The following is a 230,686-nucleotide window of genomic DNA, read 5'->3' on the forward strand; positions in this document are numbered from 1 at the left end:
CATCAACTTCTTTTAACACCCCAATAATCTGAGATTCTGTATATCGTGATTTTTTCATAGTCGTCTCCTGCATTAATCATTGCAGAAAACTCTAATTATGTCTGTCTCAGTTTAGGGGAAGTGGACATAATGCTTCAAAGATTTTCACTATAGTTCCCTCAGTAGATTAAATATGACACAGTCATTAATGCGATAAACGTTCCATAATGATGGATGGTTAAGCTTATGAAATTTAAACGCTTTTTTTGAGGGGGTTATTTGAATTAAGAAAAAAGCGTACAAGGTAAGCAGTTTTTACACTTTGTACGCCTAATCTTTCATAGCAAAGTTAGTTGGAAAAAGGTTAAACGCCCTGTGCTACCATCGCATCTGCTATTCGTCTAAACGCAGCAATGTTAGCGCCCTTCATGTAGTTAATATAATTATCTTTGCCTGCCGAGCGCTTAGCCTCTTCAAGGCAGCGCGCATGTATGCTCTTCATAATAGATTGAAGTTCATTGTCGAGTACGTCTGCTTCGTGTTGACTAAACTGTGCGTTCTGAGACATTTCTAGTCCTGACAGGGCAACGCCTCCGGCATTTGATGCTTTACCTGGCACATAAGTAATCCCTGAGTCGATAAAGACTTCCTGTGCGTTATTGCTGCAAGGCATGTTTGCACCTTCAAGTACCATGCTACATCCGTTTTCAAGTAATGCCTTTGCATCTTTTTCATGCAGTTCATTTTGTGTGGCGCAGGGCAGGGCAATATCGCACTTAACATGCCAAGGCGTTTTGTCACTAAACCAAACGCCAGATCCTTTGCTTTCTAAATCTGTAAGCACGTTAGATGAAGTGGTATGGGCATCTATAGCCCAAGCTATATCAGACTCACTAAATCCTTCATCACAAAACAAGAATCCGCGACTGTTTGATAAGGTGACTACCGTAGCCCCTTTTTGAATCGCTTTTTTGGCAGCGTGCAACGCTACGTTTCCTGCTCCTGATACAACAACTCGCTTTCCTTCTAAGGTTGTATCATTTGCATCGCAGACAGCTTCGGTAAAGTAAATCAGTCCAAAGCCCGTAGCCTCGGTTCTTACATAGCTACCTCCAAATTCAAGACCCTTACCCGTTAGTACACCTTCGAATTTATTGTTGAGCCTGCGGTATTCACCATAGAGATACCCAATTTCCCTAGCGCCAACATTAATATCACCGGCCGGAATATCTGTATTCGCGCCGATATGACGCTGAAGTTCTCGCATGAAGGCTTGGCAAAATAGCATAATGTCTCTATCGCTTCGACCTTTAGGGTTAAAGTCTGAGCCACCTTTACCGCCACCCATTGGCAAGCCTGTTAGGGCATTTTTGAAACACTGCTCAAATGCCAAAAATTTGAGAACAGATAGGTTAACCGTTGGGTGGAACCGCAATCCACCTTTATACGGACCCATTACACCATTGTGTTGAACACGCCATGCTTGGTTAACTTCTACTGTACCCTCTGAATTTACCCAAGATACTGTAAAGTAAATAACTCGCTCTGGGAGGCAAAGCCTGCGAACGATGTCTGCCTGTTTATAGGCCTCGTTGGCATTGTAAATAGGAACGATATCTTCGAGCACTTCCCGTACAGCTTGTAGATATTCTTTTTCACTTTCAAATTTAGTGCTTAAAAAGTCGTAAATTTCATCAAAATTACTTTCGTTTGGCATGGGGTACTTCATTCCTCGTTTTCTTTATTTGTTAGCACGGTAAGACTGCGTGGACACGTATTAATGGTCACAGTGTCTGCATGAAAAATTTCACCGTCTACCGCATAGGCAATTTCATCATCGAACCTAAGCGTAATTGTGCTTGCTTGCGCGTGACGTATGTTGTCAGAATGGCGCTTATGCTCGCTGGGGCTGAAAATTAATTCTGCTAGCGAGAGTAATTGTTTGTCGGGAGACGTCTGGGGAACTAGCCACGTTAGGTCTAGTTTGCCATCAGTGACATCGGGCGGTTCGTCGCCTTGCGCTAACGCTGTGGTCATAGGGGCAGCATTAGCAACAACAAAACTAGGCGTGGTGAGTGTTTCTTCATCGCTATCGTCTGTGCGAATTTTAAAGCTAATATTCTCGTTGTTAGAAATTGCACTCCACAAGCCTTTTAAATAAGCAAATTGGCCGCCTTCATTCTTTTCATCTCTATCGGCAGACGAAATCATTTGTTCTTCAAACCCAACGGCAGTTACCAGCAACATGATGTTGTCGTTACATGTGGCTGTATCGATAGCCAGCGTGTTCCCCTCAATAATGATGTCGCACGCAATATCAATGGGCATCACTTTACTTAAATAACCATGAAGTACCTGGCTCAGCGCATTTGCTGTGCCCAACGGAATAAAGCCCATGGTTGCTTGAGTATCTATTAAAGCAGATGCCACTTCAGTAAGCGTACCATCTCCCCCACAGGCAACAATGATGTCTACGTTATTACCTAAAGCCTCTTCGGCTATAGCCTTGCCATTTTTTTCAGGTGTTGTTTCAAAGACAGAAACAGAGAACTTTTCGTTAAGTCTTGCCAAAATCTGACTTTTGTTAAGTTCCCACTTGCCGCCGCCCGCCACGGGGTTTGCAATAAGCACCAAGTTTTTTTGTAGTGAAAGCAGTCCCCCATCTTTTACCTTTTCAAGCGCAGATAGCTGCTTTTTATTTAAGCGAGCGGTTTGTCTTACGCTATTTATCCGTCGCATTGCTTCTTCTACAGTTAGCGAATCATCTTTGGCAAGCAAATATGCTGCTACTACCAAAACTGAGCGCCCCCTGCCCAACGCGCAGTGCACAACAACGTTTCTTTTCGCTTTGATTTGTTGATCAAGCCAATTGATAGCATGTAACAGTTGTTCTGAAGTAGGGCTAGTATGGTCAAGCACTGGAATATTTAAGTAGCGATAGTCTTCTCTCAGTGCAGTGTAATCTAACCCATCAAACTCAGCGGTAACATCAAGAATAGCAGTAATGTTGTTTTCGTTAAGAAGGTCTACATGCTTACCTGACATTCGGCAGGCTAGAAATAAGTTTTCTTGAATTTTTTGTAAGGGCGGTACTTTGTCGGTACGTCGAGCATATTCATTGTATGCCCACGAGCCGAAAAGAAAGGGGACAAATATCCATCGAATATAGAAGGGAATAGAACCGTCTTCTCTTTTTCTGAATAATGACGGGTAGTTAAAAATGTACGCACTACTTACCGCAGCAAGCGAAAATGTCACCCAACCAAATAATATTTGCAAAATGAGTGACGGAGAAACCATAGCTAATACAAGTGCAACAAGCGCTCCAGCAATATAATATTTAACCATTTTCACGGCGAAACATATCCTTTGTTAATGCGGTTAGTAATCTATACAGCTTAAGATTAATTTTCGTTTACTTTGCTCTACGCTCGGTGACGTAAAATGTTTGAGGTCATCCAATTTAGTGCAATTCAGTGCAATTAAAAGGCTGAAATTAACAGATTTATGAACTTTGTAAGTTATCGTGCCGTATGCCTCGATATACGAACAACGAGCACAAACAATGAAAAAAGAAGTAGTAATAAAGGTTGCTAATTTTATTTGGTTCCAAGCCATATGGTGGCTAGTGATCTTGTTTCAAAGTGATGCCGAGCTGCTTGTGCTTGGCTTGCTTGCATTATGGGTGTTATTTTCTTCAGAGCGAACAAACGATATAAAGCTTATGATGTCGATGTTTGTTATTGGTACACTTATCGATACTATCCTCACCATTTCTGGAGTTTTTAACTTCAATAACTCGCAAACGTTACTTAGTTGGTGGCCAATTCCTTTGTGGCTTAGTTTTTTATGGGCAGGCTTTGCCGGTACGGTTTATCACAGCCTCACCGTGTTTGAGGGGAGACCGTGGCTGGCGGCTGCTGGCGGCGCAATTTTTGCACCATTAAGTTATATTGCCGGCGCAAATTTTGGCGCCGTCGAGCTGGGTTACTCACTGCCTGTAACGTTTGCCGTAATTGGGGCCGTATGGAGTATTACCTTTCCAGCGTGTTTCTATCTGTCTACTTTGTTTACGACTGAAAATGCAGAGTAGAATTCAAGAGCGTTAAAATTCAAGTAAGCTAAATTCAAGGAGTGTATTAAGTATGACTAAGAATGTTTTAGTAACTGGCGGCAACCGAGGCGTTGGCCTTGAGATCGTAAAGGGCATGCTGAGTGAAGGCTATAAGGTTTTAATGGCATGTCGCGACGAAGACGCCGGTGAAGAGGCAAAAAAGGATATTGTGGGCGGAGATTTGCACGTTATCGAAATGCCACTTGATAATGAGTCTGCCATTGTCGATGCGTTTACGCGGGCTGAAGCGGTTTTTGGGCCTATCGACATACTTATCAACAATGCAGGTGTTCTTGATGATACTAGCTGGGACGAAGTAACTTCAGAATCATTTAATGCCTCAATGCAGGTAAACGTATATGCGCCTCTTACCCTAATTCAGCAAACATTGCCTAAAATGATAGAGAGAGGGTTTGGGCGAATAATAAACGTGAGCTCCAGTTATGGTAGCTTTAACGAATCTCTCGCAGGCCCTTTCTCTTACGCTATATCAAAAGCCGCTGTGAACGCATTAACCGTGAAAATGGCGTCGGTTGTAGAAAAAGCGAAAGAAGAAAAAGAATTAGATGTTGCTGTAAACAGCATGACGCCGGGCTGGGTTCATACGCGAATGGGTGGGAAAAATGCGCCTAAAACTCCCGAAGAGGGAGCTGATACCGCTATATGGCTGGCCACAATGGAAAGCGATGTGCCTAACGGAAAGTTTTTCAAAGAACGCAAAGAAATAGCTTGGTAGCAAAGCGTTAAATATTTTCTAGGCCGAGAGAAGAGGGTAATGGCCAATATAGAGCTTGGCCCTTACCCTCAAGCTAGTCGTTAGCCACGCTATGCCCACGCTACGTTACAGGGAGAAGCGTTCTCTTAAGAAGCGCGCTACACCATCTTCATTGTGATGGCCTATTATAGATGTCGCTAACTCTTTGATAGGCTGTTTAGCATTGCTAGGCGCGTAAGCCTCATTAGCAATATTAAACATGCTCACATCGTTATCACTGTCTCCGAAACAAATAATATTTTTTGCGCCTAATTGTTCCTTGAGTATTTCAACCGCGCTTCCTTTACTTGCCAACTTGTGGTGAACATCCATCCAGCGATATTCATCGCCTTCAATAGCTGGGCCCGAATAGGCGATGAGACCTTCATTTTCGTTGAGTTCGTTCCACATATCGCGAACTACAGGAGCATCACCAATCATGCTAATGTTGGTAATATGAGCGTTGGAAGGCATTAACTCGATAGGCAGCAGAGTTGCTTTCGTTCGCGAAAAATACTTATCAATTAGGTTTTTTTCAATATCGTGCTGGGGTGCATGATGAAAAATAATATGGTCGTGATGCTGGCTATTCATATCAACGGTGTTGATAAAAGGCGTTATGCCATTTCGGGTAGCGCATTCGATAATAGCAGTCGCTTCACTGTCGTTGAGCAAGTTTTCTAAGGTTAGAGCATTACCTGCTGGGTCCCAGATGGCCACGCCGTTATTATAGATATGGGGGAGTACAAAGGGTTGTTCACCTATAACGTGCTGAGCAGAGTGCATGGTTCTGCCGGTGGCAACTGTGTATGCAATGTCCTTCTCGCCGAGTAACTTAAGTGTTTCACGCGTGAAGTCAGTAATCTCCGATGATTTATTCAGTAAGGTGCCGTCTAAATCGAAAAAAATAAGGTCCATGAATAGTATCCGGTAGATGTTTAAACGCTAAAGAGCAAGACACCATGATACGGCATCTATGCTCAATAGTTTAATAGAACGGACAAAATATTTACGTTAATTAACGAAATTAACATCGTTCACTTAATAGATTCGACTACCGAATTACTTTTTGCTTGAAGTATTTGCGACACGGCTTTTGCATTCTGCGAGCCTCGCAAATTGACTATCAGAGCGGATTTTCCTGACTTTACTGCATCGCTCACTTTACGGATGATTTCGCTTCTATCCGGGCGTAAACCTATTAAGCCAGCAATGAATAGCCCAATAAAGGTTCCTGGGCTGATAAGCGCGATATAAGTGAATATCGGGTTTTGTTGCGTAAGTGCCGGACCATATTGAGTTAACAGAAACGCCGTGATCATCCCTGCGGTAAACCCTATGGCCGCTAACGCTAGATGTGATGTCCAAAGCGACGACGCAATCTGAGACGATTTTTCTTCTAGCTTCGCGCTAAGGCGAGGGTCAGAAGGGGTAATTACCTCGCTCTGATGAGAATCAATTGATGCTTCTGACTCTAATTGCTGTAACGCTTGCTTTGCTTGCTCTGTAGAATCAAAAACCGCGGCTACCTGCAGCTTATCACTTGATAACATCGTTGCTCTTACATTAACTTTACTATTCTCTTCAACACTATTCATTAAACACTCCTATCGATGCTGCTACTTGTTTGTTGTTCTAAATCAGCATTTGGCCTAAATACGTTCTCTACAAGCTCATACAAGGAGCATTCCGTTTATAAACTTTTACTGATGTAACTAATCTTACTCTCGGTAAAATACGTTTGGTTTGTTTTTAACGTCATGAATTTTATGGGTTTATAGGGTTTGTTAAATTAATGAAAGGGTGTATTTGGCAAATAAAGAGAATGTGTTTTGCCTTTGCAATAAACCTCAGGCCTCGCTTTATCTTCAAAGGCTCTATGTCGGATTTTCACTGTCTGTGCAAAATTTTCATCCCAATCAATGTGAAAATCAGGCAAAAGGGGCGAGGTGATTGTTATGTTAGTTGTGTTTATATAAATTCTGTTTTTATAGCGGTGGAGAAGATAAAACCATTTTGGTTTGCAGTAATAACCCCCTTCGGTCTTGATTTTGCGGAGTCTAAGTATAATTTCACCCGAAGGTGTTCATAGAGCAAAACCGGTGAATAAAGCGGTTATTTTAGTTTATTCGAACCATTACTTTTAATAAGCGGCGCAAAAGATTTTGAAAGTAACAGTGGCTCTAGATGCAGAAATTAAAGCTTCTTTTGAATGTTATTTGTTCTAGTGCTTGCTTGTATTTAATTTATGTCATAATTGTTTCTATAACTATTTAAGTGCCCAGGTTTAGTTAAATACGCCCTAATTTGATGTTGTTTCATGAAAATTTATAAAAAGTTAACCTTTTGATATTTAAAGTTTAAGTGTTTAAACTTCTGGTGTTGTTGCTTGTGAAACATCATTGGTGTGAAAGTCATGACAAATTGCTCTGAAGTTAAGTTGTGCATAATTTGCGCTTGATATTTTCTCGCAAATCTATATATTGTTTGAACTCTAATGATTATTGCTCGATGCAATTGATGGGGTTTGGTCATAATTCCAAAAGCCTACAAGTCGATTGGCACAGTGCTCGCACCATTGACGAAGCGTTAACGAAGCCAAGGTAAACGAAGCCAAGGTTAACGAAGAATGTGCAGTTTAAGCTATCAAGTTGTTACATCGTCAAATTATTAGATTTTCGAGGCAGCAGAGGATTTTTCGCAATACATGGCATTTGAAAGTTACATATCGCTGGCAGTGTATTTTATTGCAATGCTAGGTATAGGCGTGTTTGCCTATCGCCAATCTACAAGCGACATTTCAGGTTACATCCTTGGTGGACGTCAAGTAAGTCCCCACGTAACAGCGCTTTCAGCCGGCGCTTCAGACATGTCCGGTTGGATGCTCATGGGTTTGCCTGGAGCTATGTACATATCAGGCTTCGATGCAGTTTATATAGCGATCGGTCTTTTGGCCGGGGCGCTTTTAAACTATATTTTCGTTGCACCTAAGTTACGCGTATACACCGAAGTGGCAGATGACTCGCTTACGGTTCCAGAGTTTTTTGCTAAGCGCTTTAATTCGCCAAAGTCGAGTTTGCGCATTGTTTCGGCAACAATCATCGTACTGTTTTTCACCCTGTATACATCCGCTGGTTTAGTAGCAGGCGGCAAGCTTTTTGAGAGCGCATTTTCTCTCGATTACCAAGTTGGTTTGTTTATAACTCTTGGCGTAGTGGTGTCATACACTTTGTTAGGCGGTTTTTTGGCAGTTAGCCTAACTGACTTCGTTCAAGGTTGTATTATGTTTCTAGCGTTAGTGCTAGTTCCTGTTGTGGCCTTCAGTCAATTTGATAGCGCGTCGCAAATGACGAGCGCAGCGTATGAATCTGTGCCGAATTTTTCAGACTCTTTGGAAGCGTTAACATTGGTCGGCTTGCTATCGAGTCTTGGATGGGGGCTTGGTTATTTTGGTCAACCTCACATCATTGTTAGATTTATGGCAATTAGATCGGTGAAAGCCATCTCCACGGCCCGAACAATTGGCATGTCGTGGATGACGGTAACTATCATAGGCTCCTTGGGTACAGGACTTGTAGGTGTTGCCTATGCAAACCAGTTTGGTCTTCGTGTAGATGATCCGGAAACTATTTTTATTATTTTCTCGCAAATTTTGTTTCACCCATACATTAGCGGGTTTTTGATGGCGGCTATACTCGCTGCGATCATGAGTACAATTTCGTCACAATTACTGGTTTCTGCGAGTTCGCTGACCGAAGATATCTATCGAGTCATTACAAAGAAAGAAGTGTCTGATAAACAAACAGTCACAATTGGACGTTATGGTGTAGCAGGGGTTGCTTTAGTGGCTCTGATTTTGGCCCTAGATTCATCAAACACTATTTTGTCATTAGTGAGTAACGCATGGGCAGGATTTGGTGCTGCTTTTGGTCCTTTAGTGCTGTTTTGTCTGTATAAAAAGGACCTAACTGCGAAGGCTGCGCTTGCCGGTATGATTTCGGGGGCAGTGACAGTACTGTTCTGGATATACGCGCCTATACTTGAAGATGGGCAGGCATTGAGCAGCGTCATTTACGAAATTATTCCAGGGTTTGCAATAAGTGCAATTACTCTGTGGTCGGTAACAAGATGGGGCGAAAATCCATCACCGAATGTAGAAGCTACATTTGAACAAGCCGGCCAAGAATTAGCGAATCAACAATCTTAAGGTTAGATATATATTATGAGTCATCCAAATTGGAATCGCGTCGTCATTAAAGTAGGTAGTGCACTTATTGCGCCGAATCAACAGGGGTGTAGTAGCCACTATTTGCTGAGTATCGCACAATTTATAGTTCGCTGTAGAGCGAACGGTACGCAAGTTGTTCTTGTGTCATCAGGGTCAGTTGCCGCAGGGTCACATATGTTCGCAGATCAGGAAAAGACCAACATTGCGGTGAAAAAAGCGATGGCGGCCGCGGGTCAAACCGAAATGATCGCAACGTGGGATCGGCTGTTTGATTTCCCATCGGCACAAATGTTGTTAACACATGCAGACCTTCGCGACAGAGAGCGTTACGTGAGTATTCGTGAAACAATTTTCAGCTTGCTGGACAACAATATTCTGCCGATTGTTAACGAGAACGACACCGTAACTACTGATAAACTCAAAGTAGGCGACAATGATAATTTGTCAGCGATGGTAGCGGCAGCGGCCGATGCCGATGCGCTTATCATTTGTTCTGACATCGATGGGTTGTATGACAAGAACCCGCATGAGCACGATGATGCAAAAATGCTGAAATCGGTGGATACTATCGACGAAAGTATTTATGCCATGGCCGGCGGCGCAGTGAAAGGCGGTGTTGGAACCGGCGGAATGCGCACCAAAATTGAAGCGGCCGAAAAAGCGGTATCTCACGGTATAGATACCTACATTATTAATGGCTTCACCGAGCTGTCTTTTAATATGCTGTTAGCAGGTGAAAATCCTGGAACGCATTTCAGACCGTTCAAGAAGCCAATGAAAGAAAACGAGCACTGGATGCGTCATACATCAAATGCGCAGGGCGAAGTGATTATTGAAGGTAATTTCGATGGCACTTTAGGTACCGACAGTGACCAGTTAACGAGTAGCGAAATAATCGGCGTAAAAGGCGAGTTTTCCGTAGGCGATACTATTTTAGTACGCAAGGAAGACGGCACAAAACTGGTGAAGGCCAAGTCGAATTATAGTAGCTGTTTATTGAATTTTATTGCGAATCAGGACAGTGATGAATTTGCCCACGAGTTCGAAGAGAAAACGGGGCCAATTATTTCTGATCAGCACGTAGCAAACCTGGAGAAAGAATGAGTATTATTACTGAGTTAGCACAACAAGCAAAACAAGCTGCACGTAAATTGGCTGTTTTAGACGAAAGCCAAAAAAACGCGGTGTTAACTGACATGGCTGCAGCTATTAGAGCCAACAAAGACAAGATAATTGCGGTTAACGAAAAAGAAGTAGCTCGCGCCAAAGAAAATAATCTTGATGAAGCTATGATCGATCGTCTCATCCTAGATGATGAGCGTATAGAAGCGATGGCAGAGGGAATCGAAGTTATTGTTGAGCTTGACGATCCCGTGGGTAAAGAACGTGTTTTCGGTACTCGACCTAACGGCATCGAAATTAAGAAAATGCGCATCCCACTAGGGGTAGTGTGCATGATTTATGAAGCACGTCCAAATGTAACTGCTGATGCAGGTGCTCTATGCTTCAAATCAGGTAATGCAGTTATTTTGCGTGGTGGTAAAGAGGCGCTAGATACGAGTCTTGCCATTGCAGAGTTAATGCAAGATACACTTGAAAAGCATAATTTGCCGAAGGCATTAGTCACGGTTGTACCTAACCCTGACCGCGCCCTTATGCAAGAGTTGATGGAACAAAGAGATTATATTGACGTGATCATACCTCGCGGCGGTGAAGGTTTAATCAATTACGTTACCGATAACTCTAAAGTTCCAGTAATTCAGCATTTTAAAGGCGTTTGTCACTTATACGTAGACAGTGATGCTGATTTGGACAATGCACTAGAGATTTTGCTTAATGGTAAAACCCAGAGAACAGGTGTGTGTAATGCACTTGAAGGTTTAGTTGTTCACCAAGCAATTGCTGGCGACTTTTTACCTCGTGTTGCGCAAGCATTTAAAGAGCATAATGTTAAGGTTCACGTTGACAGCAAAGGCAGTGAATACTTTGAGGGTGCTGACGTTATTGATGAATCTGGGTACGGTGAAGAGTACTTAGGTCTTGAAATAGCAATTCGTGTTGTTGATGACTTCGACGGTGCAATCGATCACATAGCGCAGTTTGGTAGTAACCACACCGAAGTTATTTGTACAAAAGACAAAGAAAAAGCGAAATTATTCCAACGCGCAGTTGATGCCAGTGTTGTTATGGTAAACGCTTCTTCACGTTTTTCTGACGGAAGTCAGCTAGGTTTAGGCGCAGAAATAGGTATAGCGACAACAAAGTTGCATGCCTATGGCCCAATGGGACTAGAGTCTTTAACCTCAGAAAAATATTTAGTGAATGGCGAAGGTCAAATTCGCCAATAAGCCAAATATAAGAGCTTTTTTGTTAAGGGTGTTTTTAATAAACAGTTTTCGGGAATAAAAGCTCGCAAAAAGCACATAGTGACTGGTCGGCATTGTGCCTGCTCGTTGAGTGCTTCATAATACAAAGCGCTGACATTCGTCAGCGTTTTTTTTTGCTTTCAATAAATTAGCGTGGAGTGACTTGATGGAGAATGTGATGGAACCAGCACAAATATGGCAAACATTCATCGCGTATGCGCATGAATACAAGCTATTGGCTTCTGTCTTACTGCTTATTTCTCTGCATTATACCAAAAAGGGCATGTTGCGCCTTATTAAACTCAGAAGTTCTCGCAAAGGTGAGGATAGACGAAATCAGATCAACATTTTAGAGCAGTTGGGTAATGCGTTAATCATCATATTGCTGATGGTGCTTTGGTCTGCTGAAATTCAAACCCTCGCTATATCAATTGCTGCCTTCATGGTGGCCATTGTGCTGGCCACCCGCGAATTTATTCAATGCTTCATGGGCTTTATTTACTATTTGGGTGCTCGGCCTTTTCGGGTGGGTGACTGGATACAGATGAATAACAATATAGGTGAAGTGGTAGAAATGGACTGGGCCAAAACCACCATGTTGGAAGTGGATAGGGAGAGTTTTAACTATACGGGTAAGCACGTATACGTACCTAATAGCCAACTGGTTACTCAAACGGTACGTAACCTCAACTTTATGCGTCGATATCGCTTGCATTCTTTCAGTATTGTTAACGAGCCTACCGTAAACGCCTATAGTCTTTTACCGGCATTTCACGCAAGAGCGCAGGCTCACTGTGAGTATTTTCGCGATGTCGCAGAACGATACAAGGGTTTAATCGAAAGACATCTCGAGCAAGAATTTATTCGAATCGATCCGGAAATTGAAATCAAAACCAACGAGCTTGCAAAGGTGGTGGTGCAGGTTAACCTTTTTTGTCCTACGGACGATGCACAAGAACTTGAGCACAAGATGTGTTCAGATTGGTTGAGTCTTTGGTTTAGAGCGTTGAAAGAAGAAAGTCAGATGCTGGCAACGCTTCAAGAGCAAAGTCAAACATCCATGCAGGCCCACAATGCAATAAGTACACAATCGTCTTCAGGTGGCGCACTCTAGCTGCATTTCCATTCCCTATATCGAGTAAAATGACTTTCCAAAAAAGCCATTTGGTCCGATAGAATTTTTCTGTTCATCAAATAAAAACGCTCATATACGTTTGGCCTGAACGGAACAGCAAGTAATGGCATATTTGCCTCTTCGGGGGTCTTTGCTCCTTTTGCGTGATTGCATCTCTGACAGGCAGAGGCCACGTTGGTCCAGCTGTCTTTTCCGCCCCTTGAACGAGGTATAATATGATCCCGCGTAAGCTGTTTTGGCGAAAACTGCGCACCGCAATAAAGGCACATATAACTATCGCGACGGAAAAGGTATTTATTGGTTAATGCAATTTTTCCACTCATATCAGTGACCTTGCCATCGCAAGCGATAATACTCGACAACGACAGCTCACTTTGAATACCTGCGTGATTCCATCCACCTTTAAGCGTTATGGCATCTGTGCCAAGCTCGAACAATACCTTGTCTTGGCAATATAGTTTGGCGGCGTGTTCTATGTCTATCCACTCTTGTGGCATTCCAGCCTTATTCAGTCTTAGCACAAGCATAAATTCCCCTTAACGCACATTTGTTTTATACGATTGTTTTATGTGGTTTTTAGTTTTGACCTTTGCTTTTTTCTATCGTACTCGATTTTGTGACATCAGTTTATTGCATTGTGATGAAAATATAGCCATGTAATCTTTTTTAATCGAGTGATGAAGCTACGATGGGAAATGCAGCAGATAAATACATAATAATTTCAATCTTCTCCTTCATTTGGCGATGGCAAAATTCTGTGTTCATCGCTATACTGAGCACCGCAATTAAAAGCGATAAATAAAGATTGGAATTAAAGGACAAATAGTGACTCCTATTACTAAATCATTTCAGTATGGTCAGCATACTGTAACTCTAGAGACGGGCGTAATTGCTCGTCAGGCAACAGCTGCGGTTTTGGCAAGTATGGACGACACGTCTGTATTGGTATCGGTAGTTGGTAAGAAAGAAGCGAATGCAGGTCAAGATTTCTTCCCACTAACGGTAAACTACCAAGAAAAAGCGTATGCTGCGGGTAAAATCCCTGGTGGATTCTTCAAGCGTGAAGGCCGTCCATCTGAAGGTGAAACGTTAATTGCACGTCTTATTGACCGTCCAATTCGTCCACTTTTCCCTGAAGGCTTCAAAAATGAAGTTCAGATTATCATCACTGTAATGTCTGCTAACCCAGATATTCCTACTGATATCATCTCACTTATTGGTACCTCTGCAGCACTAGCCATTTCTGGTATGCCGTTTAACGGTCCAGTCGGTGCAGCTCGTGTGGGTTACAGCAATGGTGAATATATTCTTAATACACGTGCTGAAGAGCAAGAATCAAGCGAACTTGACTTGGTTGTTGCTGGTACAGAAGGTGCGGTATTAATGGTTGAATCTGAAGCCAATGTGCTTTCAGAAGACACTATGCTTGGTGCCGTTATGTACGGTCACGAGCAAATGCAAACTGTTGTTAATGCGGTAAATGAATTCGCGGCTGAAGTTGGTACTGAAAAGTGGGACTGGAAACCAGAAGCGGAAAATACATCGCTAAAAGACAAAGTAAAAGCGTTAGCTGAAGCAGAAATGACGGCTGCTTACCAGATTTCTGACAAGCTAGAGCGTAAAGACGCAGTTGTTGCTGCGACAGAAAAAGCGCTTGCAGCCATTGTTGCAGAAGACGAAGAGCAAGACCAAAAAGAAGTACTTGACCTTCTTCACGAGCTTGAGTCTGACGTAGTACGTTCACGTATTCTTTCTGGCGAGCCACGCATCGACGGTCGCGACCCTAAAATGATTCGCGCCATTGATGTGGCTACAGGCATTTTACCGCGTACTCATGGTTCGTCATTGTTTACTCGTGGTGAAACGCAAGCCATCGTTGCTGCAACGCTTGGTACAGAGCGTGATGCACAGATGATTGACGAGCTTCAGGGCAAGCGCGATAGTCGCTTTATGCTTCACTACAACTTCCCTCCATACTGTGTGGGTGAAACCGGTTTTGTTGGTTCACCAAAGCGTCGCGAAATTGGCCACGGCCGTTTAGCAAAGCGCGGTATTCAAGCAGTTATGCCAAGTGAAGAAGAATTCCCGTACGTAGTACGTGTAGTATCTGAAATCACTGAGTCTAACGGTTCATCATCTATGGCGTCAGTATGTGGTACTTCACTTGCGCTTATGGATGCAGGTGTTCCTATTAAGGCATCTGTTGCTGGTATCGCAATGGGTCTTGTGAAAAGTGATGACAACTTTGTTGTACTTTCAGACATCCTTGGTGACGAAGATCACCTTGGCGATATGGACTTTAAAGTAGCGGGTACTACCGATGGTATTACTGCACTTCAAATGGACATAAAGATTGAAGGTATTACTAAAGAGATCATGCAGATCGCACTTAAGCAGGCTAAAGAAGCACGTTTGCATATCTTAAAAGTGATGGATGAAGCCATTGGCGGACATCGCGAAGAACTAAGTGAATTTGCACCTCGCATCTACACCATGAAGGTAGACCAGGATAAGATCCGTGATGTGATTGGTAAAGGCGGCGCAATGATCCGTCAAATCACTGAAGAGTCTGATACCAACATCGAAATTGAAGATGACGGCACTATCAAAATCTTCGCAACAGAGCGCGCGAAAGCCGAGATTGCTATTGCTAAGATTGAGCAGGTTACTGCTGAAATCGAAGTGGGTAAAACCTATAACGGTAAAATTACCCGCATCGTTGACTTCGGTGCTTTCGTGGAAGTACTACCTGGTAAAGAAGGGCTTGTACACATTTCACAAATCGCTCACGAGCGAGTGAATAAAGTAACTGACTACCTTAAAGAAGGTGAGATGGTTGACGTTAAGGTTATGGAAATTGATCGCCAAAACCGCGTACGTCTAAGCATTAAAGAACTTCTAGAAAAGCCTGCGCCTAAGTCTGACGACGCAGAGTAATAGTGTGGAAAAAGCGCAAAAACGCTTTTGTACATTCATTAAAGAATGTGCCCATTAAGAAGTAAGAAAGACTGAAAAAGGGAGCCTAGCTCCCTTTTTTGTTTTGGTTGACCCGTCCTAAATAGCGTTAAGGTAAAAAAGGATAAAAATGGATAAGCAAACTCAAACTGAAATAGAAGCTGCCGTATTTCGTCGTTTAGTAGAGCACCTAGACGAAAATAAAGACGTTCAGAATATCGATTTGATGATTTTGGCTGATTTTTGTCGTAACTGTTTAGCGAAATGGTATTCGTCAGCGGCTAGCGAGAAAGGCGTTGATGTAGATTACGAAGCTGCTAGAGAGGTTGTTTACAAAATGCCTTATTCAGAATGGAAAGAAAAACACCAGCTTCCTGCTACAGATGAACAACTAGAGAAGTTAGCCGCTAGACAGCAGAAGTAATGCAGAACGTTACTGCTATTTGCCTCCAATTATACAGGCAGCACCTCCAAGTTTAGGCGTGCTGCCTTTAAACCCTTTTATCGCCTGCTCAAAATTCAGCCTCAATTTCTGCTATGACGTCATAATATTGATATCTTATCTTTACTATATAACTAAACTTAAAACTCCCGCCTGCGTAAAAACGTCCATGAAAGAAATCGCGCTTTGATAAGTGCTTTTTATTACCGCATTTGCTCGTATAGACGGGCAGATGCGTCTTTATTATTGTTCGATTTTTGTTGTTTTTATGGAGAGTATTTTTTTTTGGGGCTTAAAAATCGGTATGTCACTAGCGTTATCCGACATAGCTGGAGTAGCTAAATGGAAGCAAAGAAGTCAGACCCATCTTTAACCGAAGGCTCAATTGTGGGCCACATGATTCGGTTATCTATACCTGCATCCACAGGCATGATTTTCAATACTCTCTACAACCTTACCGACATTTGGTTTGCGGGCTATCTTTCAGACAATGCGTTGGCCGGGCTGTCTATTGCCTCTAGCGTTTTCTTTTTGCTGCTGTCTATTGGTATAGGCATTCAAACTGGTGCTTCAGCTATGATAGCGCCTGGTGCTGGCCGTGGCGAAACACATGAGGTTAAAGGTTGGCTTGATAATGTCAGTGGTTTAGCGATTGCGTTTAGTGCATTGTCTTGTGTAATTGGCTTCTTTGCTGCTCGCCCTCTAGTGGTTTTACTTGGCGCCGAACCCAATATAGAACCTCTGGCTATGGACTATCTATGGGTAACTTTAGCTGGCTCACTTGGTTTTACTTTGTCTTTCGGTGCCGCAGGTGCACTCATGGCATTAGGTGATACAAAATCTAACCGCAACGCCTTAATGGTGGGCTTTGTCGCTAATTTCGGGCTCAATCCTCTATTCACGTTTGTATTAGATTTAGGCGTAAGTGGCATTGCCCTCGCAACTGTTGTGATCAAGTTTGCAACCGCATTTTATTTGTTTCGAGTGCTGATGAAACGGTTGAATATCTCTGTGAAACCCACCTTTGATAAAGCACGGTGGCGTGATTTATTACGGCAGATACTGCCAGCCAGTTTTAATATGCTCACCATCATTTTGGGCGGGTTTATTACGGTGGCTCTTATAGGGCAGTTCGGTAGTGAGCATGTTGCTGGCTACACTGTAGGACTTCGCCTCGAGCAAGTGTTGCTGTTACCGGCTTTGGGTTTAAACAGTGCAGTTATGGCTATTGCTGGGCAAAACATGGGGTTGAACTATTTCGACAGAGTATCGGAGACTTATCGCAAAGGGCTACTAATAGGTTTGTTTATGGCCTTTGTATCAATACCTGTAATGTATTTTCTTTCGCCCTTGGCCATGAGCTTATTTACTGATGATACAACCATACAAAGCACAGGTATTACTTATTTAAGGATAGACACATTAGCTTTCTATGCTTATGTAATCTTGTTCCAAAGCGTGGCGGTACTGCAGGCGATGCAAAAGCCCATGTTCCCCATGTATTTGGGTATAGCACGCCAACTTGTAGTGCCAGCAGCAATTAACTATACGCTCATTATTGTATTGGAGTACCCTATGGTATCGATGTTCTACACTATAGTGGGTGTTGTTATTCTCAGTGCCGTGATTGCCTTTTTCTATACCACAAGAGAAATAAGCCGACTAAGCAGCGCTTAAAAACTAGTTGAAATGTACAGTGGCTTCTTCCGTTATTTAACGTTTTGTAACGATTCTTATTGCGTGTGATCATTGCGTTAGTGTCATCACAACGCTAACTTAATTGTGGGGAGCTTCTGCTTTCTTAGCTTTGAAGAGGAAACGTCTCTAATTAATGGGCGTTAGGTTTCGGTGCTAACGAAAATAGATGACAAAATAGTACAAATATACATAGAACGTTCATAAAAATAAGGACAATATTTTATGCGGGTGTTTAAAGATTTAACGAGGCGATGTCTTAGCGTTGTAGCCATCACCTTAGTGGGAATGTCACCGGTCGTTGCTGATGACGATATTGATATTAGCTACGAAAAGTTCACCATGGACAACGGCCTTACCGTTATTGTTCATGAAGATCGAAAGGCGCCGGTTGTGGCCGTGGCGGTATGGTATAAGGTTGGTTCGAAAGATGAGCCTGAAGGTAAATCAGGGTTTGCTCATCTTTTCGAGCACCTTATGTTCAATGGCACTGAAAACTATGATGACGAGTGGTTTGGTGCGCTACAAGAAGCCGGTGCAACGGGCCTAAACGGCACCACCAGCTTCGACCGCACTAACTACTTTCAAACCGTTCCGACACCTGCTCTTGACCGTATATTATGGATGGAATCAGACCGCATGGGTCACCTCCTAGGCGCAGTGACCCAAGAGAAACTGGATGAGCAGCGTGGCGTTGTTCAAAATGAGAAACGTCAACGTGGAGACCAGCCCTATGGTGCGTTCTTAGATCATGCCGTTAAAGCACTGTTTCCCAACGAACATCCGTATTCACATAACGTTATCGGCTCTATGGAAGATTTGAACTCCGCTTCACTAGACGATGTGAAGTCGTGGTTCAATAAATACTATGGTCCGAACAACGCGATTTTGGTACTTAGTGGTGATATTAATGCCGACGAAGCCAAGCCTCTGGTCAATAAGTATTTTGGTGATATTGAACCTGGCCCATCTTTGTCTAAATGGCAATCTTGGATCCCAACGCGTACCGCGAACACCAGAGAAATTATTCAGGACAAAGTACCGCAAACTCGAATCTCACGCCTTTGGGTTTCGCCTGAAAACATGAGCCCAGAAGCCACAGATCTGCTTATTGCAGCAAGTGTGCTAGGTGATGGCAAAAACTCTCGCATGTACAAAGAGCTTGTTTACGACCAACAAATCGCAACAAATGCATCGGTGTTTAATTACGAGCTACAAATTGCGTCCATTTTCGGTCTTAGCGTAGATGTAGCACCAGGCGCAGATGTTAAGAAAGTAGAGCGTGAAATGGATAAAATTATCCAAGAGTTTTTGCGTAAAGGCCCTACCAAAGATGAAGTAAAGCTGGTATCAACAAAGCGCCGTGCTTCAATTATTCGTGGGCTTGAAGAAGTGGGAGGCTTCGGTGGTAAAGCTGATAGACTGGCATCAGGTGAATTCATTGCTGGCGACCCTACGTATTTTAAAACCGAGTTGAAAGAACTTGCTAGCGCCACACCTAAGAAGGTTAAAGCTGCGGCTAACGAATGGTTGGGCGATGGATGGCATCAAATTACCTTTGTGCCTTTTGCCGAGCATGCTGCGAGTACTGAAGGGGTAGACAGAAGCTCTGGGCTTCCTGCCATATCTGCGGAAACTCAATTGTCTTTTCCTGATGTGGAGAAAACCACCTTATCAAATGGTATTGAAGTGGTGTTTGCAAAGCGCTCTACTGTACCCATTGTGAATGTTGCCGTTCAGTTTGACGCAGGTTATTCAGCCGATGCGGGTGGAAAACTCGGACTGGCAAATTTTGCCACTGTCATGTTAGATGAAGGCGCTGGCCGTTATGATGCACTAGAGCTAGCGGCGGAGCTTGAAAAGCTAGGTACTAGGCTAAACAGTGGTTCTAACCTTGATACCACCACTGTCAGTATGTCTATGTTAAAAGAAAATATGGACGATTCTTTGTCGTTGTTTGGTGATATTTTGAAAAAGCCGACCTTTGATAAAGAAGAGATTGAACGTCAGCGCGCGCTAATTCTAAGCGAAATTGCGCAGCAGAAAACACGTCCAGTGAGCATTGCCCTTACCTTGCTACCACCGCTTATTTACGGCGATGATCACGCTTATGGGATCCCTTTTACCGGTTCTGGAACTGCTGAAGGTGTTCAGTCGGTCACTCGCAGCGACCTGGTCGACTTTAAAAACACCTGGTTACGTCCAGATAATGCCACGGTATTCGTAGTGGGCGACACCACGCTCGACGAAATTAAACCTATGCTTGAAAAAGAGTTTGGTAAATGGAAGGCATCGGGTGAAAAGGGCACTAAGCAAATTGCCCAGGCAAGCATGCCAGAAAAGGGAAGAGCGATTATTATTGACCGTCCTGGGTCTCAACAATCGCTTATTCTTGCTGCACATTTAGCACCGCCTACCGGAGTAGATAATAACATTGCCATTATGGCGATGAATGAGACCTTGGGTGGTGCCTTTACTGCGCGTGTGAATATGAATCTGCGTGAAGACAAAGGTTGGGCCTATGGCGCCTACACTTTCTTACAAGAAGCAAGAGGTCAAAGACCGTATATGGTTTATGCACCTGTACAAACTGATAAAACCGGTGCATCTCTACTGGAATTAAAGAAAGAGCTTAATGGCTATTTAGGCGACAAACCGCCCACAGAGTTAGAGTTAGAGCGCGCACGATTAGACCAAGTACGTTCGTTGCCAGGACAGTTTGAAACGGCTGGCTCTGTGCTTAGCAGTTTGCTATCGAGCAGTCGCTTTAATCGCGACTACGACTACCCTGAAAGTTTAGTGGAGAAGTATAATAGCTTGTCGCTAGACGACTTAAACGATGCTGCAAAGCAGGTGGTTCAGCCTGATAAATTAACATGGTTGATTATTGGCGATGCAGAGAAAATAAAAGCAGAAGTAGAAGCTGCTAATATTGGGCCTGTTTCTGTTCAGAGTATGAGTAGCCTTTAATAGCGTTATAACCCAAGACAAAGCCGAAGCCAAACAGCTTCGGCTTTTTTGTTTTATAGGTATAAATAAAAAGAAAATGGACAAGAATAGAGTGAAGAAAATAAAAGTATTTTTGGTCAATGCATTTACTAAGAATAACGGCGGCGGAAACCCCGCTGGAGTGGTGCTAAATGCAGACGGGTTAACTTATGATGAAAAGTTAGCAATAGCCAAAGCGGTAGGCTATTCCGAAACGGCATTTGTTTCTAAAATTGTAAATAGTAAAAGTTCTAGTGGGGCTACTCGTAGAAGTGCAGTCGAGAATGCCAATACCGATGTCGATATGGATGCCGAAGTGTCGTTTTTTACTGTTACCGAAGAGGTCGATTTTTGTGGTCACGCTGCACTAGCAGCATTTTCAACCCTATTTCATCAAGGGGTGTTTCAACCTGGAAGCTATGTGCAAAAAACAAAAGCGGGTCTGCTAGGTGTTTCCATAATGTCGAACGGGCATGTTGAAATGAAGCAAAAAGCACCAGAGTTTCTTGGAGAGCTACCCTGCGAAGCAATTTCTGGCCTTATCGGTATTGCGCCACAAGTGCTTGCCCAAACAGAACTTCCAATTGAGATAGTCTGTACGGGACTGCCTGATATTATCGTGCCTGTGCCAATGGGGTATTTAGACAAGATACAGCTTGATAGCACGAAAACTAGTGAATTTTGTAAGGCGCATAATGCTGTTGGCATTCACGCCTTTGAACTGCGTGAAAGTGATAATACGATAACGGCAAGCTGCAGAAACTTTGCCCCGTTACTTGGCATTACTGAAGAGTCGGCTACCGGAAGTGCCAGTGGTGCATTGGCGTGCTATCTCGCTAAGCATGATACTGGGCACAGCGCTGTAAGTCGCACCGGAAATAGCACTGGGCAGCGTAATACACACTCTCAGCACAGTGCATTGGGTAAAAAGGGGACTGACTCTGCTATAACGTTTAATTTTGAGTTTGAACAAGGCCGGGCAATGAACTGCCCCTCAGCAATTACTGCGACTGTGGTTACAGCGACAAACAATGGCTTATCGAGTAGCAGTCACGGCTGGACAGTTTCTGTTGGCGGTTATGCTAGCCAGTTCGGTGAAAAAACAGTAGCGCTTTAGTGTAGTTACTTAAAAGACGTGTGCCAGTAAGGAACTGTTACAAGCGCTCTAGTCTTGCGCCAGCTTAACTCTAATTTTGTTATTGGCTACAGTGGCGTGGTGTAAGCTTTTCAGGGCCTTTTGCGCATCATCAGTATTGTTCATTTCTACAAAGGCAAAGCCTTTAGATTGACCCGTTTTTTTATCTAGCACTAGGCTGCATTCGTCCACTTTACCGTGGGCAGAAAAAAGAGAAAGTATTTCGTCTTGTGTCGTTGTTCTCGCAAGATTGCGAACTAAAAGTTTCATAGAGATTTCGCTTATATAATTAAGACGACATTGTCTCAGGTATATTGTCGCAAACCAAGAAAAGAATATGTTTATTCATTGCACGGAAAATACTCTCATTTTTCTTGGTATTTTTCTTATTATTTCTCGGTAGCAAGTAATGTGGTGCCACAATACGAATGGATGATAGAGTTTTAAAATTGAACATCTAAAAAGAAAAAAGAGAATAGAAGAATGACAACACGCTCACGTTTTATGTTCCTTTCACAGATTGTTGTGGTTGGCGTCAGTGCCTTCAATGCGCAAGTTGCTCTGGCAAATGTCGACAGTGACTTATCACAGAGCAGCAGGCAACCGTTGACTGAACCACTTGAAACAACAGCAAACACTGAAAACCGAATTCCCGATTTAAAGACGATAAACGAGTATATCGCGTACTTTAATTCGCCATCACCATGGGGTGAAATTAGAAAAAAGCGAATTAAAACACTGCTACCTTTAGCAATGAAAAATGCTGACTTACGTTATTGGCTAATTGTGTGCCGTGAGAATAATAATGACCCCTTAGCGAACCACGTAGGTTGCGAGAATGCTGGGGACACTGCGGTCATTTTATTCAGTCTAGAAGAAGACGTTGCCGAGGAAGCCCCGCCCAAGAGTGCAAACGCTATTAGTTCGCGAATATTCTCACCTACAAGTGAGTCTACGGCACTAAAAGAGCTTGGCACGTTCGACTATGTGGTTGATGTTGCAAAAGGTGAAAGTGCGGTTAACGCAGCAGCCACTTGGATGGCTAAGCAACCAATAAAAGGGCGGGTTGGCATAAACAGTTTCACCGTTAATCCTCTTGCAGATGGCTTGAGCCACTCTCAATATCTCATGCTTGAGAAGGCATTTAAAAACCGTGATGTCTCATTGGTTTCTGCTGAAGACGTAATTTATTACTGGCTAGCTCGCAAACTTCCCGAAGAGGTAGATATTATGGAAAAAGCGGCTGCTATTACCTCACGGTGGGAATATGAAGCTTACCAAATGGTTAAACCCGGAATAACGACAGATAAAGACATTGCCGGTTTCTTAAAACAAAAAATGGCAGAGGCTGGTGTCACCGATGGATGGGCGGAAAGTCAGAATCCAGCAGTGAATTCTGGGCCCGATCGTGGTCATTCTCATCCTACAGAGCGAGTTATACAGGGCGGAGATGTTATCCAAATAGATTTTGGTATTCGCGTTTTTGAACAATGGGTGACAGATGTTCAACGCTTCGCTTACGTACTCAACACTGACGAGCAAGCGGCGCCTCAATTTATGCAGCATGCGTGGGAAAGCGCGATAGCAGGACGCAACGCAGCATTTAACACAATGAAACCGGGAGTGTCGGGTAACGAAGTTCACAAAGCGCAGCTTGCAGTCATGCAGAAAAATGGCTCATTACCCGTGATGTGGAGTACGGGACATCCAGTTGGCTACGTTGCTCATGATGTAGGCCCCAACTTAGGCGTTCGGCCTGCATCAGACAAACTTCTGGATACACATATGACTTTTGCCTTTGATGGCTTTTTCAGTTGGCCTTATAACCCAGATGAGGGAGATAAGGCTACAGAAGTTGAAACAGACAGCCATAGCGCGGGCAACGAAAAAACCAACGTTCAAAAGACTAAGACAATTTCAGTAGAAGATATGGTAGTCATCACTGAACAGGGCGCTAGGTTTCTCACCGCACCACAAACGTCTCTTGTGCTAATCAAATAAACCAGTGGCCGATTAACTAGTGAGTTGGCAAGCGGGTGGTTGTTAATACGTCGCCACCCCAGTTTGCTATGATTTCAGGCTATTATTCTGGCTATGATATAAAGCGAGGCTATAAGTAGGTATCAGGGTGAATCTTGTTCACCTTCCAATCACCATCTTCTTTGATAAGGTCGAGGCTGCGTAAGTCTTCTATTTTGTCTTCACCATACATTCCGCTTAAAAATACAGTGATGGTCGATTTTTCGGCAAATTCAGTTCTGCCTATTTTGCCTGCTGTTTGAGGTGTCACCGTAACGGTGTCGTACTTCAAGTTGAGTAAATGGCGCTGTACATTTTTGTTGGTATGGTAGCGTTTTAGTATTCGCGTCATCTTTTCGCTAGATAAAGAAATTGCTCTATCTAAATTATCGTCTTCGTAAACACTGTTTAGAAAAACAACAGTTGTGTATTCTGGTGTACTCTCGTCAAGCATGCCGTAACGACCAATACCTTTTTCTTTTTCTCCACATGCACTGAGCAATAGTAGGGAGATAAGACCAAACAAGGTATACAACTTATGGGCGTTCATTTTACAAGCCTCCTGAGGCGAAAAAGGTTAAAGGGCAAATATGTGTTTAATGACGAACTATGCCAGTTCTTTATTGACCTATATTTTTATTGTTCTGTCGTATTGTAACGATGATTAAGTACTAATAACTAAGGACTAATAACTAAGTACTACTAATTAAGTGCTAAGGGTAACAGGGTAGCAAATAATGTGCAGCTATCCGTAATGTAAACGTCAATTTTTAATACAAAAAAAAAGCGAGGGACTAAATATAGTCTTCCTCGCTTTTCAGTGCGCTATTACAGCATTTTACTGTACGCGTAACGTTTTTAGTCTAACGTTCAACTATTGAACTTCTTCCTGTTCGTCGAACGCACCAGCAAACATTGGGCTACTTAAGTAACGCTCTGTACCGCTAGCAAGAAGAACAACAACAATCTTATCTTTGTTTTCCGGACGTTCAGCAAAACGCTTCGCTGCTACAACCGCTGCACCAGAGGAAATACCTGCAAGAATACCTTCTTCTGTCATTAGCTTGCGTGCCATGTCCATGCAGTCTTCGTTAGAGACTTGCTCAACTTCGTCGATAAGGTCTAAGTCAAGGTTTCCAGGAATAAACCCAGCACCAATACCCTGAATTTTATGTGGACCAGGAGTTAATTCTTCACCCGCTAATGCTTGTGTGATTACCGGCGAATCAGTTGGCTCAACCGCTACAGACGTAATAGCTTTGCCCTTGGTGTTTTTAAGGTAACGGCTTACACCTGTAATGGTACCGCCTGTACCCACACCCGCTACGAATGCATCAACTTTACCGTCGGTGTCTTCCCAAATTTCAGGGCCTGTGGTCTTTTCGTGGATAGCCGGGTTAGCAGGGTTGTCAAACTGCTGAAGCAGTACATACTTTTCAGGATCAGAGTTGACGATTTCTTGTGCTGCGGCCACTGCGCCTTTCATTCCTTTAGGAGCCTCTGTTAGCACTAGATTTGCGCCTAATGCTTTAAGCAGTTTACGGCGTTCTAAGCTCATACTACTTGGCATAGTTAGCGTTATTTTGTAACCACGTGAAGCAGCAACGAACGCTAAGGCAATACCCGTATTACCACTTGTAGGCTCTACAATCTCTTTACCCTTTGTCAGAACACCGCGCTCTTCTGCATCCCAGACCATGTTTGCACCAATACGGCACTTAACGCTGAAACTTGGGTTGCGAGACTCTATTTTTGCGTACACATTACCAGAGGTAACGCGATTTAGTTTCACTAGTGGCGTACGGCCAATCGCTAGGGAATTGTCGTCAAATACGTTCATCTTTTATCCTTAACTCGTTCCTGATTCACAAGCAAACCCCAAAAGTCGTGATCTGTACGGCCAATATAATAGTTAATAATTCATAGCCTGAATTTGGGGATTTCTTTATACCCCTATATGATTGGTCCCAAAAGTAAAAATGCAAAGTGTTTTTTAGCTATATGTTATTGTTAAATTACATGAAGACGAAGAATTAAACGGAGTATAAGAAGAATGGCTTTTAGCGGCACGTCTAATTACATCGCAACCAAAGACCTACAGCTCGCTGTTAATGCGGCAATCACACTAGAGCGGCCTCTACTTATAAAGGGTGAGCCGGGCACGGGTAAAACCATGCTTGCCGAGGAGCTTGCCGACAGTTTAGGTACCGAACTAATTCAATGGCACATTAAATCAACCACGAAAGCGCAGCAAGGCTTATACGAATACGATGCGGTGTCTCGTCTTAGAGATTCGCAGCTAGGCGATGATAGAGTGCACGATATCGGTAACTACATTGTAAAGGGGAAACTGTGGGAAGCGTTTAGCGCAGAAAAACGCCCGGTGTTACTTATTGACGAGATAGACAAAGCCGATATCGAGTTTCCAAACGATTTATTGCTTGAACTCGATAAAATGGAATTTTTCGTTTATGAAACCCAAGAGCGAGTCGTTGCCGCTCAGCGTCCCATTGTGATTATTACGTCGAATAATGAAAAAGAGCTGCCAGATGCATTCTTGCGCCGTTGTTTCTTCCACTACATTCAGTTTCCTACGCCAGACGACATGCGAGAAATTGTTAATGTGCATTTTCCCGACCTTAAGAAAAACTTGTTAGACGAAGCACTGTCTGCATTCTTTAATCTACGTGACGTGCCGGGGCTTAAGAAAAAACCGTCGACGTCTGAGTTGATTGATTGGTTGAAACTGCTAGTCGCAGAAGACATTCCACCAGAGGCGCTTCACAACAAAGACGGTAAGGCTTCAATCCCACCACTATACGGGGCATTACTCAAAAACGAGCAAGATATTCATCTTTTTGAAAAACTGGTCTTTATGGCGAGACGCTAATGCTTATTGAGTTTTTTTTCACGCTGAGAAAGTATCAAGTAAAAACCACTCTTCGTGAGTTGCTTGATTTGTTGCGCGCATTAGAAAAGCATGTGGTTTATGCAGACATAGAGGGCTTTTATAGCCTGTCTCGCACCATAATGGTTAAAGATGAAACTCAATATGATAAGTTTGATCGCGCCTTTGCACATTATTTTGAAGGTGTTGAATCTATCGATCTGTTCGGAAAGGAAATCCCTGAAGAGTGGTTGCGCAAAGAACTTGAAAAGAACTTAAGCCCAGAGGAGCGCGAGGCGCTGCGCAAAGCCGGTGGGCTTGATGAGCTTATGGAAACTCTTAAAAAGCGGCTGGAAGAGCAAGAAAAACGTCACCAAGGCGGTAATAAATGGATAGGCACAGGGGGGACTTCGCCCTTTGGTGCTTATGGAGATAACCCTGAAGGGGTTCGCATTGGTCAAAAAGGAAATAGAAAGTTTTCTGCCGCCAAAGTGTGGGATAAGCGAGAGTTTAGAAATCTCTCTTCCGATGTGGAGTTAGGCACCCGCAACATAAAAGTTGCATTGCGGAAATTGAGAAAGTTTGCTCGAACTGGCGCCAGTGAAGAGCTTGACGTGAGAACTACCATAGGCGAGACCGCTAAAAAAGGTGGCATGCTAGATATTCACATGGCGCCAGAGCGTCACAACGCGGTAAAGGTGCTGATGTTTTTTGATGTGGGGGGCTCAATGGACCCACACGTTAAAACTACGCAGGAGCTTTTTTCCGCCGTACAGTCAGAGTTTAAGTATTTAGAGTATTTTTACTTTCACAATTGTGTATACGAGGAAGTATGGAAAGACAACCTTAGACGCAATAAGGAGCGCATTCCCATTTGGGATATCATTCATCGCTACGGCAAAGATTACAAAGTTATCTTTGTTGGCGACGCCACCATGGGGCCCTATGAAATTACCTATCCGGGTGGAAGCGTAGAGCACTGGAATGAAGAGGCGGGCAGTGTATGGATGCAGCGGCTGCTTAATCACTTTAGTAACGCGGTGTGGCTGAACCCACAGGCCGAAAACTATTGGCCATACTATTCTTCCATTAAAATAATGAGAGAGATTATGGAAGATAAAATGTATGCGCTAACGCTCGAAGGACTAACAGACGCTATAAAAGGATTAAGCCGTTCTCGCTAGCTAAGAAATAAACAAAACGCCCTCGATAAAAAGAGGGCTAGCTTGTAAGTACAATTACGCTTTTAACACGGCGGTTTTTCGTTGAATATAAAGTAGTCTTGCACCAAGTAGCACAGCTGCTGCACTTAGCCCCACAATAAATCCAATCCAAAAGCCGGCAGCTGCCATCGGCTCAGCGGTAAGCCACGATGTTCTTCCCAAAACAACGCCTGTGGGCAAGCCAATAAGCCAATATGATACAAACGTGATTAGGAACATGGCGGTAGTGTCTTTATAACCTCTAAGCGCATTGGCAGATATAACCTGCACTGCATCAGATAGCTGAAAAAGTGCTGCATAGATAAGTAGCGCATTGGCAAGGGCGTAAACCTCGCTGTCGTTTGTATACAGCCCGATAATAAACCCCTTAGCCACTAGGGTAAAAGTAGCAGTGCATGCAGAGGTAACAAAGCCAATTAAAATAGCACTTCGCGCAGCTATTTTTGCTTGGCGTATATTGTTTTGCCCGATGCGATAGCCAATACGAATAGCCACTGCCATACCAATGCTCATAGGAAACATAAACATTAGGGCTGAAAAGTTCAGTGCCACTTGATGAGCTGCAACCACATTTGCACCAAAGGGAGCGATAAGCAGCGCTACTGCAGAAAACAGTGTCACTTCAAACAATATGGTCATCGCGATGGGAAGTCCCATAGCGAAGGTTCTACCAATGACTTTTAAGTCTGGGCGATACCAATAAGTAAACAGAGCGTATTTTGCTAGCGCCGGTGCAAACTTTACGTAAATGATAGTGGCTACGAGCATGGTATAAATCACAAGGGCAGTAGCAACACCGCACCCTGCGCCCCCCATGGCGGGAAGGGGACCCACCCCATAAATAAACAGGTAGTTACCGACCACATTTGCCATCAAACCAATGACTGTAATGATCATCGTAGGTTTAGTTTTCCCCAACCCCTCGCAATAGTTTCTCAACCACTGATATATGGCAAAGCCTGGCATTGCGATAAATACATAGATAACGTAGTCGACGGTGATCGTGTGTAATTCAGGTGCCATCGGAAACAACGAGACTATGGCCTCAGTAAAGGGCACAAGTGCGGCAATAAGCAAACCAACGAACAGTACTAAGTAGCCTGCTTGCTGACTTGCATTGGCTATGCCTGAGATATTTTTGTTGCCATGAAGCCGAGAAATTATAGGGGGTAGAGCAAGGGCGATACCCTGTATAAAACACAGAAGAGGAATGGTAATACTAAAGCCTAGCGCTACCGCGGCCATGTCGGTTGCACTGTATCGCCCTGCCATAATTGTGTCGCTTACACCCATTAACATTTGGGTTATTTGCGCAATAAGCAGCGGCCACGCGAGTTTTAATACATCTCTGGCTTCAATAAAAAAGCGTTGTTTTATCACAGGTATAGTTTCTCTTATTTGTTTTATGAAAGCTCAACATGGCAAACGTATGGTCAACGAAATTATCATAACGCAGCGCTGTGGCGCTTGGTCTCTGGCCATCAGTGTCTGACTCAGCCATTTCAAAAATAGCGCCACATGCTCTATGTAAAAGGAATAACGGGAATAGCGTCACCTTTGTTCAGCTCAGCGAGTTCTTCATGCACTACCATAAAACAATTCGCTGAGGTGATAGAGGTCATCACTCCCGAGCTTTGGTTTTTTAACGGTGTAACAACAAGGTTGCCTTGTGTATCAGTGCTCATTAGCGCACGCTGGAAATCACGGCGGCCTGGACGACGCTTGATGTCTTTCGTCAATGTGGCTGTAACAGTGAATAGACCTAGGTCATCTTGTCGGCCCTGCATTTTGCGAATTATAGGCAATACCAGTAGTTTGGCGGTGACGAATGAAGAAACCGGATTGCCTGGAAGCCCGCAAAATACAGTGTCATCAAGTTTACCTAGCGCAAAAGGTTTACCGGGTTTAACTGCGATCTTCCAAAAATCGATGCTGCCCATTGAATCAATGACGTCTTTAACATAGTCGGCATCACCAACAGACACGCCACCACTACTTATCATGATATCAACGGTGTTAGACGCTTGATGAAATAAGTCTGACAGCGAGGCTTTATCGTCTTTCACTATGCCAAAATCGATAATCTCGACATTTTCGTCCTCGACAATGGCACTGATACCCGCACGGTTCGATTCAAAAATTTGCGTGTCGCTGCATGCTTCACCGGGTGCTGCTAATTCATTGCCCGTGGCCACAATGCCAGCGCGAAGCTTTCTGTAAACAGGTAGCGTGTTTAATCCTTGAGACGACAATAGCATTAGGTGCTCAGCCCTAAGTAACGTTCCTTTTCTGATAAGTACCTCTCCGCTGGCAATATCATTGGCTTTCACACGAATATTTTCACCAGCAGTAGGGAGGGTATGGACAGTCACTGTATTTGTATCGCTAGAGCTAGTATTTTCTAACATCACCACGGCGTTTGCACCCTGAGGAATAGGTGCACCTGTCATGATTTTATAAGCATGTTCTGAATGAAGAGGTGTCGTGGCTCTGTCACCCGCGGTAATAACACCCTGCACGGTGAAAGTTTTACCGGAAGAATCCGTTGCTTTGGTATTGTCATTAGCTAAGGAGCTGGATTCGGCAGTGACATGAATAGCATAGCCGTCCATAGACGAGTTATCCCATGGTGGCACGTTTGTCGAGGCAATAATATCTTCAACAACCACTCTGCGGTGAGCTTTTGCTAAGCTGACATATTCAACGTCGCTCACTGCGTGAGCTGTTGCTCGCGCTTTTATCAGTGCGTCTTCCAAAGAAAGCCAGCTTGTCGACATACCCGTAACTCCCTGAATTATTTAACAGGCGGATAGTACAGAAAAAAGTATATTTTACCAAAGGGTAATGTCTCTATTACCGCGTGTTGATCTTTGTTGTACGAATTATGTTCTAAGCGATGAAGTTTTAAATTCTGAGGCATTTTAATTGTGAAACGGTGTTGCAGGCTCAACTAATCTAATGCATTTAAGCCACAATGGATGCTATTTCTTTAAACTTGCTAAACACCCAGTCTGGTTGGTAAGTACTGATATCCTCTCCATAATTGTAGCCATAGGTTAGGCCTACACTGCGCATATTTGCAGCCTTTGAAGCTAAAATATCGTTTTTCGAATCTCCCACCATAACGCATTCGCTCGCGTCAGTGTTTAGTGTTTTACACACATGGTTGAGAGGCAAAGGGGAGGGCTTTTTTTCTTTTAGTGAATCGCCACCAATAAACAGCGTAAAAAAGCTGTCTATGCTGAGTGCCTCAACAATAGGTGCAATAAACCTTTTGGGTTTGTTGGTAACCAAAGCAAGAGTAAACCCCCGAGCGGCCAGGCTTTTTAACGTGTCGTAAACTCCTGGGTATAAACTAGACTCTTTACAAACGTTGCGGTCGTAGTGATATAAAAAGCGCTGAAAAGTGTGTTCTATTAGCTCTTCGCTATTTAGTTGGTCTGGGGTGTCAGCATTGTTTACCCCGTTTGCTAATCCTCGCTCTACAAGTACTTTTGCACCATTTCCTACCCAGTTTCTAATAACGCAATTGCTGTGCGTAGGCATACCTACATCGTCAAGCGCAGCATTAAGTGCAATGGCTAAATCGGGCACAGAATCGACTAAGGTACCGTCTAAATCAAAGATAAAAGTGGATATAGGTTGCATAGATTATAAAACCGAGAATGTTGAAAGGAGATGAAAAGGCGCGTGAATATACTCTTCTCACGCGCCTTCAAACATTATAAGCAGAACCTATTCAAAGTCTTGGTTACTTATCCATAAGGTCTGATAGGGTTTTAACTGAATAAAGCCGCTAGAAAGACAAATTTCATCCCGAGTGACTAAATCTATCCAATTGTCGGTGCCTATTAAATTAATGTCTGACAATAGTATCGTTCTTTCTTCATCGCAAATGTTGCTTACACAAAAGACGCTTTGCTTTCTATCGAGGCTTTGACGCCAGTAGCCAAATATCTCGTTACCGAGTTGTAGCGTGAATTGAGTAGCATTAGGATGAAAAGCAGGCTGCGCTTTTCTGATCCGTATCAGCTGCGACAAACGCGTGAGCACTTTATGATGCTGTGAGTGGGGTGAGTCTAGTAACACCTCTAACTCATCGATATCCCAGCGGCGTCGGTTTATACTTCGGTTTTGGCCGGTATTCGCGACTTTTTCATAGTCGTTAGATGTGCCAAGCAGACTGTGAATATAAAGCCCCGGAATACCTTCCATTCCCAACATAATTGCATGGGCGCAAATAAAGCGGTCTACCTGATATTTATCAGGCCCTTTGGTTGTGCCCTGTAAGGCATCGAACAAGGTGATATTTATCTCATAGGGCTTTTGCTTTCCGTGTTCGGATGCACGCCAAGAAATTTTACCGCCAAAGTTTTGCATGGTGTGCACTAGCTCAGATATTTCCTCATCGTCGAGCAGTCCTTCGGCTGGGCGTAAGCCAATACCATCATGAGAAGCAATGAAATTAAAATATGCCGTGCCGTTTTGCGCTGGTGGCATACTCATCATCCAGCTTTTCAAGTAGGTACAGTCTCCGGTAACTAAAGTATTTACAAGTAAAGGAGGCAGTGAGAAGTTGTAAATCGCATGGGCCTCGTTTGCATTACCGAAATAGGTTAAATTCTCTCTGTTTGGAATGTTGGTTTCAGTAATTATGATAATTGAGGGATCGACATGTTCAATCAGTGTACGTAATAAGCGCACAACCTCATGGGTTTGCGACAAATTAATACAATTAGAGCCAACAATCTTCCAGAGAAATGCCACGGCATCCAGGCGGAAAAGCTTAGTTCCTTTATCGATATAAAGTTTAATAATATCGACAAAAGCAAGCAGCACTTTGGGGTTCCTAAAGTCAAAGTCGACTTGGTCGTGACTAAAGGTACACCATACATGTTTTACACCGTCGGCGGTTTCTGTTTCTCTCAGTAGCGGCGACACACGAGGTCGCGTAACCATAGAGAGATCGTCGCTTGGATCAGCGGTAAAGAAAAAGTCGGACCCAGGACCTTCGCTCTTGATGAAGTTATCAAACCATATGCTTCTTGCGGAACAATGGTTAATCACCAAGTCTGTCATTAGCCCATAGTCTTTTGCTATTGCCTCTATATCATCCCACGATCCCAAAGACTCATTCACGGTGGAATAGTCGATTACCGAAAAACCGTCATCGGAACTGTAGGGAAAAAACGGCAGAATATGCACATTATTAACGGTATTTTTGCAGTATTGATGCAAAAAGTTGTTTAGCGTTACCAAGGGACGTTCATTCTCTCGAATAACGCTGTCTCCGTAGGTAATCATAATAATGTCCTGCTCATCCCAATAGTTGTAATGTGATTTTGGGGAAGCAATATCTTCACTCGACGCAATGCCAATTGCAGCTAATAGCTGTGTTGCTAGGGTGTCATAAGACACATCTAGCGACACATCGGCGTAAATCGTTTCTAAATGGTGCTTTACTTTGTCATGGAGAGGGTCCCATGCCATATTATTTCTCCATATATTCAGCAGTATCGGCTTCAACGGCTTCAAGCAAGCGCTCTAGAATATCAGGCACTGCACTGGTAACGCGGTTCCAGCTTGGTATAAAAGGGGTTTCCATTGGGTTTTCCAAGAAATTCTGACCCGCTTTCATAATGTTACTTGCAAACATCTCTACGGCTTTTTCTTCGTTATGAATATCGAGGTTTAATCCGTTCATAACTGCGTCGTTGTGATACGTTTCGATAAAGTCTAACGCGATCCTGAAGTAGGTGGCTTTTATCGAACGGAACATTTCATTACTAAACGTGTAGCCTTGAGTTGCTAGTTTTCTGAATATGGCTTTTGTAATGTCGATAGACATCTTAGAAAGACCACCTTCGTCGTTGTTGAGGGATAGGTCTTGGTGTTTGTGATCGTAAATATCGCAAATATCGGCCTGACACAGTCTGTTATGTGAATAATTTCGGTGCATCTCCGACAATACGCCTATCTCTAGTCCCCAGTCACTTGGGATACGGATATCGTTTAGCACATCACGTCTAAAAGAAAACTCTCCGGCCAGTGGATAACGGAAACTGTCCATAAATTCTAAGTATTCATTATCACCCATGATACGTTTAAGTGCTCTTAGCAACGGAGTAACTAATAGACGAGAAACGCGGCCATTTATTTTGCCGTTGGCCACACGAGCGTAATATCCCTTACAGAACTCGTAGTTGAAGTTTGGGTTAGCAACCGGATAGATGAGTTTAGCAAGTAGGTCTTTTTCATAGGTTACGATGTCACAATCGTGAAGCGCAACCGATTCTGCGCGGTTCGATGCAAGGATATACCCCATGCAATACCACACATTTCTGCCTTTACCCATTTCTTTAGGGGCAAGGCCCTGAGCTTGAAGTTCTTCGTCGATTGCGCGTAAACGAGGTCCATCATTCCATAGCACGCGGTGGTGTTGCGGTAACTTGCTAAAAAACGAAAGAGCATGCTTGTACTGATCTTCGTTAGCGCGGTCGAGTCCGATAACAATTTCAGAAAGATAGGGCACGTTTGTGAGTTCTTCAACAATATGGGGTAGGGCTTCACCTTCCAACTCAGAAAATAGTGACGGCAATATCAGCGCCATTGGACGTTTTTTCGAAAACTGCAGCAGTTCCGCTTCAATTTCCTCGGTGGGTCTACGAGCTAAGTTGTGTAATGTGGTTATAACACCGTTTTGATAAAAATCAGCCATGTGTCCTCCTGATCATAAAGATAATAATTGGGTAAGCATTTCAGTCCAGCCTTCTGGACCATTTAGGGTGCTGGTATATACCTCTTCTTTTTTTACATCTGGTGGAGGATTTACCGGTGAAAGTATTCTTATTGATATATCTGCAGCTTCTAACATAGCGATGTCGTTTTTGCCGTCACCTAAGGCTACGGTCTGAACGGCAACGCCATTTTGTCTTTGGTATTCTTTTGCCAGCCAAGAAAGGGCTTGGCCTTTGTCACAATTACCCGATACGTGTATAAAGCGTCCGCCTTCTAGAGGAAACGCGCCTCGTTGGGTAATGGCGTCTAAAAATAACTGTTTGTTGTCATCAGAACCTTCCCATAACACGGGCTCGCCAAACTGACGTTTCGCGGCGAGAGAAGCCGACTGCTCATCAAGACCCGTGCAAGCTTGAATGTCTTCTATAGACATTTTCGAAAATTGCTTATAGCTACCTTCAAAGTCTCCGCTTATTTTTTCCAGCAGTTTTATCCAATGGTTTTTACTAGATATAAAGGCCTTGCACCAATAACCGTCGACCCAAACAGTACCACTTGGTTTTTGTTTAAAAAATCCATGAGGGATAAATATAGCCGCGCCGTTCTCAATAATAAAAGGCCCGGTTAAATTTATGTCCTCTCGCAAGGGCTGTAATTCAGCGAAGGTTTTGCTGGTGGTTGGGATAACAGGTATGTTTTTTTTATCGAGTGCTGCCAAGGCTGGTTTCGCCGCCTCAAAAGAGTACGTATGATGGTCTAACAACGTGCCATCCATATCGGTGAAAACAAGCGTTTTTGTCATTACTTCAAGTCCTGTTGTGAAATCGTTCTTTGTTCATCGAGATAGAAAACGGTATTACACTTATCTGGCAATGTAGCGAGCGCATGCTCTGTTAAACGCTGATAGTGCTGAATAAAACGCGCGACTTCTTCGTCACTCATTATGCCGTCAGCCTGGTTTTTTGTGGCTCTAGCAAGCTTGTGCTCTTGTTCTAGACGCCACTGATAAACACAGTCAAAAGATGGTGCTGCTAACATCACACTATAATCTATCTTTTCGAAAAGTGTTTGATATTGACCCTGCAATTCACCATTGACAAATGTGCGCCAAGTGCACAACGAGTCTTCGTTTTCTTCTAACGCATTGACGGGAGTTCTAAGTGCTGATTTGGCTTGCGGTGGTACACCAACACACCAGCCCTCGAGAATTATCACATCGGGCGTTTCGCTAATAAGCGGCCAGTTGCCAACAGGAAACGGGTTGTCAGATGCTTTATCAAAGCGCGGCAGTCTTGTCGGTTCACCATTTGTTAACTTTGCAAAAGTTTCCAGAGCTAGAGGGATATCGTGAGTACCCGGCACGCCTCGAGTTCTCAATAGCGGGTGTACTTTTATAGCAAGCGCATTGCGGCTCGCTTTATCTAGATAAAAGTCATCTATAGAGAGAGATACCACGCGTAAATCATGTTCAGTTTCTAAAAAAGTCTCTATAAAATTAGTGAGAGTAGATTTTCCAGAGCCTTGGCAGCCATTAATGCCAAGGATAAATGGTTTTTGTGCACCTTTTTGGTGCTCAATGAGCCTTTCACAGAGTGGGGTGAACCACTTTTGTGCAGTATCTGCATAGCTACTTGGCAAATGATGGGCTGTTAAAAAGCCATGTATGTCCATGTTATTACCCTAATCGATACAGAATTCGCACTCCATAGCTGATTAGGGTTACAACATCTGTGCCAACAAAGCGGGTAACAAGAATAGGCAGTAAATTACTTTTTGTTGGCCACAATAACGGCTCTTTGTGGTGCAGGGTAGCCTTCAATGGTGCGAGTAATATCTGCCGGATCAAGAAAATCTTTCAAAGACTGTGTTTCCATCCATTCTGTTGACCGCTGCTCATCAAGAGTGGTGTGATTAACATCAACAACGCGAATATTTTCAAATCCTAGCCGACCCAGCCAAACCATGAGCGCCTCAGAACTTGGAAGAAACCAGACATTGCGCATTTGAGCGTAGCGCTCGCCGGCCATTAGCACTGTATTTTCGTCGCCATCAACCACTAGCGTTTCAAGTATGAGTTCCCCGCCTTTTCTAAGCTGGTTTTTTAGCTGAGTGAGAAACTGCATAGGATCTTTTCGGTGATAGAGTACTCCCATGGAAAAGACAGTATCGAAGGCTTTAAGCGGCTGCATGTCCTCTATGCCTAGCGGCAAGAAATGAATGTTCCGCTGCCCGACAAAGTGTTTAATTGCCTGAAACTGGATTAAAAACAACTGCGTAGGATCAATGCCATAAACGCCAGCAGCGTCATCACCTAGCATTCGCCACATGTGATAGCCACTGCCACACCCTACATCTAATACATACCTGTTTTTTAACGGCGCTATATGGGGTGCTACCCGATCCCATTTCCAGTCAGAGCGCCATTCAGTATCGATATGAATATCGTGTAGAAAAAAGGGACCTTTTCGCCAAGGCATAAATTGCTTCAACAACCCTGAGATTTGTTTCTTAGTGTAGTCGTTGATGTCAGATTCTTTGCCAATAGTAACGCTCTCACCTAATTCAACAACGCTTGGCGACGTGGTAGGAAGCTTATTAAGCAAGCGACACCACTTGTCGAACTCACCGTGTTTGTTATGTTGTTGCCAGGTATTAATTTGTGAAGGTAGGGTTTGAAGCCACGATGAAAGCGGGCTATCCAGCAAGGATTTATAACAGTCGTTAAACCATTCCTGCGCAATTTTGCTCATTATAAACTCATTTATTTAAGGTAAAATTCCCTATGCGAGTTGATAGGGAATCGATAGCATTGTTGATGCTATTTTTTGATAGCAACCATGGACGTGAAATTATAACACTTGAACCACATCACTACATCGTCGAATCCCGCGTCTAATAGTCGACGTTCATGCTCTTCAAACGTGTCGGTAAGCATGACTTTTTCAAGTGAGGCGCGTTTTTGGCTTACTTCCAACTCGCTGTAGCCGTTATTGCGTTTAAACTGGTGATGGAGGTCGATTAACAATTCATTACCGGCTACTGAGGGGTGACGTATCTTCTCTGACAGCACGAGTATTCCACCTGGATTAAGTCCGTCAAATATGCGCTCTAACAGTGCCGTTCTGTCTGCAGGAGGTATGAACTGAAGAGTAAAGTTCATAATCACCATTGAGGCATTTTCAATGCTTACGTCCTGTGCCATTCCTTTTTTTACTGAGACAGGGTTGGGCAAAGAAAAAGTCTGCACAATTCGCTGACATCTTTCTACCATGGCTTCAGAACTATCAACGCCGATAATCTCGCAGTTGATATTCTGAGTGGCTCGGGCCACTGAAAGACTCGCAGCACCTAAAGAACAACCCAAATCGTATACACGACTTCTTTCAGTAACTTTCATACTCGCAAGTTCGCCAATAGCATGAATTATTGATTCATAGCCTGGTACAGAGCGCTGAATCATGTCAGGAAACACATCAACCACCGACTCATCAAAGGTAAAGTCAGCGACTTTTGTTAGTGGAGTTGCAAAAAGGTTGTCGTGTTTCTTCACGTAATACTCATAGGTTTTGGTTTGGTGTCGTAATTTTACCGTTTGAATACCAAATGCCAAATCAAAACGTGATTTAAATGCTTAATTTATAGCTTTTTTGTTGTTTAGGGCTTTTCGTCACTAGCCTAAAGTATTAATCTATACACATATTATAAAAAGGACGTAGTACGTTAATGACTAGAATCTTAATAGCCGACGATCACCCGTTGTTTCGCGAAGCCTTGAGCGGTGCGCTTACTCCCTATTTTGAAAATGCTCAAATCATTGAAGCAGAAAGTCTAGACACTGCTTTGGCTAAGCTTGGTGAGTACGACGACATTAAATTAGTACTTCTTGATTTAAATATGCCAGGTGGTGAATATTTCAATGGACTTATAACTCTTAAAGAACAATATCCAAATGTTCCAATTGGTGTAATTTCAGGAAGCGATGGTGTTGAGGTTGTTGCTCAGGTAATGAGCTTAGGCGCACAAGGTTTTATCCCTAAAGTCTCGGCAACACGAGAAATAGCTCAGGCTATTGTCGATATCATAGCGGGCAAGAAATGGCTTCCAGAGGGTGTTGCTGAACAGCTTGATAAAGTGGATGACGAACTTAAAGTGCTATTACAGCGATTCCGCGAACTAACGCCTAAGCAAATTCAGGTTCTTTCATATTTAAGAGCAGGCTTGATGAATAAGCAAATCGCTCATGAGATGAACGTGACAGAAGCCACTATTAAAGCGCACATCAGCGCCATATTGCGTAAATTAGAGATTAACACGCGTACTCAGGCCGTGTTGCTTATGGATAAACTCCAACTAAGTTAAAACATTCGTATTTTGAACGCCAATATACGTATACAAATCCGGAAAGCTTGACCAAGCTATCCGGATTTTTGTTTTTATTGCCCTGCACATTAATAATACCAGCCCGCCTAGATACTTAGCCACTCACTTAGTCACTTACTTAGTCACTCAGCGTGACTTAAAATATTCGTACTCGCGGCGTGTTATCGCAGGTATAACTTATCTTCAGATATATTCTAGACATAAAAAAGGCCACTGAATGTGGCCTTTATACATTTGAATTATCTAGCAGTTAATGGCTATGCCGCCTTACCGCTTTTCTTCTTCGCTACAGTAGATGAATTGATTTTTGCTACCAACTCTTCGTGGTCGAAGTCGTCAACGTTAATTGTACGAAGTCTTCCTGCTTCTGTTTTGTGCATCAAGTCTGCTTCTGACTGGTCAATGATACCTTCAGCAAGTGCTTCATCAGCAAGAACATCTAAGCGTGTAAACGGAAGCTTAGCTTTCTTGTGTTTACAGATGCGGTCGAAGATAGGCTCGCACAGTAAAACATCATCGAGAGTTTGTTCAAGATCACCAAACAAGCTGCCGTCTTCACGACTAAGGTACTGACCATGACCAAGGCGGCTTCTTGATGTTGACGGTGTTTGAAGCATTTTTGCAATAGCATGCTCGGTTTTGTCTGAAGGTTTTCCAACGCGACGACCAACAGGAAGTACCATTATACGAAGTGCAACAGCAATGGCCTTGTTAGGGAAGTTTGCAAGGAAATCTTCAATAGCAGTTTCTATATCGTGAAGGGTAGTTTGCATTGCCCAATGTAGAAGCGGCAAATCTTCCTTCAAGCGACCTTCTTCGTCAAAGCGCTTCAACGTGGTGCTACCCATATAAATACCACTTAAGATATCGCCTAATCGGGCAGATAATCTCTCGCGACGTTTAAGGTCTCCACCAAGCACACCCATAGACACATCGGTAAGAAGCGCCAGGTTTGCACTGTAACCTTGCATTAGCTTGTAATAACGAGCCGTTTCGTCAGTAAATGGAGCACTACTAAAGGCACCATTTGTGAGCGAGAACCAAATACTACGTACTGTGTTAGCAACAGCGAAACCAATATGACCAAATACGGCCTTATCGAATGCGACTAGTGCTTCTTTTTTGTCTTCAATGGCTGCAGCTTGCAATTCTTTGAGAACAAAGGGATGACAGCGCATTGCGCCCTGACCAAAGATCATCATGTTACGAGTAAGAATGTTGGCGCCCTCTACAGTAATAGAGATAGGCACACCTTGGTAGCCGCGGCCTAAATAGTTATTGGGGCCAAGCATAACGCCCTTACCGCCATGAACGTCCATGGAATCATCCATTACTTGTCGCATTTTCTCAGTAAGATGATATTTACAAATTGCAGAGATAACAGATGGTTTCTCGCCCAAATCAACACCGACTGTTGAGAAGCGTGTTACGCCATCCATTAAATAAGCATTACCACCAATGCGGGCCAACATTTCTTCTACACCTTCCATATGACCTACTGGCATACGGAACTGACGACGAATTCGGGCATAAGCACCTGTGGCAAGAGAAACAGACTTCGCGCCACCAGCAGCTGAAGACGGTAGAGTGATACAGCGACCTACTGACAGACACTCCATCAGCATACGCCAGCCGCGTCCGGCCATTGCAGGCCCGCCGATGATATAGTCGATTGGTACAAAGATGTCGTCCCCTTTAATAGGACCGTTTTGAAACGGAGTATTAAGCGGGAAGTGACGACGTCCAATCTCTAAGCCCTTGGTGTCGCGAGGGATTAGCGCACAGGTAATACCTGGATCGGCATTGTCGCCTAGTAATCCATCAGGATCTTTTAGTTTAAACGCCAAACCGATAACAGTGGCAACCGGCGCAAGCGTGATATAACGCTTGCTAAAAGTTAGGCGCATGCCTAGTACTTCTTCACCGTTAAACTCGCCCTTGCATACAATACCTACATCTGGAATTGCCCCTGCGTCTGACCCTGCTTCTGGACCAGTAAGGGCAAAGCAAGGAATTTCTTCACCCGCCGCTAGGCGTGGAAGATAATGGTCTTGCTGTTCCTTCGTACCATAATGCTGAAGAAGCTCGCCCGGGCCTAAAGAGTTAGGAACGCCAACCGTGCTTGATAATACGGCACTAACACCGGCTAGCTTCTGCAAAACGCGAGATTGAGCGAATGCAGAAAACTCGAGACCGCCATATTCTTTTTTGATGATCATCGCAAAGAACTTGTGCTCTTTGAGGAATTGCCAAATCTCTGGAGGCAGGTCTGCGTCTTTGTGATTTATTTGCCACTCGTCAACCATTGAGCAGACTTCTTCACAAGGTCCGTCGAGAAACGCTTGCTCTTCTGCGGTTAAGCGACCTTTTGGAATGCGATGCAATTTATCCCAATCTGGCTTCCCACTAAATATATCGCCATCCCACCAGACAGTACCGGCGTCAATAGCTTCTTGTTCAGTGCTCGACATTTCAGGCATAACCTTGCGGTAAAATGCCAGTAGCTTTTTAGAGATGTGTTGTTGTCTAATATTCGACAGCGTAAACGGCAGTGTTAATGCAAGATACACTAACCAACCAAACAGGCCAATATCGCCAAAAAAGGTGCCTAAAACCATGACGCCTGCACCCATAGCGACTGCTGTCACCAGGCTGGTACGCTGATAACTAGCAATGGCTAGCGTCAGAACGACCAGTAAGAACCATATAAAATCTGCCATACATCACTCCTGAAAGGCGTTGAACATTACACTTGTCTGCTTTATTACGCGTTGGCTCGTTACAATCTTGAGAACGGCTTTTGAGGTCAGACCAGCATGCCCTAAACCTATTATTTATAAGCCCAAAGATCAAGATTTTTACATGAATAATCTATTAATCACGATGTTAATAATGGGCTTTCATACACTGTTTTTAACAGTATAGTGGTTGGTGGGAAAAGTAGTTAATAAGAATGGACAGCCAAAAAAGGAGAGGGCTGTAAAATAAAAATAGGCTCTTAAGACCTATTAAACACCGCCTGACAATAGGCGGCGCTAAAATAACAAGCAGCGTTTTTTGTAGAAGTACGCAGAGTATTTATAACAATGTGAAAGCGTTGAGCTTAATGTCACCTTGTTCGTCGCCTTCTTTAAATTGTTGTAACCTTACTAATGCGTAATTCAATTCTGGTGCAAACCACGCAAAGGTTTCGCGCTTTTTAGATTCGCGGATGAGCTTCACTTTTACCGCAGCGATTTTTCCATAGGGTAGTGAAAGAGTTTCGTTTGCAACCACTTCAACGCCATACTGTCTGCGTTGCCCTCGATAGTTCACAAAATCATAAGTAACAGAGGTTTCACCATTAGCCAGCTTTTTCGCTAAATCTAGGCGATAAATCTGATTATCAAACTCGCCATCCCAAGGGTATTTTTCACCATTATCTACGGATATTTGCCCATCATTTTTTTGGGTAAAAGTGACTTCTAAAGACTTATCCGGGCCTGTACCAGAACGACTATAAGAATACTCTGAGGCTATCACCTCGCCATCTTGAATGGAAAAAATAGAGTGCTCAGTGCGTTTGTCGGATAAAAAGAATTTGGATACTTTCGAAGTGTAAAGCAGGGAATACTTATCATCAGTAAGTTGTGACAGCTCAATTGAAGCTTCACCCACATCGTCTCCCCATTTGTAGGCTGTGTAGGTGGCTTTGTAAGGGTCTAGCTTCAGCGATGTCTTTGCATTGGTATCAACATCAGATTTTACAACGCTGTCAGCGAACGCATTCGCTGACAGAGCCGAAAAAACAAAGAAAATAAACGCCCTTGCTGCTACTTTAAACGGTTTAATCGTTTGCATAGCCTGTTTCTGGTAGCTCTTGCTCATCTAAGATAGCCTTATTGTCTCTCATCGATAACCTGCCAGCGCTGAACCAGCGAAGAACAAGAGGATAAATACGTCTTTCTTGTTCTTGTACTCGCTCAGCTAAATCGTCAGCACTATCACCTTCAAACACAGGAACTCTACTTTGAATGATAACAGGGCCTCCATCAAGCTCGGGCGTAACAAAGTGTACACTAACGCCGTGCTCTGTATCACCGTTATCGATTGCCCGTTGGTGAGTATGTAAACCTTTGTACTTGGGCAACAAAGATGGATGAATGTTCACTAATTTACCAGCAAACTCATCGACAAACTCGGGTGTTAGGATGCGCATAAAACCAGCAAGAACAACACAATCGGCGCCGAAGGTATTTATTTGCTCCTTCAGCGCGCTGTCGTAAGACTCTCTGTCTTCAAATTGTGTATGGTCTAGACAGACCGCGTTTATGCCCGCACTTTTTGCTCGCTCCAGACCGTAAGCGTTGGGACGGTTACTAATAACGCCGCTTACTACTGCATCAAGACGACCAGCACTAATTTCATCTATTATTGCTTGTAGGTTACTTCCGTTGCCTGAGATCAGGACACAAAGTTTTGTCACAGCGTTGCTCACTCGTTGATCTCTACTTGTTCATCGTTGCCTTCTTTTGCTTCGATGCTACCAATCAACCATGCGTTTTCGCCTTGCGCTGACAAAATGTCTAGGGAGCGCTGAACGTCATCTTCGTCAACCACGATCACGAGGCCAACGCCACAGTTAAACGTACGATACATTTCATGACGAGTTACGTTGCCGTTAGACTGTAACCAAGAGAAAATATCGGGCCACTGCCATGTGGTTTCATCAATAATAACCTTCGCGTCATCTGGCAGCACACGAGGAATGTTTTCCCAAAAGCCACCGCCAGTGATATGTGAAATGGCGCTTACTTTAACTTCGTCAAGTAAAGCGAGAACCGACTTAACATAAATGCGCGTTGGCTCCAGCAGGTGCTCTATGATGGGCTTGCCGTTTAAATCTGCGTTAACGTCGGCGTTGCTCACTTCAATAATTTTACGCACAAGAGAGTAACCGTTTGAGTGAGGGCCTGATGAGCCAAGAGCAATAAGCTTTTGTCCAGGTTTAACATTGGTACCGTCGATTACGTCTTCTGCCTCTACAACACCGACGCAGAAACCCGCGATGTCATAGTCACCTCCATGATACATGCCTGGCATTTCGGCGGTTTCACCACCTATTAATGCGCAGCCAGCAAGTTCACAGCCTGCACCAATACCAGTCACTACCGATGTTGCAACGTCAACATCTAGCTTACCCGTGGCATAATAATCGAGGAAGAATAAAGGCTCAGCACCTTGCACGATGAGGTCGTTCACACACATGGCCACAAGGTCAATACCTACGCCGTCATGTCGATTAGCATCCATGGCAACGCGGAGCTTGGTACCTACACCGTCAGTGCCAGAAACTAAAAGTGGTTTTTTGTATTTCGACGGTAATTCACACAGCGCGCCGAAACCACCTAAGTTACCTTTAACTTCAGGTCGGTGTGTTTTCTTTGTTACTGACTTAATGCGCTCTACAAGTTGATTTCCTGCGTCAATATCTACGCCTGCGTCTTTGTAGCTTAAAGAGGTTTTATTTTCGCTCACGGTTGGGCCCTGGAACTAAGAGGTAGAAAACCGCGGATTCTACCAGCAACTCGGCGCAAGTCCAATTTGTAGCGGCGATTTTGTGGGCTTTTTTCCAATAAGGCGTGATACTGTTTGATAATTCTCTATGGCTTGATGAAAAATTTTCTATTTTCGTAAAGTTTTGATTTGTTTTCGAGATGGCTTTTTAACAGTACAAAATGAATACGGGGCGTGCTAATCATTGATGCACGTTGACTGTACATTTTTACAGCAAACTTCAACAAGCGCTGAGGCCAGAAAGCTTAATGAAATACAGAAAAATGGAGATTGAATGGGCACTTAATTTAATTTTTCTCGGTTTAAGGATGAAATAAGCGCAAATATAAAAGAGAATGGAGTTTTGATTTTGCTTTTCCATTGTCCAGCTCGAATAAGGCTAGTGCAGTGGCGCGTACAATTTTTCAGTTTAGGGAATTACAGTGAACACGGATCAGGTAGAGTGGGAGTTAGTGTAGTGAGAGTGGATGATTTGCGTTCTTTATTGTTGTCAAAAGAAGCGTCTTCAAAAGATGCTGCTTCAACATATGTGGCTTCAAAACATGTGGTTTCAATACGAGAATATTCGCATCAAGGTGCTTTGATGCTAAAAGCGCTTATGTTATTTGTGATGTGCGCCACTGCCTTTGCTACAAATGCAATTGAAAGAATTGTGGTAAACGAAGCAAAAGTTCTTGTTGATGACCAGAGTTCTCGCACGCAGAAAAGCGCAGCAAAAAAAGCGCTACGTGAAGTATTTCTTAAAATGTCGGGCTCGTCTGAAACGTTAAGCAATGCAGGTGTAAGAGCTGCACTCGCTTCACCAGAGGCCTTGCTTCGTTCGTATCGCTATTCCTACAACGGTGACGAAACTTATTATGTTGCGGAATTCGATTCGTCAAAAATTGCTGAAATATTGCAGCGAGAAATGTTGCCGCTCTGGGGAGATAGAAGGCCCGAAACTTTGATTTGGCTGGCGATACAAGACGAAAAAGAAAACAAAGTTATTATTGATGAAGCGCTGAACCATCCTATTTCTGAGGCCATAAACACCACAGCTAAGGAACGAGGTTTGCCATTAAGTTTGCCGCTCATGGATTTAACCGACAGCGTCAACATTTCTACCTACGACATTTGGGGGCGCTTTGTGGAGCCTGTCCGAAACGCGTCCGAGCGATACCAAGTTGACAATATTATTGCCGCTCGCGTTTATAAAAACGACGCCACCTCGGTGCCAGATTTCCCCCGCGAGCCTGAAGTGCCTGCAAGCACAGAGAACGAAGAAGCTGATGAATTATCCGATGAAGACGATTATTCGAGTATAGACGAGTTAGTACAGAGCCAATTTGATAACGGCAACGCCGATAGTGTTGAAGCGGTGCCTAACGGAGCGATGACGGGGCAACAAACAGAGCAAACTGCGCCACCCAGTGTAAAACCTTTCACCATGGATGAATTTGAGGAATATGCAAAGCGTGCTGAAGCAGGTGACTTTGGCCTTGACTGGGTGTTTATTAGTAATGACAGTGTCAGCTATGGCAGTATTTACGATGACACTCCAGCGGCGCTAGGAAATGCTTTGGTCGATGCATATGCCAATTATCTCTCATCACAATACGCCGTGATTGGTGTTAACGAAGCAGACCGTGAAATACTTGAAATTTCTGTTGCTAACGTTGGCTCACTTTCAAGTTATGCCAGTTTGAAACGCTACTTAATGTCACTAAGCGTTATTGAAAATGCGGCACTAATAAAGCAATCAGGCACAGTGGCGACGTTTTCGGTTACATTAATTGGCACGAGTGATGACTTAATGAATTCCGTTGGATTAGAAGCTAAACTGAACCCCGTTACCGATGCCTATGGGCAACCTGTTCAAGGGTTTAACTTTTACTGGAACAATTAGTCATTTATGCAATTACCACTGCCTGTAACGTTACCCGTAGACGAAAACTTTGATAGTTTCGTTAGGCATGGGAATGAAGAGATAGTGACCTTACTAGAAGATATCGTTTGCGCGTTGCCAACATGGCGCACGTCCGATTCGTTAGGTCAACTCGTCTCTCTTAAAATGCCTTTAGTCACGTTATTAGGAAGCGGGAGTGCAGGGAAAAGTCATTTATTGTTCGCAGCATGCCACCATTTAGCATCTAAGCAGGTTAGCCACCTGTATTTGAATCTCAATGATTATAAAGCTTGGTCTCACGACATTTTTGAGGGGCTTGAGAACCTCTCGCTTATTGCGCTTGATAATGTTCACGCTATTGCTGGAAATGCTGAGTGGGAAGAAGCGCTGTTTGACCTATTGAACCGAGTGGTAGAAACCCAAAATGCACTGGTGCTTTGTGCTAGCCAACTCGGCCCGTCTAGCCCTGCCTTTTCATTACCCGATTTGCGTTCTCGTTTAGCATGGGGGGTTATTTACCACATCAATGCACTTGACGACACCGGCAGAGAAGTAGCGTTGCGTTTGCGTGCAAAAGAGCGAGGCCTTCAATTATCCAACCAAGCCCTAAACTTTTTACTGCACCACAGCGAAAGAGACTTAAAAAGCCTAATGATACTGCTTGGTAGGTTAGATACACGATCGCTACAGGAGCAAAAACGGCTCTCGGTAGCTATGGTAAAACGAGAGTTGGGTATTGTATAACCCCTTTTTCCTACGATAATACGCCGCAATTACGAGCATTTTAAGTCTCGCTGAGTGGGTAAGTATCTTTGCAGAACAGTATTACTATTTGTTTTGCTCGAAGTAGGCTTTTTCTTCTTCCATTTCTTCTTTAAGTTTCTTTATTCCCAAACCAAGCTCGCGCCCACGTTTTCTCGCAAATGCACTACAGCCAATAAACATGGTAGTGCAAAGTATCAGTTCAACTACGCCGTACCATCTTTCAGCCGGAACTGCATAAACTACGGTGCATGCATGGATTAAATAAAATAAAACCACAAAGTTAGCCCAAGCATGGGTGTAAGGCTTTCCTTTTAATACTCCTCTGTAGGGTAGTAAAAGCGGTAATATATAAATTAACACTATAAATACGGGGGAATAGGTGTGTACCTTAGTGAATGTGAACTGCCATAATGTTAGCCAAACAATTAATAACGTATGGCTTATAAGCGCTAAGTAGCGGAAAAAGCGCGTGTCTGAGGCCATTCTAACTCTCCGAACCTGGTTGTATTTGAAGTTTCTTTGCAAAAGAGGCAAGACGCTTACCCTGTGCTATGCAAAGTGTTTTTTCATCGTCACTCAATTGAGTTTTGTTACTGTTAGTCTCATGAGCCACATGAGTGACGCCATAGGGACTACCGCCAGTAGTGGTAGTGTGCAGCTCTGGCTCGCTGTAAGGAAGACCACAAAACATCATACCGTGGTGAAGAAGCGGGATCATCATAGAAAGCAAAGTCGATTCTTGGCCACCGTGCATTGAGGATGATGAGGTAAATACACAGGCAGGCTTATCTATCAAAGATCCTTTCAGCCATAAGCTGCTCGTAGAGTCTAAAAAGTATTTCATAGGCGCCGCCATGTTGCCAAAGCGAGTAGGGCTCCCTAATGCCAATGCGCTGCATGATTCCAATTCGTTAATTGTGACGAGTGGAACATCAAGTTCGCTGTCTCGGGTTGTCAACGACTTTACTTCGCTGTCCTCTTGCTCCTCAACTTTCAAACCAGGAACGGTGCGAACAATAACAGGTACATTTTCTGATGTAACACCCTGGGCAATAGCATCTGCTAGTCGCCGAGTGCTGCCATGATTGCTGTAGTAGAGTACAAGAACTGGGTTCACGATAATATATCCAACACATTTTCTGGAGGGCGACCAATACGCGCCTTGTCACCACAAATGACAATAGGTCGCTCAATGAGTTTTGGTGTTTCTGCCATTGCGTTGAACAAACGTTTTTCCTCTATTGAAGGGTCTGCAAGATGCGCTTCTTTATATTCCTGTTCCTTAGTACGCATCATTTGGCGAACCGATTCAATGTTAAGTTTTTTAAACACTGCTTTTAGTTCTTGTGCAGACAAAGGCGTCTTTAAATATTCAATAATTGTTGGTGACACCCCTTTTTCTTCAAGTAAAGCCAAGGTTTGCCTGCTTTTAGAGCAGCGAGGGTTATGCAATATAGTCACGTCAGTCATATTTTGAGTGCTCTCAGTCTTCTATTTTGCGCAGACTATTGCGTTTTTAATCAATGATTTCAAGCTATATTAGGGCGTGTTGAACTTTGTCGTACATTTTTGCAGCGGTCTGTGAGTATTTTACTCTTTGTCGCCGCTTTTTTATTTGGGCCCTTTGACTTAGCTTACTAAGCCTACAGGACTGTTTTGCGATTAAAATGCTTCCATTTAGCTCAACACTCGTACAACAAAGATCAGCACGCCCTTCAATGTTTATCTCAAAAATGTTGTAACTAGCTTTAACTATGTAATAGGTTAGTTAGAAAGCGCTTTGCCATGGTAGGAAGTACAAGTTTTTAAGGTGATAGGTTTCAGAGCGCATGAATTTAGAATACATGAATTAAAAAAGCACACGGATTTGGGGCTCAGACCGGTGTTAATTTATTAAAGTTGGTGAGGACAGTGTGAATTCAGCAGTCAAAGCAATTATCTTTTTTCTTATAGCAATAGCCGCACTAAGTGGAGGTATATTCACCTATCAGTCTCAACGAGGCGATTTGAAACCTTCAAAGGAACCAAGCTACGATTTTGTTACAACAAGCGGCCAAGAGTACCGCTGGCAAGACTTAGCGGGGAAGTGGACAGTCATTAATTATTTTGCCCCTTGGTGTGCGCCATGCTTACGAGAAATGCCTGAGCTAAACAGGTTCAATACGCAACTTCCCGACGACACGTTAATTTTCGCTATCAATTACGACCGAAAAACTCGAGTTGAGCTAAAAGAAATGGCGAATAAATTTGATATTAACGTGCCTATTATTTTTGCATCGGATGCCACTTATCTGCCAATGAAAAAACCGCCGTATTTACCGGCAACATTCATTATTGGTCCCGACGGTAAGCTTAGCGATACCTTGATGGGTGAGGTATCCGAGACCCAGCTGCGTGAACGCATCATTTCGCTGAAAAATGCTCGCAACGCATCCTAGCTATTTAATGTAGGCCAATGGTATGGCTTACCATTAGACGCCTAATTAGTGTTTTACTGAGCCAGTGTTGTACTAAGCCTAAAGTCGCTCTAGCCTGTCTTCTTGATCGCGAAATTGCTTGATTCGCGCTCGAATACGTTGTTTTTGTAAATGATTATCGGCGGCAAAATTGTAAGCATACTGAAGTTCATCAACCGCTCTGTTATAGGCTCCGTAAAGAGCATAAACTTCAGCTTTGCTCTGATGCATTTGAGAAAACTGCTTCGCTTTTTGATAAGCCTCACTCATCAGTTGATAGGCGACTTGATAATCCTTTTTCACTAGTAAGAAGTCTTTCAATAGCTCAATAGCGTCGTCATATTTCTGCGCGCTGATGAGAGCGTTAGCTTGGTTTAACGCTAACACCTGATTTCGTGGGTTATGCGTAACGTGTGGTTTAAGCATTTCTACCGCTTTTAACGGCTGACCTAGGGCAATATGAATATCTGTTGCGGCATCTAAATAAAATAGATTAGTTGGGTCCTTCTCCATTAATGTACGTAAAATTTCTTGCGCTTTGCGGTTCTCTTCATTTCGCATGTACGCTAAAGCAAGCCCATAAAGCGACGCTTCTCGACTGCGTTGAGCCTGCTGTTCTACCGCTGCCTGATAATATTCCAGGGCATAGTCTTTCTCAAAAGAATAACGAGATTTTATGCGTGCCTTCGCTAGCTCAAATTGTTTATTGATTGGCAGGTAGCGTCTTGGATAGTCGTTAGCTCTGCTACGCGCATCAGCAATACGGGTTTCGGTTAATGGGTGAGTTAACAATCTTGCAGGAGGACGTGAAACCATGCGGTACTCTTCCGCCATAGTTGAGAAAAAGCTGGCTGCGCCCTTGGGGTCGAAACCCGCTCTGGCCAACATAGCAATGCCAATTCGGTCGGCCTCTTGCTCATTAGAGCGCGTGTAGTCGATCTGTAACTGTGCCGATGCTGCTGAGCCTGCTTGCATGGCGGCCATACCCGCTTGGGGGTTTGCCATGGCAATAAGTATCCCGCCAATCAATGATGCTAGTGCAAGTGGAGAAGAGCGCTTTTGCGCCTGCATTCTTCTTGCTATGTGGCGCTGCGTGACGTGTGAGACTTCGTGCGCCAACACTGAAGCTAGCTCACTTTCATTTTCCGCTCGGCGCATCAACCCTGTATGCACGCCAATGTGACCGCCGAAAAAGGCAAACGCGTTAATAGCATCATTATTAACCCAGAAAAATTTGAAGGGGAATTTCGCATTATCTGCATGAACGACTAAACGGTTACCCAAATCTTGTAAATATTCATCCAAAACTGGATCGGAAATAATCGGGCTTTGCCCCCGCATTTGACGCATGACAGCGTCGCCAATGAGCATTTCTTTATCAAGTGAAATAGCGTCTGACGCAACAACGCCAATCTCTGGAAGGGTATTCTTATTGCTATAGCTCATATCTTGAGCAATGGCAGAAAGGCTGCCTATAAGCGCGCAAGATAAAAGAACAAAGAATGCAGATAATTGTTTTCTCATGAACCTACAACAAACGTTAATAACTGTTTTCTTAGAGCGGTAAGTCGTTAAACAGTTTCAATTAAATTTTTATTTTGTGGCTACTTACTTAGGGCCTCATTATGAAACCATTGTGCATCAACCAACAATGTAATACCACTTCGACGAAATTATTGTTAACAAGGAGGTTAAACTTTAACCCACCGACTTGCTTAACGTTAGTTATACGCAATCAAAGTCATACCAGTTTGATTTTGAAAGAATCTTGTCTAGTTAATATTGCTAATACGCCACCCGATAAACTATGATGCGTGTCCTATTCTTTGTATTTTCTGGATGTTGTTATGATCAGCGTTTTTGGGCGATGGTACCGACGCAAGTTTTCCGATCCTGATGCAGCTATGCTGCTGATACTCATTTTGCTCAGTACCGCAGTTTTGTTGCTATGGGGCGAATTAATTATGCCCGTTTTAGTGGCAGCTGTTATTGCCTACCTTCTTGACTGGCCCGTAACCCGGTTAATTCGTTTGGGGGTGGGAAGAGGCATAGCCTGTGGTGTTGTCCTCCTTGGGTTTATTACGGTCACCATATTTACGCTCATTGGCCTTGTTCCTATTATTTCGAAACAAAGTGTTAATCTTATTCAAGAAACGCCACTGATTTGGCAAAAAGCACAAGAGTGGATCTTAACGCTCCCTGACAAATATCCAGATTATGTTCAGGTGTATCAAATTCATCAAATGATGGAGGGGCTTAACGATAGGCTCGTGGAAGTAGGGGAAACGTTAATCTCCATTTCCTTTAGCAATATAGCCAATATTGCGGCACTGCTGGTTTATATGGTGCTGGTTCCGCTTATGATATTTTTTATGCTGAAAGATAAGATGTTTTTTCTCGATAGCATTTCTAGAATTCTTCCCAAGGAGAGACGGTTAATCACTCAGGTTGGCCACGAGATGAATTCGCAAATAGCCAATTACATACGCGGCAAAGTAATAGAGATCTTGATTGTCGGTGTGGTGAGCTGCGTTACCTTCGTGCTGATGGATTTACGCTATGCTATTTTACTTGGCGTGTTAGTGGGGTTGTCAGTGCTTATTCCCTACATTGGCGCAGCCGTAGTCACAATCCCCATCGCTATTGTAGCCATGTTTCAATGGGGTATTAGCCCAGAGTTTTGGTACTTGATGATAGCGTACGGTATTATTCAGGGGTTAGACGGTAACCTATTGGTGCCATTGTTGTTCTCAGAGGCGGTGAGCCTTCATCCGCTCTACATTATTATCGCGGTATTGGTATTTGGCGGGTTATGGGGCTTCTGGGGCGTGTTTTTCGCTATCCCCCTAGCTACACTGGTCAAAGCGGTGGTAACGGCCTGGTCTAGTAATCCGGTTGGAAGCACGGCGAGCGAACCAGTTACTGAAAAGTAAACCTTATTGTGAAGAATAAGATCATAGAACAAGATCATAGAATAAGGTTGTAAAAAAGCCCCTGTCTCACAGAGACAGGGGCTTTTTGGTTATTGGTCCGTTAATGCTACTGTTAGGCATTATTTAAGTAATCGAGTACTACTATGTGATGCTCTTTTGTTTTAAATTTATTGAAAACGTGTTCAATTACACCATCTTCATTGATTAAAAAGGTGAGCCTGTGAATGCCATCGTACTCTTTACCCATAAACTTCTTTAAGCCCCATACACCAAAGTCATCTGCTACGGCATGGTCTTCATCTGAAAGCAGAGTAAAGTTTAAACTTTCTTTTTCTATGAATTTTGGCAATCTTTTTACCGCATCTGGGCTAATGCCTAATACCACGACATTTTTTGACTTCAATTCACTTTGGATGTCTCTAAGACCTTGCGCCTGAACAGTGCACCCGGGTGTCATTGCTTTTGGGTAAAAGTACACTAATACTTTTTTACCTGCGTAATCGGTTAGTGAAACAGTTTCGCCATCTTGGTTTTGTAAAGAGAATTGAGGTGCTTTATCACCAGCTTGTAGTGTGTTCATTAGGATCCTTTTTCTGTTTATCTACCACTTTGCCCGTTACATTTAACGAAGCAAACAACGCCATTAGATCAGATTCTAATTGCTCAAAGTTTTCTGATGTGGGAAGTGAAACGACGAATTTACAACGCATGACATCATGCCCCGACTCGCGATAGGTACGTTGTCTAAAAGCACTTATCATAGCTTCGCGTTCAGCAAAGAAGCCGGTAACCGATTGAATTAGGCCTGCTGCATCCTCACCGCTGAACTCTACGTTAAATAGATGGGCAAGATTTTGCTTTTCGTGATGACTTGTTCGCTTCATCATCGAAAGTAAGTCTAGACGCTGTATGATGGCGGGCAATGTGCACTCCGCCTTTGTAATAGCGCTTTGTGTACCTTCGATAATCATAGTTAACGAAAACTCTCGACCGTAAACCGCTTGCCTACTATCGAGAATATTGCATTGTGCTTGCGAGACTGCAGTGGCTATCTCACTTAAAATACCGCTTTTATCTGTACCTAAAAGTGTAACAATAAGTTGGTGTTTAGACATCAAATTCACTTTAAACGTAACAATGGCAGGATGTTAGCATAGAGTTTTTTGTTAAGTTAGTGCCTTTTTAGCTCTGTAGCTGAAGTTATTGTCAAAATCTTGTCTATTTACCGGTTCAACCGCTTGTGTTTAAGCACTGACATAATTAACATGTGCGCTCACATTTTGCGGAGAGATTATGTTTACTGGTAGTTACGTCGCACTCGTCACGCCCATGTTTGAAAATGGCGATATAGATTATAAGTCTTTAGAGAAGCTTGTTAAGTTTCATGTAGACCAAGGAACACACGGTATTGTGTCAGTTGGTACAACCGGTGAATCAGCGACGCTTCCCTTTGATGAGCACGTAAACGTGGTCAAAGAAACGGTGGCCATGGCCTCGGGCGCAATTCCAATTATTGCCGGCAGTGGTGCAAATTCAACTGCTGAAGCTATTTTTCTTACCGAACAACTTGGCGCTGCTGGGGTAGATGGCTTTTTAAGCGTTGTTCCTTATTACAATAAGCCGCAGCAAAAAGGCATGGTTGCTCACTTCAATGCTATCGCAGACGCAAGTAAAAAGCCGGTTATTCTTTATAATGTTCCTGGTAGAACAGTTGCGGACATGCTTCCTGAAACCGTTGCTGAGCTTGCTACCCACGACAATATCGTTGGTCTTAAAGACGCCACTGGCGATATTTCTCGTTTAAAAGAGACGCAGCCTTTGGTGCCAGCCGACTTTGTTATGTTAAGCGGTGACGATGGCACAAGCAGTGAATTCCTGTGTGAAGGCGGCCACGGCGTTATCTCTGTAACAGCAAATATTGTCCCCAAAGCTATTTCACAAATGTGTAAAGCTGCGCTAGAAAAAGATTTCGACAAATGTCGCGCCATTGATAAAACCATCGAACTTCTTCATAGCGAACTATTTATTGAGCCAAACCCTGTTATGCCGAAATGGGCGTTATACAAAATGGGCATGATGGAAAGCGCTGTTATGCGTTTACCAATGGTATTACCGGAACTATCAAGCCAAAAACGTATCGAAGAACTATTACAAAAATACGCTTTGATTTCTGGTTAATTAAGGAACACAGATGAATAAAACGCTGGCTATAGCAAGTTCAATCGCATTCGTTGCACTTGCAGGTTGTACAAGCCAAATGGATAGAAAGACTGCTTCTGGCAGTTATAAATATCTAGAAACCGAAGAGCAAAAAGAGCTTAAAATTCCTTCCGATTTAGACAAGCCTGCTTTTTCTCGTGAATTTGCCCTTCCTGAGTTAGGTGATGAAGCAAGCACAGATATGTTGGGAAAGGCATTGCCAGTCCAGTCTCCTGCGCTGGTCCTGCCGCTGGTAACGGGTTCTCACGTTGAAGAGGGAACGAATACCGCAACCATATGGTTTGACCAAGTAGATGACAGTCAACCGCTAAGCGAAGCTATTTGGAACTCGTTACTAAGCTATCTTGATGAAAATGGAATTGGCGTAGACACCTTCAATCCAGAAGAGCGCGTGCTAATTACCGATTGGATGGTGGTAAAACAAGACGTCGATGGCCCGTGGTATAGTGTAATTGACGAAGAGAGTGAAATTGGCCGTCGTTTCGAGTTCAATCTCAATGTAAAACCTCATGGCAGAAGCGCTGCGTTAAGCGTGGACCTTAAAGATTATATGAAGTCTGTTGGCAATGATGTTGTTGCCGAGATTTCAGAGATCGAAGAGCGCCGCGAGGAAGTAAGTGTTCTTAACCAAGTTGTTGGCCATTACGAATATCAAATTCGATTGGAGCAGACACGCCGTCTTGCGCGTATTCGTAAAGGTATTCAAACCGAGATGGGCTTTAACTCTGACGGTGAACCGGCTTATGTTGTTGAGTCGCAGTACGATATTGTCTGGCCGCGCATGCTGCTAGTGCTTCGCAAGCTTGGCTTTAATGTGAAAGATTTAGATAAATCAAATGGCTTACTTTTCGTGACTTATAGCGGTCAGCAGGGCGATTGGTGGGACGGTTTATTCTCAAGCGATGAAGATCTTCTTGAAAAAGGTGATTATCGTTTGAAAGTTGCGAAAGCGGGCGATACCAGAACGTCTATTACGTTTATGGACAATCAAAGTACACCGTTTGAAGCAAATCAGGTTGCAGACCTTTATAGCGCATTCGCTGAGGTCATGTCAGAAGATAACCTTGATATTTAACTGAGACTGAGAATGGAAAAACGCGACGAGCTTTACCGAGGCAAAGCAAAAACGGTGTATTACACCGACGATAGCGACAAACTTATTTTGCACTTTCGAAATGATACTTCGGCTTTTGATGGTGAAAAAATTGAGCAACTCGACCGCAAGGGCGAGGTAAATAATAAGTTTAATCACTTTATTATGAATAAGCTCGAAGACGCTGGCATTGCCACGCAAGTTGAGGCGCTTTTATCTGATAACGACTCTTTGGTCAAAAAGCTCGACATGATCCCGGTTGAATGCGTGGTAAGAAACGTGTCTGCGGGTTCTCTTGTACGCAGGCTTGGGGTTGAAGAAGGCAAACTGCTTGCTCCGCCAATTTTTGAGTTTTTCCTCAAAAATGATGCGCTTCACGATCCTATGGTTAACGATTACCACATAGTGTCATTTGGATGGGCAACGGAATCTCAAATAAGCGAGATGAAGGCGCTAACGTTCAAAGTAAACAGTGTTCTTAAGGCGTTGTTCGATGAAGCCGGAATGTTGTTGGTAGACTACAAATTAGAGTTTGGCGTAGACGGTGAGGGCAATATTGTTTTGGGTGATGAATTTACCCCTGATGGTTGCCGTCTGTGGGATAAAGAAACCCATAAGAAAATGGACAAGGATAGATTTAGGCAAGGGCTTGGTTCGGTAGTAGAAACCTACATCGAAGTGGCAGAGCGCTTGGGTTTGTCACTCTAGTAATTGCTACGAAGTGCGTTCACTGACAAGCGAAGCTCATAAAGTGTAAGAGAAGAGGACCCGTTAGGTCCTCTTTTTGTATGTGCAGGTGATACCAGTTGCCTAGATAATTACACTGAGTCGCCACGTCGCATGACTATTTTTAGGAGAAAGACTGTGCTTAAAGCAACGTTGCTTGTTGTTACCGCCATGATTGCGTTTGCTGCCAATTCATTACTTTGCCGAATGGCATTGGTAAATACCGACATTGATCCCAGCTCTTTCACCATCATTCGGCTGCTTAGTGGTGCGTTTAGTCTTTTAGTTTTAACCAAAGTTACCCAATTATCTCAATTACAAACTAGCAGAGACAGCTCGTTAGCTAAAAATGTAAAGCAACAGGGAAGTGTAGCCGCAGGCCTAGCGCTGTTCGTTTATGCCCTAGGGTTTTCTTATGCCTACATTGCCATGTCTACCGGTACTGGCGCTCTACTCTTGTTTGGCACTGTGCAAATTACAATGATTGCAACGGGTCTTTACCAAGGGGAGCGGTTTGCACCTGTACAGTGGCTCGGCTTTACCTTAGCAATAACAGGCTTAATACTTTTATTGTTACCTAGCAGTAGCGCACCCTCAATGACCTCTAGCGTTCTTATGGTGTTAGCTGGCATAGGCTGGGGGGCATATTCGTTGTTAGGTAAGTCTTCAACATCGCCTTTACTGTCTAGCGCAGGTAACTTTGTGTATGCGTCTATACTATGCATTCCTTTGGTGGCGGTTATATTGTTTGCCGAATTTCCTCTTAAGATTGATATGGTTGGTGGTGTCTACGCGGTCGCGTCTGGTGCACTCGCTTCTGGTGCTGGGTATGCAATTTGGTATACGGCGTTGCCACTTATAAAGTCAACTACAGCGGCGACAGTACAACTAAGTGTTCCTGTAATTGCTGCGTTTATGGGATGGGTATTACTCGATGAATCATTAAGCCTGACCATACTGGTCGCCTCAGCCATCACCTTAGGAGGAATATTTTTAGTTGTTCGACAGCGTTGATAGGTGTGTGTTTGATGTAAATCAAGCCCAATGTTAAGCTAATATTCAATTACGCTAATGTATTGAGAAAAAGCTGTTTTTAGTTATTAAATGTGGCTAAAAAGTAGCGAAAATGCAATTAAGTGCACAATTAAGCAAGTCTTATGTTACTTTAATTCTCAATTTTAACTACACTTATATAATGACCTTTTATGTGAAGCTAATGTCTATTTTATGGCGTAGTTTTACCTCTATTTTCTAAATTTCCGAACAAATTCAAACGAGTTTAAACACAGAAATATACATAAGCGATTTTAGGAGAGACTTTGACTATCCCAGTATTGCCGCCAAACGAACTGAAACGAATGGATACGTTGCGCAGCTTAGAGATATTGGATACATCTCCTGAAGAACGTTTTGATAGAATTACACGAATTGCGTCGCAACTTTTTTCCTGTGAATTCGCTACTGTCTCACTTATCGATTCGGATAGACAGTGGTTTAAATCTCGAGTAAATGTAGAGCTACAAGAGACCTCGAGAGATATCGCCTTTTGTGCCCATGCCATTCTAGAAAACGATGCACTAATAGTATCCGATACCCTCAATGATGCGCGTTTTGCCGCTAATCCTTTGGTAACCGAAGAACCTTTTATTCGCTTTTACGCGGGCATAAAGTTGATGGTAGACGGGTATGCAGTGGGAACCATTTGCGTCTTCGACACCACACCGAAAACACTTTGTAAGAAGCAAGTGGATGCACTTAAAGACCTTGGGCGTTTAGTCGAGCTTGAGCTTAAGCGTTCAGACCTTTCTATTTTGTCATCTGAGCTGGACGTAAAGCAGCAGGAGTTGAAAGAGTCTCAAAAACTCACCCGGGTGCGCAGTGCAATCCTTGAAAAGGTGGTTAACTCTGAATCGCTTTCCTTTGTGCTAGAAGACATTGTCGAGGCGGTTGAAAAAGAATATTCAGGTCAAATTTGTAGCATTCTGTTATTAGAAAACGGAAGGTTGAAGGTAGGGGCTGCTCCTTCGTTACCTGATTTTTATAACAATCTTATCGATGGCGTGGAAATTGGTGTAGGGCAAGGCTCCTGTGGAACCGCTGCGTACTTAAATGAGTTAGTGATAACAGACGATTTACGCACACACACATATTGGGAGTCGTGGCGAAGTGCCGCTGAGGAAGCAAAGCTAGGATCTTGCTGGTCGCAGCCTATCTGTGGCGCAAATGGTAAAGTACTTGGCACTTTTGCTATCTACCAGAGAGAATCGGGTGTTCCTACTGACGATGATATAAAACGAATTAAGTACTTTGCTCACATAGTTAGCATCGCAATTGAGCGCGAAAAAGCAGACGAAATTATTTGGCGACAAGCCAATTTTGACGGCCTAACAGGCCTGCCAAATAGGCATTTAATGGAAGATAACTTGTCTCACGCGCTACGTTCAGCGGACCGGTTATCGACAAAGGTCGCCCTTATGTTTCTTGATCTCGACCATTTCAAGGACATAAATGACACCATGGGCCATGGCGTTGGCGATAGTTTGTTAGTTGAAAGCGCTAGGCGTATAGAGAGTTGCGTGCGAGAAAACGATAGCGTGGCGCGCTTGGGCGGCGATGAGTTTGTTATCATCTTGAATAACCTCCATGATGCGAGGGACATAGAGCGTGTTACTCAAGACTTGCTTACTGTATTATCAAAGCCATTCACCATTGAGCAAGAGCTAATACACACTAGTGCCAGTATAGGCATCACATTGTATCCAGACGATGCACAAGACGTGACTAGTTTGCTCAAAAATGCCGATCAAGCAATGTATCGTGTAAAAGCTGGCGGAAGAAACAACTACGAATACTACACGGAAAGTATGCGTAAGGCCGCCGTCAATAGGCTAAACCTGCTGAACGATCTTCGTTATGCAACGGAAAATGGCGAATTCTTTATAGAATATCAACCCATTATTACGCTGGAAACTGGGCGCGTTCAGAAGGCAGAGGCCCTTATTCGTTGGCAACATCCTAAGCGGGGGCTTATTCGACCCGACGATTTTATCTCTATCGCGGAGGAATCTGGGCTGATTATTGAAATTAGCAACTGGGTTTTTCGTCAAGTGTGCGATGACATAAACTACCTCCGCAAAAACTATTGCAACGAGCTGCAGTTAAGTATCAATACCTCTGCCAGTCATTACTTTAGCACTGCCCCGAGTATTATGGAGTGGCTTGATGTTCTTTTAAATACGCATACGCCATCAAATGCATTAGTGTTAGAAATTACGGAAAGCTTGCTAATGGACGCTGATAAAAGCGTTACGCAGAAGTTATTTCAGTTTAGGCAAGCAGGGGTAAGTATTGCGTTAGATGATTTTGGCACAGGCTTTTCTTCCATCTCTTATTTGAAAAAATTTCCCACGGACTACATCAAGATTGATAGAAGCTTCGTAAATTCAATGACCGAAGTAAGTAACGACAAAATTTTGTGTGAAGCCATTATCGTAATGGCCAAAAAGCTCGGTATTGAAGTAGTTGCAGAAGGCATAGAAACTAATGAACAGCTTAATATTCTTAAAAATATGGGCTGTGAATATGGCCAAGGCTACTACTTCTCTAAACCGGTGAAAAAAGCGCAGTTCGAAACCATGCTGCGCAACCAATTAGAGAATGTCGGGTAGTAGCCTTAATCATTTAAACTGCATAGGTGACGTTTATTGATGTAGGTGTTTGCTTTCTTTTCTCGACAAATACCTCAGCGTTAGGACAGGGTGCTTAACGCCTTTCCCGAGTATTGTTTTAGCTCGTCTGTTCGGCCTTCTTTAATTTTGTTTGCCCAATTTGGATCTTGAAGCAGGGCACGTCCCACTGCAACCAAGTCAAATTCGCCCGCGTCTAGGCGCTCTAGTAAATCGTCAACAGAGCGTGTGTTTGAGTCTTGGCCTTTGAACGCTCCGAAAAAATCATCGTTTAAGCCCACAGAGCCTACTGTAATTGTTGGTTTGCCGGTTATTTTTTTGGTCCACCCCGCCAAATTTAAATCACTTCCTTCAAACTCGTTTTCCCAATATCGACGCTGAGAACAGTGAAATATATCAACACCCGCATCACTTAATTGCGTCAAAAATTGCTCAAGTTCTTGCGGCGTATTAGCAAGACGCGCAGTGTAATCTTGCTGTTTCCACTGCGAATAGCGCAATACAATAGGGAAGTTGTCAGAAGTGGCAGCGCGAATAGCCTTAATAATTTCAACCGCAAAGCGGCCTCGGTTTTCCATGCTTCCACCCCAACTATCGGTGCGTTGGTTTGTGCCTTCCCAGAAAAACTGATCGACTAAATACCCATGAGCACCGTGAATTTCAACGCCGTCCATACCTATTTCTTGTGCATCTGCAGCTGCCTGAGCAAATGCCTCAATAACAGACTCTATGTGTTCAACGGTCATAGGTTCAGCCCCTTGCTTTCCTGGTTTAAATAAACCGGAAGGCCCAGCACTAGGAAGTTCTGAGTGTGGTGCATTATCAGCGACTCTAGCCATTCCCACATGCCAAAGCTGAGGCATTATTTTACCACCTGCATTGTGTACGTCGTTAACTACCTTCTTCCATCCCGATAGGGCGTCCTCTCCATGAAATCGAGGGATAGTCGCACCCATGGTCGCGACTTTATCGTTAACTGTCGTGCCTTCGGTAATTATGAGTCCAGTACCTCCTTCTGCACGTCTTTGATAATAGCCTGCAACCTCATCAGTAGGTACGCCGTTTGGCGAAAACTGTCTGGTCATAGGCGCCATAACTATTCGATTATCAAGCGATAGGCTTTTTAGATTAAATGAAGAAAATAACGTGGTATTGGACATTGAACATCCTCTTGTTCTTGTTGTTTGGGTTATCTAAAACCCGATTTGTATAGTCAAAATAGTAATGTGCGTGAGGCTCAAGTCAATTTACTATTGGTGATAGTGCACGATAAACAAGAAATGAATGTGTGAACAATTTAAAATTGCCGCTATAATCAAAAAGAGATGACAATGCTTTGCAACCAGGAACGTTGATTTTTCTAAAAGGCTTTTACGAGGCGCGCCGCACGATTTATGACTTTATCTCCCTCAAATATCACTAATTTTCAGAATGTTGACCCATCAGATTCTGACGACAGTTTACATAAAATGTTATGCGTGATTCGAAAACATCTCGATATGGAAGTGGCTTTTTTCTCTAAGTTTGTGTCTGGCGAGCGGATTTTCCGAGCAATAGATCACGACTCGAATGTCTCGCCCGATATCAATGTCGGAGACTCTGACCCCATCAACGAATCGTATTGTGGAAAAATTTGTCAGGGTGAGTTTGAAAAAGTCATTCATGACGCTAAAAACCATGAATTAGCGAAGGATTTAGAGGTCACGGAAAAGCTGGATATTGGCTCTTATCTTGGCGTACCCATTGTTTTATCTGACGGTGAAGTGTTCGGTACGTTGTGTTGTTACAAGAGTGAAGCTGACAATACACTCAATCAGCGAGATTTGTCTTTTCTTAACGCTTTTGCCGAGATCTATCGCGAACTCTTCGAAGAAAGAATGAAAAACACCACACTGTATGATCAAATGGCCCAGACAACGTTATCGGCACTTGAGTGTGATGTGCTCGATATCCATTATCAGCCTATTTACAGTGTAGAAACTGGCGCGATTTGCGGCTATGAATGTCTTGCTCGTTTTAATACAAGTCCCTACAGAACCCCAGATGTTTGGTTTGATGAAGCAGAAAAGGTAGGAATGGGAGAGGCCCTACAATTAAAGGCCATTGAGCAAGCACTGAATAACATGCACAGGTTACCTATTGACACCAGTCTATCGTTAAACATTGCCCCTGAGTATATACTCAATGGTTCTATACATAAGTTATTAGAGGGCGTTGATATTAGTCGGCTAATACTTGAAGTAACCGAACATTCACCAATCAACGATTACATTGCATTTCGCAAAAAGCTTGCACCGCTGCGAGAGCGGGGAATGCAGTTGGCTATAGATGATGCGGGTGCAGGCTATTCGAGCTTTCAACACATATTGGAGTTAGAAGCCGATCTTATTAAACTGGACTTGAGCTTAATTCGCGATATACATATACAACCGAAAAAACTTGCGCTGGCAAAGGCCCTTTGTGCGTTCGCTAAGTCTACCTCTTGTGTAATTATCGCGGAGGGTGTTGAAGTGGTCGATGAACTTAAGGTTTTACAACAGCTTGGTGTAGATCGCATTCAAGGATACTTAACGGGTAAACCCATGGTGTTAAATGAAGCGTTAGCGCATCAATTTACGCTGCCGTTATAAAATGAACTTGGTTACAGTTTCCACTTTAAAATTGCCATAAAAAAGTCCGCTGTTGAGCGTCAAATCAAACACAGCATTAAAACAAACTGCTGCAGAGGATTATAAGCATTGGGCGGACTTTGTTTTAATTACAGTAAAGTCGTGTGCAAGCTCTTATCTTGCTGTGTCAAAGCTAACGTGAATATCCTTTGGCAAGGTCGCACTATTGTTGGCAATGGTGTCTCTAATTTCCACTACACCACGGCGAGATGGACGGTGATGTTTTTGTAGCACCGATAGTGTTTTCACTGCTCCGTACTTTTGTGCAAAGTCGACGACGCTTATTCCATTACACACCAAGCCATTTGCAACCAGACTATAAGCTTTACTTACAATTTTGGTACCGACCATCATTTTCTTTACATCTCTTCGCAGTCCATGACTGTCATCGGTAGCGGCGTTTTTACATATTGATATAAGTCTCTCTTCCGTATACGCAGAAGCAGCGCCAGAGAACAAAATGCCAGTAGATAGCAAGGCTCCGACCATATAAATTGTAGAGTTTTTCATGTTGGTTATTCCTTTTCACATAGAATGGGGTAATGAGCAATTTAGCTACTTACTTCTTGTAGCTACACTCAGAGTAGTTGCCCAATTCTCGCCTGCCATGACGAACTTGTGTTAATAGAGTGACAAAAATAAACGACTCAAATTCATAACCTTGAGAATGAATGTCATTGTTTCATCATAGACAAAACACGTTGTTATCATCTATGTGGTATACTTAGGTCTTATAAATATCGGGGCACGTCATGAAAACTGTTGCCAACACCCTGATGTACGAGTCGGACACAAGACGATTGGTCCGTTCGGATGGGCAATATGTTTCTCTATCACCAGCATGCGATAGACTAATAACCAGTCTTATTGAAGCGAAAGAAAAGGGTGTACCCAGAGACGCCCTTCGGCGTATTGTATGGGGGCATGAGTACGTCAGCGACGATGCTATAAATCACCTTGTGTGCCGCCTTAGACGGAAATTACAGTCCATTTGTGAAAACAACGAGTGGCAAGTAGAGACCTTACCCTGCCAAGGTTATAGATTACTCGTAAAAGCTCCTTTGCAGCCAGGCTTTCTTTCAACACTAGTAGGGTATTTTAAAAAATACTGGCGAGAGCGGCACTAGATTCATTTGGGTAAAACAGGGTTGAAACAGCCTTTTCTCTGCATAGCGGCCACTATTAACAGCGTCCAGTTTCAACGTGATAAACAATGTAGTGATTCAAGTAATGAAATAAGCTGGTACTTATGCCAATACATGCAGGGTTAAAGAGGAACTTTAATTTTTAGAGGTTTCTTAGCCACACAACAACAGGGCAAAATTTCATCGTCGTCTATAAACGCTAAAGGGTCTGTAGTGTACTCAACTTCACCTTCGAGTAGCTTGGTTCTGCAGGCACCGCAAAAACCTTCTCGGCAATGATAGTGAATATTGATCCCCGCGGCTTCCATAGCGCTTAGTAAGGTTTTATCGCAAGGGGAGTTGATATGCCCCACATCGACAATATCGATGCGGAGCATATTATCGCTACTGCTCATTAAACTGCTTAATTACAGTTCAAAGTCAGCAAAGTCTTCTTCGCTTACCGCAGAGTCAATTTGACCAACTAGGTAAGAGCTTATTTCAGATTCTTGTGGAGCAACCTGTACATTGTCTGAGTTTAGGTAATTATTCATCCAAGGTAGAGGATTACTACTAACATCAAACGGCGCATCAAAACCAATGGCCGTCATACGCTGGTTAGCAATGTATTCCACGTATGAACATAAAATTTCTTTGTTCAGTCCAATCATTGAACCGTTCTGGAATAAGTAATCTGCCCACTCTTTTTCTTGCTCAACCGCATTCATAAAGATAGCGCGTGCTTCGTCTTTACATTCTTCAGCAATTTGCGCCATCTCAGGGTCGTCTTTACCCTTAGCCCACAAGTTAAGAACGTGTTGGGTTGACGATAAGTGTAGGTTCTCATCACGAGCAATTAGACGAATAATTTTTGAGTTTCCCTCCATAAGCTTTCGCTCAGCGAACGCGAAGGTACAAGCGAATGACACATAAAAGCGTATAGCTTCCAATGCATTTACTGAGTTCATGCATAGGTATAGCTTTTTCTTCAATTCATACATGTTGATAGTGTGAGCAACGCCATCAACGGTATGTACGCCTTCACCTTGAGTTTGCCATAGTTGGGTGGCAAAGATGAGGTCGTCGTAATACTTCGAGATATCGGCAGCGCGACGTTTGATTTCTTCGTTTACAACAATATCGTCAAAAATTTCGCTTGGGTCTGAAAACAGGTTACGCAAAATGTGCGTGTAAGAACGAGAGTGAATCGTCTCGTAAAAAGACCAGGTTTCTACCCAAGTTTCGAGCTCGGGCAGCGAGATTATTGGCAAGAACGCTATGTTAGGGCTTCTGCCTTGTACAGAATCGAGTAGAGTCTGGTACTTAAGGTTAGAAATAAAGATGTGCTTTTCTGGCTCGGTTAATTTTTGAAAATCAACGCGATCGCGTGTGACATCTACTTCTTCAGGACGCCAGAAAAAACTTATTTGTTTCTCAATAAGCTTTTCGAAAATGGCATGCTTTTGCTGGTCGTAGCGCGCAACATTTACGGGGTTGCCGAAAAACATTGGCTCTACCAGTGGGTTTGTACTTTGTTGGTTAAACGTAGTGTATTTCATGATGACCTAACTAAAAACTTAATGATAAACGCGTATTTTTATTAGTGTTCTTGCTGCTATCTACTGCCTTTCGGTCAACTGTGTTGCCGAAAGAGCGCATGCCCTCTAAATAATTAGATTTTGCATGCACCGCCGGCACAATCATCATCTTCTTCTATCACTACTTCTTCTTGACGAGGAAGTGGCTCACTAGCTTTTACATCTAGTGCGGAGGTGTCTGACGCGCCGTCTCGGGTGTTATGATAATACAATGTTTTGACACCAAGCTTGTACGTAGTTAACAGGTCTTTAAGCAATAGCTTCATCGGAACCTTGTTACCGTCGTAACGGCTTGGGTCGTAGTTGGTATTGGCTGAAATTGTCTGGTCGATAAACTTCTGCATAATACCAACTAGCTGCAAATACCCATCATTTGATGGAATATCCCACAGCAACTCATATTGATTTCTCAATGTTTCGTACTCTGGCACTACTTGTTTTAGTACTCCGTCTTTACTGGATTTGATACTGATAAATCCACGAGGTGGCTCAATTCCATTTGTCGCATTTGAAATTTGCGACGATGTTTCAGATGGCATTAGTGCAGACAGAGTAGAATTACGTAAACCGTAAGTTTTCACTTCTTCGCGAAGCGCGTCCCAGTCGTAATGAAGAGGTTCGTTACACACCTTATCAAGATCACGCTTGTAACTGTCGATAGGCATTACGCCTTGAGAGTAGGTTGTTTCATTGAATTTAGGACACGCACCTTTCTCTTTAGCCAAGTTATTTGAGGCTTTAAGAAGATAGTACTGCATGGCCTCAAATGTACGATGAACCAAACCGTTTGCACTACCGTCAGAGTATCTAACGTTATTCTTCGCAAGATAATACGCAAAGTTAATAACACCAACACCTAAGGTTCTGCGCCCCATAGTGGCATTGTAAGCGGCCGGGACAGGGTAGTCTTGGTAATCAAGGAGGTTATCAAGTGCGCGAACGGCTAGGTCTGCCAATTCTTCGAATTCATCCAGCGACTTAATGGCACCTAAGTTAAATGCTGAAAGTGTACATAATGCTATTTCGCCTTCTTCGTCGTTCACGTGCTGAAGCGGCTTAGTAGGAAGCGCAATTTCTAAACATAGGTTACTTTGACGAACAGGTGCTACTTCCGGGTTGAACGGACTGTGGGTATTACAATGGTCTACATTTTGAAGGTAAATACGACCCGTGCTCGCACGCTCCTGCATGAACAAGCTAAACAGCTCCATTGCTTTTATCTGCTTCTTGCGAATGCTGTCATCGTTCTCGTATTTAACGTAAAGCTCTTCAAATTTATCTTGGTCAGCAAAGAAAGCGTCATAAAGACCCGGAACGTCTGAAGGGCTAAACAGCGAAATGTAGCCGTCCTTCATCATTCGCTGGTACATCAATTTATTAAACTGAACGCCATAGTCGAGATGGCGAACACGGTTCTCTTCAACACCACGGTTATTTTTAAGTACGAGAAGCGATTCAACTTCCATGTGCCAAAGAGGATAAAACAACGTTGCTGCACCACCGCGCACGCCACCTTGAGAACAGCTTTTTACGGCTGTTTGGAAATACTTATAAAAAGGAATACAACCAGTGTGGAAAGCTTCACCACCACGAATAGGGCTGCCTAACGCTCTAATTCTACCCGCATTCACGCCAATACCAGCCCGTTGGCTGACATATTTTACGATGGCACTTGCAGTAGCGTTAATGGAATCTAGACTGTCTCCGGCTTCAATAAGAACGCAAGAGCTGAACTGACGAGTAGGGGTACGCACACCCGCCATAATTGGCGTGGGCAGAGAAAGTTTGAACGTAGAGGCTGCATCGTAGAAACGGCGAACGTAGTCCATTCTCGTCTCTTTGTCGTAATTGGCAAACAAGCATGCTGCTACAAGGATGTAAAGAAACTGTGCACTCTCATATATTTCACCGGTAACACGATTTTGAACAAGATATTTACCTTCAAGCTGTTTAACTGCAGCGTAGCTGAAGTTCATATCTCTCCAATGATCTATATAAGTGTCCATTTCGGCAAATTCTTCTGCCGAATAATCTTCTAACAAGTGACTGTCATACTTACCCATTTCAACCATTTGTTTAACGTGATCTACAAGGGCTGGCGGCTCAAACTGGCCGTATGCTTTTTTGCGCAAATGGAAAATAGCAAGTCGCGCAGCTAGGTACTGGTAATCTGGCGCATCTGTTGAAATAAGGTCGGCTGCTGATTTGATCAGAGTCTCATGAATTTCGCTGGTGTTGATACCGTCATAAAATTGAATTTGGGCTTTAATCTCCACTTGCGAAACAGACACATTGCTAAGCCCTTTCGCTGCCCATGTGACAACTTTATGGATTTTCTCTAAATCAATAGACTCTTTTTCACCGTTTCGTTTGGTGACAAATAAATTATTATTCATGTTACCTAGCCGTTTGTCTGTTAGCGCGTAAAGCGAAAGTTTTTTCTAACCCACTTTATGTCGTTTTAGTTTGTGTTGTATTTCTTTTGTGCGTGTATCGAAGTGCGAATGTTGCGCTGTAGGTCAGAGATTTCAGACCGCCTTACTAAATACACGCACGCAAGCCGTCTTAACCGTTAAAATAAAGTAGAGACTGCCGATAAATTTTTACTTTTAGTTTGTCCTGAAAAGGGCTTGTATGGTTGATACCAAAAGCCGCTGTCAGATCCTGAAATTATTGCTGGATCTCCAGTTGGACAGAACACAAGATAGTGAGGTTTGAGCTGTAATGCAACCCAATATCTGGTGGTATTTCCAACACTCAATCTGGCATAGATTTTACGTTAGTAACAACTAACTTTTTAGCGTTCTACAAGCTTCAATTAAAACAAATGCAAGCACTTTTCGTACTTTGATCTGTCGCTAAATTAATTTAATATTAAAAACGCTTTTTTATGAAAACACGATATATGGTGTATGAAATATCACCATGACCCAATATGTAGTGTTAAGTTAGCTTTGTACCACTGTATATAGAAGGTAATTAACATCTACATTATTTGCAGATAAGTAAAAGCCTTGGGTGATCGGATCCATGTGTAACCCTGTCATATCTTTAGGCAATAAACCTGCGTTGTCTGTCATTGCCATTAGCTCAGATGGTTTTAAAAACTTCTTATGATCGTGAGTGCCTTTCGGCACGAGTTTGAGAATATACTCGGCGCCAACGATCCCCATCAAATACGACTTTACATTTCGATTAAGCGTAGAGAAAAATACATGCCCGCCTGGTTTTGCTAACTTTGCGCAGGCTTTTACTACTGACTCAGGATTAGGTACGTGCTCTAGCATCTCCATACAAGTCACTACGTCAAATTTTCCCGCGTGCTCAGACGCAAAGTCTTCAGCTGTAGAGCATACATAATTTACTTTTACACCCGATTCTAATCCGTGTAGCTTGGCCACCTCTAAAGAAGCTTGCGCCATATCGAGACCAGTAACTTTTGCGCCCGCTTTAGCCATAGATTCGGCTAGAATGCCGCCGCCGCAGCCAATATCAATCACCGACTTACCGAACAATCCTTGTGTATGTTGATTAACAAAATCAAGACGCAATGGGTTTATTAGATGTAAAGGCTTAAATTCTCCTTCTGGATCCCACCACCGAGAGGCTAGTTGAGAGAATTTTTCTATTTCTTGTTGGTCAACATTTGTCATGGGTAAGTAATTCCTTCGATTACGAGTTAATAACATAACGTAAAACCCGTCATTGGAGTTACATTTTTTGGTGAAAACAGAGGTGTAAATTGCTCGTCTGCGCGAAAAATAATCGCTTGCCTTGTTGAGGGGGAATAACCGCAATTAAGCGCTACATAAATCTGTCATCAAGTGGTACACTGACGAAACGATTATGAACCCACATAATAACAATAGTGCGCACCATGTCCTTCTGATTTAATGAATCAAAACGAGGACAAAACGGATAACGCAGAACAAATCAAGAAAAAGGGATTAAGCAGTTTATGTCTGATAACGCTAAAGAAATTCTCCCCGTTAACATTGAGGAAGAGTTAAAGAACTCATACCTCGATTACGCGATGAGCGTTATTGTCGGGCGAGCATTGCCTGATGTACGAGATGGCTTGAAGCCAGTTCACCGCCGAGTGCTATTTGCGATGAACGAACTTAAAAATGACTTCAATAAGCCGTATAAAAAATCTGCCCGTGTGGTAGGTGACGTTATTGGTAAATATCACCCCCACGGTGATTCTGCTGTATACGACACAATAGTGCGAATGGCACAGCCGTTTTCACTGCGTTACATGCTAGTTGACGGTCAAGGTAACTTTGGTTCTGTAGATGGTGATTCTGCGGCAGCAATGCGTTATACCGAAGTCCGAATGGCTAAAATTGCTCATGAGCTTTTGGCCGACCTTGATAAAGAAACTGTTGATTTTGTGCCAAACTACGACGGTACAGAATTTATTCCTGAAGTTCTGCCCACAAAAGTGCCTAACTTACTAGTAAATGGTTCGTCGGGTATTGCGGTAGGTATGGCAACAAACATACCGCCTCACAACCTCACTGAAGTTATCAATGGCTGCGTTGCTCTTATTGAGAACCCTGATATAACAATTGATGAGTTAATGACTCATATCCCCGGCCCAGACTTTCCAACTGCCGCAACTATCAGCGGTCGTAAAGGTATAGAGGACGCGTATCGCACCGGTCGCGGCAAAATATACCTGCGAGCAAAGGCGGATATAGAAACCGACGCTAACGGTAAAGAAACAATTATCGTTAACGAAATACCTTATCAAGTTAACAAAGCTCGTCTAATTGAAAAAATGGCAGAGCTTGTTAAAGAAAAGCGCATTGAAGGTATATCTGCATTACGCGATGAGTCTGACAAAGACGGTATGCGGATTGTTATCGAGGTTAAACGTAACGAATCAGCAGAAGTGTTGCTGAACCACCTGTATGCCAATACTCAGTTACAAACGGTATTTGGTATTAACATGGTGGCGCTGGACAATACCCAGCCAAAAGTATTTAACCTTAAAGATACGCTGGAAGCCTTTATACTGCACCGTCGTGAGGTTGTTACTCGCCGTACGGTATTTGAGCTTCGCAAAGCACGTGATCGTGCGCACATCTTAGAAGGCTTGGCGATAGCGCTTGCTAATATCGACCCTATCATCGAGCTTATCAAGGCATCTCCAAGCCCCGCTGATGCTAAAAAAGCATTGGTTGCTCAAGGCTGGGCCCTTGGTGATGTATCGCAAATGCTAGAGCGAGCTGGTGACGATGCAGCGCGACCAGATTGGTTAATGCCAGAATTTGGTATTCGCGACGGAAAATATTTCCTAACCGAGCAACAGGCACAAGCTATTCTTGACCTTCGTTTACATAAGTTAACAGGTCTTGAACACGAAAAAATTCTTGAAGAATACAAGCAGTTACTTGAGCTTATTGCTGAGTTACTTCACATATTAAACAGCCCAGAGCGTTTGATGGAAGTTATTCAAGAAGAGCTTGAGAAAGTACGCGAAGAATACGGCGACGAGCGTCGTACAGAAATTACGGCTGCCAGCCACGATATCGACATTGAAGATCTAATCGAAAGAGAAGAGGTAGTAGTAACCTTGTCTCGTGAAGGTTACGTGAAGTACCAGAAGTTGACAGATTACGAGGCCCAGCGTCGCGGCGGCCGCGGTAAATCTGCAACTAAGATGAAAGACGAAGATATTATTGAGAAGCTGTTAGTGGCAAATACCCACGACCATATTCTTTGCTTCTCAACCCGCGGCAGGTTGTACTGGCTAAAAGTGTATCAGTTACCTTTCGCAAGCAGAAATGCGCGCGGTAGACCAATTGTCAATATTCTTCCACTTGAAGAAAATGAGAGAATTACTGCTATATTGCCTATCAAAGAATTTGTTGAAGGTAAATATGTGCTGATGGCAACGGCCAACGGCACGGTTAAAAAGACAGATTTGAGCCTGTACTCTCGTCCGCGTTCAAACGGTATAATTGCGGTGAACCTTAACGATGGTGACGAGCTAATTGGCGTAGATATTACCGACGGCGATGACGACATTATGTTGTTCTCTGATGCTGGTAAAGTTGTGCGTTTCAATGAGAAGCTTCGCGATAGTGAAACCGGTGAAGTTAAGCGCGATCCAGAAACGGGTGAAGAACTGTATGCCCTTAGACCCATGGGTAGAACTGCTACCGGTGTTCGAGGCATTCGCTTACAAGACGATCAAAAAGTAGTCTCTCTTATTGTTCCCAAAGGTGACGGACCTATTTTGACCGCAACGGTAAACGGTTTTGGTAAACGTACACCGCTTGAAGAATACCCTGCGAAGAGCCGTGCAACACAAGGTGTGGTTTCTATTAAGGTATCGGAGCGAAACGGTAAAGTTGTCGGCGCTGTTCAGGTTGATGACTCAAATGAAATGATGCTAATTAGTGACCAGGGCACATTGGTACGTACACGGGTGAGTGAAGTATCCGTTGTCGGCCGAAACACTCAAGGCGTTCGCTTGATGCGTACTGTTGAAGGTGAACATGTTGTCGGGTTACAGCGTATCGAAGAAGTAGTAGATTTGCCTGATTTAGACGAAGATGGCAATCCAATTGTTTCTGAAGTATTACCTGAGCAAGAAGAAAACGTTGCACAAGACAACGATAGCTCAACGACAGAAGACTAGGGGTATTGTAGATTATCCAAGCACTGCGGTTACTGAGGTATTCACCTCAGAATAGATCAGTAACGGGTAGTCGTGCAATATCAGTGTCCTTATAAACAAGCGGCTTATGCCGCTTGTTTGCCAATTGGCAGTTTAATTGGCATCAACAATATACAGGTGTTGAAAAACGCAATGAAAGAGGTATTCAACTTTAGCGCTGGCCCAGCAATGCTTCCTAAAGAAGTGATGCAAAAAGCCCAAAGCGAGTTCACGAACTGGCGGGATATGAACTGCTCAGTAATGGAAGTAAGTCATCGCGGCAAAGATTTCATAGAAATTGCTGCAAAGGCAGAGCAAGATCTGCGTGACCTTCTGTCAGTGCCTTCTAATTACCATGTACTTTTCACCCATGGTGGCGGGCGAGGACAATTTGCGGCGGTACCCCTTAACCTTTCCCAATCGGGCGACACTAGTTTGCATTTAGTAAGTGGCTCTTGGTCTAAAGGTGCCGTGGCAGAAGCGGACAAATACAACAATGCAGTTGTGGTTGGTGAAGTGTCAGAAAAAGATGGAATGCACTATGTTCCAAAGCCATCTTTGGCCAACATTGCTCAAGGGGCTTCCTACTATCATTTTTGTCCGAACGAAACCGTAGACGGAATTGCTTTCGACTGGTTACCTGAATCGGGCGATGTGCCTCTGGTTTCAGATATGTCGTCTACCATTTTGTCTCAACCTATTGATGTTGCAAAACACGGCGTTATCTATGCTGGGGCTCAAAAAAATATTGGCCCTAGTGGTTTATCTGTAGTGATTGTTAGAGATGATCTAGTTGGCCGTGCACGCAAAGAAACGCCATCGATCTTTGACTACGAGCTAGCGGCAAAATCTGACTCTATGTATAACACGCCTCCTACATTTTCTTGGTATTTAGCGGGCCTAGTTTTTGAATGGCTCAAGGAAATGGGCGGCGTTGATGCCATGGCGAAGCGTAATGCTGAAAAAGCGGCGTTGTTGTACTCGGCTATTGATAGCTCTGACTTTTATTCAAGTAACGTTCACCCAGACAATCGTTCAAAAATGAACGTACCTTTTCATCTCGCAAACACAGAGCTAGATGGTCTGTTTTTAAAACAATCGCAAGAAGCTGGATTACTTGCTCTTAAAGGCCACCGCTCTGTTGGCGGTATGCGAGCTAGTATCTACAATGCGATGCCGGTAGACGGTGTTCTAGCATTGGTAGAATTTATGCGTGAGTTTGAACGAGTGAATGGATAAAGGACAAGTGAATACAAATATGGAACAGTTAACATTAGCACCGATTAGCAAAGTATCGGGAGTGGTCAATGTACCTGGTTCGAAGAGTCTGTCTAATAGAGCCTTGCTGCTTGCCGCGCTTTGTGAAGGAGATACCGAACTCACCAATCTTTTAGACAGTGACGACATTTCACATATGCTTAACGCGCTCACTCAGCTTGGAGTGAACTATACACTTAGCGATGATAAGACTCGATGCGTAGTGAAAGGTAATGGTGGCGCTTTTAATGTCAGTGAGCCACAGGAACTTTTTTTAGGAAATGCAGGTACTGCAATGCGCCCTTTGTGTGCTGCTTTGGCCGTGAGCAATGTGGATGTGGTGTTAACCGGTGAACCGCGCATGGAAGAACGTCCAATTTCAGATTTGGTGGACGGATTACGAGAGGCTGGCGCTGACATTAAGTATTTAAAAAATGATGGTTTTCCGCCCCTTCAAATTAAAGGTAAGGCGTTAACTGCTAATGAAATGTCTGTTGACGGCAGCGTATCTAGTCAATTTCTAACGGCGCTTTTGATGGCCGCACCACTGTTTAAAAATGATGTGACCATTAAGATAAAAGGTGATTTGGTGTCTAAACCCTATATCGACATCACTCTTGATACCATGGCTAAGTTTGGTGTTGAAGTTGTAAATAACAATTATCAAACCTTCACCATTTCTGGCGACGCAAAATATGTGGCGCCGGGCAAATTTATGGTTGAGGGGGATGCATCTTCTGCTTCTTACTTCCTCGCAGCTGGCGCTATTAAAGGTGGTACGGTACGCGTAACCGGTATTGGTAAAAACAGTATCCAAGGTGACATTCGCTTTGCGGAAGTATTAGAGGCGATGGGCGCTTCTGTAAACTGGCACGATGAATATATCGAAGTGACTGGTGCGCCATTGAAAGGTATTTCGATGGATATGAACCACATTCCAGATGCTGCTATGACGATTGCTACAACGGCGCTTTTCGCCGAGGGACCAACGTTAATGACCAACATCTATAATTGGCGTGTGAAGGAAACCGATAGGTTGCATGCGATGGCCACTGAATTGAGAAAAGTAGGGGCGAAGGTGGAAGAAGGGCACGACTACATAAAAGTATGGCCCACAGACGAACTGAAACACGCTGAAATTGATACCTACAATGACCATAGAATTGCCATGTGCTTTTCGCTAGTTGCACTAAGCGATACGGCAGTCACGATAAACGACCCAGGATGTACCCGTAAAACGTTCCCTGACTATTTCACTCGATTTAATACCTTAGTCTAAGTTACCCGTGCGGTAATTATCTATGCGGACCAGTATTGTGCCGCCCTCTTCTTGAGAGGGCGGCATTGCTTATCCTGCACTAAAGCGTATAATTACGCGCGATTTTTAGCAAAATGAAAAATGGAGCAGGTATGCATTCCACACCCGTAGTCACGGTCGACGGCCCAAGTGGTGCTGGTAAAGGTACTTTAAGTAGCTTATTAGCCAAAAAGTTAGAGTGGCACTTTTTAGATAGCGGTGCGATTTATCGCGTTCTTGCTGTTGCTGCGCTCCACCACGACCTCCCGTGTGATGATGAAGAATGTATTGTTCCTCTCGCAACTGGTCTAGATGTTAGTTTTGAGACCAATGGAGATGCCACACGCGTTATTTTGGAAGGCGAGGATGTTACCGACGACATTCGTACTGAAGACGTCGGTGCCGTTGCTTCCAAAGTGGCTGCATTACCCCGTGTGCGCGAAGCTTTGCTTCGTCGCCAGCGCGCATTTCAACAGGCTCCTGGTCTTGTTGCAGATGGTCGCGATATGGGAACTGTGGTATTCCCAGATGCACAGGTAAAGATTTTTCTTACAGCAAGCGCTGAAGCTCGCGCAGAGCGACGTTATAGCCAGTTGAAAGCTAAGGGCATGGATGTTAATATTGCGCGCCTTTTAACCGATATCAAGGCAAGAGACGAGCGCGATACTCAACGTTCGGTAGCTCCTTTGGTACCGGCAGAAGATGCTGTAATTATAGATTCGACAGACTTGGATATTAACCAAGTCTTTGAAAAAGCGATGGATATTATTTCCTCACGAGGTTAATCCCGTGAGACAAAATACGTTCAAAGCAGAGCTGCTACAGGAAGTGGCGGCGATTTTTTAATAACCCCGCGTTATCCGGATTAGAAGCGTGGATATCAACTTAAAAGTTATCTGAGACTTATGACTGAAAATTTTGCACAACTTTTTGAAGAAAGCTTACAAGAACTAGAAACACGTCCTGGTTCAATTGTAAAAGGTACTGTTGTTTCTATCGACAAGGACATCGTTCTTGTTGACGCTGGCTTGAAATCAGAAAGTGCTATCCCAGCAGACCAATTTAAAAATGCTGAAGGCGAATTAGAAATTGCCATCGGTGACGAAGTAGATGTAGCACTAGATGCTGTAGAAGATGGTTTCGGTGAAACTATCCTATCTCGCGAAAAAGCGAAGCGTCACGAAGCATGGGTTGAGCTGGAAAAAGCTTACGATGATAAGGTTACTATTAAGGGCGTTATCAACGGTAAAGTTAAAGGCGGTTTCACTGTTGAAGTAAACAGTGTACGCGCGTTCCTTCCAGGTTCATTGGTTGATGTACGTCCAGTACGTGACACAACTCACCTTGAAGGCAAAGAGCTTGAATTTAAAGTTATCAAGCTTGATGCAAAACGCAACAACGTTGTTGTTTCTCGTCGTGCAGTTATCGAAGCAGAAAGCAGCCAAGAGCGCGAGTCACTTCTTGCTAACCTTGAAGAAGGCCACGAAATCAAGGGTATCGTTAAGAACCTTACCGATTACGGTGCGTTCGTTGACCTTGGTGGCGTAGACGGTCTACTACACATTACAGATATGGCTTGGAAGCGCGTTAAGCACCCAAGTGAAATTGTTAATGTTGGCGATGAAATCAACGTTAAAGTACTTAAGTTCGACAAAGAGAAGCAGCGTGTTTCTCTTGGTATGAAGCAAATGGGCAACGATCCATGGCAAGAAATTGCGTCTCGCTACCCAGAAGGTACTAAGATCAACGGTCAGGTAACTAACCTAACTGATTACGGCTGCTTCGTAGAAATCGAAGACGGTGTAGAAGGTCTAGTACACGTTTCTGAAATGGACTGGACTAACAAGAACATCCACCCATCTAAAGTTGTTAACCTAGGTGACACTGTTGATGTAATGGTTCTTGAAATTGACGAAGAGCGTCGTCGTATTTCTCTAGGTCTTAAGCAATGTATTGCTAACCCTTGGGAAACTTTCGCTGAGTCACACGAAAAAGGTGACAAAGTATCTGGTAAGATCAAGTCAATCACTGACTTCGGTATCTTCATCGGTCTTGACGGCGGCATCGACGGTCTAGTTCACCTTTCTGACATCAGCTGGAACAAATCTGGTGAAGACGCAGTTCGCGACTATAAGAAAGGCGACGAAATCTCTGCAGTTGTGCTTCAAGTCGACCCAGAGCGTGAGCGTATCTCTCTAGGCGTCAAGCAAATTGAAGAAGATCCGTTCAACAAGTATCTGACAGATAACAAGAAAGGTGCTATCGTTGTTGGTACAGTAACTGAAGTTGAGCCAAAAGGCGTTACTGTAAACCTAGCTGAAGAAGTTGATGGTTACATCCGTGTTGCAGATATTGCTGTAGAACGTGTTGAAGACGCAACTGAAGTAGCAAAAGTTGGTGATAGCATTGAAGCGAAATTTATGGGCGTTGACCGTAAAAACCGCACTGTTAACCTATCTGTAAGAGCGAAAGATCAGGCTGACGAGAAAGAAGCTATCGACAAGGTTAACCAGCAAGACGATGCTGGTTTTGCTAACGCGATGGCAGAAGCATTCAAAGCTGCTAAAGGCGAGTAATGCTTTTGTGGGTGTGCAAAAGGCACACCCTGTTCGCGATAGCTGTTTAAACAATAATATTGACAATGAGGTTAAGCATGACCAAGTCTGAATTAATTGAACGGCTCGCGGATCAAGCGCGTCAGGTTCCCGCGAAGGAGCTAGAACTGGCAATTAAAGAGCTTCTCGAACAAATGGCGCAAACCCTTCAAAAGGGCGAGCGTATTGAAATTCGAGGTTTCGGTAGTTTTTCACTGCACTACCGCGCGCCACGCGTAGGTAGAAACCCTAAAACGGGCGAAACTGTAAAGCTGGACGGTAAGTACGTTCCACACTTTAAGCCAGGCAAAGAACTTCGTGAAAGAGTTGATGCCTCAATAGCTTAGATATAAAAGCCGCTTTAAAAGCGGCTTTTTTGTGCCCGCTGTTTACCTTAGGTTCTTTCTTTTTTATGCGTATGCTTTGTAATACGTATGTTTCTTGCTGAATAACTATTGACCCCTTTATTAAGACAGTTATATATTATCCGAATAATAATAATCGGTTTTTATAGAAGTCATGTCAGCCGGCGAAGAACAAGCAATAATAAAACAGTATCAGCCGCTAATTCGTGCACTCATTCCCTACGAGCAACAAAATCGCTTGTTAGAAGGTATTAACAAGTTTTCAAAACGTTTGCCTAGCAGTGTGCGAAAGGTAGTCAAAGAGGAGGTCGTTAGGCTTACTTCACTCACAGACGCGCCTGCAGATAATTCCGCCTTTGCACAATTTCCCGTTATGAAGTTTAAGCACTTTGGTATTCAAATGCGCTTAGACAAAGTAGGGGCTAAAATCCTCAAAAGCGAGACCTCGCTTTATCAAGATAGATATACCGTTGGTGTTTTCGAGTCGGTAATGAATTCCGACTTCTATCAGAATCAAATTAAGAAAGATCAGTTTAGAAAAATAGTCGATGCCTTCAATATTGAAAGTCAGTCGTTTACTGATATTGATTTTGGGGACGACATAGCCATTCGTCCAAATTTTACAGTATCATCGCCAGACTTCGAAAAGGGTAGGCATTGCTCTGTTAGTTCATTTTCTCATGTAGGGATGGCGGTAGAAACTAAACGTCCGCCTAATGTCACCACAGGTGATAATATTACTTTCACTTTACCGGAGGTGTTAGGCCTCACTAAAGAGCCTACCGACATAACTTTTCATCTGCAGTCGGTGAAATACAATAAGCATCTTGGAAAGTATGAGTCATTCTTTTTGTTCCCCAACGATATTGATAGCGACTTTATCAATATATTAAAACGCTATATTGAGATTACGGCACACCGCCAACCCCTGCAGCGAGATTTAGAAATAGAACGAGCGATGCAGGAGTTAGAGAGAGACAGAATTTTAGAAAATAGTCCATGGCTGCCAGTGTACTTGTCTCCCCATAAGAAAAGCTTGAAGCCCACTATTGCCTTGTTTACCAAAGCCAACGTGGAGCATAATAATGCTGAGAACCTTCTTGCCAGTCTTCAGGACAAGCCATTTTTTGAGTCTCTTTCAAACGAACTATTGAAATACAACGAAGCTTTTGTCTTTCATGGAACAATAAAAGTTAAAAGTGGTGCTGTGAAAATAACGGCAACGCACAGGCAACTTATCAAGCTAGGTCAGTTAAACGCGCTTATATACCTACTGGCAAAGAATGGTGATTTTATTTGTACTCATTGCCGAATGGATAAAGTCACTCGAGAGGATAAGCAAAAAGCGTTTGCTATTCATGACATCGCAAGTAAAGAGTTTGAACAGCTGTCTAATTTAAGTCACGTGCTCTATTGCAAAGATGTGTCTAGCTACATAGCCAATTTAACCCTTAGCGCTAAATGTAATTTCAAACCACTCTCCAGTGAGCTTAAAGCCAGTGGCGATAATTGGCATATCGACTACGTAATGGAAGAAGACTTAGACAGGCGAAGTGAAACCCGTTATGTCATTGATAAGTCAGCGTCGATAAAAATGGGGCTGCTTTCGTCAATAGACGCTAAAGTTGCTGATTTATCTGCCAGCGGAATGCGATTGCTCGTAGCGCCAAATAGCGAGCTGCAAAAAGATATTCGTGTTTCCGTTCCCGATTTGAAGATTAAAAACGAAAAATACAAAGTGGTGCACTATCATCCGCCCTCAGGGGTTGTGAGACTCAATTTATCTGAAGACGGGCGAAAGTCAAAAGTAAGCGCCAATGTGGACAATATCGTTGAGGAAAACACCGCGTACTTTAAGGTGAGAGATATCGCTCGTATTCAGCGTTCTACTCATCGATTCATATGGGAGCTTGCGGTAAGGCATATGCCGTCACTTGCAGTGTTATGTGTAATGAACCGCTTTACACTAGATAGACTAAAAACCGTTTATCAGAGTGATAATTCTGATGATCTTTATCCGTTTTCTCGCACGCAAAACATTATTCCACTACACGGTTTTTTCGCTGATAAAGGACAGGCCAAACCTAAATCGCAAATACTCGAAGGCATGTTTAAAGAGACGCTAGAGCAAAGCTTAGTCGTGCATTGTGTTCGAAAAAGCGATAACCGCCTTGTATTTATCAAAGAAAAAGACTTTCTTTACTCTAAACTACGTGCGCAAATTAAGAGCCAGTTAGAAGACGGGAAAATTCAGCTAAGCGCTACAGATGTTACTGCTATTCGATGTCATGGTGCTATTACTCCGCTCACTAAAAAGCGCTTAGCTCAGTTGTCTAAGCTCGACAAAGCCATGTATGACAAATTAGAAACCATGCAGGCCGGTTATACCCACTGTATTTTCATCACAAATATGTCTGCGTTGCATCACGATTTAGTGGTTGAAAACCTCATAGCAAAACGAAAAGCAAAAGAAGCGGAGCCTGTGCCTGCATAAACATCCTCGCGCATCATTAGGTAGCGCTTTTTTGTGTTATCTTATTTCCTGTTTTGCTATTCTTAGCAACAAATTAAAAATAAAGGGCTTTGTGTTGAAAGGGATCGTGTCATTTCTGATCATTCTAGTGCTACTTGCGGTGGCCTTTGTCATAGGTTCGCAAAACGAGGGAATGGTAACAGTAAACTACCTTATTGCTCAGGCGAACATACGACTGTCCACGCTGATTGCTATCTCGTTATCTATAGGAGTTATTGTAGGTATCTTAATTATGCTAGCTAGCTGGTTGCGATTGAAAGTGCAGCTGATGTCGGCAAAATCTAAGATGCAGCATTTGGAAAAAGAACACTAATGCTTGAGTTGCTGTTTTTACTTTTGCCTGTTGCCGCAGGATATGGCTGGATAATGGGGCGCAATAGCGTTCGCCAGGCGCAGAGGAAGCAGTCGAGTATACTCTCTAAGCATTATTACAAAGGCCTAAATTTTCTCCTTTCAGACCAACCTGATAAGGCGGTTGATACATTAATTAAAATGATTAATGTCAATAGCGATACTGTGGAAACGCACATCGCCATGGGAAGCTTCTTTCTCCATCGGGGCGAAATAGACCGCGCCATCAAAGTACATCAAAATTTAGTTAGTCGCGACGAACTTCAGCCGGCACAGCGTGAAAATGCGCTTCGAGAGCTTGGTCAAGATTACACCCAAGCGGGCTTTTTAGAGCGCGCAGAAAACGCTTTTTTACAGTTGCTAAACAGTGACAAACACTACTTGGTTGCGCAGCAACAGTTATTCAGTATTTATCAAACCACCAAAGAATGGCAACGTGCAATAGAGCTAGCTGAGCGCATGGTAGAGTGCCATGGCGACAACGACGATGTATGCGAGCGTTTGGCCCATTTTTATTGCGAACAGGCAACTGTTGAGCTTAAAAACGACGCTCAGGGAGCAGCGCTTACGTTATTGCAAAAAGCTGTAAATGCAGACGAACATGCGGTTCGCCCTTGGTTAATGCTGGGTGAGCTAGCGCTTGATCAAAAGCGTTATACCGACGCAACGGCTTATTTCGTTCAGGTGGCAGAACGAGATATCAACTGGTTTAGTGAGGCCGTTCCTAGTTTAGAGAAAATAGCTGAAGAAACTGGGGAGTGGGACGCCTTCGAGAAGAACTTAGAAGCACATTGGCAAGAATGCGCCACGTCATACCTGGCAATGGTAGATGTATTAATGAAGAAGGGTGAAACATCTCAGGCCAGTGAATATCTTATCGAGCAACTGCGAAAACGCCCCACAATGCGCGGCTTTAAGACTCTTATGGGGCTTTATATAGACCAGCTAGAAGATAAAAATTCCGCTAATAGCTTACGTGATTTAAAAGAGTTAGTAGAAAAGCAAATGCTACAGAGACCGAAGTATCGCTGCAACAGCTGTGGTTTTTCGGGTAGAAAATTATATTGGTTATGCCCATCATGTAAGAAATGGGGTGTTGTTAAGCCCATTAAAGGGTTGGATGGAGAGTAACGTAAGATGCAAGATATGCAAAAGCCGACTAAAGAGCCTCGCGTCATTGTCGCGCTTGATTACGATGACAAAGACAGTGCACTGGCGTTTGTTGATAAATTAGATCCCAGTCAGTGTAAGCTAAAAGTAGGCAAAGAGATGTTTACTTTGTTTGGGCCAGAGTTTGTCAAAACTTTGATAGGAAAAGGGTTTGATGTCTTTTTAGATTTGAAGTTTCATGACATACCTAATACGGTAGCCAAAGCCTGCAAAGCAGCCGCCGAACTCGGTGTGTGGATGGTAAATGTTCATGCATCAGGCGGGCTTCCGATGATGCAGGCCGCCAAGCAGGCGATTGAAAATAGCGCAAACCCAGGCACTAAATTAATCGCAGTCACAGTGCTGACTAGTATGGACCAAGAACAACTTTCTGGCGTGATTGATAATGTTACACCAGAAGAGCAAGTTTTAAGGTTAGCGGCACTGACTGCCACAGCAGGGCTAGACGGAATTGTGTGCTCTGCTAAAGAAGCTAAAGCACTGCGTAATTCACACAGCAACGACTTTCTATTAGTGACGCCAGGAATTCGACCTGTCGGTGCAGACGCTGGGGACCAAAAGCGGGTGATGACACCTGCAGAGGCAATGAAATATGGCGTAAGCTATTTAGTAATGGGAAGGCCTATCACTCAAGCAGCAGATCCTATGGCTGTGTTAACTCAGGTAAATGACTCTATTTGAGGCTAGCCCAGCGCTTTGCATTATCTAAACGTTTAGTCGGTGAGAAAAGCAATAAAAAGCCCGATATTTCTTAAATATCGGGCTTTTGTTTACCTGGAGTCTTTAAGCTATTAGCTTTTAAATTTAGCGAGCGATCTCATAAGATGGCTCATAAAATGGTTTATAAACCTTTTAACGCCACTTCAGCAGGTGTGTAGGTTAGGCCTAGTTCTTCACCTAGTGCGTCGACAACGGCTTTATAAGTTACTTTACCTTCGTGGGTGTTTAGTCCGTTAAGTAAATGCTTGTCATCAAGCATTGCCTGTACCGGCCCTTTATTTGCCAAGGCTAAACCAAAAGGTAGCGTAGCATTGTTTAATGCCATGGTTGAGGTACGTGCCACACCGCCTGGCATGTTCGCAACACAATAGTGAACTACGTCATCAATTACGTAAACCGGATCTTGATGCGTTGTAGCTTTTGATGTTTCAAAACATCCGCCTTGGTCAATGGCTACATCAACCAATACCGAGCCAGGCTTCATGGCTGCAATTTGCTCACGATTAAGTAGTTTTGGCGCTGCCGCTCCTGGAATAAGTACTGCACCTACTACAAGGTCAGCTTTTGAAGAATAATGCTCAATTGCATCAACCGTCGAGTATACGGTTTTCACTTGGCCATTGAAAATATCATCAATCTGGCGAAGACGAGGCAGAGAGCGATCAAGAATAACCACTTCTGCGCCTAAACCAAGAGCCATTTTTGCAGCATTAGTGCCAACAACACCTCCGCCAATGACAAGCACTTTACCTGGAGCAACACCGGGTACGCCACCAAGTAATGTCCCGCTTCCGCCGTGGGCTTTTTCTAGGTAATGAGCGCCTGCTTGAACAGACATACGGCCAGCGACTTCACTCATAGGAGCAAGGAGCGGAAGGCCACCGCGATCATCTGTTACAGTTTCATACGCAATACAGGTTGCGCCTGATTCCACGAGAAGTTTAGTCTGTGTAGGATCGGGTGCTAAGTGCAAATAGGTATAAAGCGTTTGCCCTTTTCTCAGCATTTTACATTCATTAGGCTGTGGCTCTTTCACTTTAACTATCATTTCTGCTTCTGCGAAGACTTGCTCTGCAGTAGGCGCAATAGTTGCTCCAGCAGCAACGTACATATCATCTGTGAAGCCAATTGCATCGCCCGCTAACGTTTGTACCAGCACTGAATGCCCGTTACTCGTAAATTCTTTTACTGCAGCTGGCGTAAGGCCAACACGGTACTCGTGATTTTTTATTTCTTTTGGTACACCAACTAACATACAAGGTCCTCTTTTACTGGTGAGCTCAGTGTGGCTCGAACAAATATTTACTGAAAAACTATTTGGCGAGTATACGTGAATAAAAAGCGAACTATGTGCTGAAAAATGCGAGTTTATAGAATATAGTATGGTTAAATCAGGCTTTAGTAATATTTTATATGCTAGTAAAAACACCTAAACACCTTGACCGAATAGACAGGAATATTCTTGTTCAGCTCCAGAAAAACGGTCGAATTTCTAACGTGGAATTGGCGAAAGAAGTGGGGCTAAGTCCTAGCCCATGCCTTGAGCGCGTAAAGCGTCTAGAAAGTCAGGGATATATAAAAGGTTATCACGCTCTCGTTGATCCTGAGAAATTAGGCGCCGCTATGTTGGTGTTTGTCGAAATAACTCTTACGAAGACATCTGTCGATATCTTTGCAGAATTTTCTGCTGCGGTGAAGCTTCACGACGATATTCAAGAGTGTCACCTTGTGTCAGGCGATTTTGATTTTCTCTTGAAAGCTAGGGTTGCAGATATGTCGAGTTATCGTAAATTGTTGGGCGACACTTTGTTGCGTTTACCCGGAGTTAGTGAGTCTCGCACCTATGTGGTGATGGAAGAAGTAAAAAGTACGTCGTCGTTGAGGATTAATTTGAAGTAATGAAAGCATGGCTGAAAATGTTGCTTTTGTGGTAGGCTGTGCAAAAATACAGTGCTTGAATATTCGCACGCTTTCAATACCTTACAGAGGCGACTCAAGCGGTAATAGAGTAGGGAATGCAAGGATCACTACCAATGATACTTGTGCTTAAGGGCATTACATCCTCATTAATGCCACATACATTAAAGGTTTTTCAGAGTTATGGCGCGATTAACAGGGGTTCAGCGAGTGTGGGAAGCAGGCATGATAGTCGCCTGTGTTTTCGCCTTCTTCTTATTGCTGGCACTAGCATCTTTTCACCCGGGTGATCCGGGGTGGAGTCAAGCAGGTTTACAACTTGATGTTCATAATTGGGTGGGCGCTACCGGAGCCTGGGTTGCCGATTTGTTATTGTTCTCCTTTGGATACCTTGCCTACCTGTTGCCATTCGGTGCAGCATTCTTAGGTTGGTTTCTTTTCCAGCATATAAAAGAACTCGATGAGTTCGATTACCTTACTATTGGACTTCGCATAATTGGCGGCCTTTTAATGGCCCTAGGCGCAACGGGTATCGCTAGTATTAACTTTGATGATATTTTCAACTTCTCTGCTGGCGGATTTGTTGGCGACGTTATTAGCTCGGCCTTAGTACCCTATTTTAATACAGCAGGAACCATATTGCTGTTGCTGTGCTTTTTCTGCACTGGGTTTACCTTACTAACTGGCATTAGCTGGCTATTTATAATTGATAAAATTGGTGAGAGTACGCTGTGGTTAACCCGTAAAGCGGTAACCGCTCCGCAGCGTGTACTTGCTCTAGAAATGCCTCGCTTAGCACTTTCAAGCAATGCTAAGACTGGCAATGGTCACTCAGGTGAGCTCGATATTACAACTATGCGTGCTGAGCCTGCGTTTGAAGCAGACGAAGAGGAAAAGCCATCACCGCGCAAAGAGGGAAGGGGACCAGAGAGACAGTTTGGCGGTAAGGAAAGCGCACCTACAGCGCAAACACCTCCATTTTATTCCCATACCGATGAGCCAGATAACGACGAAGAGGAAAGTCTTGGTGAACATGAGGGCGCGAACTCAGAACAAAGTGCACAGCACTCTACAGAACCCAAGAAATCAGCATTTTCACTTTCTGGAATGCGCGAGGCTGTAAAAGACAAAGTAGGGCTTGGCTCGTCATCGTCGTATGAAGAGACCAGTACAGCACAAACGACAATAGAGAAAACTGAGCCTACATTCAGTGCGTTTGACGAATATGAAGAGTTCGATGCTGATATGCCTTATGCCAGTGACGAGGATGAGCCTGCACATCAGCAAGGTCAGAAACAGGCCTTAGATAGCCACGAGGTTAATACCAGTTCAGATGCTAACGTAAATACAAACGTGAACGAAACTGCAGTGCAGCAGCCGTTTTCACCTGCAGCGGTAGGCGCTAAACCCATAAAACCTAAACCTGTGGTGGATGAGTCTTTAGCTCCAATGCCGTCGTTCGACCTTTTAGAACGAGCAGACAAGCACGAGAACCCGCTGACACAGGAAGAAATTGACGGCATATCTAGGCTTGTTGAAGAAAAACTAGCCGATTTTAATATTGAAGCCACAGTAGTGGGTGTGTATCCAGGCCCCGTAATTACCCGATTCGAGCTTGATTTAGCACCTGGGGTGAAAGTAAGTAAGATAACGGGCTTATCGAAAGACCTAGCACGAGCGATGTCTGCTATTTCGGTGCGTGTTGTAGAAGTTATCCCCGGAAAGTCGGTAATTGGTTTAGAGTTGCCAAATAAACAGCGTGAAATGGTGCGTTTAAGTGAAGTGATAAGCTGCGATACGTTCCAATCTAACAAGTCGCCACTCACCATGGTGCTTGGCGCTGATATTTCTGGCAAGCCCGTTATTGTAGATTTAGCAAAAATGCCTCATGTGTTAGTGGCGGGTACGACGGGATCGGGTAAATCGGTAGGCGTTAACGTCATGATTTTGAGCTTGCTGTATAAAAGCACTCCTGAAGACGTTCGCATGATCATGATTGACCCCAAAATGCTTGAACTGTCTGTGTATGAGGGTATTCCTCATCTACTTTCTGAAGTCGTTACCGATATGAAAGAAGCCGCCAATGCGCTTCGCTGGTGCGTGGGCGAAATGGAGCGACGCTATCGTCTTATGAGCGCGCTTGGAGTGAGAAACCTCAAGGGCTATAACTTAAAAGTAGAAGAAGCCAAAGCGAACGGAACTCCGATAAAAGATCCGCTGTGGAAAAGTGAAGAAAGCATGGAAGCGGAAGCTCCTGATTTAGACAAGTTGCCAGCCATTGTTGTTGTGGTCGACGAATTCGCCGATATGATGATGATCGTGGGCAAGAAAGTAGAGGAGCTTATCGCTCGAATTGCACAGAAAGCCCGCGCTGCTGGAATACACCTTATTTTAGCAACACAGCGTCCTTCTGTTGACGTTATTACCGGATTAATAAAAGCCAATATTCCCACGCGTATAGCCTTTCAGGTATCGAGCAAGATCGACTCACGCACCATATTAGACCAACAGGGCGCCGAAACGCTTCTTGGCATGGGCGATATGTTGTATTTACCGCCGGGAAGCCCCGTGCCAACAAGGGTTCATGGTGCATTTGTAGACGACCATGAAGTTCATGCTGTTGTTGCAGACTGGCAGAAACGTGGCGAGCCTGAATACATTGATGAAATTCTCAACGGTGAAGCATCTGCAGAGGTGTTGTTACCGGGCGAGCAGCCGGAAGGCGAAGAGCAAGAGTTTGATGCCTTTTACGATGATGCTGTTGCTTTCGTAACCGAAACTCGCCGTGCGAGTGTGTCTAGCGTGCAGCGCAAGTTTAGAATTGGTTACAATCGCGCAGCGCGCTTGGTGGAACAAATGGAAGCTAGTGGGGTCGTAAGTGCACAAGGGCACAACGGAAATCGAGAAGTCATTGCCCCGCCGCCAATCAAGGATTAACAACATGAACTACAGTATGAAACACAACACGAAACACAACACGAAAGGTAGTGCGAAAGGTAGTGCGAAAGGTAGTGCTAAAGAGAATGCAGTAAACGTGTTGCGTAGTGTACTTTTTGTCACATTGGGCTCAACAAGCTTTGTATTAAACGCTGAGCCAGTGGTGGCTACTGACATTGAGAGTTCAGGTCCTGTAGTTTCTGCGGAAATACAGAGTGCTCAAAAAGCAGCTAATGGCTCTGAAAGTGTTGCTCATCAAAACATGCATCAGGACATGCATCAAGAGAATGCACAAACAAAGCTCAAAGCATTGCTGAACAACATGCAGCAGTTTCGCGCTGCATTTAGCCAAACGGTAGTAGATGCACAACAAAATGTTGTTCACGAGGCAGAGGGCGTGCTCACCATGACACGGCCGAACAAACTGCGTTGGGAAACTACATTTCCAGACGAAACACTGCTTATAGCCGACGGCGAAGCCGTTTGGAATGTGGACACTTTTGTAGAGCAGGTCACTATTTTATCGCAAGATAATGCCATTAAAGACAATCCGATCATGCTGTTAACGTCGAATGATGAGGACACTTGGTCTATGTTCTCAATTAGTCAGCTAGACGACGCGTTAGCCTCAATGTCTAATAACACCACCGCTGCAAATTTAAAGAGCTTTCAAATTACGCCTAAGTCGCAAGACGGTCAAATTCTTACGCTCACTATGACATTTAACAGTAGCGATGCACTGGCAGCCCTGACCATGCTTGATGCGCAACAGCAGTTAAGTACGCTAATTTTTAGTGATATAGAAACTAAATTTCCGCTAGCCGCTGACACCTTTGAGGTTGATGTGCCAGAAAGCTTTATTATTGATGACCAACGTTAATCAAGCTTTTGCACCTCTGGCCGCCCGCATGCGGCCAACAACCATTGAAGAATACAGTGGTCAATCTCATCTTCTAGGGCCTGATAAACCGCTGCGTAAAATGCTCGAGGCTGGACATTGCCATTCAATGATTTTGTGGGGCCCGCCGGGCACCGGAAAAACCACCCTTGCTGAGCTGATAGCGCATTACACCCAAGCAACGGTGTTACGGATCTCTGCTGTCACCTCTGGGGTAAAAGACATTCGCGCTGCCATGGATACCGCGCAAGAGAACGCGCGCTATAACCAGCGAACACTACTGTTTGTAGATGAGGTGCACCGCTTTAATAAAAGTCAGCAAGATGCTTTTTTGCCTTTTGTTGAATCTGGCGTGGTTACATTTATTGGTGCTACTACTGAAAACCCATCCTTTGAGCTAAACAACGCATTACTATCACGAGTAAGAGTTTACGTACTTAAACCGTTAGAAAACGGCGCGCTGGGTGACTTAGTAGAGAGGGCTCTTGTAGATACCGATAAAGGACTTGGCGAGAGAAAACTACACATTGCTGACAACGCTAAACAAGCATTAATTGATTTAAGCAGCGGTGACGCAAGACGCTTGTTAACATATCTAGAGCTATCTGCTGATTTTACCGACTCTGATGCCATTGCAATTGGCGACATTGAACAAGCAGTAGGACAGAAAGTAGCAAGTTACGATAATAAAGGCGATACGTTTTACGACCTAATTTCTGCCTTTCACAAGTCGGTAAGAGGCTCAGATCCCGATGCGGCGCTTTACTGGTATGCTCGTATTTTAGAGGGCGGCGGAGATGCGCTTTATGTAGGTCGACGTTTACTCGCCATTGCTTCTGAAGATATTGGCAATGCAGACCCCAGAGCTATGCAGTTGTGCATTAACGCGTGGGACACGTTTCATCGCGTAGGTCCCGCAGAAGGTGAAAGAGCCATAGCGCAAGCTGCGGTTTACTGCGCATTAGCCGCAAAGAGCAACGCAGTTTATATGGCCTTCAGTGCTGCAAAAGCGCTAGCGAGAAAAACCTCTGACGCGCCAGTGCCAATACATCTGCGCAATGCACCTACTTCGTTAATGAAAGAGTTAGGCCATGGTGATGGGTATCGATATGCACACAATGAACCCAATGCATTTGCCGCTGGCGAAACCTATCTGCCCGATGAGATAACAGGCTCACGTTTTTATGAACCAAGCGAGCGTGGCCTTGAAAAAGCCCTCAAAGCAAAAAGAGACTTTCTCGATGGATTAAATGCGCAAAGTAGTAATAAACGACAATAGCGATATGCGCTTTACAAAAAGCGAGCAATAGAAAAACGAATTTTAAAGATTTAAAGGGGTTTTAGGGTGTCAAATGGCTTAGCATTGTACTGCTTTATTGCGGCAGGCGGCGCAACGGGTGCATGTTTACGGTATTTTGTTACCACAACCATAGATTCTTGGTTTGGAAAAAACATGCCGTTTGGTACACTAACGGTAAATGTTATCGGCTCATTCGCCCTGGCGGTACTCTATGGCTTTATAGAACGTCACGATTTGAGCGATTCGCCATACCGCGCGCTCATTGGCGTGGGGCTACTTGGTGCGTTTACAACATTCTCAACGTTTTCTATTGAAACGTTAACCTTGTTAGAAAATGGGCTATGGCTGAAAGCCATGGCAAATGTATTTCTTAATGTCGGCGCTTGTTTGTTAGCAGGCTGGCTGGCGATTGAATTTATGAAAGGATAAGTAGGAACACATGTTAGATCCAAAGTGTTTGCGAAGCGATATAGAACAAACTGCCGAACGTTTGGCTGCCCGTGGTTTTAAGCTTGATGTGGCAGCATTTAGTTCGCTTGAAGAAAGAAGAAAAACACTTCAATCCAGAACGCAGGATCTGCAGAACGAGCGCAATGTGCGAAGTAAGTCTATTGGCAAAGCAAAAGCACAGGGACAAGACATTGCGCCATTGTTAGCTGAAGTTGGCAAACTAGGCGATGAATTAGACTCAGCAAAGGCTGAACTTAGTGAATTGTTGGAAGAAATAACAACAATGACGCAGGGAATTCCAAATTTACCCGATGAGTCTGTGCCTGTTGGTGAAAACGAAAATCATAACGTTGAGATTTCGCGTTGGGGCGAGCCAAAAAGCTTTGATTTTGAAGTAAGCGATCATGTGGATATAGGTGAAGGATTAAACGCGGGCCTTGACTTTGCAACGGCCAGTAAAATTACGGGCAGCCGCTTTGTGGTTATGCGCGGTGATATAGCTCGCCTTAATCGTGCATTAGCGCAGTTTATGCTCGACGTTCATACAACCGAGCACGGCTATCAAGAAATGTATGTTCCTTACTTGGTAAATTCAGACAGCCTTTATGGCACGGGTCAGCTTCCTAAGTTCGGTGAAGATCTTTTTCACACTCAGCCGGCAACAGAAGAGGGACAAGGGTTATCTCTTATCCCAACAGCAGAGGTTCCGCTGACTAATATGGTGCGTGATGAAATAGTGGACGCTAAGTCTCTGCCCGTGAAAATGACGGCGCATACGCCGTGCTTCCGTTCTGAAGCAGGGTCGTACGGCCGTGATACTCGTGGTCTTATTCGTCAACATCAATTTGACAAAGTTGAACTAGTACAATTAGTAAAACCTGAAGACAGTTTCGAGGCACTCGAACAGCTTACCAGCCACGCAGAAGCGATTTTACAAAAGCTAGAATTGCCGTACCGTAAGATGTTGCTTTGCACTGGCGACATGGGCTTTGGTGCATGTAAAACTTATGACTTGGAAGTTTGGTTACCAGCGCAAAACACGTACAGAGAAATTTCTTCATGCTCTAACATGTTAGATTTCCAAGCGCGTAGAATGCAGGCGCGTTTCCGTAATCCAGAAACGAACAAACCTGAGTTATTGCACACGTTAAATGGTTCTGGTTTGGCTGTAGGGCGTACTTTAGTTGCTATTTTAGAGAACAATCAGCAGGCTGATGGTAGCGTTACAGTACCAAAGGCGTTAGTACCTTATATGGGCGGTATTGAAGTATTGAAGGCCCAATAGATTGCTCTAACTCAACAGTTAACTATTGATATATAAAGAAAAGCCTGAGTAAAATATCTCAGGCTTTTTTGTATTCATTTATGAAAGTGGTTACGCATAACGCTTAATTGTGCCGGTTTGTGCTGAGTTGTACGGGATTGTGATAAATATTAAGGCATAAAAATTGCGGCAAAGTATTTAATTCAGTATTTAATTCGCGGTTTTATTAAAGTGGTATTGTAAATGCCATACACATAAGCAACATAAACCTTATATCCAGATTTTTTCAAAAAAACAATGGTAGTACTAACTGTTAGGCTTCTCACTGTGGTACCTCACGCTGTGGAGCTTCTGAATGTGGAACCCTTAACTTTGCAGAATATAGTAGAGAATATAGTAGAGAATATATGTGCGGTTTTATACAAAGAGATACAGGTTCGCCCGCAACAATAGCCTTGCTCAATGAAGTAGGGTTACAAGGCACAATGCCACTGTTTAAAGAGGAAGCCTTACAGGGTGACATTCTCAACTTTTATCCTGCCTTTGGCGGCAATGTAGAAAAGCGCATTACCAATCTTATTGTTGATCATTCAAATACAATACATCCAACGTGGTGGTTTGATGCCAAGATCAATGGCGACAATATAGACCTTGGTAAACGCACCACGTTTAACGCAAGAAACTTGGACAGTTCTTATTGGCAGAAAGCGATTACTAGACGCCGCGGCATTGTTGTTGCTACAGCAGTGGGCGAGTCTAACCTGGAGGGAAAGGGTAAATCACATTATTTAATGCGGCCTAAGTCTGGCGCGTTATTATTGGGCGCGGTTTATCGAGTCTTTAGCAACGGGTGTTTTAGTTGCGCCGTGGTAACCAGACCGCCGAGAGAAGACTTTAGCATGTATCACGAAAAATCGATTCCCTTTTTCTTACCTCATGACAAAAGCGCGATTAATGCTTGGCTTAGCAATGAAGACAGTTCTTTTGTAAATGATTTACTGGCTAACCCACAAATTTATACAGATTTAGAAGTGACTAAGGTTAAAACATTTAAACGTGGCGAAGCGATATCTCCGTCGGTTTTATTACCCGCTAGCCAGCCGCATTGTTAGCGATATAATTAGAGGTTTAGCGAGACATATGTGTTTACAAGCAGCGAGCAGGTTTGGGTAATCCTGCTAGCTTTGTGGCCTGCTTAGCAGGGCCTTTTTTAAACAGGCGCTGTAGATAACGGCTATTGCCTTTTTCAGGCCCAAATTTATTCGCCATAGCTTTTACTAATGCTCTAATGGCTGGGCTTGTCTCGTATTCCTCATAAAACTCGCGAACAAATCGAACCACTTCCCAGTGGGCGTCGGTAAGTTCGATGCTTTCCTCCTTGGCTAACAAGGGCACCATGCCTTCATCCCACAAAGTGTAATCTAGCAAATAGCCTGCTTTATCTGTTGGGATCTCTTTTCCATTGTAGGAAAAACTAAATGTTTCTTGTGACATGTCTTTCGCCATTGTTAATCAGAGTATTTTTCATTTGTGACTTGTTCTTCACAGCTGCTTTTAGATACTAAGGCACGCCCTAGATAGCAACCCAATGTTGATGCTGCCCTGATAGCGCAGCAAATTCTTCTGCGCTAATTAAAGCTAGGTGCTTTAAAGGTTTTACACCACGTGATGCTACATCGTCTGCTACTGCGTAAAGTTTAGCAGCACTTGTTTCAATAGACTGCTCTTTAAAAGCGTGTTCAGTAGTAGCTAAATGATGCTGTGCATATACTCCATCGCCCGAAAACACGATAACCGAGATGTTTTGCTTATCTCCTGAGTCATTCGCATCTTCATGGCTTAGTGCTGCATCAATAAACGCGATATCGCTGGCAGTAATTGCTCTTTTAGTTAAATTTATCAGCATTAAAATGTCACCACATGATCGGCTTTTTCAACTAAAGCAACACGTTCGTGCGCTGTCACGAGTTGGGCTTCGAGCTCTTCAATAACTTGTGTGTTCTCAAACAGCGTATGAATTTGAAAGTTTTCTGCACTGTCTTTGCAAATGTAGCAGTCTTCAATATCGAAAAAAGGCATGGATGCCAGCCGTTTACTGTGGTTTTTAATACCTTTGCTAGATGGAGTTTTAGTAAGCTGGAGCACACCTTCACCTTCAAACAAAACGATGATGTTATGGCCGTAATTAGTCGCAGCTAAGGTAAAATCTAATCCGTCTTGGCTGATTGCGCTGCCATAAGGGCTTTGCGTGAATCGAATAAGTATTGTGGCCATTAAAACTGTACCAGTCTGTCGCAATTATGTAGCTCGGTAAAAAATTCACCCAATCCTGCCTGTATAAAAGGGGCAGAAAGGTTAGCTTGGGCTATGCCGTGTTCTTGTGCCTCTTGATCGCTAACAATACCTCGTTTAACCGCCGCTGTAATGCACACCAGCAGCTTAACTTCGTGTTGCTCGCTTAAGCGCTTCCAAGCATCTTGGCCGTAAAATTCATCGCCAGTATTAAGCATTAGGTTATTGGTGTGGTAAACACCGTCGCCGTAAAAGAATAAGTTGTCTACCGTATCACCATTACTGATCACGCCCTGTATAAATTGATACGCGCGAAGAGCGCTGTCGCCTTGAAAAGGCGATGAGGTAATTAAAACTGAATATTGCGCCATAAAAAGTGTTCCAAACAAAAACACCCCGGTTAAGGGGTGTTTGTTTATAGCTTAAAACGCTAAATTAGTCGTCGCCGCCAAATGCACCTAATAGGTGAAGGATAGCAGTGAACAGATTATAAATGTTCAGGTAAAGCGATACTGTAGCGCGAATATAGTTGGTTTCGCCACCGTGGATAATACGACTAGTGTCGAACAGAATGAAACCAGACATAATAAATACGATAGCAGCACTGATTGCTAGGCTAACCGCCGGCACAGCAAAGAAAATGTTCGCGATTGCAGCTACAAGCACTACCACCAAACCTACAACCAAGAACCCGCCCATAAATGAGAAGTCTTTCTTGGTAGTTAAAACATATCCTGATAGAGCGAAAAACACTAACGCTGTTGCACCTAATGCTTCCATAATCAGACCTGGACCAGCCACGCCTAGATAGAAGTTTAATGTGTAGCCAAGCGATGCACCCATAAGGCCGGTAAATACAAACACCCAAAAGATACCTGATGAAGAGTCTGCTTTTTTCTGTACAACAAATAGAGTGATAAATGCGCCTATGGTCATGCCTAAAGACATCATAGGAGAAATACCTACTGCCATGGCGACACCTGCACAAACTGCACTAAACGCTAGTGTCATCGCAAGCAGCATGTAGGTGTTGCGTAGAACCTTGTTCGTCTGCAATACCGATGGTTGAGATGCACTAGAATACATCGAACGTTGATCCATTGTTTCCTCCAAAAGGACTATGATATGACCACAAATGGTACACTGTTAATTAGTGTATGTTGTATGGGTTTTAGTTCCCATTTTCAAGTAGTTTCAGATGAAAAAGACGTTATGTGCCTATAAAAACACCCAAGGCACTCAGTTGATACGTTATTTGATTGATTTATGGGCACTTAAATAAGTTTTTTAATTTTTCCCTTTACAGCGAAAAAAATATCATTAAGATACGCAGCACTTCTGGAGAGTTGGCAGAGCTCGGTTTAATGCACCTGACTTGAAATCAGACGTGGGGTCAAACCCACCGGGGGTTCGAATCCCTCACTCTCCGCCAGATTAGATAAACCCGCACATCGTTGCGGGTTTTTTTATGCGCCAAATAAAAATGCCTTTTTAGCTGTTGGCTAACCTTTTGTCTAAGACTACAGTCGCATTGTTACCGTTCATACACCTGTTTACCCTTGCGCTTCCTTTTTGCAACCTACAGGTGTTTTGTGTCTCAAGATAGCTCTTCTTATCAAGAACTACACAAGCCAAGTGGCTCATTTGAAACCCGAGATGATTATCTCAACCACGAATTAAAAATACTTTCCCCAAAACGTTGGCGCCCTAATATCCCATTAAAAGACTATCGCATAGAGTGGGAAGATTTTATTCCAGGTATGGCAGCTACCATAGGAAAAATAGTTATGGTGGCTGCTGTAGTAGGGGCTTTTGCTGCACCGCTTGGCCTATCACCGGAATTTGTAATTGAAAATGTTCGCTTCGAGCTATTAATAGCCGCTGTTTTGTTTGTTGTGCTGATTTCTGGCTTTTTAAATCCTACTGCAAATTTGGCAGGAACGCATGGGCCCTTACTGCCACTTGTACCGCTTATGGTGGCATCTGGCGGCCATCCTATGGCATTGGGTTTACTTATCGGTGTGTTTGGCTTTTTGCTTGGAATAACGAAGGGGGGCAGTCTTCTGGCCAGGCTCACCAGTAACGGTGTGTGTGGTGGATTACTACTGTATCTTGGGTTCATTGGTATTACAGGCCAAGTGAAAAAGCTTTTTGCTTGGGCTGAAGGCTTTGATATGGGCTATGTGGCGTTCGTTGTGCTTGTTGCTACTATTATTATGTATGCTTGGCTGGAGCACATTAAAAAACGCTGGCTGGCTATTCCTCTCGGTGCCGTAATGGCGGCAGTACTCGCCCTAGCATTAGGGGCACCGTTTGAGTTCTCAACCACGCCGGGAATACCTAATTTAAACCCAGCATATTGGTGGGGAGAAAATACAGGTTGGCAACTAGGTCTACCAGATTGGTCAAATTTTGTTGCTGTATTACCCTTTGCGGTATTAGCGGTTGCTATGTGGTCTCCCGACTTTCTAGGTCAGCAGGTGTTCCAAAAGCTAAGTTACCCGAAGAACAGCGAAAAAGCCTACATGAATATCGATGACACTATGATAGCGGCGTCTTCTCGCCAAGCAGTGGGTTCTGCGTTGGGAGGAGGCAACATCGCATCTTCATGGGGAACTTACATCATCCCTGCATCAATTGCCCGTAGGCCTATTCCTGGCGGCGCGATAATAACAGGTGTTTTATGCGTTATTGCTGCCATTTGGGGTTACCCAATGGACTTAGCAATTTGGCCACCAGTATTGTGTGTTGCTTTAATCGTGGGTGTATTTTTACCTTTGATGGAAGCGGGTATGCAAATGACTCGCGAGGGTAAGACAACTCAATCTGCTGCCCTTGTCGTAATAAGTTCCGTGCTGGTAAACCCAGTTTTTGGTTGGTCGTTTACTATGCTGCTAGATAATTTAGGTATTGTGGGGTGTAAAGATCGCGCTCTGGATCTCGGCAAGGCAGGGAGGTGGCTAATACCTGGCATCACTTTTATTGTGCTTTGTACTGTTATGGCGCTCATCGGCATGTTCCCTGGAGTGCCTGCAATAATGGATACGTTTCGCGTCTAGTAGTCTATTTTATTAACAGCTAGGCGCTTTCATTGAATTTTAAAAAGCTTTTAATACGCACATTTATGCCTTTGCTATCCTATAAATGACAATTTATAGGTGGCGAAGGCAGCGTATAGAAGCTTTTTATGATTTCTGTTTCACTGGTCCCAATATGGCTCTTCTTTGAAAAATTCGCACAAAAAATCGATAAATACTCTGAGTTTTGACGACACTAATTTTCTGTGAGGATAAACCGCATAAAGAGAAATTGATTGGGGAACAAAGTCTTCTAAAATAGACACCAGTTCTTGGTTTTTAAGTGCTTCGGCTACTATAAAAGTTGGCTGTAAAACATAACCTTCACCTTGTGCTGCCACATCAGATAAAACTTCACCGTTGTTTGCCGTTAGCCGAGGTGTATGCTTTTGTGCATTAGCTTTTAACGCCTGTATAAGTTCAGACTCTTCGTTTTCGTAATTAACATGGGAGTACTCTAAATAATGCTCGGGTTTTAATTGCGAAGGATGCTCGGGGATACCGTATTTCTTGAGGTAACTCGGCGACGCACAAAGAGCAAGCTTGATGGTTGTAATTTTCTTTGCCACAAGCGAAGAATCACTAAGAACACCTGCACGCAGTGCCACATCTAAACCTTCATCCACCACATCCACTTTTCTGTCGTTAAGCTGCAAATTAATAGAAACATCGGGAAATTGTTTTTGAAAAGCACTTAAGCAAGAGGATAAATGAAGCGTAGAAAATGAAACGGGAGCGCTCACTCGTAAGGTGCCTTTTACTTGCGTACTAAGTAGCCCTAGTTGCCCTTCCATATCATTCATACTTTCAAGTATGTGATTAGCATGTTGCAAACACTGATATCCAGCTTCGGTTAAATGTATTTTACGCGTTGTGCGATTAAAAAGTCTCACGTCTAACTTCTTTTCAAGCTGGCTTATGTATTTGCTAACCAGTTGATTCGATGTATTTAATCGCAGTGCCGCATTAGTAAAACTACCTTCGTTAACCACCGTGACAAAGGTTTTCAGTAAATCTATCCGATCCATTTATTGCCTCTAAGCTGCATTTCTATAAATAGGGAAGTTACAAAGACAAACGCTAAAAGGTTGCCAATTTACAACAAAACATTGTTAATAATTCAACAGCTGGCGTATTTATTCAAGTTATGTTGCTAGTTAAGATTTACAGACACCTTAAGTGAGCCGCTTTTTACAACAAGCAGCCAAATGCAATTTACGTCATAACTTAACGTTACGACGAACTACAAATTTAGGAGCAACAACTATGAAAAATTCAATACTAAATAAAATTTTTATTACCAACGACAGCATCGCGGGTGCAATATTACGTTTACCAGTTGGCATTATTCTGGCTGCCCATGGCGCACAAAAGCTATTTGGCATGTTTGGTGGATACGGCTTAGAGGGCACTGCCCAGTGGATGGAAAGTATTGGGCTAGCACCTGGATTTGTTATGGCACTTTTAGCGGGTAGCGCTGAATTTTTTGGCGGTATAGCGTTAATACTTGGTTTTTTAACTCGACCGGCTGCCGCGGTAAGTGCTTTTACCATGTTAGTGGCTATTTTTAGTGTACATGCAAGTAACGGTTTATTTATGAGTAATAATGGCTATGAGTTTGCTTTATCGCTTTTCGCTATCACCGCTGCACTTGCGGTACAGGGTGGAGGGAAATACTCAGTAGACAAACTCATTGTCAGTAAACTGAATTAACAGCACGCGCTTGCAAAACGGTGGTGTATCAAACATTACGCTTTAACGTTTACCACCGTTTTGACTTGTTACTCAAACATTTTTCATTCTTTCTCATCTCAAGAGTTATCACACGCAAATGCGAACTCATCAAGTTTGTTGCGTGCCTAGTCTGCTTTAAAAAACAACTCTTCAAGAACAGCCCTTAAAAAAGCTGCTCGTTAAAGAATAGGGTAAATAATTGTAAAAGGTATTAACCATGGCAAGAGTCTCAACCGCCTATATTACTCACGGGGGCGGACCGTTGCCCTTACTAAATCATTCAAAACACAGTGAAATGATCAAAACATTGAATGAATTAACAGGCAAAATTGGTCGGCCAGATTTTATTGTAATTGTCAGCGCTCACTGGGAAGAGCCTATGTTTACAGTTACTGCTAACTCAACCCCAGACATTATCTACGATTACTATGGTTTTCCCGAACAAGCCTATTCTTTGAAGTATGATGCACCGGGCTTTCCAGCACTTGCTCATTATCTAGCAGAGACTTTACAGGGTGAAAATATACCGCTAGCAACAGATGAGGCCAGAGGGTTTGACCATGGAATGTTTATACCGCTTACATTAATGTTTCCACACGCAAACATCCCCTGTATTCAAGTTTCTTTGAAGGCTGATTTAAATTCTGCTGAACATATTCAACTCGGCGCAGCGTTAAAAAGTGCGCTTTTGCGCTATAACAACTCTGTAAACAGTAGCGGAACTCATCTTGAAAACAATGGAGAGAGAATTTTGCTTCTTGGTTCTGGTTCCTCTTTTCACAATATGCATGGTTTTTTTGACAGTAGTGATGAAGCCTACCGTAAGGCAAAAGCGTTTAACGATTGGATGAAAAATGTGGTTGGAGGCGATGCGGAAGGCTATATAGTCGCTGAAAATCAAAGAGAAGAACAACTTATTCAATGGGAAAATGCACCTGAGGCGAGATATGCTCATCCGAGAGAGGAACACCTGATACCACTTCACGTATGTTATGGTGCTAATAAGCGCAAAGCAGACTACACAGCATCGTTGCATGTAATGGATAAACCCGCCGCGATGTTTTTGTGGCATGATTAAGTTCGTGAATATCGATAAACGATGTAAATTTAATCGGCATAAATCAAAAATTAGCCATTTTGGTTAGCATTTCGGCAGTTGGTTGATTTTGTTGAAATAAAGGGTTTACAGAGGCGGTAAAATCATTATCATACGCAGCACTTGAGGAGAGTTGGCAGAGCTCGGTTTAATGCACCTGACTTGAAATCAGACGTGGGGTCAAACCCACCGGGGGTTCGAATCCCTCACTCTCCGCCATATTACGAAAACCCGCACTTGCTGCGGGTTTTTTTATGTCCTTCTGTTTCACTTTATGTAGGTTCCATTTGTTACTTTTATTGCATAAAAGTCTGCTGTTACCCGGGCTGCAACGACTTCTTCAACAAATAACCTAGTATCTATCTGAAAAGCTATTTGAACAGTGTTTGAACAGCTACTTGCACATTACACGCTCATTGGTCATTAGCTGACGGAAACCAGCCGTTCTGTCGAACTTAAAATCAGACTATGTGTTGTATGCCATTTTATTAATAAACACACTCAACTTGTGATCTCATCTATTCTGCTCAGGGTATTTAAGGTTCATCTCATCATCATAAATACGCTGTATTATCACAACGCCCATAAAAGAAAAGTCTGATAAAACAGCGCAGATTTGCTACAACTACAATGTAGCGAAGTTATATAACGGAAAATTAATGCGTTCAATCTTGTCGAGTGTTTATGCTCGACAGCTCATCGGTAGGCACTAATTTGGCACACGTTAATAAAGAATAAAAAACGAGGAATATATGCAGGCAATGTCCACGCTCAATCTTATTGAAGGTTCTGTTGAGCAAAAACGTATGGAAGTGAAAAAATATTTTCTCGATTCCTTCGATACTTATGAATCACTGTTTTCTTGTCTTAAAAGCGACGATGCTTTTTATCAGCGCCCTGAGAAGTTACGCCACCCACTTATTTTTTACTTTGGCCATACAGCAACTTTTTTTATTAATAAACTCATTTTGTCAAAAGCTATTAACGAGCGCATAAACCCTCGGTTTGAATCTTTATTCGCCATTGGTGTCGATGAGATGAGTTGGGATGATTTGAACGACAAAAATTATGATTGGCCCACGGTAAATGAGGTTCGTTCATACCGCCAGCAGGTACGAACATTAATGTGCGATTTAATCGACACCATACCGTTTGCTATGCCAATCAACTGGGAAAGCCCAATGTGGCCAATAGTGATGGGTATTGAACACGAGCGTATCCATCTTGAAACTTCGTCTGTGCTTATTAGGCAACTTTCTCTCTCTCACGTTGATACAAGCCAAAGTTGGCCTCGCTGTCACTCATCGATTACCGATGTAAGCGCAATACCAAAAAATGAAATGATTACCGTTTCAGCAGGGAACGTGTCTGCTAACAAAACGTGGGACAACGAATATTACGGTTGGGATAACGAGTACGGTAATCTCGACGAGCGTGTCAACGAATTCAAAGCTTCTCGCTTTTTGGTAAGCAATGGCGAGTTCTTAGACTTTATAAACGACGGCGGATATCAAAATGCACAGTTTTGGGAAGAAGAGGGAAATAAGTGGCGTCTTTACACCAAAGCTGAACATCCAATATTTTGGCGTCGTACAGACTCGGGTTACCTGTATCGCAGCATGACCGATGAATTTCCATTGCCTTTAGACTGGCCTGTTGATGTTAACTATCATGAAGCTAAAGCCTTTTGTAACTACAAAAGTGAAAAAAGTGGTGAGTTAACTCGATTACCCACTGAAAACGAATGGCTACGCCTAAGAGATGAGGCTGGACTTACCCAAGCAGTTTATTCTGATGGTTTTAACATTGCTTTGCACAAATTCGCATCTAGCGAACCTGTTAACGTAAATAAAACAGGTGAATTCTTTGATGTAGTGGGCAATGTGTGGCAGTGGACTGAAACGCCCATTTATCCGTATGACGGCTTTAAAGTGCATCCACTTTACGACGACTTTACAACGCCGACATACGACAACAAACATAACCTGATAAAAGGCGGTAGCTGGGTTTCAACGGGCAACGAGGCAATGAAAGATAGCCGCTATGCATTTAGACGTCATTTTTTCCAGCACGCAGGTTTTAGGTATGTACAAGGTGAGAGTGTTATTCAAGTGAATGATTTAGATTACGAAAGTGATACACAAGTTTCGCAATACAGCGAGTTTCACTACGGTGATGAATATTACGGTGTTGAGAACTTTGCAAAGGCAAGTGCTGAGTTTTGTATTCGCGCAATGGAGAACAGAAAATCAGTTAAAGCCCTTGATTTAGGGTGTGCTGTGGGGCGCTCTACGTTCGAGCTAGCAAAACACTTTGACCATGTTGACGGTGTGGATTTTTCCGCTCGCTTTATTAAAACTGCATTTTCGATGCAGGAACGCGGTGAAGTACGCTACAACCTGATAGAAGAGGGCGAACTCACTTCATTTAAATCTCGAAAACTCGCCGCTATGGGCTTAGAGGGTACAGTAGAAAAGGTCTCATTCTCTCAAGGCGATGCGTGTAACCTTAAGCCTCATCTCACTGGGTATGACCTGATTTTCATGGGTAACCTGATAGACAGAGTATACAGCCCTCGTAAAGTGCTTGCGGATATGAGCGAACGCCTTAACCCTGGTGGATTACTTATAGTTGCCAGCCCGTTTACGTGGTTAGAGGAATATACAGAACGCAGTGAATGGTTAGGCGGTTACAAAGATGAAAACGGCGAAACCTTGAGTTCTACAGAAGCACTGGAACAAGCACTAAGCCCGAACTTAACCAGAGTAAGCGCACCTCAAGAAATAGCGTTTGTGATCCGAGAAACCAAGCGCAAATATCAGCATACGCTTTCCGAGTTTAACGTTTTTGAAAAACGGAAATAACTGGCTGCCTCGACGACAAGTGCGACGACAAGTGCGACGACAAGTGCGAGAACAAGGCAGTATAAAAAGCGCGATGATGCCGGCACCGAAACTTCTAAGTGCTGGCCATCGCTGCTCTGTGCGCTGCAGCGCCTGCCTTTTTTGTAAAGAAATGCACATATGAATAACGCTGAATCTCAAACTGGCGAAAGCATAGTGAGTAACTTGTTGGCTTATCAACACGTTTGGGAGGCTCCGCGTTTTTGCAAGCCATTAACTGCAACCTCACAAGACAGCACTAGAGAAAGCGTACAAATAAATACTCGCGCCGAGTTAGAAACCGCAGCGCAGAACCGATTAAAGCATGCGGTCTTGGCCGAACGTTTTCCCCAGGCACCCGCAGATTCACTATCGATGTGGATTGCGGATATGGATACCCAGCCGCATTCTGCTATTGCTACTGCCATAGCCCAATGTGCAAATGAACGTTACGGGTATCAGACAGATACTCTGCAGAAAAGTGTTAGTTTATGGCATGGTGTGCCATCTGAAAACGTTATTGGTGTGGCCAGTGTAATAAGCGCTGTCGATGTGGCGTTGAAAACATTTTGCCGTAGTGGCGATGATGTCATGATTTTTGATACCACTTACGGGCCGTTGGTTGATTGCATTATCAACAATAATTTGAACGTTCATCGCGTTCCTTTTAAAACGGATACAAATAACGGCGCCAATAGACCTGGTAAAGATAAAAGCCCAATCGTAGACGTTAGCGTGCTATCTCAAAATGCCACTGCGTTTGTACTGTGTCATCCAAACAATCCTACTGGCACCGTACTCTCAGCAGATCTTCAAACAGAAATCATACAGTTTTGTCACCAAAATAATATCACCATTATTACCGATGAGGTGCACAGTGAATTCGGTTTTGTTGATGAAGACAGTCCAGAAGCGATCCCGCTGTTTGGATCCGGTGTAGACAGGCGCCTGCAAAAAAACATTGTTCATGTTAACAGCGCGTCAAAAGCATTCAATCTCGCTGCTATCCCTGGTGGTTCCTACGCCATCATTGACGATAGTGAGCGACGAGAAGCTTTTCGTGCCGCCATAACATCACGGCATTTAGATGCCAGTAATCTGTCGCAAATTGCATTGCAAGCTGCTTATAACAACTCAAAGCAATGGCTAGATGAAGTGCGAAGTGCGATTGCATTAAACCGCAAGCTAGTTCATTTGTATTTTAAAGAACATCATATTAAGTGTAGTTACACGATGGGGCAGGCGGGCTACTTTTTATGGTTATGCCTATCTGATGTACATCATGCTTTGCCGGCACAAAAAAATTCTACTGTGCAGACGCTAAGACAGGATCAGACGCAAGATATAAGTCTTTTGTTTGGGGGTAATGACAAATCAACTGTGTTTAAGCCGGCGTCAGATTTTGAAACCTGTATAAAGCGCGGCGTTGTTGGTAGCGATGGAAGTCTTTTCAATGCGCCAGGCTTTATTCGACTGAACCTTGCTTGCCACCCTTTGCAAATAATAGAAGCTTTAAATAGACTATTTTTCGTTTAACACGCCCTAAACTAAAAAATGAAGTATGCTTCACCTTGGCGAATCTCGTGGTATTATGCCTACAGAGCCATTAAAAAATAATAAATCTATGCGTATAGCGATTTATACAATCGTTTGTAAGACGCGATGTTAGTGAGACAATCTTGTGATCAAAATAATCCTAGTAGACGACCATGAATTGGTAAGGACAGGGATTCGACGCATATTGGAAGACGTCGATGGTTTTACTATTCTCGCTGAAGCGAAGAGCGGTGAAGATGCGGTTCAACTATGCAGAAAGAACGCGCCCGATGTTATATTGATGGATGTAAATATGCCCGGCATTGGCGGTTTAGAGGCAACGAAAAAAATTGTGCGTATGTCTGAGAATACGCGAGTGATCTGTCTGTCTATGCATACCGAAAGCCCAATACCTATGCAGGTAATGGAAGCCGGGGCATACGGATTTTTGACTAAAGACGCCGAACCCGATGAAGTCATTCGAGCTATTCACAAAGTGGCTGCAGGTCAAAAATATGTTGATAGTGACGTGGCAAACAGCATTGCTATTGGAAGGCTATCACCGCGTTCAGACAATCCTTTTAACGATTTGTCTTCGCGAGAACTGAGCATTGCCATGCGGTTGACTAAGGGCAAGCGCGTGCCCGAGATAGCCAGCGAGCTTAGCATCAACCCTAAAACGGTAAACACATACCGATATAGAATGTTTGATAAACTTGGCGTGGCAACCGACGTAGAGCTGACTCATTTAGCGCTGCGCCACAAACTTATCGATTCAAATCTGCTATAGGTAACAACCTCTTACATTATGTCTGCATTCGACTCAGCAGCGTTTCTAAAAAATCTTACCTCCCAACCTGGCGTGTACCGAATGTACAGTGCTCAGGAGGAGGTCATTTATGTTGGAAAAGCGAAAAACTTAAAAAAACGTGTTTCTAGTTATTTTCGCACTAACGTGGATAACGCGAAAACACGATCGCTTGTCAGTCAAATAGCGCATATGGATGTCACGGTTGTTAACAGTGAAACAGAGGCTTTTCTTTTAGAAAACAACTTCATAAAAAAATATAAGCCGCGATACAACGTGGTTATGCGCGATGACAAATCGTATCCGTTTATATTTTTATCTGACCATGAACATCCTCGTCTATCTTTTCATCGCGGACCGAAGAAAAAGAAGGGCGAGTATTTTGGACCTTATCCCAGTGCTTGGTCGGTAAGAGAAAGCTTGCGCTCTATGCAGCGTATTTTTCCAGTACGTCAATGCGAAGACAGTTACTACCGGGCTCGCAGTCGCCCTTGCTTGCAATATCAAATGCAACGATGCAGTGCACCTTGTGTCGAGGGGTATGTGTCTGATGAAGAATATAAAGAACAAGTAAATTTTGCCCGTTTGTTTTTAAAAGGAAAAAATCAACAGGTTATTGGTAGCTTGGTGAAGAACATGGAAAAGGCCAGTGAAGCGCTGAATTTCGAAGCTGCTGCGCGCTACCGAGATCAAATTAATGCCCTTCGCAAGGTACAAGAGCGTCAATGGGTTGCAGGTACACAAGACAACATGGATGTATTTGGCTTCGCGTTTAAAGGTAATATGGCGTGTATACAGGTTATGTTTATTCGCGAAGGGCAACTTTTAGGCAGCAAGGCTTTTTTCCCAAAAGTGCCCAACATTGCCAATGAGAGCGAAGTTTTCGAGTCGTTCTTTTTACAGTTTTATTTGGCTGGAAATAAAACTATTCCACGTCAAATTGTTATGGCGCACACCTTAAGTGACGAAGCCGCTATAGTAGAGCTGCTAAGTAGCGAAGCTAATCACAAAGTAACGTTCTTTAAAGGTGCTCGGGAAGAAAAGCGGCAGTACCTCGAACTAGCACAAACAAATGCTGAGTCTGCGCTTGATGCTCAGTACAGCCAACAGAAGTCGGTTTTTGCTCGCTACCTCGATTTAGAAGAGGCCATGGAAGTAGACAGCCCAATTCAGCGCATGGAATGTTTTGATATCAGCCATACCTCGGGACAACAAACAGTAGCCTCATGCGTGGTATTCAATAGAGAAGGGCCGTTAAAGAGTGATTACCGTCGATACAACATTGAGGGAATTACGCCAGGCGACGATTATGCTGCAATGGCACAGGCGTTAAAGCGCCGGTATAAATCGGTGAAAGAAGTACAGAAAATACCTGATTTGCTGTTAATTGATGGTGGCAAGGGGCAACTAGCGCAAGCGGAGGCATTTTTCGAAGACTGGCCTCATGATAAAAAGCCTATGCTTTTAGGTGTTGCTAAAGGAACCACACGTAAGCCTGGCTTAGAAACATTGATACTTGCTGGCAGTCACGACGTGCTGCCAATGGAAAGTCATTCTCCAGCCCTGCATTTAGTACAACATATTCGAGATGAATCTCACCGCTTTGCTATAACCGGCCACAGGAACAGACGGCAAAAAGTAAAAAATACCTCAAGCCTTGAATCTATTCCAGGTGTTGGCGCTAAGCGTCGCCAAACGCTGTTGAAGTTTATGGGTGGCTTACATGGCCTGAAAAAAGCCAGTAAGGGTGAAATTGCCAGCGTACCCGGCATTAGCCAAGATCTAGCCGATACAATTTACGACCACTTGCACCAATAACATAGTGACTGGCAAGCAATAATGATTAAATTAAGGTAAGGTGTAGACAAATTAAAGCCGTAAAAGGCTAGCGCTAAAAATGCCCCTAGGGCAAAACTGAGATATATCTTTTATGTGGAATGTTCCAAACTGCATTACTTTGTTCAGAGTAATTTTAATTCCTGTTTTCGTGGTTGTTTATTTTCTAGATTGGCGTTGGGCTCACGAGGCGGGGGCATTTGTATTTTGGCTTGCGGCCATTACCGATTGGTTTGATGGGTATTTAGCAAGAAAGTTACAGCAATCGACGCCGTTTGGTGCCTTTCTCGACCCTGTAGCAGATAAGCTTATTGTAGCTACGGCACTTCTCATGATTACTCATAGTTATGCAACTTTGTGGGTAACACTTCCAGCCGTGGCATTATTAGTTCGTGAAATTTACGTATCTGCACTGCGTGAATGGATGGGCTCAAACGGTGTACGCGATGCTGTGAAAGTATCATTTATTGGTAAAGCAAAAACTACAGCTCAAATGTTAGCCCTTATTGGCTTACTTTCAGGCTTAGAAACCTTTATGGGCTTTCCAATTTACTGGGTAACCCTAGGATATATTTTACTTTATATCGCCGCGGTGCTGTCAATTTGGTCAATGCTTGTTTATACAAAAGCGGCCTGGCCACACTTGAAAGGCGGTGCGTAAAAACAAAATTGATCGCGCTTTAACCAAAGTGAATAAAAAAATAGCAAACGATCATAAAAACACGCATTTATCTCAATTTAAACGTTTTTTCGTATTGACAGTTTTGATTGGGTAGGTAGAATGCATCCCACATTTCGAGAGGACATAACCCAAACGAAGTGTACGATTTAAGAGTGCGGGAATAGCTCAGTTGGTAGAGCACGACCTTGCCAAGGTCGGGGTCGCGAGTTCGAATCTCGTTTCCCGCTCCAAAATCGCTGGAAAAAGTAATAGAAAGATTGACACTAGTCACAGTTTATTGCAGTCAGATTACTAAGGCGGAATGGCAGAATGGCTATGCAGCGGATTGCAAATCCGTGGATCTCGGTTCGACTCCGGGTTCCGCCTCCATAATCTGCAACGCCACATCAGGTTCTACGCCTGACACCTCGCTGAAAAGCAACCCAATGCCCGGGTGGTGAAATTGGTAGACACAAGGGATTTAAAATCCCTCGCTGGTAACAGCGTGCCGGTTCAAGTCCGGCCCCGGGCACCATTCTTATTCATTAAAATCAATTAGTGAATAATGGTTTGAGGATTTCATATCTCCGCAAATCCTTCCCACAGCTGGGAGGTTGTGACGGACACAGGCATTTTGTGCCCTATAACGCGCCATTATTCGTTGTATTCAATTGATTCGAAATAATCTCGAGTAAAGGTATGAAACTGCCCAGTCATCTTCTCAGCCCAACCTGAAAGACGTTCGTCATTGCAATCTTTTAATAAGAGGCATATTTTTGTTATTTCGATACCTAGGTCATGGGCAAGATACTTTGAGCCGCCATTCGCGAGATAATCTTTGAGTAATTGGAGTGTTCTACTGGACTCAGACAGAAACAAGATGAAAGTCGGTATTAACTTCTTTTCAATAACAATTTCATCCGCAACGCTGTCATCGATATAAAACGATACAAGTTCTCTCAATGTTGTTTTATCACCGGCACCCCTGGGCTTGTGAACTTTGAGTTGCATAGACACGCCGTTCTCAGAGTCTAAAGTTGACATGTTTTGTTCGATTTCTAAAGCGGTGAACTGTTCGATAGCATTGCTTCATCGCGTGATGCTTTCAGCAAGTGCAGGGAGTATCAAAGACTTTTCGTTTAGTTCAGCAATTTTCAGCTGAATATCATTGTTCGCTTGCTGTTCTTCGAGTTGCTTGCCAATTTCAAATCGAGTGAGTCTTAATTCTTCAAGCTGATATCTGATCGATAAAACTAGCAATAAAATTGTTATGAACGATAGGAGTGGATTGAGGGTGCCTCCGAGGAAGTCACCAAATTGCGAAAATTGCTCAGTCTCTCCCCATTGATAGCCCCAAAACCTAACGCCATAAATAACAATGCTGAAAACAAAGAAACCGATAGCAATCCAAATCAGTACCTTTGCATTGCTATCAAATAAACGCTCTGATGGGGATTTTTTATCTTCCGATTCACAATTAATTCGATCTTCCATAGTGCAGCATGTCCTTTCAGTTAATCGGTTAGACTAGATTGATGATAATCGATTCGCAAATGATAGAACAGCTAGTAATGAAACTGTGTCCTGGTGTCTTTTTTGTGACTTTTGATCCCAAGTGTGGGATTTTGTGACATCGTGAGTTATTGAAATTTACAGGTGGAGAGGCCGTTCTATAGATTTAAAATCCCTTGCTGGTAACAGCGTGCCGGTTCAAGTCCGGCATCGGGCAGCATTCCTAATATGTGATAAAATCCTTTAAGCGCTTTTTCCTCATAAGAAACATGTTGTTAGTGATGTTTCTTGAAGTAGGAGAAGATAAAGAATTTAAGTTTTACCTTCCTAAAAACTCAGAGTCAGGGTCCGGTACAGTGAACGTGTCCCCACTTGCAGATCCGTTTGAGGCGTTAGCTGTTGATAAAGATGACAGCGAGCTTTGCGGGGTGTCGGTGTATGGTGGTTATATGTGCAATGACGAAATCACATTTAGAGAAGAGAGAAAACCAATCTTAAGCACTAACGCCTTTCAACAAACGCTTATTTACAGTGGAAAATCAGGAGAGGTAATTCAATTGGGCTATCGTGAATTTTCAAACAATATTGCTCGGCCCGCTTTTAATAATGACGTTTCATACGACCTCAGCGAGTCAAGAGTAGTGGGCTATAAAGGCGTTAGGCTTGAAATAATTAATGCGACTAATGAGTACATAGAATACAAAGTAATTTCTAACTTTAATCGAGAAAGCCTCTATTAACAATTAGTTGCATTGTCAAGTTTAATAGCATTAACTGCCATTGGCCGTCTTGAATCAGCTAATCTTTTACCTTGCTATGGTTTATCCGGATTCTTGCGTAAATTATGCTCTTTTGTTCTACAGAGCCATAGTCTCTATATCATTTCTTAACTACAAATAGTGCAAGTCATCAGGACTAATATCAATATCTAGTGCTTCATATATCCTAAGCACTAACTCATGTTGACTGAGTTGAGGTTGTTCACGTGAGAACTCTAATACGGCTTTCTCGGTTTTAACATCTACATAATTTTTATGCTGTATGTCGGGCGTCTCTTGCCGTTTCAGGGCGCAAGGGCTACCCTGATAGGATTGTTGGATATTGTCTTATGATTAACCTCTTTGACGTGAAGCGGCGTTCAAGCTACATAAGCTTTTCGATTAACACTAATATTCCGGGTTTCTTCTACATGCTAAGCCTTCTGATGCCGGTTACTTGGTTTATTAATTTAAAGATTATGATTTTGGGGCCAGCGAAGTGAGCGGTAAACACTTTTTTAACTTCGTTCTTCATCTAGATTTTCGATAAAAAATAGAGTGCTTGAGCGATGAATCTATTAGTTAGAAGTTGTTGCCATAATCTAAGGTATGGTTATTACATATTTTTCGGTGATGTTTAGTGAAGTAGATTGCAAGAGCCCCACACTTGAGCTTCAGCTATTGTAATTCAAAAAATTATATGTAGCGTATTCACTTAGAGGATATTAAACAAAACAGGGACAGCCTATGACACGCACATCTTTTCTACTCATTATGTTTATATTGATGCAACCCGCTGTGGCCACAACACATGACTTTTCGTGGACAAAGACGACGTCTGAGGAGGATGAAAATGTCATTATACTGAATGGAGTAGATGATAGTGACTTTACGTTAAGCGTTATTATTTATAATTCTCAACCCAAGTATATCTATTTTGGTGTATTTAATAACCTTGATAATGATGACGATAAAAAAATTTTGCCATTGTCGGTCAACGGTATTGAGGACCGGTTGAAACTCGCTGACACTGTTGATGATTTATTGTTTTATCCGATATCAAATATTGCGTTTGCACATTTAATGGGAGCAGAGTCCTTTACGCTTGATGTATCAGGTGAAAAGATTATCAAGACTGAAAAATTAAAGAATAGCTTTAAAGCCGCAACAAGAAAAAATATTGAGGTGAGTGGTGGGAAAGTTGCAGAACTGGCTGAAATTGTAGTTTGCCATCTAGAAACGATTTATCGGCGTGCTGCTGCAGATAATAGACTTGATGGAATGAGTGAAGAGGCTTCGCTCGAGGCTATAACTGAAAAATTATCTCAAGAAGGTCCACTAGAGCCTACCAATGAAAGTTTACTTCGTTATGCCAATCACGACATGTATAGAATCGGTGAAACTTTATTTAATGATAAGGATGCACGAGAAAAATTAATTTCAATGATTCTGAAACAGTGCAAGGACAAAAAAAATAAAAACGGTCAGCGTCAATCTTCTCTGAATAAAGAGCAAAACGCCAAATCACTTATTAGTGATTCTATGCTTAATATAATGGGTGGTTCGGAGGGCATTAACAGCATAGACGAAGAAGATCTCAAAATTTTTGCGGATAAATATGCAGAATGCTTTTTAAGGAAAATGCAAAAGTATTCACAGGAGTACTTTGAATTATATGTTGATAATATAAATGAAACACATTCATTACTTGAAGCGAGAAATCAAACGGTACTAGACGGAATTAAACAAGGGATATCGGTGAACGATGATGAATTGAAAGGTTTAATTCGTCAGTGCGAGAGTGTTTTTACAAAATAATCAAGTTTTTATTAATGAGTAAATAAAGTCGAAAAAATGGATTAAAAGTTATGGCAGATAGGAAACCGGCAACACCTTAAGTTTGGAACGGTTTAAAATATAGATCTCGAACAGAGGCAAGGTGGACTGTTTTTTCCAAGAACTGAATATTACTACACACTATGAAGAGGTGCATATTGAACTGAGTAACGGAATTAATTATTTACCTGAGTTTGATGTATCTCTAGAAGTAAAGCCAGACTCTAACGAAGTCATTTCGGAAGAATGGGTAAAGGTACAGCAACTTGCGAAAGATTTAAAAAAAGACGGAAAAAAGACTGGAGTTTAGCTGTCAACTGGGCAGCCTGATCAAAAAACTGCTTCTATTATCCCACTATCTGACCACTCTGATTTTTATGATTTCAAAGCGAATAGAATGATTGCTGAAAAAGATATTGATCGAACGTTGTCAAATGAATATGGACGATATTTTTTGTTTGGAGATAGACGCGATAGAGGTATTTTTTGGTTAAAAGCAGGAAATAAGGAAAGTGAAGAAATATCACACGTTTATAGCGTAGGAGGTTGGGGAAAAGAAACTGACCATGACCGGTACCCAATAATAACAAAAGATTTAACAAGAGCATATAATAAAGCAAATAAGCGATGGGAAGATTTATTGGGATAATTAGTAAGTGTTTTGCTCACACATTTTGATTCTTATAACAAATCCGTCATGCGCTCTACAGAAGTGACCGCCTTCGAGGTTATTACGGATTTGGATTCTTTCAAACTGTACGTCAAGCTTTATATCAAAAGTTTCTGGAGCAGTTGTAAGTTGCTGCATCTAAGTACAACTCTAAGTAACATAGAAGCAAATCTTGAATAAACCACATTATTACAGAAGCTTATGAGGTTGATTCAGTGTTGGCCCCGGCACCATTTATTTTTTCTAGCATTATAAATTCTCATAAAACCAATCATATAAAGAATACTAGTTTTCTTCCCATATCATCTTTTTGTACTACTCCTGTTATAGACCATATCACTATTCAATATTTTTGCAGCGACATAGCCTCGGTTCTTGCACCCATCATTTTTACTGATAAAGTAAATGAAGGTAGCAATCAAACGGATGGATGTATCTATGCAAATGAGTAACAAGGAAGCTCAGAAAAAGGAAGTACGCAACAAGGAAGCGGATAAAAACGATGTGCTTTTAGCTACAGGCTTTTTAACTGAGTATGCTTTTCTACAATCTCTGTTCCAATCCAAAACGCTGGTGTCGATGACGATATTTTGGGTTATTTTTTTCGGTGGATTTGGGCTTCTTCTTTTTAAGTTTGCGTCTGCGTAGATATTGCGTACTCTTTCATTGAATTAGGGTAATTGCGCGTTCGCATAAGAGGCAAAACTTATTATGGAACCTCATCTTACAGGCAAGCAGTACGATAAAATTGCTTCGTGGTGGCATGTTTATCATAAAACATCTTCATATGGTGTTAAGCCATTTGAGCATGCGCTTAACTTTGTGTCAGCAGAGAGAAAAGGAAAGCAAACTGCACCATTAGCGCTTGATGTTGGTTGCGGCAGCAGCGACAGATTTATTTCAATATTAGAGCGTAGCGGCTTTTTGCTTACAGGCATTGATGTGTCTGAAAAGATGATTAAGTTGGCAAAAGACAACCATCCTAGCCACCATTTTCTGCATAAGGATATTGGCGCTTGGCAACCAGACAACGAGTATGATTATATTTATGCTTGGGATAGCTTATTTCATCTTCCCCTGAGCATGCAAAAGCCAGTACTCACAAAGCTTTGTAATTGTTTGAAGGAAGGTGGAGTTTTGCTTTACACCTTTGGCGGTGAAGAGGGGGAACAAACCGGCACAATGCAGGGTAACACCTTTTATTACAGCTCCATTGGTACGAACAAAAATATTCAGCTTCTTATCGAAAACGGGCTACACATTCAGCATTTGGAGAAAAACCAATACCCAGAGGACCACGTTTATGTCATTGCTTGTAAAGCGCAAACGTAACCGTAATGATAATAGTATTGGTCTTTTCGCTCGACCTATTTTATGCCTCAATTTTAAACGTTTATTTCGCGGCAGCTTTCAGTGGATTCATTTTTTGATCAATTTGCTGCGCTTCTTCAGCCGACAGGGTCTGTGTTGACAGCGGGGCAGGCCGTCCATAGAGATAGCCTTGGAGATAATCGGCTTTCGCATTTTTTAACCAGCTTGCTTCATCCTCTGTTTCCACACCTTCCGCTATTACCTCTATACCGCTGCGATTTGCTATTTGAATGAGACTATTCACGATATTTTGTTTATAAGCATCATTATGTACACCCCTAACTAACTCCATATCTATTTTTACAAAGTCGGGGCGTAAACTTTGAAGTAAGTTTAATCCTGACCAACCGGAGCCAATATCATCTAGTGCAATTTGGAAGCCCGCATTGCGATAGAACGCCAGTATCCCCTTTAAGTGGTTAAGGTCGTCGGCTCTGTGAGTTTCGGTTACTTCAAACACAATATCAGAGGGTGAGAGACCTATTTCACTGATTGCTGCAGCAGTAGCTCTTAGGCAGTAAGACGGGTCGTATATGCTTGACGGGTTAAAGTTAATAAACAGCTTGGAATTAAGCTTACCCCGCGCTGCGCATTCAACGGCCGAACGTCTTGCTACTAGGTCGAGGGAGAACAACAGGTCAGATTTTTCTGCTAATTTAAAGGCTAACGCTGGCGGTACGATAGACTCATCGCTGTCGCGTACCCTAAACAATCCTTCGTGAGCAAAAACGCTTTCATCTCGCGCGTTAATGATAGGCTGAAACCAAGTTTCGTAACGTTCTTTTTCAATACTGTCGATTAACCATTTTGCTTGATAACGATTAACCAAAATTTCTAATGTCACTATACGCCCCATATCGTCAATTGAGGGGGCGCCATCGTGGCATGCCGTTGTTACCTTAGTATTTTCTTTTTCTTTTGACTCAAGCGCACCATTCATTGACATAATAAACTTCTGAATAGCCGGGCGTTCAACTACACAAGATATACAGTAATCGGACTGTTGAGCCGCGTTGATGTCCATAGATCCGCAAAGCCCAGCAACTTTAGAAAAGGTTTCCAGGGTGGGAACAAAAATCCAAAAATGAGTGGTATCAAAAAAATAGTCGTCTATGGATTCACAATCGGCACAATACATTAATACTTCCTAAAACATGGTATTCACTTGTTATTACAGTTTTCAGTACTATTTAGTTTTCTATGTAATTAATTTCTTTTAAGGTTTTAAATCAACTTCTAAAGATGCTGCGATACAAATATGCTATCTTTCGCGCTTATGCACACTATTTTCATCTTTTTCAGTAGGTAAACCGTTGAATTCAGTCATGTCTTTGCGAGCTGAAGAACTGCTTAAGTCTGAGCGTCCTTTTCACGCTAGGGGAAGTAAAGTAAAACGCTGTGACGAATGTCTGTTACCAAAGCAAAACTGCATTTGCTGCCACAAGCCTGCGCAAAGTACTAACGTTGCCACCGTATTTCTCATGTACAAAGGAGAGTATTATAAGCCAACCAATACGGGTAGGCTCATTGCGGATGTGGTGAAAGAGAATTATGCCTTTTTGTGGCATCGCACAGAGCCTCAAGCTAAATTACTCGAACTGCTGAATAACTCCAGCTATTTGCCTATTGTAGTGTTTCCTCATGAATACGCGCATGCTGATAACTGTATTAATCACCCCCCCCAGAGTGATAACAAGAAACTATTATTCATTTTTCTAGACGGAACATGGCGTGAAGCAAAAAAAATGTTCAGCAAAAGTGCTTATCTTGCCAATTTGCCGGTTTTAGGGGTAAATGTGAATGAAACCTCTGACTACTTATTACGAGAGGCAAGTCATACCTTCCAGCATTGTACGGCAGAAGTGGGCATAAGCGTGCTTGAACTGGCTGGAGAAAAAGAGGGGGCAGAAACGCTAGCCCAGTATTTTAGTATTTTTCGGCGTGAATATGTAAAAGGCAAGCCTCATTTACGAGATAAGCTTGCGTTTGCTGCATCTCAAGTAAAATAGCGCAACAAAATAAAAAAGCACAAGTAAGAAAGCGAAATTTGCAGGTAAGGTAGCTATTTATGTAACCTGTAACCAACAGTAAAATTATCTGCAATACAGTATTGAGCGTTTACAGCGCAAATTGCGTAAACGATTAGTATCAAAACGGTGTGTCTTACACCCTTTATCAACGAGCTAAACGGAGAGATTAATTATGTCGACAGTCACTTTTCAGGGTAACGAAGTAAAAACAGTAGGCGAGTTACCAAGCGTTGGTGAAAATGCGCCCGCATTCACCCTTGTAAAAGCCGATTTAGGTGAAGTAACGCTAGCGGAATTATCAGGTAAGCAAGTAGTACTAAATATTTTTCCATCAGTCGACACAGGAACCTGTGCCGCGTCTGTTCGCAAGTTTAATGAGCATGCCTCTACGCTTGATAATACGGTTGTTATTTGTGTTTCTGCGGATCTTCCATTTGCAGCGGGTCGTTTCTGCGGTGCTGAAGGCATTGAAAATGTCACTACTGGATCGACATTCCGCTCATCGTTTGGTGAAGACTATGGAGTAGCCTTCGAGTCTGCGCCATTAACAGGGCTTATGTCTCGCTGTGTTGTAGTTATCGATACAGAAGGTAAAGTAACTTATACCGAGCAAGTTGCTGAAACTACAGAAGAGCCAAACTATGATGCCGCGATTGCTGCATTGAACTAAAAACGTCAGCGTGGGCATCGCCCGTTATTAACGTAATTTGCAACTGTCTTATTAAGTAATTAGAGGTAAGGCAGTTGCAATATTGAGTGAATTTTAGGAGAAATTTATGTCTTCAGCGTTGCTTCAGGTTGGAGAGCTTGCAAGTAAAATGCAGGAGCTTCCGGTCACTCTCTTACGCGCTTTAATGGACGACCCGCTCACGCAAACACCCGATAAGCGTAATGCGATGGTGTTGCCCGCATCTGTAGATATTGATCTCGACGGTGAGGGCAGCGACCACTCCAAAGGTCTCCCTCATACCATGCCATCTGCACAGAATTTGGCATTGTATTTAGGGAAAACAGGAATAACTGCAAACACAACAGTAGTTGTTTACGACACCAGAGGGATTTTTAGCGCACCCCGAGTATGGTGGATGCTCAAAGCTATTGGTCACAAATCTGTATTTTTACTCGATGGTGGGCAGCCAGCATGGCAAAGCGCAGGTTTGCCGGTTTCTGAGCAACAGTTCTATGGCAAGTTAACGTATCAAGCATCACCTAGTGAGGGTTGGTTTGTTAATGCCGATAGTGTTGTTAGCGCGCTTGAATCCAATGTGCAGCTTTTAGACGCACGAAATAAACCTCGATTTCGAGGTGAGGTGTCTGAACCGCGTGTTGGTGTAAGATCTGGCCATATGCCTGGCGCTTTTAATATTCCCTATGGCGACTTGCTCAGCGACGGACACTACCTTCCGATTGATTCCCTTAAACGCATTTTTGACCAGTCGAAAATAGATTTGTCACTACCCATTATATGTACTTGCGGTTCAGGCATTACTGCCTGTGTGGTCGCTTTTGCGGCTTTACTGTGCGGAGCGAAAGACGTATCTGTTTACGACGGTTCGTGGTCAGAGTGGGGCGCTAACGAGAGTTATCCCGTAGCCATTGGCTAGCACTCGCAAAAATTCTCATACAAAACGAGCAAAACATGCCCTTGAACAAAACACTTCCCAATATTGTTGTGCTTACCGGAGCAGGTATATCGGCGGAATCTGGATTAAAAACATTTCGAGATAACGATGGTCTTTGGGAAAACCACAGCGTTGAGGAAGTCGCCACGCCTGAGGCTTTCAAACGTAATCCCGATTTAGTTTACCGATTTTATAATGCGCGTAGAGCTCAGCTGCAAGAGGATAAGGTAAAGCCTAATTCAGCACATCATGCACTTGCGAAGCTAGAGCAGCGGTGGCAAGACAAAATGGTGTTGGTAACACAGAATGTAGATAATTTGCACGAGCGAGGGGGCAGCGAGCGTGTTTTACATATGCATGGTGAATTGCTTTCGGCAAGATGTGGGTTTTCTCTAAAAACGTTTGATTGGGAAGCGCCATTTGATCATACAACGCCATGTCCTTGTTGCAACACCAATAACCTCAGGCCCGATATCGTTTGGTTTGGTGAAATGCCTATGTACATGGACGATATTTATGCACATCTTTCCAATGCTGATATCTTTATTGCTATTGGCACCTCAGGGAATGTTTACCCGGCCGCCGGGTTTGTTCAATTAGCAAAGAGTACTGGTGCTCATACGATAGAGGCAAATCTCGAGCCTGGGAGTTCTAATGCGCTTTTTGACGAATCACTAACGGGTAAAGCTTCAGAAATTGTACCTATGTGGGTAGATGAACTACTTGAACAATATGGATTTTAAAGACTAGCCAAATGCCTTACCTCAACGAATTTTTAACTATTGCGCTTGTTCATCTTGTCGCAGTTGCAAGCCCGGGGCCAGACTTCGCTATTGTAGTGAGAAACAGTGTCGCTTACGGCAGACGTATTGCGCTTTACACTAGTGTAGGCATTGGTGCTGCTATTTTGTTGCACGTGGCGTATTCTCTGGTGGGCTTAAGCGTAGTGATAGCAACCACGCCATGGCTATTTAAAACCTTCAGTTATTTGGCCGCGGCCTATTTACTGTATCTTGCCTTTGGTGCACTGCGTAGCAAACCAAATAATGACGCAGTCACCTCAGATCAAGACCAGCCAAAAGCTATGATTTCGGCTAAAAAAGCCCTTTGGATGGGCTTTTTAACCAATGGTCTGAACCCTAAAGCAACCTTGTTCTTTTTGTCATTGTTTACCGCTATCATCAGCATTGAAACCCCTTTTGAAGTGCGGTTAGCCTATGGCGTTTACTTGGCTGTTGCCACCGGTTTGTGGTTTTCCTTTTTGTCGTTCATGTTGAGTACGGGAAAAGTGGCAGAATTTATTGGTAAGAAAGGCTATTGGTTAGATCGTGCCATGGGGGTTTTGCTCGTTGGACTAGCGGTTAAGCTGGTAGCGGGTTAAAAACGAATAATAGTATGCGAACAAGCATTCATGTGCGCGAATTGTTATACTCTGCGCGGTTCTCACGTATGTACTATAGGAATGATGTGAAAGACGTAAATTCTGATCGCTTAAACACGACATTAGCAAAGCAGTATAATTTTGATGTGAAAGCACTGCTGAAAAAAGCTTCTGAGTTAACGAAAGCCAACTTTTCTCCTTTGCTTCAAAGCAGTATTGTTATGTTTCTCACTTTTGTTGTGATGGGTGTCATTGCTCAGCGTTTTATAACCGTTAATGGCGACGGCAGCTATGTGATAGAACATCAATCAATTATTGAAATTGTAGCAATTTGTTTGGTTTCACCGCTGATAACTGGCTTATATATGGCCGGTGTTAAGCACGCGAGGGGCGAAAGTACTACCGTATTTTCGGTGTTCGCTTATTTTCCTCTTTTATTCCTTGTAGCGCTAACACAGTTGATAAACAGTATTTTGGTACAGCTAGGTGTAGTGTTGCTTATTCTTCCTGGCGTTTACTTTTACTTAGCTTCGTCGTTTTCTCTCATGCTGGTTGCAGACAGAAAACTAACGCCAATTAGTGCCATTATTCTCTCTTGTCGCGTATTCAACGCATACTGGAAACAGATGCTGGGGATTTTTGGTGTCTTTTTTCTTCTCTTTGCCACAGTGCCACTTACTTTCGGCCTGTCGCTAATTTGGGTCTTGCCATTTTATTTCAGTACTATGGGCCTTATTTATGAGGAGCTGGTAGGCGAGCAGGGGGCAAACGTAATAACATCAGGAAGCGACGTTAAAGAGTCGAATTTTAATGCATAAACGCGAAACCTTTAAGATTGTCCTCATAACACTGGGTGTTTTGGCGGTCATAGTGATCAACGCGATAATTTTCAAAGAGGGTACGCCAGATATTCTGGACGTGCCGCAAACCGTTAAAGCTAATAAGCCGGTACCAGACTTTTCTAAATACACCCAAATAGTAGAAAAGAAGGCTGCGTTTTTCGACTATCTCAGGCCAGAGGTAGAAAAACAAAATGCATATCTGCTTACGCTGCGTCATTATGTTCAAACTTTATATCGCAAGGCGCTGGCAGATGAGTCGTTTAGCGAAGAAGATATTTCTCGACTGGCATGGCTAGAAAAAGAATATAGAGTTGATGCAGAGCTGCCCCTTAAAACAAGGCTGCTTAATTTACTACAGAAAATTGATGTCTTGCCTGTGGAACTGGTACTTGTTCAAGCTGCAAATGAATCAGCTTGGGGAACTAGCAGGTTCGCCCGCAAGGGGTATAACTTTTTTGGGTTATGGTGCTTCACAAAAGGCTGTGGTTTTGTGCCTAACAGACGAAATGATGACGCATCTCACGAAGTGGCTAAGTTCGAAAATTTATCTCAGGCGACTTATACCTATATGCGTAATTTGAATAGGCATGATGCTTATAAAGATTTGCGCGAAATCCGCAGTCGCTTGCGCGCAAATCAAATTGCCATTAGTGGCGTAGCGCTTGCAGAGGGCCTGATGAAATACTCTGAGAGAGGAGCGGCATACGTGGAAGAATTACAAAATATGATCAAGTACAACGAGGAGTTTTTAAGCGAATGATACGGGTAGCTTTGGTGTTGCTTTTAGGGCTTATGACGGTTGATTCAAAGGCGGAAACCATTGACGTCGAATATAGCCGGTTTTATAGCCATGTTAAAAAATTAGATAACGAAGACACCCAAGCTTTGCAGTTTGCGTTTGGTTTTCTTCGCGTTGGCGAAGGGCGCTTATGTGGCGTAAGTAGTGCTGAAATTGTCACAGATAAAAAAACGATGTCATTAGATGTCAGCGACGAGGGGCGATTTACCGTACCTACTGAAAGAGCACTTAAACTTGCCGACGCGCTTGTGCGAATTTCCCTTGATGAAGCCGCTAACGTGTGCGACATGTCCGTTCAATTGGAAACCAAACCTGAATATCTCAAAACCCGCTACACCCAAGAGGAACTAGAGTTTATTTATTCGCAATATGAAGCGTTTTTCAACGAAATGGGAAGTTTTCTATCTTTTATGATGCCAACGGTAAAAGGGCTGATGATTCAATTTAAGGATGAGAATCTAGACCACACTACACCTCAAGGTGTCACCATTAATAATGGCGTTTTGCACCTTGAACAAGAGTGGATCAGTGAGGCGAGGGGGTTGTCATTACCTCAAGCCCCTCTTCGTATTACTGCTATGGCCTCAAGTTAATAGCTGGTAGCGAATTTGTTCTGCGAGTCGGGTGATGGTTTCTTCACCCTTCTGGCAAAGCTCTTCCGCGCGGTGAAACTCCATAATACCCACATCGGTGAGCTGAGGCTCTATAAGAATATCAGGTGGGTCTCCGGCGAGACGGGAGCGCGTTACTCGAGCCTGCAGTATCTCCAATGAGCTGCTCATTACGCTCATTATACCCGGCGGGTTTTTCTTATTCACCTTTGCTGGTACTTCGGTAAATTCTTCTTCTACTTTTTCAATAACCTCAGAGCCCAGTGAATCGCTATTTTCTTGTGAATGACCATCGTTCTGTGACTCATCTTCCGATTTACTATCAGGGGTAAACCACTGCTTGAGAACGTTCTGGCTTTTGGTGAAAAAGTCTTCGGTTTTTTGCTGGTTATCTTCGTGATCCTTGCGAAGTTTTTCTAAGCGAAGAGGTCTAAAGTCGGCGTTGAGGTTTACTGCGATTACAAAATCTGCTCCCAACTGTCGACATAAATTCACAGGCACCGGGTTAACGACAGCCCCATCAACAAGCCAGCGGTCTTCGTAAGCAACCGGAGAGAAAAGTGCAGGGATAGCACAAGAGGCCTGAATAGAATTACCAACCGGGCCAGAGTCGAATACCACCTCACGCCCAGTATATAAATCGGTGGCGACAGAAGCGAAAGGCTTGTTCATTGCCTCATAGCTGTCTACACAAAATTCACTGGCCAGTTTGTCGAAGACTTTTTGGCCGCTTGCAAGGCCGCCTCGACGCAAACCCACGCCCATTAGTGCAAGTACCTGCCAATCGCTGAGCGAGCAGGCCCATTCTTTTAAGCCTTCTAGTTTGCCGCTAGAGTAGGCTGCTCCAACATATGCACCAATAGAACAGCCCGCCACAATGTCAATCTTAACGCCCAGCTTTTCAAGAGCTTGTATAATTCCAATATGGGTCCAGCCTCTTGCTGCACCAGCTCCTAATGCAATTCCAATTTTCATTAACGTGGTTCCATAATGTTTACTATGTCGATAACTTCAGAAGAGTCTGGCATTTGAGCGTTATCAGGCGCATTAAATGTTGGCTGGTCGAAACCAATATCACCGTCTTTTACGGGCCCTTCCTGAGTAGTAATAGACTTAAAGTCATATAAGTTACTGTCAACTAAGTGCGAGGGAGCAACATTTTGAAGTGCACTGAACATAGACTCAATGCGGCCAGGAAAGCGTGCGTTCCAATCTTGCAACATACCCTTTATATGCTGTCGCTGCAGATTTTCTTGCGAACCACATAAGTTACAGGGAATAATGGGAAAATCGGAGGCTTCGGAATACGCCTTAATATCGTTTTCTGTGCAGTAGGCTAGAGGACGTATAACAATGTGTTCGCCATTGTCACTCACTAGTTTTGGCGGCATTGATTTTAACTTCCCACCATGGAACATGTTGAGAAAGAAAGTTTCCAGCATGTCATCGCGGTGATGGCCAAGGGCTATTTTTGTTGCACCAAGTTCTTTTGCCGTGCGATATAGAATACCTCTGCGCAATCTTGAGCAAAGCGAACACGTGGTTTTACCCTCTGGAATTTTATCTTTAACAATGGAATAGGTGTCTTCTTCCACTATTTTGTAATCTACATTTACGCTGTCCAAGTAATTAGGCAAGATATGTTCAGGAAAGCCAGGCTGCTTTTGGTCTAAATTTACCGCGATAATGTCAAAGTGGATAGGCGCAACACGCTTTAAGAACATAAGTATATCGAGCATGGTATAGCTGTCCTTGCCACCGGACAAACACACCATTACCTTGTCGTTCTCTTCAATCATGCCAAAGTCGGCTATCGCTTTACCCACATTACGGCGAAGACGCTTTTGTAGCTTATTGAAACTGTGCTTTTGCTTACTTTCCTGCGCAGCAGAAGACGACGTATTAGCGCCGTTAGTGCCTAAACTCATAATTAACTAACTTGGTTCGTGTAAAAGCCGCCATTATACAATAAAGCGGCTTTTGTTAACTACGGTTGTGTCCGGAATTTCTTCAACCGATTGGGAGAAACAAATATCTCAGCGCTGCTAGACCGTATAAGGCGATACAAACCCGTTAGGTTTAATCGCTAATACATCACAGTTAAGAGCATCAATAACGTGCTCTGCGGTGTTGCCTATTAGCGCGGCAGAGATACCAACCCGTCCTACCGTGCCTATGATCACCAGTTCGGCATCTATGTCCTTGGCAACTTGAGGGATAACGCGTTCAGGTAAACCTTCTTTTACGATACATTTGTCAGGAGCAACCCCATGTTTCGCCGCGTGTTTGTCCATTTCATCATGATGATGATTTTTAACTGCGCTGTGATATTTGTCAGAATCGAACTCTGGCACCTCAATGGCAATATTCAACGGTGTGGAAGGGTAACTATTCACTAAGTTAACGTGGCCTTTTAACAGCCTTGCATACTCGTTTGCGATCACGGTTATTTTGTCGTTGAGTGCAGCATGTTCCTCATCTTCACTGCCTACATTCACTGCAGCTATTATTTCGCCATCTTCCGGCCAGTCGTGCTCTTTTACAAGGAGAACAGGGCGAGGACACTTTCTCATTAGATGCCAGTCGGTTGGCGTAAACAACACTGAGGCGATGTCGTCGTGGTCTTTCGTTGCTTTAACCACTAAGTCTATTTGGTTATTGAGTGCGTAGTAAATGATGGCTTCGTGGGCTCTGTTATTCCACTCAACAACAATATCAATGTTGGAAAAGCCTTGTTCCTTTAATTGTTCCCCAAGCCACTTCGATTGATCCTTTGTCACTGCGTCTCGCATGGTATCCCGCTCGTCGGGACTAAGCATGGTCGTCATATCATAAGAGAGGTCATAAACTACCATCATGGCAGTCACGGTGGCGCCGGTTTTAGAGGCAAGTTCAAGAGCTCGACTTAATGCGGGCTGATTATCTCGCTCTGAATCAACAATTGCCAAAATGTGATTACACTCAATCATAATGTCTCCTTCTTATGAAGCAATACATTAAGTGTAATAGACAATAGCGAAAGTGTGGGTTGTTTTAGATCAATATTTTAACAGTTGCAACGGTTAAGCTGTTAACCGTTGCAAACAATACTGGGGCCTTTTAGCGCAGTTACCTTGCCATCAATAGCATCGAAGTCGAGAATAGTAATCAGTTTACCATCTACTTTTATCAGCTTTTCTTTTTGAAAACGGCTTAACAAACGACTAATGGTTTCAATGGTAAGACCCAGGTAATTACCAATTTCATTACGGGTCATTGTAAGATGAAACTCTCGGTGTGAAAAACCACGCTCTTCAAAACGCTGAGAAAGGTGAGAGATGAAATAGAGCAGGCGCTCTTCGGCTGTTCGTTTATTGAGCATCATGATCATGTCGTGATCTTGTTTTATCTCAGCACTCATAAAGCTCATAATCTGATGGCGTAATTTAGGAAACTGAACTGCCATCTCATCTAGTGTTTCGTAGGGTAATTCGCAAACCATGGCGGTTTCTAACGCCTGAGTATAACTTTGATGCCTACTTTCGCGCAGTGCATCGAAACCGACGATGTCACCAGGAAAATGGAAGCCAGTAATTTGCTCTTCGCCGTCTGAATTGGTAACAAATGATTTAAACGAGCCTGTTCTTACTGCAAACAATGAAGTAAAGGTATCGCCATTGTTTATTAGCGTGTCGCCTTTATGCAGAGGCTTTTTACGCTCAATGATATCGTCTAACGATTCGATTTCTGTCTTATTCAAAGCCACTGGCAAACATAAATGACTAAAGCTGCAGTTTTGACAGTGGATAGAGAATCCGCTTCCTTTGCTCATAATTTCTATTCTCTTAGGATGAACATGGGTATATGTTACAACACCATTTAAGATAATGCGCTATAAATAAGATAAGCTGCATACAAGGCCATGGCTGATGCAATACCTTGACGCACAATAATGTGTCTAAAGCCTCTCACAATATACTGGCTGCCAGCGCCCACAGCAAGTAATGTTGGCAATGTGCCCAAACCAAAAAAGAACATAATTCCAGCTCCTTGTATCGCAGAGCCTGCAGCAAGAGACCAAGTTAAAGTGGAATATACAAGCCCACAGGGTAACCACCCCCAAAGAAAGCCATAAGGTATTGCGCTTAAGGGCGTTTTAAAAGGGAGAAAGCGTTTTGAAATGGGCTGAACATATTTAAATAGATGCTTTCCTGCACTTTCAAGCGCTGTTAATCCAGTCCACCACTTCCCTAAATAGCAAGCAAGTAGGAAAAGCATCACACCGCTTAGCAAAGAAAGGACGTAATTCGCTAATGGTACAAAATCGGTGGCTATTTTACCAAGAGCGCCGGTAATCGCACCAGCAAGTGTATAGCTAACAATACGGCCACTGTTGTAAGCAAGGGTGAAAAGAAGTGCAGGCTTATCTTTCGGAGTTACCATGCGCAAGGCAGATACTATGCCCCCGCACATACCAACGCAGTGAACCCCGCCAGCTAGTCCAATAAGGAATGCAGAAAGATAGCTAATCTGATCCATTTTTTTCGTTTTCTTGCTGAATTCTCTTGCGCTGTTCTGCGAGTTTCTTTTCCTCAGGTGAGAGGTCGTCGTCGAACAAAATACTGTAGCCCTGTCGATCTAGGTCTTCAAACTGATTCGATTTTACCGCCCAAAAAAAGATTACGACGGCAAGGGCGACAATAATAATAGCGATAGGAATAAGTACATAAATAATGCTCATGCTATTTGCTCAATAATCGGGTTGAATTGGTAACGACAATAATACTGCTTAATGACATGCCAACAACGGCCATCCACGGCGACAAAAGCCCTGAAACCGCAAACGGTAGAATGATCAGGTTATACAGCACAGACCATCCGATATTTTGACGAATTTTCGTTTTTGCCTTGTGGGCAGTTTCAATTAACAGTGGGACGGAAAGAAGCTGGTCGCCAAGTAGAATAACATCTGCGGCAGTTTTAGCTACATCCGTTGCATTGCCTACCGCAATAGCTACATCGGCGCTGGCAAGAACCGGAGCGTCATTAATACCATCTCCCATCATCATCACTTTCTTATTGCGTGACTGAAGCAGCCGTACCTCTTCAAATTTCTGCTCAGGAGTAAGTCCACCCATTGCCATCGAAACGGGTAGGGAAGCGGTAAGTTCGTTTACGTTTTGTTGTGTATCGCCACTTAACACGACCAAGTCATGATGAACGGCAAGTGCATCTAATGTTGTTTTGGCGTCTTTCCGCAGACTATCGCTTACTTGAAACGCCGCTACTAATTTGCCGTCTGTGGCTAAATATACATTGGCTGATATCGGCAACGACTCGGGACTTATCTCACAAAATGCCGCCGAACCCATTGTAAAATTAGCGCCGTTTATTTCGCCACTAATTCCGCCGCCCGGAGTGACTGAAAATTGGCTTACTCTATGTAATACATTGCCAGAGAAGGCATTGGCAATAGGGTGCTCAGAACGAGATTCTAGAGCAACCGCAATTTCCCACGCTTTGGTGCTGTCGACCGTGTCTGCGTACCAGTCTTGCTTGATGTTAAACTTTCCTTGCGTGAGAGTACCGGTTTTATCAAGAGCAACGGTATTTATCGTAGTAATTTGCTCTAGGGCATCAGCCCTTTTTAACAGAATGCCTTGTTTGTTGAGTTTTGCCATTGCGCAGGTTAATGCAGAAGGCGTAGCAAGGCCTAGAGCACAAGGACAAGTGGCAACTAATACAGAAATGGTGATCCAAAAAGCGTCAGCATTGCCGTTATAGGTCCAGTAGCTATAGGTTAATAATGCGATTAACAAGACTGCACTGACAAAGTATCTCGAAAACTCATCGGCCAGTTGCGCAGCTTTTGGTTTACTTGCCATGGCGCTGGCCTGAAGGCGCATTATTTGATTTACCAAGGCATTTTTGAGTGTATGTGTAACCGTTACCGTTAGCGTCCCGTCACGGCAAATTGTGCCGCCGTAAACGGTACTTTTGGCATGTTTTACGACAGGATCAAATTCTCCTGTTAGCATAGATTCGTCGACAGAGGCACTACCTTCTTCAACTAGCCCATCAACAGGAATGGTAGCGCCCGGTTTTATTACCACCACATCATTGGGTTTAAGCTGCTTTGCCAAGCATTCACTCATGCTTCCGTCGGGCAGCAATTTAGTTGCTGATACTGGAATATATTGCATCATATTTGCAGATATCTGTGCGGCACGATGGCGACTTCTGTGCTCTAAAAATCGACTTAGAAGCAACAGAAATATAAACATACAGATAGACTCAAAATACACTTCTCCTTGTTCGAGCAGTGTAGAGCGAATGCCCGCAATGTAGGTGCCGAAGATGGCAATTGTGACTGGCACGTCCATATTCACGGTTCTGGCGCTTAAGGCTTTTGCTGCACCCACATAAAAAGTACTCCCCGAATACAGCACCACGGGTGTGGTTAGCGTTAAGGCTACCCAGTAAAAATATTGACGAGTTTCTAATTCAATAGCGCCAAACCAGTCGAAGTAAAGGCCTGTCATTAGCATCATTACCTGCATGGTCATGATGCCGGCTAAACCAAGCTTTTTAATAAATACCTTTTCTTCACGTTTGTAACTGGCTTCATGCTCGTCGGGGTGGAAGGGAGAACCGGAGTATCCAATTCGCTTCAAGGTGGAGAGAATTTGGCTTAACTTAATTTTTGATTCTGACCAAGTGACTAATGCTCTACGCTCTTGAACATTAACAGCCACCTGCTGTATGCCGTTCACTTTAGCGAGTTGCTTTTCAATCAACCAACCACACGCAGCACAAGTAATACCCTCGAGAGTTAATTGAATTTGCTTGTGCTGCCCCTCGTCGTAAACAAACTCGTCTTGAAGGGTTGGGTCGTCGTACACTTTTAGTCTATCGAGAGTGTCGAGAATGCTATCATCCGATTTTTGCGCGGGCTCTGTTCTAAACTGGTAATAATCTTCTAGGCCGTTGTTAACAATGGCTTCAGCAACGGCTTGACAACCAGGGCAACACATTTGCCTGGTTGCACCCAGTACAACAGTTTCATAACATTTGTCGTCATCATTGGGTAAACCGCAGTGATAACAGTTGGTCTCTTTCATTAAGGATTAAACTTTATAACGTCGGTATTAGGAAGTATCAGTGTGTTCTCAATTTTCCAGCTTTCATCTACAGGTGTTAGGGATACCTTCCATTTTCCATCCAAGTTCTCTTCTATGTAACCGCGATAAATACCGTTGGCGTCGCGGCTGAGTAGGGTACTTACGTCTTTTTCTTCTAGCGTGACGTGGTAGAAATTAAGTTTTAAGGCATTGCCCTCTGCTGGAATACCAGAATGGAATTCCAGCGCAATACTGCCATCGTTGATAGTGAGATCTGACGTCATATTAAGTCTGCGAGCAACATCTTCCTTATCCAGACGAGCATTAATAGCTTTACCTTCTTTGTAATAGTCATCAACCACTAAACTGTCTTCGGTTGAAATCGCAAGGTTTAAAAGTACGCCGCCCATAACCGCTGTTATCACAGGTACAGCGATAAGAAACCAGGGCCAAAATTGTTTATACCAAGGTGTATTCATTAATAGATAATCTCGATGTTATTTGCTAACTGCATACGCATAGACACTCTTTTGTTTTACTTTTTTCTGCTTCGCTATTTTTAGGGCGTCAGTTGTACTCAACTACTGCCGCGCTATAAAAACACAAAAATATCTATGGGTATGACGTTAATCTAGCTGTGAACGTAAATTCCTTTTCCATCAAATCCTTAAGCATCAATTCCTTTACCATTCACGTTGTTGTATTTTCTCATAAAAAAAGCCCCGCAGTAACGGGGCTTTTTGCGATATTTAGCGATTCATACATTAATCATTTGAAAGGCTGTAAACATAGGCTGCAACAACATGAATTTTGTCTTCACCTAGAGTTTTCTTAAACGCTGGCATTACGCCATTACGACCATAAGTAAGCGTTTCTGTCACTGCTCTGTGACTGCCGCCGTATAGCCAGATATTGTCTGTAAGGTTAGGAGCGCCAAGCATTTGATTACCCTTACCATCCATACCGTGGCATGCAGCACATGCAGCAAAGCGTGCTTTACCTGCTTTCGCAAGCTGTGGATCTACATCACGCCCGCTCAGACTTAGTACGTAGTTAACCACTTCGTCTATGCCGTCTTCGCCCATAGCATCTAGCCATGCTGGCATTGCAGCGCGTCGACCGTTTATCAGCGTCTCAACAATTTTGTCACCTGAACCGCCATACAACCAATCGTCGTCGGTAAGGTTAGGGAAGCCGCCGTTTTGACCGCGAGCATCAGAACCGTGGCACTGAGAGCAATTCTGTAGGAACAAACGCTGACCTACTTTGTTTGCCTCTGGATCATTCGCCAGCTCTTCAACCGGAATTTGCGCATAAGCTTCGAAAATTGGGTCAAATTTATCGGCCGCATAGTCTAACTCGCGGTCGTATTGAACCAATCTGCCTTGCTCTTTTGCGTCAATTCGCGCTTGCATAGACTCTTCTAAAGACTGAATATTTTGGTGAGAGCTCTTCCAACCTAATAAACCTTCGTAAGCACCTAAACCGGGGTAAAGTGCCAGATATAAAAAGCCCCAAACGATGGTAATGTAGAACATAATTGTCCACCAGCGAGGAAGCTGATTATTCAACTCCTCGATACCATCAAATTCGTGACCCATTGACTCTCCTTCTGGTACACCTGTCTGGTTAGAAAGGCACCAGCGCAGAAGGAAGTAGCAACCAATGATTAACCCTATGGTTATCACTGAAATCCAAATTGTCCAAAACATACTCATGAGTTCAAGACTCCTGCTAATCTTCTTTTGATTTTTCTTTTTCTTCGTCTGCAAACGGTAGGTTTGCGGCTTCATCAAACTTTTGTTTGTTGCGGCTACTAAATGCCCACCAAACGATGCCAATGAAGCAAACAAAGACGATGATAGTAAAAATGCTGCCTATAATTCCTTGGTCCATATTATTTCAAATGTGTGCCAAGAGATTGTAGATAAGCAATAAGGGCCTGCATTTCTGATTTACCCTGTACTGCCGCTTTTGCTCCTGCGATATCTTCATCGGTGTAAGGAACACCAAAGCCGCGGAACACTTCCATTTTCTCTGCAGTCAACTCGCCGTTAAGCGTGTTTTCCGCTAGCCAAGGAAAACCTGGCATATTCGATTCTGGAACAACATTGCGAGGATTAAGCAGGTGAACACGATGCCACTCGTCACTGTAACGACCACCAACGCGAGCAAGGTCAGGACCAGTACGTTTTGAACCCCAAAGGAAAGGGTGTTCCCATACTGATTCACCAGCAACACTGTAGTGACCGTAACGCTCTGTTTCTGCGCGGAAAGGGCGAACCATTTGACTGTGACAACCTACACAGCCTTCACGGATGTAAATGTCGCGGCCTTCTAGCTCAAGCGCTGTATATGGACGTAAGCCCTTTACCGGTTCCATTGTTTGCTGCTGAAACATCAACGGCGTAATTTGAACCATGGCACCAAAGCTGATTGCAACCAGGATCAATACGGTTAAAAGGCCAACGTTTTTTTCAATTAACTCATGTGGATTTTTCATTATTCGTCTCCTCAGTTACGCCGGCTGTGTCGCTGGGTCTATAGCGATACTGCCTTTAGGGGCACGAACAGTCTTCCATGTGTTGTAAGCCATAACTAGCATGCCCGCAACAACGAAACAACCACCAATGAAACGAACCACGTAGAACGGCTTAGACGCCTCTAGCGATTCAACAAAGCTGTATGTCAGCGTACCGTCAGCGTTTACTGCGCGCCACATTAAACCTTGAAGTACACCCGACATCCACATTGCTACGATGTAAAGCACAACACCGATCGTTGCAAACCAGAAGTGAACATTAACAAGACGCGTGCTGTACATTGCTGGCTGGTTAAATAGCACTGGAATTAAGTGGTAAATAGAGCCGATTGACACCATAGCAACCCAACCTAACGCACCAGAGTGAACGTGTCCGATAGTCCAGTCAGTGTAGTGTGATAGTGCATTTACTGTTTTTATTGCCATCATAGGGCCTTCGAAGGTAGACATACCATAGAAAGACAGTGAAACAATAAGGAAACGCAGTACAGGGTCGGTACGTAGTTTATGCCATGCGCCAGATAGCGTCATTATACCGTTAATCATTCCGCCCCAAGAAGGCACGAATAGAATGATAGACATCACCATACCAAGTGACTGCGTCCAATCTGGAAGAGCAGTGTAGTGCAAGTGGTGAGGGCCAGCCCAAATATAAAGAGAAATCAGTGCCCAAAAGTGAACGATTGACAATCTGTACGAGTAAACCGGACGGCCAGCTTGCTTAGGGACGAAGTAGTACATCATGCCTAAGAAACCTGCGGTCAAGAAGAAACCAACCGCGTTGTGGCCATACCACCACTGCATCATAGCGTCTACAGCACCTGCATATAGGGAGTAAGACTTGGTGAACGATACTGGAATCGCCATGCTGTTACCAATGTGCAGAACTGCAACAGTAAGCATGAACGCACCTAGGAACCAGTTGGCTACGTAAATATGGGATACTTTTCGAATAACCAGCGTACCAAAGAAATTAATGATATAGGCAATCCAGACAAGGGCAATCAGGATATCGATTGGCCATTCTAGTTCCGCGTATTCTTTAGAGCTGCTTAACCCCATAGGTAGGGTAATAACAGCCAAAACGATAACGGCTTGCCAGCCCCAGAAGGTAAATGCAGCGAGCTTGTCACTGAACAACCTAACTTGGCAGGTACGTTGAACGATGTAGTACGACGTCGCAAATAATGCGCAGCCGCCAAAGGCAAAGATAACAGCGTTAGTGTGCAAAGGACGCAAACGCGAAAAAGTTAGCCATGGTGTGTCAAAGTTGAGCATAGGTGCAAACAATTGCGCGGCAATGAATACCCCCAGTCCCATACCAATGATACCCCAGACTATAGTCATGATGGTAAATTGCCTAACTACTTTATAATTGTAATCAGGTTGTGCTTGGCTTGTCTCACTCATTTTAATGAATCTTCCACTTCAAATGAACTATGGTCTCCAACTGCCAAAATAGTGCGGTTGAAACGCGTATCATCAAATAATAACGCTTCACTCCGAGCTCGGAAAGAGTAATAATTATTGTCTCCAAGCCAGTTGGTCCGCGGATAATAAGGTTTTTGATAACAAAAAGATACCATAAACTGGCTTCCCTTGATCTCTATCAATAAAGAAATACACAAAATTTAAGAAATGATAAAAAACAGTAACAACAAACGATCAAAATTTTTACAAAAGCAAGCTCCATTGCTTGCGATTTTGGTTGTTGCTGTGTGTGTGTACATGGCACACAGTTATCAATCTTCCTCTCACCACTCTATCGCCAGTGGCTTAAAAAGCACGTGTACTTTTAGTAATAATATTTGCGAGTTGAGTATAGACGATGAGCTCGCTGTCGCTCGCTTTTCTGAAACGCCAATCCCCGAAGAATCGATAACCTTGTCTGTGCGTCTACCTGAAGGTAAAGCAATAGAAAGTGCGTGGATTGAAGGGGTAAACATGTATATGGGAAAAATCCCGGTATTGTTTGACGAATCTGACGGCGGGGAGTGGCAAGGTTGGTTTATGCTTGGCAGCTGTAGCGAGCCGGTAATGACTTGGCAACTAAGAATAAACATAAAAAAACAGGCAGCACCAAGCTACCTGTATTTTACCACCGAGAGCTAACTCAGCTCTTTGTCTGTTACATCATGGCTTGAAGATAGTTCTGTAATCCAATACGTTTAATCAGGCCTAACTGCTGCTCTAGCCAGTGGGCGTGGTCCATTTCAGTATCATCAAGCAACACAATGAGCATATCTCGGGTAACGTAGTCGTTTTCTTGCTCACAAAGTGCAATGACTTCACGCAGTTTCGCATCAACCTCGTATTCAACACGAAGGTCGCTTTCTAACATCTCTGGAACATCGGTACCCACTTTAAAGCCGGTACGCTTCGTCATATCCGGAGTGCCTTCCAAAAACAGCATACGTTCAATAAGCTTGGTGGCATGGCCGCGCTCATCGTCAAATTCGTGATCGATGCGCTCATACAACTTGTTGAAGCCCCAATCGAGATACATTTGCGAATGAATGAAGTATTGGTCCATTGCAGCAAGCTCGTACGACAAAAGCTCATTAAGACCGTTGATGATGTTTTGATTGCCTTTCATTAGTCGTCTCCCATTACTTGCGCTTGAAGATAGTTTTCAATACCCATGGTATCAATTTGATATTCTTGAGTTTCGATCCAATCAAGATGCTCTTCTTCATACTCTAAGATATCTTCTAAAAGATCTCGTGAGACATAATCTTGCTTTTCTTCGCAGAGGGCTATGGCTTCTCGTAAAAGTGGTAGTTGCTCTTTTTCAAAACGAGCATCGCATTTCAACATTTCTTCGGTATCTTCACCGATATAAAGCTTGCCAAGCGCCTGAAGGTTAGGTAACCCCTCGAGAAATAAAATACGCTCAATGATGTCATCTGCCTGCTTCATGTCCTTGATCGACTTTTTGTAGTTCTTTTCATTAAGAACGTTAAAGCCCCAATTTTTAAACATCCGAGCATGCAGAAAGTATTGATTTATAGAGGTAAGTTCACTTGTAAGCACCTCATTCAATTTCGCTATAACTTGTCTATCACCTTGCATTGCGAATACCTTCTTAAGTAATTATGGCGAGAGTGTAGTTGATTGACTGAAGTTTGTCAAAATTTCTATAAAAAACAATGTTTTACTAATGAAAACAGTTCTCAATCAATCCTTTGTTCGCATTAGTAATGAGCTTCTCTGTCTTCTCGTACATAAGTAAGACTTTCATCAGCAAACCCTAGACCTGCCTCGGTGAAGAAGTTGAAGACTTTATCAATGCCGTTTTCTAACAGATAAGATACTTCATCTTCGTATCTGGCAATAGCGGCGACTCGACCCCGATAGCCAGCATTTTTAAGCTGTTTGGTAATGTTTATAGCATCTTGGATTGAAGGTAGTGCGAGCAATACTAGTTCCGTATTGGTTAAATCAAGGTTTTCCCAAAGATCGACATCTTCACCGTCGCCGCAAATCACGTTCAGACCGTCATCTGTCATACTTTTTATCTTCACTCTATCAGCGTCCATACCCCACACATTCACGTCGGAAAGCTTAGATAAAGCACTAAATGCTCCTTTTCCAACTCTTCCCATCCCGATAACTAAAAACTCAGCACCATTAAGGGTCGGGTATATGTCTTCCTTGAGACGTTCATTTTTCTCAAATCGTTTTATTTGCTCTTTAAAGCGATTGTATTGAGAATGAGAGCCGCGATATAAAATACTGGTAATAACAAAAGATATCGATACTGCTAGCGCAATAACCACAAGCCAGGTCTCTGCGAATAACCCCATAGATACGGCAACAGCGCCTACAATCAGACCAAACTCACTGTAGTTGCCTAACACTAAACTGCTTAAATATGCAGTGCGTCCGCGTAAGCGCAATGAGGTGAATAAACCAAAGAAAAGTAGCGCTTTTAATGGAAGGAATAAGCAAAGCAGTAACGCCAAACCAACCATAGAAAGAGTAGGCAGAGCGGTGAGCCCTATAGAAAGGAAGAAACCAATTAAAAATAAATCTTTAAAACTCAGTAAGGATTTTGCGAGCTCGGTGGCTTTCTCATGGCGCGCTAGCATGATGCCGAATATTAAGGCACCTAAATCGCCTTTAATGTTTACCATTTCAAATAGTTGATATCCACCTAGTGCCAAAATAAACCCGGTAAGCGGAAGCAACTCACCGTGACCAGACTTATTGATCACTCTATTAATAAGCGGCATAGCAGGGAACAACGCAAGCAAGCCAAACGCATAAAGCGATGGCAACTTGCCCGTAGACGCCACGAGAAAGACAACTGCAAAAACATCTTGCATAACGAGTATCCCGATCGCCAAGCGACCGTGGCGTGTTTTGCTCTCGCCACTTTCTTCCAGTACTTTAACCACACACACAGTACTACTGAAGCTTAACGCAAAGGCTATAAGCATAGCACTTTGCAAAGTGATGGCATTTTGTGTAGTCGCTACCAGGGCGGCCACCCCGTATATGACGCAGGTTATAACACCAATCCAAACGAGAGTGTGTGTAATACTTCCCATCCACACCTCTCGACGACTTAAATCTTTAAGATTGAGTTTAAGCCCAATGGTGAAAAGCATGATGGTAATGCCCAAATCAGCAATGTGTGACAGGTCTTCTGTGAGAGAATATCCAGCAAAGTTAAGTAAAAAGCCTGCGATTAGATACCCCACCAGAGGCGGTATACCTACGAGCTTTACTGTCAATCCACATACGAAAGCAAAGAGAAGAAACGCATACTCCATGGATAAAATAACCCTATTTGTTGACAAGAAATGTCTTGGCCACTGGTCGAAATAATGACTCTAGCTGTGGCAGCCCTCAATGCTATAAACATTACCACGTTACATTCGATTTTCGCACAGCATTTGTTAAATTTAGGTTATGCGTAACTTAAAAGGGTTTGACTTGAGTCAAAAATGTATGAAAAACAGATAACTTACCACTGTGTAAGACTGATCCCGTGGATGTACGCATCCATAGATATAAACTTGAGGGACAAACACTACAACGCTTGATATGTGAGTTATAGTACCTAAGCAGCGTTAGAATTTAGCAAAGGAAGAGAAATGCGAAGTACGATATTAGCTACGTTATCCATGGTGGTTGTTATAAACGTTGCGATAGGTTTTGTTCTGCCGTGGGTTTGGTGGGGACTTGTTTTAACGTGCCTACTCCTACTGGTCGCTTTATACGATGCCAACCAAGCAAAACACGCGATATTGCGCAACTTCCCATTAATCGGCCGGGTGAGATGGGGCGTGGAGGGGCTGCGCCCCTACATTCAACAGTACATTATAGAAACAGACACGGGCGGTTCTCCTATCTCTCGAATGTTTAGAAATATCGTTTATCAGCGCGCAAAAGACAGTAGAGAGACGGTGCCTTTCGGAACACAGCTGGACACTTATGAAAACGGATACGAGTGGATGGGACACTCTTTGGCGGCTCGCGAAGTGGATGATGTAGAGCAGAACCCTCGCATTCTGGTTGGCGGCCCACACTGCAAAAAACCTTACAATGCCAGCGTGCTAAACATTAGCGCCATGAGTTTTGGAAGCCTATCAAAAAACGCCATTTTAGCACTCAACAAAGGGGCCGCAAAAGGCGGTTTTTACCACAATACGGGAGAGGGCGGTTTAACACCATATCACTTAGAGAATAATGGTGATGTGGTGTGGCAAATCGGAACCGGATACTTTGGTTGCAGAACTGAAGAAGGTGGCTTTGACGCTGCTCTATTTGAAGAGAAAGCTAAATTAGACAGTGTGAAAATGATAGAAATTAAGCTAAGCCAAGGCGCTAAGCCAGGTCATGGCGGAATTCTTCCAGCGTACAAAAACACGCCTGAAATTGCAGAGATACGAGGCGTAAAAGCAGGTACACAAGTAGATTCTCCACCTCGACACAAGGCCTTTTCCACTCCTTTAGAAATGATAGATTTTATCGAAAAGTTACGAGAGTTAAGCGGTGGCAAGCCTATTGGTATCAAGTTAGCGTTGGGCCGAAAAAGTGAGTTCATTGCCATGTGTAAGGCAATGGTTGAAAAGAAAATAGCCCCCGACTTTATCACCGTCGATGGGGGCGAGGGTGGAACAGGTGCAGCTCCCTTGGAATATACTAATTCTATTGGGTTTCCGTTGCGCGACGCGCTTGCTTTCGTCGACGACTGTTTAAATGGCTTCGGACTTCGACAAGATATAAAAATAATTGCGTCTGGTAAAATTATTACCGCATTTCAATTAGCGAAAAACCTTAGCTTAGGCGCTGACTTAGTAAACAGTGCTCGGGGGATGATGTTGGCGCTGGGCTGTGTTCAATCACTATCGTGTAACACCAATAAGTGCCCAACTGGCGTTGCGACTCAAGACCCTAGACTTGCGCGAGGGTTAGATGTGGAAGACAAATACCAACGAGTTTTCCGCTTTCATCAAAAAACTGTGCATGCCTTAATCGACCTTCTATCGTCTACGGGTCATGTAAATACCAATGAGCTAAACAGAACCCACATATTTAAGCGTATAGACCAGTGCAATATAGCTCGCTACGACGAAATGTTTCCGCTTGTGAAGAAAGGGTGTTTCTTAAATGATGACATTCCCGAACGCTTCAAACTTCATTTTGAAGAGGCAAATGCAGATAGCTTTATGCCATCGAGCTTGTTAGCAGAAATTGATAAAGAGACGAAGGCAGTGTGATTTACACTGCCTTATTGAATTACAATTTAGCGACACTTTCAGAAGTATAAACGTGTTAGCAAGAAAGCAGTTCACTCGTCGTTACTTGTATTAACTTCTTTTTCTGGTATGCGCAATTGATACAATCTGTAGTCTGTAGTGCGATATGGCATTACTTTATACTTGGGCTGCAGATAGGCGACTAAGTCTATCAGTTCGCTTACTGTAAGTTCATCATTGATGACTCGCATAAACGAAACCCCGTCCTCACTAGTAAAGCTAGCCGGTCGTCGAGGCGTTAATTTATGTGACGGATTTATAATACTTGTCACTAACTCGCCATAGGTTTTAATTCGACCACTGCTACCGCCAAGAGGAATGGGGTGGCTAATAAGATAATTTTTATCCTCTTCTGCTGTTTCACCCGCTACAGTATGACAATCGTTGCAACCATACTTTTTAAATATCAATGCACCATTATCGGCATCACCTTCTGGTAAGCTAAACCCTCTTGGTGATTTGGCCCCTTGATCACACCCTACTATTAAAAGGCATGCAGCTAGAATTAGTGTAAAACGCATTGCGTTCTCCTTAAGTTTCACTATTGCTTCACTATTAGTATTGACCAGGATGAACTTAATAAACTTGATTTGCCTCAATACTATTGATGAAAGCATAGACTATGGTTGAAGAAGCTTACTAATAAGGAAGGACATTAAAATGCAAACTTACGACACAATCTTAGTACCTATCGATGTTTATTCAGATTATGAACTTGTAGTTGAAAAGGCACTGGCTATTGCCAATGACAGTAAGCAACTCCATCTTCTTTATGTGGCATACCCACAAACTCATGTTGAACCTTATGGTTTCTTTTTAGAGAAGGACTTTTCTGAAGATGTAAGAGCGCAAGCGTTGGAAGCACTTAATGAAGTTGCGACAAAATATAAAATTCCGCAAACTAATGTGAATGTGGAAATTGGTTCTCCTTCAGATGAAATTCATCACTTAGCAGAAAAACTAAACGCAGACCTTATCGTGGTAGGTACGCATGGTCAAAGCGGGCTTAAATTACTGCTAGGCTCTACCGCTAACGCGGTTTTGCATGGCGTAAAAACTGACGTACTTGCAGTTAAAGTTTAGGGAAAACTTTTTGCAAAGCGAGGGCAGGAGAGATAACTAGCCTGACTGTTAATGTCAGGCCCTACTCGCGCCGACCCTACATAGCTTTAATCGACAGGTCGCAGCTATCATTTACCAGTGTTCTAAGGGTACTTTCTAAGTTTTTTAAATGCGAATAATGAAGTGCAGTTTCACCACCGTTTTGAGTACTCTTAATTGTAAACACGACATCTTCATCTCGTGACGTCACAGATAGACGAACAGTGTCTTCACTCTCAACAATAGGTACGTGAAGATAAAGTGGCTCGTTATGAGAGTCTAAATATTCAACCGCTTCGGAATCGCTTTTGAAAGGGGATTGCTTTTCGGGTTGTAACTTCCACTGTGACGATGGAACGATAATTTCGGCTAGTAACTTTCCATGCTTTGAATTAATACTATTACTCATTCTGTCTCCTTAAAATACATCGTTAATCAATTAACCGTAGTGAGCCGAGGCTCTTAACGCCGGCTCTTAACTTAGGTTCTCTACATAAACTCTCTATATAGGTTTCTTACGTAGAAAACGTCTTCTTAGTTCGATTCATTAAAGGCAAATCAAAAAGGCTGGTCCTTCGCGGGTACACGTAACCAACGTTTGAAGTTATATCTTTGTTTTATAGAAAGTTTAAGCCGAAATTCAAATTGAACGTTAGCGTTTGTGCTTTGAGGATAATTTGGCCATGCCACCGCGTTTTACATTAGCTTGCTTAGTGTAATGACCAGGCATTTCTGGTGATTGCCAACCGCCAGCTAACTGCAGTTCTGGCAGTGTTGCACCATATTCGGCTAATGAAACTGCACCACCCACACGACCACTATGAGGTGTAATATTTTCTTTAATTCCCGCTCGTTTCGCGATCCTCTGCCAAACTCGGTAAACGCTAGAATAATTGAGAACGGCGGCGTGATTACTCGGAGCGTTTTCGTCATAGGGTAATAGCGCGGTTTTATGGTTTGTCAGTCTTCGAAATAGCACACCTTTAGAAATAGAACGGGGGTCTGAAGCGTCTCTTGTTTCAGAAGTGTGAGGGTTTAAATTCGCCTCATTGATAAATTCATTAATCATTGAAAGCGTGCTTGAAGAAACATAACGATACTGTCCCTGACCACTTTGATCACTTTTAGATGAAACGACCAACACAGTATTGTTCCTATGAGATATATGTTCAACACATACACGAACCAATTCGTCTGCGCGGAGAAGGGCATCAAACATCAGATTAATAATCGCAAGATCGCGAAGCTCTAACAGAGAGTCCGGAATTATTTTGTTATTAATTTGCTCTACCATTTCTATAGTGAGTGGCACAGCTTGCTTGTGTGACAGCCGAAACTTTCGGTTTTCTATAAGTGATAGCCGAATAAAGTCTCTTAAGTAAACGGACCGCACAATTGGATTTGGTAACTTGGCAACGCCTAAAAACTTACTTAAAGCGGAAAGCCGTCGTTTAATAGTTCTGTAGGCGAGGGGAGACTTACATAACTCTGCGACATATTGTTTTATACAATGTTCGTTATGTTCAAAGCTTTCGGTTAAGCCACCTAAGTTTTGCTGTTGACAAAAAATTGAAAATTCATTGTAGTCGCTGATGTAAGCACGCTGAGTGTTGTAAGGTAATTTAGAAAAGATATCGTTATAGTAACTGTGCATCGAGTTGTAGCTTGATGCGTGTGTCACAGGCAGGAAACTAGTATGGACGCGGTCCTTTTCTTCATTTTTGCTATTAGAAACGTTGCTACTGTCATCATCACTTCTGTTGCCTAATTCACTGCTCAATTGAGTAAATTGAGATTCTGAGTTTGGTATTGGCAGCGAGTTATGAAAGCGATTGTTTTGTTTATTGGTTGCCATAACATCTCCAGTAGGACGTTAAATCGCGGATTGCTGCTGTGTGCGTGTTAACATGCTGCAAACTTGTGTTTAAGCAGACTTGACCTCTAGCTTAATGTGAATATATCTATTTGTTTTATAAGAGTTATTTTCGCTTTCACGCATGATAACTGTAATTATCATGCGTGAAGATACAATATGCCAAAAAGCGACTAATTCACGATTTCGCGTCACTCTAATAACTCATAAAACTTTGAATTTTATACAGATATTTAAATCCATAACGCTTTACGCCGAAACCAAATCTGCACGTTAACGTGATGTGCAAGATATCACAGCACTGTTTTTATATACAGCCTAACTGCCCATTTCTCTACGTTTATCTCTAATGTTGTGTGAAATTTAGGCGCTCGTACGTGAAATCTGAGCTGAAACTCAGGCATACGTGCCACAAATTTTAAAATAACGAAGCCTATTTATTATTGTTATTGAGTAAATAGCGTTATATATAAACCTCTCGCGTGATGAAACCTTGTTCGCTTATAGTTTATTAGTAGCGTAAAAAGTTACCTAATATGATTGCCTAGTAAAGTGCCTAGTAAAAAGCCTAATAGAGCGCCTAGCAAAGCGGTGAACTAGCAGCGGCCTAATTAGCTGTGCTTTCACTAGCGCGACGGCTTTCTATTTTTGACAATACCCAAACAACTCAAACTGTATCGATTCCTTTTAAGCTGCTTGTCTATATTGTCCATATTTGCGTTCGACTCCTTAATATTAATTCTTTAATAGTTATCACCACCTTAAATTTTTCACCATTGATTACTATTGCGTATATACATTAATGGTTAAAAAAGAAGAGGAGATTAAATTACAGAAAAAGATTTCACAGTTGCATAGAATATTATTCGCCTCGAAAACTTTATCTATTTTGAATCCTTAACCGTTTTTACAAATACATGCTGCTGGCTATATAGGCTATGTAAGCAATAAGGCAAACTAAACTTGATATGGTTTAGCTTCTTATCCGGCTTCTTATACATACTCTTAAAAAAACACTTCAAATGAAAATAACTAAGTACAAAGAAGCGAATTCTTTTTCCGCCATATTTCAATAAATCATTACAGACCTTAAATTCTAAATTTAATATTATAGATACTTAAAATTTAAATAGGTGAGGTTCGAAGTACCAGCCCTCAATTAAACCAATCTTTATTACTCTATAAATATTCTATTTAACATAATATACATTATGCGAAATAGTGTATTATGACGCTTGGAGGGTTAATGCGTTGCTATTTGGTTGGTTTGCTGTGCGTGATGGCTTACATACTTTTTCGGCGTTATGTAAGATTTACCGGCTTTAAGCTTTTCAATGATGAGGAAACTTGGTCGCTTTTGTATTTATAGCTAAGAAAATAACGCCGAATATAGATGGGTATTTAAAATGTAATGCTGTGTGAAATCTGGCGAGCTACACCCGTGCAAATGAAATTTTATTCACGTACAAACACATTTATAAATTAAAGATGACTGGTTTATTTATAGCGAATCTCGAATACTGAGATTAAGGATGAACAACAAAACATAAAAGAGCTAATCTCCTAAGGCAAGGTTTCTAAGGCTCAAAAAATAATTATTGTAGATAAAGCTATTACTAGTTGGATTAACCAAACTTGGCTGAGAAAAGTTTAGTTGGTATCAGTTTCTGTGAATACTTATACCTTTAGTATGACCGCTAATTAATAAAGAAAAACGGTTTAGTATTTAGCTTAGTTTTTCCTTTTACTTTTTCTTTCACTTGTACTTATCGTTTGTCCTTGGCTCTGGCCTTGTATTAGTTATTATTCATAAGCTTTGATAGTTCACGCATATTGTCCAAGCAACTTAAGCCAAGCGCCCTACTTCTTACTTGCCGTTTTTCGACTGGCTTTTAAAACCAATTAGCTCAATGGTTATATATGTGTTGTGGCAGTTTGAAGAGTTACTTTTTCAATAGACCTATGCCAACGGCGGCCATTATCACTGCGACTATCGCATTTAAATAATTAAAGAACGCGTAAGGTAAATAAGATAGAACATCCACTCCCAACGTGGCTGCGTAAAAAGCGCCTGCCGTAGTCCAAGGTATTAATGCTGTTGTCATTGTTGAACCTTCTTCCACAGAACGTGAGAGTATGGCGCCTTCTAATTTTTGGTCGTCATACTTTTCCTTAAACAATTGGCAGTTGAGTATTATTGATATGTAAGCTTCACCCATCGCAATATTTCCGACAAAACCCGATACTATAGTCGTGGCGATAAGGCTTGCCGTCCGTTTTACTCTTGCAATACTGCCTTTTAGTAAAGCGCTTAAAAAGCCTGCACCATGCAGAATGCCGCCAAGCGCGATGGCCATGAGCGCTAACAGTAAAGTCCAACTCATGCTGGTGATACCACCGCGACCTAAAAGCGCGTCCAGGTTAGCTATACCTGTCGATGCTGGCGTATTTTCCCACAGTGCGTTCAATACAATTACCGTGCTTTCTATATTACTTTCACCCTGATAAAAAATAGCAATGAGTACGGCAAGTACAATACTGCACGACATAGTGACCTCTGCCGCTACTTTTTTAATGCTGAGCGTGGCAAGTAGTAAAAGAGGAAGAAGCGTTATTAAAGGCATCAGCTTATATTCTTTATCAAGCGCTGTTTGAATTTGGGTAATAGAACTAAAGGTAAGATTCTGATCGGCATCGCCAAAACTGTGGCTAAACCCGATAATTAAAAAGATTATCAAAGTGAGAATAAACGTAGGCACAGTGGTAAACAGCATGGCATAGATGTGCCTGAATAAAGTGGTTCCAGCGCTCATAGCAGCAAGATTAGTGGTATCTGAAATGGGAGACATTTTGTCGCCAAATGTTGCACCACACACAATCATGCCTGCTACTAACGGAAGTGGAATGTTCATAGCACTTCCGATACCGATGAGTACCACGCCCAAGGTTCCCACAGTTCCCCATGAAGTACCGGTAGCGACAGACATAATGGCACAAAGTACTAATCCAACGGCTAAAAATAAACTTGGGCTAAGCCAGCTAAGACCATAGTACATCAAGGTAGCTATTGTACCGCTATGCATAAAACTGGAGATCACCATGCCGATAAGTATAAATATGTAGATAGCAGGCATGGCCTTCGATAGCGACGAGGTCATTAATTCGCGGATTTGTAGATAGTTAAATCCGATAAAAGCCGCGTTTACACCAGTCCATAAAAGGCAAACAAACATCAGCGCATGTAAGCTTATCCCAAGACCAAAAAGACCGCCCGCTATGGTAATAACGACAGCGGCGAAGCACACAAGCGAGTGTTGAAATGATGGCTGTTGTGAAGCAGCAGTTGAAGACGTAGACGTTTGATTGGACATTTTAACTCTCAAGAGGGCCAGAATTAATTTACTGCTCTATAAAAAAATCAGAAAAAACATATGACTTGTGGGCTTTATTAGCGGAGTTAAGGATTAAACACGCGCTAGTATGATTATGACCGCTGTTCAAAAACATTCTCTAAACGCTCGATATCCGGTTCGAAATTTAACTGCTGCTTACTGCGCTCGAAGCTAAGCTTTGCAAAGTGTTTAGCATTTGTTTTGAAATCTTCAGCCACATGACTATCGTTGTTTTCGAAGCACTTTGCTAGTGTTTGAAGAGATTTTTGGATGCGAATTGCTACTTCAATATTGTCGGCGCCATCTCTTGATATACTGGTATATGCATCGTCAAATATGTCTTTAACAGATATTTCTGGTACCGAAATGCAGCTGTATTTTACTTCGTAATCGGGCTGCTGCTGTCTATCCTCATTGCTTGCCACGTGATCTTTAGACCATAAAAGCAGCAAACGGGTAATGCTGCTTATAGTGCCTATGGCAGTACCATGATCGTTTACCGATGGCGATAGTGCCCTAGATGCAATCTCCGCCAATACGATAAAACCAAACCTAGGGTCGGCTTCAAATGAGCGTGATGTACTTATGCTAAATGCACTTTTTATTATATCGACATCAACGTCTTTATCTACAAACGCGATATTTTTATCCGGTGTGACAAACTCACCGGGAAGCATGGCAATATTCACAAAAACATTATTATCTGACGCCCATTCCTGTATTTTAGCGATATCAATTAATTGAATATATCCAACCTCATTTGACTGAACGGCATAACTCCCCTGCTCGCTAATTTCGCTTGCGGGAACAGCGCCCAAACACGGTGTTTCAATGCGTTGCTTAATTGCCCGCTCAGTTGCACTTTCCACCTTTAACATAGTTGACTCTACTCGCCCCAAGCGAGCAACGCTGTCTACCCAACGAATAAAAGTAAGAATAACGATAGCAAACGCAAGGCAGGTGATACAGAAGAGGAAAAATACACCAGCTTCTCCATAAAACTTCTGGCTCATGGCCGTCAATGCCACAGCACTGTATATAAATGCGCCCACAAACGTTGAAAGTGCGTTTTGCGACACATCATCTGAAATAGTAAGCCCGAGAGAGCGAGGCGTAGAAGACTGACTTGCAGACGCATAGGCGTTTACCATGGTGCCGGCAGAAAAGGTGGCAATAACCATCATGCTTGATGCCATGATAGAGAGCAAGGTGGTCACTGAATCGGGCTCAATCTTTGGGATATGCTCGGCTAATGATGTTCCATCAACTATCTTTGCCGCAAATACAGCAAGCAAGGAAAGCACACAAAAACCTAGAGGCTTTATCCAAAGTTTCTCTTTAAAACTAAATAATAAAAACCGTACTTTGTCTACCGACAGCGGTGTGTCCATACCCTAACTCCAAAACCTGTATGATACCTAGTGTGGCGAGTACGCCAGTTTGGCTGAACTCTCTGTAACATTCCTTTTTTGTATCCGCTACATTACCTCTGCAGCTTAACTAGCACCACTGTTTAATTTGTATTTATAACGGAGTTGCGCGGACAAGTGTTACTGTGTCTTATTCTTATTACCTGCGCAGCGTTTTGAGCAATATCGCACGTTTTCCCAATCCCGTTCCCACTTTTTACGCCAAGTAAAAGGACGGTTACACACGGGGCACATTTTTGTGGGTAAATCAGACTTCTTCATTTTTCGTGATCTTCGTCAAAAATGCAGCGGCGTCTTCTTTCATTGCATTAATATTATCTTCTTTCATTCTTCCGTAGGTTTTTAAAATCATCGCCATACGGTGGTTGTTGCTTAATTTATCTTTGTTCTTGTCAATAAAATGCCAATACAAATAATTAAATGGGCACGCTTTTGGCCCTGTCTTTTTGGATACTTGATAACCACAGTTTTTGCAGTAATTCGACATCTTGTTGATATAACTACCGCTAGCCACATAGGGCTTACTAGCAAGGTTTCCACCATCGCTGTACAAAATCATGCCTGCCACGTTTGGCAGCTCTACCCATTCATATGCATCGGCGTAAACAGAAAGGTACCATGCTTGCACTTGCTCTGGGCTAAGTTCAGTCAGCAGACTAAAATTACCTATAACCATCAGCCTCTGAATATGGTGGGCATACGCATTCTGTTTTGTTTCTTTAATACACTGACGCATACAGTTCATATTAGTCTGTGCATCCCAATAGAAATTGGGTAAGTCACGCTGGTTGTTAAAGTAATTGTCAGTTTTGAGGCCGGGCATAAAATACCAATAAAAACCGCGAATATATTCTCGCCAGCCTAATATTTGCCTAATGAAACCTTCCGCAGAATTTAGTGGTACTTGACCGCTATGGTACGCCTGTTCGGCAGATTCAATCGCTTCTTTTGGCGTTAACAGTCCACAATTCAGATAAAACCCGATATGTGAGTGGTACATCCATGGTTTGCCTTCCACCATTGCGTCTTGATACTGACCAAAGTTGGGCAATCGTTCTTCTATAAATGTATTCAATACTTCCAGTGCGTCTTCTCGTGTAACGGCGAAAAAGAAGTTGTCTAGGTCGCCAAAGTGATCAGAGAATTGTGACTCTACAAGCGCCAAAACGTCTTTTGTGATCTCATCTATGGCAAAGGTGCTGTGCTTTGGCACCTTATGATCCTCGGGCATGGACTCACGATTTTGTGCATCGTAATTCCATTTTCCGCCGACAGGATTTTTGCCGTCCATGAGCACATCGTGCTTTCTGCGCATTTCGCGATAAAAAAACTCCATGCGTAATTGTTTTTTGCCTTCCGCCCAGTCGCTAAACTCTTGTGGCGTCGCTAGAAACCTGTTGTCCTCGCATATATGAACTGGAACACCTAGCGTACTTTCCCATTGTTGAAAACTATTCAACAAACGATGTTCACCGGGCGATGTCACAACCACGCTTTCAAAATCACCGTTATCTAAACTGTATTTGACTTGTTCCAGTAAACTACCTTGATTGTGCTTGTCATCATATTTTACATAGTCAACATTGTAGTTATGCTTTTCAAGCTCACGAGCAAAGTGGCGCATGGCACTAAACAAAAACGCAATCTTCTTTTTGTGATGCTTTACATAGGTGGCCTCTTCTCTCACCTCTGCCATTAATATGGTATCTACGGTTTTTTTAGCTTCGGCAATAGCAGGAAGTGTTTCAGTTAGCTGGTCGCCCAATACAAGAATAAGTGAAGCCATGAGCTATCCTTTAATTTCTTGAAAAGCATCAAGTGCGCGCTGTCTCGAGGCTTTTAAATCAACAATGGGTTTTGGGTAGTTTTTACCTAGCTCAAAATTAGCATCTTTCGCAATCACACCCGGAATTTCCCATGGTTTATGTATGTATTTATCTGGAATATCTTTCAATTCTGGGCAGTACTTACGTACGTACTTACCTTTTTTGTCAAATTTTTCGCCCTGAAGTACCGGGTTAAAAATTCTAAAGTAGGGGGCTGCATCTGCACCTGAGCCCGCTACCCATTGCCATCCAGCGCTGTTACTTGCTAAATCTGCGTCTAGTAATGTATCCCAAAACCAGCGCTCGCCTTCGTGCCAGCTCAGCAACAGGTTTTTTACTAAAAACGAACCTACAATCATCCTTACACGGTTATGCATATACCCGGTTTGCCATAATTCGCGCATACCCGCATCTACAATAGGTATTCCCGTGTTACCGGTTTGCCATGCTCTTAAGCTTTCAGCGTCTTTTCGCCAAGGAAAGTTATCGAACTTGTCGTTGAAGTTTTTGTTTGGCAGCGTTGGAAAATGATAAAGCAAGTAATAGCTAAACTCGCGCCAGCCAAGTTCACTTAAGTAGGTGTCTATACTTTTATCTTCTGTGGAGCCGAACTTATCTTTTATGGCGTACCACACTTGATTTGGCGACATCTCACCAAAATGTAAGTGTGGTGACAATCGTGAAGTCCCCTTCATCGACGGTATATCTCTCCCGTCACGATAGTGTCTGGCGGCATGCTCTATAAAATCAGACAAATTATCGGCAGCGCCATCTTCACCGGGCTTCCACATTTTTTCGATTGTGCCGTACCACTCAATTTCTGGCATCAGGTTCAAGGCATCTAGCCCATCATCTTCGCATTGGGTGTCTGCGTAGGTAATTCTCGCTGGTGGGGCCTTTGGATACCGCGGCTGCTCAACGTTTAAGCAGCCGTTTCGATAATATGGAGTGAAAACGCGGTATGGTGTGTCATCTTTTTTGAGAACCTTCATGGGTTCCCACAATAAACTACCGTTGCTGCTATGTGCCTCAAGACCGTTGTCGATAACTTGTTTTTTTATCTCTTTATCGCGGTTGATTTGCCACGGCTCATAGCAGCGGTTCCAAAATATTGCTTTTGCATCAACCTCTTTCATAATTTGAGGAATGAGCTTTTTAGGATCGCCTTTGTAAAACTTCAAATGACCGTTTAGCCGTTTATTCAAAGAGGTAAGAGAGTGATGCAACCACCACTTACTCGCGCCGCCTGGCACTCTACCATCGGGGGTAGTATCGTCGAATATGTAAATAGGAAGAATTTTCCCCATGTCGCAGGCAGCGTTTAATGCTGGGTTATCATTCACTCTAAGGTCTTGTCTAAACCACATAATACTTACAGGAACGGTCACATTTTTTCCTTTTGATGTTGCTCTAATTTTTAATTACTTACGTAATTGAACTTGTACGCATTTCTGCGGATTCAGGATCCGTTCGTGTTATAAAAATAAAATAGAGAATTATCATGCCAAATCATACTCTTAGCGATAATAATACGACAAAAAAGCAGCGAGGGCTGTTTTGGTTTAGACACGATTTACGCCTTCACGATCAACCTGCGCTCACTGAGTTGTGTGAAAAGGTTGATGAAGTCTCATTTATCTATATTCTGGATGAAACGCATTTTTCCCCGACTAAATACGGATTGCAACGTATGGGTGAAAATCGTTATCAATTTTTGATAGCGACATTAGCAGACTTAAAACGCTCTCTTGAAAATCAAGGACACAGCTTGACTGTGCTTAAAGGGAATACTTCAGAATGTTTAGCTAATGTATTGAAGCAGGGACACTTTGCTTACCTTGGGTTGAACAAACACGGTGGCTTTTATGAACGAAAGCACGTAGATGAATTAGCTTATAATTATCCGAATCTTTCAATTATTGAAGGCGAAGCCCTTACCTTATTCAATGAGAGCGATCTGCCTTTTTCAGTTGCAGAAATGCCCGATGTGTTTAGCCCTTTCAGGCGCAAAGTTGAGAAGAAACTAACACCTAGAGAAGCTATCGGCACTTTAGAAATCCTTCCCTCTGCGTTTGTGCCTGAGTTTGCTGAACAAGATAAGCTCGACGTAAATGCAGAGCTTGATAATGGATTTAGCAACGAATTCAAAGGCGGTGAGACCGCAGCGCTTGAGCATTTAAACACGTACCTTTTCGATTGGCATGCAGCAGCGACCTATAAAGAAACAAGAAATGCGCTAGACAGTTGGAAAGACAGTACTAAGCTGTCACCTTGGCTTGCAGTAGGCGCACTTTCACCGAGAGAAGTGGTTCGTCAGGTAGCCAAGTTTGAACAACAAGTAGAAAAAAATGAGTCAACGTACTGGATTTATTTTGAGTTACTGTGGCGAGAGTTTTTTCACTGGTTACAATCAAAATACGAAGAGAGATGGTTTAAATTTGGCGGTATTCAGCAGGCAGCTCCCAATACAAAGCATAACCCAAAAGTGTTTGTTGATTGGTGTAACGGCGACACTGGCTACCCAATTATTGATGCCTGTATGAAACAGCTAAAAGCAACGGGTTATATGTCCAATCGTGGAAGACAACTTGTCGCTAGCTGCTTTGTTCACGAGTTGCAGCAAGACTGGCGATATGGTGCAGCGTGGTTTGAAAACCAGCTGCTCGATTTTGATGTGGGTAGCAACTGGGGCAATTGGCTTTACCTTGCCGGTGTGGGAAGTGACCCGAGAGGACACAGACAATTTAACTTAGAGAAGCAAACAGCAACTTACGATCCAGACGGTGCGTTTAGGCAGAAATGGCTGGGCTAATTGTTATTGCTCAGTCTCAGAGCACTATGTCTCAAAGCGCTATGTCTCAAAGCGCTGGCGTACTAAGAGCCAGCGCTGAAGAAACCAGTAGTGTTAAGGCTCATTACGTTAACGCCCCCTTGATGCGAGCTCCCCTGCTGATAGCTACTTTGCTGAAAGACCATGGCTAAGTAATATAATGAGTGCCTCGAACGTAAAGACTGCCTCAGTAATCTGGTTAAAGCGCGACCTCAGGCTTCGCGATCACCAGCCCCTATTCGACGCTGTTCATCAGGGCGAAAATATCATATTACTTTACTGCTGGGAGCCATCGCTCTTAGCAGACCCACACATGGACGAACGCCATTGGCGATTTGTCGAACAAAGCATTAACGATATCAACGAGCAACTTCCTGGTGAGGCGAAGGTACTTGAGCTTAATTTGGAAGTAGAAAGTGCGCTTACCTTAATCAATGAACAAGTCAGAATTGCAAGCCTGAGAAGCTATCAAGAGGTTGGTTTACTGGTTACGTATAACCGGGACAAAAGGGTAGCAAGATATTGTAATAAAAATAAAATTTCTTTTTGTGAGTGTAATTCAGGGGCTGTAATTAGAGGCTTGCCCAATCGTAAACATTGGCAAGAAAACTGGGAGGCTCACTTTAATTCTCCCACGTATGATTTCGATATTCAGGCCGCAAAGTGGTTTCCGTGGTGGAATAATAACAAGCTAACAAAAATGGCCACTACCTACTCTGCCTTTACCAAAACCTCTTTGTTTAATGAACACATGCAGCAAGGCGGTGAGCGACGTGCTTGGCACGTAATGAAACACTTTTTCAAAGAACGCGGGAAAATGTATCACAAGAATATTTCTCGTCCCCACGATGCCAGGCGTTCATGTTCTCGTCTTAGCCCCTACTTAGCGTGGGGAAACGTATCGATAAGGCAGGTCTATCATTTCGTTGAAACTGAAAAGAAGCACAAGAAAACACTTTCGGCGCCAGACAAAGCTTTGTGGGCGAGAGCTCTTTCGGCGCTAACCTCTCGTCTTCATTGGCATTGTCACTTTATTCAGAAATTTGAAAGCGAACATGCTATCGAATGGCGGCCCATGAACTCAGCCTACGAAAAGTTTCCGTTTATTGACGGGCCAGAGGCGGAGCGGCGTTTTCTTCATTGGAAGAGAGGCACCACAGGTTATCCTCTTGTCGATGCCTGTATGCGAGCACTGTCAAAAACCGGATATATCAACTTCAGAATGCGCGCGATGGTTACCAGCTTTCTGTGCCATCATTTAAACGTTCACTGGATAAAAGCCGCTCATTATCTCGCTACACAATTTTTAGATTTTGAACCTGGTATTCATTATCCACAAATCCAGATGCAGGCCAGTGTGACAGGCATTCACACCGTGCGCTTGTATAACCCTCATACTCAGTCTATGAAATTAGATCCAGAGGGTGAATTTATAAAGAAGTGGGTTCCGGAACTCGCTGCCCTACCCGGTGATGCAGTGCATGCTCCCTATGCCATTCCGCCTCTAGAAGCCATGATGATAGACTTCGATATTGAAAGGGACTATGTATTACCTGTGGTTGATATTGTGAGTACCACTAGGCAGACTAGCGAGCGGTTGTGGAGCTATAGAGAACGAAAAGATGTGTTGCAGGAGGCAAAACGGATAGTGCAGCGCCATACCATGCAAAATAGTCCAAGTAGGCAATGGTTAAAGAAAAAAGTGAAATAAACCACCTTAACAACTTAGATGCTGCTCACTTTTATACACTAACCGCTACCGTTCGTTTTTTCTTAACCATTCGGTAAGAAGCTTAATTTGGCCGCATTTATAGGCCGCATACATAAGCCGCATGGCGTTTGACATGGCTTCGCTGTCAGTCCAGCCAGTTTTTTCTCTTATTTCGTCATAGCAGACTTTTGCCTCGGGTGTTACGTAGCCCCGGACGAGTTTTTTACCTGCTTCCTTCTGACGTTCTCTAAAGCGTCGCTGTTTCTCTGCATTCGCTTTTGCTCTATCGCTAATATTTCTGTTTCGCGCTGTTTTTAGTGGTTTTTCTGTCATAATCGTTACACTTATTATTGAGAATTTAGTGTACCACGCGTTTTTCTTTATAAAAATGACTGTTCGGAGTTGTTTAGCGAACAACTGTTCGCTAAATTAGCACTGAAATTTAAAACAATACGAGTTGGGAATGTCAGAGAAAAAAAATAGCTTTACTAGAGACGACTTATTAGCGTGCAGTCGAGGCGAGATGTTTGGTCCAGGTAATAGCCAACTTCCTGCACCGAACATGTTAATGATGGACCGCGTGGTTTCCATCACCGAAGATGGCGGTGAGCACGGAAAAGGCGAAATTATTGCAGAATTAGATATCAAGCCAGATTTATGGTTTTTTGACTGCCACTTTCCAGGCGACCCAGTAATGCCGGGGTGTTTAGGCTTAGACGCTATGTGGCAGTTAGTTGGTTTTTTCCTAGGATGGAGCGGCGGACCTGGTAAAGGCAGAGCACTGGGCGTGGGCGAAGTAAAATTCACAGGGCAAATTTTGCCAACGGCAAAAAAAGTGACGTATAAACTTACTATGAAGCGTGTTATCAAGCGTAAGCTCTTTATGGGCATGGCTGATGGTAGTGTAGAAGTTGACGGCAGAGAGATATATGTCGCAAAAGATCTCAAAGTTGGCTTATTCCAAGATACATCTAATTTCTAAAGAATTTTAGAGATAAAAAAAGCCCCTTTATTAAAGGGGCTTTTCCTTTTGCATAATCAGTATAAAAGAGAAAATGTTATTTTACACTTAGTCCTAAGTGCCTATCTTCTACCGCCTCGCGCCATCCACCTAACCACTGTGAACGAGCATCGTTTTGCTGAAATGGACAATTTTCTTTTGCACGGCCACTGATGCCAGCTTGATAGCCTTTAGAATGTGCACGTGTCATTTTATCTCTTTTTTGTCTTTTCATTGACTAGCCTCTTTTGTCTGTTGGAAGTACAACAACGTCAGTTCGCGGGCGCTCTACATCTTTAGTTATCGAAAGTGCCGGAAAATATTTTGTGTACATTACTTAGATAGTGCACTTAGCCAATTGGTTCAAGGGCATTTTGAAATTAAAGTTCTTGACATTTAATAAATTGATGAACTTTATATGAAATTTTTTTGACAATTTTTAAAATTTTTTATTACACATTAGTCGTGGTTTTAAAATGAAAAAAGGCTACTCAACAGAGCAGCCTTTCGATTTTTATCACAAATTATGTGAGAACAAATACTCAAGTATAGCAGCTTTATTATTTACTCAGCGCTTTACTTTTTACCCTGCGACGGAATACTCCCGCACATAAAATACCGAACATAGCTAACCACCCCATAGATGCAGCCTGCCTTTCGTAAGGCTGTTCATCTTCTGGTACCTCACAATCGTCTATCTCACCGTTTGCTATGGGTGAGAGCTTGACCGCCACTATTGCATCAATATCAGTAGTTTCACCGGCGCTGTCTAAAATCTCGACACCAGTAACTTCCTTCGCAGTGGTTCTTATCCGCGCATTAACCAAAATTTCATTGTTGTCGTTAATATCTACGGCTTCAATTAGCTCATAAGTATTATCACACGCTACTAAGTCGTTAAGATTAACCAGCTCTTCAGTATCAATGTTATACATGAATGCTGCCTGCTCGCGCTGAGTTTCATTGGTTGCCGCTACGTCGGCACTGCCCACAACAATATTATTGTTGTTTATAGCATTAGGCGTTACCCCCGCACTGGTGAAGAAACCGTCAGGATAGAATTTTTCTTGCGAGTCTAGGTTGTAAACAAATAGCTTAGAGCGAGATGCCGTGTCTGATGGCGGCAATACTGCGCCAGTTACCCAATTGTTATCATTAATTGCAATTGCTTGGCTGATAATGTTTTCGTCACGTGGCAACAGTTCAACAGTTTCACCGTCTCTAAATACCGTTGCGACACGCTCACTTTCCGCTCTTCGCGACTGATTCGGACGAGTAATGGCAACGAATTCACCCGTTAGGCTCTCACCTACTGCAATACCTTGGTTGTTGATATCAAATGCGTAAGTGTAAAGATAAAAGGTATTGTCCTCAGCCGGTTCTTCAAGCAGTGGGTATGTCTGTGTGCTTATTACGTCGCCGTTAACATCAAGCTGCCAAATAGTGGCATTAACTTCTGACAAATTGACAAAGGCTGGCGCGGTTGCAACTTGCGTATTAATAAAGGGCGACGTAATACGGGGCGCGGTGAAATCGCCGGTATATAAATTAAATAAACAGCGACCGATGGAAATATCGCCGCGCTCTTCATCGTCATCACAGCGTTCTCTCGCCTCGTCTACTGATGTTTGGAAACTTACAGTACTGAAACCCGCAACTTGTAGATTGTTGTTAATCGCCCGTGCTGAAGCGAAGCCACCTAAGGTATCGTCTACTGGTGGTAATACTTTGGTTTCCCCTGAGACTTGAACAAAAGCTTGCTGCGAAGATTCTGGATACGTGTATTTAATGATATCGCCGTCTTCATTCTCGTATTCATCAAGAATAACTAAGCCACCCGAATCACCCACAATGTAATCACCACTCAGACTGTCTCGTCCAAATGCTTCAACAGACTGTGTGTAATCATCGAATTTATCGGTAATCTTATCTAACCCTGGTACTAATTCAGCATCTACTGTGTCGGTAACGTAGGTTCTAAATTGGGCTAACTTTTGAATTTGAGGAAGCGTTGGGTTAGAAATTAAATAACTGACTATTGACGAATAGTCTGAGTCAGTAAATACACCTTGGCGAGCTGACTCTTCGTCTTCAAGCGCTGGACCAAATTGTTCAAAAAACGTGGTCCCCTCGATGAGTTGCTCTACGTCAATAGGCGGGCTGTATTCAAGCTGCGCTATAGTAAGCATTTGTCCGGCCTCATCTATAGAGCGACCAAAGTTACTGCGTGCAGTATCCTGTAATGGAAGAGGTGTCACTGAATAAGTGGCGGCAAACGCCGAAACACTTCCTGTTGCCAACAGAACGGCGGCGGCAAGCTGAGTTCGTTTCATCTAAAATCCTATTTACTGCTGATTATCTTCCAGCATACTTTCTAATTCGTCCCAGCGCGCATATTTCTGGGACAGCAATAATTCTTTATCCGCTAAAAGTGCAAGCGTTTTTGCGGTGGCGTCACTGTCTTGTTTGAAAAAGTCAGGATCATTAACCTGTTCCTGCATTTCTTCTAACTCTGCTTCAAGGTTTTCTAACTCGGCAGGAAGCGATTCCAGTTCACGCTGATCTTTATATGATAACTTTTTCGTCTTTCGGGGAGAAGACTTAGCACTAGGACTGTCTGAAGCGGAATTAGTTTCATTCCTCGTCTTGGCTTTCTCTTCTTTTTCAATTTGAAGACGCTTTTCCTGCTGCCCTTTATACCAGCTTTCAACGTCTGAGAAACCCCCAATAAATTCCCTTAACTGCCCTTGGCCCTCAAATACCAGACTGCTGTTGGCCACATTATCAACAAACTCTCTATCATGGCTTACTAATAACACTGTACCCGTGTACTCGTTTAGCAGTGTTTCTAACATTTCCAATGTTTCTACATCAAGATCGTTTGTCGGTTCATCGAGAACAAGTAAATTGCTTGGCTTTAGCATCAACTTTGCCAGCATAAGACGATTCTTTTCACCACCCGATAAGGATTTTACCGGTGCATTTACCCGCTCTGGTGTAAAAAGGTAGTCTTGTAAGTAGCTGATCACATGTCTAGGGTGGCCGTTAACCATGAGGTCACGCTTCCCATCGCCAACCGCATCGATAACGGTTTGCTCAAGGTCCAGGCCGTGCCTATGTTGGTCAAAATAGGCCACTTCTAAATTTGTGCCGCGCTTGCAGCTCCCTGCGTCTGGCTGCAACTCCCCTAGCAGTAATTTGATAAGCGTACTTTTGCCGCTTCCGTTAGGGCCAATAAGCGCAAGTTTGTCGCCACGCAAAACGTTGAGACTGAGTGATTTGACAATGCAAAGGTCGCCAATGTTGTACGACAAGTTTTCCACTTCAAAAACCATTTTGCCAGAGCGTGCAGCCTGGTGCTGACTCACCATGGCGCTGCCTTGTACTGCACGCCTAGCTTTGCGTTCATCTCGAAGTTTTTTGAGGGCTCTCACACGACCTTCGTTTCTCGTACGACGAGCTTTAATTCCCTGCCGAATCCACACTTCTTCTTGCGCTAGTTTTTTGTCAAACTCCGCATTTTGTGAAGACTCTACCTCTAAATCGTGCTGCTTTTTCTCTAGGTAGGTTTCGTAATTACCCGGATAACTGGTTACCGAACCTCTGTCTAAGTCAATGATCCGCGTTGCCATAGACCGAATAAAGGCCCGGTCATGACTGACAAAGACAATCGCGCCATTATAATTACTTAAGCTCGACTCCAGCCAACGAATCATTTCAATGTCTAAGTGGTTGGTAGGTTCATCAAGTAACAATAGGTCTGGTGAGCGCACCAAGGCTCTTGCAAGTGCCGCTTTGCGACGCCAGCCACCGGATAGTGTAGACAACGAGGTGTCTGGCTCTAGTTTCAGCATGGTTAAGGTTTGTTCTATTTGTTGCTCGAACTGCCATGCATCTCGCGCCTCTAATGCTTCTTGAAGGCGCTGTAACTTATTGAGGTTAGCCTCGCTTGGATCATCACCTACAAGTCGGGTTTGGTGAAAATAGGCTTTTAGCGTCTCGCCGATATCAGACAGTCCCTCAGCAACATAGTCGAAAAGAGTAACATCGGTGGTTTGTGGAGGGTCTTGTTCTAGGCGCGCAATAACAATATTGTTCTCTATGATCCGCTGGCCTTCATCAGCAATAACATCCCCAGAAATAACTTTCATTAGGGTTGACTTACCACTGCCGTTTCGACCAACCAAGCACACTCTCTCTTTCGGTTGAACGATAAGCTCTACACCATCTAATAACGGCGGATTACCGTAAATAACAGTAATATTTTTTAACTGCAAAATACTCACTGCAGAAATGCCTCCACGTCAGCTGTAGTAAATGGCCAACCTAATTCTTTGCCATTATCCTCCCGTTTTAAAACGGGAATGCGGGCACCATATAAATGGTACAAATCGGTGCTGTCTCTAATGTTAAGTTTTTCTACGTTTAATTCTGAAAAGCTGCTGGCGTTTTGCAGTTCCACATCTGCCAAATCGCATAGGCTGCATTGAGGACCGGTGTAAAAAAATATCTTCATAGTTTTAGCGTCCAACACTGGTGTATTTTGCCCTTTCTTGCGAAGTCTTCTGGAATAGTTTGTTGGGTTATATTTTCGATTGTAAAACCGAGAGCCTCGAGAGCCGAATTATCGAGCTTAAATCCGCGCTTGTTATTAGAGAAAATCACTGTACCGTTTTTATTCAAGCATGCATGAGCGCGAGTAAGCATATCTACATGGTCTCGTTGCACATCCCATGTATTACTCATTCTTTTAGAGTTTGAAAATGATGGCGGGTCAATAAAAATTAGGTCGTATTTGCCTTTGTGGTCGGCTAACCATGCAGTGCAATCGGCCTGCACGAACGCATGAGGACCCTCGAGCTTATTTAACGCTACGTTTTTCTTTGCCCAATCTAGATAGGTGTTCGACATATCTACCGTGGTAACTGATTTAGCGCCACCTTTTGCAGCAAATACCGACACGCTGCCAGTGTAAGAGAAGAGGTTAAGTACGTCTTTCCCTTTCGCCATTTTCATCACAATCTGGCGCGTATCGCGGTGATCTAGAAACAGTCCGGTGTCTAAGTAATCGGTAAGGTTCACCAAAAAGCGAGCACCGTTTTCATACACTTCCATCATGTCGCCAGACTGATTAATCTTTTCGTACTGCTTGGTTCCTTTTTGCTGACTGCGTACTTTCAGCACAATATTTTTAGGCGCTATCCCTGTTACCGCAGGTAAATGTAGCAAAACCTCTTGCAGGCGTTTACGCGCTTTATCTTCAGACACCGTTTTCGGTGGAGCGTACTCCTGCACTACCAACCAGTCGTCATACTTATCGATAGCCACATTGTAATCTGGTAGGTCAGCATCATAAATGCGATAGCAGTTGGTGTCGGCATTTTTTAACCAAGGTTTCAGCTTTTTTAGGTTTTTCTTGAGTCGGTTTGCGAACTCATGATTACCCGCATCTTCACTAAATTGGACGGTATTCTCTTCGTTTAACACATAATTAGCTAAGCGACATTCTAGTTTTCCGTTGTTCATTGCGTAATCTTTCGAGGCGCGTAATTTAAGCACGCGCAACAGATCCCGATTACTGCTTAACAGCGATACATGCCAACCTTTCCAAGCTTCTTTAAAGCGCTTTCCCCATTCACTGAATAGAGGAATGAGGGATGTAAGTTCGCCAAGTCGCTCGCCGTAAGGTGGATTAGAAACTATATATCCCGGCGTTGATACCGGAGGCGATGATTTTGTGGCGTCTTGCTGACTAAACGCAATATCGTTATACACACCAGCATAATCGGCATTAGCTTTAGCTATGGATACCATCTTTCTGCTGAAATCTGCAGCATAAATTCCGCTCGCCGAAGGTTTCTGATTAGCCAACGCGTCATCTACTAGGGTATCCCATAGTTTTTCTTCGTGGCCCAACCATTTGGTAAAGCCCCAGTAAGAGCGCTTAATTCCTGGTGCTATATTTCTCGCAATATAGGCCGCTTCAATAGCAATAGTTCCTGAACCACACATTAAATCAACCAGAGGTGCTTCGGTATTTTCGGTCCAGCCACTGCGCATGAGCATGGCACATGCAATATGTTCTTTAAGAGGAGCATCACCGGTTTCTTGTCGATAAGCGCGCTGGTGCAAACTGGCACCGGACAAGTCGATACCCATAATCACGTTGTCACGTTGTAGCTTCGCGTAAACTGAAATGTCAGGATGCCTGCGCTCCACAGACGGTCTTGCCAACCCTTGTTCTACGAAGGTATCAACGATAGCGTCTTTGATACGAACCGCGCCAAACTGAGTGTTTTTAATCGCGAAATTTGTTCCTACAAATTGTACTGACAGTGTATGACGAGAGTCCATTTGCATCTGCCAATCTACGCTCATAGCCGTATTGTAAAGACTCTCTGCGTTGTTAGCTTTACCAGAGGCTAAGACCCATATAACCCGGTTAGCCAGCCGAGACCATAAACAAAGTTTATAGGCATCTTCCTTAGTGCCCTCGAACTGCAGCATGCCCGGCGCCTGCTTTATTTGTGCCTGTGGACATAAATTAAGTATTTCTTGTTTGAGCAGTTCGTCGAGACCGCGGCTGGTAGTCACCAGAATTGTATTCATTCATTTACCTGTAGTGGCAAGGGGCAGCAATACCCCGTGCTTTATGTGAAATCGAGCGTATTATAACGCGTTTACGATACGTTTAACGAGTGATGGCCCCTGATAAATAAAGGCAGAATAAAGTTGAACGAGCGATGCGCCTGCATCTAAGCGGGCTTGAGCCGCCTCAGGAGAATCAATACCACCTACCCCAATAATTGGCATTGATTTATCGAGGGCTTTATCGAGCTTACGAGTAACCTCTAGGCTCATGTCCGTCATCACTGAGCCACTTAGCCCACCCATTTCATCGGCATGAGGAAGACCTTGAACGGCATCCCGAGACAACGTGGTATTGGTGGCAATGACGCCGTCCATCTTGCTGTTCATTAACGACACTGCAATGCTGCTAATTTCTTCATCAGTTAAATCAGGTGCAATTTTGATAAACAGTGGAACATATTTACTGTGGGTTTGCGTCAAGGTTTCTTGCGCAGCTTTAAGACCCGCTAGAAGTGAATCTAATGCCTCACCGTACTGAAGGTTTCTAAGCCCTGGGGTATTCGGAGATGAAATATTTATGGTGATGTAGCTCGCGTAAGGGTAAACCTTGTTCAAGCATATAAGATAGTCGTCCAAGGCTTTCGCATCTTCAGTATCTTTATTCTTACCGATATTTATTCCAATGGGCCCTTTAAAGCGCGCATTTTTTACTTGCTCAATAAGGTGATCTACGCCCTTATTATTAAAGCCCATTCTGTTGATAATGGCTTGCTTTTCAGGCAGTCGGAACAAACGAGGTTTTGGATTACCAGGCTGCGGACGAGGTGTTACTGTACCAATCTCAACAAAGCCAAAGCCCATGCTAGAGAAAGCATCTATACAATCGCCATTTTTATCCAACCCTGCGGCAAGACCAACAGGATTATCAAACGTTATCCCTGCAACTGTTACAGGACGCGCAATTGGTTTGGTGCTGTACATCCATTTCAGCGGTGTATGTTGCGTTTTATTCAGCCAATTTATGGTGAGATCGTGACTTTTTTCAGGTTCGCACTGAAGCAGCAGCTTTTGCACAAGAGATTGCATGGGTAGTAAAACACTCGCTAATATAAAAAAGCCCTGATGAACAGGGCTTAAATCATTAAGGTGCGTGTATTCTAATGGTTAGACTTCACGCTTAAAAGCATCAATTCACGTAAAGCGACAGAAAACTTCGCAAATTCGTGTGTAGAGCTGGTTTTAAACTCTGACATCATATGATACCAGCGCTTTAACAGCACCTGATTGCTGTCTATCCACTCATCGAGAATTTGATCTGCATCTGCGGTATCACTGCGAGATTGCAGTAGGTTTGCAGCGATAGAACGCTGTTGCCAATCTAACTCTTCACGATAAGACGCACGAGCAAGAGCTTGCCAGTGGTTGCTTACAGCCTGATTATTAATTTGATCGAGGAACCAATGTAACTCCAATCGCGATCCTAATTGATAGTAAAGCTTCGCTACCACATCGGTTTCGTGCTTATCAGCTTCAACAATTTGTGCCAAATCAAAACTTGAGAACATGTTAGAGAAGCTGGCTACTTGATACGCAATATCTGCAGGTACATCCTGTTCAATATATCTTTGCGTTGCGGCTTCAAGCTGAGCGTATTCACTTTCTACTAAGTAGTGCTGCAAGTTCTCAGACAGCTTTTTGAATGTTCCACGATAGCTTTCGATGGCATCCTCAATAGACTGCGTTTTGCTACCGTGCCTTATGTACCAGCGTGCACCGCGACGCATAATGCGTCTCGCTTCATCTAGCATAGTAAGCTGAAGTTTTGCGCAAATAACATTGTCTAGTTCTTCAATGCGGGCCCATAGGTTTTCCATATTGAAAATCCCATGAACAATGGCATAGGCATCGGCAATTTCACTCACGCTTGCCCCGGTCTCTTCCTGCAGACGGAACACAAAATTGAGCCCCATATCATTCACCATATTATTGGTTAATTTGGTGGCAATAATTTCGCTGCGTAGCGGATGCTGTTGCATATGCTCGTTAAATCGACTGCGCAGTACTTCTGGGAAAGCGTGCAGCAGCAATCTAGCGTGATAAGGATTTTCGGTTATTTCAGGAATGTTCAATGCATCCTTCATAACCATTTTTCCATAGGCAATAAGAACACTTAGCTCTGGACGTGTAAGCCCTTGATCTGTTGCCACCCTATCTGATATTTCATCATCGCTGGGGATAAACTCCAGCTCTCTGTTTAACTGCCCTTCTCTTTCTAAGCCGTGAATAAAGCGAAGCTGCTCTTTTAGCTGTTTTACGCCGGCTAGTTCGGTAATAGAAATAGACTGAGTTTGGCGATAGCAGTCTTTCAATACAATAGCAGAAACATCATCTGTCATATCGTAAAGTAGCTTATTACGCTGTTTTACCGTGAGTTCGCCATCGTTCACCAAGCTATTGAGCAAAATTTTGATATTAACTTCGTTATCTGAGCAATCTACCCCGCCCACGTTGTCAATGAAATCGGTGTTAATGCGACCACCATTAGCGGCGTATTCAATACGCCCAAGCTGTGTTACTCCTAAATTGCCGCCTTCACCGACAATTTTAGCCTGTACTTCTTTACCGTTTACTCGCAAATCATCGTTAGCGCGATCGCCTACAGAAGAATGAGACTCTTTCGAGCTCTTAATGTAAGTACCAATGCCGCCATTCCACATAAGGTCTACTGGCATTTTCAATACATTGTGGATGAGCTCATTCGGCGTCATTGTTTGCTGTCGTGTACCCAACCATTTCTTCATTTCCGGAGAAAGTTTTATGGACTTTGCTGAGCGGCTAAATACACCCCCACCTTTTGAGATGAGCTTGCTATCGTAGTCTTCCCACGACAGACTGGGATTTTCGAACAGACGCTGACGCTCTTTATAACTGGCTGCAGCATCAGGGTTAGGATCGAAAAATATGTGCAGGTGGTTAAACGCACAAATCAGCTTTGTATGCTCTGAAAGTAACATGCCGTTACCAAATACATCACCGGCCATGTCACCCACACCGATACAAGTGAAGTCAGTGGTTTGACAATTAACCCCCATTTCACGGAAGTGACGTTTAACAGATTCCCAACCACCGCGAGCAGTAATGCCCATTTTCTTATGGTCGTAGCCAATGCTGCCACCGGATGCAAATGCATCGCCTAGCCAGAAGTTAAACTCATCGGCTATACCGTTAGCAATATCAGAGAAAGTTGCTGTTCCCTTATCGGCGGCAACAACCAAATAAGGGTCATCATCATCCAAGCGAACCACATCTTTTGGTGGCACGATTTCGCCGTTTACAATATTGTCTGTTATGTCTAGTAAGCTGGTAATGAACGTACGGTAACAGGCTTGTCCTTCTGCTTGAATAGCCTCACGCCCTTGGCCAATAGGCGCTTTTTTACAGACAAAACCACCTTTCGCACCTACAGGTACAATAACCGTATTTTTAACTTGCTGTGCTTTTACCAGGCCTAACACTTCAGTACGGAAGTCTTCTTGACGGTCAGACCAACGTAGACCGCCGCGCGCTACTTTACCGCCTCGCAGGTGAACACCTTCAACACGAGGACTGTAGACAAAAATTTCATATTTAGGTAACGGCAGAGGCATATCGGGAATAAGCTCTGGAAGCATCTTAAACGACACGTAAGATTTTTCGTTACCGGCTTCGTCTAGTTGATAGAAGTTGGTACGTAATGTGGCTGACATCATGTCTAGATAACGACGGATAATTCTGTCGTCATCGAGATTGCTTACGCCATCGAGCTGCGATTTTATGTCAGCTAAAATTCCGTCTTCTTTTTTCTTGTTGCGCTTTTTCTTAGGGTTGAAGCGTTGGTCGAAAAATTCAACTAATAAGCGCGCTATATCAGTGTAGTTGGCTAATGTATTGGCAATGTAATCGTGGCTAAACGAGCTTCCTGTTTGACGCATATATTTTGCATAAGCGCGCAAGATAGTCACTTTACGACCGGTAAGATTAGCGCCTAGTATGAGACGGTTGAACGCATCGTCTTCAAGCGTGTTGTACCAGACCTTCGCAAATGCGTCTTGAAACAGAACTTGAGCGTTTTCCATATCAAAATGCTGACCGCTTTTGTGCAGCATTTTGAAGTCCATTATCCAGTTGTGCTCTCCGCCTGAACACGTGATTTTATAGGGGCTTTCATCAATTACGCGTAACCCAAAATTCTCCAGCATAGGCAGTACATCTGATAGATGAATAGGCTCTGCTCTATGGAAAAGCTTTAGCTTAACGATTTGGCTTTCAGAGTCTTCTTCTTGAGGACGATAAAACAGCATATCTAACGTATGCTCGTCATCTAACATCTCAAGTTTACCGATGTCGACAAGTGCTGCTGAAGGAAGGTTATGCTCCATATAGCTACGAGAAAACGCATTGCTGTATTTCCGCTCTAGCGACTTGCCAGACGCTTCGCCGTGGGAAGCCGATATTGCAGAAGCAAGTCTGTCGTTCCAAGTCTTGGTTAACTCGATGATATTTTGTTCTATTTCCTTCACGTCAAATTCCGCATTGTTATCGTTCACTCGCGCGATATAGTGTGTTCTCGCATACACTGATTCAGAAAAGAAGGTGGTAAATTCAACTTCTTCAGAAGCATTAAGTGATGCCTTTAAAAGCTCCTGTGTTTCTTTTCGCAGTTGCGTGTTATAGCGCTCACGAGGAACGAATACCATGCATGAGAAAAAGCGACCAAAGGTGTCTTTACGAATAAATAAGCGAGAAATGCCCCGCTCTTGCATTTGAAATATTCCCATCACAATTTGCGCTAGCTCTTGAGCAGGCGTTTGCAGTAATTCATCTCTAGGGTATGTTTCAACGATATTGACAAACGCTTTGTATGCGTGAGTTCCAGGCTCAAAGCCCGACAACGCGCAAATTTTCTCAATCTTTTCTTTCAGAATGGGCAGTTCAACAACACTCTGGTTGTAGAACGATGCAGAGTAAAGACCTAAAAAGCGGTGCTCACCAACTACTTGGCCGTTTTCGTTAAACACTTTTACACCCACATAGTCCATGTAGGCAGGACGGTGAACTCGCGCTCTTGAATTGGTTTTGGTTAAAATTAGCGGGTTTTCACTTAAGGCTTCGGTGCGTGCCGATGCCGGCAGCTTTGATAACAACCGTTCTCGGTTATTAATAGAGTTCTTTAATAAACCTAAACTACTGTCGTTATTTGGGATCCAGCGGTGATCGCCCTCAATGGCTTTCACGTCGTAATAACGGTAGCCCATCATGGTAAAGTTGTGGTCGCTTAACCAGTTAAGGAAACGATTAACTTGTTCTTTTTCATCACTCGAGATTGGCCAGTTGAAACTTTCACTGGTTTTAATCACGTTCTGCAAAGTATTAGTCATATCTTGCCAATCAGCAACGGCAAGGGAAACCTCGTCTACCACTGAGCGCAATTCTTTGGTAAGCAGTTCTATGTCTTTCTTAGACGTTTGGCGGTCTACCTCAATGAAAATCACCGTTTCTTTTTTAGCACCGTTTAATGTCTTACCCTGCTCTGAAAAACTTTCTACCTTGTTGCTCTCGTCACGCTTAATGCCAATAGGACTATGAAGAAACAAGTGCGCAGTGATATTCAATCGGTTTAAAGACATGCGAACCGAATCGACTAAGAACGGCATGTCAGACACAATCACTTCAACAATAGTGTGACTTGAGTGCCAGCCATGTTTGGCAATTTCCGGGTTAAAAACTCTTATGTGGGGTGCAGAGTGGTCGAATCGTGAAAGTGCGTTCCATAAACTGAGGGTGGCACCGTAAAGGTCGCTGTCGTTGCGATTTTCTAAATCATCGCTTGATATGTTTTTATACAACAGACGTCCGAATTGCTGCACAAGAGACTTCTGCTTCGCATCTACTTTTTTGTCGATAAGTTCGAATACGTTATCTAGCAGTACTGAGTGTCGCTGTGAGGTGACTGTCATTTGTTAACCTTATAGTAATATCGTAAGTGCTGAAAACCTTTGTATTTTCCCTAATAAAGCGGCCTATTAAAAGCCCCTTTTTAACCTTATATTAACAGCATAGATAACTATGCAAAAAACACCTAAAAAAAGGGCCAAAAGGCCCCTTTTTTTTGCTTAGCTATGCAAAAATAATTTATGCATTTGGGTCATTTTTGTTCCACCAGAGGAAGCGTGCCAAGGCTGGCAGTACAATAATTGCACCAAGCATGTTTACGACAAACATAAATGTAAGCAATATTCCCATATCCATTTGGAATTTAAGCGATGAGAACACCCATGTACTTACACCAATTGCCAGTGTTACGCCTGTAAACAACACCGCACTACCACGCTCTTTCAGTGCCGCAAAATACGCTTCTTGGACTGTTGCACCCTGCTTGAGCATTAAACTCTTTGTAGAAAGTATATAGATACCATAGTCAACACCAATACCCACACCCAGTGCGATAACTGGCAAGGTAGAAACGGTGAGACCAATCTGTAGGTATGTCATTAGTGCCTGAGCAAGGACCGATACAACATACAGAGGTATAACCACGACTAACGTTGCTCTAATCGAACGGAAACTGATTAAACACAATGCGATAACAGCGCCGAAGACATAAAGCATCATAGGATCTTGTGCTTCACTCACCGCTTCGTTTGTTGCTGCCATTACGCCAACAGGACCTGAAGCAAGGCTAAATTTCATATCGTCTGTTTCATAGTCGCTGCGGTAGTCTTTCACTGCATCAACAACCCGTGAAATAGTTTCTGCCTTATGATCTTCCATGAACAGGATGATTGGCATAACTGAACAGTCACCGTTTAATAAACCCGATGAGGTAGGTACGCGTGAAATTGCCTGCACTAAAGTCTGCTGATTACGAGGGATAACTTGCCACTTCACATTCCCTTCGTTGTAACCTGCGTTTACAATTTTTGCTACCGATGCCAAAGACACAGCAGACTGCACACCATCAACGTTTTCCATTTTCCATTGGAAGTCGTCCATGGCTTTCATCACGTTGTGCGACGTACAGGCCTCTGGTGTGGTTTCTACAAGAATAGAAATATAATCGACAGTAACTTCGTATTTATCGGTAATTAAGAACGTATCTTGGTTATATCGCGAGTCTTCATGAAGAGCTGGCGCACCGGCATGTAGGTCGCCTATTTTCATCTTTTGAGCTTGGAAATGACCAAAAACAAACAAAATAGCAGTAATGGTTAATATGATAGCCGCCGGCTTCTTACGAGAGCACGCCGCAATCATATCCCAGAACTTACTGTTTGATTTTTCCTTACCCGCAAACTTTTCTACGTAGCGTTCATCAAGCTTCAAAAAGCTCATAAGCACAGGTAATAAAAGAAGGTTGGTTAAAATAATAACCGCAACACCCATACTGGCCGTGATAGCTAGCTCTCTAATAATACCTATGTCGATAACCAATAAGGTCATGAAACCCACAGTATCAGAAAGCAATGCAATACCGCCTGGTACAAGCAAGCTTCTGAAGGCTGCCATAGATGCTTGTTTTGCACCAATTCCTTTAACAGCTTGCTTCTCTACCGCATTTATCATCTGCACACCGTGGCTTACGCCAATGGCAAACACCAGGAACGGCACGAGAATAGACATGGGGTCCATGCCGAAGCCAATAGAGGTCAGTAGGCCAAGTTGCCAAATCACCGCGATGACAGAACACAGCAATGGAAGCACGGTAAGCATTATACTGCGAGAGAAGAAATACACCATGATGGCCGTAATTGCGATTGCGATGGCGAAGAAAACCAACACATCTTTTGCACCATTTGCTACGTCGCCAATCATTTTAGCGAAGCCAATAATATGAATAGACGTTTGCTCGTTCTCATACTGGCCGCGAAGTTGCTCCTCTAGCTCTGCGGCAAGCGCAAGAGTATCGAGAGGTTCGCCGGTTTGTGGGTCGATGTCGAGCAATTGCGCAGTTACCATTGCGCAGCTGTAATCGCTGGATACTTGGCGACCAACTATATTCGCTTTTTCAATGTTCGCTGCTACAAGTTCAAGCGCCTCAGGATTTGAGGAATTGAAGTCGGCTGGAATTACCGGCCCCCCGGCAAAACCACCTTCTACAATTTCGGTAAAGCGTGTAGAAGGAGAAAATAAAGAAATAACTAAAGAACGATTTACACCATTGATAAAAAACAACTGGTCATGCACGTTCTTAAACGTGTCGAAAAAGTTTTTATTGAAGATGTTATCGTTTTTATCGCACACAGAAACAAGAATATTGTTTGCGCCACCAAAATCTTGGCGATGCTCAATATAGGTTTGCATGTATTCGTGATTAAGAGGAATATTTTTTTCAAAGCCTGCGTCTAAACGCATTTGAGAAGCTTGATAGCCTAAGAAAACCGTAGCAATAGCAAAAAGTGCGACTACCACTTTGCGGTTACTGAAGACTAATTTTTCTAGAAAATGGGTCATTGTTTTTATACTGCCCTATTTTAAGTTCAACGTTTTCACGCCGTTCGCTGACACCGCGATGTTGAGGCCTTTAAACTGCTTTGCATTGAGAATTGCAGCTTTATCGTCAATTTGCGAAACGGAAATACCTTCTCCAGGCTTACAGTCGGTAGGATTAGCATAAGGGTCGCGCATGCTTGTAGGTATTGGGCGCGTCGCCTTTACCATTTTACCGTTGTTACCTAATGCATAAACTTCAGAGTCTGAGCTTATAAGAATGGAGTTTAATGTGCTTGTTGAACACGTTTGTATGTATTCCCAAGACGACGACTCGCGACTAACAAACATGTTTCCACGTAGGCCAACGGCTAACACGGTTTCATCATCTAATGGCTTGATGTCAAAAAACGAACCTGTGTAATCTACGCTGTAACGCTGCCATGATTTTCCAAAGTCATCGCTTTTTGCTAATAAACCAGCCTCTCCAGCAAGGTACAGCGTATCGTTATCTAGCGTTATTCGATTTATGTGAGGAAGAATAGATTCTAACTCTTGCTGATAAAAAGCTTCGTCTTCTTTTCTAATCTCTTCTAGATATTCCCTATCATAAGGGTCTAAAAGACTGGCATGCCGTTCCGCACTCCACGTTTTACCGCCGTCTAATGTACGATAAAAAAGGCCATAAGCGCCCGCTGCAATACCGTGTTCTTCATCAAAGAAAAGAACATCAAGAAATGGACGCTGTAAGTCGGGCTGATACTGTTGTACTTCCCAAGACTCACCTTTATCTGATGAATGGATAATGGTTGCGTCGTGACCCACCGCCCAAATGTTGCTTCCAACCACGGTAGTGGCCGTTAAGGTTGACTGCGTTGGTACTTGTTTTTGGTTAAAGTCGCTGCCGTTTTCAGAAATAAGCACATGCCCACGTTCACCGACAATAACAACATATTTATCAGCGTCTATATCCAGTAAAACAGATTGTTCTACTAATGGTGCCATAAATGCTTCTTCAGCAATTGCAGTACTTACGGTATTCACTGCAAAGGTGGCGGCAATGCACGCTGCAATGGTTTTTTTCATATTGAACCATTCCCCCTAAAAATAATTGTCTGTAAACAAAAACGGTTGGCAAGTGCCAACCGTTTGTTGTGTAAGGCTGTTAGCGCATACCTTCTCGTCGTAACGCTTGCGGTGTAAATTCAACATCTCGAGGACGTACAGTAAAGTCGTACATCTGCTCTTCGTTGTCTAAACCGATAGCTAAGTATCTACGCGAGTTTAAGTCGTGATATGAATCTAGCGTAGACCACTGCGTTGGTACTTCGTAATAGTTTACACCATACGCTACAGCAACACGATAGAGTTCGCCACGATTGTCATACATATCAGCAACTTGAATTTGCCAGCTGTCTTCATCTATAAAGAACACACGCTTTTGATAAATATGGCGGAAGCCCTCTTTCAATGTGGCTTCAACTACCCAAACGCGGTGCTTTTCCCAACGTGTTAGATCAGGGTTAACGTGGTTTGGCGTAAGAATTTTCTCATAGCTAGCATTGTCTGAGTGTAATGCATAGTTGTTATACGCCACGTACATTTCTTGTTTACCTACCAGCTTCCAATCGTAGCGGTTAGGTGAACCGTTAAACATATCAAAGTCATCAGTAGTACGCAGGCCATCAGCTGCTGTTCCTGGTGTGTCATAGGCAATGTTTGGTGCTAGACGAACACGACGCTGCCCCGTGTTGTAAGTCCACGCTTTACGAGGCTCTTTCACTTGGTCTACAGTTTCGTGAACAAGCAATGCCGTACCTGCAAGACGAGCAGGCTGAGTGACTTTCTGTTTAAACATAAACAAAATATTGTCTTCAGTAAGTTGCTCTGGAGTTGCGTTTTCTTCGGCGTACTTAATGAGAAGCTGCTCGTCGAAACCAATGACGTTGTAGTCACCACCGGTAGTAACCGCTGCTTGGCCACCATTACGCTGAACGGCTTCACCGCGATAACGTAAGATGTGGTTCCATATAGCTTCCAACCCGTTTTGTGGGATAGGGAAAGGAATACCAATCGCCGCGCCTTTAATACCGTTACCACCGTCTAAAAGCTCAGCGCGCGTTGCGTTCACTTTTGTTGCGTCGTATATAGCCTGCGGGTTTGAGGCCGAACGACGGGTTGGATAAACCGGCATACGGAACGTGTCTGGGTATGTTTCGAACAGCTTCTTTTGCCCTTCCGACAAGTACTCAGCATATTCTTTGTAGTTATCGGCTGTTATTTCAAATAACACCTTATCTTCTGGAAATGGATCTGGGTGGTGATCGCCCACCGAGTAGCCTGCAGGTGCTGAGGTAATACCGCCAGTCCATGCTGGAATACTGCCATCGGCATTGGCTGCAACTTCGCCACCAAGCGGCGTTAACTCATTACCCAATTTGTTCGCCTCAGCGTCTGAGACTTTCGCCATAACACTTGCACCAGATAGTGCTAGTGACAAGGCGGCTGCAATAATTCCTACTTTTCTAATCATAAGTACCACTCTTTAGATTGCATATTTGATGTTAAATGAAACAAAGTCTCTATCTGCAAGCGCATTAGTTGTACCAATACCGCCCCAGAATGCACTGTATGACGCTGTTGCCGACCACTTGCTCAAGTAGTCTAAGGTCATAGAAAAAGCAGCAGACTTAACATCTTCTGTGAAAAGGAATAGAGGATCGGGTGTGGTGCCCTCTACGTCATGTGAAAACGTTGCTCTTACGCGTAGGTTCATGCCGGCATAAATTGAATTATAATCGGCAACAGCAAGTAGTCGATAGCCCCATGCATCGTCAGTAGCGAACGGATTGGTTTCCGGTCCGTCTGACAAGCCTAGGTGAAGACCCTGGCGAGCATTACCCGTGGCCGTTGGCTCTAGTGATGGCGTTCTTGCCGTACCAGGTGCATTCAGTCTCACTACGTTTGGATCTGGCATATCAACAATATTTACGTAACCGGCTTCACCAAGGAGTACAAAATTGTCTGCACCAAACTTAGGTCCAAATACGTGAGACGCTGTAAACTGCATCTGCCATGTATCAGAGAAAATAAAGCCCTGCGCTGTTTCACCAGGACCCACTGCGCGGCCAATGTTATTCAACTGAGAAATACCGGCTAAGTCAGGACGCAGACCTGCATTTGCAAGCTGTTCTGGCATGCCCATGTACAGTAATTCAACGTCGTCAATCTGCAGTGGCTCGTCTACACGATATGCAAATTCACCCGCAAGGGCTGTTGTGCCAATGTTAGTATTAAAACTCATGCCGTAAAGCTTAATATCTTCAGGGTAGAAGAATTCAGACTTTGTAAACGCACGTAAATCTGTGATGTTGTCACGGGTAATTTCATTGCCGGCGATAAACGCTAGATCGGCACCAATACCCGCTTGAGTAAAGTCTGATGTCACACCAGAGATAAGCGGACGTTGACTGTGATAATTAATGTGATAAAAGCTAAATTCAGTCTCGTTAATTTCAGGTGCAAACCACGTTAAACGTAAACCGTACTGACCTTGGTCATCTGCTTCATTGTGAGGGTCATCACCGAAACCACGAACCGCAACCTTGGTTGGGTAGGCTAAATATGCCTGAGATACATCGGCAGGGTTGGCCCCTGAACGTAACAAATCACCATACCCGTTAAGCGCGCTCAACAAGTGCTCTAGGTCAATATCTGGGTTACCACTGAAACCTAGCTGAATGTTTTGGCGTTGGCCGCCGTCACCCGCGAAGTCATTTCCGGCGAAATAGCTGCCTGACACAGGCAACCAACTGCGTTGGAATTCGTATTGATAGTAACCAGAGATACTTACGTCTGGTGTTAGACCTAACGAGGCGTAAACCATGCCTACCGGTAGAAATACTTCTCTTAGTTCGGCACCAGGTGCACGGGCCCGGGTTACATCAACAGGGTTTGTTGTATTGATGCCATGCTGAATAAATGTACTCTCCCCCCAGCTGATAACCTGACGACCTACGCGAAGTGTTAGCGGCTTATCGCCTACCCACCAATCACCGTAGAAGAAAGCATCGTATAGACGCACATCGGTACACAGCAAGTCTTCTGCTTCAGGGTCTTGACAAAGATCGTACTGGTTGCCTGTTATTGGGTTTGAATATGGGCGGTCGCCGTCCATTTGCTCAAAATCATAAAACCAGAATCCTCGAGCAAAGAAACCGTAATCACCAAAGTTGATGTCTAACTCGTGAGTACCTGAAATCTGAGTGGCAAACGCATCGCCCGGATCGTGAGCCAAGTTACCAAGGTCACCATTCGTAGAGTAGCCACCGTCAGCTAAGCCCCAGACATCACCGCTCGTGTAAATAGGATTAAATGCCGCATGATAACCCGACCAATTGAATTGAGGATGGTTACTGTTACCGATAAGATCATAATCTCTCGCCTCGGTACGAATACTTGTAGCCAGTGAAAATGTTGAATCTAACGTGATGTTTGCATCACCTACTTGCCAACTGGCGGCGTGAGCAGGAACTGCAGCAGCACCTAGCAGAGTGAGAACCCCTGCTGCAATTGGTGAAATCTTAAAAGCGCTAGGCCTGTTTTTCATATTTTTATACTCCCAAGTCGACGCGATAGCATGCTCGACATCATGACCAACCATAACGATTAACAAAATCATTACATCATTTGACCAGAACCGCAAGAACTAATCCTACCAGTTAACAATTTTTACAACATTAATCGTATCAAATAGTTATTGCTTTATCCTGAGTATAAAAGGCATTTATGCACTTGCACAAAAAATTATGAAAAAGTGAGTGAATTTCACCCACTAGTTACTGTTTTAAAAACTTTAAAAAAAGAAACTGAGAGTAGTGCTAGCGGATGCGCTCGAAGGATTTGATTTTGTTCTGTTGATTCACAATCATTCTAAACCGCCCTTTTACTCCATCAGAGGTAATAAATTGGCGTAAACGACCGGTAGGCACCTGCACGCGCACGCCAGATTCCGCAACCATCACTACGTTGGGTACTGATGGCGAATAGAGCGCCTCACACTGGGTGTAAGGCACACTTATCGAAAAATAAAACACACTATCTGTTTGTTCAATCCGCGCCATAAGCAAGGCTCTTGCTCACTTTTTCGAACACGTCTTTACTTAACCCTTTATGGTTGAGTAGTCGACCTAACTGCTCTTTCATTAAACGTTGATGTTGAGACGCAAACCCTTGCCATTGAGTTAACGGCGTCACTATCCTTGCCGCTACCTGCGGATTGAGTTTATCTAACTTAAGTAAGTAGTCAGCAACAAACTTATATCCGCTGCCATCTAATGCATGAAACATTTCACTATTATAAAAAGCAAAACTGCCGATGACTGAGCGCACGCGGTTAGGGTTACTCATAGTAAACTGGGGGTGTTCACACAGCATGGTAATAGTAGCGAATATGTCTTTTGTTGGCTGTGTGGCATGTAACGCAAACCATTTATCTAAAACCAATGGGTCCTTGTTGTACCTTTGTTCAAATTTTGCCATTAATGAATCGAACACTTCTTTACGGCAGAACTGCGCACTGCGAAGAGCGCCAAGAGTGTCTGTCATATTATCAGAAGCTTCAAACTGCTCAGTAACAAGATGTTCGTATTGCGGCAAAAGAGCCAAATGCGCTAGCACGACATTTTTACAGCGGCGCTGATTTACCGCGCTTTGTTCATAACTATACGGCTTGCTCTCAATACTATTAAAAACGTCAAGAAGCGCTGCTTCTAATTGTTGAGCAAATTGATGGCAAAACTCAGTTCGCGCTTTGCTTAATTCGGCCACATCAACAGAAGTTCTCAATTGGCAGAGTGTTTCAAATGATGGAATAACGAGACATTCACCAAGAAGTTCTACATTATCTATTTCTCTGGAGATTGCACTGCGAATACCAACCCAAATATTTTCGTCGATAGAGGCTTCGGGCGATTGCTCAAGCTCTCTAATACAGCGATCATAGATAGACTGCATTGCATCCCAGCGATTAAAGGCATCCTTCCCATGCTTAAATATGGTCAGGAGTGACTCAGTGGACAAGGGGTTATCGACCTTGGCCGGTGCAGAAAAGTTCCCTAATACCGCCGGAGTAAGGACGTTACCTGATGCATCCACGGTGAATGACATAGATTCTTTGTCTAATATCACCATGCCATCGTTTATTACACCCTCATTATCTGAATACAGTTCACCGCCCTGGCCGATGATTTCAATATTAATAGGCATATACAATGGCTGTTTGTCGTGCTGATCAGACGTTTTAGGCGTGCGTTGCGATAGCGTAAACTGTACTTTCCCGTTTTCAAGCTCTTGTTGTTCAACACTTATAACGGGAGTGCCCGATTGACTGTACCATAGTGAAAACTGGCTTAAGTCTAATGATGTTGCAGACTGCATAGCAGAAACGAAGTCATCGCAGGTGACAGCTTGTCCATCATGTCTCCTGAAGTACTCATCCATCCCCTGCCTAAAGCCATCAACGCCCAACAGGGTGTGGAACATGCGAATAACTTCTGCACCTTTATCGTAAACCGTTACCGTATAAAAGTTATTCATTTCAATAACTTCATCAGGTCTAATTGGGTGACTCATTGCACTTGCATCTTCCGAGAACTGGTGCTCGCGCATCACTCTTACATGCTTAATTCGGTTACTGAGTTCTGACGTCATATCTGCGCTGAACTGCTGGTCGCGAAATACCGTTAGGCCCTCTTTTAAGCTTAATTGAAACCAGTCGCGGCAAGTCACTCGGTTCCCAGTCCAGTTATGGAAATATTCGTGGGCAATAACGGCTTCTACATTGAAAAAGTCATCATCTGTCGCGGTATCTTGATCTGCTAAGACAAACTTACTGTTGAAAACATTTAGCCCTTTATTTTCCATTGCGCCCATGTTGAAGAAATCGACGGCGACAATCATGTAAATATCAAGGTCGTATTCCAGGCCGAATACATCTTCATCCCACTTCATTGCCCGCTTTAAAGACTCGAGCGCGAACGTGCCCTGATGCTTTTTACCTTTATCAACGTAAAGCTCTAACGCAACCTCTTTACCGCTCATGGTGGTATAGCTATCTGTTAATAAGTCAAAGTCCCCTGCCACAAGTGCAAATAAATAGCAGGGCTTAGGATGTGGGTCGTGCCATTTAACAAAATGTTTCCCATCACTCAGCTGACCCTTATCGACAGGGTTGCCGTTTGAAAGCAGCATTGGGTATTTTTCATCGCCAACTACCGTTACGGTATATACCGATAGAACATCTGGACGGTCTAAGAAAAATGTTATTCGCCTAAAACCTTCTGCCTCACACTGAGTACAGTAAGCCCCACCTGACAAATACAAACCTTCCAAGGCTTTGTTGTTATCAGGGGCAATGCTGGTTTCTATGTAAAGCGTAAATTCGTTTTTATCGACAGGAATAGAGAGCGATGAGTCGGTAAGGATATAGCCGTCGTTATCGTCAGATTTCGCCGCAAGCGGTGCGTTGTCGATAAGCAGTTTATGTACAGGAAGATTATCGCCGTCTAGCACTAACGGCTGATTGTGACTGCCCTGTCTTGTCACTTTCAGAGTACTGATTACGCGAGTGTCTGTTGGATGAAGTGTGACGTGCAAGTCAACGGTGGTGATTAGAAAAGCGGGCGGCTTATAATCCGCCCGGCGTTTAATTTGAACTGACATAGAACCCCTTTTTGAAGTGCCTATATGAATGTTATACAGACCCTTCGCTTTTAGTTTCAAATGTTGGCGGCGTGATACGTAATATCTTAATGCCTAAATACGCGTAAACAATCGCAAGAATTGGGTTAATAACGTTGAAAAACGCATAAAAGATATAATCGAATGGATTTACCAATAGTACGCTGTGCATGTAAGCACCACAGGTATTCCACGGGATCAGCGGAGACGTTAGCGTTCCGCCATCTTCTAAGCTACGGGACAAGTTTAATTGGTCGAGACCACGTTTGCTGAATTCTTCTTTGTACATGCGCCCAGGCATTACAATAGATATGTATTGGTCTGCAGTCACTAAGTTGGTGGCAAAACAGGTTAGTATGGTACGACTGACCATATCGCCAGCAGACTTAGCGCCCAACAAGATAGTGGCGACTGCGCGTTTAAGTAGGCCTACGCGTTCGAGCACGGCACCAAACGACATGGCGCAGATAATAAGCCAAATAGTATTAAGCATTGAAGACATGCCGCCGCGAGAAAGTAAGCTATTAAGGTTTTCATCTGGCGTAGAAAAGCTGACACCATCAAACAGTGCTGTCCACACTACCTTTAGCGCACCAATGCTGGCGCTATCGTCTGTACTGGCCATTTCTGCTACTACATCCCACTGAAATACAACGGCCCAAACACCGCCCAACAGTGCGCCGATAAAAACGGCAGGAAACGCAGGCATCTTTTTAATCGCTAGCGTAAGTAGAACAACAAGCGGGACTAACAAATGCCAGCCAAGGTTGAAAGACTCATTAAGTAAAAGCTGCATCTGCTCGATTCTGTCTGCTTTCGCTTCACCCACCTCGTTAAAGCCGATAACGGTAAACAGGATGAGTGCAATAACAAAGCTAGGAATTGTCGTCCACAGCATATAGCGAATGTGATCGAATAAGTCGGTGCCCGCAACAGCAGGTGCGAGGTTTGTGGTTTCAGATAAAGGTGATATTTTATCTCCAAAATACGCGCCCGACACCACCGCGCCCGCGGTAATTGCGGCCGACATTTCCATGCCTGCCGACACGCCCATAAGCGCGACACCTACGGTAGCTGCTGTTGTCCACGAGCTTCCAATACTCATAGCGACAACTGCACATATGAGGCAGGTTGCGGCATAGAAAAACGATGGGTTTAATAGTTCGAGACCATAATAGATAAGCGTAGGCACAGTACCCGCTAGCATCCATGTTCCAATAAGAGAACCAACAGCAAGCAATATCAGGCAAGCCCCCAGGGACATTGAAATGCCGTCAACGATGCCTTTTTCTATGGTTTTCCAACTGTAACCGTTCTTCATCCCAATGATGGCGGCCATTCCCATTGCTAGTAATAAAGCTATTTGGTTTGGACCATAAGACGAGTTGTCTTCAAAAAGATAAACGGCAGTGCCCATCATCAGAACGAGCGCCACAATTGGAATAAGAGCGTCTAGAAGCGAAGGAGTTTTTAATTCTCTATTTGTCATTGTTATTGTTTTAATAAACCTTTATTGAAAACGTCGAGTGTCTTAAAAAACAGAACGATAAAACATCAGCGCGATAATAACCGGACACACAAAGCGCACATACCAAGGCCAAATTTTCCAAAATAGGCCGTGTTCTACGTTTTCATTTCCTTGTTTAAGCTCTGCCAGTATTGCATCTCTTCGCCACACCCAACCCGCGAAAATACACAGGGCAAGGCCAAGAAGAGGTTGGCTGTATTCTGTGGTAAGCGCAATAACAAAACCGAATAGCAATTCGAAATTGAAAATAACAATACAGCTTAGAATAAAGATAACCGCTGCCATAAATATCACGGCCTTTTGACGTTTCATACCTTTACTCTCAACCATGAACGCCACGGGCACCTCTAACATAGATATTGATGATGTTACGGCAGCAATGGCCATTAAAGCAAAAAAGGTAAACGAAACAAAAATGCCGACAGAGCCTATAGTATCGAAAAGCGCAGGCAACACTTTAAAAATCAGTGTGTCACCTTGTATTAACGCACCATCATCGGTGAATATTTCTACGCCGTTATTTAGCGCTACATACATAGCGGGTATGATTAGCATGCCTGCAATAACGGCAACGCCAATATCAACTAAAGCTACCGAAGCTCCTATTGTTGGCAAATTTTCATTTTTACTGAGATAAGAACCATAAACCAACATAGTACCTACACCCAGTGACATTGAAAAGAATGCCTGCCCCATGGCATTGATAAGCAGCTCTGGGTCGAGCACTCGGGAAAAGTCTGGAACTAAATATGCACTCCAGCCTTCAATGGCACCCGGTTGCATGCTCACGTAAACGATCAGCGCCAAAATGAGAATCACCAAAGTCGGCATTAACCTTACCGACCATTTCTCTATTCCTGACTTTACCCCGCCAACCACGATAAACGCGGTCAACATCATGAACAAAGCACAGAATATTACGTTACGCGTAACCGACGAGGTAAGTAGCCAGTCGCTCGCAGACTGCATTCCTACAAGGCGCACTGCAGAATCGGCAAAGTAGACCAACATCCAGCCACCAACGATGGCATAAAAAGCTAAAATAAGAGAAACGGTGACACAACCCCATATCCCTGTTGCTCTACCGACAAAGTTTCCAGATATTTTTCCCAGTGCATCAACCATATTTGAACGCGAGCTTCTTCCAATAATCAACTCTGCCATCAACACTGGATAAGCAAGTACAAACGCAAGCAGTAAGTAAACCAATACAAAAGCTGCGCCGCCGTTACTCGCTACTTTTGTTGGGAACCCCCAAATATTTCCCAGACCCACTGCTGAGCCTGCTGCTGCTAGCACGAAACCTATTCGAGAAGAAAACTCGCCTCGTATCGCCATATTATTTGCCTTTATTATTGTTGTAATATTTATATAGACACAAAAAAAGGGCTGGCCCTAGACCAGCCCTTTCTCGATAGCGCTTAATTTGTTGTTATAGCGTATCGACCTGTCTCAATCATATCAAAGGTGATGTTAGCTGCCTCATCTAAGAACGGGTCTAACTCTTCCATATCCTCTGGAAGGTCATCAAGCGTAGCGACTGGCTCTAACCCCATTCTTTGGAGACGTTCGTTAGCGCGGGCTAAGGATTTTGCCTCGCCCTCCTTTTTCTTGGCTTCTCGCTCTGCCTTCACCAATGATATAAAGTTTTTATCTTTATTCTCTTTGTACTCCTGAATATCCTCGTCGATATACGAAAACTCAGGATTTTGCATAATTCGTTTATTATGTTTTGCCGTTAACACATCTAGCGCCGATCTATCATCCGCAAAAGTTGTGTAATTGGCTCGATTAATACTGTCCCAAGGTAGTGCGTTATCAGCTTGGCTTTCACCCCACTCAGCCGGTTCAATTGCAGATGGATATAAGATGTCTGGAATAACTCCCTTGTGTTGGGTACTTCCACCGTCTATGCGATAAAACTTCGCGATGGTGAACTGAACACTACCTAGCGGATTGTCGTAGAGGTCGTAAATTTTTCCTAAGCCGCGATGCTGCTGAACCGTTCCCTTACCAAAGGTTTGCTCCCCAACAATAAGCGCACGATTGTAATCTTGCATTGCCGCTGCAAATATCTCGGATGCTGAAGCACTGTAACGGTCTACCAACACAGTAAGCGGCCCGTTATACGCAACCTCACCATCAGTATCGCGATTAACGCTCACTTTCGACTGCCCGTAGCGAATTTGTACTACCGGGCCTTTCTCAATGAACAGCCCAGAAAGTAATGTGGCCTCAGTTAATGAACCGCCACCATTACCTCGTAAATCAACAATAATGCCCTTCACATCTTGAGATTTAAGAGAGTCAATTTCTTTGGCTACGTCTGCACTTAAATTGTTGTAAAAGCTTGGGATAGTTATTACACCTAAAGACTGACCAGCATGTGGCCCTTCATCAGGAACATAAACTTCTGATTTCGCAGCTCTGTCTTCAAGTTTGATTTTATCGCGAGTTAACTTAACCACCGACGTTGATTTAGATTCTGTTGCGCCTTTTTCAACTTGCAGGCGAACTGTGCTACCTTTTGGCCCCTTAATGAGTTCAACAACTTCATCAAGTCTCCAGCCAATAACATCAACAAATTCCTCGTCGTCTTGCGCTACGCCAACAATTTTATCTTCAGGCTTAATAGCACCTGATTGATCAGCTGGACCGCCGGGCACAACGCTTTTGATAATAGTATAGTCGTCTTCGCTTTGCAGTACTGCACCAATTCCCTCAAAGGAAAGGTTCATCTCCATTTGAAAACGATCAGCATTTCTGGGGGACAAGTAACTGGTATGCGCTTCAATAGTTCTTGCAAACGCGTTCATAGCAGTTTGAAAAACATCTTCGCTTTTTGCCTGTTTTGTGCGTTTAATTGCACGAGTATAGCGCTTGGTAAGAAGCTCCTTCGCTTCTTCCCAGGTTTTGTTAGCTAGAATAAGGTTGAGCGCGTCGTATTTAACTCGCTGACGCCATATTTCGTCAAGCTCTGCAGTATCTTTTGCCCAGTCAGCATCTTCTCTGTCGTAATAGAACTTATCGTTCTCTTTCGCAAAGTCAAAAGGTCCCTTTTCTAATAGGGCTAGAGCATATTCGTAGCGCTCAACTCTTCGCTGCGCAGATACGTTGTACATATCGTATGCAATAGACAGATTGCCCTTGCTCAACGCATCGTCGAACAAATCGCGATACTTTTCGAAACTCACCACATCGTCAAGTAAAAGCACTTGTTTGTTGTGGTCAAGAGATTCTATGAACCGTTGATATACTCTTGCCGAAAGAAGATTATCCAACGATATTTCTTTGTAATGTGCACGTGTAAATAACGCGCTCACTCGTTTTGCTGCAACACTGTGCTGAGATTCTTGTTGGAGTATTGGTAGCTCATCAACGTCAGGCGTTGATGTTACAGCACCAGCACCTACACCAACGGTAAGGAATGCGCTAGCAATAGAAATTCGAAGGATATCTTTCATATTTACGACCTCTTGGAACGTGCCAAACGTAAAGCGTCTGCTTTTACTTTTACCACCATACCGGTATCGAGCTGAACATGGATGCCATCTTTAGCAATTTCGGTAATCACTGCCGGCATAGGTTCTTTACCCAGCTTTACCGTTACGCGAGTACCTTGCTTCATGTCACCGTCTGTCAATTTGGCAGGGGGTGTTGTAGTTGGTCTATTATTCTTCGGTTTAGTTCCGCGCTTACTCTCAGGTTGAGCAGAATTGGCCGGCTTTTCGCCCTTTGGACGATTAAACTGACGCTTTTCTGAACGCTTAGGTTGCTGAGCCATTTTGGCCTTGCGTTTTTCAGCTGCCTTCGCCTTACTCTCTTCAAGTTGTTTTTGCGCGTGATCCGAATGCTCTTTTTCAATCGCGTCACCTTCAACACCATCTAAGTCGACGCGATGGGCACCTTCTTTAATGCTGTACAGGTACCGCCAGCTGTTGGTGTAGTGACGAAGCGTAGAGCGTAATAGCGTTTTGCTAACCCGTTCATCATCGTCTAACCGCTGAGCAAGATCTTGGAAAATACCGATCTTAAGTGGAAGGGCCTCTCCTTCAGTGCTAAAACACTTTGGGAAGGTCTCTGCAAGGAAAGCAATAACTTCCTTACTTGTAGTAAACTTCTCTGTTGATTCCATTAACTTTCTAAATTATTCAGGAGATTTCTTCGTTATTTGCATCATCCCAAGTTGCCAGCGTGTGGTCAACCCAATCGAGCAATTCGTCGTCATCAATTTCTAATAAATGTGCATCTTGTTGCCAAGACTCCCAAGCGTAGTGCAAAATTTGCTCTAAACGCTGTGTTTCTATATCTTCTTCTGCGGCATCATATATTGCATGAAGAATAAAGTTTAAACGTTCCGACGCCTCATCTGGGTCATCGTGGACGTCTTCCATATCTTCATAGGTAGACAATACTACATGAATATCGACGCTTATTTTCATGATGGCTGTTGAGATTGGACAAGTATTTGCGCTATTTCTACCAAACCGTTTTCATCTTCTTGCGAGAAACGACCGTGGTTTGGACTGTCAATATCGAGAACACCTATAAGGTTTTCATTGACGATGAGCGGCACAACTATTTCGGAGTTTGACGCAGCATCACATGCAATGTGACCATCAAATGCGTGAACATCATCTATGCGTTGTACAGTTTGTGTTGAGGCACTGGTGCCACACACTCCCCGCCCCATTGGAATGCGTATGCACGCCGGCTGCCCTTGAAATGGCCCAAGGACAAGCTCTCCCTCTTTGTATAGATAAAAGCCTGCCCAATTCACATTCTCTAAGCCATTGAACAATAATGCGCTCAGGTTTGCCATATTGGCAATTAAATCGTGCTCGCCCGATACTAAGCTTTTTGCTTGGCTTATAAGCTGGCTGTAATCTTGTTTCAAACGGTAACCCTGTTATTGTTTAATTTTAAATGTGACATTCACTCGTGCTTCAACATTACTCTGACCTGGCAAAGATACTGACATTTCCTTTGCAAATGCATCGGCACGCATGACTGGAATCGGCATATTGCCACCAGATTCAGATATTGCAACCACTTCACCTACTTCAACGCCTAATTCTTTCGCTAAAAGCTGTGCTCTATTCTTTGCATCACCTACTGCAGCGATTAGCGCTTTTTGATAGAACGACGTTTCACCGAGAGTTATAAAGTTAAACTGCTGAATACGATCAACTCCCCGTTTAAGCACGCCATCTAACACTCGGTCATAATTATCTAGGTTGGTTGATGTGATAGAAATTTCTCTTGAAAGAGTAAACCCATCTTGATTTCTTCCTTGTGGCGTATTCACATAACGGGGCGTTAAACGCACTTCCATGCTTTGAATATAACGTTCTTCTATACCCTCTTTCAGTAAAAATTTAACGATGGCCTTTAAATCACTCGCCAGCGACTGACTTAATGGGCTAACCGTCTTACCTTGTGCCTCTATAACAAAGGTAACCGAAAATGCATTAGGAACAACATCAATAGAGCCAACACCTTGCACACTCACTGTTGCCGCCGGCAACACTTCTTTTGAGTTCACACCTTCGGAATGCGCCCACAGAGAGGTTGAAACGAAACTAGTAAGAAAAGAAAACAGAATTAACGATGTTACTGCATATTTATTTTTCATGGGGCGTCCTTAACTATTTTTATTATCCACAATGCCGCAACGCGGCCTATTAAAGTTTTTGTACACCGAAGACTATATTCTAATATAAATGAACATGGAGTGAATGATGAAGCAGTTTACCCGTGTGAAAATGAAAAAAGGTGAGCAGCAACGCTCACCTTACACTTAATTAGAATGAAGGATTACTTGTAACAAGCACTAATTTAAATAGGATTCGGGTTAATTTAGCACGCTTTTCAACGATGCTATGCAATGGTCTATATTACGCTGTTTGCAGGCATAACCCATTAATCCGATTCGCCATACTTTTCCAGCGTGCTCCCCCAAACCTGCGCCAATCTCTAAATTGAATTCGTTGAGAAGGTGACTTCGTACTTTGGCATCATCCACTCCCTCTGGGATACGAACAACGTTGAGCTGAGGTAACCTGAAACGGCTGTCTACAGTAAGCTCTAAACCGATTTCATTTAGTCCTTGGGCTAGCCTGTCATGACCCGAAGCATGTCTTTTCCACGCATTCTCTAAGCCCTCTTCTTTTAGCATTAGCAAAGATTCATACATGGCATACATACTGTTTACTGGTGCGGTGTGATGATAAGCACGCTTTGCACCTTTGCCCCAATAACCCACAATAAGATTCATATCTAAGAACCAGCTTTGTACCTTGGTTTTCCTGTTTTGAATTACCGATACGGCTTTTTCACTAAATGACACCGGAGCGATTCCAGGAACACAACTTAGACATTTTTGTGACCCTGAATAAATGGCATCAATCCCCCACCCGTCAACGTCGAGCTCTATGCCGCCTAATGAGGTGACCGAGTCAACAATCGTAAGGCAATTGTGTTTTTGAGCAAGCTCGCACAGTAACTTTGCTTCGTTACGTACACCCGTTGAAGTTTCTGCGTGAACAAACGCTAGTATTTTGGCGTCAGGGTTGACGTTAAGCGCATCTTCAACCGCGTTAAGATCGGTTTGCTCGCCCCAGGCGTTGTTAATAGTGACGGCCTCGCCGCCGCATCTTTCGACGTTTTCGACCATGCGCATACCGAAAACACCATTTATACATACAATCACTTTATCGCCCGGTTCGATAAGATTCACAAAACAGGCTTCCATCCCAGCAGAACCCGGTGCAGATATTGGCATAGTGAGCGGGTTCTCAGTTTGAAATGCGTACTGAAGAAGATTTTTCGTTTCGTCCATCAGTTGAATAAACAGAGGGTCTAGGTGCCCAATTGTTGGACGTGCCATCGCATTGAGGATACGAGGGCTTACATCTGATGGACCCGGCCCCATAAGTGTGCGTTCAGGTGGTAAAAATGTGGCGTTTGACTGTAGTGGCATGCTCAATTCTCTAACTTTTAGAATGCTTAATCATGCAGACATACTACTAGGATAGCTCTCTGGTACAACCATCTGTAGTCAACATAATTTATATGAATGGTAAGTCTGCTGCACATTAGCCTTCGTCTTAGGCGTTGAACTCGTATTTTGCGGTGCGACTTTTAGTGACAATACTTAATGGTTGATGAAGTTTATAATCTGCCTGTTGAGGGATTGAGTAAGCCAGATTCTCTAGTATGTGTATATTCTAGCTATCGATAGAAACGGAATAGAGTGAGTCAATGTGGTTAGACCAGAGTTTTTTATAAACATTAACCAATTGATTTTAATTCAGTTATTTATAATTTTGAGCCTGTAATAAAAAATTAACACCTATTTTGTTTATAAAACGAGCAAACATCATCTATAATTAAGATTCGTTTAAGATTTACGTTAAATCTCTCCCTGTAAAAGTTAGCGCACGGCTCAGCAATGGGCCATTCCCCTAGGCCCAGAACGGTTGTTCTGGGCATTTTTTATGCACAACACATAATATCTACCTATACATCAGTCGCCTTTAGCGATTGTGCGTAATGTTGAGCGTTATCCTTATAGTGTGCAGCCGAGGCTTCTAACTTAGGTTTAACACTTTCATCCAAGGTTTTGATGACTTTTCCCGGGGAGCCGACGACTAAACTAAAGTCAGGAATATCCATATTTTCTGTGATTAAGGCGTTTGCGCCAACGATACAATACTTTCCTATTTTTGCGCCATTGAGCACCACTGCATTTATGCCAATAAGCGAATAATCGCCAATAGTGCAACCGTGTAGCATTACTTTATGCCCCACCGTCACCCCCGTACCAAGGGTTAAAGGTACACCAGCGTCAGTATGTAATACGCTGCCGTCTTGAACATTACTTTTTTCACCTACGGTGATAAGGTCCATATCGCCGCGTATAACGGCATTGAACCAAACGCTGCTGCCTTCACGCAAATCGACGTTTCCAATAACATGAGCACCTGGTGCAATATAGGCGCTTTTATCGATTTTAGGGGTTAAATTGCCCAGTGAATATTGCATATCATCTTCCTTTTTGCCCATAATTATTTTGAAATTATCGGTCAATTTTATGAATCAACCTGACGCATAAGACCTTCTTGTGTGGTCGATGCCACGAGTTCGCCTTGCTGCGTAAAGATCTGCCCTCGTACCAAACCTCGAGCACCGCCACTGAACGGACTCTCCATCGCGTATAGCAACCATTCATTTAAGTTAACAGGGCGGTGAAACCACATAGCGTGATCAATGGTGGCCATCCGTAAAGACTTATCAGTAACCGCGACGCCATGAGGTTGCAAAGAAGTGCTTAAAAAGTGGTAGTCTGACGCGTAAGCCAGCGCCGCTTGATGAACAGATAAAGACCCACTGAGCGTATCTCTCGCCTTCATCCATATATAGCGCGTTGGCTCGTGTTTAACAGGTTGATAAGAGTTAGCCGCATTAACCGTGCGAATATCAACTGGTTTGTGGTAGCTCAAAGCCTCTCTCATTGGGCGAGCGATTTTATTGAAATTCTCTTGATAGAAATCGATGTCAGACTGAACCTCCTCTGGCGGAGGAACATCTGGCATTGTTGGTTGCTGATGGTGCATGCCCTCTTGAGGTACCTGAAAAGATGCTGTCATATAGAAAATGTTTCTACCGTCTTGAATTGCTTTAACTCGGCGAGCAGAGAAACTACGGCCATCTCGAACAATTTCGACGTCATAAACCACAGGTTTTTGTGCGTCTCCTGGCAATAAAAAGTAGGTGTGAAATGAGTGGGCCACTCTTTCTTCGTCAACGGTCTCATAAGCAGCGGCTAGCGCCTGTCCAAGAACTTGTCCGCCAAATAATGCCCGAAAACCCAAATCCCAGCTCTGACCTCGATAGAGGCCCGCTTCTATGGTTTCTAACTCAAATAGCGAAGATAGTTTAATATCCGACATGTTGTGCGTTCTCTTGTTTTATTGCTTTGGGATTTCTTGGGTAGTACTTTTCTGGCAGTGTTGCCTTATGCTCAAAAAAGCGAGTGTCTTTATAGGGTAACTTCATAAACCCTGAAATACCTAACCCTTTTATAAGCGGTATCTGCTTAACCAAATCATTAAGAAGCGCTCTGAATGACGCCTCTTGGCTGTGATCGAGCAAGGTATAATAATTGTGAATTTTTAGATGGGTAGCTAATGACTCGAAAATAATACACCCCGTATGATGGATGGCGTTAAGCGCTTTTATCGTATCTATTATTGTATCCGGTAACTTTAGTAGCTCGTCTGGATCATCACCATCTTCAAAATAAGAGTGTGTGCGACTATCGTCTTTTGATAAGGACGTTTTAGACAGCTCATAGGGAATTTCAAGACCTTCTGATGGTATGAAATCTTCATCCTCACTTTCTCGCTCAATGTGCACCGTGTTTTTCGCATTGAACATACAACATTTAAATACAGCGGGCTTATGTATGGCGCGAGCAAGGGTAATTACATTATTAACCGCCTGTTCGAAGGCAGACTTTAAACTAGGATCGTGAAGGTTAAGACTTGAATCTACATAAATACCTTCAGGCTCCCACCTCACTGCCATTCCACCAACCACCGGATAGCGACCCAAGCGACTTATTGCAGAAACGAAGGCTTTTTCGGTATCACCCATACCTTGAAGATAATTTTTGTAGTATCGGTCAAACTGCGCATCATCGATATAGCGCAACTCTTCGCTCTCAAGCGCGGCCTGTTGTCGCAGATAAGACTTTCTTGAGCTATACACTACCGTTTCTATATCCTGCCCGGTTTGATGTACCCATGTTGGAATAAGTGGTGTATACACCGCTTCTTTATCTTCAGAAAACACCATGTTTTTTAAAACATGTAGGTGATTAAGAAAATAATCGCCTCCCTGTCGGCGTTTGGTAGCGTCGTCATCGAGCATGTAGGTTAAAATGTCTGCGAGCATTTTCGGCAAGCCTAAAGACGAGGGAGTAATAACTTTGCTGCCGTATCGACATGACTGCCCAGAGGCCAGTGCATAAAGGGTACTTGCTAAGCCCTGTTCATCAAAACGGGGGCTAGAAAGCGCACCATTTAACTGTTCTTCACCAATAAAATACACATCGCCAAGCCTAGCATTTGTTTGCTGCAGCTCGCCCGACATTAAATCCATTACATTGTTGGTAACGAATTGCCCAGAGGCATCTGTTTGTGCAAATACGGAAGACCCCCAATCTATCAAACCAATACGTTCATTTTCGCCGTCCCATACCAGATTAGATGGCTTTATGTCCCCATGTACTATGGGCTTGTCCATTCCTTTTGCCATATATTGCCGCAGGTAGACCAGTATTTCCCCTACTTGAACGGCTATTTTGACGATGACTCGCGGTGATAATGGCCCCACGCGAAGACTTACTTTTTCTAAGTCTTCCCCCGGCGCTTTTGCCATGACAAGTATGGACTGCTTTCTTATTTGCTGGTACTCAATAAAACGAGGAACGTACTTGTGATCGACATGAGACAGCATAAAGCCTTCTTCCTCAAGCCGTTCTCGTATGTGCTGTGGTAGGGTAATTCGAGAGAATTTAAATACGCGTTTTTCTCCATTAGAAAGCGCGCCATTAGCAAGCGCACCAGCAGGAGATTCGCCAGAAAAAGCAAACCCAAAAGCCCCCTTGCCTAACAACTCAATATTTATATATCCAAGGCTTTTCAGCTCAGCAATACAAAGGCTAACCCAATCTTTTAGCTTTTTCGCGTCTGCGTGAGAAAGCAAATAAATAGATTGTTCATCAGGTATGTAAAAGTGTTTGAGTCCCTTGAGTTGCGACATAGTTAATTATCTTTATTGACCCAAGTAACACTGCTACTGCTCTGTTCTCCCATGTGTTGCGTCACTTCAAGCATTGCTTCACTAAGCTGTGTGTCAAGCTGCCAAGCAGGGTTTAACACCATTACTCCTGAGCCGTACATGCCCGCATCATGAGTATTTTCAGCAATTTGCATTTCAGCTTTAAAACAGGGCACCTGCAACTCGCTTAGCTTTTCACACATTGCTTCACTAGCGCCATGCTTGTTGCCAGAACGGGCCGAAAGCAAAGGATACCAGATAACAATTTGAGCCTGCTGCCATCGCTTCAGCACTCGTTCTACGTTTGTAACAACATCTTCATATTCATTCGCCCTTTCATAAGGAGGGTCAATTAATATTGCACCTCTATTAGGCTTAGGTGGAGTGAGAGCAATGAGCCCTTCAAAGCCATCGCGCTTATGGGAATGGGCGTTGCTGCTGGCATAAGCAGCAATATTTGATTCTAATTTTGCGAACTCCCCAGGGTGAAGCTCCATAGCGTGCAGCACATCACTCTCTCTTTTTAACTCTGCACTAATAACGGGTGAGCCTGGGTAAGCATCTTTGCTAACAAAAGACTGACAAAGAGAAACATAGTCGTTTAAGAGGGAGCTTTTCGCAACAACATCCTGCAAACTGGCAATACCGCTTAAATACTCTTTATTTTTTGACGATAAATCATCTGTGAAGTCATACAGTCCTGCACCAGCATGAGAGTCGTATAACGTAAAAGGCTTTTCTTTCTTTTTAAGCGATTTTATAACGCCTAACCAGCACAGGTGTTTGATAACGTCGGCATGATTGCCAGCATGAAATGCATGTTGGTAACTTAACACAATTTTCCTAGGTAACGTTGCGTTCAATGTATTTCGCTATAATAGCGTTTTGCGTTAACCGAGTACATGACTTACCAAGAGGACAAACAAAAAGGGCCAACTTCCATTGAAGTTAGCCCTATCGTGTTATCTCTCTTACCCTGAAAAGGTTATTTATGAGATGTTATTTTAAATGCATAAGCATCTTTTCAGGCGAGGTAAGATAGCTCATCCACAAGTTGTTAAACCTTACCATGGTAGCGCCATCAATAATGCGATGGTCTCCTGACCAGTTCACCGCCATGATGTTTTGTGCCGTCACGTTGTCATTGTCATCGAAGCGAGGAAGCTTCTGAGTTTTTCCAAGTGCAACGATCGCAGCTTCTGGCTTATTAATGACCGGCGTTGCCGTTATGCCGCCAATTGCACCTATATTAGAAATGCTTATTGTGCCACCTTTTAAGTGCTCGCCTGATACACGACCGGCTCTTGCCTGCTCAATGATATCCTGCATCTGTACCGCGATGTCAAACAAAGACAATCTTTGCACGCCCTTGATGTTTGGTACTAATAGCCCAATTTTCGAGTCTACAGCAAACCCAATATTATGGTCTTCAAAATAGGTTTGCTCTGATCCTTCATCATTGAGCTGGCTGTTAATAACAGGGAATTCCGTCAACGCCAAAGACATAGCTTTTACGAAAAACGGCATAAAGCTGAGTTTCACATTTTTCTTTTCAAACTCAGGCTTCAAGTTTTTGCGAAGTGCAATCAAGTTGTCCATCACGACTTCGTCGCTTACCGTAAAGTGCGGAATGGTGTAAACCGACGCTGCCATTTGCTTAGCCATTGCTGATTGAATGCCGCGTACTTTTTCTACGCGTGTACCACCTGTGGCTTGGTTGTTATTAGAATTAGCACTAGTTACTTGTTGAGATGATGTCCCACTCTTCAATTCGTAGGTATTACTTGCATGTGATCTCGTATTCTCTGATACCGCATCCTGCGATGCCTTTGCCAGTTCAAGAACATCGGTTTTTAATATTCGACCTTTTTTACCAGAGCCCGATACTTCGGATAAATCCAAGTCTTGCTCGCGAGCAATACGTCTAACGGCCGGACTTGCCAAAACTCTTCCCGGGATAGCAATAGGCGGCTCGAATTCCCCATCCTTCCATTTAGCTTCGGTTTCTAGACGAGCTGCGGCTTTGCTTTTTGTCGATGCCTTATTTGAAGAAACGCTATTGGCCTGCTGTTCTTTTGCTACTTCAGGCGCACTAAGTTCTGACTCACTGAGCTCTGACCCACTGAGATTTGTTCCGCTGCGCTCTACCATCAGTGCAAACAAGGGTGTGTGTACTTTGGCAATGTCGCCCTGAGCGTGATAGAGCTTGTGAACAGTGCCGGCATTTTTGGCTGGAATTTCTACCACGGCTTTGTCTGTCATTACTTCAACAACGGCCTGGTCTTCTTCAATACTGTCGCCTTCTTGAACGTTCCACTTCACTATTTCACATTCAACGATACCTTCTCCGATATCTGGCAAAATAAAATCTTCAATGGCGCTAGTTGAAGATGAAGCCCGCGTTTCGCCTACATTCGAGTTTTCGGAGCCCGAATTTTCCGAAGCGGTATTCTGTGGCTTATCATCAGTCGATGTTAGGTTTGCTCTTGCGTCTTCAGACTCAACACTATCTGCACTAATAGACGAGTCATCTGTGACCATGGCAAAAAGAGGCTCGTGTACCTTTGCAATATCACCAACAGCGTAATACAGCTTCTTTACCGTACCGGCGTGCATGGCCGGAATTTGCACTGTCGCCTTGTCCGTCATCACTTCAGCAACCGGCTGATCTTCTTCAATATGTTCGCCTTCACTAACAAGCCACTCAAGCAACTCGCATTCAACGATACCTTCACCAATGTCGGGTAAAATAAATTCAATTGTCACTGCTACTTCTCCCGTTATTAATAGTGAAGCGTACGCTTGATAGCTTCATACGTTTTTGTTTCATCAGGCATGTATTCTTTTTCATGCGCAAGAGGATATGGCGTATCCAAACCGCACACCCTAGCGATAGGTGCTTCTAGGTAAAGAAAGCAACGCTCTTGAATACTGGCAGCTATTTCACTAGCGAAGCCGCCTGTCAGAGGCGCTTCATGATTTATTAATAAGCGCCCTGTTTTCATTACAGACTGCATCACAGTGTCCACATCCCAGGGTAGAATGCTTCTTAAATCTACGATTTCGCAAGAAACGCCATCTTCTAAGGCCATGTCCGCAGCTTTTTGTAGAATTTCGATTTGAGCACCCCAGCCTAGTAAGGTAATGTCATTACCTTCTTGAACAATATCCGCTTTCCCTAACGGTAATTCGTAATCATCTTCTGGCACATCGGCCACAGACGCACGGTAAAGTCGCTTTGGCTCCATAAATAGCACGGGGTTTTTATCTCTGATAGACGCAAGAAGAAGACCTTTCGCATGATACGGATCTCTTGGAACGACGATTTTCAGACCCGGACAGTGAGCAAAAAATGCTTCCGGCGACTGACTGTGGTAAAGCCCTCCTGCAATTCCACCACCATAAGGCGTGCGAATAGTGAGAGAGCCAACATCAAATTGGCTTCCTGAGCGATAGCGCCATTTCGCGGTTTCATTCACAATTTGGTCAAATGCTGGAAAGATGTAATCTCCAAATTGAATTTCAGCCACAGGCACTGAGCCTTGCGCAGCTAAGCCATTGGCAAAACCGATAATACCCTGCTCAGTAAGTGGGGTGTTGAAACACCGCCCTTTTCCAAACTTTTCTTGTAAATGGCTAGTTGCGCGAAATACGCCACCGAAATGGCCAACGTCTTCACCAAACACCATTACTTTTTCATCGTCGGTCATGGCAGTAATGAGTGCGTTGTTTATTGCTTGTAATAGATTCATCTTTGCCATTATTTCACTCTCCCTGATGTTTTAGGGTATCTCTTGGGGTACTTCTTAATGTGCGCTTTTAGTGCGGTGAGTTGCTCTTTTAAATGCCAAGGTGGTGTATCGTAAACATCTTCAATAATGTCATCGATAGCACATACATCTGTTTTTTCGCAGGCTTTCATTGCAGCTAACACATCTTGTCTGGCCTGCTCTACGCGCTTGTCGTTTTCTGTTTTATCAAACCAGCCTTTACCCTCCAACCAGTTTGCCATTCGAGTGATGGGATCCTTCGCTCTCCACTTGTCTTCTTCATCTCTTGAACGATATCCCGTAGGGTCGTCTGAGGTAGAGTGCGCTGCTAAGCGATAAGTCATCGCTTCAATAAGGACTGGACACTTTTCTTCAATAGCTAACGCGCGCGCTTCCTTAGTTGCCGCATACACAGCCAGCGGATCATTACCGTCCACTCTTATTGTTTTAATACCGTAGCCCAACCCACGAGATGCAATACCATCGCCAGCAAACTGCTCTTCTGCGGGCGTTGAAATAGCATAGCCATTGTTACGGCAGAAAAAGATGACTGGGCAATTCAACACTGCAGCCATATTGAGGCCAGCATGAAAATCACCTTCAGACGCGGCACCCTCTCCGAAATAGCATATTGTCACAACGTCTTTACCCGACATTTTTTGCCCATATGCATAGCCCGACGCCTGTGGAATTTGAGTACCAAGGGGAGATGATATGGTCATAAAGTTTAACTCTTTATCACCGTAGTGAATGGGCATCTGGCGGCCCTTATTCGGATCATCCTTATTGCTGAACATTTGGTTCATAAACTGATTGGTCGTATAACCGCGATAAGCCAATGCACCCTGCTCACGATACTGCGACATAATCATGTCATCTGGAGAAAGAGCTGCTGCGCTTGCGACCGAGGCCGCTTCTTCACCGGTACTGGCAAGATAAAAGCTAATTCGCCCTTGGCGCTGTGCGCCTACCATACGTTCGTCAAGAACCCGAATGTACTCCATTGTGTTATAAATTTTTAATGATTCGTCTTTAGAAAGCGAAGGCTCAACAGCACCTTCAATAACATTTCCTTCAGCAGATAAAATCTGCAGCATAGGTATATCAACCACACCATTTTTAATTATTTCTACGTTGGTAACGGTTTTTACATCAGCGAGATGATTTCTATCTTTCACGATTTTTCCTCTTTATTTGAGGGCTAATAGCATCAAATTTAGTGAATACCATGCTAGTTGAAACAAAGAGGGAGTGTCTTTCTCATTAGAATTGAATTTGTTTAAAGGAAGAACGTAGCGACCTATAAACAAGGCTAAAAATAGGATACGCATCCTACAAACGTAAAATGATTGTAAATGTTGTGACAGAGATGAGAAAAATTATTGCAATTGCTAGCCTATTTTTCACCGTAAAAATGCTGGCGATTCCGTTGAAGTTTGTAATTGAATTTCAAAATATCCGCTTTTAGGACGGTTAAATGGGAATATTATTTGTTTTTATTTCAATAATTTTCCTCACCTGTAAATGTAACAAAATATGTAATGTATTTAATTTTGAAACACTCATGACAATCCTGTGACAAGTGTGCTAATAATTATGTTGTTCTAAAGATAGAGGCAGCAATTACCTGCCAGCTTAAAAATAATAAAAGCACAATCTTTAGAGTATCGGGGAATAAAACCACAAGAGATTAACTATGAAAAAAACTACCTTAAGCGCTGCAATAGTAGTAGCACTATCTGCTACAAGTGCTGCGGCGAATGACAGATATGACTTAGATGCCCTTACAAAGGGTTTTGAAAAAAATGCAACTGTTGAGCAATCTGCAATAGCAAACTCTGGCACAACATGGCTTGTTAAGGCGAAAAGCTCTACTGCTACCTCAGTAGCAGACGTTGCATTGGCAAATAAAGCGGGGTTATCTAACCTTTCTAACCCTACAGATGCAGTGTTCGACGCAAACACCGGCCTTGATTTACTTCAGGCGCAAATTGAATCACTAGGCGTTGATGTAGCTTTTAAATCTAGAACAACAAATCTGGTCGCTGGTCTAGTGATTGACGGTTCACTACAAGATATCGCAAAAATTAGAACGTTGAGCGGTGTTGCAGACGTACTTCCAGTCAACAACTCTGAACTTCATATTGAAGATAGCGCGGAATATATAAACGCTACCAGCCTAGTAACAGCAAACGTAGCGAGTGGCCAAGGGATTCGTGTTGCTATCCTTGATTCCGGTCTAGATTATACTCACGCTGCTGTGGGCGGCCCAGGTACAGCTGAAGCGTTTGCAGAAGCAACTGCTGACTTAGCAGATACGCCGGCATGGCCTATCGGTAACGTCCTAGGTGGTTTCGACTTCTTTAATGGCGACCCAGATCCAATGGACAACAACAATCACGGTACGCACGTTGCGCACTCTGTATTGGGTGTTGCTCCTGATGCACAAGTCTACGCATACACCGTGTGTGACCAAAGCTGCCCTGGTGCGGCTCAATTAGCCGGATTAGAAGCGGCAATGGATCCAAATGGCGACGGCGATATTTCGGACCGTGTAGATGTCATAAACATGTCACTAGGTGGTGACTTTGGAACCAATCGTGGTGGCGCTGTTGCAGAACTCATAGATAAAGCCGTTGAGCTTGGAGTTGTAGTTGCTATTTCTGCAGGTAACGATGGCCCTACTCCGTTTATTGTTGGTGGACCAAGTACTACTACCAATGCACTTTCTGTAGGTGCGATGACTCACCCTACTGCTGAAACTGCTGAAATAACAGCGACGCTAGGTGAGACTGCGATTGTAGCTGTTGGCGCGGCGTTCAACCCTGAGCCAGAGTTCTCAATTGATAGCACAACGCCAGTGGTTTATGCAGAGCCTGAAACTAATGCAACAGGTTGTGTTGAATACACTGCAGACCTCACGGGTCAAGTTGTATTAATCGACCGCGGTGCGTGCGGGTTTGTAACAAAAGTAGCAAATGCTGAAGCGGCTGGTGCAGAGTTTGTAATTGTTGCAAACAACATTGAAGGCGATGGTGCGTTCGTTATGGGTGGCACGCCAGCTACGCCAATCGGCATCAACTCTGTAATGATTTCAAAAGAAGATGGTGACGCGCTTAAAGCAGCTATTACTGCTGGCGATGCGGCATTTGCTTTCGATTCTGTATTAGTTGCTAAGCCGGGGGCTATTGCAACATTTACCTCACGTGGTCCTTCAGTAGATGGTTTGTTGAAGCCTGAAATTACAGCGCCAGGTACAGCAATTGATACTGCTGAAGTTGGTACAGGAGACGGAACTACACCAATTAGTGGTACATCGTTCTCTAGCCCAATCACGGCTGGTGCAATGGCAATGTTAGCGGAAGTATTCCCTAACCGTAATGCATTTGAGCTTAAAGCAACATTAATGAACAATGCGAATCTTGATGTCACGCTAGAGCCACGCTCAACTAACCCTGAAGCAGAGCTTGCTCCAATTAGCTATATCGGTGCGGGTCTTGTAGATGTAGAGAAAGCGTCAAAGTCTGCTACTGCGGCGTGGGACGCCTCAACTAAGCAGGCTGCCCTTGCATTTGGCCTACTAGGCTTGAATGAGACTGCGTCTATTACTAAGACAGTAACGGTTAAAAACTTCTCTGGTGAGTCTAAGACTTATACATTGTCAGATGAAGCTCGTTTCGCTGATGATTTAGCGTCTGGCGCGCTGACAATGGAATACCCAAGTACACTAACGGTACCTGCGGGTCAAACAGTAACGTTCGATGTGGTAGCCACTATCGATCCTACTAAGCTACCTGAATGGACACTTGATAGTACGGTTGCTGGCAGCCCAGATGGAACTGCAGAACTAACTTCAGTAGAGTTCGACGGTGCGCTTATGTTTACCGACGAGTCTGAAGAAACAATGCATCTCGTTTACCACGTACTGCCAAAAGCATACGGTTCGGTAGAGCTAGGTACAGAGTTGACTGAAAACGGCGTATTGCGCACAGTAACAAATACTGGCTCAGTTGATTTTGATACTGCACTTGTTGCAACTATGATTGACAGCGGTGTAGATGCTGATAAGCAATTTGATATTGTTAGCACCTCGTTAGAGTATATTGGAGTTGCTGCAACAACGTGTGAAGCCGGTGCAATAGTGTTCACCAATATCACGATGCGTGATCCAGTTGCATCACTTCACTCAGCTGGTTTCTTCATGGATGTAGATGTTGATGGCGATGGTGTATTTGACTTCACAGCACAAACACTTAACGAGTCTGCATTTGGTCGAGATTCAACTGCGGTTGTAACTTTCACCCGTCCATTTGGCGCACTTTCTGGTCAGTTGTTTGGTACTATCCATGAGCCAGGTTCAAATGTACTTAGCATGGTAAGCTGTGTTGATGCACTAGGTTTAACAATTGCTGACCTTGGCAACGCAAATGCTACCGTTGCATTCCGCGTTGAGAACAGTGCTTTTGACTTCTTCCCATCAGTCGCTTACGACGAAGATTTAGTTGTATCTAACTACTCATTCCCGCTTCTTGACACACCAACAGTGGTAGATGAGAGCGGTGAAGCAGTAGCGACGCTTGAGCCAGGTCAAACTGCGTTCTTAAACGGTGTTGGAACAGGTGGATTTACTTTCTTAGGCGCTGACGGTGCTGTTGCGACTACTATTCCAGTAGACGGTGGAAATGCACCAACAATAGAAGCTCAGTCTTTCGAAGTAGACGAAAATACTGCAACAGGTACGGTAGTGGGTACCATCGAAGCAACTGATGTTGATGGAATCACTAGCCCAGTATCGGAATTCTTCGTTCAATCTTCTAGCTCTATTGCACTATCTGTTTCTCGTGACGGTGTGATTACTGTTGCTGACGGTTCACTGCTAGACTTTGACGCCGGGTTTGAAAGCGTGACTATGGAAGTAGTCGCTATCGATACATCTGGAAATATTTCAGAGCCAGCGGAAGTTACGGTAACGGTTAACAACTTGGCTGACGAAGTGAGTGAGCAACCTGCTCCACCACCGCCAGCGCCAGAGCCACGCAGCACGGGTGGTGGTTCAACAGGTTGGTTGAGCCTGCTATTACTGCCTGCAATCTACCTACGTAGACGTTTCAAGTAGTTATTCATTAACTAACAAGAAGCCCCATCAGATGGGGCTTCTTTTTGTTTGAAATTTATATATCGTTGGAATTATTTTATATTTAATTCTTTATTTTTAGCCATCATTAAGCGAATCCTGTTGGTTAACATCCAAACGCTTAGTTGGTTGCACTCCTAATTCTCTGAAATGCTCTATTTGACGAACAATATTTCCTCGTCCACGGCTAAGCTTATTCATTGCTTGTTCAAAACTTCCTTGGGCACTGTCTAACGACTTTCCTACTTTTTCCATATCGTTAATAAAGCCCACGAATTTATCGTAAAGCTTTCCAGCTTGTTCAGCGATTTTCTGTGCATTCTGGTTTTGATATTCATATTGCCAAATATTGTTAATTGTCCTTAACGCTACTAACAGATTAGTTGGACTTACCAGCATAATATTGTGGTTAAGGGCTAGGGTAACTAGCTCTGGCTCCTCCTCAACTGCTAATAAAAATGCAGGCTCGATAGGGATAAAAAGAAGTACATAATCTAGTGTCCTCAACCCTTTGAGATTTTGATAGTCTTTCGCGCCTAGTCCTTTGATATGCCCCTTAATAGAAGCTACATGCTGGGTGAGAAAATGTGCTTTTTGTGAGTCATCGTCACAGTTATAAAAACGCTCGTAAGCGGCTAGGCTCACTTTCGAATCGATAATTACGTCTTTATCGTTGGGTAAATGAACGACGATGTCTGGCTGTAAACGCTTACCTTCTTCCGACTTTGCAGAGACTTGAGTTTCGAACTCGTGCCCCTCTCTTAACCCCGACTCTTTTAGTATACGCTCTAACACCACTTCGCCCCAGTTTCCCTGTTTTTTATTGTCACCTTTCAGTGCACTGGTTAATGCAGATGCTTCTTCGGTTATTTTACGATTGAGCTCTTTTAAGCTAAGAATTTCAGTTTTTAATGAGGCACGCTCTTGCCCTTCTCTTATGTGTTGCTCTGAAATTTGCCGCTTAAAACCTTCTAAGTCATTTTTAAATGGTGCCAGCACGGCTTCTATGTTTTGTTTTGTTTGAGTACTGTATCGCTGCTGTTTTTCTTCAAAAATTTTGTTGGCCAAGTTTTCAAACTGAGTGTGCAACCGCTGCTCAGAGGCGGCCATGTTGGCTAGCTTTTCTTCATGACTTTCGTGCAGTGCTTCAATTCTTGATTGCTGCGCTTCATTCTGTGCTTTGACTTTAGCAAGGGTAATACGTTCTTCCTGAAGGGATTGATGAAGCGCTCGATTAGACTGCTCTAAGTACTCAACTTTTTCTGATTTCGCGCTCATTACAGCAAATTCCTGCTTTAAGTCTGTAAGGGCATCTTGCAGTGTTTTTGTCTCTGCAGTCTGTGCATTTAGCTGTGATTTTAATGATAGCGAACGAATAAAAAAAAGAATACAAAGTGTGAAAATGAGTAACGTAAGTGCAAGTAACGTTGAAGCATGAGAATTTAAAGATTCGATGGTCATATAGCCTTTACACCGTATTGATTTGAAATATGTGTTAGTACGAGTATTTAAAAATCGAAAACACTGGCATTTTATACAGCACTATAAACAAAAACAGGTGCCAATGGCACCTGTTTTTATTATTCCGCGTTGACCTGTAAAACGCTGATATAAAGTGAAGCGTGTTTGCGCATCGCTCCATTAACGTCAGTCGTGTACTGCGGTAAGTGGCTTTATTTACTTAATGAAGCATCTAAATCTTCAATCTTTGCTTTCCAGATAGCGGGGCCATTCTTATGCGCGTTTGCACCTGTACTGTCTACCGCCACCGTTACCGGCATGTCTTCAACATCGAACTCGTAAATTGCTTCCATACCCAGTTCTTCAAAAGCAACAACACGAGACTTTTTAATTGCCTTAGACACTAAGTATGCAGCACCACCTACAGCCATGAGATACACCGCTTTGTGCTTCGCAATTGAATCTACCGTTGCTGGGCCGCGTTCTGCTTTACCAATCATGCCAATAAGGCCTGTTTTCTCAAGCATCATATCGGTAAATTTATCCATGCGGGTTGCAGTGGTTGGACCCGCCGGCCCAACTACTTCATCGCCAACAGCATCCACAGGACCTACGTAATAAATAAAGCGGTTTGTAAGATCAACGCCCTCAGGCAAACCTTCGCCGTTGTCCATCATCGTTTGAATGCGTTTGTGCGCTGCATCGCGGCCGGTTAGCATCTTTCCTGAAAGCAGTACGGTTTCCCCTACTTTCCACTCCTGAATGTCTTCTTTAGTAACCTCATCGAGGTTTACGCGGCGTGTGTTCTCGCCAACTTCCCATGTTACTTCAGGCCAATCTTCTAGTTTTGGTGGCGTAAGTTCGGCAGGACCAGAACCGTCAAGGTAGAAATGCGCATGACGCGTTGCCGCACAATTAGGGATCATCGCAACAGGTTTTGACGCCGCATGCGTAGGCAGTGATTTTATTTTCACATCCACTACCGTGGTTAAACCACCTAGCCCTTGCGCACCTATCCCTAATTTATTTACGCGCTCGAAAATCTCCAGACGTAATTTTTCATCCGTTGTTTGGGGGCCACGCTCGATAAGTTCTTGAATATCCACCGGGTCCATAAGACTTTCTTTGGCAAGTACAGCTGCTTTTTCTGCAGTACCACCAATGCCTATTCCCAACATGCCGGGTGGACACCAACCAGCGCCCATTGTTGGGAGCGTTTTGACCACCCAATCAGCAATGTCATCACTAGGGTTTAACATTACCATTTTAGATTTGTTTTCTGAGCCACCGCCCTTCGCTGCAATCATTACCTCGATTTTAGCACCGGGTACCATATCAATATGTACAACTGCTGGAGTATTGTCTTTGGTATTTTGTCTGGCTCCTGCGGGGTCGGATACAATAGACGCACGTAGAGGGTTATCGGGATTGGTGTAGGCACGTCTCGTACCCTCATCAACCATTTCCTGAACGGTCATGTCAGTTTTATCCCAAGAAACTTCCATTCCTACTTTAACAAAGCAAGTCACTATTCCCGTGTCTTGGCATAGAGGGCGTTTTCCTTCGGCCGACATGCGGGAGTTGATAAGAATTTGTGCCATAGCGTCTTTTGCCGCTTGGCTCTGCTCTTTGTTATAGGCCTCTTCAACTGCTTTTACATAATCTAATGGGTGGTAGTAAGATATAAACTGCAGGGAATCTTCAATACTATCAATGAAGTCTTGTTGACGGATAACGGTCATGACATCCTCTTTTTATTTGGCTTTCGTGGTCTTAGCTAGCTAAAAAAGCGTATACTAGCGCATCTATTATCGTCGTACCATGCAAAAGCGCGTGCTGAGCGACAATTATCAATATTCGCTGCGCTTAATGCGCTAATGCAAGACTGTCGGGTATGCATTAGTAAGCTCAGTATAGAAACAACCTGATACTAATAACATTTATGTCTCTTATTGCCGGTATATCTAAAATTACAGTAACACCTTTAACAGAGAAACAGTTACGCCACGTTATTTCAAACGACACAGGTGAAAACGCTTCTTTTTTTCTTCAGTTGTTTAAGCGCATTGCCGAACTAGAGTGGTCTCTTCTTTTTGACACCGCCGGCTCTGAAAAAAGCAATGGCCGTTTTAATATCATGGTATGGAACCCTGCGTTGGTCGTAACGGCTAAAGAGGGGCAAACAGAACTCATCGACATCCAGCAACAGAAGCGGTACAAATTAGATGAGAAGCCCTTTGAGGCATCTGAAAAATACTTACACGCTCACGTCGTAAAATTGAGAGCAACCATAGACGTAAAATTTGAGCATCTGCCATTCATTGTTGGTGTTGCGGGTATGGCGGGTTACGATGCTGGAAGGTTTTACGAAAGCTTGCCTAGCAAAGCGTTAAACGATTATACGACTCCCGATTTCGCCGCCGGTCTTTATTTAAATTCGTTTATTGAAGATACCAAAACGGGTACGTTTTATTATTGCTCTACAGACGAAAGTACGTTTCCTGACATTTTAGATACGGAGCTTGATAATACGCCAACCTCACCTGCATGTTCTAGTAATGGTGCTTCTGAAGCCACCTCTGACAAAAAGACATTTAGTATTACAGAACCCTTCGCATCGAATTTATCTCAAGAGGAGTACGAGCGATGCCTAGACGCTATTCATCGATACCTCAAGGCGGGAGATTGCTACCAGGTTAATATGGCGCAACGGTTTACAGCGCGTTTTCAGGGTGACTTTTATAGCGCATATTGTCGATTGCGCAATGAGAATCAAGCTCCCTTCTCCGCATATTTCAAGCTGCCAGAAAGTGCGATAGCAAGTATATCGCCAGAGCGCTTTCTAAGCGTGAAAGAGGGTTTAGTAGAAACAAAACCTATCAAAGGAACCAGGCCTAGGTACGCTGAAAAGCAGCGAGACGCTGAGAGTGCATATGCTCTGCAGCATGCCGAGAAAGACCGCTCTGAGAATTTGATGATAGTAGATTTACTACGCAATGATATTTCAAAGCACTGTAAGCCGGGTTCGGTTAATGTACCCGCGTTATTTGCCTTGGAGAGCTATGAGGCTGTTCACCATTTGGTGAGTACGATAACCGGCGAATTAGCAGAGGGTAGCACGCCCCTTGACCTATTGGCTTCGTCATTTCCTGGCGGCTCTATCACCGGCGCACCCAAAATTAGAGCTATGGAAGTCATTGATGAGTTAGAGCCCCACCGCAGAAATATCTATTGTGGAAGCATTTTCTACATGGGGTGTCGTGAAGACATGGACTCTAGCATCTGTATTCGCACCGTTTTGGCAGAGGATGACAAGTTACATTGCTGGGCAGGCGGTGGTATTGTTTTAGACTCGCAAGCTGATGAAGAGTATCAAGAGACCCTCGATAAGGTATCAAAAATTGTGCCCGTATTGGCTAAATTTAACGAGAAGAATGAATGAAAAAAGCCGAGTTTCTCAATCAGTTTCACCATTTAAGGCTACCGCACAGTGAACCAGATTTTCCGTTAAAAAAAGCTGGGCGACCTGCAGCTGTGCTTATCCCACTGATTGATTACGGCACATCATTACATGTTCTTCTTACAGAGCGAGCGCATCACTTACGGCACCACCCTGGTCAAATTAGCTTTCCCGGGGGGGCTGTCGAAGACGCCGATAATTCGTTTTTTGACGCGGCTATGCGGGAAGCAGACGAAGAAATAGGCTTGCCGCCACACCACGTTGAAATTGTAGGGATGCTGCCTCGATATCGTACGGTAAGTGGGTATGAAATAGCGCCTGTTGTGGGTTTTGTAGAGCCAGGCTTTGAGTTGAAATTAGACGCAAACGAAGTGGAAAGTGCTTTTGAAGTGCCCCTCGCTCATGTGTTAAATCGAAAAAATCATTTAATCCATAGAACTCATTTAGGTTCGCGTTCTTTCCCTATTTATTTCATACCTTGGCAAAAGCGAATGATTTGGGGCGCTACCGCAGCAATTATTCGCAACCTTTCCCATCATATACATCCATAAGTACTGTTATAGACTAGCCACTATCAATTTATCTTTACAGGCCATTAGCAAAACTAATCATATTATTAGCATTTCTGTATTGTAGTTAATGTTTGGTAGATGCATGATCTACACATTATTGATTAACGGCTTGAAGTTTATGATTAGTGTATTTGACATGTTTAGCGTTGGTATCGGTCCTTCTAGTTCACACACAGTAGGCCCCATGAAAGCAGGAGCAGAATTTGCCGGCGCACTTGCAGAGGATACTTCGCTCTTTGACAGTGTCGATAGCATTAAAGTTGAGCTGTTTGGATCGTTAGGACAGACCGGAATTGGGCACGGTACAGGCAAAGCCGTTATTCTAGGGCTATTAGGACACACGCCAGAGCACGTAGATGTTGATAAAATTGACGCTATGCTTGAGCAAGTTCGCCTGTCCGAAACACTCTGCTTAAATGGCACAAAAGACATTAATTTTCCTAATAAAAACGCCATTGTTTTCCACAGAAGAAAAACGTTACCTAAACACGCTAACGCACTCACTTTCTTTGCTATGCGAAACGACACCGTAGTTGCACAACAAACGTATTACAGTATTGGCGGTGGTTTCATCATCAAAGATGAAGACTTTGACGAAACTAAAGCCCATGCTGCAACCCTACAAGCCTCAGTTCCCTACCCGTTTAAAACAGCCGAGGCACTGTTACACCTTTGTAAAACAAACGGGCTGAGTATTAGTTCGTTAATGCTCAACAATGAAGCCACTTTTCGGCCCAAACATGAAGTAAAACAGGCGCTATATAATATTTGGCTTGTGATGAAAGCATGCATTCAAAGGGGTATAGAGAGCGAAGGCATTCTTCCGGGAGGACTCAAAGTTGTTCGCCGAGCTCCAGGCCTCTATCGCCGCTTGCAGACTGAGCACACAACCGATCCTATGCAAACAATGGATTGGGTTAACCTATTTGCACTCGCGGTTAATGAAGAAAATGCTGCTGGTGGGCGTGTTGTCACTGCACCAACAAATGGTGCGGCGGGAATTATTCCAGCGGTACTTCAGTATGTAGATAAATTTATCAGGCCAGTAGATGAAGAAGTCGCCAGTAGATTTCTGTTAACCGCCGGAGCTATAGGCATTCTTTATAAAGAAAATGCGTCTATCTCAGGTGCCGAGGTAGGTTGTCAAGGTGAGGTTGGCGTGGCTTGTTCAATGGCCGCGGGGGCTCTAGCAGAAATTATGGGCGGTACTGCATCCGCAGTTGAAAATGCCGCTGAAATTGGCATGGAGCATAATTTGGGTCTTACCTGCGATCCGGTGGGCGGCCTAGTACAAGTACCGTGTATCGAGCGCAACGCTATGGGGGCAATCAAGGCGATTAATGCCTCTAGACTTGCACTTCGCGGAACAGGCGAGCATAAAGTGTCGCTAGATAAAGTCATAAAAACCATGCGTGATACCGGCAACGATATGAAAACAAAATATAAAGAAACTGCACGGGGTGGACTCGCCGTCAACATCATTGAGTGCTGATAAAAAAAGAGGAGCTTGGGTGCTCCTCTTTTTCTCATTCATTTGTTTGCTGTTTCGCTTTGTTGATTCAAGTTACTGTTTCAGAGCCAACAGCGGTAACAAGTTCAATGCCAGCAGCGGTAACAAGCTTTGGACCTACTTCACAGGCAAAGTAACGCCTTTAAACATTTTTTCGACTTCTTCGTTATTCTTAAGCATCATGGCTTTTTCGACCTTGTCTTTCGTCAAATGCGGGGCAAAACGCTCTATAAAGTCGTACATGTAGCTTCGTAGAAATGATCCCTTTCTAAAGCCAATTTTGGTTGTGCTGTAATCAAACAAATGACTGGCGTCAATTTTAACTAAATCAGAGTCAAGTTCTTCATTGACTGCCATTGAAGCAATAACCCCAATTCCCACGCCCAGTCGAACATAGGTTTTAATCACATCTGCGTCTGTTGCTGTGAAAACAATTTTAGGCGTAAGCCCTGCTCTTTCGAACGCCTGGTCTAGTTCAGAGCGACCGGTAAACCCAAAGACATAGGTAACGAGCGGATATTTGGCAATGTCACTAATATCAATTGAGCCTTTCTTCGATAAGGGATGATCTTTATTAACGATAACGCTTCTATTCCAGTGATAGCACGGAAGCATAACCAAGTCGTTGTAGAGGTGAAGAGCCTCTGTGGCAATGGCAAAATCTGCTTCGCCTTTAGCAGCTAAATCGCTAATTTGCGAAGGCGTGCCCTGATGCATGTGCAGCGATACCTTCGGGTATTTGGTCATAAACCCCTGAATAACGTCTGGGAGTGCATATCGCGCCTGCGTGTGTGTAGTGGCTATATTCAGCTTACCTTGATCAGGTAATGTGTGCTCCCTTGCGACGGCCTTAATACTCTCTACTTTCGCCAATATCTCACGAGCGATAGTAATTACATCGCCTCCAGCATCGGTAACATGCGTCAGGTGTTTACCGCTTCGCCCAAAAATTTGCACACCAAGTTCATCTTCAAGCATACGAACTTGCTTACTTATGCCAGGCTGAGAAGTGTATAGACTCTCAGCTGTCGCAGACACATTCAGATTATTATTGACGACTTCTACAATATAACGAAGTTGTTGTAATTTCATTCTTCACACCGCTGATTTGCTCTTTATATACACTATACTCCTATCCTTATAACCAAAACTACATTTTTTTAAAGGTTGATATTACTAATCGCCCATATTAGGCTTCAATTAAGCATCAAAATTAATAAAATTCAAAAACATGTGCTCAAAAGTACTCTTTTTATTCTACATTAAGAGTAGCGCTAAACTTTTGCATGAACTGAGAAACAATGACCTCAAATAAGCAAATATCTGCAAAAATTGATTTTTCTTCGGTACTAGCCGCAGCTGTACACGATATGAAGAATTCATTGTTTTTACTTATTCAATCAATAGAATCACTAAGAGATACCCTGCCAAAAGAAAATACAGGTGCGAGAGAACAAGTAGCTAATGTTCACTACGAAGCGTCAAGACTTAACACCAACCTTGTACAAATTCTTTCACTCTACCGCTCAGAGTTAGAAAGTATTCCAATTAGTGCAGACGAATGTTTTATTGCCGATATAATTGAAGATGTGGTCGGCTCAAATAGATTTTACATAGAGCAAAAGAACATAACACTACACGTAAATGTACACAGCGATATAAGCTGGTATCTAGATAGTGAGCTTTTTTATTTGCTACTCAATGACGTTATTGTTAACGCGCTGAAATACGGCGCTTCACGTATTCAGGTTTGCGCCGATATTGTTAATGACTATCTTGTCATTAAAGTTGAAGATGATGGAAATGGCTATCCCGATGAAATGCTAAATAAAAGTCACGCTACACTGGATAACTTTGAACTCAGTCAAGGTAGAACCGGGTTAGGACTCTTCTTTGCAAAATTGATTGCTGATGCTCATTCTCACAATGATAAAGTGGGTGTAATATCATTATCTAATGGCGGTAGCCTTGGCGGAAGTGTATTTGAAGTGAAAATACCGTAGTATTATGTCGTGTGCGAGATTATCAACGAGTACGGTCTCTTCGCCGGTGTTTCCCATCCGGGAATTATAAAAAAGTAAACTGATGGAACTACACGCATGTACGTGATTATAATAATAATTTTAGTTGTTGTGTTGCTTATAGCCGCAATTTTTATCAATGCGGTTCAGCAAAATCGCCAGCGACTAGAAGCTGAGCGCAGAACGGAATTAGCTAAGCAGCGCACCGTCGTTGATGAAACCGAAAATGTTCTTTCCGCATGTTTGCAAATGCCCATTTCCTCCCGGTTAATCGGGATACTTCACAAAAGAATGGCAAATGCACTACGAGTAATTGATAGTTTAGCTAGCACACGAGACATCAAGCAGCGCATTGAAAGTAGCGAGCAAGCTGCAGCTACTGCATTGGAAAATAATGGTGGTGACAACGCTGAATTTGCTTTACCCGATAATGATAAAACGATTATTCAGTATATTCAGGCGGTAAAGAAGTTGAGAATTCTGCTTCGCTCAGAGCATAGCAAAGGGCAAATAGATACTAAGCTGTTCTCTGAAGAGGACAAACAGCTAGAGCGTTTACAGTTAAAAGTGAATGTAGAAACACTTATTAAACGGGGTCGTACAGCGCAATCTACTAATATGCTCGGCTCGGCTCGTCAGTATTATGAAAAAGCTAAACTGGCACTAGAAAATCAAACCGTTCAAGATGAATATACGTCAAGTAAGCTTGCTACGTTAAACTCATGGTTACATGAAATTCAATCAGATCTTAAAAGTGTAAACGAAAAAGACAGGGCAAGAAAACAAGAAGAAGAAAGAGACGAGCTGGACGAACTGTTCGCCCCTAAAAAGAAATGGTAGCTGTTAGGTAGTAACATATTCAGTGGGTCGGCGTTCGTTCATCATAATGTTCATATTGGCTACTTTCTTATTGACTACTTTCATAATGGCTACTTTCATAATGGCTAACGGTAAGCTTCCATAACGTTTGCGCCGATACCGATAACCCTCTTCGTTCATTGCGTAACAACCCTACCCGCTTAAGTAACGGCGAATCGACAAATTCCAGTGCTATAACTCCTAAAGCCTCCATCTGTGGCTTACATATTGAGGGCATGATTGAAATGCCTAACCCGCTTTTGATAAGCTTTCCCAATGTAGCCAACTGCCCTGTTTCAGCAACAATATTCGGCTCACCATACCGACATAACTCTGCTTCAGTCCACTTTCTCACTGCAGATCCCCTATTCATCATAACAAGCGGAAAAGCTAAACACTCTCTCCAGCTAGGCTTTTGATTGAAGCGAGCAGCCTGCGCCTTATTTGCAACTACAACGAATCGATCGGTAAATAAACTATCAAATATCAAACCGTCTTTATGTTCGGGTTCAAAGGTAAAGCCTATTTCCGCCCGTCCATTTCGAATTTCTTGAACAACTTGCTCCATCACCACATCGACAACGCGAAGATTGATATTAGGTGCCATGTGATGAAACTCACTAAGAAGACCAGGCAAGTGAGATTCTGCAAATGATGGCATTGCAGATATTGTTAATTGTCCTTTTGCCATAGCAAATAAATTTTGAATATCGGAAAAGGTATTATCCCAGTCTCTACTTAACCTAAGCGCATTAGGCAGCAGAATTTCGCCTTCCGGAGTTAGACTTACGTTACGCGTATTCCTCTCAAACAACTTACCTCCTAGTTCTTGCTCCATCTTTTTGATAGATGATGACAAAGCAGGCTGAGTAAGATGCAGCTTTGCTGCTGCTTCAGCAAACGTTGTGGAGTGCGCCACCTCGATAAATGCACGCAAGTGCCGGTAAGAAATATTCATTTTTATTAATAGATTTTAGTTATCAATTAAAAGATAAATTCAATTTTACATAACTAGCAACAGAACAGATACTATTTATTAACAAACCATTGGTGGAGATGAAAATGGCTGGATTTAATAAGGTAGTTGATACATACGAAGAGGCTCTAGCGGGCTTAACCGACTCAATGACGGTTATTGCTGGCGGATTCGGACTTTGCGGTATTCCAGAGGGCTTGATTGCGCATATTAAGACGATGGGTGTGAAAGATTTAACCGTGGTGTCTAATAACTGTGGTGTAGATGGCTTTGGCCTAGGATTATTGCTTGAAGACAAACAAATCTCAAAAATGGTGTCTTCGTATGTTGGCGAAAATGCATTATTTGAGAAACAATTACTTAATGGAGAGCTTGAGGTAGAACTTACCCCTCAAGGAACACTTGCAGAGAAAATGCGCGCGGGTGGTGCTGGTATCCCGGCCTTTTACACTGCAACTGGTTACGGCACGCCGGTAGGTGAAGGTAAGGAAGTAAAGGAGTTTAACGGCAGACCTTATATTCTAGAACACGCTATTACCGGCGACTTTGCTATTGTCAAAGCGTGGAAGGCGGATAAACTTGGTAACTGCGTATTTAGACATACCGCGCAGAACTTCAATCCTATGGCGGCCACAGCGGGAAAAATTACTGTTGTAGAAGTTGAAGAAATTGTTGAGCCCGGCACGCTTTCGCCTAGTGAAATCCACACCCCAGGCATTTATGTAAACCGTATTATAAAAGGCGAGTTTGAGAAACGTATTGAGCGTCGCGTAGTAACAAAGGAGGCAGTGTAATGGCTTTAACAAGAGACCAAATAGCAATGCGTGTAGCCCAAGAGTTTAAAGACGGTGACTATGTTAACTTGGGTATAGGAATACCCACATTGGCTGCTAACTACGTTCCGGAAGATATTAGCGTTATGCTTCAATCGGAAAATGGTTTACTGGGAATGGGACGTTACCCCACGGAAGAAGAAGTTGATGCGGACATGATCAATGCCGGAAAAGAAACCGTTACGGCTATTACAGGCGCTTCAATTTTCAATAGCGCGGAAAGCTTTGCGATGATCCGCGGTGGTCACGTAGATTTTACCGTTCTTGGTGCTTTCGAGGTGGATGTATCTGGCAATATAGCGTCGTGGATGATTCCTGGGAAATTGGTTAAGGGCATGGGCGGTGCCATGGACCTAGTGGCTGGAGCTAAGAACATTATTGTTACCATGACTCATACTGATAAGCATGGGAACTCAAAGTTATTACCTGCGTGTACACTTCCACTCACAGGCGTGAATTGTATAACGCGTATCATCACTGATTTAGCTGTTCTTTCAGTAGAAGACGGCGCTTTTGTATTACAAGAGAAAGCACCTGGTGTTTCTGTTGATGAAATAAAAGAAAAAACAGCCGGTAAGCTTATTGTTCCTGACAATGTAGCTGAAATGTCTTTTTAAAAAACCTATAGGGGCCGTTGGGAAAAGACGGCCCTTATAAAAAGCGAGCTTCTCTATTGGCTTGCTTTCAAATCCTCCTGCTTTAAGGGATAATGCACCTGAAAATTAATATAGAGGCGTTATCTTGCTAGTTACTGACTTACCTGTTCACCATAAAATCATAGCGAAACTTGAAAGTAAGAGTATTACAACTCTTACCGAGATTCAGGAGCGCACAATGCTACCCAGTATTCAGGGTAAAGACATTATCGCCTCCTCAAAAACCGGCTCAGGTAAGACATTTGCATTTTTAGTTCCCGCTATTAATCGATTATTGTCTCAAAAAGCGTTGAGCCGACAAGATCCAAGAGCACTAATACTTGCACCAACAAGAGAACTGGCCAAACAGGTATTCATAGAAGCTAAATCTATGTGCAGTGGTTTGAGTTTATCTTGTGAACTTATAGTGGGTGGTGAAAATTTTAATGACCAAGTAAAAGGTTTGCGCCGCAACCCTCACATTATTGTGGGTACCGCTGGTCGTATTGCTGACCATCTTATCGGCAAAAGTATGTATCTGAACGGGCTAGAGCTGCTTATCTTTGATGAAGCCGACCGCATGTTAGATTTAGGGTTTGCTGCACAACTCAAGCTTATTAATAAATATGCCGACCACAGAAAACGCCAAACCATGCTGTTTTCCGCGACCCTCGATAATATTGAGTTGCAACATATGACAACTCAACTTACCCATGGGGCAGTTCGAGTTGCCGTTGGTAATGCTACTGGCGAGCATGGCGATATTGAGCAAACCTGCTTTTTTGCCGATAACGTGAGTAACAAAGACGAAATCTTGCGCTTCGAACTCAACAAACGCGAGTATAACCAGGCCATTGTATTTACCGCAACGCGAGAAGACACCGATAGAATTGCAGCAATTCTTAATGAAGACAATTTAGAAGCAGTCGCACTGCGTGGCGACTTAGCGCAAAACCAGCGCGCGTCAATAATGAGCAGTTTTTCTAGAGGCCAGCAAAGTGTATTAGTAACCACCGATTTAGCATCTAGAGGCTTAGATCTTTCAAAGGTTGGACTGGTTGTAAATTTCGACCTTCCTAAAAATTCAGATGAATACATACACCGTATTGGCAGAACGGGTCGCGCAGGACAGAAGGGTGAAGCCTTTTCACTAGTGGGTCCACGGGATTGGAATAGTTTTGAGTTGCTCAAAACTCACTTGCAGTACGCGTTAGAGTGTACGCCACACGATGAGTTTGGTGCCAAATTTAAAGGTTTCTCAAAGAAAAAGAAGGCTTCTGCTAAAACGAAAGCTTCTGTGGAGACAAACCGAGATAATAATAAACCCGCTAGGCCAAAACCAGTGAGACGTGTCGACCCGATGCAGGGCGAAGATATTGGTATGGTACCGATAAAACGTAAGCCTCGTAATACGAGTGTAGAGCCTGATGACAGTGACGAATAGTTATCAACCCTCGTAGCTAAAAAGAGAAACAAATAAAAAAGCGAGCCATGGCTCGCTTTTTTCGTTTCACTTTTTTCGATTCATTGTGCAAGTTGTTAGTATTCCCACCAACACTCTTGCCACCACTCTAAAAACTCTTCGAAGTCGATATAGCCATCGTCATTTTCATCGATTAGTTTAAACCCTTCTTCAACGTGACTTGCTTTCGTCTTGGGTGAAATAATCGTTAATAGCTCAATAAACTCAGTAAGGTCGATTTGCCCGTTTCCATCACGGTCAAAGAAACTGAAGTCTTTTCTTATCTCTTCAATTTTAGAATCTGAAAGTTGAGTGCTCACTCACATTCCTTAACTAATTTACAACGATATAAGGAGTGTAACGTCTCTACTATTATGTGTCTACGCCTGTTTTTCTTTTGCTTTCAAGGCGCGCTCTCGCTGTGCATTCGCTTTTTCTTGACGCTTCTGCTCCATGATGAGCCTTGCCTCAGTACCAACATGCTCTTGCTCTCTGGCTTTTGCTAGCTGAACTTGCTTTTCTCTTTCACGAAAACGCGCTATCTGCTCATCCGTATGAGTACCGAAACAACGTGGGCAACTTACGCCGGGTTCGTATTGTTCCGTGTTTTTATCATCTTCGGTAATCGGCAGGCGACATGCGTAGCACTGCTCGTACTCACTTTTTTCAAGATCGTGATTGACCGCTACGCGATTATCGAAAACAAAGCAGTCCCCTTCCCATAGCGACTCATCTTTTGGCACATCTTCTAAATATTGGAGAATCCCACCTTCAAGGTGATAGACCTCTTCAAAACCCTGCTCTTTCAAATATGCGGTTGATTTTTCGCAGCGGATACCACCAGTGCAAAACATAGCCACTTTTTTGTTTTTCTCTGGGTCAAGTGCTTTAGATACGTACTCTGGAAACTCTCTAAATGTATCGGTTTTCGGATCGATAGCGTTCTTGAAAGTCCCTATTTCAATTTCATAGCCATTTCGAGTATCAATAACTGTTACGTCAGGATCGCTAATAAGGGCGTTCCACTCAGTGGGTTTAACGTAGGTGCCCACCGTTTTACGAGGGTCTATACCCTCTACACCCATGGTAACAATTTCTTTCTTTAATTTTACTTTGGTGCGGTAGAACGGCTTCTCGTCATGTAACGATTCTTTGAAGGAGATAGGATTAATGCGTTCGTCGCTATTTAGGTAGTTAAGTAGTGCGTCAATTCCCTCTCGCGGGCCAGAGACAGTGCCGTTAATGCCCTCGCTTGCGAGAAGCAAAGTGCCCCTTATACCGTTAGACTCCATGACTTCGAGTAACGGTTGGCGCATCGCTTTGTAATTTTCGAGCGCAACGAATTTGTACATTGCGCAAACAATATATTTGTTTTCTATATTAGTAGACATATTTTAACCTTTGCTGATTGGAGCGTAAGACCAGTGCAAAATGCGGCGCGAAATATAGCAGAAGCGAGAGCAAAAACCAAACCTGCAATGGCATTAATAGTTCAAGGAACAGAATTAGCAATTATAAATTAGGTATTTAATGCGAGTACGTAACAATATGAAATACTGTTTTCGCGCTTTCGAGCTTTTGGGTTTTGGGTTTTGGGGTTTGGGGTTTGACAGCCACTTTAAGGCTGTTAGTTAAAAGCATGCTTGAATTGAAACTCACTACGCGGCATCAGTTATGCCTATATCATGCATTCATCGACGGGGAATTTACCTTTTGATTTTGGATCACTTCAAAAAGTAATGTGTTATCTTCTTCGATATCGCTTACATATTTCTCAGCTAGGCGCTTTTGGGTGCCCAAACTACAATTGTTTATTACGTCCTCAGGAATTCGTCGTGGGTTGTCAGTTTGAGCTAGCGGAGAAGGATTCATTGATTGAAAGAGCCTAGCAGCCGTTATATCACTGCACATTAATTGCGAAAGCGTGTCCAAACATTTCCAATCCCCATCTGACGCTGCAAGCGCAGGTTTACGATAATGATTTAAAAATGCTAAGTCATCTCTCTTGCTTTTGGTTGCCTCATTTTTTGGTGGCGTAAGCTGAATAGTATTCGCCAAGGCGCTTTGATGCATTGCTAAATACAGTGAGAACAGGCTTCCCTGAGAAGAAGCTTTTGCCAGCGTACCATCGAACTCCCAGCGGTAGCTGGGATCTAGCGACGGTGCGTTGTTCGCTGGGGTTTGCTCAATATCCATTTTTAGTGAAAGCCTGAGAATACAATTATGTAGTGATATCCATACATGGGTTGTCGGCAAAATATCCATAAACTTAACGCTGAAATTGCTCATTCATCCGTTTTACACCATCATGAATAGGAAGCGTTCTATCAGTTATCGAGGGTGCAGTGAAATACACTGACAAAAAAGTATTGATCGTTGAGGATCAACGACCGTTTCTGCTTATGCTCAAGGGGCTATTGCAGTCGATGGGCGCTAGCGACATTGTCACTAAATCTAGCGCAGAACACGCTATATCGGCGGCAAAAAAAACAAAATTTGATATTATTGTGTGTGATCTGCATTTAGGAGCAGAGAACAAAAATGGTTATGAATTGGTCGAGGAACTTCGCGTTAAACGATTGATCAAAGCCACATCCGTTTTTGTCTTAATTAGCGCAGACAGTAGCCGCTCTATGGTGTTGGGCTCAATTGAGCGACGCCCAGACGACTTTCTTGTTAAACCCTTTTCACAGGTTCAGCTAAAAAGTCGTATAGGCAGAGCGTGGCAAAGAAGACAGTTTTTGCAGTCTGCTTACGAGTTAATCGATCAGAACAAACTTGTAGATGCGCTCGAGGTTTTGCACAACCTGTATGAGAAACCCTCTCACTACAAAGGGCATTGTCAGCAGCTTCTGGTAGACGTATTCCTGCGTACGGGTGACTACAAAAAAGCATTAGCGATTTTGTCGCCATTTATAAACGGCAAGCCTGTAGTCTGGGCTCAAGTTGCCTTAGGTAATACTTATATTCAGTGTCAGGAATATGAAAAAGCAATTTCAGTGGCTCGAAAAATACTAAAGAAAAATAGATTCAGTGCAGACGCAAACGATATCTTGGCGCTGGCAAACCAAGGCTTAAAAAACCAAGAAACCGCACTGGATGCTATTAAAGAGGCTATCAAACTATCCCCCTTTTCTCTGTCTCGTCACCTTACCGCTTGTGAAATAGCGCAACAAAATGCTGACTACATAACGGCTTCTCAATCGTCTCAGGCAATTTGGAATTTATCAAAACGCACCGTCCATAAAAAAAGTTTGTATTGGTGTGCATTTATCCGTAGCTTGCTGGATGTTGCTGAAAATACCAATGAGAAGAAACAGCGAAATAAATATCAGCAAGAAGCCCTGCTCACATTACAGCGTGGTAAGTTTGATGAGCATTTGTTCAAAATGGACCGAAATTTTGACGTCGATATATTTAGTAATATCGTTAATGCGCGAGTAAGCGCCATCGATGGAAAGTTGATAGACGCTAAAATGCACCTCGTGAATTCTCAGGTAGCGATTGAAGAAAAGTATGATGACCCTCCAACGGCGTATCTACCAGACAGTATCAACGTCATGTATTCACTTGGAGAGTTTGATGACGCCATAGCACTGTGTAAAGTCGTTGAACTGAGAAAAGATGAACTCGATAAAAACAGTGCTTCAATGTTGGCTAAAGAGGCGGAAAAAGCAAAAAGTAATTTGGCAAACTATCAGCAATTTAACCGAGAAGGCATTGACCATTATCAACAACATGTTTACGAGCGCGCAAAAGCTTCATTTGCATTAGCTCAAAACTATGCACCTGTTAATATTGGTGTTGCCCTTAATTTACTGCAATGCTTACTTCAGTTATATAAAAGTAAAGACCAAGCAGACGTTCAAATGGAGACAGAATGTAAGCGGCTTTACAAACTCCTTGATAATATTCCGTTGAAAAATGCCTACAGCGAAAAATACGCCAACCTTCGTGACGAACTTTCTGTTTATATTGGGCTTTAGGGCGTTTACCTCCCTGCTGCTAGCGACTCGCTATTTCTGAAAATTGCTAACGATGGTAATGAACTCATCGATATTTTCTATTAGCGTTTCTTTTTGCTCAGCAGAGAGTGTTGTTGCAATTTCTGCTATAAGCGTGGCGGCCACTTGCATATTATGTGCGCTGGCTCGCTGATATGATTCACTTCTATAATCATCTGGGTTTTGCATCAAATAGGTTAAATCTTTTACGAAATTGGGATTAGTCGACTTTGTGACGAAAAGCCGTCTTGCAGCATTTTGAATATTGCGTCGATATTCAAGCCACTCGTTTGATGTTGAAACAAATTGCGTGTTGTAAGTGGCGATAATTTGAGTCTGTTCGTTGGTGAGATCGCCAATACGCTCTTCCACATTTTCAATCATACTTTCCATTCGTTTCTCCAGCCGCTCTTCCTGTGACTGTTGCAGAAATTCATCTCGTTCCTCTTCTTCTTCTTTGTTGTCTTTTTCTAGCGTGGCAAACAGAGAAACAATTTGCTGCTCTGTCAAATCAGTGGATAGTTCTGCCAACTCAGGGCTTATTTCACTTCTCACCCTTTCCCAATGCCCTCGAATGTCATTCATGTGAGCGTAAACAGTTTCGTAGTTGAGCTGATCATTCTTAACTTGCTGTTTTAGCGTCGTTAGTTGTTTTCTATAGCGTTCCAATTCACTTTGTTTATGCCAACGAAGCCAGTTTGACAAATAGTCATCGAACCTTTCTTCCTGTTCGTCGTTCAGCTCAATATAGTCATCTAAATACCAATACACCCACCAATCAAGGTTGTTATAAGCAAGCTTTGAACTGCATGCAGTGAGAGATAAAAAAAGAAACAGGACAGTGACCAAGCGCATCGTTAGAACCCTTTACAATGAAAATACAGCAGAACTTATTCTTTATAGACAGCAATTATGAAAAAAGTGCAGTTTAATAATACTTTACCTTCCATCATGCATGATCTACTTTGCATAATATAAGAACGCCATAAACACAGAAGGATTATATTGTGTCAAAACGTGTCGCAGTTTTAACCTCCGGTGGCGACGCCCCCGGTATGAATGCATGTATACGCGCTATTGTTATTGCGTGTCAAAAATCAGGCTACGAACCCATTGGCTATCTCCACGGATATAACGGGCTGTTAAATCAAGAGTTTGTCTCACTTTCCTTAGACTCGACACATAATTTAATACAGCAAGGAGGCACGATACTTCATAGCGCTCGTTGCAAAGAATTTACTGAGGAAGCTGGCGTTAAGAAAGCAGCGGCGAATTTAGTTGAGGCAGGAATAGACGCATTATTGGTTATCGGCGGTGATGGTTCATTTAAAGGCGCAACCTATTTAAGTGACTACTTTCACGGACAAATCATTGGTATCCCGGGCACGATAGACAATGATATAGCGGGAACCGATGCCACTATCGGGTATTACACCGCCATCGACACCGCAATGAGTTCTATTGATAAGGTTCGTGACACAGCCGATGCTTTTGAACGAATTTTTTTAGTTGAAGTGATGGGCAGACATGCGGGATTTCTTGCGTTAAATGCTGCGCTTTCCTCTGCAGCAGATTATGTAATTTTACCTGAACATTTTGAATCTACCGACGCCGAATTAAAAAATATTATCACGCAAATTCATGCGCAAAGGCGTTTAAAAGGCTCTGTCAGTTTTATTGTCGTAGTAGCAGAAAATGTATGGCCAAAAGGACTTCCCGCGCTAACAGAAGCGTTAAATGAGGCAGGTATCACCGATGTCAGGCCACTTACTCTTGGTCACGTTCAGCGAGGCGGAGCACCGGTCAGTAGCGATAGGTTGCTGGCTACCACATTAGGGGAATTTGCCGTCAGCCTTGTAGGAACCTCTAGCAATAATGTAATGGTTGGTGAGGTAAACAGCCATCCGGTCACGGTTCCGTTAGATAAAACAAGTGATAGTAAGCCGCTAAATAGTGCACAGGTTGCGTTGATGAAGACAATAATGAACGAACGATATGATTGCTAGTAAACGGCCCAAAAAGAAAAATAGCAGGGAAAAATAGCGGAAAATAGATGCGGCAACCCCCTAATAACGAAGGGCGTCTATTGTGCCGCATATGATGAGGCACTTTGATCATTTCTATTAAAAACTCGACGTGATCAAAGTGCTGGATTACAACACTGAATAACTACACTGAATTAAAACAGCTGCCTTTTTACATTTTCATCGCTGCTTTTACTTTATCTCTATGGCTGCGACTTACTTTAAGCTCTGTATCGTTCTGTAAGATTAAGTGGTATTCACCGCTTATATGGCTTACGAGCTTCTTCACATATCGAATGTTTGCTATGGCTGAACGATGCACTCGCACAAAAAACTGTGGGTTAAGCTCTTGCTCTAGTTCCTTCATCGTTTTTCGCATTATATGCATGCCATCTAGAGCATGAACGCACATGTAGTCGCCTGCCGCATCAATCCATTGAATATCTTGAACGTTAACACGGGTAACTTCAGACCCATCTTTTATGGCTAGAACATCCGGATAGGGATTTGTCTCAACAGGCTCACCATTTGCAAGCTTTCGCAATATTTCCTCACAATCGTCACCGGTGAGTTCTGCAACCAGGCTTACCAGTTTTTGCGATTGCTCATCTTGGTGAGCGGTTGAGGTATAGTCACGCACCTTATCAAGCGCCGCTGCTAATCTTTCATCGTCGGCAGGCTTTAATAGATAATCTAACGCGTGAACGTCAAACGCTTTAATAGCATAACTGTCGTAGGCAGTAACGAAAACAATCATTGGAATAGGTTGCTTCAACTCTCGAAGTTTATGAATAACCTGAAATCCGTTTAGACCCGGCATTTGGATATCTAGAAACACCAAATCTGGACGGTGTTGCGAAATACTACTCACCGCTTCAAGGCCATTCTGGCATTCTGCCACTACCTGTACATCTTTGTGTCGCTCTAGCCTAGCTCGAAGTCCCCTGCGAGCTAGAGGCTCATCATCCACTACTATGGTTTTAATCATTTGGTTGGTCATTTCATACGTCCTTTACTTCGTAGGGAATACGAATTCTAACTCTAACCCCTGAGGGCTGGTTATGCTCAATAGAAAATGCAAAGTTGCGTTGGTAAAGCGATTGAAGGCGCTCTTTTATATTAACAAGCCCCACCCCATTTTTTCTGCTGAGCTGGCCTTCTTTAATGTCGGCTCCTGGGCCATTATCCGCCACATCCATTAACAAATCGTTGCCAAATGTGCGCGCGGTGATGGCTATTTGACCGCCGTTTTCCATTTTTGAGATGGCGTGCTTAATAGCGTTTTCAATAATGGGCTGTAAAATCATACTTGGTACCAGCGCCGACTCGCATTTGCTATCAATGTCCCACACAACTTCTAACCGATCATCAAATCTCACTTTCTCTATCTCAAGATAAAGACGGAGGGCCTTAATTTCTTGTCCAAGGGGGACACGTTTAATAGGATCATTATCAAGAGAATAGCGTAAGAAGTTGCTCAATTTAGAGACCATTGCTTCTGCGGTATCATTTTCTTTCAATAGTATCAGCGTAGATATCGCGTTTAACGTATTGAAAAGAAAGTGAGGATTTAATTGGTAGCGCAGCATTTTTATATGCGCTTGGTGCGCCATAGTGCTTGCTTTAAGGGCATTCTGCTTTTCTTTCTGCAGCATCTGAAAGTTTTTAATGCCAAAATAAACGCCGCTCCAGCATCCCACCATAATTAGGGAATTAATTGTGTTGGTAAAATACATGTACCATTCGTCTGGTCGGTAACCGTGCTTATATATTTCCCAGTAGTTAATATTTTTTACTACCGCCCATACTAGCGCGACAACGTAGCATGACGCGACCACTATGAGGATCATATTCAACACAGAACGTTTACGAGCCCAGCGATAAACGTAGCGCAGCGGTATCGTCAGTAACCAACCTGCATAGGCATTTAACATGATGATGAAAACCCATATCGGCCTTACATCATGCAGAAATGACCCTATATAGTAAATGAGAGCAAAACCAGCCCAGCCTGCGCTGTGCAAAGTCCAGAATAAACGCTCATTACTTTCTATTACACGCTGAAAGCGACTCAAACTAACACCAACTTATATTCACCAATGTTTTAGCTTAAACCCAAATTATACGCTTGGAATTAAACGACCCAAGCGTCTTGGTCGTGTTGGTAGTGCGTCTGGTCGCAGAGGTAATCTTTAAATATCACAACCTGTATTAGTAACTAATATTCATGCGCTTGAGCCAATGTACCCACCACCATGCTGGGCCCACCAGAAGAAAGCGAAGATCTTCGAGAAACGAAGGCTTTTTTCCTTCAATTTTATGGCCAACAAACTGCAAAATCCACATGGCCACAAATAATACAAGACTAAATTTCCATACAGATATATTGAAATAAACCAACAAGTTGACGACGCCAAAACAAACAATAGTCAACAGGGTCATAGCTGCGCCTATCGGACCAGAGAGTAGAAAATAATAATACAATATCGGAATGGCGATAATGTGGGCCCAAGTGATATTGAAGTGAGAAATGAATTCGGGAGTTGGGATACTCCACAATAGTCCAAGGGTAACCAAATAGATACTGGGTACCGCTATGGCGTGAATAAGCACATTAACTTTATTTTGGTGACTTTCACCGTACTGTAAAAGTAGCCTTTCAATACTTCTCATTTGCCGTTACCTCTTATTATTTATTAGCAAAAAACTATATATCTAAACTTCAACCTACAAGCTAAGATATCAGAGTATGCCGCGCGAGTAACTCTCCTATCATTGCATCGTCTGTCGAGAACTTCATTCCGTAATAAACCACTTTGTTGTCTAATTTATGGTTTTTTATGACCGCCTTTATTTCAACAGGTTTGCCATCGAGCATATAAATTAACGTCACCTCGGTACCATCAATTAAAACCGGATAATTAGGCTTTATTTGAAGCCCTACTTTACAACCTTGTTTTGATAGGTCTACGATGATGCCTTGAGCGTTCTCTTTACACTCATAAACGTCAGATTTGATATCAATCGCCACACCGGGTTGAGAACGTTGTGACGCTCGAAGACCAATGCGTTCAACGCGCATTGGGAAACTAGTAATTAATATACCCGAAGGGTTGGCTAAAAGTTTTAAAACTTTAACACGATAGGCAATAACCTGCCCTGTATTGCCTTCAACAATGGAGCGTACAACAATGGTGTTATCTATGGTTAACGCGTCTCTTATGGTAATCCATTTTGACGATGTTGGAATGTAGAACATCATACAATCATTGGCTCTCATTCCCATAAATTCGGTTTTTACCCTTTTTGAAGCCGCGGGCATAGTTATTTCCAAATCTACAATCCCACCTGGCCTCAACGCTTCTAGCGCCTCAATATCTTCTTGGCTGATTCTATTCTCTTTAATCATACGTACGCTTTTCTAAGTAGCCCTATCATATTTACATTAACCCAATTTTTTCGTTTACAGCCAATCAATGTTGCCCTAAAAAGGTGTAACGTTGAGATCTAGTACGTCTTGCCAACGCCCTATTTGCAAGATAAACGACACCATTGTTGTCTTAGTTATAGTACACTTGAGCGCAACTATGTGAATAAATTGAGAATTTTATGCCGAACGATATACTAAAGTACACTCTTTGCCTTTCTCAATGGCAAGCTCACCAATTCAAAGTGAGTTTGAACGTGCCCGCGCATCATTCAGAAACGCTTACGCTGTCTTTGCCAAGTTGGATACCAGGAAGCTATATGGTGCGTGACTTTGCAAAAAATATTGTTTCGCTATCGGCACAAGAAGCAACCAGCGCATCACCACTCACTATAGAAAAAGTGGACAAGCAAACATGGACATTACACACTAACGGAAAGCCTTGCTCAATAGACTATACGATTTATGCAAATGATCTTTCAATACGCTCTGCTTTTATCAATCATGAGTACGCTTTTATCAATGGTACCAGTGCGTTTCTAGAAGTTGAGGGCTTTGTAAATACCGAACATCAACTCGACGTATCCTTACCCATCGCTGACGAATCCATTTCTCAATGGCGTGCTTACACATCAATGGAAGCGAGAGCATCGTCTGCGTTAGAAAGTGGCGGTAGCGAGCGTAAATGGAGCTATCAAGCACCTTGTTACGCAGATTTTATCGACCACCCTATTTTTATAGGCATAGCAGATACTCATGAGTTTGAGATAAATGGAGTAAACTTTACGCTGCTGTTTTCTGGTAACAACAATATTGATTACCCAAGGATTGCAAAGGATCTTGCCCCAATCTGCCAACACCACTTAGATCTATTCGGCCAGCCCTACCCGGTCAAAAATTATCTGTTTATGACACTGCTTGCAGACAATGGGTTTGGTGGTTTAGAGCATAAGCACTCAACAGCCCTTCTTTACCCTAGGTTCGATTTACCTTTAGTAGGTGATAGCGCTGAAATGACTGAGAGTTATATTACCTTTTTGAGTCTATGCAGCCATGAATTTTTTCATACTTGGCACGTAAAGCGAATCAAGCCTGATGTAATGGTAAATCCGAATTTAGCTCAAGAAAATTATACGAACCAATTATGGATATATGAGGGCTTTACCAGTTTTTACGACGACGTAACGCTTGCCCGGGTAGGCACTGTGCCGGCGCAGAAATATCTCGATATCGTAGCGCAGAACGTGAGTCGACTTCTACAAAATGCTGGCAGGCACAAGCAGAGCGCAGCAGAAAGTAGCTTTGACGCTTGGACTAAGTTTTACAAACAGGATGCTAGTGCAACAAATAATATTGTTAGTTATTACACGAAAGGCGGCATTATTGCGTTTGGTCTAGACTTGATATTGCGGGAACGCTCTAACAACACCGTGTGTTTGGACGACCTAATGCGACTTTTATGGGAGCATTACGGCAAGGATGAAACCGGCACGCCCGATAATGTAATCCATCACCTTTGCCTCAATTACCTCAATATTGACGTAAGTGATTATTTAAATAACGTTGTTTATCATACAAATGATGTTGAACTAGATAAATTGATTGCGGCTATAGGTGTTTCGCTACACACTCGGGCAAAAGTATCCCAAGACGATAAAGGTGGTTTAACCGCTCTGACACCAATAAAACGTCAATTTGGTGCAACGCTAAAACCTGCTTCATTGGGCTTAACCGTTGTACAAGTATTCGAAGGGTTAGCCGCAATGAAGGCCGGTATTCTGCTCAATGACACCGTCATTGCAATAGACGGACATGTGGTCAATCAGAGTAAGCTTCAACGGCTTTTAGATACCAGTGAAAATGCCAGTGTAACTGTAGCTGTAATAAGAGACGGAAAACTTATTCATCTTGACTTACCGCTAATGGACGCACGAGAAGACATGGCGTTTTTCAATATTAATGACGCTGATAAATTTGAGAAGTGGTTAGGCAGGGCTTAGCAGCGCTTGCAATGTTTAACTGTGTTTAACTGTGTTTAAATGTGTTTAGCCTTGTTTTGCGCCTTTTATGCGAAAGGCGCAATTGCACTGAACGGTTAATCGTCAGGGTTTCCAGAAACTACCGTTTGCGGGTCTAAGCGCATTTTCCCCAGATTAATCCTCCAATCTAGATGCGGGCCTGTCGCTCGTCCCGTTGCACCTATGGTGCCTATTTGCTCCCCTTTCTTAACATAATCACCCACGTTAACCGTCATGGTGTCGAGGTGGAGAAAGGTCGAGAACACTTGCATGCCATGGTCTAGGATCAGCGTATTCCCTGAATAATATAAATCATCGGCTAGCGTTACCACACCATCAACAGGTGCAAAAACCGGTGTTCCCGTGGGCGCACCTACATCAACACCGTAGTGAGGCCATTTCGGCACGCCATTTAATATACGCTGACTACCGTAAACGCCTGTAATCGGGCCCTTTGCGGGCCATTCAAAGCGCGTAAATAGAGCATCTAAGTCGCTACTGTTACCTCGCGCTTTTGCTACATTGCGATTGTCTTTATTAATACGCGCAGTGACTGATGCAGGAGGGGTGACCATTTTGGGCTCTAAACCGTCGATACGCTGAATGTCATATTCCCGCTCTTCCAATGTTATTTCGCGTGTTATTACACTGCCTTTGGCGGTCTTTACCGTTAGCACGTGGTTTAGTTTTGCATCCCTTGCAAATCCAACAACAAATTTTCCGTCTTTATTTACGGCGACGGGTTGCTCATTAAGCAGTACGGTAGAACCCTTGGGAACCTCACCTCTCAGAAGCGCACCTTGGGTGAACTTGCCATTTAATTTGAGTGGCGAGGTGGCCTGTGTTGAATTAGGGGCGTTCTCATCGACTAATTGGCTAGCGGATGCATCGCTTATCGCAACTACGCTAAGTAGCATAGCGGCAGCTAACGACCCTAGAACACCGCTAAACCGTGCATTTTTGAAAATAATGCACGGTATAAAAGAATTATTAACCATCATATTCAACATCTCGCATCCCTACTATAGCTTTTACCTTGAAACGCAAATACGTAAACTTTTCAAAGCGTTAACAAGTTACGCATAACCAAAATAAGTAATAAATAACGAATAACTTTTAACTCTTAACAGCTTTAACCACTTACAATAGCGCCTTTTCCTACGCCCTCATAAGCAATGACTCGGCACTCGCCATTAGGTGATTTTTTCTTTTGTTCTTGTAATAAGTATTGTGCTAAACACTCTACTGTCGAGTCAGTTTCGATGACTTCGCATATCGATTTAGGGATAACTAGCTCGAAATAGCCTTGCGAAGCTTCATAAGCAAAGCAATAGTAGTCTTCTGGCACATCAACGCTACCAGAAAGTTTTCTCTCGCTATAACGGATTTCATCCTCAAGGGTCGCCACATAAATGTCTTCCCAGCGTTCAGCCCAATAGCGCTGACTTTCTTCGCAAATTTCGCCATTAATATAAATATCAATTCGAGAACGATGACCGTGGGCAATACGCTGACAATTGCCGTCGTGTTTTTTAAGACCGTGGGTATAGTGATAAAAAGGAGATTCAATGACCTCTGTTCTCAAATGAAGCGTTAGGTTGTCTACATTTTCAGGCAGGTGGGTAGCGAGCACCTCTTTTAAATACACCCCCACAGATTCCATGGTGATTACGTCGGAATAGAGAATGGCGTAAGCTTCTGCTGGGCAGTAAAGCATTATTTTCTCGCCGTTTTCACGAGTAAAACGCACTTCAACTTGTTCACTGTCTTCGTCGTGAATAACCTCAGAGCCCCGGTACTCTGCGGGTACAAGAAGCTTATGATCGACATATTCATCTATCAATCTTTTAAGATTTTTTTTCACATGCCCAAAATCTTGAACCATACTTTCTTCGTTCAGTTCGCCGTCTAGGACTACATCGACAATCCAACTTTCTCCCACCATACCGCGTTTTGGGCAAAGGTAAGAGAAGTCCATCACCGTCAAATCATTTACAAATAATTGCATAACACCCTTTGATCGAGTTTATATTCTGTCGTTAGTATACTTTTTTTATTAATGAAACGCAGTCTTTAGTCCATTGAGGATTGGCGATTCAACTGGTCTTTTAAGTTCGGTGGAATACCGCGAATGGTAAGTGTATCCGTAGCTGGATCGTAAAAAACTCTATCGCCCATGAGCTTTCTTTCAAAGCTTACCGATACGCCACCACCTTGGCCGGTAAATTTTGCTAGCTGTTTTAATGCCGCGGGATCCGGTTGAATCTCTTTCTCTAACGGATTTTCCAAAGAGTCTGTGAATGCCGCAAAATTGTTCTTTGTCTCATCATTGCTCGGTAAACGGTTAGCTAACTCGTCCACGGAAAGTGTTTCTCCGGCATCAATTTTTTCTTTAAAATAATTTTTCACTTCTTCACGGTGTTGATGCTGCTCTTGTGGATCGAGGGACTCACTAGCCAAATAGGCATCTACAGAGGAAATGAGCTGTTTATTTTGCTGTTTTACATCTACGAGTTCTTCGCAACCCACAAATTGCATGAAGAAATCTGAGACTTTCCGGCCCATTCTTCCTTTAATAAAGCTTACGTAACGCTGTTGTTCTGGCTGTACGTCCAACTGCGTTAGGTCAAAACGAACAGCAAGTTGCATTTTTGCTAAGTCGAGATGCTCTCGTGACGACAAGTCGAGAGAGTTAGTTACCTCAACGTGAGAACGAGTATTCAGTAATGCAATCATAAGGTATTGGGTTGCTAGGAACTCATATTGACAGAATATAAGAAAACCCGTCTCTACCGTTCCTGTATCGACTAAGGTTTTAACTAAGCGATTGGTGGCGTCTAGCGAGAAATCATGAAATGCATTTTCCACATTGTCGCCCCCAGCCTTATGTGCTGACAGGTATTTCTTAAGGCCCTCAGCAAAACCGGAAACATCGTGTGTAGAAGGAGTGTCACTTTGACCATCACTCGATTCAGTCTTCTCGCCGTCATCTGAAGGTTGGACACTTGAGATGCTTGGCGCTTCAGATACAAAATGTCCTACGCCTTTACCCGGCTTAGCATTAAAACTGTGATTTATTTGGTGAGCCAAAGACTCAATTTCTGGGGTAACCGCGAGACATTTATCTCTGGGGACCGCCTCTATTTTCTCTTCTTTATTGACGATTAAACGGTGAACGACAAAGTGGTGAATCAGTGCACTCATAATTTATCGGGTGTCCTGTTGCTTAAAAAGTGTATGAAATGCCCAAAGAATTAAGGGTTTTTAGAATGAATGATTGTACTCACCCAAACAACGATTATAATCATTTTACGAGTAAAACCATTCTTTTTATCAAAGAAAACTTTAAAAAGAGGCGTAGCAATGCCCCAAACAAGCCGTTACAGCAACGACGAATTCGAAGCGCTTATGAACAAGGTAATATTAACACTTGAGGAAAGCGGTGCAAATCGCGATCTTTCCCTCATGGTGTTAGGAAATGTTATTACCCATATTCTCAATACCCAAGTAAAACCAGAAAGTCGTGAAGCAATGGCATCTCAATTTGCCGACGTTTTGAAAAAAAGTGTCAAAGCATAAAAAGGTAGTTTCATGATCCTTGCCGAATCTCCCCGCCGCCAGCGTGTTACCAAACTTGTAAACTGGGGGCACTGGTTTGCGCTTGCGAATATTATTATCGCTATAGTTATTGCCTCTATATTTGTATTTTCATCGCCAATGCCAGGGACAGGTGTCGGTACAATTTATTTGCTGGCAAATTGGTTTGGTCACATCGGATTTATGACGTTCTTCGGATTTGTCATATTTATACTTCCGCTCTGCTACCTGGTTTCAAATTCAAGAATAATAAAGGCTAGTGCATCTGTTATTGCAGCTGTGGGCTTGGCCCTACTGGCTTTCGACGCGCTCTTGTTCAACCGTACAGGTTTCCATATTAGTTTTCACGCTGCAGACCTGTTACGAAGCGAAGCGCAATCTCAAATTACCATAGAAAATTGGCAACAGTGGGGATTCCTATTTCTGCTTTTCGTTGTTTGGCTTGGTTTCCAACTGGTGTTAGCCAATGCTATCTACAAACGGGTGGAGCGCTTTACGCGCTATAAGATTGGTGTGCCGGTAACTACATTTTTTGTAGCATGCTTTGTGACCAGTCACGCTGTTCATGTATGGGCAGATGCAAAACTCTATCAACCCATTATAAAGCAGGACAATATGTTCCCGCTCTCCTATCCTGCCACTGCTAAAACCACTATGTCGCGGTATGGCTTACTAGATCTTGCGGCATACGAAGAGCGTAAACAACTTCAGTTTAACCCTGAATTTCATAGCACGACTTATCCTGCGCAGCCAGTTTACTGTTCGGTAGATACGAGTGAAAACTTAACTGTTATCGTGCAAACTGATGACGCCGAAATTGACAATTTGAACACCAAACTAGACCTCAATCGATTTGATAACTATTACTCTACGGCGAGTAATCTTAAAGGGTTAATGACGACAGCGTTGTTCGGCGTTCCTGAAATATATCAGGATGCACTGTCTGAAAAGCGGCCCGTTTTGTTAGCGCTGCCTTTAGGCTCTGGCATGCCTGTGTCGGTTTACAGTGATGTGTCATTACCTATGTCTCAACTGTCTGGTTATGTAAAGAAAGACGCTAGCGAAAGTGACGGGCTGAATATTGCCTTTATAAAAGGTGAAGACATAGCGCAGTACACTGCAAGAGCCCTTGAGCGCGAGCATAAGGTTATTGTTGCAACAGGCTATGGAAGCGCGACGGGTAAAGGCACCCTGTTTAGCAATTTTTCGTTAGATGCTGACATTGCAAGTACTGAAGATCTGGCGCCAACGATCCTCAATGCACTAGGTTGTAATGCTCCTATTACCTTTTATTCTACTGGTCAAAATTTACTGTCACCTGCTCGCCCTTGGTTGGTGAGTACTTCAGGAGAGCGAATTGTCGTTATTCACGACAATAAGCGTACAGACGTACTGAGTAACGGTAGCTATGAAATTACAGAAATTAGCACTGGCAAACGAAGTAATGATGCTTTAAACGTTGACTTACTAAGCCAAGCAATTAAGCACTTGTCGCGGTTTTCTACCCAAAATTGATTGCAAAAGAAGCCTTTATTGGCGTTTGAGCGTGTCAACGCTTAGGCGCCTAGGCTGTGCTTTCGATGCTTTTTTGCATCAACAGATGAAATTATCACACTCTCTTTTCCCATCTCTTTCACAACTTTTATGGTGTTGAACTGTGTGGGTGCGGCACCTGATTTAGTTGGGTAACCTGTATTACCGAAGTAATTTCACTAGATTTAGGCATGGCTTGTTCAGACAAATAGTAACTCTTTGAAATACCCGCTGCATGAGCGGCTTCAATATCTCTCCAACTGTCTCCAATAAGTATACTGGCGCTTAAGTTAATCACTAAGTCATCGGCTGCTTGTAACAGCATTCCTGGCTTGGGCTTTCTACAATTACAGGTTACGGCATACTGCGCTATCGCACCGTCAACATGATGTGGGCAATAGTAAATAGCTATCTCGCCTACCCCGCGCTGTGCAAAGTCTGCTTTTACCGCGTTCATCAAAACACTAAAGTCTTGCTCTGTATAAAGCCCCCTAGCTATACCACTTTGATTGGTTACGATTACTATCTTATAGCCGTAATCTGAGTATGATTTTACTAGTTCGAAGATTCCATCAAGGTATTCAAAATCTTTATAATGTCCTACATACCCATGGTCGACATTAATCACCCCATCTCTGTCTAAGAAAAGCGCTTTGCTATGTGCTTTTAGGCTTTGTGTTTTTGCGCTTTTGGACTGTGCAACACAACTAATTGTAGGGTCAGCGACATTTTTCATTATTGTTTAACCCACAGTTGAATATGAAAATGGGCTGTCACTTTAGATAATGAATTGACAACCTTCTCAATGCTATCAGGAGGTAACTTCCAATAGAACGGCGTCATTTTAATAAGCGACAAGGCTTGCTCTTTATCAGCCAGTTGAATAGAAAAGCCTAGCTTTTCGTTTTTCACTCGCGAAAATCCCTCGCGTTCAGTGTTATCTGTCTGGTGCTTTTGAGGTTCACTATACACTTGCTCCTTTATTTCAAAGAGATGATCCTCGGCTGGGTCTACAGTAACAAGCAAACCACCTTCTGACACAAGCACACGGTGATATTCGTCGTTGCTACCCGGTGCAAATACCTGAATCACCGCATTCTGAGTTGCAGATGCTATGGGTAAATCGAAACTACTTGCAACCACGAATTCTTGTTCTTTAAACGCTTTGGCCGCAAGTTCTACCGCGATTTTAGAAATATCGCTTCCGGCGCCAACACTAAACACACCTAAGCTATTAAGACCATTTACCACCGCATTAAGATAGCTTCCCTCACCGCAACCGGCATCGTATATACGTAATGTTGAGGAGTGTGAATGTGTGCTTGATCTTGCTGGGCTTGATCTTACTGGGCTTGGTATACCTGCGCTTGATCCTGCTGAGTTCGCTTGAAAATATTCACTAATCAGTTGGACCATACGGTCTTTAAGCGGTTTGTAAGCATTTTGCTGATGAAAGGCTCTTCTTGCTTTTACCATTGCTTTGTCATCACCGGGCATCTTTGATTTTTTAAACTGCACCGGTAGCAAATTTACATAACCTGATTTAGCTTTATCAAATGAGTGGTTATTTTCACAGCGTACTGGTATGTCGCTTAAGGAAATTGGAGATTTACAAAGTGGGCATAGCCACATAAAAAGAATCTTTCTATGAATGAATAGGCTATTGAGTGTAACAAATCGAGTACACAGACAGCAATCTCATGTTTGCCTATTGCTGCCCGTGATTAGTTTAAGTTAAAGAGCTTCCTTGCGTTAATGAGGCTAATGGATGTTGACTATCTTCCCAGGGAGAAGAAAAGAAATGTTCAACTATGTCAGCGGGAACATCATCTACTGTCGCGTATTTCCATTTCGGAGACATATCTTTGTCAATCAACAATGCGCGAACGCCTTCTTGGAATTCGCCGCTTTCCCCGCAACGACAAGACATATTCACTTCCATCTGAAAGCACTCTGCCAATGTCATTTTAGCGCCTCGTTGACACTGTTGATATACTAAGTGCATGGTAATGGGCGACCCTTTTTGCAGTGTGCCCTGCGCTCGACTTAACCATTTGTCGCCTTTGACATCAGCTTGCAATATCGACGTCACAACCTCTTTAGCACTGTTACCCTCACATAGCGAATTTATTAGGTCTAGGTGTTGCTCAATATTACTATGTGGGATTTCGTCAGGCTGCTTCAAACTGCTCAATAAATGCGTGGCTTGGTTAGCGAGATCTTCCTGTTCCCACTGATGTTCTATAAAGCGCTCTATCAATGCTTCTTTTTCAGATGCGGCAACAAGGTTATCGCCCAAGCCAACAAAGCAGGCGTCTGCTCCATTCATCTGACCGCCGGTTAGACCTAAAAACAAGCCTGTCTTTCCAGGAAGCCGCGGTAAGAAATAGCTTCCGCCAACATCTGGGTACAAACCAATACTAATTTCCGGCATAGCAAGTCGAGACGTTTCAGTAACCACTCGGTGGCTGGCTCCGCATAGAAGCCCCATGCCGCCACCCATTACAATACCCGCTCCCCAAACAACAATAGGTTTTGCGTAGTTGTGAATGGTGTAGTCGAGGGTGTACTCTGTTTTAAAAAACGTTTCCAGGAAATCGGGGACACCGCCTTCAGCTTCTACCATTGAACGATACATAGATACAATATCGCCTCCGGCGCAAAACGCTTTGTCACCCGCGGAGTCTATTATGACCGAAACCACATCGCTTCGGCTTTGCCAAGCCAATAGCGCGTCCAACATAATTGTGGCCATGTCTAAATCTAGCGCATTCAGTGCCTTTGGTTTATTTAATGTTAAACGGCCAATTACATGACCGGAGCTTTTTGTTGAAAGCTCCTCAACAATAACAACTTCATCCATTTTGCGGCTCCCTAAAAAAGTTAAAGAATACTGCGTTCATCTGACAACAAGCGTCTGCCTATAATTACACGCATTATTTCGTTTGTCCCTTCAAGAATCTGATGCACTCGCACATCGCGGAAATGCCGCTCAAGAGGATATTCCTTAATATAACCATACCCGCCGTGTAACTGCAGCGCGTCATTACATACATTAAACCCGACATCTGTTGCAAAGCGCTTGGCCATAGCACAATAAGTGGTTTTGTCAGCATCGTTATTGTCGAGTTTACACGCCGCCATACGCACCATTTGCCGAGCAGCGACTAGCTCTGTAGCCATGTCTGCCAACTTAAACTGAAGCGCTTGAAATCCGGCAATGGGTTTACCGAATTGCTCACGTTCGTTCATGTAGTCTCGGGCTACATTTAGCGCTTGTTGCGCTGTCCCGACGGAGCAAGTAGCAATGTTTATGCGGCCACCGTCTAGGCCCTGCATCGCCATCTTGAAGCCTTCGCCTTCTTCACCAAGACGCCAAGCATCGTTCAACTTTACATTGTCAAAGGTAATCATTCGAGTGGGCTGAGCATTCCACCCCATTTTTTCTTCTGCTTTACCATAAATAATGCCGTCTCTATCGGCCGGTACTGCAAAAGCAGACACGCCTTTAGGTCCGTCACCGCCAGTTCTCGCCATAACCACAAGTACGTCGGTGCTGCCTGCTCCAGAAATAAATACCTTAGCGCCGTTAAGTACATACCCATCGTCTGTTTTCGTTGCTTTCGTTTTTAACGAGGCTGCATCTGAACCAGCACCTGGCTCGGTAAGACAGTAAGACGCTAACTTGTTACCACTGACTAGGTCTTCACACCACTGGGCTTTTACATCTTCGCTACCCCATAATGCAATCATCCATGTGGCCATGTTATGAATGGTCAACATGGCAGTGGTTGTAGTACAACCCATCGATAGTTGT

At 43.3% G+C, this 230,686-nt stretch carries 200 protein-coding genes and 5 tRNA genes (1 of these 205 cut by a window edge); 91 read left to right on the forward strand and 114 right to left on the reverse strand.

Annotated elements, in window-relative coordinates; translation table 11 throughout:
* Positions 1–343: 343 nt before the first annotated feature.
* Both gdhA and GTW09_RS00010 read right to left on the reverse strand, forming a co-directional pair.
* Positions 344–1,696, reverse strand: a complete 1,353-nt coding sequence (gene gdhA, locus GTW09_RS00005) for an NADP-specific glutamate dehydrogenase (RefSeq protein ID WP_163109893.1) — start codon at positions 1,694–1,696, stop codon at positions 344–346.
* Between the two features lie 8 nt (positions 1,697–1,704).
* A complete protein-coding gene (locus tag GTW09_RS00010) occupies positions 1,705–3,333 on the reverse strand; it encodes a diacylglycerol kinase family protein (protein WP_163109033.1) in 1,629 nt (542 codons plus the stop codon).
* Positions 3,334–3,544: 211 nt separating this feature from the next.
* Between GTW09_RS00010 and GTW09_RS00015 the strand changes: the two genes are divergently transcribed.
* Both GTW09_RS00015 and GTW09_RS00020 read left to right on the forward strand, forming a co-directional pair.
* Positions 3,545–4,072 (forward strand): DUF2878 domain-containing protein, encoded by a 528-nt coding sequence (locus GTW09_RS00015; protein ID WP_163109035.1) that lies wholly within the window; start codon positions 3,545–3,547, stop codon positions 4,070–4,072.
* Positions 4,073–4,124: 52 nt separating this feature from the next.
* Positions 4,125–4,829 (forward strand): SDR family NAD(P)-dependent oxidoreductase, encoded by a 705-nt coding sequence (locus GTW09_RS00020; RefSeq protein WP_163109037.1) that lies wholly within the window; start codon positions 4,125–4,127, stop codon positions 4,827–4,829.
* Positions 4,830–4,934: 105 nt separating this feature from the next.
* Here GTW09_RS00020 and GTW09_RS00025 read toward each other — a convergent pair whose 3' ends face one another.
* The gene (locus GTW09_RS00025) at positions 4,935–5,765 is read right to left on the reverse strand and encodes an HAD family hydrolase (RefSeq protein WP_163109040.1); all 831 of its coding nucleotides are present in this window, start codon (positions 5,763–5,765) and stop codon (positions 4,935–4,937) included.
* Between the two features lie 119 nt (positions 5,766–5,884).
* Positions 5,885–6,445 carry a hypothetical protein gene (locus tag GTW09_RS00030; protein WP_163109042.1) on the reverse strand — a complete coding sequence of 187 codons (561 nt, stop codon included), beginning with the start codon at positions 6,443–6,445 and terminating at the stop codon, positions 5,885–5,887.
* 1,109 nt (positions 6,446–7,554) lie between these two features.
* On the opposite strand from GTW09_RS00030, the gene putP reads away from it, so the two are divergent.
* The 4 genes from putP (at position 7,555) to GTW09_RS00050 (ending at position 12,555) form a co-directional block, all read left to right on the forward strand.
* A complete protein-coding gene (putP, locus tag GTW09_RS00035; RefSeq protein ID WP_163109044.1) occupies positions 7,555–9,054 on the forward strand; it encodes a sodium/proline symporter PutP in 1,500 nt (499 codons plus the stop codon).
* A gap of 15 nt (positions 9,055–9,069) precedes the next feature.
* Positions 9,070–10,179: a glutamate 5-kinase gene (gene proB / locus GTW09_RS00040; protein WP_071979124.1), complete on the forward strand. Its 1,110-nt coding sequence runs from the start codon at positions 9,070–9,072 to the stop codon at positions 10,177–10,179.
* Positions 10,176–11,423, forward strand: a complete 1,248-nt coding sequence (locus GTW09_RS00045; protein ID WP_071979123.1) for a glutamate-5-semialdehyde dehydrogenase — start codon at positions 10,176–10,178, stop codon at positions 11,421–11,423. The genes proB and GTW09_RS00045 overlap by 4 nt, the downstream gene beginning before the upstream one ends.
* Positions 11,424–11,607: 184 nt before the next feature.
* Complete coding sequence (locus GTW09_RS00050) at positions 11,608–12,555, forward strand: mechanosensitive ion channel family protein (protein WP_163109046.1); 948 nt, start codon at positions 11,608–11,610, stop codon at positions 12,553–12,555.
* Here the strand turns inward: GTW09_RS00050 and GTW09_RS00055 are convergent.
* Positions 12,552–13,103: an HNH endonuclease gene (locus tag GTW09_RS00055; protein ID WP_163109048.1), complete on the reverse strand. Its 552-nt coding sequence runs from the start codon at positions 13,101–13,103 to the stop codon at positions 12,552–12,554. The genes GTW09_RS00050 and GTW09_RS00055 overlap by 4 nt on opposite strands.
* Before the next feature lie 298 nt (positions 13,104–13,401).
* On the opposite strand from GTW09_RS00055, the gene pnp reads away from it, so the two are divergent.
* From pnp to GTW09_RS00080, 5 genes are all read left to right on the forward strand, one after another.
* On the forward strand, positions 13,402–15,513 hold the full coding sequence (pnp, locus tag GTW09_RS00060) for a polyribonucleotide nucleotidyltransferase (RefSeq protein ID WP_071979121.1): 2,112 nt from the start codon (positions 13,402–13,404) through the stop codon (positions 15,511–15,513).
* 148 nt (positions 15,514–15,661) lie between these two features.
* A complete protein-coding gene (locus GTW09_RS00065) occupies positions 15,662–15,955 on the forward strand; it encodes a DUF1244 domain-containing protein (RefSeq protein WP_071979120.1) in 294 nt (97 codons plus the stop codon).
* Positions 15,956–16,315: 360 nt separating this feature from the next.
* Positions 16,316–17,650 (forward strand): MATE family efflux transporter, encoded by a 1,335-nt coding sequence (locus tag GTW09_RS00070; RefSeq protein ID WP_239059228.1) that lies wholly within the window; start codon positions 16,316–16,318, stop codon positions 17,648–17,650.
* 243 nt (positions 17,651–17,893) lie between these two features.
* A complete protein-coding gene (locus GTW09_RS00075) occupies positions 17,894–20,638 on the forward strand; it encodes a M16 family metallopeptidase (protein ID WP_163109050.1) in 2,745 nt (914 codons plus the stop codon).
* A 76-nt stretch (positions 20,639–20,714) separates the two neighbouring features.
* On the forward strand, positions 20,715–21,773 hold the full coding sequence (locus GTW09_RS00080; RefSeq protein ID WP_163109053.1) for a PhzF family phenazine biosynthesis protein: 1,059 nt from the start codon (positions 20,715–20,717) through the stop codon (positions 21,771–21,773).
* A 48-nt stretch (positions 21,774–21,821) separates the two neighbouring features.
* Here the strand turns inward: GTW09_RS00080 and GTW09_RS00085 are convergent, their stop codons facing one another.
* Positions 21,822–22,061, reverse strand: coding sequence for an RNA recognition motif domain-containing protein (locus tag GTW09_RS00085; RefSeq protein ID WP_163109055.1), 240 nt, complete (start codon positions 22,059–22,061; stop codon positions 21,822–21,824).
* A 213-nt stretch (positions 22,062–22,274) separates the two neighbouring features.
* On the opposite strand from GTW09_RS00085, the gene GTW09_RS00090 reads away from it, so the two are divergent.
* The gene (locus tag GTW09_RS00090; RefSeq protein ID WP_239059229.1) at positions 22,275–23,792 is read left to right on the forward strand and encodes a M24 family metallopeptidase; all 1,518 of its coding nucleotides are present in this window, start codon (positions 22,275–22,277) and stop codon (positions 23,790–23,792) included.
* Between the two features lie 109 nt (positions 23,793–23,901).
* Here the strand turns inward: GTW09_RS00090 and GTW09_RS00095 are convergent, their stop codons facing one another.
* Positions 23,902–24,360, reverse strand: a complete 459-nt coding sequence (locus GTW09_RS00095) for a nuclear transport factor 2 family protein (protein WP_071979052.1) — start codon at positions 24,358–24,360, stop codon at positions 23,902–23,904.
* Between the two features lie 324 nt (positions 24,361–24,684).
* Entirely contained in the window at positions 24,685–25,650 is a 966-nt protein-coding gene (gene cysK, locus GTW09_RS00100; protein WP_071979051.1) for a cysteine synthase A, read from the reverse strand.
* 213 nt (positions 25,651–25,863) lie between these two features.
* On the opposite strand from cysK, the gene GTW09_RS00105 reads away from it, so the two are divergent.
* Positions 25,864–26,700: an AAA family ATPase gene (locus tag GTW09_RS00105; protein ID WP_071979050.1), complete on the forward strand. Its 837-nt coding sequence runs from the start codon at positions 25,864–25,866 to the stop codon at positions 26,698–26,700.
* Positions 26,700–27,881, forward strand: a complete 1,182-nt coding sequence (locus tag GTW09_RS00110) for a vWA domain-containing protein (protein ID WP_071979049.1) — start codon at positions 26,700–26,702, stop codon at positions 27,879–27,881. Before GTW09_RS00105 ends, GTW09_RS00110 begins: the two co-directional genes overlap by 1 nt.
* Positions 27,882–27,935: 54 nt before the next feature.
* On the opposite strand, the gene GTW09_RS00115 is transcribed toward GTW09_RS00110, so the two are convergent.
* The 9 genes from GTW09_RS00115 to cmoA form a co-directional block, all read right to left on the reverse strand.
* Positions 27,936–29,300, reverse strand: a complete 1,365-nt coding sequence (locus GTW09_RS00115; RefSeq protein WP_071981177.1) for an MATE family efflux transporter — start codon at positions 29,298–29,300, stop codon at positions 27,936–27,938.
* A gap of 143 nt (positions 29,301–29,443) precedes the next feature.
* Positions 29,444–30,697, reverse strand: coding sequence for a molybdopterin molybdotransferase MoeA (gene moeA, locus GTW09_RS00120; RefSeq protein ID WP_163109057.1), 1,254 nt, complete (start codon positions 30,695–30,697; stop codon positions 29,444–29,446).
* Between the two features lie 187 nt (positions 30,698–30,884).
* On the reverse strand, positions 30,885–31,568 hold the full coding sequence (locus tag GTW09_RS00125) for a phosphoglycolate phosphatase (RefSeq protein ID WP_163109059.1): 684 nt from the start codon (positions 31,566–31,568) through the stop codon (positions 30,885–30,887).
* A gap of 87 nt (positions 31,569–31,655) precedes the next feature.
* Positions 31,656–33,410 (reverse strand): sugar phosphorylase, encoded by a 1,755-nt coding sequence (locus tag GTW09_RS00130; RefSeq protein ID WP_100971916.1) that lies wholly within the window; start codon positions 33,408–33,410, stop codon positions 31,656–31,658.
* A gap of 1 nt (position 33,411) precedes the next feature.
* Positions 33,412–34,638 (reverse strand): glycosyltransferase family protein, encoded by a 1,227-nt coding sequence (locus tag GTW09_RS00135; protein WP_163109062.1) that lies wholly within the window; start codon positions 34,636–34,638, stop codon positions 33,412–33,414.
* Positions 34,639–34,650: 12 nt separating this feature from the next.
* A complete protein-coding gene (locus tag GTW09_RS00140; protein ID WP_163109064.1) occupies positions 34,651–35,460 on the reverse strand; it encodes an HAD-IIB family hydrolase in 810 nt (269 codons plus the stop codon).
* Positions 35,460–36,329 carry a kinase gene (locus tag GTW09_RS00145; RefSeq protein ID WP_163109066.1) on the reverse strand — a complete coding sequence of 290 codons (870 nt, stop codon included), beginning with the start codon at positions 36,327–36,329 and terminating at the stop codon, positions 35,460–35,462. Before GTW09_RS00145 ends, GTW09_RS00140 begins: the two co-directional genes overlap by 1 nt.
* A gap of 95 nt (positions 36,330–36,424) precedes the next feature.
* Positions 36,425–37,399 (reverse strand): tRNA 5-methoxyuridine(34)/uridine 5-oxyacetic acid(34) synthase CmoB, encoded by a 975-nt coding sequence (gene cmoB / locus GTW09_RS00150; protein ID WP_338024914.1) that lies wholly within the window; start codon positions 37,397–37,399, stop codon positions 36,425–36,427.
* A gap of 77 nt (positions 37,400–37,476) precedes the next feature.
* Positions 37,477–38,208: a carboxy-S-adenosyl-L-methionine synthase CmoA gene (cmoA, locus tag GTW09_RS00155; protein WP_163109070.1), complete on the reverse strand. Its 732-nt coding sequence runs from the start codon at positions 38,206–38,208 to the stop codon at positions 37,477–37,479.
* Between the two features lie 173 nt (positions 38,209–38,381).
* Between cmoA and GTW09_RS00160 the strand changes: the two genes are divergently transcribed.
* Positions 38,382–39,017, forward strand: coding sequence for a response regulator transcription factor (locus tag GTW09_RS00160; RefSeq protein ID WP_071979042.1), 636 nt, complete (start codon positions 38,382–38,384; stop codon positions 39,015–39,017).
* Between the two features lie 278 nt (positions 39,018–39,295).
* Here the strand turns inward: GTW09_RS00160 and fadE are convergent, their stop codons facing one another.
* The 4 genes from fadE to purM form a co-directional block, all read right to left on the reverse strand.
* Positions 39,296–41,758, reverse strand: coding sequence for an acyl-CoA dehydrogenase FadE (fadE, locus tag GTW09_RS00165; protein ID WP_163109072.1), 2,463 nt, complete (start codon positions 41,756–41,758; stop codon positions 39,296–39,298).
* Positions 41,759–42,116: 358 nt separating this feature from the next.
* Positions 42,117–42,878, reverse strand: a complete 762-nt coding sequence (locus GTW09_RS00170; protein ID WP_163109074.1) for a DUF3108 domain-containing protein — start codon at positions 42,876–42,878, stop codon at positions 42,117–42,119.
* Complete coding sequence (gene purN / locus GTW09_RS00175) at positions 42,865–43,515, reverse strand: phosphoribosylglycinamide formyltransferase (protein WP_163109076.1); 651 nt, start codon at positions 43,513–43,515, stop codon at positions 42,865–42,867. The genes GTW09_RS00170 and purN overlap by 14 nt, the downstream gene beginning before the upstream one ends.
* Positions 43,512–44,555, reverse strand: a complete 1,044-nt coding sequence (gene purM / locus GTW09_RS00180; RefSeq protein ID WP_163109078.1) for a phosphoribosylformylglycinamidine cyclo-ligase — start codon at positions 44,553–44,555, stop codon at positions 43,512–43,514. Before purM ends, purN begins: the two co-directional genes overlap by 4 nt.
* A gap of 481 nt (positions 44,556–45,036) precedes the next feature.
* On the opposite strand from purM, the gene GTW09_RS00185 reads away from it, so the two are divergent.
* Positions 45,037–46,479 carry a DUF2066 domain-containing protein gene (locus GTW09_RS00185; protein WP_338024907.1) on the forward strand — a complete coding sequence of 481 codons (1,443 nt, stop codon included), beginning with the start codon at positions 45,037–45,039 and terminating at the stop codon, positions 46,477–46,479.
* Between the two features lie 6 nt (positions 46,480–46,485).
* Complete coding sequence (hda, locus tag GTW09_RS00190) at positions 46,486–47,223, forward strand: DnaA regulatory inactivator Hda (RefSeq protein ID WP_163109081.1); 738 nt, start codon at positions 46,486–46,488, stop codon at positions 47,221–47,223.
* 84 nt (positions 47,224–47,307) lie between these two features.
* Here hda and GTW09_RS00195 read toward each other — a convergent pair whose 3' ends face one another.
* The 3 genes from GTW09_RS00195 to arsC are packed head-to-tail and all read right to left on the reverse strand — an operon-like array spanning position 47,308 to position 48,714.
* Positions 47,308–47,727, reverse strand: a complete 420-nt coding sequence (locus GTW09_RS00195) for a DUF2069 domain-containing protein (RefSeq protein ID WP_163109083.1) — start codon at positions 47,725–47,727, stop codon at positions 47,308–47,310.
* A gap of 1 nt (position 47,728) precedes the next feature.
* The gene (gene wrbA, locus GTW09_RS00200; protein ID WP_163109085.1) at positions 47,729–48,361 is read right to left on the reverse strand and encodes an NAD(P)H:quinone oxidoreductase; all 633 of its coding nucleotides are present in this window, start codon (positions 48,359–48,361) and stop codon (positions 47,729–47,731) included.
* A complete protein-coding gene (gene arsC / locus GTW09_RS00205; protein WP_163109087.1) occupies positions 48,358–48,714 on the reverse strand; it encodes an arsenate reductase (glutaredoxin) in 357 nt (118 codons plus the stop codon). Before arsC ends, wrbA begins: the two co-directional genes overlap by 4 nt.
* Before the next feature lie 443 nt (positions 48,715–49,157).
* Here arsC and GTW09_RS00210 point away from each other — a divergent pair, with 443 nt between their 5' ends.
* Positions 49,158–49,682 (forward strand): TlpA family protein disulfide reductase, encoded by a 525-nt coding sequence (locus tag GTW09_RS00210; protein ID WP_338024908.1) that lies wholly within the window; start codon positions 49,158–49,160, stop codon positions 49,680–49,682.
* A gap of 78 nt (positions 49,683–49,760) precedes the next feature.
* On the opposite strand, the gene bepA is transcribed toward GTW09_RS00210, so the two are convergent.
* Entirely contained in the window at positions 49,761–51,224 is a 1,464-nt protein-coding gene (bepA, locus tag GTW09_RS00215) for a beta-barrel assembly-enhancing protease (protein WP_163109089.1), read from the reverse strand.
* Positions 51,225–51,547: 323 nt separating this feature from the next.
* On the opposite strand from bepA, the gene GTW09_RS00220 reads away from it, so the two are divergent.
* Positions 51,548–52,633 (forward strand): AI-2E family transporter, encoded by a 1,086-nt coding sequence (locus tag GTW09_RS00220; protein ID WP_163109091.1) that lies wholly within the window; start codon positions 51,548–51,550, stop codon positions 52,631–52,633.
* A 112-nt stretch (positions 52,634–52,745) separates the two neighbouring features.
* Here the strand turns inward: GTW09_RS00220 and bcp are convergent, their stop codons facing one another.
* On the reverse strand, positions 52,746–53,213 hold the full coding sequence (gene bcp / locus GTW09_RS00225) for a thioredoxin-dependent thiol peroxidase (protein ID WP_071979029.1): 468 nt from the start codon (positions 53,211–53,213) through the stop codon (positions 52,746–52,748).
* On the reverse strand, positions 53,191–53,748 hold the full coding sequence (locus GTW09_RS00230) for a glycine cleavage system transcriptional repressor (protein ID WP_071979028.1): 558 nt from the start codon (positions 53,746–53,748) through the stop codon (positions 53,191–53,193). Before GTW09_RS00230 ends, bcp begins: the two co-directional genes overlap by 23 nt.
* Positions 53,749–53,926: 178 nt before the next feature.
* Between GTW09_RS00230 and dapA the strand changes: the two genes are divergently transcribed.
* From dapA to GTW09_RS00255, 5 genes are all read left to right on the forward strand, one after another.
* Positions 53,927–54,811 (forward strand): 4-hydroxy-tetrahydrodipicolinate synthase, encoded by an 885-nt coding sequence (gene dapA, locus GTW09_RS00235; RefSeq protein WP_163109093.1) that lies wholly within the window; start codon positions 53,927–53,929, stop codon positions 54,809–54,811.
* Positions 54,812–54,824: 13 nt separating this feature from the next.
* Entirely contained in the window at positions 54,825–55,928 is a 1,104-nt protein-coding gene (gene bamC / locus GTW09_RS00240) for an outer membrane protein assembly factor BamC (RefSeq protein WP_163109095.1), read from the forward strand.
* A 12-nt stretch (positions 55,929–55,940) separates the two neighbouring features.
* A complete protein-coding gene (gene purC / locus GTW09_RS00245) occupies positions 55,941–56,654 on the forward strand; it encodes a phosphoribosylaminoimidazolesuccinocarboxamide synthase (RefSeq protein ID WP_071979025.1) in 714 nt (237 codons plus the stop codon).
* A gap of 156 nt (positions 56,655–56,810) precedes the next feature.
* Positions 56,811–57,686 (forward strand): EamA family transporter, encoded by an 876-nt coding sequence (locus GTW09_RS00250; protein WP_163109097.1) that lies wholly within the window; start codon positions 56,811–56,813, stop codon positions 57,684–57,686.
* Positions 57,687–58,030: 344 nt separating this feature from the next.
* Positions 58,031–60,340 (forward strand): sensor domain-containing phosphodiesterase, encoded by a 2,310-nt coding sequence (locus tag GTW09_RS00255; RefSeq protein ID WP_163109903.1) that lies wholly within the window; start codon positions 58,031–58,033, stop codon positions 60,338–60,340.
* A gap of 80 nt (positions 60,341–60,420) precedes the next feature.
* On the opposite strand, the gene GTW09_RS00260 is transcribed toward GTW09_RS00255, so the two are convergent.
* Positions 60,421–61,518 carry an NADH:flavin oxidoreductase gene (locus GTW09_RS00260; protein WP_163109099.1) on the reverse strand — a complete coding sequence of 366 codons (1,098 nt, stop codon included), beginning with the start codon at positions 61,516–61,518 and terminating at the stop codon, positions 60,421–60,423.
* A gap of 234 nt (positions 61,519–61,752) precedes the next feature.
* Here GTW09_RS00260 and GTW09_RS00265 point away from each other — a divergent pair, with 234 nt between their 5' ends.
* Positions 61,753–62,988 (forward strand): sensor domain-containing phosphodiesterase, encoded by a 1,236-nt coding sequence (locus GTW09_RS00265; RefSeq protein WP_163109101.1) that lies wholly within the window; start codon positions 61,753–61,755, stop codon positions 62,986–62,988.
* A gap of 153 nt (positions 62,989–63,141) precedes the next feature.
* Here GTW09_RS00265 and GTW09_RS00270 read toward each other — a convergent pair whose 3' ends face one another.
* Positions 63,142–63,537 (reverse strand): DUF3718 domain-containing protein, encoded by a 396-nt coding sequence (locus GTW09_RS00270; RefSeq protein WP_163109104.1) that lies wholly within the window; start codon positions 63,535–63,537, stop codon positions 63,142–63,144.
* 242 nt (positions 63,538–63,779) lie between these two features.
* Between GTW09_RS00270 and GTW09_RS00275 the strand changes: the two genes are divergently transcribed.
* On the forward strand, positions 63,780–64,154 hold the full coding sequence (locus tag GTW09_RS00275; protein WP_163109106.1) for a winged helix-turn-helix domain-containing protein: 375 nt from the start codon (positions 63,780–63,782) through the stop codon (positions 64,152–64,154).
* 140 nt (positions 64,155–64,294) lie between these two features.
* Here GTW09_RS00275 and yfaE read toward each other — a convergent pair whose 3' ends face one another.
* The 4 genes from yfaE to ubiG form a co-directional block, all read right to left on the reverse strand.
* Positions 64,295–64,567 carry a class I ribonucleotide reductase maintenance protein YfaE gene (gene yfaE, locus GTW09_RS00280; RefSeq protein ID WP_163109108.1) on the reverse strand — a complete coding sequence of 91 codons (273 nt, stop codon included), beginning with the start codon at positions 64,565–64,567 and terminating at the stop codon, positions 64,295–64,297.
* Positions 64,568–64,579: 12 nt separating this feature from the next.
* Complete coding sequence (gene nrdB, locus GTW09_RS00285; protein ID WP_071979017.1) at positions 64,580–65,710, reverse strand: class Ia ribonucleoside-diphosphate reductase subunit beta; 1,131 nt, start codon at positions 65,708–65,710, stop codon at positions 64,580–64,582.
* Between the two features lie 113 nt (positions 65,711–65,823).
* On the reverse strand, positions 65,824–68,145 hold the full coding sequence (nrdA, locus tag GTW09_RS00290; RefSeq protein ID WP_163109110.1) for a class 1a ribonucleoside-diphosphate reductase subunit alpha: 2,322 nt from the start codon (positions 68,143–68,145) through the stop codon (positions 65,824–65,826).
* A 552-nt stretch (positions 68,146–68,697) separates the two neighbouring features.
* Positions 68,698–69,402, reverse strand: coding sequence for a bifunctional 2-polyprenyl-6-hydroxyphenol methylase/3-demethylubiquinol 3-O-methyltransferase UbiG (gene ubiG / locus GTW09_RS00295; protein ID WP_163109112.1), 705 nt, complete (start codon positions 69,400–69,402; stop codon positions 68,698–68,700).
* Between the two features lie 305 nt (positions 69,403–69,707).
* Between ubiG and gyrA the strand changes: the two genes are divergently transcribed.
* The 10 genes from gyrA (at position 69,708) to pyrF (ending at position 82,667) form a co-directional block, all read left to right on the forward strand.
* Complete coding sequence (gyrA, locus tag GTW09_RS00300; RefSeq protein ID WP_163109114.1) at positions 69,708–72,401, forward strand: DNA topoisomerase (ATP-hydrolyzing) subunit A; 2,694 nt, start codon at positions 69,708–69,710, stop codon at positions 72,399–72,401.
* 171 nt (positions 72,402–72,572) lie between these two features.
* Complete coding sequence (gene serC / locus GTW09_RS00305) at positions 72,573–73,658, forward strand: 3-phosphoserine/phosphohydroxythreonine transaminase (RefSeq protein WP_163109116.1); 1,086 nt, start codon at positions 72,573–72,575, stop codon at positions 73,656–73,658.
* Positions 73,659–73,677: 19 nt separating this feature from the next.
* Complete coding sequence (gene aroA, locus GTW09_RS00310) at positions 73,678–74,955, forward strand: 3-phosphoshikimate 1-carboxyvinyltransferase (protein ID WP_163109905.1); 1,278 nt, start codon at positions 73,678–73,680, stop codon at positions 74,953–74,955.
* Between the two features lie 131 nt (positions 74,956–75,086).
* Positions 75,087–75,758, forward strand: a complete 672-nt coding sequence (gene cmk / locus GTW09_RS00315) for a (d)CMP kinase (protein WP_071981172.1) — start codon at positions 75,087–75,089, stop codon at positions 75,756–75,758.
* A gap of 120 nt (positions 75,759–75,878) precedes the next feature.
* The gene (gene rpsA, locus GTW09_RS00320; protein WP_163109118.1) at positions 75,879–77,549 is read left to right on the forward strand and encodes a 30S ribosomal protein S1; all 1,671 of its coding nucleotides are present in this window, start codon (positions 75,879–75,881) and stop codon (positions 77,547–77,549) included.
* Between the two features lie 77 nt (positions 77,550–77,626).
* Entirely contained in the window at positions 77,627–77,914 is a 288-nt protein-coding gene (ihfB, locus tag GTW09_RS00325; protein WP_032096429.1) for an integration host factor subunit beta, read from the forward strand.
* 172 nt (positions 77,915–78,086) lie between these two features.
* Positions 78,087–80,426 carry a PilZ domain-containing protein gene (locus GTW09_RS00330; RefSeq protein ID WP_163109120.1) on the forward strand — a complete coding sequence of 780 codons (2,340 nt, stop codon included), beginning with the start codon at positions 78,087–78,089 and terminating at the stop codon, positions 80,424–80,426.
* Between the two features lie 106 nt (positions 80,427–80,532).
* Positions 80,533–80,778, forward strand: coding sequence for a LapA family protein (locus GTW09_RS00335; RefSeq protein WP_232230582.1), 246 nt, complete (start codon positions 80,533–80,535; stop codon positions 80,776–80,778).
* A complete protein-coding gene (gene lapB / locus GTW09_RS00340) occupies positions 80,778–81,947 on the forward strand; it encodes a lipopolysaccharide assembly protein LapB (protein WP_163109122.1) in 1,170 nt (389 codons plus the stop codon). Before GTW09_RS00335 ends, lapB begins: the two co-directional genes overlap by 1 nt.
* A gap of 15 nt (positions 81,948–81,962) precedes the next feature.
* Entirely contained in the window at positions 81,963–82,667 is a 705-nt protein-coding gene (gene pyrF, locus GTW09_RS00345) for an orotidine-5'-phosphate decarboxylase (RefSeq protein WP_163109125.1), read from the forward strand.
* Between the two features lie 160 nt (positions 82,668–82,827).
* On the opposite strand, the gene ald is transcribed toward pyrF, so the two are convergent.
* Positions 82,828–83,961 (reverse strand): alanine dehydrogenase, encoded by a 1,134-nt coding sequence (gene ald / locus GTW09_RS00350; RefSeq protein ID WP_163109127.1) that lies wholly within the window; start codon positions 83,959–83,961, stop codon positions 82,828–82,830.
* Positions 83,962–84,119: 158 nt separating this feature from the next.
* Here ald and lrp point away from each other — a divergent pair, with 158 nt between their 5' ends.
* The 7 genes from lrp (at position 84,120) to GTW09_RS00385 (ending at position 92,584) form a co-directional block, all read left to right on the forward strand.
* A complete protein-coding gene (lrp, locus tag GTW09_RS00355) occupies positions 84,120–84,605 on the forward strand; it encodes a leucine-responsive transcriptional regulator Lrp (protein WP_071979009.1) in 486 nt (161 codons plus the stop codon).
* A gap of 201 nt (positions 84,606–84,806) precedes the next feature.
* Positions 84,807–87,560 (forward strand): DNA translocase FtsK, encoded by a 2,754-nt coding sequence (locus GTW09_RS00360; protein ID WP_163109129.1) that lies wholly within the window; start codon positions 84,807–84,809, stop codon positions 87,558–87,560.
* A gap of 4 nt (positions 87,561–87,564) precedes the next feature.
* Positions 87,565–88,440, forward strand: coding sequence for an outer membrane lipoprotein periplasmic chaperone LolA (gene lolA / locus GTW09_RS00365; RefSeq protein WP_239059230.1), 876 nt, complete (start codon positions 87,565–87,567; stop codon positions 88,438–88,440).
* Positions 88,427–89,737 carry a replication-associated recombination protein A gene (locus GTW09_RS00370; protein ID WP_163109131.1) on the forward strand — a complete coding sequence of 437 codons (1,311 nt, stop codon included), beginning with the start codon at positions 88,427–88,429 and terminating at the stop codon, positions 89,735–89,737. Before lolA ends, GTW09_RS00370 begins: the two co-directional genes overlap by 14 nt.
* Positions 89,738–89,803: 66 nt before the next feature.
* The gene (crcB, locus tag GTW09_RS00375) at positions 89,804–90,187 is read left to right on the forward strand and encodes a fluoride efflux transporter CrcB (protein WP_163109133.1); all 384 of its coding nucleotides are present in this window, start codon (positions 89,804–89,806) and stop codon (positions 90,185–90,187) included.
* A 10-nt stretch (positions 90,188–90,197) separates the two neighbouring features.
* Positions 90,198–91,493, forward strand: coding sequence for a serine--tRNA ligase (gene serS, locus GTW09_RS00380; protein WP_163109135.1), 1,296 nt, complete (start codon positions 90,198–90,200; stop codon positions 91,491–91,493).
* Between the two features lie 386 nt (positions 91,494–91,879).
* Complete coding sequence (locus GTW09_RS00385) at positions 91,880–92,584, forward strand: SOS response-associated peptidase family protein (protein WP_163109138.1); 705 nt, start codon at positions 91,880–91,882, stop codon at positions 92,582–92,584.
* A gap of 34 nt (positions 92,585–92,618) precedes the next feature.
* On the opposite strand, the gene GTW09_RS00390 is transcribed toward GTW09_RS00385, so the two are convergent.
* The 5 genes from GTW09_RS00390 to GTW09_RS00410 form a co-directional block, all read right to left on the reverse strand.
* A complete protein-coding gene (locus GTW09_RS00390; protein WP_163109140.1) occupies positions 92,619–92,966 on the reverse strand; it encodes a TusE/DsrC/DsvC family sulfur relay protein in 348 nt (115 codons plus the stop codon).
* Between the two features lie 79 nt (positions 92,967–93,045).
* Positions 93,046–93,378: a DsrH/TusB family sulfur metabolism protein gene (locus tag GTW09_RS00395; protein WP_163109142.1), complete on the reverse strand. Its 333-nt coding sequence runs from the start codon at positions 93,376–93,378 to the stop codon at positions 93,046–93,048.
* Positions 93,378–93,746: a DsrE family protein gene (locus tag GTW09_RS00400; RefSeq protein ID WP_163109144.1), complete on the reverse strand. Its 369-nt coding sequence runs from the start codon at positions 93,744–93,746 to the stop codon at positions 93,378–93,380. Before GTW09_RS00400 ends, GTW09_RS00395 begins: the two co-directional genes overlap by 1 nt.
* Positions 93,746–94,135: a sulfurtransferase complex subunit TusD gene (tusD, locus tag GTW09_RS00405; protein WP_071978995.1), complete on the reverse strand. Its 390-nt coding sequence runs from the start codon at positions 94,133–94,135 to the stop codon at positions 93,746–93,748. The genes GTW09_RS00400 and tusD overlap by 1 nt, the downstream gene beginning before the upstream one ends.
* A 64-nt stretch (positions 94,136–94,199) precedes the next feature.
* A complete protein-coding gene (locus GTW09_RS00410) occupies positions 94,200–94,865 on the reverse strand; it encodes a Bax inhibitor-1/YccA family protein (RefSeq protein WP_163109146.1) in 666 nt (221 codons plus the stop codon).
* A gap of 239 nt (positions 94,866–95,104) precedes the next feature.
* Between GTW09_RS00410 and GTW09_RS00415 the strand changes: the two genes are divergently transcribed.
* Both GTW09_RS00415 and GTW09_RS00420 read left to right on the forward strand, forming a co-directional pair.
* Positions 95,105–95,196, forward strand: a tRNA-Ser gene (locus GTW09_RS00415).
* A 160-nt stretch (positions 95,197–95,356) separates the two neighbouring features.
* Entirely contained in the window at positions 95,357–96,823 is a 1,467-nt protein-coding gene (locus GTW09_RS00420; protein ID WP_163109148.1) for a DUF3360 family protein, read from the forward strand.
* A 140-nt stretch (positions 96,824–96,963) separates the two neighbouring features.
* On the opposite strand, the gene GTW09_RS00425 is transcribed toward GTW09_RS00420, so the two are convergent.
* Positions 96,964–97,869 carry a LysR family transcriptional regulator gene (locus GTW09_RS00425; RefSeq protein ID WP_163109150.1) on the reverse strand — a complete coding sequence of 302 codons (906 nt, stop codon included), beginning with the start codon at positions 97,867–97,869 and terminating at the stop codon, positions 96,964–96,966.
* Positions 97,870–98,107: 238 nt separating this feature from the next.
* On the opposite strand from GTW09_RS00425, the gene GTW09_RS00430 reads away from it, so the two are divergent.
* The 11 genes from GTW09_RS00430 (at position 98,108) to GTW09_RS00480 (ending at position 107,929) form a co-directional block, all read left to right on the forward strand.
* On the forward strand, positions 98,108–98,554 hold the full coding sequence (locus GTW09_RS00430) for a DoxX family protein (RefSeq protein ID WP_163109152.1): 447 nt from the start codon (positions 98,108–98,110) through the stop codon (positions 98,552–98,554).
* A 238-nt stretch (positions 98,555–98,792) separates the two neighbouring features.
* Positions 98,793–99,653 carry a DODA-type extradiol aromatic ring-opening family dioxygenase gene (locus GTW09_RS00435; protein WP_163109154.1) on the forward strand — a complete coding sequence of 287 codons (861 nt, stop codon included), beginning with the start codon at positions 98,793–98,795 and terminating at the stop codon, positions 99,651–99,653.
* Positions 99,654–99,798: 145 nt separating this feature from the next.
* Positions 99,799–99,890 (forward strand) — tRNA-Ser (locus GTW09_RS00440).
* A gap of 533 nt (positions 99,891–100,423) precedes the next feature.
* Entirely contained in the window at positions 100,424–102,535 is a 2,112-nt protein-coding gene (gene ovoA / locus GTW09_RS00445) for a 5-histidylcysteine sulfoxide synthase (RefSeq protein ID WP_163109156.1), read from the forward strand.
* Between the two features lie 159 nt (positions 102,536–102,694).
* Positions 102,695–104,089, forward strand: a complete 1,395-nt coding sequence (locus GTW09_RS00450) for an aminotransferase class I/II-fold pyridoxal phosphate-dependent enzyme (RefSeq protein WP_163109158.1) — start codon at positions 102,695–102,697, stop codon at positions 104,087–104,089.
* A gap of 145 nt (positions 104,090–104,234) precedes the next feature.
* A complete protein-coding gene (uvrY, locus tag GTW09_RS00455; protein WP_071978993.1) occupies positions 104,235–104,879 on the forward strand; it encodes a UvrY/SirA/GacA family response regulator transcription factor in 645 nt (214 codons plus the stop codon).
* An 18-nt stretch (positions 104,880–104,897) separates the two neighbouring features.
* Positions 104,898–106,715: an excinuclease ABC subunit UvrC gene (gene uvrC / locus GTW09_RS00460; RefSeq protein WP_071978992.1), complete on the forward strand. Its 1,818-nt coding sequence runs from the start codon at positions 104,898–104,900 to the stop codon at positions 106,713–106,715.
* Positions 106,716–106,827: 112 nt separating this feature from the next.
* The gene (gene pgsA / locus GTW09_RS00465) at positions 106,828–107,394 is read left to right on the forward strand and encodes a CDP-diacylglycerol--glycerol-3-phosphate 3-phosphatidyltransferase (protein WP_071978991.1); all 567 of its coding nucleotides are present in this window, start codon (positions 106,828–106,830) and stop codon (positions 107,392–107,394) included.
* A 175-nt stretch (positions 107,395–107,569) separates the two neighbouring features.
* Positions 107,570–107,645 (forward strand) — tRNA-Gly (locus tag GTW09_RS00470).
* Positions 107,646–107,710: 65 nt separating this feature from the next.
* Positions 107,711–107,784: transfer RNA gene (locus GTW09_RS00475), tRNA-Cys, on the forward strand.
* A gap of 58 nt (positions 107,785–107,842) precedes the next feature.
* Positions 107,843–107,929: transfer RNA gene (locus GTW09_RS00480), tRNA-Leu, on the forward strand.
* Between the two features lie 119 nt (positions 107,930–108,048).
* On the opposite strand, the gene GTW09_RS00485 is transcribed toward GTW09_RS00480, so the two are convergent.
* Together GTW09_RS00485 and GTW09_RS00490 are read right to left on the reverse strand one after the other, a co-directional pair.
* A complete protein-coding gene (locus tag GTW09_RS00485) occupies positions 108,049–108,438 on the reverse strand; it encodes a hypothetical protein (RefSeq protein WP_163109160.1) in 390 nt (129 codons plus the stop codon).
* A 45-nt stretch (positions 108,439–108,483) separates the two neighbouring features.
* Entirely contained in the window at positions 108,484–108,888 is a 405-nt protein-coding gene (locus tag GTW09_RS00490) for a hypothetical protein (RefSeq protein ID WP_163109162.1), read from the reverse strand.
* Positions 108,889–109,175: 287 nt separating this feature from the next.
* Here GTW09_RS00490 and GTW09_RS00495 point away from each other — a divergent pair, with 287 nt between their 5' ends.
* The 6 genes from GTW09_RS00495 (at position 109,176) to GTW09_RS00520 (ending at position 113,502) form a co-directional block, all read left to right on the forward strand.
* Entirely contained in the window at positions 109,176–109,646 is a 471-nt protein-coding gene (locus GTW09_RS00495; RefSeq protein WP_203565573.1) for a hypothetical protein, read from the forward strand.
* Positions 109,647–110,411: 765 nt separating this feature from the next.
* Positions 110,412–111,482 (forward strand): hypothetical protein, encoded by a 1,071-nt coding sequence (locus tag GTW09_RS00500; protein ID WP_163109166.1) that lies wholly within the window; start codon positions 110,412–110,414, stop codon positions 111,480–111,482.
* A gap of 121 nt (positions 111,483–111,603) precedes the next feature.
* Positions 111,604–111,810, forward strand: a complete 207-nt coding sequence (locus GTW09_RS00505) for a hypothetical protein (RefSeq protein WP_163109168.1) — start codon at positions 111,604–111,606, stop codon at positions 111,808–111,810.
* A gap of 87 nt (positions 111,811–111,897) precedes the next feature.
* Entirely contained in the window at positions 111,898–112,149 is a 252-nt protein-coding gene (locus GTW09_RS00510) for a hypothetical protein (protein WP_163109170.1), read from the forward strand.
* A 426-nt stretch (positions 112,150–112,575) separates the two neighbouring features.
* Positions 112,576–112,818: a hypothetical protein gene (locus tag GTW09_RS00515; protein ID WP_163109031.1), complete on the forward strand. Its 243-nt coding sequence runs from the start codon at positions 112,576–112,578 to the stop codon at positions 112,816–112,818.
* Positions 112,819–112,881: 63 nt separating this feature from the next.
* Positions 112,882–113,502 carry a class I SAM-dependent methyltransferase gene (locus GTW09_RS00520; RefSeq protein WP_163109172.1) on the forward strand — a complete coding sequence of 207 codons (621 nt, stop codon included), beginning with the start codon at positions 112,882–112,884 and terminating at the stop codon, positions 113,500–113,502.
* Positions 113,503–113,563: 61 nt separating this feature from the next.
* Here GTW09_RS00520 and GTW09_RS00525 read toward each other — a convergent pair whose 3' ends face one another.
* Positions 113,564–114,679: an EAL domain-containing protein gene (locus tag GTW09_RS00525; protein ID WP_163109174.1), complete on the reverse strand. Its 1,116-nt coding sequence runs from the start codon at positions 114,677–114,679 to the stop codon at positions 113,564–113,566.
* 187 nt (positions 114,680–114,866) lie between these two features.
* Here GTW09_RS00525 and GTW09_RS00530 point away from each other — a divergent pair, with 187 nt between their 5' ends.
* The 8 genes from GTW09_RS00530 to GTW09_RS00565 all read left to right on the forward strand — a co-directional run bounded on the left by GTW09_RS00530 (position 114,867) and on the right by GTW09_RS00565 (position 120,808).
* Positions 114,867–115,550 (forward strand): tRNA-uridine aminocarboxypropyltransferase, encoded by a 684-nt coding sequence (locus tag GTW09_RS00530; RefSeq protein ID WP_163109909.1) that lies wholly within the window; start codon positions 114,867–114,869, stop codon positions 115,548–115,550.
* Between the two features lie 193 nt (positions 115,551–115,743).
* Positions 115,744–116,241: a thiol peroxidase gene (gene tpx / locus GTW09_RS00535; RefSeq protein ID WP_163109176.1), complete on the forward strand. Its 498-nt coding sequence runs from the start codon at positions 115,744–115,746 to the stop codon at positions 116,239–116,241.
* Between the two features lie 106 nt (positions 116,242–116,347).
* The gene (locus GTW09_RS00540) at positions 116,348–117,175 is read left to right on the forward strand and encodes a sulfurtransferase (protein ID WP_163109178.1); all 828 of its coding nucleotides are present in this window, start codon (positions 116,348–116,350) and stop codon (positions 117,173–117,175) included.
* 17 nt (positions 117,176–117,192) lie between these two features.
* Entirely contained in the window at positions 117,193–117,936 is a 744-nt protein-coding gene (gene cobB / locus GTW09_RS00545) for a Sir2 family NAD+-dependent deacetylase (protein WP_338024915.1), read from the forward strand.
* A gap of 11 nt (positions 117,937–117,947) precedes the next feature.
* Complete coding sequence (locus GTW09_RS00550) at positions 117,948–118,574, forward strand: LysE family translocator (RefSeq protein WP_071978984.1); 627 nt, start codon at positions 117,948–117,950, stop codon at positions 118,572–118,574.
* 86 nt (positions 118,575–118,660) lie between these two features.
* Entirely contained in the window at positions 118,661–119,392 is a 732-nt protein-coding gene (locus GTW09_RS00555) for a stress protein (RefSeq protein WP_071981167.1), read from the forward strand.
* On the forward strand, positions 119,385–120,176 hold the full coding sequence (locus GTW09_RS00560; RefSeq protein ID WP_163109182.1) for a glucosaminidase domain-containing protein: 792 nt from the start codon (positions 119,385–119,387) through the stop codon (positions 120,174–120,176). Before GTW09_RS00555 ends, GTW09_RS00560 begins: the two co-directional genes overlap by 8 nt.
* A complete protein-coding gene (locus GTW09_RS00565; RefSeq protein ID WP_100971848.1) occupies positions 120,173–120,808 on the forward strand; it encodes a DUF2987 domain-containing protein in 636 nt (211 codons plus the stop codon). Before GTW09_RS00560 ends, GTW09_RS00565 begins: the two co-directional genes overlap by 4 nt.
* Here the strand turns inward: GTW09_RS00565 and GTW09_RS00570 are convergent.
* The 12 genes from GTW09_RS00570 to ccoN all read right to left on the reverse strand — a co-directional run bounded on the left by GTW09_RS00570 (position 120,800) and on the right by ccoN (position 131,878).
* Positions 120,800–121,801 (reverse strand): patatin-like phospholipase family protein, encoded by a 1,002-nt coding sequence (locus tag GTW09_RS00570; RefSeq protein ID WP_163109184.1) that lies wholly within the window; start codon positions 121,799–121,801, stop codon positions 120,800–120,802. The genes GTW09_RS00565 and GTW09_RS00570 overlap by 9 nt on opposite strands.
* A complete protein-coding gene (ttcA, locus tag GTW09_RS00575; protein WP_163109186.1) occupies positions 121,801–122,754 on the reverse strand; it encodes a tRNA 2-thiocytidine(32) synthetase TtcA in 954 nt (317 codons plus the stop codon). Before ttcA ends, GTW09_RS00570 begins: the two co-directional genes overlap by 1 nt.
* A 117-nt stretch (positions 122,755–122,871) precedes the next feature.
* Positions 122,872–123,795: a universal stress protein UspE gene (uspE, locus tag GTW09_RS00580; RefSeq protein ID WP_163109188.1), complete on the reverse strand. Its 924-nt coding sequence runs from the start codon at positions 123,793–123,795 to the stop codon at positions 122,872–122,874.
* Positions 123,796–123,896: 101 nt separating this feature from the next.
* Positions 123,897–124,637: a fumarate/nitrate reduction transcriptional regulator Fnr gene (fnr, locus tag GTW09_RS00585; RefSeq protein ID WP_163109191.1), complete on the reverse strand. Its 741-nt coding sequence runs from the start codon at positions 124,635–124,637 to the stop codon at positions 123,897–123,899.
* Between the two features lie 47 nt (positions 124,638–124,684).
* Positions 124,685–125,344 (reverse strand): sulfite exporter TauE/SafE family protein, encoded by a 660-nt coding sequence (locus GTW09_RS00590; RefSeq protein ID WP_163109193.1) that lies wholly within the window; start codon positions 125,342–125,344, stop codon positions 124,685–124,687.
* Positions 125,331–125,546: a cbb3-type cytochrome oxidase assembly protein CcoS gene (gene ccoS, locus GTW09_RS00595; RefSeq protein ID WP_071978976.1), complete on the reverse strand. Its 216-nt coding sequence runs from the start codon at positions 125,544–125,546 to the stop codon at positions 125,331–125,333. The genes GTW09_RS00590 and ccoS overlap by 14 nt, the downstream gene beginning before the upstream one ends.
* A gap of 1 nt (position 125,547) precedes the next feature.
* Positions 125,548–127,926: a heavy metal translocating P-type ATPase gene (locus tag GTW09_RS00600; RefSeq protein WP_163109195.1), complete on the reverse strand. Its 2,379-nt coding sequence runs from the start codon at positions 127,924–127,926 to the stop codon at positions 125,548–125,550.
* A complete protein-coding gene (locus tag GTW09_RS00605; RefSeq protein ID WP_071978974.1) occupies positions 127,926–128,405 on the reverse strand; it encodes a FixH family protein in 480 nt (159 codons plus the stop codon). Before GTW09_RS00605 ends, GTW09_RS00600 begins: the two co-directional genes overlap by 1 nt.
* A 285-nt stretch (positions 128,406–128,690) precedes the next feature.
* Positions 128,691–129,644 (reverse strand): cytochrome-c oxidase, cbb3-type subunit III, encoded by a 954-nt coding sequence (gene ccoP / locus GTW09_RS00610; RefSeq protein WP_163109197.1) that lies wholly within the window; start codon positions 129,642–129,644, stop codon positions 128,691–128,693.
* 16 nt (positions 129,645–129,660) lie between these two features.
* Entirely contained in the window at positions 129,661–129,822 is a 162-nt protein-coding gene (locus GTW09_RS00615) for a cbb3-type cytochrome oxidase subunit 3 (RefSeq protein WP_163109199.1), read from the reverse strand.
* 1 nt (position 129,823) lies between these two features.
* Entirely contained in the window at positions 129,824–130,429 is a 606-nt protein-coding gene (gene ccoO, locus GTW09_RS00620) for a cytochrome-c oxidase, cbb3-type subunit II (protein ID WP_071978971.1), read from the reverse strand.
* A gap of 15 nt (positions 130,430–130,444) precedes the next feature.
* On the reverse strand, positions 130,445–131,878 hold the full coding sequence (gene ccoN, locus GTW09_RS00625; RefSeq protein ID WP_163109201.1) for a cytochrome-c oxidase, cbb3-type subunit I: 1,434 nt from the start codon (positions 131,876–131,878) through the stop codon (positions 130,445–130,447).
* A 318-nt stretch (positions 131,879–132,196) separates the two neighbouring features.
* Between ccoN and GTW09_RS00630 the strand changes: the two genes are divergently transcribed.
* A complete protein-coding gene (locus GTW09_RS00630; protein WP_239059231.1) occupies positions 132,197–132,580 on the forward strand; it encodes a hypothetical protein in 384 nt (127 codons plus the stop codon).
* Between the two features lie 16 nt (positions 132,581–132,596).
* Here the strand turns inward: GTW09_RS00630 and bfr (GTW09_RS00635) are convergent, their stop codons facing one another.
* From bfr (GTW09_RS00635) to GTW09_RS00645, 3 genes are all read right to left on the reverse strand, one after another.
* Complete coding sequence (bfr, locus tag GTW09_RS00635) at positions 132,597–133,064, reverse strand: bacterioferritin (RefSeq protein ID WP_100971868.1); 468 nt, start codon at positions 133,062–133,064, stop codon at positions 132,597–132,599.
* Positions 133,064–133,540 carry a bacterioferritin gene (gene bfr / locus GTW09_RS00640; RefSeq protein WP_071978966.1) on the reverse strand — a complete coding sequence of 159 codons (477 nt, stop codon included), beginning with the start codon at positions 133,538–133,540 and terminating at the stop codon, positions 133,064–133,066. The genes bfr (GTW09_RS00635) and bfr (GTW09_RS00640) overlap by 1 nt, the downstream gene beginning before the upstream one ends.
* A gap of 122 nt (positions 133,541–133,662) precedes the next feature.
* Positions 133,663–135,246 carry a cation:proton antiporter family protein gene (locus tag GTW09_RS00645; RefSeq protein WP_163109205.1) on the reverse strand — a complete coding sequence of 528 codons (1,584 nt, stop codon included), beginning with the start codon at positions 135,244–135,246 and terminating at the stop codon, positions 133,663–133,665.
* A 324-nt stretch (positions 135,247–135,570) separates the two neighbouring features.
* Here GTW09_RS00645 and GTW09_RS00650 point away from each other — a divergent pair, with 324 nt between their 5' ends.
* Positions 135,571–137,199, forward strand: a complete 1,629-nt coding sequence (locus GTW09_RS00650; protein WP_163109207.1) for an FMN-binding glutamate synthase family protein — start codon at positions 135,571–135,573, stop codon at positions 137,197–137,199.
* Between the two features lie 71 nt (positions 137,200–137,270).
* On the opposite strand, the gene GTW09_RS00655 is transcribed toward GTW09_RS00650, so the two are convergent.
* A complete protein-coding gene (locus tag GTW09_RS00655; RefSeq protein ID WP_163109209.1) occupies positions 137,271–137,759 on the reverse strand; it encodes a c-type cytochrome in 489 nt (162 codons plus the stop codon).
* Positions 137,760–137,898: 139 nt separating this feature from the next.
* On the opposite strand from GTW09_RS00655, the gene GTW09_RS00660 reads away from it, so the two are divergent.
* Positions 137,899–138,321 (forward strand): universal stress protein, encoded by a 423-nt coding sequence (locus GTW09_RS00660; RefSeq protein ID WP_163109211.1) that lies wholly within the window; start codon positions 137,899–137,901, stop codon positions 138,319–138,321.
* Between the two features lie 76 nt (positions 138,322–138,397).
* Here the strand turns inward: GTW09_RS00660 and GTW09_RS00665 are convergent, their stop codons facing one another.
* The 7 genes from GTW09_RS00665 to GTW09_RS00695 all read right to left on the reverse strand — a co-directional run bounded on the left by GTW09_RS00665 (position 138,398) and on the right by GTW09_RS00695 (position 148,248).
* Positions 138,398–138,748 carry a hypothetical protein gene (locus GTW09_RS00665; RefSeq protein ID WP_163109213.1) on the reverse strand — a complete coding sequence of 117 codons (351 nt, stop codon included), beginning with the start codon at positions 138,746–138,748 and terminating at the stop codon, positions 138,398–138,400.
* Between the two features lie 243 nt (positions 138,749–138,991).
* Positions 138,992–140,194, reverse strand: a complete 1,203-nt coding sequence (locus tag GTW09_RS00670) for a tyrosine-type recombinase/integrase (RefSeq protein WP_239059232.1) — start codon at positions 140,192–140,194, stop codon at positions 138,992–138,994.
* Positions 140,195–142,155: 1,961 nt separating this feature from the next.
* Positions 142,156–143,583, reverse strand: a complete 1,428-nt coding sequence (nhaC, locus tag GTW09_RS00675; RefSeq protein ID WP_163109216.1) for a Na+/H+ antiporter NhaC — start codon at positions 143,581–143,583, stop codon at positions 142,156–142,158.
* Positions 143,584–143,696: 113 nt separating this feature from the next.
* The gene (locus GTW09_RS00680) at positions 143,697–144,995 is read right to left on the reverse strand and encodes a DUF2254 domain-containing protein (RefSeq protein ID WP_163109218.1); all 1,299 of its coding nucleotides are present in this window, start codon (positions 144,993–144,995) and stop codon (positions 143,697–143,699) included.
* Between the two features lie 159 nt (positions 144,996–145,154).
* Positions 145,155–145,295, reverse strand: a complete 141-nt coding sequence (locus tag GTW09_RS00685; protein WP_071978917.1) for a DUF2256 domain-containing protein — start codon at positions 145,293–145,295, stop codon at positions 145,155–145,157.
* Positions 145,282–146,820 (reverse strand): cryptochrome/photolyase family protein, encoded by a 1,539-nt coding sequence (locus tag GTW09_RS00690; protein WP_163109220.1) that lies wholly within the window; start codon positions 146,818–146,820, stop codon positions 145,282–145,284. The genes GTW09_RS00685 and GTW09_RS00690 overlap by 14 nt, the downstream gene beginning before the upstream one ends.
* 3 nt (positions 146,821–146,823) lie before the next feature.
* Entirely contained in the window at positions 146,824–148,248 is a 1,425-nt protein-coding gene (locus tag GTW09_RS00695; protein WP_071978915.1) for a cryptochrome/photolyase family protein, read from the reverse strand.
* A gap of 113 nt (positions 148,249–148,361) precedes the next feature.
* On the opposite strand from GTW09_RS00695, the gene GTW09_RS00700 reads away from it, so the two are divergent.
* Genes GTW09_RS00700 through GTW09_RS00710 form a run of 3 tightly spaced genes read left to right on the forward strand, consistent with a single transcriptional unit; the run spans position 148,362 to position 151,401 of the window.
* A complete protein-coding gene (locus GTW09_RS00700; RefSeq protein ID WP_163109222.1) occupies positions 148,362–149,672 on the forward strand; it encodes a DASH family cryptochrome in 1,311 nt (436 codons plus the stop codon).
* Entirely contained in the window at positions 149,660–149,842 is a 183-nt protein-coding gene (locus tag GTW09_RS00705; protein ID WP_163109224.1) for a hypothetical protein, read from the forward strand. Before GTW09_RS00700 ends, GTW09_RS00705 begins: the two co-directional genes overlap by 13 nt.
* 8 nt (positions 149,843–149,850) lie before the next feature.
* A complete protein-coding gene (locus GTW09_RS00710; RefSeq protein ID WP_203565575.1) occupies positions 149,851–151,401 on the forward strand; it encodes a cryptochrome/deoxyribodipyrimidine photo-lyase family protein in 1,551 nt (516 codons plus the stop codon).
* Positions 151,402–151,446: 45 nt separating this feature from the next.
* Here GTW09_RS00710 and GTW09_RS00715 read toward each other — a convergent pair whose 3' ends face one another.
* On the reverse strand, positions 151,447–151,734 hold the full coding sequence (locus GTW09_RS00715) for a hypothetical protein (RefSeq protein WP_071978911.1): 288 nt from the start codon (positions 151,732–151,734) through the stop codon (positions 151,447–151,449).
* 130 nt (positions 151,735–151,864) lie between these two features.
* Here GTW09_RS00715 and fabA point away from each other — a divergent pair, with 130 nt between their 5' ends.
* Positions 151,865–152,383: a 3-hydroxyacyl-[acyl-carrier-protein] dehydratase FabA gene (fabA, locus tag GTW09_RS00720; RefSeq protein WP_071978910.1), complete on the forward strand. Its 519-nt coding sequence runs from the start codon at positions 151,865–151,867 to the stop codon at positions 152,381–152,383.
* A gap of 76 nt (positions 152,384–152,459) precedes the next feature.
* Here fabA and rmf read toward each other — a convergent pair whose 3' ends face one another.
* The 28 genes from rmf to GTW09_RS00860 all read right to left on the reverse strand — a co-directional run bounded on the left by rmf (position 152,460) and on the right by GTW09_RS00860 (position 192,522).
* Positions 152,460–152,636: a ribosome modulation factor gene (rmf, locus tag GTW09_RS00725; protein WP_071978909.1), complete on the reverse strand. Its 177-nt coding sequence runs from the start codon at positions 152,634–152,636 to the stop codon at positions 152,460–152,462.
* Positions 152,637–152,961: 325 nt separating this feature from the next.
* A complete protein-coding gene (locus GTW09_RS00730; RefSeq protein ID WP_163109227.1) occupies positions 152,962–154,734 on the reverse strand; it encodes a DUF3466 family protein in 1,773 nt (590 codons plus the stop codon).
* Positions 154,735–154,746: 12 nt separating this feature from the next.
* On the reverse strand, positions 154,747–156,687 hold the full coding sequence (gene uup / locus GTW09_RS00735) for an ATP-binding cassette ATPase Uup (protein ID WP_163109229.1): 1,941 nt from the start codon (positions 156,685–156,687) through the stop codon (positions 154,747–154,749).
* Entirely contained in the window at positions 156,684–156,917 is a 234-nt protein-coding gene (locus tag GTW09_RS00740; protein ID WP_071978906.1) for a glutaredoxin family protein, read from the reverse strand. Before GTW09_RS00740 ends, uup begins: the two co-directional genes overlap by 4 nt.
* On the reverse strand, positions 156,914–159,010 hold the full coding sequence (gene rlmKL / locus GTW09_RS00745) for a bifunctional 23S rRNA (guanine(2069)-N(7))-methyltransferase RlmK/23S rRNA (guanine(2445)-N(2))-methyltransferase RlmL (protein ID WP_163109231.1): 2,097 nt from the start codon (positions 159,008–159,010) through the stop codon (positions 156,914–156,916). Before rlmKL ends, GTW09_RS00740 begins: the two co-directional genes overlap by 4 nt.
* 60 nt (positions 159,011–159,070) lie before the next feature.
* Entirely contained in the window at positions 159,071–160,078 is a 1,008-nt protein-coding gene (gene pyrD, locus GTW09_RS00750) for a quinone-dependent dihydroorotate dehydrogenase (protein WP_163109233.1), read from the reverse strand.
* A 71-nt stretch (positions 160,079–160,149) separates the two neighbouring features.
* Entirely contained in the window at positions 160,150–164,988 is a 4,839-nt protein-coding gene (locus tag GTW09_RS00755) for an NAD-glutamate dehydrogenase (RefSeq protein WP_163109235.1), read from the reverse strand.
* Positions 164,989–165,163: 175 nt separating this feature from the next.
* The gene (locus GTW09_RS00760) at positions 165,164–167,482 is read right to left on the reverse strand and encodes an efflux RND transporter permease subunit (protein WP_163109237.1); all 2,319 of its coding nucleotides are present in this window, start codon (positions 167,480–167,482) and stop codon (positions 165,164–165,166) included.
* A gap of 15 nt (positions 167,483–167,497) precedes the next feature.
* Positions 167,498–168,544 (reverse strand): WD40/YVTN/BNR-like repeat-containing protein, encoded by a 1,047-nt coding sequence (locus GTW09_RS00765; RefSeq protein WP_163109239.1) that lies wholly within the window; start codon positions 168,542–168,544, stop codon positions 167,498–167,500.
* A 79-nt stretch (positions 168,545–168,623) separates the two neighbouring features.
* The gene (locus GTW09_RS00770) at positions 168,624–169,991 is read right to left on the reverse strand and encodes a DUF1329 domain-containing protein (RefSeq protein ID WP_163109241.1); all 1,368 of its coding nucleotides are present in this window, start codon (positions 169,989–169,991) and stop codon (positions 168,624–168,626) included.
* Positions 169,992–170,003: 12 nt separating this feature from the next.
* The gene (locus tag GTW09_RS00775) at positions 170,004–172,067 is read right to left on the reverse strand and encodes a DUF1302 domain-containing protein (RefSeq protein ID WP_163109914.1); all 2,064 of its coding nucleotides are present in this window, start codon (positions 172,065–172,067) and stop codon (positions 170,004–170,006) included.
* Between the two features lie 271 nt (positions 172,068–172,338).
* Entirely contained in the window at positions 172,339–172,581 is a 243-nt protein-coding gene (locus GTW09_RS00780; RefSeq protein ID WP_071978899.1) for a DUF2835 family protein, read from the reverse strand.
* On the reverse strand, positions 172,568–175,180 hold the full coding sequence (gene pepN / locus GTW09_RS00785; RefSeq protein WP_163109243.1) for an aminopeptidase N: 2,613 nt from the start codon (positions 175,178–175,180) through the stop codon (positions 172,568–172,570). The genes GTW09_RS00780 and pepN overlap by 14 nt, the downstream gene beginning before the upstream one ends.
* 31 nt (positions 175,181–175,211) lie before the next feature.
* Positions 175,212–176,687 carry a Na+/H+ antiporter NhaC gene (gene nhaC / locus GTW09_RS00790; RefSeq protein WP_163109245.1) on the reverse strand — a complete coding sequence of 492 codons (1,476 nt, stop codon included), beginning with the start codon at positions 176,685–176,687 and terminating at the stop codon, positions 175,212–175,214.
* Between the two features lie 42 nt (positions 176,688–176,729).
* Positions 176,730–178,064, reverse strand: coding sequence for a sodium-dependent transporter (locus GTW09_RS00795; protein ID WP_163109247.1), 1,335 nt, complete (start codon positions 178,062–178,064; stop codon positions 176,730–176,732).
* Positions 178,065–178,147: 83 nt separating this feature from the next.
* Positions 178,148–180,190 carry a carboxy terminal-processing peptidase gene (gene prc, locus GTW09_RS00800; protein WP_163109250.1) on the reverse strand — a complete coding sequence of 681 codons (2,043 nt, stop codon included), beginning with the start codon at positions 180,188–180,190 and terminating at the stop codon, positions 178,148–178,150.
* Positions 180,191–180,192: 2 nt separating this feature from the next.
* Positions 180,193–180,861: an RNA chaperone ProQ gene (gene proQ, locus GTW09_RS00805; protein WP_071978894.1), complete on the reverse strand. Its 669-nt coding sequence runs from the start codon at positions 180,859–180,861 to the stop codon at positions 180,193–180,195.
* A 16-nt stretch (positions 180,862–180,877) separates the two neighbouring features.
* Entirely contained in the window at positions 180,878–181,168 is a 291-nt protein-coding gene (locus tag GTW09_RS00810; protein WP_071978893.1) for a hypothetical protein, read from the reverse strand.
* Entirely contained in the window at positions 181,165–181,623 is a 459-nt protein-coding gene (locus GTW09_RS00815) for a GAF domain-containing protein (RefSeq protein WP_163109252.1), read from the reverse strand. Before GTW09_RS00815 ends, GTW09_RS00810 begins: the two co-directional genes overlap by 4 nt.
* Positions 181,624–181,635: 12 nt before the next feature.
* The gene (locus GTW09_RS00820; RefSeq protein WP_163109254.1) at positions 181,636–182,361 is read right to left on the reverse strand and encodes an SIMPL domain-containing protein; all 726 of its coding nucleotides are present in this window, start codon (positions 182,359–182,361) and stop codon (positions 181,636–181,638) included.
* Positions 182,362–182,580: 219 nt separating this feature from the next.
* Positions 182,581–183,660, reverse strand: coding sequence for a pyridoxal-phosphate-dependent aminotransferase family protein (locus tag GTW09_RS00825; RefSeq protein ID WP_163109916.1), 1,080 nt, complete (start codon positions 183,658–183,660; stop codon positions 182,581–182,583).
* Positions 183,661–184,247: 587 nt separating this feature from the next.
* Complete coding sequence (locus GTW09_RS00830) at positions 184,248–184,772, reverse strand: gamma carbonic anhydrase family protein (protein ID WP_163109257.1); 525 nt, start codon at positions 184,770–184,772, stop codon at positions 184,248–184,250.
* A gap of 47 nt (positions 184,773–184,819) precedes the next feature.
* Entirely contained in the window at positions 184,820–185,680 is an 861-nt protein-coding gene (gene tesB, locus GTW09_RS00835) for an acyl-CoA thioesterase II (protein ID WP_163109259.1), read from the reverse strand.
* Complete coding sequence (locus GTW09_RS00840; RefSeq protein WP_163109261.1) at positions 185,667–187,556, reverse strand: protein kinase domain-containing protein; 1,890 nt, start codon at positions 187,554–187,556, stop codon at positions 185,667–185,669. Before GTW09_RS00840 ends, tesB begins: the two co-directional genes overlap by 14 nt.
* Before the next feature lie 2 nt (positions 187,557–187,558).
* On the reverse strand, positions 187,559–188,410 hold the full coding sequence (locus GTW09_RS00845; RefSeq protein WP_163109263.1) for a 23S rRNA (adenine(2030)-N(6))-methyltransferase RlmJ: 852 nt from the start codon (positions 188,408–188,410) through the stop codon (positions 187,559–187,561).
* Positions 188,411–188,573: 163 nt separating this feature from the next.
* Positions 188,574–190,340, reverse strand: a complete 1,767-nt coding sequence (locus GTW09_RS00850) for a 2-oxo acid dehydrogenase subunit E2 (protein ID WP_163109265.1) — start codon at positions 190,338–190,340, stop codon at positions 188,574–188,576.
* Between the two features lie 17 nt (positions 190,341–190,357).
* Complete coding sequence (locus GTW09_RS00855) at positions 190,358–191,335, reverse strand: alpha-ketoacid dehydrogenase subunit beta (protein ID WP_163109267.1); 978 nt, start codon at positions 191,333–191,335, stop codon at positions 190,358–190,360.
* Positions 191,335–192,522, reverse strand: coding sequence for a thiamine pyrophosphate-dependent enzyme (locus tag GTW09_RS00860; RefSeq protein ID WP_163109269.1), 1,188 nt, complete (start codon positions 192,520–192,522; stop codon positions 191,335–191,337). Before GTW09_RS00860 ends, GTW09_RS00855 begins: the two co-directional genes overlap by 1 nt.
* A gap of 518 nt (positions 192,523–193,040) precedes the next feature.
* Here GTW09_RS00860 and GTW09_RS00865 point away from each other — a divergent pair.
* Complete coding sequence (locus GTW09_RS00865) at positions 193,041–196,460, forward strand: S8 family serine peptidase (RefSeq protein WP_163109918.1); 3,420 nt, start codon at positions 193,041–193,043, stop codon at positions 196,458–196,460.
* 96 nt (positions 196,461–196,556) lie between these two features.
* Here the strand turns inward: GTW09_RS00865 and rmuC are convergent, their stop codons facing one another.
* The gene (gene rmuC, locus GTW09_RS00870; RefSeq protein WP_239059233.1) at positions 196,557–197,939 is read right to left on the reverse strand and encodes a DNA recombination protein RmuC; all 1,383 of its coding nucleotides are present in this window, start codon (positions 197,937–197,939) and stop codon (positions 196,557–196,559) included.
* 212 nt (positions 197,940–198,151) lie between these two features.
* Entirely contained in the window at positions 198,152–199,681 is a 1,530-nt protein-coding gene (locus tag GTW09_RS00875; RefSeq protein WP_071978881.1) for a fumarate hydratase, read from the reverse strand.
* Between the two features lie 200 nt (positions 199,682–199,881).
* Here GTW09_RS00875 and pabB point away from each other — a divergent pair, with 200 nt between their 5' ends.
* The 3 genes from pabB to GTW09_RS00890 all read left to right on the forward strand — a co-directional run bounded on the left by pabB (position 199,882) and on the right by GTW09_RS00890 (position 203,463).
* Positions 199,882–201,381: an aminodeoxychorismate synthase component I gene (pabB, locus tag GTW09_RS00880; RefSeq protein ID WP_163109271.1), complete on the forward strand. Its 1,500-nt coding sequence runs from the start codon at positions 199,882–199,884 to the stop codon at positions 201,379–201,381.
* Entirely contained in the window at positions 201,378–201,950 is a 573-nt protein-coding gene (locus GTW09_RS00885) for a CoA pyrophosphatase (protein ID WP_071978879.1), read from the forward strand. The genes pabB and GTW09_RS00885 overlap by 4 nt, the downstream gene beginning before the upstream one ends.
* A 139-nt stretch (positions 201,951–202,089) precedes the next feature.
* The gene (locus GTW09_RS00890) at positions 202,090–203,463 is read left to right on the forward strand and encodes an L-serine ammonia-lyase (protein ID WP_163109922.1); all 1,374 of its coding nucleotides are present in this window, start codon (positions 202,090–202,092) and stop codon (positions 203,461–203,463) included.
* 135 nt (positions 203,464–203,598) lie between these two features.
* Here the strand turns inward: GTW09_RS00890 and cysB are convergent, their stop codons facing one another.
* A complete protein-coding gene (gene cysB, locus GTW09_RS00895; RefSeq protein ID WP_071978878.1) occupies positions 203,599–204,573 on the reverse strand; it encodes an HTH-type transcriptional regulator CysB in 975 nt (324 codons plus the stop codon).
* 209 nt (positions 204,574–204,782) lie between these two features.
* Between cysB and GTW09_RS00900 the strand changes: the two genes are divergently transcribed.
* The gene (locus GTW09_RS00900) at positions 204,783–205,484 is read left to right on the forward strand and encodes a sensor histidine kinase (protein ID WP_163109273.1); all 702 of its coding nucleotides are present in this window, start codon (positions 204,783–204,785) and stop codon (positions 205,482–205,484) included.
* Positions 205,485–205,580: 96 nt separating this feature from the next.
* The gene (locus GTW09_RS00905; protein WP_163109275.1) at positions 205,581–206,342 is read left to right on the forward strand and encodes a hypothetical protein; all 762 of its coding nucleotides are present in this window, start codon (positions 205,581–205,583) and stop codon (positions 206,340–206,342) included.
* Between the two features lie 67 nt (positions 206,343–206,409).
* Here GTW09_RS00905 and GTW09_RS00910 read toward each other — a convergent pair whose 3' ends face one another.
* A complete protein-coding gene (locus GTW09_RS00910; protein WP_163109277.1) occupies positions 206,410–207,318 on the reverse strand; it encodes a LysR family transcriptional regulator in 909 nt (302 codons plus the stop codon).
* 104 nt (positions 207,319–207,422) lie between these two features.
* Here GTW09_RS00910 and GTW09_RS00915 point away from each other — a divergent pair, with 104 nt between their 5' ends.
* The 3 genes from GTW09_RS00915 to GTW09_RS00925 all read left to right on the forward strand — a co-directional run bounded on the left by GTW09_RS00915 (position 207,423) and on the right by GTW09_RS00925 (position 210,248).
* On the forward strand, positions 207,423–208,130 hold the full coding sequence (locus tag GTW09_RS00915) for a CoA transferase subunit A (RefSeq protein ID WP_163109280.1): 708 nt from the start codon (positions 207,423–207,425) through the stop codon (positions 208,128–208,130).
* A complete protein-coding gene (locus tag GTW09_RS00920) occupies positions 208,130–208,786 on the forward strand; it encodes a CoA transferase subunit B (protein ID WP_100971677.1) in 657 nt (218 codons plus the stop codon). The genes GTW09_RS00915 and GTW09_RS00920 overlap by 1 nt, the downstream gene beginning before the upstream one ends.
* Before the next feature lie 124 nt (positions 208,787–208,910).
* On the forward strand, positions 208,911–210,248 hold the full coding sequence (locus GTW09_RS00925; protein WP_163109282.1) for a DEAD/DEAH box helicase: 1,338 nt from the start codon (positions 208,911–208,913) through the stop codon (positions 210,246–210,248).
* Between the two features lie 95 nt (positions 210,249–210,343).
* On the opposite strand, the gene GTW09_RS00930 is transcribed toward GTW09_RS00925, so the two are convergent.
* The 3 genes from GTW09_RS00930 to GTW09_RS00940 all read right to left on the reverse strand — a co-directional run bounded on the left by GTW09_RS00930 (position 210,344) and on the right by GTW09_RS00940 (position 212,555).
* Positions 210,344–210,586, reverse strand: coding sequence for an EF-hand domain-containing protein (locus GTW09_RS00930; protein ID WP_071979715.1), 243 nt, complete (start codon positions 210,584–210,586; stop codon positions 210,344–210,346).
* A 60-nt stretch (positions 210,587–210,646) separates the two neighbouring features.
* Positions 210,647–211,657, reverse strand: coding sequence for an oxygen-dependent tRNA uridine(34) hydroxylase TrhO (gene trhO, locus GTW09_RS00935; RefSeq protein WP_071979716.1), 1,011 nt, complete (start codon positions 211,655–211,657; stop codon positions 210,647–210,649).
* Between the two features lie 292 nt (positions 211,658–211,949).
* Positions 211,950–212,555 (reverse strand): VC2046/SO_2500 family protein, encoded by a 606-nt coding sequence (locus tag GTW09_RS00940; RefSeq protein ID WP_163109284.1) that lies wholly within the window; start codon positions 212,553–212,555, stop codon positions 211,950–211,952.
* A gap of 56 nt (positions 212,556–212,611) precedes the next feature.
* Between GTW09_RS00940 and GTW09_RS00945 the strand changes: the two genes are divergently transcribed.
* A complete protein-coding gene (locus tag GTW09_RS00945; protein WP_163109286.1) occupies positions 212,612–214,252 on the forward strand; it encodes a response regulator in 1,641 nt (546 codons plus the stop codon).
* Positions 214,253–214,282: 30 nt separating this feature from the next.
* On the opposite strand, the gene GTW09_RS00950 is transcribed toward GTW09_RS00945, so the two are convergent.
* Positions 214,283–215,125, reverse strand: coding sequence for a DUF6279 family lipoprotein (locus GTW09_RS00950; RefSeq protein ID WP_163109288.1), 843 nt, complete (start codon positions 215,123–215,125; stop codon positions 214,283–214,285).
* A gap of 152 nt (positions 215,126–215,277) precedes the next feature.
* On the opposite strand from GTW09_RS00950, the gene GTW09_RS00955 reads away from it, so the two are divergent.
* Positions 215,278–216,276, forward strand: a complete 999-nt coding sequence (locus tag GTW09_RS00955) for an ATP-dependent 6-phosphofructokinase (RefSeq protein WP_163109290.1) — start codon at positions 215,278–215,280, stop codon at positions 216,274–216,276.
* Positions 216,277–216,466: 190 nt separating this feature from the next.
* Here the strand turns inward: GTW09_RS00955 and GTW09_RS00960 are convergent, their stop codons facing one another.
* The 4 genes from GTW09_RS00960 to GTW09_RS00975 all read right to left on the reverse strand — a co-directional run bounded on the left by GTW09_RS00960 (position 216,467) and on the right by GTW09_RS00975 (position 219,703).
* Positions 216,467–217,294 (reverse strand): LytR/AlgR family response regulator transcription factor, encoded by an 828-nt coding sequence (locus GTW09_RS00960; protein WP_071979721.1) that lies wholly within the window; start codon positions 217,292–217,294, stop codon positions 216,467–216,469.
* A 1-nt stretch (position 217,295) separates the two neighbouring features.
* A complete protein-coding gene (locus GTW09_RS00965; RefSeq protein WP_163109292.1) occupies positions 217,296–218,369 on the reverse strand; it encodes a sensor histidine kinase in 1,074 nt (357 codons plus the stop codon).
* Positions 218,370–218,505: 136 nt separating this feature from the next.
* Positions 218,506–218,967, reverse strand: coding sequence for an Mpo1 family 2-hydroxy fatty acid dioxygenase (locus tag GTW09_RS00970; protein ID WP_071979723.1), 462 nt, complete (start codon positions 218,965–218,967; stop codon positions 218,506–218,508).
* Between the two features lie 61 nt (positions 218,968–219,028).
* Positions 219,029–219,703, reverse strand: coding sequence for a PilZ domain-containing protein (locus tag GTW09_RS00975; protein WP_163109294.1), 675 nt, complete (start codon positions 219,701–219,703; stop codon positions 219,029–219,031).
* Positions 219,704–219,903: 200 nt separating this feature from the next.
* Between GTW09_RS00975 and GTW09_RS00980 the strand changes: the two genes are divergently transcribed.
* Complete coding sequence (locus GTW09_RS00980) at positions 219,904–221,721, forward strand: M61 family metallopeptidase (protein ID WP_163109296.1); 1,818 nt, start codon at positions 219,904–219,906, stop codon at positions 221,719–221,721.
* A 95-nt stretch (positions 221,722–221,816) separates the two neighbouring features.
* Here the strand turns inward: GTW09_RS00980 and GTW09_RS00985 are convergent, their stop codons facing one another.
* From GTW09_RS00985 to GTW09_RS00995, 3 genes are all read right to left on the reverse strand, one after another.
* Positions 221,817–222,749, reverse strand: a complete 933-nt coding sequence (locus GTW09_RS00985; protein WP_239059234.1) for a M23 family metallopeptidase — start codon at positions 222,747–222,749, stop codon at positions 221,817–221,819.
* Between the two features lie 122 nt (positions 222,750–222,871).
* A complete protein-coding gene (locus tag GTW09_RS00990) occupies positions 222,872–223,747 on the reverse strand; it encodes a 6-carboxytetrahydropterin synthase (RefSeq protein WP_163109298.1) in 876 nt (291 codons plus the stop codon).
* Positions 223,748–223,812: 65 nt separating this feature from the next.
* On the reverse strand, positions 223,813–224,943 hold the full coding sequence (locus GTW09_RS00995; protein WP_163109300.1) for a nucleoid-associated protein: 1,131 nt from the start codon (positions 224,941–224,943) through the stop codon (positions 223,813–223,815).
* A 159-nt stretch (positions 224,944–225,102) separates the two neighbouring features.
* On the opposite strand from GTW09_RS00995, the gene GTW09_RS01000 reads away from it, so the two are divergent.
* Together GTW09_RS01000 and GTW09_RS01005 are read left to right on the forward strand one after the other, a co-directional pair.
* Positions 225,103–225,318, forward strand: coding sequence for a YejL family protein (locus GTW09_RS01000; protein WP_071981257.1), 216 nt, complete (start codon positions 225,103–225,105; stop codon positions 225,316–225,318).
* A 12-nt stretch (positions 225,319–225,330) separates the two neighbouring features.
* Entirely contained in the window at positions 225,331–226,851 is a 1,521-nt protein-coding gene (locus GTW09_RS01005) for a DUF3413 domain-containing protein (protein WP_163109302.1), read from the forward strand.
* Between the two features lie 127 nt (positions 226,852–226,978).
* Here GTW09_RS01005 and GTW09_RS01010 read toward each other — a convergent pair whose 3' ends face one another.
* The 4 genes from GTW09_RS01010 to GTW09_RS01025 form a co-directional block, all read right to left on the reverse strand.
* Positions 226,979–227,605, reverse strand: coding sequence for a D-glycero-alpha-D-manno-heptose-1,7-bisphosphate 7-phosphatase (locus GTW09_RS01010; protein WP_163109304.1), 627 nt, complete (start codon positions 227,603–227,605; stop codon positions 226,979–226,981).
* Positions 227,605–228,501: a putative RNA methyltransferase gene (locus tag GTW09_RS01015; protein WP_163109306.1), complete on the reverse strand. Its 897-nt coding sequence runs from the start codon at positions 228,499–228,501 to the stop codon at positions 227,605–227,607. The genes GTW09_RS01010 and GTW09_RS01015 overlap by 1 nt, the downstream gene beginning before the upstream one ends.
* Before the next feature lie 97 nt (positions 228,502–228,598).
* Positions 228,599–229,732 carry an enoyl-CoA hydratase/isomerase family protein gene (locus GTW09_RS01020; RefSeq protein WP_163109308.1) on the reverse strand — a complete coding sequence of 378 codons (1,134 nt, stop codon included), beginning with the start codon at positions 229,730–229,732 and terminating at the stop codon, positions 228,599–228,601.
* Between the two features lie 20 nt (positions 229,733–229,752).
* Positions 229,753–230,686, reverse strand: the 3' portion of a protein-coding gene (locus tag GTW09_RS01025) for an acyl-CoA dehydrogenase family protein (protein ID WP_163109310.1). 221 nt of this gene lie beyond the right edge of the window; the window shows 934 of its 1,155 coding nt (coding positions 222–1,155); the start codon falls outside the window, past its right edge — the gene reads right to left on this strand; it ends in the stop codon at positions 229,753–229,755.

Origin of the sequence: Alteromonas hispanica, assembly GCF_010500915.1 — a bacterium.
Taxonomy (GTDB): domain Bacteria; phylum Pseudomonadota; class Gammaproteobacteria; order Enterobacterales; family Alteromonadaceae; genus Alteromonas; species Alteromonas hispanica.

Coding starts and splice junctions, on each gene's coding strand:
- bfr (WP_071978966.1), bottom strand. CDS start 133,540: ATGCAAGGTGATAGACAAGTTATAGCGAAATTGAATGAGGTGCTTACA.
- uspE (WP_163109188.1), bottom strand. CDS start 123,795: ATGATTGAGTGTAATCACATTTTGGCAATTGTTGATTCAGAGCGAGAT.
- GTW09_RS00195 (WP_163109083.1), bottom strand. CDS start 47,727: ATGGCCTCAGACACGCGCTTTTTCCGCTACTTAGCGCTTATAAGCCAT.
- GTW09_RS00985 (WP_239059234.1), bottom strand. CDS start 222,749: ATGTTGAATATGATGGTTAATAATTCTTTTATACCGTGCATTATTTTC.
- GTW09_RS00980 (WP_163109296.1), top strand. CDS start 219,904: ATGCCGAACGATATACTAAAGTACACTCTTTGCCTTTCTCAATGGCAA.
- proQ (WP_071978894.1), bottom strand. CDS start 180,861: ATGGAATCAACAGAGAAGTTTACTACAAGTAAGGAAGTTATTGCTTTC.
- GTW09_RS00755 (WP_163109235.1), bottom strand. CDS start 164,988: ATGACAGTCACCTCACAGCGACACTCAGTACTGCTAGATAACGTATTC.
- GTW09_RS00020 (WP_163109037.1), top strand. CDS start 4,125: ATGACTAAGAATGTTTTAGTAACTGGCGGCAACCGAGGCGTTGGCCTT.
- hda (WP_163109081.1), top strand. CDS start 46,486: ATGCAATTACCACTGCCTGTAACGTTACCCGTAGACGAAAACTTTGAT.
- ccoP (WP_163109197.1), bottom strand. CDS start 129,644: ATGAGTATGTTTTGGACAATTTGGATTTCAGTGATAACCATAGGGTTA.
- ttcA (WP_163109186.1), bottom strand. CDS start 122,754: ATGAGTTTAGGCACTAACGGCGCTAATACGTCGTCTTCTGCTGCGCAG.
- fabA (WP_071978910.1), top strand. CDS start 151,865: ATGTCAGAGAAAAAAAATAGCTTTACTAGAGACGACTTATTAGCGTGC.
- nhaC (WP_163109216.1), bottom strand. CDS start 143,583: ATGTCCAATCAAACGTCTACGTCTTCAACTGCTGCTTCACAACAGCCA.
- GTW09_RS00960 (WP_071979721.1), bottom strand. CDS start 217,294: ATGACCAACCAAATGATTAAAACCATAGTAGTGGATGATGAGCCTCTA.
- GTW09_RS00025 (WP_163109040.1), bottom strand. CDS start 5,765: ATGGACCTTATTTTTTTCGATTTAGACGGCACCTTACTGAATAAATCA.
- GTW09_RS00125 (WP_163109059.1), bottom strand. CDS start 31,568: ATGCAACCTATATCCACTTTTATCTTTGATTTAGACGGTACCTTAGTC.
- GTW09_RS00130 (WP_100971916.1), bottom strand. CDS start 33,410: ATGGCATGGGACCCTCTCCATGACAAAGTAAAGCACCATTTAGAAACG.
- GTW09_RS00615 (WP_163109199.1), bottom strand. CDS start 129,822: ATGGACCAAGGAATTATAGGCAGCATTTTTACTATCATCGTCTTTGTT.
- GTW09_RS00070 (WP_239059228.1), top strand. CDS start 16,316: ATGGAAGCAAAGAAGTCAGACCCATCTTTAACCGAAGGCTCAATTGTG.
- GTW09_RS00795 (WP_163109247.1), bottom strand. CDS start 178,064: ATGGCGATACGAGGCGAGTTTTCTTCTCGAATAGGTTTCGTGCTAGCA.
- nhaC (WP_163109245.1), bottom strand. CDS start 176,687: ATGACAAATAGAGAATTAAAAACTCCTTCGCTTCTAGACGCTCTTATT.
- GTW09_RS00275 (WP_163109106.1), top strand. CDS start 63,780: ATGAAAACTGTTGCCAACACCCTGATGTACGAGTCGGACACAAGACGA.
- GTW09_RS00265 (WP_163109101.1), top strand. CDS start 61,753: ATGACTTTATCTCCCTCAAATATCACTAATTTTCAGAATGTTGACCCA.
- GTW09_RS00830 (WP_163109257.1), bottom strand. CDS start 184,772: ATGCAATATTCACTGGGCAATTTAACCCCTAAAATCGATAAAAGCGCC.
- GTW09_RS00855 (WP_163109267.1), bottom strand. CDS start 191,335: ATGGCAAAGATGAATCTATTACAAGCAATAAACAACGCACTCATTACT.
- GTW09_RS00645 (WP_163109205.1), bottom strand. CDS start 135,246: ATGGAGTATGCGTTTCTTCTCTTTGCTTTCGTATGTGGATTGACAGTA.
- bepA (WP_163109089.1), bottom strand. CDS start 51,224: ATGAGAAAACAATTATCTGCATTCTTTGTTCTTTTATCTTGCGCGCTT.
- pepN (WP_163109243.1), bottom strand. CDS start 175,180: ATGTCAGTTCAAATTAAACGCCGGGCGGATTATAAGCCGCCCGCTTTT.
- GTW09_RS00110 (WP_071979049.1), top strand. CDS start 26,700: ATGCTTATTGAGTTTTTTTTCACGCTGAGAAAGTATCAAGTAAAAACC.
- GTW09_RS00680 (WP_163109218.1), bottom strand. CDS start 144,995: ATGGACACACCGCTGTCGGTAGACAAAGTACGGTTTTTATTATTTAGT.
- lapB (WP_163109122.1), top strand. CDS start 80,778: ATGCTTGAGTTGCTGTTTTTACTTTTGCCTGTTGCCGCAGGATATGGC.
- GTW09_RS00540 (WP_163109178.1), top strand. CDS start 116,348: ATGTCTTCAGCGTTGCTTCAGGTTGGAGAGCTTGCAAGTAAAATGCAG.
- GTW09_RS00385 (WP_163109138.1), top strand. CDS start 91,880: ATGTGCGGTTTTATACAAAGAGATACAGGTTCGCCCGCAACAATAGCC.
- GTW09_RS00705 (WP_163109224.1), top strand. CDS start 149,660: ATGGCTGGGCTAATTGTTATTGCTCAGTCTCAGAGCACTATGTCTCAA.
- GTW09_RS00055 (WP_163109048.1), bottom strand. CDS start 13,103: ATGCTTGTGCTAAGACTGAATAAGGCTGGAATGCCACAAGAGTGGATA.
- GTW09_RS00045 (WP_071979123.1), top strand. CDS start 10,176: ATGAGTATTATTACTGAGTTAGCACAACAAGCAAAACAAGCTGCACGT.
- yfaE (WP_163109108.1), bottom strand. CDS start 64,567: ATGAGCAGTAGCGATAATATGCTCCGCATCGATATTGTCGATGTGGGG.
- fnr (WP_163109191.1), bottom strand. CDS start 124,637: ATGAGCAAAGGAAGCGGATTCTCTATCCACTGTCAAAACTGCAGCTTT.
- GTW09_RS00495 (WP_203565573.1), top strand. CDS start 109,176: ATGTTGTTAGTGATGTTTCTTGAAGTAGGAGAAGATAAAGAATTTAAG.
- uvrC (WP_071978992.1), top strand. CDS start 104,898: ATGTCTGCATTCGACTCAGCAGCGTTTCTAAAAAATCTTACCTCCCAA.
- tusD (WP_071978995.1), bottom strand. CDS start 94,135: ATGGCGCAATATTCAGTTTTAATTACCTCATCGCCTTTTCAAGGCGAC.
- GTW09_RS00050 (WP_163109046.1), top strand. CDS start 11,608: ATGGAGAATGTGATGGAACCAGCACAAATATGGCAAACATTCATCGCG.
- GTW09_RS00160 (WP_071979042.1), top strand. CDS start 38,382: ATGACTAGAATCTTAATAGCCGACGATCACCCGTTGTTTCGCGAAGCC.
- tesB (WP_163109259.1), bottom strand. CDS start 185,680: ATGTCGGATATTAAACTATCTTCGCTATTTGAGTTAGAAACCATAGAA.
- pabB (WP_163109271.1), top strand. CDS start 199,882: ATGTCTCTTATTGCCGGTATATCTAAAATTACAGTAACACCTTTAACA.
- GTW09_RS00885 (WP_071978879.1), top strand. CDS start 201,378: ATGAAAAAAGCCGAGTTTCTCAATCAGTTTCACCATTTAAGGCTACCG.
- purC (WP_071979025.1), top strand. CDS start 55,941: ATGGAAAAACGCGACGAGCTTTACCGAGGCAAAGCAAAAACGGTGTAT.
- GTW09_RS01000 (WP_071981257.1), top strand. CDS start 225,103: ATGCCCCAAACAAGCCGTTACAGCAACGACGAATTCGAAGCGCTTATG.
- ald (WP_163109127.1), bottom strand. CDS start 83,961: ATGTTAGTTGGTGTACCAAAAGAAATAAAAAATCACGAGTACCGTGTT.
- GTW09_RS00900 (WP_163109273.1), top strand. CDS start 204,783: ATGACCTCAAATAAGCAAATATCTGCAAAAATTGATTTTTCTTCGGTA.
- GTW09_RS00520 (WP_163109172.1), top strand. CDS start 112,882: ATGGAACCTCATCTTACAGGCAAGCAGTACGATAAAATTGCTTCGTGG.
- GTW09_RS00550 (WP_071978984.1), top strand. CDS start 117,948: ATGCCTTACCTCAACGAATTTTTAACTATTGCGCTTGTTCATCTTGTC.
- GTW09_RS00990 (WP_163109298.1), bottom strand. CDS start 223,747: ATGCAATTATTTGTAAATGATTTGACGGTGATGGACTTCTCTTACCTT.
- pyrF (WP_163109125.1), top strand. CDS start 81,963: ATGCAAAAGCCGACTAAAGAGCCTCGCGTCATTGTCGCGCTTGATTAC.
- GTW09_RS00330 (WP_163109120.1), top strand. CDS start 78,087: ATGTCAGCCGGCGAAGAACAAGCAATAATAAAACAGTATCAGCCGCTA.
- rmuC (WP_239059233.1), bottom strand. CDS start 197,939: ATGACCATCGAATCTTTAAATTCTCATGCTTCAACGTTACTTGCACTT.
- GTW09_RS00775 (WP_163109914.1), bottom strand. CDS start 172,067: ATGAAAAACAGGCCTAGCGCTTTTAAGATTTCACCAATTGCAGCAGGG.
- GTW09_RS00270 (WP_163109104.1), bottom strand. CDS start 63,537: ATGAAAAACTCTACAATTTATATGGTCGGAGCCTTGCTATCTACTGGC.
- GTW09_RS00230 (WP_071979028.1), bottom strand. CDS start 53,748: ATGTCTAAACACCAACTTATTGTTACACTTTTAGGTACAGATAAAAGC.
- GTW09_RS00450 (WP_163109158.1), top strand. CDS start 102,695: ATGAATAACGCTGAATCTCAAACTGGCGAAAGCATAGTGAGTAACTTG.
- pgsA (WP_071978991.1), top strand. CDS start 106,828: ATGTGGAATGTTCCAAACTGCATTACTTTGTTCAGAGTAATTTTAATT.
- GTW09_RS00650 (WP_163109207.1), top strand. CDS start 135,571: ATGCGAAGTACGATATTAGCTACGTTATCCATGGTGGTTGTTATAAAC.
- GTW09_RS00940 (WP_163109284.1), bottom strand. CDS start 212,555: ATGAGCAATTTCAGCGTTAAGTTTATGGATATTTTGCCGACAACCCAT.
- dapA (WP_163109093.1), top strand. CDS start 53,927: ATGTTTACTGGTAGTTACGTCGCACTCGTCACGCCCATGTTTGAAAAT.
- GTW09_RS00360 (WP_163109129.1), top strand. CDS start 84,807: ATGGCGCGATTAACAGGGGTTCAGCGAGTGTGGGAAGCAGGCATGATA.
- GTW09_RS01010 (WP_163109304.1), bottom strand. CDS start 227,605: ATGAAAAATGTCGCTGACCCTACAATTAGTTGTGTTGCACAGTCCAAA.
- GTW09_RS00260 (WP_163109099.1), bottom strand. CDS start 61,518: ATGTCCAATACCACGTTATTTTCTTCATTTAATCTAAAAAGCCTATCG.
- GTW09_RS01015 (WP_163109306.1), bottom strand. CDS start 228,501: ATGTGGCTATGCCCACTTTGTAAATCTCCAATTTCCTTAAGCGACATA.
- serC (WP_163109116.1), top strand. CDS start 72,573: ATGAAAGAGGTATTCAACTTTAGCGCTGGCCCAGCAATGCTTCCTAAA.
- GTW09_RS00170 (WP_163109074.1), bottom strand. CDS start 42,878: ATGCAAACGATTAAACCGTTTAAAGTAGCAGCAAGGGCGTTTATTTTC.
- GTW09_RS00905 (WP_163109275.1), top strand. CDS start 205,581: ATGTACGTGATTATAATAATAATTTTAGTTGTTGTGTTGCTTATAGCC.
- GTW09_RS00565 (WP_100971848.1), top strand. CDS start 120,173: ATGATACGGGTAGCTTTGGTGTTGCTTTTAGGGCTTATGACGGTTGAT.
- pyrD (WP_163109233.1), bottom strand. CDS start 160,078: ATGCAATCTCTTGTGCAAAAGCTGCTGCTTCAGTGCGAACCTGAAAAA.
- GTW09_RS00145 (WP_163109066.1), bottom strand. CDS start 36,329: ATGGACATACATGGCTTTTTAACAGCCCATCATTTGCCAAGTAGCTAT.
- GTW09_RS00570 (WP_163109184.1), bottom strand. CDS start 121,801: ATGAAAATTGGAATTGCATTAGGAGCTGGTGCAGCAAGAGGCTGGACC.
- GTW09_RS00135 (WP_163109062.1), bottom strand. CDS start 34,638: ATGGCTGATTTTTATCAAAACGGTGTTATAACCACATTACACAACTTA.
- GTW09_RS00865 (WP_163109918.1), top strand. CDS start 193,041: ATGAAAAAAACTACCTTAAGCGCTGCAATAGTAGTAGCACTATCTGCT.
- lrp (WP_071979009.1), top strand. CDS start 84,120: ATGCTAGTAAAAACACCTAAACACCTTGACCGAATAGACAGGAATATT.
- GTW09_RS00810 (WP_071978893.1), bottom strand. CDS start 181,168: ATGAAAATAAGCGTCGATATTCATGTAGTATTGTCTACCTATGAAGAT.
- ccoO (WP_071978971.1), bottom strand. CDS start 130,429: ATGAAAAATCCACATGAGTTAATTGAAAAAAACGTTGGCCTTTTAACC.
- arsC (WP_163109087.1), bottom strand. CDS start 48,714: ATGACTGACGTGACTATATTGCATAACCCTCGCTGCTCTAAAAGCAGG.
- GTW09_RS00995 (WP_163109300.1), bottom strand. CDS start 224,943: ATGAGTGCACTGATTCACCACTTTGTCGTTCACCGTTTAATCGTCAAT.
- GTW09_RS00715 (WP_071978911.1), bottom strand. CDS start 151,734: ATGACAGAAAAACCACTAAAAACAGCGCGAAACAGAAATATTAGCGAT.
- gdhA (WP_163109893.1), bottom strand. CDS start 1,696: ATGCCAAACGAAAGTAATTTTGATGAAATTTACGACTTTTTAAGCACT.
- GTW09_RS00410 (WP_163109146.1), bottom strand. CDS start 94,865: ATGGATCAACGTTCGATGTATTCTAGTGCATCTCAACCATCGGTATTG.
- ccoN (WP_163109201.1), bottom strand. CDS start 131,878: ATGAGTGAGACAAGCCAAGCACAACCTGATTACAATTATAAAGTAGTT.
- GTW09_RS00875 (WP_071978881.1), bottom strand. CDS start 199,681: ATGACCGTTATCCGTCAACAAGACTTCATTGATAGTATTGAAGATTCC.
- nrdA (WP_163109110.1), bottom strand. CDS start 68,145: ATGAATAATAATTTATTTGTCACCAAACGAAACGGTGAAAAAGAGTCT.
- GTW09_RS00075 (WP_163109050.1), top strand. CDS start 17,894: ATGCGGGTGTTTAAAGATTTAACGAGGCGATGTCTTAGCGTTGTAGCC.
- GTW09_RS01020 (WP_163109308.1), bottom strand. CDS start 229,732: ATGGATGAAGTTGTTATTGTTGAGGAGCTTTCAACAAAAAGCTCCGGT.
- cmk (WP_071981172.1), top strand. CDS start 75,087: ATGCATTCCACACCCGTAGTCACGGTCGACGGCCCAAGTGGTGCTGGT.
- GTW09_RS00685 (WP_071978917.1), bottom strand. CDS start 145,295: ATGAAGAAGTCTGATTTACCCACAAAAATGTGCCCCGTGTGTAACCGT.
- GTW09_RS00950 (WP_163109288.1), bottom strand. CDS start 215,125: ATGCGCTTGGTCACTGTCCTGTTTCTTTTTTTATCTCTCACTGCATGC.
- GTW09_RS00085 (WP_163109055.1), bottom strand. CDS start 22,061: ATGAAACTTTTAGTTCGCAATCTTGCGAGAACAACGACACAAGACGAA.
- GTW09_RS00485 (WP_163109160.1), bottom strand. CDS start 108,438: ATGTCAACTTTAGACTCTGAGAACGGCGTGTCTATGCAACTCAAAGTT.
- GTW09_RS00500 (WP_163109166.1), top strand. CDS start 110,412: ATGACACGCACATCTTTTCTACTCATTATGTTTATATTGATGCAACCC.
- GTW09_RS00395 (WP_163109142.1), bottom strand. CDS start 93,378: ATGCTGATAAATTTAACTAAAAGAGCAATTACTGCCAGCGATATCGCG.
- GTW09_RS00730 (WP_163109227.1), bottom strand. CDS start 154,734: ATGAAACGAACTCAGCTTGCCGCCGCCGTTCTGTTGGCAACAGGAAGT.
- nrdB (WP_071979017.1), bottom strand. CDS start 65,710: ATGAAATACACTACGTTTAACCAACAAAGTACAAACCCACTGGTAGAG.
- GTW09_RS00890 (WP_163109922.1), top strand. CDS start 202,090: ATGATTAGTGTATTTGACATGTTTAGCGTTGGTATCGGTCCTTCTAGT.
- gyrA (WP_163109114.1), top strand. CDS start 69,708: ATGTCTGATAACGCTAAAGAAATTCTCCCCGTTAACATTGAGGAAGAG.
- ccoS (WP_071978976.1), bottom strand. CDS start 125,546: ATGAGCATTATTTATGTACTTATTCCTATCGCTATTATTATTGTCGCC.
- prc (WP_163109250.1), bottom strand. CDS start 180,190: ATGAAAGATATCCTTCGAATTTCTATTGCTAGCGCATTCCTTACCGTT.
- moeA (WP_163109057.1), bottom strand. CDS start 30,697: ATGTCGACAAGCTGGCTTTCTTTGGAAGACGCACTGATAAAAGCGCGA.
- GTW09_RS00090 (WP_239059229.1), top strand. CDS start 22,275: ATGACAACACGCTCACGTTTTATGTTCCTTTCACAGATTGTTGTGGTT.
- bfr (WP_100971868.1), bottom strand. CDS start 133,064: ATGAAAGGCAATCAAAACATCATCAACGGTCTTAATGAGCTTTTGTCG.
- GTW09_RS00760 (WP_163109237.1), bottom strand. CDS start 167,482: ATGACCCATTTTCTAGAAAAATTAGTCTTCAGTAACCGCAAAGTGGTA.
- GTW09_RS00970 (WP_071979723.1), bottom strand. CDS start 218,967: ATGAGAAGTATTGAAAGGCTACTTTTACAGTACGGTGAAAGTCACCAA.
- GTW09_RS00920 (WP_100971677.1), top strand. CDS start 208,130: ATGGCTTTAACAAGAGACCAAATAGCAATGCGTGTAGCCCAAGAGTTT.
- bcp (WP_071979029.1), bottom strand. CDS start 53,213: ATGAACACACTACAAGCTGGTGATAAAGCACCTCAATTCTCTTTACAA.
- GTW09_RS00095 (WP_071979052.1), bottom strand. CDS start 24,360: ATGAACGCCCATAAGTTGTATACCTTGTTTGGTCTTATCTCCCTACTA.
- bamC (WP_163109095.1), top strand. CDS start 54,825: ATGAATAAAACGCTGGCTATAGCAAGTTCAATCGCATTCGTTGCACTT.
- serS (WP_163109135.1), top strand. CDS start 90,198: ATGTTAGATCCAAAGTGTTTGCGAAGCGATATAGAACAAACTGCCGAA.
- GTW09_RS00425 (WP_163109150.1), bottom strand. CDS start 97,869: ATGGATCGGATAGATTTACTGAAAACCTTTGTCACGGTGGTTAACGAA.
- ihfB (WP_032096429.1), top strand. CDS start 77,627: ATGACCAAGTCTGAATTAATTGAACGGCTCGCGGATCAAGCGCGTCAG.
- GTW09_RS00600 (WP_163109195.1), bottom strand. CDS start 127,926: ATGAAAGAGACCAACTGTTATCACTGCGGTTTACCCAATGATGACGAC.
- GTW09_RS00510 (WP_163109170.1), top strand. CDS start 111,898: ATGATTGCTGAAAAAGATATTGATCGAACGTTGTCAAATGAATATGGA.
- GTW09_RS00670 (WP_239059232.1), bottom strand. CDS start 140,194: ATGGCAACCAATAAACAAAACAATCGCTTTCATAACTCGCTGCCAATA.
- GTW09_RS00825 (WP_163109916.1), bottom strand. CDS start 183,660: ATGGGGCCGGGTCCATCAGATGTAAGCCCTCGTATCCTCAATGCGATG.
- GTW09_RS00840 (WP_163109261.1), bottom strand. CDS start 187,556: ATGTCGCAACTCAAGGGACTCAAACACTTTTACATACCTGATGAACAA.
- GTW09_RS00770 (WP_163109241.1), bottom strand. CDS start 169,991: ATGATTAGAAAAGTAGGAATTATTGCAGCCGCCTTGTCACTAGCACTA.
- GTW09_RS00515 (WP_163109031.1), top strand. CDS start 112,576: ATGAAGGTAGCAATCAAACGGATGGATGTATCTATGCAAATGAGTAAC.
- GTW09_RS00630 (WP_239059231.1), top strand. CDS start 132,197: ATGGCACACAGTTATCAATCTTCCTCTCACCACTCTATCGCCAGTGGC.
- GTW09_RS00605 (WP_071978974.1), bottom strand. CDS start 128,405: ATGAATACACCTTGGTATAAACAATTTTGGCCCTGGTTTCTTATCGCT.
- rlmKL (WP_163109231.1), bottom strand. CDS start 159,010: ATGAATACAATTCTGGTGACTACCAGCCGCGGTCTCGACGAACTGCTC.
- GTW09_RS00525 (WP_163109174.1), bottom strand. CDS start 114,679: ATGTATTGTGCCGATTGTGAATCCATAGACGACTATTTTTTTGATACC.
- putP (WP_163109044.1), top strand. CDS start 7,555: ATGGCATTTGAAAGTTACATATCGCTGGCAGTGTATTTTATTGCAATG.
- rmf (WP_071978909.1), bottom strand. CDS start 152,636: ATGAAAAGACAAAAAAGAGATAAAATGACACGTGCACATTCTAAAGGC.
- GTW09_RS00490 (WP_163109162.1), bottom strand. CDS start 108,888: ATGGAAGATCGAATTAATTGTGAATCGGAAGATAAAAAATCCCCATCA.
- GTW09_RS00590 (WP_163109193.1), bottom strand. CDS start 125,344: ATGGATCAGATTAGCTATCTTTCTGCATTCCTTATTGGACTAGCTGGC.
- GTW09_RS00710 (WP_203565575.1), top strand. CDS start 149,851: ATGAGTGCCTCGAACGTAAAGACTGCCTCAGTAATCTGGTTAAAGCGC.
- cysB (WP_071978878.1), bottom strand. CDS start 204,573: ATGAAATTACAACAACTTCGTTATATTGTAGAAGTCGTCAATAATAAT.
- GTW09_RS00105 (WP_071979050.1), top strand. CDS start 25,864: ATGGCTTTTAGCGGCACGTCTAATTACATCGCAACCAAAGACCTACAG.
- GTW09_RS00400 (WP_163109144.1), bottom strand. CDS start 93,746: ATGGCCACAATACTTATTCGATTCACGCAAAGCCCTTATGGCAGCGCA.
- GTW09_RS00030 (WP_163109042.1), bottom strand. CDS start 6,445: ATGAATAGTGTTGAAGAGAATAGTAAAGTTAATGTAAGAGCAACGATG.
- GTW09_RS00530 (WP_163109909.1), top strand. CDS start 114,867: ATGTCTTTGCGAGCTGAAGAACTGCTTAAGTCTGAGCGTCCTTTTCAC.
- GTW09_RS00220 (WP_163109091.1), top strand. CDS start 51,548: ATGATCAGCGTTTTTGGGCGATGGTACCGACGCAAGTTTTCCGATCCT.
- fadE (WP_163109072.1), bottom strand. CDS start 41,758: ATGGCAGATTTTATATGGTTCTTACTGGTCGTTCTGACGCTAGCCATT.
- GTW09_RS00065 (WP_071979120.1), top strand. CDS start 15,662: ATGGATAAGCAAACTCAAACTGAAATAGAAGCTGCCGTATTTCGTCGT.
- GTW09_RS00780 (WP_071978899.1), bottom strand. CDS start 172,581: ATGGCGCGGATTGAACAAACAGATAGTGTGTTTTATTTTTCGATAAGT.
- GTW09_RS00910 (WP_163109277.1), bottom strand. CDS start 207,318: ATGAATATTTCTTACCGGCACTTGCGTGCATTTATCGAGGTGGCGCAC.
- cysK (WP_071979051.1), bottom strand. CDS start 25,650: ATGAACGTATTTGACGACAATTCCCTAGCGATTGGCCGTACGCCACTA.
- ubiG (WP_163109112.1), bottom strand. CDS start 69,402: ATGACAAATGTTGACCAACAAGAAATAGAAAAATTCTCTCAACTAGCC.
- GTW09_RS00140 (WP_163109064.1), bottom strand. CDS start 35,460: ATGACAAAAACGCTTGTTTTCACCGATATGGATGGCACGTTGTTAGAC.
- GTW09_RS00435 (WP_163109154.1), top strand. CDS start 98,793: ATGGCAAGAGTCTCAACCGCCTATATTACTCACGGGGGCGGACCGTTG.
- GTW09_RS01005 (WP_163109302.1), top strand. CDS start 225,331: ATGATCCTTGCCGAATCTCCCCGCCGCCAGCGTGTTACCAAACTTGTA.
- GTW09_RS00915 (WP_163109280.1), top strand. CDS start 207,423: ATGGCTGGATTTAATAAGGTAGTTGATACATACGAAGAGGCTCTAGCG.
- GTW09_RS00660 (WP_163109211.1), top strand. CDS start 137,899: ATGCAAACTTACGACACAATCTTAGTACCTATCGATGTTTATTCAGAT.
- GTW09_RS00655 (WP_163109209.1), bottom strand. CDS start 137,759: ATGCGTTTTACACTAATTCTAGCTGCATGCCTTTTAATAGTAGGGTGT.
- tpx (WP_163109176.1), top strand. CDS start 115,744: ATGTCGACAGTCACTTTTCAGGGTAACGAAGTAAAAACAGTAGGCGAG.
- GTW09_RS00080 (WP_163109053.1), top strand. CDS start 20,715: ATGGACAAGAATAGAGTGAAGAAAATAAAAGTATTTTTGGTCAATGCA.
- GTW09_RS00765 (WP_163109239.1), bottom strand. CDS start 168,544: ATGAAAAAAACCATTGCAGCGTGCATTGCCGCCACCTTTGCAGTGAAT.
- trhO (WP_071979716.1), bottom strand. CDS start 211,657: ATGTCTACTAATATAGAAAACAAATATATTGTTTGCGCAATGTACAAA.
- GTW09_RS00370 (WP_163109131.1), top strand. CDS start 88,427: ATGACCAACGTTAATCAAGCTTTTGCACCTCTGGCCGCCCGCATGCGG.
- GTW09_RS00665 (WP_163109213.1), bottom strand. CDS start 138,748: ATGAGTAATAGTATTAATTCAAAGCATGGAAAGTTACTAGCCGAAATT.
- proB (WP_071979124.1), top strand. CDS start 9,070: ATGAGTCATCCAAATTGGAATCGCGTCGTCATTAAAGTAGGTAGTGCA.
- GTW09_RS00430 (WP_163109152.1), top strand. CDS start 98,108: ATGAAAAATTCAATACTAAATAAAATTTTTATTACCAACGACAGCATC.
- GTW09_RS00740 (WP_071978906.1), bottom strand. CDS start 156,917: ATGAAGATATTTTTTTACACCGGTCCTCAATGCAGCCTATGCGATTTG.
- GTW09_RS00690 (WP_163109220.1), bottom strand. CDS start 146,820: ATGGCTTCACTTATTCTTGTATTGGGCGACCAGCTAACTGAAACACTT.
- GTW09_RS00390 (WP_163109140.1), bottom strand. CDS start 92,966: ATGTCACAAGAAACATTTAGTTTTTCCTACAATGGAAAAGAGATCCCA.
- GTW09_RS00560 (WP_163109182.1), top strand. CDS start 119,385: ATGCATAAACGCGAAACCTTTAAGATTGTCCTCATAACACTGGGTGTT.
- ovoA (WP_163109156.1), top strand. CDS start 100,424: ATGCAGGCAATGTCCACGCTCAATCTTATTGAAGGTTCTGTTGAGCAA.
- rpsA (WP_163109118.1), top strand. CDS start 75,879: ATGACTGAAAATTTTGCACAACTTTTTGAAGAAAGCTTACAAGAACTA.
- GTW09_RS00015 (WP_163109035.1), top strand. CDS start 3,545: ATGAAAAAAGAAGTAGTAATAAAGGTTGCTAATTTTATTTGGTTCCAA.
- GTW09_RS00700 (WP_163109222.1), top strand. CDS start 148,362: ATGCCAAATCATACTCTTAGCGATAATAATACGACAAAAAAGCAGCGA.
- GTW09_RS00820 (WP_163109254.1), bottom strand. CDS start 182,361: ATGAAAAATAAATATGCAGTAACATCGTTAATTCTGTTTTCTTTTCTT.
- GTW09_RS00975 (WP_163109294.1), bottom strand. CDS start 219,703: ATGATTAAAGAGAATAGAATCAGCCAAGAAGATATTGAGGCGCTAGAA.
- GTW09_RS00255 (WP_163109903.1), top strand. CDS start 58,031: ATGGATACGTTGCGCAGCTTAGAGATATTGGATACATCTCCTGAAGAA.
- aroA (WP_163109905.1), top strand. CDS start 73,678: ATGGAACAGTTAACATTAGCACCGATTAGCAAAGTATCGGGAGTGGTC.
- lolA (WP_239059230.1), top strand. CDS start 87,565: ATGAACTACAGTATGAAACACAACACGAAACACAACACGAAAGGTAGT.